183 protein-coding genes, 4 pseudogenes and 1 other annotated feature (1 of these 188 cut by a window edge) are annotated in these 217,834 nt (G+C 45.2%); of the genes and pseudogenes, 42 read left to right on the forward strand and 145 right to left on the reverse strand.

Annotation, left to right across the window (positions count from 1 at the left end):
* The 3 genes from HQN90_RS08020 to HQN90_RS08030 all read right to left on the reverse strand — a co-directional run.
* A protein-coding gene (locus tag HQN90_RS08020) for an alpha/beta fold hydrolase (RefSeq protein ID WP_173217255.1) crosses the window boundary here: on the reverse strand, positions 1-257 show its 5' end (the start). The gene continues 712 nt to the left of window position 1, outside the view; 257 of the gene's 969 nt are visible here — the first part of the coding sequence; the start codon lies at positions 255-257; its stop codon lies off the left edge, out of view.
* A gap of 164 nt (positions 258-421) precedes the next feature.
* Positions 422-2,176 (reverse strand): sensor histidine kinase, encoded by a 1,755-nt coding sequence (locus tag HQN90_RS08025; protein ID WP_173217256.1) that lies wholly within the window; start codon positions 2,174-2,176, stop codon positions 422-424.
* Complete coding sequence (locus HQN90_RS08030) at positions 2,173-2,928, reverse strand: response regulator (RefSeq protein WP_173217257.1); 756 nt, start codon at positions 2,926-2,928, stop codon at positions 2,173-2,175. The genes HQN90_RS08025 and HQN90_RS08030 overlap by 4 nt, the downstream gene beginning before the upstream one ends.
* Positions 2,929-3,160: 232 nt before the next feature.
* On the opposite strand from HQN90_RS08030, the gene HQN90_RS08035 reads away from it, so the two are divergent.
* Positions 3,161-3,877, forward strand: a complete 717-nt coding sequence (locus HQN90_RS08035) for a response regulator transcription factor (RefSeq protein WP_173217258.1) — start codon at positions 3,161-3,163, stop codon at positions 3,875-3,877.
* A 76-nt stretch (positions 3,878-3,953) separates the two neighbouring features.
* On the opposite strand, the gene HQN90_RS08040 is transcribed toward HQN90_RS08035, so the two are convergent.
* The 17 genes from HQN90_RS08040 to HQN90_RS08115 all read right to left on the reverse strand — a co-directional run bounded on the left by HQN90_RS08040 (position 3,954) and on the right by HQN90_RS08115 (position 20,175).
* Positions 3,954-4,352 carry a cupredoxin domain-containing protein gene (locus tag HQN90_RS08040; protein ID WP_173217259.1) on the reverse strand — a complete coding sequence of 133 codons (399 nt, stop codon included), beginning with the start codon at positions 4,350-4,352 and terminating at the stop codon, positions 3,954-3,956.
* Between the two features lie 21 nt (positions 4,353-4,373).
* On the reverse strand, positions 4,374-4,484 hold the full coding sequence (gene cydS, locus HQN90_RS39875; protein ID WP_411830351.1) for a cytochrome bd oxidase small subunit CydS family protein: 111 nt from the start codon (positions 4,482-4,484) through the stop codon (positions 4,374-4,376).
* Positions 4,485-4,527: 43 nt separating this feature from the next.
* On the reverse strand, positions 4,528-5,553 hold the full coding sequence (locus tag HQN90_RS08045) for a cytochrome d ubiquinol oxidase subunit II (protein ID WP_173217260.1): 1,026 nt from the start codon (positions 5,551-5,553) through the stop codon (positions 4,528-4,530).
* Positions 5,550-6,905, reverse strand: coding sequence for a cytochrome ubiquinol oxidase subunit I (locus HQN90_RS08050; RefSeq protein ID WP_173217261.1), 1,356 nt, complete (start codon positions 6,903-6,905; stop codon positions 5,550-5,552). Before HQN90_RS08050 ends, HQN90_RS08045 begins: the two co-directional genes overlap by 4 nt.
* 308 nt (positions 6,906-7,213) lie before the next feature.
* Positions 7,214-7,810, reverse strand: a complete 597-nt coding sequence (locus HQN90_RS08055; protein WP_173217262.1) for a hypothetical protein — start codon at positions 7,808-7,810, stop codon at positions 7,214-7,216.
* A gap of 50 nt (positions 7,811-7,860) precedes the next feature.
* Positions 7,861-9,228 (reverse strand): PepSY-associated TM helix domain-containing protein, encoded by a 1,368-nt coding sequence (locus HQN90_RS08060; protein ID WP_173217263.1) that lies wholly within the window; start codon positions 9,226-9,228, stop codon positions 7,861-7,863.
* A 198-nt stretch (positions 9,229-9,426) separates the two neighbouring features.
* Positions 9,427-10,332 carry a GNAT family N-acetyltransferase gene (locus tag HQN90_RS08065; RefSeq protein WP_173217264.1) on the reverse strand — a complete coding sequence of 302 codons (906 nt, stop codon included), beginning with the start codon at positions 10,330-10,332 and terminating at the stop codon, positions 9,427-9,429.
* Positions 10,333-10,358: 26 nt separating this feature from the next.
* Positions 10,359-10,910 (reverse strand): GNAT family N-acetyltransferase, encoded by a 552-nt coding sequence (locus tag HQN90_RS08070; protein WP_173217265.1) that lies wholly within the window; start codon positions 10,908-10,910, stop codon positions 10,359-10,361.
* 56 nt (positions 10,911-10,966) lie between these two features.
* Positions 10,967-11,425, reverse strand: a complete 459-nt coding sequence (locus tag HQN90_RS08075; RefSeq protein ID WP_173217266.1) for a GNAT family N-acetyltransferase — start codon at positions 11,423-11,425, stop codon at positions 10,967-10,969.
* Between the two features lie 19 nt (positions 11,426-11,444).
* A complete protein-coding gene (locus HQN90_RS08080; RefSeq protein WP_173217267.1) occupies positions 11,445-11,714 on the reverse strand; it encodes a hypothetical protein in 270 nt (89 codons plus the stop codon).
* Positions 11,715-11,829: 115 nt separating this feature from the next.
* Positions 11,830-12,081 carry a hypothetical protein gene (locus HQN90_RS08085; protein ID WP_173217268.1) on the reverse strand — a complete coding sequence of 84 codons (252 nt, stop codon included), beginning with the start codon at positions 12,079-12,081 and terminating at the stop codon, positions 11,830-11,832.
* Between the two features lie 630 nt (positions 12,082-12,711).
* Positions 12,712-13,245: a GNAT family N-acetyltransferase gene (locus HQN90_RS08090; RefSeq protein ID WP_173217269.1), complete on the reverse strand. Its 534-nt coding sequence runs from the start codon at positions 13,243-13,245 to the stop codon at positions 12,712-12,714.
* Positions 13,246-13,358: 113 nt separating this feature from the next.
* Positions 13,359-14,132, reverse strand: a complete 774-nt coding sequence (locus HQN90_RS08095; protein WP_246362147.1) for a DeoR/GlpR family DNA-binding transcription regulator — start codon at positions 14,130-14,132, stop codon at positions 13,359-13,361.
* Between the two features lie 87 nt (positions 14,133-14,219).
* Positions 14,220-16,550, reverse strand: coding sequence for an S-layer homology domain-containing protein (locus tag HQN90_RS08100; protein ID WP_173217270.1), 2,331 nt, complete (start codon positions 16,548-16,550; stop codon positions 14,220-14,222).
* Positions 16,551-16,601: 51 nt separating this feature from the next.
* Positions 16,602-18,167, reverse strand: coding sequence for a DHA2 family efflux MFS transporter permease subunit (locus HQN90_RS08105; RefSeq protein ID WP_173217271.1), 1,566 nt, complete (start codon positions 18,165-18,167; stop codon positions 16,602-16,604).
* A gap of 11 nt (positions 18,168-18,178) precedes the next feature.
* A complete protein-coding gene (locus HQN90_RS08110) occupies positions 18,179-19,495 on the reverse strand; it encodes an efflux RND transporter periplasmic adaptor subunit (protein WP_173217272.1) in 1,317 nt (438 codons plus the stop codon).
* A gap of 20 nt (positions 19,496-19,515) precedes the next feature.
* Positions 19,516-20,175 (reverse strand): HlyD family secretion protein, encoded by a 660-nt coding sequence (locus tag HQN90_RS08115; RefSeq protein WP_173217273.1) that lies wholly within the window; start codon positions 20,173-20,175, stop codon positions 19,516-19,518.
* A gap of 378 nt (positions 20,176-20,553) precedes the next feature.
* Between HQN90_RS08115 and HQN90_RS08120 the strand changes: the two genes are divergently transcribed.
* Positions 20,554-21,129: a TetR/AcrR family transcriptional regulator gene (locus HQN90_RS08120; protein WP_173217274.1), complete on the forward strand. Its 576-nt coding sequence runs from the start codon at positions 20,554-20,556 to the stop codon at positions 21,127-21,129.
* Between the two features lie 85 nt (positions 21,130-21,214).
* Here the strand turns inward: HQN90_RS08120 and HQN90_RS08125 are convergent, their stop codons facing one another.
* The 6 genes from HQN90_RS08125 to HQN90_RS08150 form a co-directional block, all read right to left on the reverse strand.
* Positions 21,215-23,383 carry a glycoside hydrolase family 88/105 protein gene (locus HQN90_RS08125; protein WP_173217275.1) on the reverse strand — a complete coding sequence of 723 codons (2,169 nt, stop codon included), beginning with the start codon at positions 23,381-23,383 and terminating at the stop codon, positions 21,215-21,217.
* A gap of 71 nt (positions 23,384-23,454) precedes the next feature.
* Complete coding sequence (locus tag HQN90_RS08130) at positions 23,455-25,002, reverse strand: type 2 periplasmic-binding domain-containing protein (RefSeq protein WP_246362148.1); 1,548 nt, start codon at positions 25,000-25,002, stop codon at positions 23,455-23,457.
* Positions 25,003-25,216: 214 nt separating this feature from the next.
* Positions 25,217-27,532, reverse strand: coding sequence for a helix-turn-helix transcriptional regulator (locus HQN90_RS08135; RefSeq protein WP_173217277.1), 2,316 nt, complete (start codon positions 27,530-27,532; stop codon positions 25,217-25,219).
* Positions 27,533-27,639: 107 nt separating this feature from the next.
* The gene (locus tag HQN90_RS08140; RefSeq protein WP_173217278.1) at positions 27,640-28,506 is read right to left on the reverse strand and encodes a carbohydrate ABC transporter permease; all 867 of its coding nucleotides are present in this window, start codon (positions 28,504-28,506) and stop codon (positions 27,640-27,642) included.
* Positions 28,507-28,517: 11 nt separating this feature from the next.
* Entirely contained in the window at positions 28,518-29,492 is a 975-nt protein-coding gene (locus HQN90_RS08145; protein ID WP_173217279.1) for an ABC transporter permease, read from the reverse strand.
* The gene (locus HQN90_RS08150; protein ID WP_173217280.1) at positions 29,476-32,784 is read right to left on the reverse strand and encodes a glycosyl hydrolase; all 3,309 of its coding nucleotides are present in this window, start codon (positions 32,782-32,784) and stop codon (positions 29,476-29,478) included. Before HQN90_RS08150 ends, HQN90_RS08145 begins: the two co-directional genes overlap by 17 nt.
* 353 nt (positions 32,785-33,137) lie before the next feature.
* Here HQN90_RS08150 and HQN90_RS08155 point away from each other — a divergent pair, with 353 nt between their 5' ends.
* Positions 33,138-34,301: a murein hydrolase activator EnvC family protein gene (locus tag HQN90_RS08155; RefSeq protein WP_173217281.1), complete on the forward strand. Its 1,164-nt coding sequence runs from the start codon at positions 33,138-33,140 to the stop codon at positions 34,299-34,301.
* 160 nt (positions 34,302-34,461) lie between these two features.
* On the forward strand, positions 34,462-35,142 hold the full coding sequence (locus HQN90_RS08160) for a hypothetical protein (protein WP_173217282.1): 681 nt from the start codon (positions 34,462-34,464) through the stop codon (positions 35,140-35,142).
* 313 nt (positions 35,143-35,455) lie between these two features.
* On the opposite strand, the gene HQN90_RS08165 is transcribed toward HQN90_RS08160, so the two are convergent.
* Entirely contained in the window at positions 35,456-35,902 is a 447-nt protein-coding gene (locus HQN90_RS08165; RefSeq protein WP_173217283.1) for a MarR family winged helix-turn-helix transcriptional regulator, read from the reverse strand.
* Positions 35,903-36,206: 304 nt separating this feature from the next.
* On the opposite strand from HQN90_RS08165, the gene HQN90_RS08170 reads away from it, so the two are divergent.
* Genes HQN90_RS08170 through HQN90_RS08190 form a run of 5 tightly spaced genes read left to right on the forward strand, consistent with a single transcriptional unit; the run spans position 36,207 to position 42,497 of the window.
* Positions 36,207-36,560: a MarR family winged helix-turn-helix transcriptional regulator gene (locus HQN90_RS08170; protein ID WP_246362150.1), complete on the forward strand. Its 354-nt coding sequence runs from the start codon at positions 36,207-36,209 to the stop codon at positions 36,558-36,560.
* On the forward strand, positions 36,557-37,216 hold the full coding sequence (locus tag HQN90_RS08175) for an HlyD family secretion protein (RefSeq protein WP_173217284.1): 660 nt from the start codon (positions 36,557-36,559) through the stop codon (positions 37,214-37,216). Before HQN90_RS08170 ends, HQN90_RS08175 begins: the two co-directional genes overlap by 4 nt.
* Positions 37,217-37,237: 21 nt before the next feature.
* A complete protein-coding gene (locus tag HQN90_RS08180) occupies positions 37,238-38,554 on the forward strand; it encodes an efflux RND transporter periplasmic adaptor subunit (protein ID WP_173217285.1) in 1,317 nt (438 codons plus the stop codon).
* A gap of 11 nt (positions 38,555-38,565) precedes the next feature.
* Positions 38,566-40,131: a DHA2 family efflux MFS transporter permease subunit gene (locus tag HQN90_RS08185; RefSeq protein ID WP_173217286.1), complete on the forward strand. Its 1,566-nt coding sequence runs from the start codon at positions 38,566-38,568 to the stop codon at positions 40,129-40,131.
* Between the two features lie 47 nt (positions 40,132-40,178).
* Positions 40,179-42,497 (forward strand): S-layer homology domain-containing protein, encoded by a 2,319-nt coding sequence (locus HQN90_RS08190; RefSeq protein WP_173217287.1) that lies wholly within the window; start codon positions 40,179-40,181, stop codon positions 42,495-42,497.
* A 171-nt stretch (positions 42,498-42,668) separates the two neighbouring features.
* On the opposite strand, the gene HQN90_RS08195 is transcribed toward HQN90_RS08190, so the two are convergent.
* The 21 genes and pseudogenes from HQN90_RS08195 to HQN90_RS08295 form a co-directional block, all read right to left on the reverse strand.
* Entirely contained in the window at positions 42,669-43,163 is a 495-nt protein-coding gene (locus HQN90_RS08195; RefSeq protein WP_173217288.1) for a hypothetical protein, read from the reverse strand.
* 121 nt (positions 43,164-43,284) lie between these two features.
* Complete coding sequence (locus HQN90_RS08200; RefSeq protein ID WP_173217441.1) at positions 43,285-44,061, reverse strand: Cof-type HAD-IIB family hydrolase; 777 nt, start codon at positions 44,059-44,061, stop codon at positions 43,285-43,287.
* A gap of 463 nt (positions 44,062-44,524) precedes the next feature.
* Positions 44,525-45,724: pseudogene (locus HQN90_RS08205) on the reverse strand (GTP-binding protein).
* A 174-nt stretch (positions 45,725-45,898) separates the two neighbouring features.
* A complete protein-coding gene (locus HQN90_RS08210; RefSeq protein WP_173217442.1) occupies positions 45,899-47,557 on the reverse strand; it encodes a DUF4855 domain-containing protein in 1,659 nt (552 codons plus the stop codon).
* 280 nt (positions 47,558-47,837) lie between these two features.
* Positions 47,838-49,637: an oligoendopeptidase F gene (gene pepF / locus HQN90_RS08215; RefSeq protein WP_173217289.1), complete on the reverse strand. Its 1,800-nt coding sequence runs from the start codon at positions 49,635-49,637 to the stop codon at positions 47,838-47,840.
* Between the two features lie 34 nt (positions 49,638-49,671).
* A complete protein-coding gene (locus tag HQN90_RS08220) occupies positions 49,672-50,565 on the reverse strand; it encodes an ROK family protein (RefSeq protein WP_173217290.1) in 894 nt (297 codons plus the stop codon).
* Positions 50,566-50,591: 26 nt separating this feature from the next.
* Positions 50,592-51,269, reverse strand: a complete 678-nt coding sequence (locus tag HQN90_RS08225; protein WP_173217291.1) for an N-acetylmannosamine-6-phosphate 2-epimerase — start codon at positions 51,267-51,269, stop codon at positions 50,592-50,594.
* A 35-nt stretch (positions 51,270-51,304) separates the two neighbouring features.
* Positions 51,305-52,972 (reverse strand): response regulator transcription factor, encoded by a 1,668-nt coding sequence (locus HQN90_RS08230; RefSeq protein WP_173217292.1) that lies wholly within the window; start codon positions 52,970-52,972, stop codon positions 51,305-51,307.
* Positions 52,973-53,010: 38 nt separating this feature from the next.
* Positions 53,011-54,744 (reverse strand): sensor histidine kinase, encoded by a 1,734-nt coding sequence (locus HQN90_RS08235; RefSeq protein ID WP_173217293.1) that lies wholly within the window; start codon positions 54,742-54,744, stop codon positions 53,011-53,013.
* A 41-nt stretch (positions 54,745-54,785) separates the two neighbouring features.
* Complete coding sequence (locus HQN90_RS08240; RefSeq protein ID WP_173217294.1) at positions 54,786-55,670, reverse strand: carbohydrate ABC transporter permease; 885 nt, start codon at positions 55,668-55,670, stop codon at positions 54,786-54,788.
* A gap of 31 nt (positions 55,671-55,701) precedes the next feature.
* Positions 55,702-56,607, reverse strand: coding sequence for an ABC transporter permease (locus HQN90_RS08245; protein WP_173217295.1), 906 nt, complete (start codon positions 56,605-56,607; stop codon positions 55,702-55,704).
* Between the two features lie 29 nt (positions 56,608-56,636).
* On the reverse strand, positions 56,637-58,319 hold the full coding sequence (locus HQN90_RS08250; RefSeq protein ID WP_420851036.1) for an extracellular solute-binding protein: 1,683 nt from the start codon (positions 58,317-58,319) through the stop codon (positions 56,637-56,639).
* A gap of 209 nt (positions 58,320-58,528) precedes the next feature.
* Complete coding sequence (locus HQN90_RS08255) at positions 58,529-58,906, reverse strand: VOC family protein (protein ID WP_173217296.1); 378 nt, start codon at positions 58,904-58,906, stop codon at positions 58,529-58,531.
* Positions 58,907-59,077: 171 nt separating this feature from the next.
* Positions 59,078-59,248, reverse strand: a complete 171-nt coding sequence (locus HQN90_RS08260; protein ID WP_173217297.1) for a hypothetical protein — start codon at positions 59,246-59,248, stop codon at positions 59,078-59,080.
* Positions 59,249-59,317: 69 nt separating this feature from the next.
* Positions 59,318-60,244 carry a S66 peptidase family protein gene (locus HQN90_RS08265; RefSeq protein ID WP_173217298.1) on the reverse strand — a complete coding sequence of 309 codons (927 nt, stop codon included), beginning with the start codon at positions 60,242-60,244 and terminating at the stop codon, positions 59,318-59,320.
* Positions 60,245-60,409: 165 nt separating this feature from the next.
* Entirely contained in the window at positions 60,410-60,889 is a 480-nt protein-coding gene (locus tag HQN90_RS08270; protein ID WP_173217299.1) for a DUF1453 family protein, read from the reverse strand.
* Positions 60,890-61,043: 154 nt separating this feature from the next.
* Complete coding sequence (locus HQN90_RS08275) at positions 61,044-61,733, reverse strand: response regulator (RefSeq protein ID WP_173217300.1); 690 nt, start codon at positions 61,731-61,733, stop codon at positions 61,044-61,046.
* Positions 61,734-61,745: 12 nt separating this feature from the next.
* Entirely contained in the window at positions 61,746-62,924 is a 1,179-nt protein-coding gene (locus tag HQN90_RS08280) for a sensor histidine kinase (RefSeq protein WP_173217301.1), read from the reverse strand.
* Positions 62,925-63,519: 595 nt separating this feature from the next.
* A complete protein-coding gene (locus tag HQN90_RS08285) occupies positions 63,520-64,146 on the reverse strand; it encodes an NAD(P)H-dependent oxidoreductase (protein WP_246362151.1) in 627 nt (208 codons plus the stop codon).
* A 69-nt stretch (positions 64,147-64,215) separates the two neighbouring features.
* Positions 64,216-65,265, reverse strand: coding sequence for a sulfite oxidase (locus HQN90_RS08290; protein WP_173217302.1), 1,050 nt, complete (start codon positions 65,263-65,265; stop codon positions 64,216-64,218).
* Between the two features lie 98 nt (positions 65,266-65,363).
* Positions 65,364-66,350: a quinone oxidoreductase family protein gene (locus HQN90_RS08295; RefSeq protein WP_216855250.1), complete on the reverse strand. Its 987-nt coding sequence runs from the start codon at positions 66,348-66,350 to the stop codon at positions 65,364-65,366.
* A 143-nt stretch (positions 66,351-66,493) separates the two neighbouring features.
* On the opposite strand from HQN90_RS08295, the gene HQN90_RS39275 reads away from it, so the two are divergent.
* The gene (locus HQN90_RS39275; protein WP_173217446.1) at positions 66,494-66,970 is read left to right on the forward strand and encodes a MarR family winged helix-turn-helix transcriptional regulator; all 477 of its coding nucleotides are present in this window, start codon (positions 66,494-66,496) and stop codon (positions 66,968-66,970) included.
* A 41-nt stretch (positions 66,971-67,011) separates the two neighbouring features.
* Here the strand turns inward: HQN90_RS39275 and HQN90_RS08305 are convergent, their stop codons facing one another.
* From HQN90_RS08305 to HQN90_RS08315, 3 genes are read right to left on the reverse strand one after another with little or no spacing between them, the layout of a single operon-like run.
* A complete protein-coding gene (locus HQN90_RS08305) occupies positions 67,012-67,662 on the reverse strand; it encodes an MBL fold metallo-hydrolase (protein ID WP_173217303.1) in 651 nt (216 codons plus the stop codon).
* A gap of 36 nt (positions 67,663-67,698) precedes the next feature.
* Positions 67,699-68,904, reverse strand: coding sequence for a multidrug efflux MFS transporter (locus HQN90_RS08310; RefSeq protein WP_173217304.1), 1,206 nt, complete (start codon positions 68,902-68,904; stop codon positions 67,699-67,701).
* Positions 68,905-68,947: 43 nt separating this feature from the next.
* Positions 68,948-69,523: a cysteine hydrolase family protein gene (locus HQN90_RS08315; protein WP_173217305.1), complete on the reverse strand. Its 576-nt coding sequence runs from the start codon at positions 69,521-69,523 to the stop codon at positions 68,948-68,950.
* Positions 69,524-69,645: 122 nt separating this feature from the next.
* Between HQN90_RS08315 and HQN90_RS08320 the strand changes: the two genes are divergently transcribed.
* Positions 69,646-70,257, forward strand: coding sequence for a TetR family transcriptional regulator (locus HQN90_RS08320; RefSeq protein WP_173217306.1), 612 nt, complete (start codon positions 69,646-69,648; stop codon positions 70,255-70,257).
* 45 nt (positions 70,258-70,302) lie between these two features.
* Here HQN90_RS08320 and HQN90_RS08325 read toward each other — a convergent pair whose 3' ends face one another.
* The 3 genes and pseudogenes from HQN90_RS08325 to HQN90_RS08330 all read right to left on the reverse strand — a co-directional run bounded on the left by HQN90_RS08325 (position 70,303) and on the right by HQN90_RS08330 (position 75,753).
* Positions 70,303-74,775, reverse strand: coding sequence for an S-layer homology domain-containing protein (locus tag HQN90_RS08325; protein ID WP_173217307.1), 4,473 nt, complete (start codon positions 74,773-74,775; stop codon positions 70,303-70,305).
* Between the two features lie 241 nt (positions 74,776-75,016).
* Positions 75,017-75,262 (reverse strand): annotated as a pseudogene (locus HQN90_RS38600) (polysaccharide deacetylase family protein); the annotation flags it as partial.
* Between the two features lie 29 nt (positions 75,263-75,291).
* Entirely contained in the window at positions 75,292-75,753 is a 462-nt protein-coding gene (locus HQN90_RS08330) for a hypothetical protein (RefSeq protein ID WP_173217308.1), read from the reverse strand.
* Between the two features lie 71 nt (positions 75,754-75,824).
* Here HQN90_RS08330 and HQN90_RS08335 point away from each other — a divergent pair, with 71 nt between their 5' ends.
* Positions 75,825-76,430 (forward strand): CGNR zinc finger domain-containing protein, encoded by a 606-nt coding sequence (locus HQN90_RS08335; RefSeq protein WP_173217309.1) that lies wholly within the window; start codon positions 75,825-75,827, stop codon positions 76,428-76,430.
* Between the two features lie 133 nt (positions 76,431-76,563).
* On the opposite strand, the pseudogene HQN90_RS08340 reads toward HQN90_RS08335, so the two are convergent.
* Positions 76,564-78,092 (reverse strand): annotated as a pseudogene (locus HQN90_RS08340) (IS1182 family transposase).
* A gap of 559 nt (positions 78,093-78,651) precedes the next feature.
* Positions 78,652-79,563: an aminoglycoside phosphotransferase family protein gene (locus tag HQN90_RS08345; RefSeq protein ID WP_173217310.1), complete on the reverse strand. Its 912-nt coding sequence runs from the start codon at positions 79,561-79,563 to the stop codon at positions 78,652-78,654.
* A 201-nt stretch (positions 79,564-79,764) separates the two neighbouring features.
* On the opposite strand from HQN90_RS08345, the gene HQN90_RS08350 reads away from it, so the two are divergent.
* On the forward strand, positions 79,765-80,382 hold the full coding sequence (locus HQN90_RS08350) for a TVP38/TMEM64 family protein (RefSeq protein WP_173217311.1): 618 nt from the start codon (positions 79,765-79,767) through the stop codon (positions 80,380-80,382).
* A gap of 88 nt (positions 80,383-80,470) precedes the next feature.
* Here the strand turns inward: HQN90_RS08350 and HQN90_RS08355 are convergent, their stop codons facing one another.
* The gene (locus HQN90_RS08355; protein WP_173217312.1) at positions 80,471-81,205 is read right to left on the reverse strand and encodes a (S)-benzoin forming benzil reductase; all 735 of its coding nucleotides are present in this window, start codon (positions 81,203-81,205) and stop codon (positions 80,471-80,473) included.
* A 177-nt stretch (positions 81,206-81,382) separates the two neighbouring features.
* Positions 81,383-82,837, reverse strand: a complete 1,455-nt coding sequence (locus tag HQN90_RS08360) for a serine hydrolase domain-containing protein (protein WP_173217313.1) — start codon at positions 82,835-82,837, stop codon at positions 81,383-81,385.
* 357 nt (positions 82,838-83,194) lie between these two features.
* Here HQN90_RS08360 and HQN90_RS08365 point away from each other — a divergent pair, with 357 nt between their 5' ends.
* The 5 genes from HQN90_RS08365 to HQN90_RS08385 all read left to right on the forward strand — a co-directional run bounded on the left by HQN90_RS08365 (position 83,195) and on the right by HQN90_RS08385 (position 86,854).
* On the forward strand, positions 83,195-83,641 hold the full coding sequence (locus HQN90_RS08365; RefSeq protein ID WP_173217314.1) for a GNAT family N-acetyltransferase: 447 nt from the start codon (positions 83,195-83,197) through the stop codon (positions 83,639-83,641).
* A gap of 199 nt (positions 83,642-83,840) precedes the next feature.
* Positions 83,841-84,410, forward strand: a complete 570-nt coding sequence (locus HQN90_RS08370) for a class I SAM-dependent methyltransferase (RefSeq protein WP_173217315.1) — start codon at positions 83,841-83,843, stop codon at positions 84,408-84,410.
* A 36-nt stretch (positions 84,411-84,446) separates the two neighbouring features.
* On the forward strand, positions 84,447-85,079 hold the full coding sequence (locus tag HQN90_RS08375) for a DedA family protein (RefSeq protein ID WP_173217316.1): 633 nt from the start codon (positions 84,447-84,449) through the stop codon (positions 85,077-85,079).
* Positions 85,057-85,755, forward strand: coding sequence for a response regulator transcription factor (locus HQN90_RS08380; protein WP_173217317.1), 699 nt, complete (start codon positions 85,057-85,059; stop codon positions 85,753-85,755). The genes HQN90_RS08375 and HQN90_RS08380 overlap by 23 nt, the downstream gene beginning before the upstream one ends.
* The gene (locus tag HQN90_RS08385; protein WP_246362152.1) at positions 85,748-86,854 is read left to right on the forward strand and encodes a HAMP domain-containing sensor histidine kinase; all 1,107 of its coding nucleotides are present in this window, start codon (positions 85,748-85,750) and stop codon (positions 86,852-86,854) included. The genes HQN90_RS08380 and HQN90_RS08385 overlap by 8 nt, the downstream gene beginning before the upstream one ends.
* Before the next feature lie 659 nt (positions 86,855-87,513).
* Here HQN90_RS08385 and HQN90_RS08390 read toward each other — a convergent pair.
* The 3 genes from HQN90_RS08390 to HQN90_RS08400 all read right to left on the reverse strand — a co-directional run bounded on the left by HQN90_RS08390 (position 87,514) and on the right by HQN90_RS08400 (position 90,214).
* Positions 87,514-87,846, reverse strand: a complete 333-nt coding sequence (locus HQN90_RS08390; RefSeq protein ID WP_173217319.1) for a hypothetical protein — start codon at positions 87,844-87,846, stop codon at positions 87,514-87,516.
* A 151-nt stretch (positions 87,847-87,997) separates the two neighbouring features.
* Complete coding sequence (locus HQN90_RS08395) at positions 87,998-89,140, reverse strand: zinc-dependent alcohol dehydrogenase (RefSeq protein WP_173217320.1); 1,143 nt, start codon at positions 89,138-89,140, stop codon at positions 87,998-88,000.
* Positions 89,141-89,284: 144 nt separating this feature from the next.
* Entirely contained in the window at positions 89,285-90,214 is a 930-nt protein-coding gene (locus tag HQN90_RS08400; RefSeq protein ID WP_173217321.1) for an AraC family transcriptional regulator, read from the reverse strand.
* Between the two features lie 118 nt (positions 90,215-90,332).
* Between HQN90_RS08400 and HQN90_RS08405 the strand changes: the two genes are divergently transcribed.
* Both HQN90_RS08405 and HQN90_RS08410 read left to right on the forward strand, forming a co-directional pair.
* A complete protein-coding gene (locus tag HQN90_RS08405; RefSeq protein WP_173217322.1) occupies positions 90,333-91,142 on the forward strand; it encodes a phytanoyl-CoA dioxygenase family protein in 810 nt (269 codons plus the stop codon).
* A gap of 52 nt (positions 91,143-91,194) precedes the next feature.
* Positions 91,195-92,052, forward strand: coding sequence for an NHL repeat-containing protein (locus HQN90_RS08410; RefSeq protein ID WP_173217323.1), 858 nt, complete (start codon positions 91,195-91,197; stop codon positions 92,050-92,052).
* Positions 92,053-92,145: 93 nt separating this feature from the next.
* On the opposite strand, the gene HQN90_RS08415 is transcribed toward HQN90_RS08410, so the two are convergent.
* The 11 genes from HQN90_RS08415 to HQN90_RS08460 form a co-directional block, all read right to left on the reverse strand.
* Positions 92,146-94,896: an alpha-L-rhamnosidase gene (locus HQN90_RS08415; protein ID WP_173217324.1), complete on the reverse strand. Its 2,751-nt coding sequence runs from the start codon at positions 94,894-94,896 to the stop codon at positions 92,146-92,148.
* A 48-nt stretch (positions 94,897-94,944) separates the two neighbouring features.
* Positions 94,945-95,769, reverse strand: coding sequence for a carbohydrate ABC transporter permease (locus tag HQN90_RS08420; protein ID WP_173217325.1), 825 nt, complete (start codon positions 95,767-95,769; stop codon positions 94,945-94,947).
* Between the two features lies 1 nt (position 95,770).
* Positions 95,771-96,691, reverse strand: a complete 921-nt coding sequence (locus tag HQN90_RS08425) for an ABC transporter permease subunit (RefSeq protein ID WP_173217326.1) — start codon at positions 96,689-96,691, stop codon at positions 95,771-95,773.
* Positions 96,692-96,773: 82 nt separating this feature from the next.
* Entirely contained in the window at positions 96,774-98,090 is a 1,317-nt protein-coding gene (locus tag HQN90_RS08430; RefSeq protein ID WP_173217327.1) for an ABC transporter substrate-binding protein, read from the reverse strand.
* Between the two features lie 193 nt (positions 98,091-98,283).
* The gene (locus tag HQN90_RS08435; protein ID WP_173217328.1) at positions 98,284-99,876 is read right to left on the reverse strand and encodes a response regulator transcription factor; all 1,593 of its coding nucleotides are present in this window, start codon (positions 99,874-99,876) and stop codon (positions 98,284-98,286) included.
* A gap of 1 nt (position 99,877) precedes the next feature.
* On the reverse strand, positions 99,878-101,599 hold the full coding sequence (locus HQN90_RS08440) for a sensor histidine kinase (RefSeq protein WP_173217329.1): 1,722 nt from the start codon (positions 101,597-101,599) through the stop codon (positions 99,878-99,880).
* Positions 101,600-101,894: 295 nt separating this feature from the next.
* Positions 101,895-102,326, reverse strand: a complete 432-nt coding sequence (locus HQN90_RS08445; RefSeq protein WP_173217330.1) for a hypothetical protein — start codon at positions 102,324-102,326, stop codon at positions 101,895-101,897.
* A 2-nt stretch (positions 102,327-102,328) separates the two neighbouring features.
* Complete coding sequence (locus tag HQN90_RS39280; RefSeq protein WP_275942535.1) at positions 102,329-102,463, reverse strand: hypothetical protein; 135 nt, start codon at positions 102,461-102,463, stop codon at positions 102,329-102,331.
* 183 nt (positions 102,464-102,646) lie between these two features.
* Positions 102,647-103,597, reverse strand: coding sequence for a hypothetical protein (locus HQN90_RS08450; RefSeq protein WP_173217331.1), 951 nt, complete (start codon positions 103,595-103,597; stop codon positions 102,647-102,649).
* Between the two features lie 59 nt (positions 103,598-103,656).
* Entirely contained in the window at positions 103,657-104,226 is a 570-nt protein-coding gene (locus HQN90_RS08455) for a GNAT family N-acetyltransferase (protein ID WP_173217332.1), read from the reverse strand.
* 675 nt (positions 104,227-104,901) lie between these two features.
* Entirely contained in the window at positions 104,902-105,636 is a 735-nt protein-coding gene (locus HQN90_RS08460; protein WP_173217333.1) for an AAA family ATPase, read from the reverse strand.
* A 110-nt stretch (positions 105,637-105,746) separates the two neighbouring features.
* On the opposite strand from HQN90_RS08460, the gene HQN90_RS08465 reads away from it, so the two are divergent.
* Positions 105,747-106,913, forward strand: coding sequence for a copper amine oxidase N-terminal domain-containing protein (locus tag HQN90_RS08465; RefSeq protein WP_173217334.1), 1,167 nt, complete (start codon positions 105,747-105,749; stop codon positions 106,911-106,913).
* Between the two features lie 63 nt (positions 106,914-106,976).
* Here the strand turns inward: HQN90_RS08465 and HQN90_RS08470 are convergent, their stop codons facing one another.
* The 7 genes from HQN90_RS08470 to HQN90_RS08500 all read right to left on the reverse strand — a co-directional run bounded on the left by HQN90_RS08470 (position 106,977) and on the right by HQN90_RS08500 (position 113,382).
* Positions 106,977-107,255 carry a TroA family protein gene (locus HQN90_RS08470; protein ID WP_173217335.1) on the reverse strand — a complete coding sequence of 93 codons (279 nt, stop codon included), beginning with the start codon at positions 107,253-107,255 and terminating at the stop codon, positions 106,977-106,979.
* Positions 107,256-107,285: 30 nt separating this feature from the next.
* Positions 107,286-108,251: an ABC transporter substrate-binding protein gene (locus HQN90_RS08475; RefSeq protein ID WP_173217336.1), complete on the reverse strand. Its 966-nt coding sequence runs from the start codon at positions 108,249-108,251 to the stop codon at positions 107,286-107,288.
* A gap of 136 nt (positions 108,252-108,387) precedes the next feature.
* A complete protein-coding gene (locus tag HQN90_RS08480; RefSeq protein WP_173217337.1) occupies positions 108,388-108,669 on the reverse strand; it encodes a hypothetical protein in 282 nt (93 codons plus the stop codon).
* Positions 108,670-108,713: 44 nt separating this feature from the next.
* On the reverse strand, positions 108,714-109,697 hold the full coding sequence (locus HQN90_RS08485; RefSeq protein ID WP_173217338.1) for an NAD(P)-dependent alcohol dehydrogenase: 984 nt from the start codon (positions 109,695-109,697) through the stop codon (positions 108,714-108,716).
* Between the two features lie 39 nt (positions 109,698-109,736).
* Positions 109,737-110,399, reverse strand: coding sequence for a DUF4386 domain-containing protein (locus HQN90_RS08490; RefSeq protein WP_173217339.1), 663 nt, complete (start codon positions 110,397-110,399; stop codon positions 109,737-109,739).
* Positions 110,400-110,476: 77 nt separating this feature from the next.
* Positions 110,477-111,382, reverse strand: coding sequence for an NUDIX hydrolase (locus tag HQN90_RS08495; protein ID WP_173217340.1), 906 nt, complete (start codon positions 111,380-111,382; stop codon positions 110,477-110,479).
* 221 nt (positions 111,383-111,603) lie between these two features.
* Positions 111,604-113,382, reverse strand: a complete 1,779-nt coding sequence (locus tag HQN90_RS08500) for a hypothetical protein (RefSeq protein ID WP_173217341.1) — start codon at positions 113,380-113,382, stop codon at positions 111,604-111,606.
* A 523-nt stretch (positions 113,383-113,905) separates the two neighbouring features.
* Between HQN90_RS08500 and HQN90_RS08505 the strand changes: the two genes are divergently transcribed.
* Positions 113,906-116,062 carry a molybdopterin oxidoreductase family protein gene (locus HQN90_RS08505; RefSeq protein ID WP_246362153.1) on the forward strand — a complete coding sequence of 719 codons (2,157 nt, stop codon included), beginning with the start codon at positions 113,906-113,908 and terminating at the stop codon, positions 116,060-116,062.
* Between the two features lie 143 nt (positions 116,063-116,205).
* On the opposite strand, the gene HQN90_RS08510 is transcribed toward HQN90_RS08505, so the two are convergent.
* From HQN90_RS08510 to HQN90_RS08545, 8 genes are all read right to left on the reverse strand, one after another.
* Complete coding sequence (locus HQN90_RS08510; RefSeq protein WP_173217342.1) at positions 116,206-117,252, reverse strand: aromatic ring-hydroxylating oxygenase subunit alpha; 1,047 nt, start codon at positions 117,250-117,252, stop codon at positions 116,206-116,208.
* A 325-nt stretch (positions 117,253-117,577) separates the two neighbouring features.
* Positions 117,578-118,432 (reverse strand): diguanylate cyclase domain-containing protein, encoded by an 855-nt coding sequence (locus HQN90_RS08515; protein WP_173217343.1) that lies wholly within the window; start codon positions 118,430-118,432, stop codon positions 117,578-117,580.
* Positions 118,429-120,519, reverse strand: coding sequence for a cellulose biosynthesis cyclic di-GMP-binding regulatory protein BcsB (locus tag HQN90_RS08520; protein WP_173217344.1), 2,091 nt, complete (start codon positions 120,517-120,519; stop codon positions 118,429-118,431). The genes HQN90_RS08515 and HQN90_RS08520 overlap by 4 nt, the downstream gene beginning before the upstream one ends.
* A gap of 16 nt (positions 120,520-120,535) precedes the next feature.
* Complete coding sequence (locus HQN90_RS08525; protein ID WP_173217345.1) at positions 120,536-121,786, reverse strand: glycosyltransferase family 2 protein; 1,251 nt, start codon at positions 121,784-121,786, stop codon at positions 120,536-120,538.
* Entirely contained in the window at positions 121,783-123,345 is a 1,563-nt protein-coding gene (locus HQN90_RS08530; protein ID WP_173217346.1) for a hypothetical protein, read from the reverse strand. Before HQN90_RS08530 ends, HQN90_RS08525 begins: the two co-directional genes overlap by 4 nt.
* 13 nt (positions 123,346-123,358) lie before the next feature.
* Positions 123,359-124,852, reverse strand: a complete 1,494-nt coding sequence (wsfD, locus tag HQN90_RS08535) for a glycan biosynthesis hexose transferase WsfD (protein WP_173217347.1) — start codon at positions 124,850-124,852, stop codon at positions 123,359-123,361.
* Positions 124,853-124,866: 14 nt separating this feature from the next.
* A complete protein-coding gene (locus HQN90_RS08540) occupies positions 124,867-125,991 on the reverse strand; it encodes a hypothetical protein (protein ID WP_173217348.1) in 1,125 nt (374 codons plus the stop codon).
* Between the two features lie 238 nt (positions 125,992-126,229).
* Positions 126,230-126,589, reverse strand: coding sequence for a c-type cytochrome (locus HQN90_RS08545; RefSeq protein WP_173217349.1), 360 nt, complete (start codon positions 126,587-126,589; stop codon positions 126,230-126,232).
* 208 nt (positions 126,590-126,797) lie between these two features.
* Between HQN90_RS08545 and HQN90_RS08550 the strand changes: the two genes are divergently transcribed.
* From HQN90_RS08550 to tatA, 4 genes are read left to right on the forward strand one after another with little or no spacing between them, the layout of a single operon-like run.
* Positions 126,798-127,565 (forward strand): gluconate 2-dehydrogenase subunit 3 family protein, encoded by a 768-nt coding sequence (locus HQN90_RS08550; protein WP_246362154.1) that lies wholly within the window; start codon positions 126,798-126,800, stop codon positions 127,563-127,565.
* 34 nt (positions 127,566-127,599) lie between these two features.
* On the forward strand, positions 127,600-129,321 hold the full coding sequence (locus HQN90_RS08555) for a GMC family oxidoreductase (RefSeq protein WP_173217350.1): 1,722 nt from the start codon (positions 127,600-127,602) through the stop codon (positions 129,319-129,321).
* A gap of 39 nt (positions 129,322-129,360) precedes the next feature.
* Complete coding sequence (tatC, locus tag HQN90_RS08560; protein ID WP_079413283.1) at positions 129,361-130,089, forward strand: twin-arginine translocase subunit TatC; 729 nt, start codon at positions 129,361-129,363, stop codon at positions 130,087-130,089.
* Between the two features lie 32 nt (positions 130,090-130,121).
* A complete protein-coding gene (tatA, locus tag HQN90_RS08565) occupies positions 130,122-130,319 on the forward strand; it encodes a twin-arginine translocase TatA/TatE family subunit (protein WP_079413281.1) in 198 nt (65 codons plus the stop codon).
* Between the two features lie 268 nt (positions 130,320-130,587).
* Here the strand turns inward: tatA and HQN90_RS08570 are convergent, their stop codons facing one another.
* The 11 genes from HQN90_RS08570 to HQN90_RS08620 all read right to left on the reverse strand — a co-directional run bounded on the left by HQN90_RS08570 (position 130,588) and on the right by HQN90_RS08620 (position 141,766).
* A complete protein-coding gene (locus tag HQN90_RS08570; RefSeq protein ID WP_173217351.1) occupies positions 130,588-132,240 on the reverse strand; it encodes a DUF4091 domain-containing protein in 1,653 nt (550 codons plus the stop codon).
* A gap of 63 nt (positions 132,241-132,303) precedes the next feature.
* Complete coding sequence (locus HQN90_RS08575; protein WP_173217352.1) at positions 132,304-132,777, reverse strand: DinB family protein; 474 nt, start codon at positions 132,775-132,777, stop codon at positions 132,304-132,306.
* A 351-nt stretch (positions 132,778-133,128) separates the two neighbouring features.
* Positions 133,129-133,770 (reverse strand): S-layer homology domain-containing protein, encoded by a 642-nt coding sequence (locus tag HQN90_RS08580; protein ID WP_173217353.1) that lies wholly within the window; start codon positions 133,768-133,770, stop codon positions 133,129-133,131.
* Positions 133,771-133,809: 39 nt separating this feature from the next.
* Positions 133,810-134,325, reverse strand: a complete 516-nt coding sequence (locus tag HQN90_RS08585; protein ID WP_173217354.1) for a GNAT family N-acetyltransferase — start codon at positions 134,323-134,325, stop codon at positions 133,810-133,812.
* A gap of 17 nt (positions 134,326-134,342) precedes the next feature.
* A complete protein-coding gene (locus tag HQN90_RS08590) occupies positions 134,343-134,804 on the reverse strand; it encodes a hypothetical protein (protein ID WP_173217355.1) in 462 nt (153 codons plus the stop codon).
* Between the two features lie 131 nt (positions 134,805-134,935).
* The gene (locus tag HQN90_RS08595) at positions 134,936-135,814 is read right to left on the reverse strand and encodes an aminoglycoside phosphotransferase family protein (protein WP_173217356.1); all 879 of its coding nucleotides are present in this window, start codon (positions 135,812-135,814) and stop codon (positions 134,936-134,938) included.
* A gap of 307 nt (positions 135,815-136,121) precedes the next feature.
* Positions 136,122-137,321 (reverse strand): acyltransferase family protein, encoded by a 1,200-nt coding sequence (locus HQN90_RS08600; protein ID WP_173217357.1) that lies wholly within the window; start codon positions 137,319-137,321, stop codon positions 136,122-136,124.
* A gap of 770 nt (positions 137,322-138,091) precedes the next feature.
* Positions 138,092-138,982: a GNAT family N-acetyltransferase gene (locus HQN90_RS08605; RefSeq protein WP_173217358.1), complete on the reverse strand. Its 891-nt coding sequence runs from the start codon at positions 138,980-138,982 to the stop codon at positions 138,092-138,094.
* Between the two features lie 91 nt (positions 138,983-139,073).
* Positions 139,074-139,781, reverse strand: coding sequence for an aspartate/glutamate racemase family protein (locus HQN90_RS08610; RefSeq protein WP_173217359.1), 708 nt, complete (start codon positions 139,779-139,781; stop codon positions 139,074-139,076).
* Positions 139,782-139,877: 96 nt separating this feature from the next.
* A complete protein-coding gene (locus HQN90_RS08615; RefSeq protein WP_173217360.1) occupies positions 139,878-140,549 on the reverse strand; it encodes a TetR/AcrR family transcriptional regulator in 672 nt (223 codons plus the stop codon).
* A 35-nt stretch (positions 140,550-140,584) separates the two neighbouring features.
* Positions 140,585-141,766, reverse strand: a complete 1,182-nt coding sequence (locus tag HQN90_RS08620; protein WP_246362173.1) for an FAD-dependent oxidoreductase — start codon at positions 141,764-141,766, stop codon at positions 140,585-140,587.
* 406 nt (positions 141,767-142,172) lie between these two features.
* Here HQN90_RS08620 and HQN90_RS38250 point away from each other — a divergent pair, with 406 nt between their 5' ends.
* Positions 142,173-142,277, forward strand: coding sequence for a YjcZ family sporulation protein (locus tag HQN90_RS38250; protein WP_338042296.1), 105 nt, complete (start codon positions 142,173-142,175; stop codon positions 142,275-142,277).
* A gap of 278 nt (positions 142,278-142,555) precedes the next feature.
* Positions 142,556-142,996, forward strand: a complete 441-nt coding sequence (locus HQN90_RS08625) for a MarR family winged helix-turn-helix transcriptional regulator (protein ID WP_173217362.1) — start codon at positions 142,556-142,558, stop codon at positions 142,994-142,996.
* A gap of 75 nt (positions 142,997-143,071) precedes the next feature.
* Here HQN90_RS08625 and HQN90_RS08630 read toward each other — a convergent pair whose 3' ends face one another.
* A complete protein-coding gene (locus tag HQN90_RS08630; protein WP_173217363.1) occupies positions 143,072-143,884 on the reverse strand; it encodes a YncE family protein in 813 nt (270 codons plus the stop codon).
* A 153-nt stretch (positions 143,885-144,037) separates the two neighbouring features.
* On the opposite strand from HQN90_RS08630, the gene HQN90_RS08635 reads away from it, so the two are divergent.
* Positions 144,038-144,508, forward strand: coding sequence for a hypothetical protein (locus HQN90_RS08635; RefSeq protein WP_173217364.1), 471 nt, complete (start codon positions 144,038-144,040; stop codon positions 144,506-144,508).
* 265 nt (positions 144,509-144,773) lie between these two features.
* Here the strand turns inward: HQN90_RS08635 and HQN90_RS08640 are convergent, their stop codons facing one another.
* The 11 genes from HQN90_RS08640 to uvrA all read right to left on the reverse strand — a co-directional run bounded on the left by HQN90_RS08640 (position 144,774) and on the right by uvrA (position 160,288).
* On the reverse strand, positions 144,774-145,598 hold the full coding sequence (locus tag HQN90_RS08640; protein ID WP_173217365.1) for an AraC family transcriptional regulator: 825 nt from the start codon (positions 145,596-145,598) through the stop codon (positions 144,774-144,776).
* Between the two features lie 24 nt (positions 145,599-145,622).
* Positions 145,623-146,147 carry a GNAT family N-acetyltransferase gene (locus HQN90_RS08645; RefSeq protein ID WP_173217366.1) on the reverse strand — a complete coding sequence of 175 codons (525 nt, stop codon included), beginning with the start codon at positions 146,145-146,147 and terminating at the stop codon, positions 145,623-145,625.
* A complete protein-coding gene (locus HQN90_RS08650; RefSeq protein ID WP_173217367.1) occupies positions 146,148-147,356 on the reverse strand; it encodes a Gfo/Idh/MocA family protein in 1,209 nt (402 codons plus the stop codon).
* Entirely contained in the window at positions 147,353-148,204 is an 852-nt protein-coding gene (locus tag HQN90_RS08655; RefSeq protein WP_173217368.1) for a metallophosphoesterase family protein, read from the reverse strand. The genes HQN90_RS08650 and HQN90_RS08655 overlap by 4 nt, the downstream gene beginning before the upstream one ends.
* A gap of 20 nt (positions 148,205-148,224) precedes the next feature.
* Positions 148,225-149,061, reverse strand: coding sequence for a carbohydrate ABC transporter permease (locus HQN90_RS08660; protein ID WP_173217449.1), 837 nt, complete (start codon positions 149,059-149,061; stop codon positions 148,225-148,227).
* Between the two features lie 102 nt (positions 149,062-149,163).
* Positions 149,164-150,054: a carbohydrate ABC transporter permease gene (locus tag HQN90_RS08665; protein WP_173217369.1), complete on the reverse strand. Its 891-nt coding sequence runs from the start codon at positions 150,052-150,054 to the stop codon at positions 149,164-149,166.
* A 92-nt stretch (positions 150,055-150,146) separates the two neighbouring features.
* Positions 150,147-151,517 carry an ABC transporter substrate-binding protein gene (locus HQN90_RS08670; protein ID WP_173217370.1) on the reverse strand — a complete coding sequence of 457 codons (1,371 nt, stop codon included), beginning with the start codon at positions 151,515-151,517 and terminating at the stop codon, positions 150,147-150,149.
* A gap of 225 nt (positions 151,518-151,742) precedes the next feature.
* Positions 151,743-153,293 carry a response regulator transcription factor gene (locus HQN90_RS08675; RefSeq protein ID WP_173217371.1) on the reverse strand — a complete coding sequence of 517 codons (1,551 nt, stop codon included), beginning with the start codon at positions 153,291-153,293 and terminating at the stop codon, positions 151,743-151,745.
* Positions 153,274-155,106 (reverse strand): sensor histidine kinase, encoded by a 1,833-nt coding sequence (locus HQN90_RS08680; RefSeq protein ID WP_173217372.1) that lies wholly within the window; start codon positions 155,104-155,106, stop codon positions 153,274-153,276. The genes HQN90_RS08675 and HQN90_RS08680 overlap by 20 nt, the downstream gene beginning before the upstream one ends.
* Before the next feature lie 1,053 nt (positions 155,107-156,159).
* Positions 156,160-157,683 carry an MDR family MFS transporter gene (locus HQN90_RS08685; RefSeq protein ID WP_173217373.1) on the reverse strand — a complete coding sequence of 508 codons (1,524 nt, stop codon included), beginning with the start codon at positions 157,681-157,683 and terminating at the stop codon, positions 156,160-156,162.
* Positions 157,684-157,783: 100 nt separating this feature from the next.
* A complete protein-coding gene (gene uvrA, locus HQN90_RS08690) occupies positions 157,784-160,288 on the reverse strand; it encodes an excinuclease ABC subunit UvrA (protein ID WP_173217374.1) in 2,505 nt (834 codons plus the stop codon).
* 218 nt (positions 160,289-160,506) lie between these two features.
* Here uvrA and HQN90_RS08695 point away from each other — a divergent pair, with 218 nt between their 5' ends.
* The 3 genes from HQN90_RS08695 to HQN90_RS08705 all read left to right on the forward strand — a co-directional run bounded on the left by HQN90_RS08695 (position 160,507) and on the right by HQN90_RS08705 (position 162,846).
* Positions 160,507-160,944: a MarR family winged helix-turn-helix transcriptional regulator gene (locus HQN90_RS08695; RefSeq protein ID WP_173217450.1), complete on the forward strand. Its 438-nt coding sequence runs from the start codon at positions 160,507-160,509 to the stop codon at positions 160,942-160,944.
* Positions 160,945-161,211: 267 nt separating this feature from the next.
* The gene (locus HQN90_RS08700; RefSeq protein WP_173217375.1) at positions 161,212-161,643 is read left to right on the forward strand and encodes a helical membrane plugin domain-containing protein; all 432 of its coding nucleotides are present in this window, start codon (positions 161,212-161,214) and stop codon (positions 161,641-161,643) included.
* A 21-nt stretch (positions 161,644-161,664) separates the two neighbouring features.
* Positions 161,665-162,846, forward strand: coding sequence for an NAD(P)/FAD-dependent oxidoreductase (locus tag HQN90_RS08705; RefSeq protein WP_173217376.1), 1,182 nt, complete (start codon positions 161,665-161,667; stop codon positions 162,844-162,846).
* 80 nt (positions 162,847-162,926) lie between these two features.
* Here the strand turns inward: HQN90_RS08705 and HQN90_RS08710 are convergent, their stop codons facing one another.
* The 4 genes and pseudogenes from HQN90_RS08710 to HQN90_RS08720 form a co-directional block, all read right to left on the reverse strand.
* A complete protein-coding gene (locus tag HQN90_RS08710) occupies positions 162,927-163,559 on the reverse strand; it encodes a LysE family translocator (RefSeq protein WP_173217377.1) in 633 nt (210 codons plus the stop codon).
* Between the two features lie 204 nt (positions 163,560-163,763).
* Positions 163,764-163,981: pseudogene (locus tag HQN90_RS39880) on the reverse strand (transposase); the annotation flags it as partial.
* A 509-nt stretch (positions 163,982-164,490) separates the two neighbouring features.
* Positions 164,491-167,571, reverse strand: coding sequence for an isoleucine--tRNA ligase (ileS, locus tag HQN90_RS08715; RefSeq protein WP_173217378.1), 3,081 nt, complete (start codon positions 167,569-167,571; stop codon positions 164,491-164,493).
* Between the two features lie 78 nt (positions 167,572-167,649).
* Positions 167,650-167,908, reverse strand: a binding site (T-box leader).
* A gap of 110 nt (positions 167,909-168,018) precedes the next feature.
* Positions 168,019-170,055, reverse strand: coding sequence for a Na+/H+ antiporter (locus HQN90_RS08720; protein ID WP_173217379.1), 2,037 nt, complete (start codon positions 170,053-170,055; stop codon positions 168,019-168,021).
* A 357-nt stretch (positions 170,056-170,412) separates the two neighbouring features.
* Between HQN90_RS08720 and HQN90_RS08725 the strand changes: the two genes are divergently transcribed.
* The 3 genes from HQN90_RS08725 to HQN90_RS08735 all read left to right on the forward strand — a co-directional run bounded on the left by HQN90_RS08725 (position 170,413) and on the right by HQN90_RS08735 (position 173,795).
* Positions 170,413-171,621 (forward strand): MFS transporter, encoded by a 1,209-nt coding sequence (locus HQN90_RS08725; RefSeq protein WP_420851037.1) that lies wholly within the window; start codon positions 170,413-170,415, stop codon positions 171,619-171,621.
* 449 nt (positions 171,622-172,070) lie between these two features.
* The gene (locus HQN90_RS08730) at positions 172,071-172,349 is read left to right on the forward strand and encodes an ArsR/SmtB family transcription factor (protein ID WP_173217381.1); all 279 of its coding nucleotides are present in this window, start codon (positions 172,071-172,073) and stop codon (positions 172,347-172,349) included.
* 105 nt (positions 172,350-172,454) lie between these two features.
* A complete protein-coding gene (locus tag HQN90_RS08735; protein WP_173217382.1) occupies positions 172,455-173,795 on the forward strand; it encodes an MFS transporter in 1,341 nt (446 codons plus the stop codon).
* A gap of 65 nt (positions 173,796-173,860) precedes the next feature.
* Here HQN90_RS08735 and HQN90_RS08740 read toward each other — a convergent pair whose 3' ends face one another.
* The 10 genes from HQN90_RS08740 to HQN90_RS08785 all read right to left on the reverse strand — a co-directional run bounded on the left by HQN90_RS08740 (position 173,861) and on the right by HQN90_RS08785 (position 185,588).
* Complete coding sequence (locus tag HQN90_RS08740) at positions 173,861-174,958, reverse strand: endospore germination permease (RefSeq protein ID WP_173217383.1); 1,098 nt, start codon at positions 174,956-174,958, stop codon at positions 173,861-173,863.
* Between the two features lie 14 nt (positions 174,959-174,972).
* Positions 174,973-175,206, reverse strand: a complete 234-nt coding sequence (locus HQN90_RS08745) for a hypothetical protein (RefSeq protein WP_173217384.1) — start codon at positions 175,204-175,206, stop codon at positions 174,973-174,975.
* Between the two features lie 10 nt (positions 175,207-175,216).
* On the reverse strand, positions 175,217-176,419 hold the full coding sequence (locus HQN90_RS08750; RefSeq protein WP_173217385.1) for a Ger(x)C family spore germination protein: 1,203 nt from the start codon (positions 176,417-176,419) through the stop codon (positions 175,217-175,219).
* Between the two features lie 13 nt (positions 176,420-176,432).
* Positions 176,433-177,935 carry a spore germination protein gene (locus HQN90_RS08755; RefSeq protein ID WP_173217386.1) on the reverse strand — a complete coding sequence of 501 codons (1,503 nt, stop codon included), beginning with the start codon at positions 177,933-177,935 and terminating at the stop codon, positions 176,433-176,435.
* Positions 177,936-178,114: 179 nt separating this feature from the next.
* The gene (locus HQN90_RS08760) at positions 178,115-178,549 is read right to left on the reverse strand and encodes a hypothetical protein (protein ID WP_173217387.1); all 435 of its coding nucleotides are present in this window, start codon (positions 178,547-178,549) and stop codon (positions 178,115-178,117) included.
* A gap of 127 nt (positions 178,550-178,676) precedes the next feature.
* A complete protein-coding gene (locus tag HQN90_RS08765; RefSeq protein WP_173217388.1) occupies positions 178,677-180,281 on the reverse strand; it encodes a response regulator transcription factor in 1,605 nt (534 codons plus the stop codon).
* Positions 180,282-180,308: 27 nt separating this feature from the next.
* The gene (locus tag HQN90_RS08770; RefSeq protein WP_173217389.1) at positions 180,309-182,042 is read right to left on the reverse strand and encodes a cache domain-containing sensor histidine kinase; all 1,734 of its coding nucleotides are present in this window, start codon (positions 182,040-182,042) and stop codon (positions 180,309-180,311) included.
* Between the two features lie 121 nt (positions 182,043-182,163).
* On the reverse strand, positions 182,164-183,675 hold the full coding sequence (locus tag HQN90_RS08775; protein WP_246362155.1) for an ABC transporter substrate-binding protein: 1,512 nt from the start codon (positions 183,673-183,675) through the stop codon (positions 182,164-182,166).
* Between the two features lie 52 nt (positions 183,676-183,727).
* Positions 183,728-184,618 carry a carbohydrate ABC transporter permease gene (locus tag HQN90_RS08780; protein WP_173217390.1) on the reverse strand — a complete coding sequence of 297 codons (891 nt, stop codon included), beginning with the start codon at positions 184,616-184,618 and terminating at the stop codon, positions 183,728-183,730.
* Positions 184,619-184,634: 16 nt separating this feature from the next.
* Positions 184,635-185,588: an ABC transporter permease gene (locus HQN90_RS08785; protein ID WP_173217452.1), complete on the reverse strand. Its 954-nt coding sequence runs from the start codon at positions 185,586-185,588 to the stop codon at positions 184,635-184,637.
* A 249-nt stretch (positions 185,589-185,837) separates the two neighbouring features.
* Between HQN90_RS08785 and HQN90_RS08790 the strand changes: the two genes are divergently transcribed.
* From HQN90_RS08790 to HQN90_RS08800, 3 genes are read left to right on the forward strand one after another with little or no spacing between them, the layout of a single operon-like run.
* The gene (locus HQN90_RS08790) at positions 185,838-186,671 is read left to right on the forward strand and encodes an alkaline phosphatase family protein (RefSeq protein WP_173217391.1); all 834 of its coding nucleotides are present in this window, start codon (positions 185,838-185,840) and stop codon (positions 186,669-186,671) included.
* A gap of 7 nt (positions 186,672-186,678) precedes the next feature.
* Positions 186,679-188,316: a DUF4091 domain-containing protein gene (locus HQN90_RS08795; protein ID WP_173217392.1), complete on the forward strand. Its 1,638-nt coding sequence runs from the start codon at positions 186,679-186,681 to the stop codon at positions 188,314-188,316.
* Positions 188,313-189,269: a metallophosphoesterase family protein gene (locus HQN90_RS08800; RefSeq protein ID WP_173217393.1), complete on the forward strand. Its 957-nt coding sequence runs from the start codon at positions 188,313-188,315 to the stop codon at positions 189,267-189,269. The genes HQN90_RS08795 and HQN90_RS08800 overlap by 4 nt, the downstream gene beginning before the upstream one ends.
* Positions 189,270-189,784: 515 nt before the next feature.
* On the opposite strand, the gene trpA is transcribed toward HQN90_RS08800, so the two are convergent.
* The 12 genes from trpA to HQN90_RS08860 all read right to left on the reverse strand — a co-directional run bounded on the left by trpA (position 189,785) and on the right by HQN90_RS08860 (position 203,701).
* Positions 189,785-190,603 (reverse strand): tryptophan synthase subunit alpha, encoded by an 819-nt coding sequence (trpA, locus tag HQN90_RS08805; protein ID WP_173217394.1) that lies wholly within the window; start codon positions 190,601-190,603, stop codon positions 189,785-189,787.
* Complete coding sequence (gene trpB / locus HQN90_RS08810; RefSeq protein WP_216855252.1) at positions 190,545-191,834, reverse strand: tryptophan synthase subunit beta; 1,290 nt, start codon at positions 191,832-191,834, stop codon at positions 190,545-190,547. Before trpB ends, trpA begins: the two co-directional genes overlap by 59 nt.
* Before the next feature lie 22 nt (positions 191,835-191,856).
* Positions 191,857-192,822 (reverse strand): sugar-binding transcriptional regulator, encoded by a 966-nt coding sequence (locus tag HQN90_RS08815; RefSeq protein WP_173217395.1) that lies wholly within the window; start codon positions 192,820-192,822, stop codon positions 191,857-191,859.
* A 469-nt stretch (positions 192,823-193,291) separates the two neighbouring features.
* Positions 193,292-194,554 carry a Gfo/Idh/MocA family protein gene (locus tag HQN90_RS08820; protein ID WP_173217396.1) on the reverse strand — a complete coding sequence of 421 codons (1,263 nt, stop codon included), beginning with the start codon at positions 194,552-194,554 and terminating at the stop codon, positions 193,292-193,294.
* 48 nt (positions 194,555-194,602) lie between these two features.
* On the reverse strand, positions 194,603-195,442 hold the full coding sequence (locus HQN90_RS08825) for a carbohydrate ABC transporter permease (protein WP_173217397.1): 840 nt from the start codon (positions 195,440-195,442) through the stop codon (positions 194,603-194,605).
* A 13-nt stretch (positions 195,443-195,455) separates the two neighbouring features.
* The gene (locus tag HQN90_RS08830; RefSeq protein WP_173217398.1) at positions 195,456-196,340 is read right to left on the reverse strand and encodes a carbohydrate ABC transporter permease; all 885 of its coding nucleotides are present in this window, start codon (positions 196,338-196,340) and stop codon (positions 195,456-195,458) included.
* Between the two features lie 77 nt (positions 196,341-196,417).
* Positions 196,418-197,728 carry an ABC transporter substrate-binding protein gene (locus HQN90_RS08835; protein WP_173217399.1) on the reverse strand — a complete coding sequence of 437 codons (1,311 nt, stop codon included), beginning with the start codon at positions 197,726-197,728 and terminating at the stop codon, positions 196,418-196,420.
* Between the two features lie 160 nt (positions 197,729-197,888).
* On the reverse strand, positions 197,889-198,935 hold the full coding sequence (locus HQN90_RS08840; protein ID WP_173217400.1) for a LacI family DNA-binding transcriptional regulator: 1,047 nt from the start codon (positions 198,933-198,935) through the stop codon (positions 197,889-197,891).
* Positions 198,936-199,143: 208 nt separating this feature from the next.
* The gene (locus tag HQN90_RS08845; RefSeq protein ID WP_173217401.1) at positions 199,144-200,496 is read right to left on the reverse strand and encodes a sulfatase family protein; all 1,353 of its coding nucleotides are present in this window, start codon (positions 200,494-200,496) and stop codon (positions 199,144-199,146) included.
* Positions 200,497-200,527: 31 nt separating this feature from the next.
* On the reverse strand, positions 200,528-201,409 hold the full coding sequence (locus tag HQN90_RS08850; RefSeq protein ID WP_216855253.1) for a carbohydrate ABC transporter permease: 882 nt from the start codon (positions 201,407-201,409) through the stop codon (positions 200,528-200,530).
* Positions 201,410-201,425: 16 nt separating this feature from the next.
* On the reverse strand, positions 201,426-202,316 hold the full coding sequence (locus HQN90_RS08855) for a carbohydrate ABC transporter permease (protein WP_173217402.1): 891 nt from the start codon (positions 202,314-202,316) through the stop codon (positions 201,426-201,428).
* 29 nt (positions 202,317-202,345) lie between these two features.
* Positions 202,346-203,701 (reverse strand): ABC transporter substrate-binding protein, encoded by a 1,356-nt coding sequence (locus HQN90_RS08860; protein ID WP_173217403.1) that lies wholly within the window; start codon positions 203,699-203,701, stop codon positions 202,346-202,348.
* A 226-nt stretch (positions 203,702-203,927) separates the two neighbouring features.
* Between HQN90_RS08860 and HQN90_RS08865 the strand changes: the two genes are divergently transcribed.
* Entirely contained in the window at positions 203,928-204,137 is a 210-nt protein-coding gene (locus tag HQN90_RS08865; RefSeq protein ID WP_173217404.1) for a hypothetical protein, read from the forward strand.
* A 137-nt stretch (positions 204,138-204,274) separates the two neighbouring features.
* Positions 204,275-204,796, forward strand: coding sequence for a CcdC protein domain-containing protein (locus HQN90_RS08870; RefSeq protein WP_173217405.1), 522 nt, complete (start codon positions 204,275-204,277; stop codon positions 204,794-204,796).
* 198 nt (positions 204,797-204,994) lie between these two features.
* On the opposite strand, the gene HQN90_RS08875 is transcribed toward HQN90_RS08870, so the two are convergent.
* From HQN90_RS08875 to HQN90_RS08885, 3 genes are all read right to left on the reverse strand, one after another.
* Positions 204,995-206,623 carry a response regulator gene (locus HQN90_RS08875; RefSeq protein WP_173217406.1) on the reverse strand — a complete coding sequence of 543 codons (1,629 nt, stop codon included), beginning with the start codon at positions 206,621-206,623 and terminating at the stop codon, positions 204,995-204,997.
* On the reverse strand, positions 206,620-208,425 hold the full coding sequence (locus tag HQN90_RS08880; RefSeq protein WP_173217407.1) for a cache domain-containing sensor histidine kinase: 1,806 nt from the start codon (positions 208,423-208,425) through the stop codon (positions 206,620-206,622). Before HQN90_RS08880 ends, HQN90_RS08875 begins: the two co-directional genes overlap by 4 nt.
* A gap of 241 nt (positions 208,426-208,666) precedes the next feature.
* Complete coding sequence (locus HQN90_RS08885; protein ID WP_173217408.1) at positions 208,667-209,905, reverse strand: MFS transporter; 1,239 nt, start codon at positions 209,903-209,905, stop codon at positions 208,667-208,669.
* Positions 209,906-210,063: 158 nt separating this feature from the next.
* Here HQN90_RS08885 and HQN90_RS08890 point away from each other — a divergent pair, with 158 nt between their 5' ends.
* Positions 210,064-210,282 (forward strand): hypothetical protein, encoded by a 219-nt coding sequence (locus HQN90_RS08890; protein ID WP_173217409.1) that lies wholly within the window; start codon positions 210,064-210,066, stop codon positions 210,280-210,282.
* Positions 210,283-210,331: 49 nt separating this feature from the next.
* On the opposite strand, the gene HQN90_RS08895 is transcribed toward HQN90_RS08890, so the two are convergent.
* The 6 genes from HQN90_RS08895 to HQN90_RS08920 form a co-directional block, all read right to left on the reverse strand.
* Positions 210,332-211,762, reverse strand: coding sequence for an MBOAT family O-acyltransferase (locus HQN90_RS08895; RefSeq protein ID WP_173217410.1), 1,431 nt, complete (start codon positions 211,760-211,762; stop codon positions 210,332-210,334).
* Positions 211,759-212,856: a hypothetical protein gene (locus tag HQN90_RS08900; protein ID WP_173217411.1), complete on the reverse strand. Its 1,098-nt coding sequence runs from the start codon at positions 212,854-212,856 to the stop codon at positions 211,759-211,761. The genes HQN90_RS08895 and HQN90_RS08900 overlap by 4 nt, the downstream gene beginning before the upstream one ends.
* A gap of 90 nt (positions 212,857-212,946) precedes the next feature.
* Positions 212,947-214,422, reverse strand: a complete 1,476-nt coding sequence (locus HQN90_RS08905; protein ID WP_173217412.1) for an amidase family protein — start codon at positions 214,420-214,422, stop codon at positions 212,947-212,949.
* A gap of 35 nt (positions 214,423-214,457) precedes the next feature.
* Positions 214,458-215,318, reverse strand: coding sequence for a protein kinase family protein (locus HQN90_RS08910; protein WP_173217413.1), 861 nt, complete (start codon positions 215,316-215,318; stop codon positions 214,458-214,460).
* Positions 215,319-215,412: 94 nt separating this feature from the next.
* On the reverse strand, positions 215,413-216,564 hold the full coding sequence (gene nagA / locus HQN90_RS08915; RefSeq protein WP_173217414.1) for an N-acetylglucosamine-6-phosphate deacetylase: 1,152 nt from the start codon (positions 216,562-216,564) through the stop codon (positions 215,413-215,415).
* Positions 216,554-217,348, reverse strand: coding sequence for a DeoR/GlpR family DNA-binding transcription regulator (locus tag HQN90_RS08920; RefSeq protein WP_173217415.1), 795 nt, complete (start codon positions 217,346-217,348; stop codon positions 216,554-216,556). Before HQN90_RS08920 ends, nagA begins: the two co-directional genes overlap by 11 nt.
* Before the next feature lie 254 nt (positions 217,349-217,602).
* Between HQN90_RS08920 and HQN90_RS08925 the strand changes: the two genes are divergently transcribed.
* Positions 217,603-217,834, forward strand: a 232-nt coding sequence (locus tag HQN90_RS08925) for a transposase (RefSeq protein WP_173217416.1), incomplete at its 3' end; no start/stop codon positions are given.

Below are 217,834 nucleotides of genomic sequence, written 5' to 3' on the forward strand. Positions count from 1 at the left end.
TACAGTGGGGAAAAATCAACGTACGGATTGGCCGTGCCCCAACCGGAAGCGAATACAACCGTTACATCCCCTTGACCACCGGTAAATAAATGCATATTTTTCCCATCCACTTTGTATAGATTGCCGCTTGGGGTATATGATTTCAGATCCTTCCGGATGCTCACTTGTTCATATATCGCGCCTGATCCCAGAAGCACAAGAATAACTGCCAACCCGATAACAACCGTCTTCCATAGTCTATTAAGCCATTTTTTCATCTCTCACACTCTCCTTGTATGTCATTCATTATACATGCTCATTCTTATCGAAGAGAAAACAGCAGCTTAATTCCAGCTTAATTATTTAATTCCCCTTGATTCGCTGTCTCCATACAGGAAATATCAACGTTAACAAAAAAAGCCCGCAATGTATGCGGACTTGATCAATTCCATATCAACCGAATTATGGTCCCTTCACCAAGTTTGGTTTCAACAGTGATTCGGCCTCCCATAGCTTCGATCAGCCCTTTGGAGATAGCCATGCCCAAACCAGATCCATTGGATGTGGATGCGGTATCCGTGCCGCGGTAGTAACGTTCAAACAGACGGCTTAATGTCGCTTCATCCATACCATCACCATCGTCGGCGAATTGAATCGTGATTCTGCCGCCATCTTCACTCGCTAAGAGAGAGACGGTCAAAACCGTATCAGACGGATTATGGAGCAGCGAATTGGCTGTTAAATTGTTAACGACGCGTTCCAGCCACGGGGTGTACAATCGAGTCCTGACATCCTTTTGCGCTGCATGAAATACAATTCGCTGCTTCCCATAAGCAGGATCAGCTGCAGCTTGCACGAGCGTTTGCTCAAGCCAAGCGTTCAATTCAACCTCCATCGCCTCCAGAGGAAGAATCCCCGCCTTTAGCCGGTATGTCATTGCAAGATCGTTGATCAGCATATCCATATGGGCCGATTTGTCCAGCATGGTCGCCGAAAACTTGCGTACCTCCTCCTGCGACCAGTCATATGCAGGCTCCGCCAGCAAGTGGGCATAGCCTGTTATCGAGGACAACGGTGTTTTCAAATCATGAGTAATGCCAACAATCCATTCTTCCCGCCAGTTCTCTGACTGCTCCCGCATAGCTTGATCTCGCTGCAAAGTGGCGGACAACTTTTCAATCGAAACCATCACCTCGGCGAAAACTCGGTATCTTCGCCGCCATTTGCCTGCTGGCGTTCGGCTAGGGTGCAGTCCTCTGCGATCAACAGGCTCGTGGTACACGGCTTTTCCGATAGAATCCAGCCATACTAGCATGTGGAGCATCGGCGCCCCAAAGCGATGCGCTTGCCATAGGGAGAGCAGTATAAACAAGGTCAACAAGACGGCAAACATGACACCTGAACCAATGAGGAGAACTTCTGCTTCCTCTGGGATCAACGGTTTTTTGCCCGAATTCGTAGCCCACCGGTCATTCGGTTCCCCAACCAGCCACGTGCGCCCCGTCTGCTCGTCATACGAAGTTTTCATACGGTAGCCATAGCGTTCGCTATACAATGTCCGAAGCGCAAGGTCCTGAACGGTATATTGCGATGGCACTGCATTAGGTTTGTTATAGGAGACCAGTTCCTTACCAGTTGAATCAATCAATTGAATAAAAGCTTGAGCCGCTGATATCTCTCCCGCCAAGGCACCCGGAAGCACCAGCTGTTTGTCTTCAACCGGGAAAGATCCTTCTCTCACCTGCTTTAAGACAGGGTCTAATCGATTGGGAGCTCCATATACCAGCGTATACAGCTTTCCATTTTTCTGTTGAATCCATACTGCCAGTTCGTATGGGAACGGTTGTCCCCCTGTCCAATAAGCGATCAACTCGCCTGGCCCGTATTGCCTAGGTACATCATCAGGTGAATTATAGGCACTTACTACATGCCCATTCTCATCAACGCTTTGCAGCCAGCCTTGATTTTTCTTTACTTGTTCCAGCAAGCTCGGCGTAAACTGGATGCCATCCTTTCCAATCCATGAGGAGTCTACCAGCTGTTCCAACCCTACGGTGGCGAAATTACGCGTGATGCTGATTTCGACAAATCGCTGAAGCATCCAGAAAAGCGTAATTCCAGCTATGAGCAGAACGACTGTCCCTGCGATAGCAAGCTGGAGAACGAACTTAAGCGTTAATCGGCGTTTGATATTCATGGTGCTGATCGTTCCTGCAGCTCATTTTTAACAAGCTTGTAGCCAAGGCCTCTGACGTTAACGATAAACCTCGGATTGGACGGATCTGCTTCGATACGCTCTCTTATGCGGTGAATATGCACCATCACTGTATTATCGTCACTGAAAGCTTCTTCTCCCCAAACCTTCTCATACAATTCGCTTTTGCTGAATATCCGATTAGGATTTTTGCATAAGAAGAGCAGCAATTGAAACACAAGCGCAGGACAGGAAACAGCCTTTCCCTCTACGATCAACTCCCCTGCTGACTCGTCTATCTTAAACCGACCGTAATCGAAAACATTCGTGGTACTTTGAAGAGCTGCTTCGGAAAGTTTTGCCGCTGCCGCTGCATATGTCGAACCGTAATATCGCCGCAGCTGCGCACGTATGCGGGCAACAACTTCAAGTGGATTAAAGGGTTTGGTTATATAATCGTCTCCGCCAATCGCAAAGCCGGTCAGCTTGTCTAAGTCCGACGATCGAGCAGTTAGAAACAAAATTGGCGCATCCGTCGTTTGCCGAATAAACGGACACACCTCAATACCGCTGCGCCCCGGCAGCATTACGTCCAATATTATCAAATCGTATTTTTTGGCTTCGCAGGCCCTAAGCGCCTCTTCGCCTGTTTTCGCTGAATCAATATTTAGGTAGCCTTCCTTGCGAAGTACCGTCTCTAAAAGATCTAAAATGGATTGCTCATCATCAACAAGTAAAATCATTGCATCATTCACTGTGGAAGTCTCCTTACGCTAAACTGATATTTTATCATCATAACATGATTTTTTGGGGCTATGAATGCTGCTAACCTTAACGGAATCTTAATTCGTATCCTACTACATTGCATTTCCTAAGTTCACAAAGGCTCCATCATTTGTTCAAGGATTTAACTTGGATATGGCTCCTTCGAGTCATGCCATTCCTATGTTCAGAGCGATACAATAGAAACATTGAGAGGTGAAAGTTATGACTCCATTGACGAATAAAGTATTGATTGTTGATGACGAGGAGCGGACACGTAAATTAATTCGTATGTATTTGGAAAGTGAACACGCCCTAATTGATGAAGCAGACAACGGCGAACAAGCACTGATGAAAGCCCTAGATTGCGATTATGATCTCATTATTATGGATTGGCTTATGCCTGGTCTTAGCGGACTAGAGGTTTGTCACACATTGCGTGGTTTTAAACAAACACCCATCATTATGATTACGGCAAAAAGCGATGAGACAGATCGTATTCTCGGCTTTGAAGCAGGTGTGGACGATTATATATGCAAGCCTTTTAGCCCCAAAGAGCTGATACTTCGAATCAAAGCAATTTTGAAAAGGACGACGCCTGATAAATTTTGGGACAAACAGCCCCATTTTAATGATCAGCTTATTTTTGCCAATCTAATCATTGAACAGCATGCGCGTCGAGTGCTCGTGAATGGTCAAGAACTCTCTCTGACTTCGAAAGAATACGAACTGTTACGTTATTTTTCTATCCATATCGGCAAGATCTGTACGCGGGATAGGCTGTTTAAAGAGATATGGAAATACGAAGAAAGCGGCGATCATAGAACGGTAGATACCCATATCAAGCGATTGCGGGAAAAATTGCACCTCTATTCACCAGCCGCCGCGTCTATGATCCGAACCGTTTGGGGCATCGGGTATCGGATGGAAGAAGCAACCTAATTGTCTGGCATAGACCAAAACGCCATGATCCAACATCGTTGGACATGGCGTTTTTGATAGGCTTGATGGCTTCTACTCATTTCACTGTAATTGTGCCGTAGTACATATACATACCGCAGTGAAACTTATAGGTTCCTGGCTTTAAATCTTGCAAGGTTGTGAAATTATCCCCTTTGTCCAAATAGAGATCCAATCCTAATTCGCGAGCAGCTACGCTTTTGATGCAGGTAAAGCCACTTGGCTTTTTGAAATTCAACTTGGTTGGAACGCCCGCATTAACTTCAATATTGGCTGGATAAAAGCCGTCGTCCTTGACTTGAATTGTCGCAATTTGATATCCGTCGCTTTCCGTCATTACAGGTTCATTGGCTGCTGACTCTGTGTTCTGGAAATAAAATAAAACAAAGATGAAGAGACTTGTCACAAGGATGCCTCCAATAATTCCAATAACCCTGAACTTCGTCATATTCTTCATAAGAACCACCTTTCCTTCCCATTATAGCGGCTCATTGCTGCTTCTCCTGCGCCCTCCTAACCAGAACAACAATCCAATGGCGCCAATAACAACGAGAAAAGGTGCGACGAAGATAAGAAAATTTTCTAGCATAGATGAACCCCCTTCTTTCCTTCATGGAAAAATGATCGTGATATTATTTGTTTCGCTTGCCCTGAACATAATTGGCATCGAATAAGAATAGACGCATAAGAAGATACAAAGATGGAATAAGCAGCAGAAGGCCCAAAACGAAGACAGAAATCAACGCAATCGCCATTGGTTCGCTGGTGAAATTATCATAGATTGTTAAGTAGGGATACAAAATGTACGGTAAATGTCCTGCCCCATAACCAAAGAAGGCAAATCCAAACTGCAGCAAGACGAAGATGAATGACAGCCCCAGCCGTTTGCGCGCCCATACCAGATAAATCGCCACAAGGAAGCAGATAAAAGATAGAACGAACATCCAAGCATAGTCCTCCATACGCTGAAAATGTCCCGCATTATGTCCTCGGATCGCGAAGAAAACAAGCAAGCTGCTTAGAATGGTCGGTCCGCTCCAAGCGATCGCATATTTCCGCACGACCTCGAACGCTCCTCGATCATTCGCCCGATTGGCGTAGTAACACAAGAACATCGCTGAGATATAGAGCACGCTCACAAGTGCGAGCAAAACTACGGTCCAAGAGTAGGTGCTCGTGAACAGCCTGCTGAACAGGAATGTTACCTGGTTGTTATCGTCCACAGCGATGTAGCCGCCTTCGGAAATGGTTAAGACGGTTGAAAGCGAAGCTGGTATAAGAAGTCCGCTTGCCCCGTACAAGAACAAGTAAAAGCGACTGTCCTTCTTGCTCCCATAGTTGCTAAAGGCATAGTACGATCCCCTGATGGCGAGCAGGATGATCGCTACGCTGCCAGGGAGTAATAGCGCCGTGCCGTAATAGTAGGCCGTATCAGGGAAAAACCCAACAAAGCCAACGAAGAAAAAGACAAGAAACACATTCGTTACTTCCCACACGGGGGAAAGATAACGCTTGATCACATTGTTGATCAGGTGCCGTTTCCCCGTTATCGTGCTGTAGTAGCTGAAGAAGCCCGCGCCAAAGTCAATGGAAGCTACAATTAAATAGCCGAACAGGAATACCCATAACACAGTAATTCCAATTACTTCATAGCTCATTGTTTGCCGCCCCCTTCTATCCCTCTTGCCGCGATTTCATCTTCAGCCCGATTGTTGCGGAACATGCGTGTCAGCACCCGGACGGCCGTCAATCCAAGAACAATATAGAGAAGTGCGAAGACGATAAGCATCGTATCCACGTGATCTGAGACCGTGGCTCCTTCGGTGGTTCTCATGATGCCATGAAGTATCCATGGTTGGCGACCAACCTCCGCGAAGATCCAGCCGTGCTCGATCGTCAGCATCGCCAGCGGAGCAGCAAGAATGATGCCGCGCAGCAGCCATTTATTCGAATAAACAAGTGACCGTTTGCGCCATAATAACAATAAGAACGCCAATGCGACCACGACCATCATGGCAACGAAACTCATTTTCAAATCGAACAAATAATGAATCCAAAGCGGAGGCGTTTCGTCAGCTGGTATATCATTAAGTCCTGTGACTTCGGCATTAGGCAGTCCATGCGCGAGAATACTGAGTGCGTACGGGATTTTAATTCCGTATTTGATCTCGTTATCGTCAGTCAAGATTCCTCCTAAGACCAGTGGAGCTTGTTTCGACGTTTCGAAATGCCACTCCATCGCGGCCAGCTTCTCCGGTTGATAGTTCGCCAAGTATTTACCCGACAAGTCTCCTATTATCGCGCTTGAAAGCAGGAATACGCTAGCAGATATCATGGTGAGCTTGAGGGCTTTTTTGTAATACACATGATTGCGGCCCTTGAGCAAGGACCACGCTGAAATAGCGGCTAGAATGAAGGCACAGGTCAGGTAAGCTGTAATGAGTACATGTGAAACCTTGGTCGGCATCGCCGGACTCAGCATGGCGCCGAAGGGAGAAATATCGGTAATTTTGCCATCTACCACGGTCACACCTGCTGGTGCATTCATGAAGGCATTGACAACCGTAATAAAGAACGCAGATGCGGATGAGCCAATGACGACTGGAATGAGCATCCAGAAGTGTGTCATTTTATTCTTAAAGCGATCCCAGGTGTAGAGGTAAATCCCGAGGAATATCGCTTCAAAGAAGAAAGCGAAAGTTTCCAAGAAGAGCGGGATTGCGATCGATTGACCGGCTACTTTCATAAAGCTAGGCCACAGCAGACTGAGCTGCAGCCCAATTGCGGTTCCCGTTACAACACCTACGGCCACAGTAATGACAAAGCCGCGGGCCCACCTCCTTGCCATAAGCAGATAATGCTCATCATTGCGTCTAATGCCGATCCACTCCGCAAGAGCAATCATAAGTGGAACCCCTACCCCGATGGTAGCGAAAATAATGTGAAATGCAAGAGTTAGCCCTGTTAGCATTCGGCTATACATGACTGGATCGTAGCTAGCTAATAACATGGTGATTCCCCCTCCAGAAGCTTGGCTAATTAACAATTGTTATTATTTAAAGAGATACTTGGATAAAGACAGCAGCATAATGCCCGCCACAGTGATGCACAGAATAATCAGTCGCTTTTCCTGCTTAACAATTCGTTTATTTTCATCATTCGGATTCATAGCCATCCATCCCTCCATGGCGTAATTTCTAGTGGTAATTAACGATATATTGGCATTATAAACGATACGCAAGAAGATATGTGATTTTTTTCACAAAGAATGTGGCGAGGATTTGAATATCCTGTAGCAGATCTATGAACTTCCGTCTGTTAACAGCAAGACTCACCAGAAATATCATTCTTCGCGTTAACCATTTCTTCGTGATCCAACAGCTTATACAGAAACAACATTGAAATCGCCATCACGATATCCATGAAAATAATGGTAAGTGTCGGATAATCTGAGATCACCATAACGCCCAACATGGCGCCCATCATACCTCCCATCAAGCCAGCCAACATGCCGTCAAGCGAGGCTAACATATGCAAGGACTTTCCTGATACGTACCCAACGAACATACCAAAAGTGACCCCAATTACGGTTGGAACAAACAATGTCGTCATGAGAATTCCCGCTATGGTCCCAACAACCAAGCTTGATACCATGGCAATTGTCATAGCTGCCATCATGCCGGTCATTTTAGTCAAATACGCGCCTTTTGCTCTTAAATGAAAGATGAGAACAACAGCTACCAACAACACAAATATAAGTGAAATGATACTTGTATTTATCGTCAGCTCCGAAGGACCCATCTGCCCTTCAGCCGATGAGTCCCCTCCGTGTTCATGTGCGGAAACCGTTAAGCTTGGAATAATAGAAATGAGTAAAGTCCATAAAATTAATACTTTGCCGCGGATACGTTTCATGAAGGTATCGCCTCAATTCCTTTATTTTTTTATGAATTATGTATAATTGATTAACCTAGAACCTTCTTTAAAGCAGGTAATCTGCGAAGCACTAACCCATCCAAGATCAGAACAATAAGGAGAGAAATTCCTACTAAAGGAAAAACAATCCCTAATCCAATGGTAATCAACGCTACCCATTTTACCATTTTGAAGTCTTTTGGCAGTGCTGGTGCCCCTACTCTCCCCTCTGGCTTTCTTAACCACCACATGACAACTCCACTTGCAGCGACGAGAATAATACCCAGACAGACCATTAAGCAAATAATCTGATTCGTGGCTCCAAAGTACTCACCTTGGTGCAGCGCAATTCCTATAGTTATGGCTTTGGCCATGAAACTGAAATCCTGAAATCGCTGATCTGCCAGTACGTTCCCGCTATATTGATCAATATGAAGCGTCGTTTGTTGCTTCGGATCTCCAGTCGTCGAATAGAGTGTGTATACCCCTTTCTCACCTGCCGGAAGAGCAATTTGATAACCAGGGGCGAGCCCTTTGCTTTTACCAATATCCATCACCTGCTCGATCGAAATGGAACCATTCGCGCCTGGAGCTGAATTCGGAATAGGAAGCTGCTCCGCTGCCCATGGAACACCTTTGACCACATCCTTGGTCGGTACTGTAGACTCCGGCTTCCGCTGATCGAAAGAGAACATGCCCTGAGGGTATGTAGCTGCTTTATTCAAATAGGTACCCATAAAACCAGACCATGGCAGTCCTGTTACAATCAGTGCTGCTATGAAAAGAGATAGCCAGAAAGCCGTCACGGCATGCAGATCTCGCCAGAACATCCGTTTCCCTTTATTCATTCGCGGAAGAATGATCCCATAGATCGATTGCTTGCCTCTCGGCCACCATAAGTAGAGGCCTGTGACGAGTAGAATCATCGCCCAACATGCAGATAATTCAATAATTCGATCACCGGTCTTGCCAATCATCAGTTTCCCATGGAACTCACGAATGTACTGCATGAGCTTCGTATCCGGATTAAGATCCCCTAACACTTGCCCATTGTAGGGATTGATAAAGATCAACAAAGACTGCCCCTCACTCTTCACTTCGAATTCAGAAGAACGATTAGGTGCAAACGATGGTTTTACTTTATTCAATTTCGCTTCCGGATAGGCTGCATTCATTTTCTGAATTTGCTCTTGTACCGTTAATTGCTGCTGTCCTTGCTGCACATAATAATAGTCTTTGTACATAAGGGACTCAATTTGTGGTTTGAATACATAGATGCCTCCAGTCACAGCCAAAATGACTAAGAATGGCGCAAAAATCATCCCCGCATAAAAATGCCACCGCCAGACAGCCGCATATAGGTTTTGTACTTTAGTCTGTTGTGGCCGTCCATTCCCCAGTTCAACACCAATGCTCATCGTTTATTCCTGCTCCCTTTCTTAACCAAAACAGATTAACTGTCTAAAGTATACTTGGAAGCCGATTAATTGAAATGACTCATAAGAGCTATAAATGCAACTAATATTTGAATAAAGTGCGACGCAACCCCGTTATTTCGCTGAAAAATAAAAATCCGCCATTTCGGCGGATTTTTTATAGGCAATTTGATTTCAATTTTAAGCATGCGCTAATGCAGGCACACAGAATATCAAATTTTTATCTAAGATAAAGTTAGCCTTCATAAAGAGCTTATCCTCATTATTGTCCATCTGCTTATGCTGCGCTTTCTCTGTGAATCGGTCCGGTGTGAAATGAAAATGAATATATTCTGTTTGCTCATTAGCAATTTGATTAAGCAATCGGTTTAAATTAACATCACCTTGGCTAACTACATCATATAGATGCAGCGTATGACCTTCTTGTTGATAGACGATTATGACCTCGTCCTCTTGCGAGTAATAGATGGATTCTGGAAATACTTTGATTGCATAAAACATAAAGAGCCCTTGGTTATTACTAACCCCACATTGTTCTGAAATAGGTTTACGGGACAAAACACTTCTTTGGATAAATGCCAAGTCTGACTCATTGGAACAATTCAGCTTGCGTAAACGGCTATTAGCATTTGGAATGGGATGATAATTAAGTATAAATTGTGATTCACAAAAAGATCCAAATCCAAACTTTGGATAAAACTCAATTGCCGTGCTATTAGCGAATAAGAAGAAGATATCACAATCTTGCTCGTACATATCGAGAACATGCCTCATCAATATGCCAGAAAGCCCTTTCCCCCTGTAATCGGGATGAGTCATAACCGTTCCAATTTGAATCGCTTTTTTATTTACACCTTCTATTAGTAAGTCCATTTTACTAATAGATACATTGGCAATAACTTCATGATCCTTGAGGAATGAATGGCAGATATAACGATCATCCCAGAATCCTTTTTGATACCAATCTTCAAAATGAATACCAAAAACTAAATTTGCTAGTTGATTAAAACTATCTCTGTAAACATTATTTTCTTTATAATCATAAGCAAAGTCTATTCCAACCTCTAGATTTTCATTAGAAAACACCAATAAACCCCCATCTTTGCAGATTTTTATTTCCACTCACTTTTTAAAAGAGAGAAACACAGGTTATCGACATAATCCCCATGAGAGAAAGAATATCCTCTAAGTACACCGTCTTGATTAAAACCAGCTTTTTTTAATAAATTTATAGATGGGGTAGCATCTACATTCGTAAATGCCTCTATTCGATACAGTCCCATTGTTTCAAAGCCAAAGGAAATTAAGCTTTTTAATATTTCAGTCATATAACCTTTTCGCCAATATTTTTTGCCCAGATCATAGGCTATTTCTCCACGTGAACCTCGATGAATCTCCCAACCATTGTATCCACAAGTCCCAATTATAGTATTATCCTCTTTATTAATAATTCCCCAACGGATAGCTTTATTTTCAATAAACAAGTTGTTCATAAAATGAATTAAATCCTCTGCTTGTTCAATACTTTTAAAGGGGTCTTCGCCCATATCTTTTGTAACATCTGCATCGGAAAAAATCTCAAATACCGCAGGTGTATCTTCAACTGACATCTGACGCAGCAGAAATCGTTCAGTCTGTAATACTGGAAATGTTCCAAAATTCATTTAAAATCAAAACCTCTCTGTGATTGAGTTAAGGAGAACCAATATCAGTTTAATGCTTAGTCGGTTCTGAAATTTTCCTCTACATGCAAAGACATGTAAACGTCTATGAGATCCTCACTATCAACTTTGAAACCAAACCGTTCATAAAGACGTTTAGCAGAGCTTCCTTGTAAGACATTTAATGTTACACGTTTCCCTTTTACATCATTTTGTTCAAGCAATTTTTTTAATACATGACTGCCGACCCCTTTACCTTGGTAATTGGGATGAACATAAAAATGTTCCAATAAGTAACCTTCTAACGTTGGTTTAAGAGCTACGCAGCCAACAAAAGAAGAATCCGACTCAATAATCCAAGTGTGAACGGGGTCAAATGAATTACGGAAGCGTTGACGGACCTTCTCTTCATCAAACCTTCCTAACCTAGTTAAATCATTTCGTAGTACAACTGCCCGTAAATTAGCAATTGTCTCAACATCGGAATTTTGCGATTGGCGAAGGGAAATCTGTTTCATATAACGTACTGCTCCTTTACTAATATGCTGACTCAAAAACAAAAACAGGACCATTCCATTTTTCATTTTGTAGAATCTGTTCTTGATAGAAAATTTCTCCATCAACTTTCACTATAAATGGACGTCGATATTCGTCAGTCCATTGATGATCGAAATATTTGTACAGGTACATCCCATGATGATTAAGTACATGTCCGTCGAACTCGCTGCTGTCGTAACGATATAGCTGAATGAGATTGTATAGAACCGACTTCTCTTCATAAGGTACCAGTGTCATTTCAATATTCACATCAGACCCTCCCTGCTTGGGTTATTCTACCATAAATATGAAAGTAAGGTATTCTTATAACTAAACTATCCCGTATACTTAAAAAAGCTGCCGATTGTGCTGGCAGCCTCGTTCATTATTGTTTATTCGATAACTCTCTTATAATAGCAGTCGCTAACAAAATTACACCAATAATCATAAACAAAATGCTAATTATATAGGGTGTTCTTAACATCGTTTCGTCCAATGCCAATGATAATTTTCCAGGAGGATCGCTCCATCCCCCCATATGCGGGACATGATTAGCAATTGCCAAATACACCGCACCAAATAATAATGATCCAGAAAATAAGAAACTTGTTCCAGCTACTAAGATTGAAATTCTCATAACTACCACCTCTATCCGTTTATTATGATCAGCGGTTTAATTGCAGTGGTGGAGACTTGACGCTTAATTCCTTTATAGAGTTTAACGTTCTGCGTTACTTTAATAGAGGGGTAATAATCATCAACAACATGGAAGAAGCAACTAGTATAAGAGTTGTCGTTTGGGATAATTTCTCTCTTCTTTTACCAATATACCATCCTGAATACTGTAGCTTATTTCTATAAAGAACAAAAAATAAACTTATTATTGCAATCCACGCTAACCAGCCATAGTTAATGTTGTTTAAGTTAAAACCCAAAAATGAATACGATTCCGAGCATTTTTATTAGTTTCCTCAATACAAATCACCGTCCTATTTAGTAAAGAATTAGTATGCTGGTATTCTACACCTTTAAGTAAAATAGTACGAAACATAAAATAATGCTAAAGGTAATTGATTCATGATGAGGGATGGAATCCTCCCTTATGTAGGTTTAATGATGTACTGAAGTTCACGAAATTAATAATAACCTAATTAGTAATATTTTGGAATTAATAAATTATTCGTATTGAATCAAATCAGTGATGTGAATAATAAACAAAACAAGGACTACCTTATTTAGGCAGCCCTTGTTTGTTGTTGTACCGATGTTATAATCCCATTCTCCACTCATCCTCTAAAATACTCATCTCAATTAAATTCCAATAGGAATCTTTATATCGACGCGCATCTCTAACCAGACCTTCCTTAATGAAACCTGATTTTTCATAACACAGAAGTGCTGACTCGTTAAATTCAAAGACCCCTAGGCTTATCCGATGTAATTTAAGATCTCCGAATCCTATTTTTAAAATCTGCTGGATCATTTGTTTACCATATCCCTGACCACGTACGCCCTTATTCCCAACTAAAACCTTGCCAACTCGTCCTGAACGGTTTTGTCGATCTATTCCCCCGATTGAAATATGACCAATTGTTTGATTGGTTTCCACATCAATTGCTTTATATATAAGTTTGTTTGATGTATTCATATCGTTAGAGTCTTTGAGATACTCCAATAATTGATCTTCTGATAGGGGAAATTTAAATTGTGTTCCAGCCCATTGAAGTAAAAATGCTTCATCTCCACTCCAAGATATTAGTTCTTGAAAATCGGATGGCTCAAAATATTGAAGAGTGATCATGTTATTTTAATCTCCTAACTCTTGTGGTATGTGAGATAACGTCTTCTTTAGAAATTACGCAATTCCTCCATCCTTGAAGTATTCGTGAAGTTGATACAGCTTTCCTGCCAGGTTTAAACAACAATCACTTCTACCTGTTTGCTAGAAATATCTTCTATTAAGGAACGCGGGGTTAAACTGTCTGTTATTAAAATATCGATTTCTTCGGTGCTGGCAAATGAAGAAATATAAGTCTTCCCCATTTTATTATGGTCCAGTAGAGCGACGATACGCGCGGCTGAATCCGCCATAGCCCTTTTCAGATCAACTTCGTAAATATTATAGTCGGTTAAGCCATCCTCAATGGTAAATCCCTTTGATGAAGTAAAAAAAATGTCTATGTTAATATGATTGAATAGATCTATGCCATAACTGCCTTCCAATGCAGACGAACCCATGCTAAGTAAGCCACTTAGAAGAATAACGGTAAGGTTTGGATTTTCTTTCATGTTCATTGCCGCCTGAATGCCATTGGTGACAACTGTCAATTTGTGCTTTACTTTTGCTAGAATGCGAGCTAGTTCCAAAGCTGTCGAGCTGGCATCTAGTAAAATACACTGCCTATTCAAAATGAGTTGAGAAGCCTTTTGGGAGATCTTCATTTTCTCAATGTGATTATGTGACTCTTTCTCTAAAGAGAGATTTTGGCAATCTGTTTTAGTTTTGAGAATTGCGCCACCATGCGTACGTATGAGAAGATCTTCTTTTTCCATCAGACTTAAATCCGTGCGTAAGGTAGCTTCGGAAACGTTTAGTTTGTTGCATAACTCCTTAACTGTAACCCGTTGCTGCAGATATAATAAATTCATAATCATATTTCTACGTTCGCTTGCAAAATGTTTTCCCAAATTAATCACCTACATCTTAGGTATTGATTGCGATCTGTCAAAAAAATGACGCCCTCATAGAGAAGACGTCAATCTCTTAACTTCAACTTATTTCAGTTCCGTAATGAACCTATTCACTTCACCTGTTGGTGTATTCACGGTTTCATACACTTTGATGGAAACCTTATTTTGAATTTGATCTTGCGTAAGATTGCTGAAGCTTAGGTTTTGGCTACCACTCACCAGGCGATTTGTCCCGGTAAAAGGGAAAGAACTCGAACCCAAAGAACGTCCTAATGAATCAACTAACTCGAACTTCATCTTGGAAAAGTTAGTATCGAGCACAACTTCCGCATCGCGTTCCATGTCCATATCCAGATTTAATTTGTACGTATATGAAAAGCCAGTAGTTCCCATCGTAGTCAACTGCGATAATGTCCAGCTTTTCAGGTTTAGCTTGAATGGATACAATGAAATGCTATTATGATCATTGTCGTTTTGAATACTTACTTTGTAGCTGGCAATGGTAGATTTGTAGGCAGAATTTGAAAGCACCTCTTGCACATTCAATTGATATTTCTCACTTTGCTCTGTGGACGGCAGGGTGAAGCCATAACTGACGATAATCCCTGTCCCTGGAGCTATATCTTGTGTGCTAACAGTTTGACGGCTTCCTGCATATGTTTTGCCCTCGTTGCCGGCTAGTTCCGCTCCGAAAGATGGAACCGGAATTGGCTTATCACTTTTGTTGATTAGTTTAAACTTAGCTAATCCCGTTTGATTTCCGTTTTCTTCATTTTTCGTTACATGCAGTTCTTCTAGCGATACATTCAGACTCGGATTAATGAAATCATTCATTTGCTTGAATGTCATCGGCGTACCGAAAATATAGGAACTTCCGACCGCTCCTGTGGTAAACCCATCATTCGCAGGAAGTCTGAATCCAATACGTCCTGTGTAGTATTGAATCGGTCCATTCTGTCCTTGCTTTAAGAAGCTTTCAGCCGATAGCACGTAGAAGGCATTCAACTTCGTATCCGTATCGGTCGTAATTGCAAAATGAATCGACTTCTGCCCTCCCGCTTCAATACTAATCGGCGTTTCTTCCACCCGTTTTCCGATAAAGGATTTGCCTTCGGCTTTCCCGCTAAGGACAAAATTCGGAATGGTTTCGGCGTAGATTCCCTCGTTCTTCGCCTGAACTTCCACGATATAGGTCGGAGTTTGTCCTGTAAACTGCTTGGACATGCTCACGGCTGAATACTTCAGCGCAGAAGTTTCGCCTGGAATGGAAAACCGTGCCCCCCAATCGCCCAACAAAACCGAATCCTGTATGACAGCGTCATTGCCGCGCCACACGATGGAATCAATTGCCGCATTTGCTAGGACTGTCTCCCGTTTAGGATACACATCTTGATCGACATCAACCCAAAGCAGCTTGCTCAAACTGATATCTGTTTTCATTTCGATATCCGTCATATAGCTTAGCGTGACATTGCCCTGAGGAAGAATCGAATTCGCATTGCTAGCGCTTGGTTGCAGGGTATAGACCGTCCCATCTGCCGTTTGGATGCGAAGCTCATAATCCGGAATCCGGACGGTAGAACTGGACGCATTTGACAATTTGATCACAGCCCCGACTCTCCAGCCATTTGCTGTTTTTTCCTGTACGACGCTTTTGATTTGAGCCTGGGCATTAGCTGTCAAAGGATAAGTAGTCGAAACCTCATCTGGAATTTCTGCCTTGGCTGCCATCGTATTGCCCACAGAACTAATTTCCGCTCTGCTTCCCGGCACATACTGGCGCTTCGCTTCGTAGGAGGATGTCACCAGCATATCGCGGGTGGCAGGGGAATTCCCGCCGAACGTACCGGAAATCTGATTCTCTAGCAAACCCATTTGGACAGCCAGAGCGACGTACCCTTTAGCCCAACCGGAGACCGTACTGTCACTTACTCCCCCATTGGATCTAGCCTCAGCCTCTTTATTCAATCCGCGCATCAGGAAGGCGGCTAGTTGTTCTTTGGTTACCTCGCCTCCCGGGTTGTACGTGTTGTCGCCATAGCCATCTGTAAGATTCGCAGCTTTCAGCGCCTCGATATAGGGAAGGGCATATCCATTGGCAGGATCAGCAGCGCTCACATCGCGGAAACTGGAGACGCTTCGTGAAGTTTCCACTTTCAAACCGAAGATCAAAGCGGCTACCTTCGCGAATTGGGCGCGGTTCATTTTATCGTGAAGTCCGAACACACCGTCGCTCACGCCATCAAAAATACCCGCGGCAATCATGGCATCAAATTTAGCTTTCGTTCCTGCATCCAGTTGATTCAAATCACTGAAATCTACAGAGGATTTAGGAGAAGCGGCTCCTACCGCTACCGTTGAGAATAGGGTAGCGGCCATAGACGCGCTGATGATAACGGATAAACTTTTCTTCATAGTCTTGTGCCTCCCAAAATAATTCGAACTTATAAACCGCATGCGCAGCCGTTACTCTTTGACTTCGGCCGGCGCCTTTTTCCTCTGAATAAATAATAAAACAAACGGAATACATACAAAAGCCGGTATTGCGGAAATAAAAAACGTATCTGCAATTGACCTGACATAGGCTTCTTTTTGCATGAAACCGGCCAGGTAGGAAGTCGCTGTACCCGAGGCAGTGGTCATATCTACCGCCCAGCTATAGATGGCTCCTGCGAGAGAAGATATCGTACTGCTTGCCGTCATGGAATCAATAGGCACACTTTCTGAAATGTGCTGGTAATGGATGACCTGGCGACTGCTCATAATCGCTGTAAATATCGCAATCCCAAGTGAACCTGCCACTTGACGGCATACGTTTGAAAGCGGCGAGGCGTTGCCTACTTGCTGCGGAGTCACCGCGTTCATTCCCGCTGAGGTTAACGGCATCATACAAACGCCTATTCCGATGCCTCGAATCGATAATATGAGATTGAACCAACTGGTCGGCGTATCCGCCGTCAACTGATGCAATTGCAGGGTCGTTACCCCCAGGATAGTCAGACCTGCAATACAAATAGGAACAATCCCGAATCGCTCTGCCAGCTTCCCGCTAATGGCCATCATCACCGCCATCGCGATCGATTGCGGCATCAAGAGCATCCCGGTCTGCATGGCCGTAAGCCCTTGAATACTTTGCAGATAGACCGGGGCTAGGAACGTGCCGCCCATCATCCCCACCATGACCAAGCTGCCCGCGATAACGCTAACTGTAAATTTAAGATTTTTAAATAAGTACAAATCCAAGACAGGCTGCTTCGCTCCAAGCTCCACCCAGATCAACAGGATTAAACTGAAGAAAGCAACAAACAGCAGGCTGACAATGAACAAGGATGTCCAACCTTGTGACTGCCCTTTGCTTAAAGCCAGCAGCAGGCTCCCGAAGAAGATCATGGACAAAAGCGCCCCGGGCGTGTCAAATTTTAATCCGGATGTGCGCGGCGACTCCTTCATGAGAATCTTTCCTAATATTACAGCCAAAATCCCGATCGGCACATTGATGAAAAAGAGAATCCGCCAGCTGAAATTTTGGATTAGATATCCCCCGAATGTCGGCCCGAGTGCGGGAGCCACCATCGCCGCAATCCCCCATAGGCCCATTGCCGTACCTGTTTTTTCCTTGGGAAAGGTCGTGAAAATAATGGACATCCCGACCGGCATGATGAAGCCGCCGGCGAATCCTTGAATAATCCTGAACATAATCATGGTGTTGGCGCTCCACGCCAAACCGCATAATACGGAAAATACGGTAAAACCGGCTACGGAATAAATAAATAAGTTCTTATTGCCGAATCTCGCCCCCAAATATCCGCTCATCGGAATGACCATCGCAGAAGCTAGCGTATATCCGGTAATGATCCATTGCATGGTCGTGAGATCCGAACCGAATACGGCGACGAACTTGTTCATGGCCACGTTCATTAAGCTGCTGTTCAACACAGCGACAAAGGTACCTATGATGATGGCAATAAGCGAAAACCACATTTGACTGTTGCCTTCTGATTTTGGTTGTGTAACCACCGATTCATCGGCCATAAGAGTGCCTCCTATTCGGCTTTTACCTTCGTGCCCTCAGTCAAATTGGCTGTAGGATTCACGATGATTTGTTGGTTGGCTTTGATTTTATCGTTAGGCTGCACATACAGCCAATCCTGGTTCTTCTCTTCTGTTTTCACCTCAACGAGATGTGCCATATTGGTATCCATGGTGAACAGATATTCCTTTTGATCTTTTTTGACAACAGCGCTTTTCGGCACTTCCACACGACTTTGCTGGGCAGCATCCAATTTCACTTCTGCCACCATGCCGGCAAACAACAAACCCTCTTTATTGTCGACTTTTACTTTGACAGGAAATGAGTTGCTGTTCGTGTTCGCAACCGGGCTAACGAATGCGATTACGCCATGAAAGCTCTTATCCGGTATGTTTTGTATAGTGACGTCTACCGTCATGCCCTCTTTCACTTGTGAAATCTGGCTATCCGCAACACTCAACTCCACCTGAACTTGATCCATATTGACAAGCGAGAGCATCTGCACGCCGGCTTGCGCCAGCTCACCCGGCGAAATGCTTTTCTTCACGATGATTCCGTCGATCGGAGCGGTAATTGTCGCATTGCTAAGCCCGCTGTTCGCAAGCTCAAGACTCGCGTTCAAACGGTCAACATCTGCCTGAAGTGCTTTGAGCGTATTGTCGGTAGGTCCGATTTTGGTGAGCTGCAGCTTGGCCTCGGCTCCCTGCAATTGGGCTTGAGCCGTTTTCTGCGCACCTTTCGCCTGCTCGTAGCTGGCTTTCGCCTTTTCATAATCGAGCGTACCTTTATCCAAATCTGCTTGAGATACACTAGAACTGCTATCGAATGCATTGCGTATACGGTTATAAGTGCTTGTTGAGAGATCCAGCGCAGCCTTAGCTTGTTCCAGTCCAGCAGTCGTTTGTTCGTAAGCGCCGCGGGCTGCATTTATTGAGCTTTGAAGTCCTTCAATCTCTTGTGTTCTGGCGCCTGCCTGTGTATCGGCGAGCTTCGCTTGAGCAGCTATGGAGGATGATTCAGCTTGTTTAACCTGCTGGGTTAATTCATTGGTTTCAAGTTGAAACAACACATCGCCCTTTTTAACTTTGCTGCCTTCCTGTACATTGACTTCAGCAACTTTACCAGAAACCTTCGAGACAATATTGATGCTCTGGTCTGGAATAACTTTCCCGCTCAAGCCTGCAGCTGAAAACTGTCCAAGCTTTATCACTTGTACCGGAACGGCCGACGTACCCGATTCTGCTGCCTCTTTGGCCCCGCATCCGGGAAGAATAGCGACGGCAGCAAGCATAAGAACGGCAGGAACAATTAATTTACTTAATTTATTCATATGAACTGGCTCCTCTTTGTTTAATTGCTCTTCAAGTGAATTTTGATCGTCGTGCTGATTCCCGGCAATAGGTTAAGACCTTGGTTGTCATCAATCGCTATTTTGATCGGAATGCGCTGAGTCACCTTGGTGAAATTACCGCTCGTGTTCGTTGCCGGTAGCAGTGAGAAGGTCGATGCCGTTGCCTTGCTGATTTCGCTTACTTTCCCCGTCAATACCTTGCCTGGAAAATTATCCAATTTGATGTCAACTTTCTGACCATCGCGGATTTTATTAATGATCGTTTCTTCGATATTGGCCGACACATACAATTTATTGGTGTCTACGACCATCGCTACAGCCTGACCTAACGACGCCACCTCTCCGGCCCTGATCAATGTCTTGATAACCGTGCCTTCTATCGGTGATCTCAATGCCGCCTGATCAATACTGCTCGTAGCCAAACTATTGATATCCTGCTTCCCGATAATCTGATCAGCAAGAACATGCTCGCCTTCTTCGACCTGTAAGGAAGTTACCTTGCCAGTAATACGCGGCATCACTTTATATATATTTCCCGCCAGTCTGGAATCCTCGGTAGAGATATAATTCTGACCTTGATACCAGAAATAACCGCCGATCGCCCCGCCAGCGATTACCATAGCAGCTAAAATGACATACAACATAATTTTTCGTTTCATGGCTTCTCCTCTACTTTCTTATGCATAAGTCTCGCAAACAAATCGATAGATCTCTTCATCATGCTTCATTTTGGAAATTCATCAGTATATTCGGTAAACCTCCCCATGAGTTATTTTTGTAACGATTGTTTTTAACAATTATTTTTAACGTTTGTTTTTAACAATCGTTCAACTCTTTATGAAGGCAATTATATGACCTTCTTTTTAGGCAGTCAATTAAAATTTTTCCAACTATTCAATTGTCCCAATCGAAAAAGCCTGCGATCCTTTGTAAGGAGTCGCAGAAAGGGAAAATTGACTAAAGTTATAATCTCCTTTAAAATTCGTCTAGACAGGTTTTACTAACAGCTGTTAAACGGAGGTGCAGGTGATTCCTATATGAGCAAACAGGAGTTTGATGTCAAACATAAAATTATCGTGTCTGCAAAAAAGCTATTCTCCGAACTGGGCTATGATGGAACGAGTGTTAGAAAAATTTGTGACGAAGCCGGGGTTTCATTGCCGCTAGTTTCGTATCATTTCGGGGGGAAGGAAAACGTATTTCTTGCCATACTCGAACAACTAAGCAAGCTTCCTTATTTTCCCGAGACGGGGGATCCAAAGCTTGATTTACAGAATTATCTAGAGGTCTATATTTCCTTTTATCGGCAAGAACGAGAACTTTCACAAATCATTAGACAAGAACTAGCTATGAATAGTGCAAGATCGGACAAGATCATTTCGTTTATTCAAGCCACAACAGATAAATTAAAAGGTATTTTGGAAAATGGTAGAGACAAAGGTGTCTTTAAATTTGAGTCCACATCGAACAACGTGCGATTCATCCTTGGGTGTTTGACCATGACCTTCTCAAAATCCGAAGTGCTCGAAATCCTCATCGGACAAACAGATAGCAGCAACTACCCGATTGAAAAAGAAGTTTTTGATTTTATTTATAAAGCAATTCGAAGTTAACATGTCGTGTATGAAATAGAAAACGGAGCACGCAAACCAGCGTGACTCCGTTATTGTTGTTCCACAAATGATTTCCCAGCTGACTTCAACGTCTCATTCGCTGCTGTACATTCATAACCTCAACCCCCGCCAGCATCACGATCCCAATCCCATGCGTATCATTCAACAGCCATGGCAGTTCATCCTTGTAATAACGTCCAGAGAACGAATAGCCCGAGCCTCTGCATACGCCATAAATATTTCCGAGCTTATCGATATTGATCTTAGTTAATCCTTCCCAGCCTTTCATCACAGCTTGCACATAGGCTTCAGGCTCTAGCAGCCAGCCGTTCTGAATACCTTTCGCGAAGGCGTACACAAACATGGACGTACAGGACGTCTCCTCATACGAAGCAGAATCGGTCAATACTTGATGCCAGAGCCCGTTTACCCCTTGCAATCGCAAATACCCGGCACACAACTCGCGATAAAAAGCTATCAATGCTTCCCGCTTTTCGTGCTTCTCCGGAAGCGCGCCTAACAGCTCAGCAAGTGAGAACAGCACCCATCCGTTCCCACGGCCCCATGGGATTAGCGTCGGCCGATCGGTTTTAAAATCATAGATGTGCGACATGATTTGTTGATCCGGCATATATAAATAGTCTTTATACAGGAGGATTTGCTTAGCCGCATCGTCCATGTAGGAAGCATCCTGCGAATAGGCGGAATACCTGTATAAGAAAGGAACGCTCATATACAAATCATCGCACCAAAGCGTATCTTTCATGAAATCTACGCTTCCGCGCACCCGGTAAAGCGCGCCACTTGGCAGCCGATCCTGAACGCGAGTTATGTAGTCGGCGATTCGGGCGGCCACCTTCTCCGCTCCTTCCATCTTCCCATATTCAAGAGCGGCCAGCATCGTCGCGCCGAATGAACCGCAATCATCCAAGCTGTCAATGAAGGCCAATTGATTGTTGACGCCCGCAGCCCCATACTGCTTTCCGTCCCATAACGAATACTCGTCGAAGGATGTGCTTTGCTCCACATGGCGGCGTACATAATCGATATAATCCTGCCTGCGAAGAGCCGCACCCGTCTGCATAAGTCCATATAACGTAACGCCAAGCGGATAATTCCATTTTGCATAAAGCGTATTCTCCAGGTATGGTCGAACCCAGGCGTTCGGCATGTCGCATCTCCAATAGGTGCCTCCCCTGCCGTCATCATGCACTTGGTTCAACAATTGGATCTCTTCCGGTTCAGGTACGCTGCCCTCCTCAAAAGAGCCCAAATATAACCAGTGATCCCTAAGGCCTTCCACCGGAAAAGGCGGAATCAAGGATACCGCATGGTCCACCTCGACAGGCTGCAAAGAAAAGCCCCACTCGCTTCGCGTACAAGTCGAACGCACGACGATTTCGTTATCTCCGAAGGAAAGCGGAATATCAACTTGAAATTCACCGCTGTCCTGCGCCGAATACACTTCTTTGCCATTTACGTAGAGTGTCAAGGAACCGTCATGCTTGCCAAGCCATCTGCTTGGCTGTCCTTCAGGCCCCCTGCTGTGCGCTTTTGTCCAAGCGATGGCCGTACGTCCTGACTCCGCGCTGAACAACCTCTTGAAGACGCCGCCCTGCTGCGCCTCTTCGCTCCAACTCAGGTTCGGCAGCCAACGCACGGGACCCTCTGTTTCGCGCAGTCCTTCCGCCAGCAGCTGCTGCGCATCTAGCCTTGTCGGCTCCGAATACATCCAGCCTTCCTGACCATCACGCTCCGGCGCCCCGCAGATGAAATGCAAAGGAAAGTTTTTGTACGAGCCAGTGCCGAATACACCACCGCATCCATTGGCTGTCTTCTCGAACTGGAGCACAAACTCGTTCCAGCCTTTGTTCATCTGTGCGCGGAAGCCGTTCTTGCGTTCAGGGGCCATTTCATCCGAAATATTCGACGCAAACACGCGCGTGCCGTTCACGTAAATATGAACCGGACTATAGCAGCTAATGCCAAAGTTCAACTCTACTGGCTGATCGCTCCAAAGCTTTGCCCAAGCATACACAAACTCTCCAATGCGCAAATCCTCAAATTTATCCTGAAAATCCATGACATATCGGTAGTCGTGAATACGTGTGAAACTATCCTTACAGAACAACCTGTACACAAATGGATGTGCAGGATTCGCCCCCATATAACGCTGAGCAATCGTCTGAAGGACACCCTCCACATTGTGGTTGCATTTCTTGAATACAGATTCATTGGGATCAAAATAGGTCATTGCAGAAAACTCCTCTCTTCTATAAGACAAAGGCTCCCACACCATAAGCGCGGGAGCCGGTTGAGCTTGTTTTATTTTGCGGCAAGACGCTTCTTGTAAGCGTCCGTCATTTCTTGGCTCATTTTCACGACGTTCGCATCCGCCTTTAATTTAGTAACAAAATCGTCCCATGCAGCAATCGATTCTTTTCCTAAAATGACCTTAACTTTCATATCAAGCACTTTCTTTTGCAGCTCCGGCAAATATTGCATAGCGGTCGGGGAGTATAGGCCGATGCTGATATCCGCTTGGCTTGTTTTGGCACGCTCGTCTTGAACGTTTCTGTACAAATCCTGCGTTTCCTTCTGGAAGAAGTTCTTCACCGTACTCGCATAGGGGTCAGCCACATACACGATCTGATTGAAATCCGGTCCGCCGTCATCCGCTAATTTCTTGGAATCAACCACTTTCACACCGTCTTTGACGGTATGATCCACGCCCTCCATCCCATACGTTTGAATCGCGAATACATCGTCATTCATCCACGTGTCGATCATTTTCAGAATACGCTTCATTTTATCTTCTTTAACGGTTTTGGGAATCGCTAGAACGCCGGAGAATCCAGGCCCTTTCGGATTGTAACCGTTAATCGTTGTAGCTGGATAGAAATCGGTTTCTTTCACATTCGGATTAATCTTTTTCAAATCATTCAAATAGTCGGACACTACCGTTCCTGTTTTATCGACAAGACCGCCCGCTTTATCGGTTTTCACAATGTCCTTCACCTGACTGGGCTTCAGAGAAGCGAAATCTTCCGGAATCAATTTCTCCTTATACAGCTTAATGACGAATTCAAGCGCTTGACGCTCTTCCGGGAGAAACGATTTAAACACCATCTGATCGTTCAGCCATTTCCAATCTCCGTTCGCTTTAGCAAAGGAATTCTCAATTTGACCCAGTGTATCGGACACTTTATCTCCATTCGTCGCATTAATGGCAAGACCAATCGTATCTTTCTTGCCGTTCTTATCCGGATCATTCTCAGTAAAAGCTTTGTAAGCCTGATAAAGCTCATCTGTGGTGGTCGGAACCTTCAGACCAAGCGTATCCAGCCAATCCTTACGGAAGAGAAAGAACGTATCTCCTTCCGTTGGACGCGGACGTGGGATGGCATAGTTTTTGCCATCTTCCATTTTGGTCAAATCCCAGGCGGTTTTGGAAATCTTGCTGTTCAAGTTGGGATAATCTTTGATGGAATCGGTCAAATCCCAGAATGCGCCCTGCTGAACCATGCCCCGGAATACGGAAGTAAACGGATCAGGGATGTAAATAAGTTCAGGAATGTCGCCCGACGCCAGTGTAACGTTCAATTTATCGGGATAACTATTGGCAGATACCCATTGAACGTTCAATTTGGAATTGGTCGCTTTCTCAATAGCCATCTTGATAGCGTTGTCATTTGCCGGCGGATTAGCGCTAAGAAGAATCGTCATAATGTTGACGTTCAGCGGCGCATTGTCAGTTCCGGGTTGAGCTGTGGAAGTGCTTTCAGATTTACTTCCGCATGCCGTGAGTGCGGTCGCCGCAATCAGCATGACAGTCAAACTACATGCTGCTTTCTTTCTAACTTTGAAAGTCATTTGTTTCATCCCCTTAAGTATGATTTGAAATTGTCTTCGTGTTGTGATTCACATCGTAAGGGATATCCAGCTTCCCGACAACCGGACTTTCTTGCAGCCGCTCTCAACGACTATTTATCCTTTGTTGCACACTATTCATTCCTTGCACATAGCCAAGAATCCCGCTGCCCGCCTGGTTTTTCGCCGAAAAAACAAGGCATGGAAGTGGAATTCGCTATGCGTAGTCCTTCTGTACGGAATCTCTGTATTGGCTCGGGGAGACCCCTTCGGCCTTCTTAAAGATGCGGTTGAAGTACGTATGCTGATAGCCTACTTGATCGGCAATCTCGTTAATTTTCATCGTTGTCGTACGCAGCAATTCTTTGGCTTGATCGATGCGGAGATTGGTCAAAAAGTCGATGAAATTAATCCCCGTTACTTGCTTGATCCCACGACTAAGCGTATAGGGTGATGTTCCAAAATGGTCGGCGCAAGACTCTAGAGACAAATTGGTTCTGTAATTCTCCTGAATGTATAGCATAACAGTCTCAATGAACTGCTTCAGTTGGAAATCCTGCTTGCCCACCATTTCTTGCACATAGGCCCCTACAACGCGTGTTTCCAACCAGCGGAGCATCTCGCCAAGTTCATTCAACTGATTCAATTCCTGGAACAAATTCGCGCCTTCGAACATACGGATCGGATTGATGCCAGATTGCAGCATATTATGCTGAATGCTTCCAAGCAGCTGATTAATGCCTTGTTGAATCACCAGCTTCTTCAAGCCTGCGGACGTCAGCTCGTCCATAAATTGCCTTGCAAGTTTAACAGCTTCTTCTCCCGAACCAATACGAATGGCATGAATAAGTTCTTTTTCCAGCATAAAATTATAAGGGAAAGCAAGTTGGCTCGAAGTTTTGTGGAACTGAACCACATCGATGAGTTCATTGGTATCTTTGAGGTCCCAATAATTCAACAATTGTCTGGTTTCTTCAAACAAGTAAGGAACATGGCTGATCTGGGTAGTCGTATTGCCCATCACGATAACCGCCTGCAATTTCAAAATCTTCTGGATAATCTGAAGCATTTCGTTCCCAAAGTCCCGCATCCATGCTTTGGTGCGCTCGGGACTCCACTCCTGCGGCATCGTCAAGAACATGCCTAATGACGAATCATGAAAGTTTAAGACATCGCACGGCATGCCCATGTTCTCGCCGAGCTCCTTGGCGATATTGCCCACGGCAAAAGCGACCAATTCCTCGTCCCCCTGAGAGAAGCGGGCGCCTTTTTCCCAGTTCAAGCCGCGCATTTGCACGACCATCGCGCCGATCTGCTTATTCTCTGAATCTAGATCAAACTGTTTTAACCGTTCTTTAATATTGGCTTCTGTGAATTCAAATAAGTAGCCCTGCACCAACTGCATCAAGAAGCCTTCCCGGAGAACCGGAAGCTGGAGATTCAGCCTGCTTCTTAAATTCTCGCCTTCTTTGGTCAGCGAGTCCCATTTCATCTCTATCCATTCAAATTCATTGCGATGCTCTTCTCTGCCATGCCCTCCGCTCAGCTTGCGGAATAAGCTGTCGAGCGGAGAGTAGATTCGTCTTGAGCCCATCCAAGATAGCAGCAGTGACAGCAATAAACCTCCGAGACTAACGAAAAGAATCACCTTGGAAATTAACAAGACAGGCGACGTAATGCTTGAAAGCGGTTCGGCCGAAAGAAACACCCATGTGTTTCCAAGTCTGTTGAACTGGCTAATCGATACCGAATAGACGGCTTTCTCATAGGAAAACAAAAAGGAGTCCTCTTTGGAGCCACGGCTCTCATACTCGTTCTCAAGCGCCATATCGAGATTGGTTCGATGTCCGTTCGAAGAGATTTTCCACTGCTTATCTCCGTTTAATAATAAGGTCGATCCCTCTCCCAGTGGATTAAGCGTTTTCAGTTGTTCTTCCAATCGATCTTTGTTCAAGGTTGCGATTAATAGGCCGTAGGGCTCTGTTGGTCCGCCGGGAAGCTTATTGACTAGGGCCAGCGACGTTCCGTCGGAACTTTTCGGGGCGCCAGGCAGACCGGCGGCGTCCATCCAATAAATCGATTTTTCCCGTTTCATTAATGCCTTGTACTGTTCAAGAACACCTGGATTGACCTGATAGTCATACCCTTCCTTGTTCATGAGCACAGGTCGGGGGCTTCCTATATAAAGCGCAGCCTTCTCAATCATTGGATTGGAACCTTCAATAATGAGCAGTGTTCGATATAGCTCGTGAACTTGTTCAAAATCGGTCGCGAAGCTTAAGTTTTTCAGTTTGGCGCCTAAATTGGGTTCAAAGGCCCAATGGGAGAAGGTCATCTCCAGATTGGCAAATTGCGCTTCAATATTTTTCTCCTGCTGGATGATTTTATTATGATGCAAGCGCTGGAGTTCGCCCTCGATCTTATTCGTCACAGTCCAATAGATGATAAATCCCATCACGACTCCCGGGATCGATGCGATTAACATGATCATGACTAAGCTATTACGATAAAAACTTCCTCTACGTTTCTGCAAACCAGGCCCACCTTCCAAGCAGTTCTAAACTTCCCGTTCATTATAACCCAATAAAAAAATGATTTCGATTGGAAAATTCCATCGAAATCATAAGGATATCCTCCAGCTTAGCCTTTCACCGACCCGACCATCGAGCCTTTCGCAAAGTGCTTTTGGAGAAACGGATACACACCTAGAATCGGGATCGTGGCTACGACGACAGCCGCCATCTTCAAGGTTTCTGCCGGAGGCGCGGCAACGAAGGCATCTTGGCCCAAGTCACTGTTTTGCGCATTTTGCAGCATATTTTGCAGGAGAACTTGGATCGGCCATTTATCCGCATCGTTTAAATAAAGCAGCGCAGAAAAATAAGCGTTCCAATAACCTACCGCATAGAACAAGCCAAATGCTGCCAAGGAAGGAAGCGAAAGCGGGAGAATGATTCGGAAAAAAGTTGTCATGTCGTTGCAGCCGTCAATTGCCGCCGATTCTTCCAGCTCGACCGGGATGCTGGAGAAAAAGCTTCGCATCAGAATGACATTCCAACCGCTCGCCAAAGCCGGAAGGATCAACGACCATGTATTATTAATCAGGTTCATGTCACGGACCAGCAAGTAGTTCGGAATAATGCCCGGGCTGAACAAAATCGTTAGAAGAATCATCAGCGCAAACATTTTTCTTCCGGGAAGGCGTCTCCGCGATATGGCATACGCAAGCGCAGCTGTAACCATGAGGCTTAAGGCCGTCCCGACAATCGCCAGATAGGCGCTGTTCCCGATGGAGCCTAAGAATGCTTTCGTACCAAGCAAATATTTGTAAGAATCAAGAGACCAATGCTCAGGAAAAAGAATAAACTTCTTCTGTAGAAATTCCGTAGGGTCTGTGAAAGACACGACGAATACATAGTAAATTGGGAAAAACGTCAACAGGGCAATCAGGCCCAGAACTGTAATATTGACAGCGTCAAAGATGCGGTCGTTTGCACTCTTTTTCATATGAACCCTCCTTAGTAGACGCCTTCTTCGCCCATTTTTTTAGCTAATTTATTGGAAAGAACGACAAGAATTAAACCTACGACTGATTTGAATAATCCAGCGGCTGTGCTGTAGCTGAATTGCCCTTGCTTAATCCCAACCGTATAGACATACGTATCGAATACTTCCGCTACCTGGGATACGGCGCCATTATACATCAGGAATATTTGCTCAAAGCCTACGTCCATCATATGACCGAGACGAAGAATCAACAGGACGATGATGACACTTCGAATCGCAGGCAGCGTGATGTGCCAGATTTGCCGCAATCTTCCTGCGCCGTCCATACGGGCTGCTTCGTACAGCCCAGGATCGACGCTGGCAATCGCGGCTAAGAAGAGAATCGTTCCCCAACCGGCCTCTTTCCATATCGACTGGACAACAATCATCAACCAGAAGGCATTCGGATTCGTCAGCACATCGATTTTGTCGCCGTCAAACGATTCGATGACTTTGTTCACGAGACCGTCGCCTTTGGAGAACAGCAGGAACGTTAATCCTGCAATAATGACCCATGACAGAAAGTGAGGCATGTAAATGATCGTTTGAATCCACTTCTTGTAGATTTCTTTGCGCAGTTCATTCATAAACACGGCTAATAGGATAGGCAAAGGGAAGAACAACACTAAATTCAACAGATTGATCCCCATCGTATTGCGGAAAATCATAAGGAAATCGGGATTGGAGAAAAATCGCTGAAAATGGTCAAAACCGACCCAAGGACTATGTATCACCCCTTTGAAAGGGGAGTAGTTTTGGAACGCTATGACAATCCCGAACATGGGAATATACTTGAAAATAAGGAAAAATAATAGTCCGGGCAAAGCCAGCAAATATAAATATCTGTTCTTGATGATTTCCTTGCCCAGCCCGCTTTTCTTCTTCGCAGCTGAGGAGGCGGAAACCCCTGGAGTATGGGCGATATGAGGCTTAACTGTGTTTGGCATGAGATGTGCTCCTTTCGCCGTGTATGTCTGCGACACGATGTTCTTGATAGTCAAAATATTTGCCTTCGAGCATTCCGATCAAAGTTCCGGTAACCCGAACCTCCAACTGGTTCGCTCCTTGCCGGAGATTTGCGGCGCTGCCTTCCCATACGTAAGGAGACCAAGGGCGAACACCTAATGATTCGCCGTTAATCAACACTTCAATCAAGTCGTGAACGTCCCAATGGTTGAACGCCAGCTCGAATCGCTCCGTTGCCGGCAATGCGTCGAGCCATAGCTCGCGGGTAAAAGACAGTGTTCCGGCAAAGTATGGATACCCGGGATAATAGCTGTCAGCTGCAAGACTGCTTGCGGCGGTAGGCGTGTCTATGAGAATCGGACACACCGATTCACCTGATTCACCTGTGAACTGCACGCCGAACGTGCCGTACAGGTAGAGCGCATCTACGATACCGTGCCAATCTTCCTGAATGTTGACATCAACCGTAAGTTCATTCCAGCCCTCTACAAGGCTTGCTCTCACATCGCATACGCCATTCGAATTATCGTACACGATTCGTTTGTTGAAATCGGATTTTGCATAAACCATATGGTTGATCGCTAGCTGCCAGTCTCCCAGTATCGCAGATTGATCCATTAACAGCTCACACTGTTCTGGAATCCGCTCCACATAAAAGCGCGCTTGATAGCGGCAGGGTATCGGGTAAGCGAGCTTCATCTTCTTCGGCGTTCCGAAGATTTGCGCGAACGAAACGGGAAGCTTACAGGTCTCGGCCAAATCGGCGCATTGATCGATAAAAGTTTTCGCCTGTACCCACTCCCCTTGGCCATCCAGATCATCGCCCATCGACAGTTGGAAGTTTTCAAAGCGCACCGTATTTGGCGTCAACGCCTTCTGCTTCCAAGCTCCTTCTGCCTCGATAGAAAGACGCATCGCAGAAGGATTGTTCACTGCTTCATCGGCTGGAGCCGCCAGCTCCTGCTCCCTTCTGCGCAGCTGAATCATGCGCGAGCCGTAAGCTGCAAAATGCATAGGGAATCCAATGCACTCTCCGTTTGCTTCTATTCGTAGAGGACTGCTTCCTCCTGTTTCCAGATCAAGCACCTCGGCCTCTATGCTGCTGTCAAGGTTTGCGTCAGGCCAAATCGCTGATAGATCCGCCGTAATTTGGGTATCCCACGCCTCCCCTTCCTGATTGCTAGCGAAGATGATATATGCCTGCTCCGAAACGTATCTGCTTTGGAGGAGGAAAGAGCGGTTTGCCGTACCGCAATCCAAAGTGACAGCTCTAGGAAGTACTTCATCGAGTAGGAGATCAAGCTTGTGCAACGCTTCTTTCGGCGATGAAGCTCCCTTCCGCGGGATAAAGTAGGCTGACTGCCCGCCTTTGAAGATGTCTTGATGCTCGGGGGCTTGCTGCTCTTCTCCCTGCCAGTAGTAACCGTCAGGTGCTTGAGGAAGCCCGAACGCCTGAACAGCTTCTTCCGGCACCGTATTGCCGGCTTCGATTCGCTGGCTAGGCACCAGCCCGAAGCTGATGACCGTTCCTCCTGCAGCAAGGAAGCGTTTGGCTGCTTCCCAAGCCTTCTGCTCCAGATTCGCCATCGGAGGCAGCAGAAGCACGGCATACGCAGCGTCACCGATCACAAGCTTGCCGTTCTCTATCACGGCTTCTGCCAGAAGCTCCGGATCGAGATGGTCGTAATCTCTACGCGTTTGCAGGAGATTGACGGCAAGCGAGCGCCAATCTTCCTTCAACTGCTCCAGTTTCGCCTTCTCGGCCTCATCTTCTCCGCCGTAATCGAAATGATGCAGCGGATTGCCCATATGCGTCCAGAACGAGGTCGTCGGATCCAGCATGGCGATTCGAATATCAGCAACGCCTTGCGCCATCATGTAGCTGATGCGGCCTGTATAGTCACCAAGCTTGCGGAAATGGGACCAATACGGGTTTTGATAAAATTGCGAAGGCGGCGCATCGTGCTGCGTCAAACCGTCTACCGTGTAGAAAAACGCATGAAAGGCGTAGAAATTCGTACCTAATGCCGCCATGCGATCGATCATCCATTTGGCATCCTGCATATTCATGGACCAGCCAACACTGTGGAAACACTCATCCACATTGCGCTGACGGCCAAGCTGGCGGGCAATGGAGCTCGTCATCTTGGGATTATCCCGGAAGCTGCACGCATATCGCCGTAAGATCCATTCCAAAGATCGGCCCAGCTTTTCATGAGCACTATCGCCGCCTGGTATGTGGCTGAATCGCTGAGTAGTCATCCGAATTGACGGCACCTCTGCCAAGTACTGCAGGCCGTGCTGATCGCACCAATCATAGACTTGCTTATGATAAGACTGCGTTAACAACTCATGCAGCGCTTGGAAATAGTCGTAACGGATGCGCGCAGCATCCTTATAATCTGAGTAGGACAGCGCTGCTATATGTTCCTCAATGGAATAGCCATTGCGTTCTTGGAAATAGACTTCCAGTCGCGGCGTCCAAGGCATCGACCCCAGGAGCCCGATTTCGTCTGTGAACATCCCCTTCACCGTGTTTCCAAACTCGCTTCCGATATGCCGGGCGTACCGTTCATGCGTCAGGTTGATGAAAGTTTGCATCGCTTCCTTATGGCATGGATCGACGAAGGTGCCATAATATTTAAAATCCTCAATCTCTTTTTCCTGATACACAAGGATATCCCACTCGTACGCGCTAGCCGGAGCTTCCCAATCCAATTGGAAGATCGTCCGGTATGTGAAAAAACGCTTTTGGTTATACGTCGTGAGCCCCGTCTTCTGGAAGACAGGATCAGCCTGCAGATTCCCGATGGCATCCTTCAGGTCGACCATTTGCTCCCACTTTCGTACGCCATCTTCGGTTACAGGCACTGCCTTCGCGTAGATCACCTTAGCCCAAGGATATTCCTGCCGCACCTTGGAGCCTCCGCTCACTCGGATTTCCGTCGTAACGAGCGTCTGGTGCTTCGCATCTGGATGAAGCAGTGTCACTTCACCGCCAGCTATGCCGCTTGGATACGGATATTCATCGTATAGCCAAACATGCATACCTCTTTTTTTTGCAGCTTCAATCGCAAATCGGACCTTCTCGAACCAAGTTTCCGACAAATACGGAATCTGCAGCCCTTGACGGGGACAAATGAAAAATCCCCCTACTCCCTTTTCATCCATCTCCGCAATCTGTCTTTCGATCTCTTCGTTATTCATATCTCCGTTCCAAAACCAAAATGGCTGGATTCTATATTCCGCACCCGGATTCATAAACTGTTCCATTATTCAGTTAAACCTCCCCATTCCTCACATCATGGACTGATCCAACTGTATGTTCGTTTCCGTTTCCTGGCAAGATTCATTTTTTGCATATCGCGAAATGGACAAGTAACACTTTTTTGCATGCTTAGATTTCGTTGCAGAATCCTTAGATACCCGGCATTACCGAGCATTTCATGGCATCTAACGACCAAATGAAAAAGCGCCGCGTTATGCGGCGCTCCACTCGGAGATCGTTTGAAAGGAACAACATACCAATGACAGCTTGATCTAGAAGACTTACACTTTTATTAGAGTCGAAAATCATTATTTCATCTACATTGACTTCATAGAATCATGCTGGAAGGGATGATAAGATGAAATCCAAGAAACTTGTTATTATCGCAGCCATACTGATCTTGTTCTCTAATTTTAATTATGTACATGCAGCTGATGTTCCGGAACAGGGTGTCCAAGATTTAATCGCAAGCTATAATCAACGTTTACAAGTTATCCAAGCGATTAATGGTCAACAAACGGAGATTCAAAGTCAGCTCACATCGATTAACCGGCAAGTTTTTGAATATGATAAATTAGCTGGCGAACTGCAGCCTGAGATCGAGAAAATGAAGATCCAAAAGGATTCATTACAGAAAAATATAGCCAGTGTTCAAAAGGATATTGATACCCGCGATAAACTATTGAAAAATCGAGTAAGTTATATCTATACGAGCGGAAATATTTCGGCTTCTTATATGGATGTGCTATTAGGATCTTCTAGTTTTAGCGATTTTATTAATCGGATAAACATGCTAATTATGGTATTGGGCCAAGATAAGCAAATTATTGATGCAAAAACGGATGATAAAACGAATTTAACGAAGATGAAAGAACAACTGGATCAGCAGCAATCGTTGCTTGAAGCTCAGCAAAACACGCTAAATGCAGCCAAAGCCGAACAAGAACAAAAGATTGCAGAGCGTCTCACTTTATTGAAGCAATTACAGCAACAAAGTCTGAATGAAGTTGACAGTGCTCAGAAAGATGCCGAAAATTTGTCCGTGGTTGATTCCGAGCTTGCACCCGAAGTCAAAGAACAACTTAAAGCGGCGCTGGATAAAATAATTCAAAGCGATGGTGTTTGGGATTGGCCGGTTCCTTCTTCCCATACCATAACATCGGATTTTGGCTCCCGCGGTGAAGAGTTCCACGCCGGAATCGATATCGGAGCTCCCATTGGGACTTCCATCGTCGCTGTGGATAACGGAATTGTGCTCTACGCAGGAAAAGCTAACGGATTCGGCAACTGGGTCGTCATTAAACATACCAATGGTTTGATGAGTGTTTATGGCCATATGTATGGAGATGGGATCTATGTCTCCGTCGGTCAGGAGGTAAGCCGCGGCCAAGTCATTGCTGTTGTTGGCAATGACGGTCAGTCAACGGGACCTCATCTGCATTTTGCCGTTGCAGCAGGCATTACGGGCAATCAAATGAACTACATCGATCCTCGCCCATATTTGGCTAACCAACAATTGTAAGCTAAATTTCATAAAAACGGAGCCCTGAAACACGCGAGGCTCCGCTTTTTTTGTTCCATAAAGTTGCAGCCCAAAAACAATATAGCGTATTATTAATCATAGCTTTCTGCAATTATCTTTATTTTGCGAAATAGAACTTGTATATAAGGCGGTGCATCAATTGAAAAAATACATCCTCGGCGGTATCACCGGGTTTCTCGTGGCTACGACACTGTCCGCACATGCGGAGGAAATGACTAGTATGATAGGAAAAACGATTCAGGGCGCTTTCCCCTTCCAGATCGAAGGCAAAACACTCGGAACGCCAGCAATTGTTGTGGATGGAACTTCCTACTTGCCGGTACGTGCATTTGGAGAAGCTACCGGATATGAGGTTTCATTTAATGCAGACCTTGGCGTTTCTCTTAAGAAAAAAGAGGAACAGCCCTCTCTTCCATCTCCATCTCCATCTCCTTCTCCAACGCCTTCACCATCCGCAACGCCAGAGCCGCCAGCAGTCGGTGACCCAAGTCGCGGATATCAGGCTATCAAATCGGTTAGTTTTAGCCTGAAGGATGAAAAAACGAAAAAAAGCACAGGCGATTTTGGCCTGATCCAAGTGGACGGAGCGCAGTACGTCTCGCTCTCCACTGTAAGCAGCTTCTATACCGTCAGCTGGAATGAACCGCTGGTGCAGCTGAGTCTTAATGGTCAGCTTGTCACTTTAATTACCACCAATAACCAATATTCCAAAGGAACTGGTGCTTTTACTTTTGACGGCACGATTTACGTAAATCTTACCATGCTGAATTTAAAGGGGGCTGTCAAAGAGGGGATGCTTGTCTTAACGGAAGACCTATAATTGTGTCAGCGTTCAGACTCTCCATAGATTTAGCACTTATGCTTAGCGCAAGAAAACCTGCAAAAGTGCAGGAATTTCCGGGTGAATTCGGTTATAAAGTGGAAATGCCTGCAATTGTGCAGGTATTTTCATCGTTTCCAGCCTCTGATCCCAAAAAAGCCTCAAAAGCCTGCACAAACGCAGGAATTTCATCATTGAGGCTGCTCCAAGTGCAAAAAAGATGCACAATTGCAGGTTTATAATAAGCAACTGGAGCTAGAGAGTGACTGCATCACCCCAAGCCCTTATATGCCAAGAAAGAGCCCAATTATCGCTAATTGGGCTCTTTGGCACGAATTTCATTGATCGTAAGATTGAATTTTTTAAGCAGTTGTGCGAATGTTTCGCATTCGTCTTCTGTCCACTCTTTTAACACTTCCTTAAGTCTGATCGATCTTGCCTGTTTATATTCTTCTAATTCTTGTTTTCCTAAATCCGTTATTTGAAAGGTGTACGCTCTTCGATCTAGTGGATCAGGTATTCTGTATACATAGTCCTTCTGTTCTAATGACGCAGCTTGCCTACTAACAGTGGAAATGTCCAATTGGAATATTTCTGCTAGCGTTTTCACACCGGCACAGCCATGCGTGGATATTTGGTGCAGCAAAAGATACGCAGATCGATCGATATTACCGAATTTTTTATCAGCGGTTATGGAGGTAAGACGGCGAACAAAAATGGCCATTTCAAGTTCTATGCTTTCCAATGAATCTATTTTCATACATTTTCACCTCATTAGCTATATGAACCATGTTAACATACCCCACTCTAATTTTGAATCAAAAATGGGAACAGAAAAGTACATTGACAACACGCCTTAAAGTTGTATAATACAATAATGTAGTTTCATGATACAACTTGTTTTTTTGGGGGAGTTCATTTTGCAAACATAATTTTCTATGAAGTTTTTAGTTGAGATTTTTTTGAAAAGAGGTGTGATGATGTATCTGGAAACGAGCATCGCTAAACTTTTGAGACAATTGACGCGAACTCATAAAGAATCATTAGCTAAAAGGATTCATTGCATGGGTTTAACACCTCCCCAATTCATGACGTTGCACCAAGTTAAAAAGGAGCCCAAGACGATCGGGCAGATTGTCGATGCCGTTGATTTATCCTACAGTACCGTTTCGGGGATCATCGATCGGCTTGAACGCGATGGGTGGATTAATCGTGTGAAGGACGAAGCGGATCGCCGCGTGACTTGGATTTATATGTCGGAGAAAATGCAAGCAAGGTTTGAGGAAAATTCTTTTTTCCAAGAAGCTAATTATTCTAAATTTCTAAATGGATTCTCGGAAGAAGAACTCATCATCATTCATAGTTCTTTCGATTTGATTACTAGACAATTGGAAAAGAAGGTTGAGGAGAAATCATGAAGCGTAAAGTAATGTTGTATGTCATATTGACAGCTTTGGTAGTCGTTGGTGGAGGAATCGGCGGTTATTTTTGGTATGAAGGTCAGAACTATCTTTCTACAGATGATTCCAGACTTGCCGGAGATATCTACAAAGTCATGCCGCGAATTACCGGAAAAGTGACCTCGTTGCAAGTTAACGAAGGAGATCATGTTCTTGCCGATCAGATTATCGGACAGCAGGACAACAATAATTTGCCTACAAGCAGCCTAGATCAAGCGGCACTACGGTCCCCTATTGAAGGAACTGTCATCAAAACATTGGTTAAAGTCGGGGAAGTCTCCTCACCGGGTCAGACGGTAGCGATGGTCGTCGATACGAACAAATTGTACGTTTCGGCCAATATTGAGGAAACCCAGATTTATAAAATCAAGGAAGGCGAAAAAGTAGAAATCAATTTGGACAATTTCCCAGGCAAAGTGCTAGTAGGCAAAGTGAAAGAAATCAGCAAAGCTACGGCGTCGACCTTTTCGCTGCTGCCTTCTACCAACACTAGCGGGAATTTCACAAAAGTAACGCAACGTATCCCTATCAAAATTGCAATCGATGACAACCAAGGGCTTGATTTATCACCAGGAATCAGCTCCTCGATCAAAATTCATTTGAAGGGCAACTAAAAGAAGAGGAGTTAGTCAACGATGAGTAAACGAAATCAATTAATCGTACCAGCGATTCTCATAATTGCAGCCATTGCTGTTCTTCCTGGATGTGGCGCTGAAGTCTCAGGGCAAGTGGATTCCACAGCAGTCCCGATTCATGTCATTAAACTGGGGCAACCTGCATCTGCAGGTCTAAGCGGTAAAGTCATTCCAGATCAGGATATTAAAATTGTATCCAAAGTAGCTGGCAAAGTAGCCAGTGTCAATGTACAAGAAGGCAGTAAAGTCAAACAAGGCGATGTGTTGATTCAGCTGGAAACAGGCGATTTAAATCAACAAGTGAAACAAGCCGAATCCTCCCTCCTTGCGGCGCAAGCGAAACTTGTCGATACGAAAGCCGGTGCCCGTTCACAAGAAATTCAAGGTCTTCAAAGCGCAGTGAGCGCAGCTCAAGGAGCTTACCAACAGGCAACCGCGGCCATGGAGCAAGCCAAAGCGGGATTAGAACTTGCTACCAGCACTTATAACCGATTAAGAAATTCATACGACAGCAATTCTGGGGTGACTCAGGAGGATTTGGATAAAGGAACGCTCGATTATGAAAAGGCGAAAGCCAGCTCCGAGCAAGCACAAGGCGCGCAAAAAGCGGCTGAAGCTCAGTTGCAAGGAGCAGAAGCAAAGCTGCAATTAGCCAAAATCGGGCCGACTGATAACACAATTTCAGCGCTTCAGGCGGATGTTGACCGTTTAAATGCAGGTTTAGAGCTTGCGAACAGCGGATTAAACAATGCTACGATTACTGCGCCGATAGACGGGCTTATTGTCAAAAAAAGCATCTCTATAGGTGAGCTTGCCCAGCCTGGTGTGCAGGTCCTCTCTCTTGTCAATATGGATCAAGTCCAAGTGGAATTGAGTGTATCCGATAGCCAAATCTCGCAAGTAAAGGCTGGCATGAAAGTAGACGTTGCCATACAAAACCTGCCGAACCAAACCTTTAAAGGTGAAATATTCTTCGTTAGCCCCGTCGCTAACGCGAACAGCAACACATTCCCTGTTAAAGTGAAAGTAGACAATAAAGATGGTTTCCTGTTTGCTGGGATGGTAGCTGAAGTTAAACTGAATGCCGCTCAGGAGAGCCGTTTGGAAATTCCGAAGAGCGCCATTATTAAAAAGGATCAGAAAGAATATCTGTTCACAGCAGACGACAATACAGCCCACCTCGTGGAAGTAAAAACGGAGGAGAAAAATCAGGATTGGTTGTATGTGCTGCCTAACGATAAACTCAAAGCTAATGAACAAATCGTCGTGAATCCGACAGACAAGATTGCTGAAGGCACGAAGGTAAAAGCCGAATAGGAGGCGCAGCTATGGCCGATGCATCGGCAGTTAAACAACAAGAATCAGAAGGCAATGGCAAAATGTGGCTGTCGCTTATCGCTATCGTCATGGGTACCTTCGTTGCCGTTCTCAACAGCAGCTTAATGAATGTAGCCATGAACAAGTTCGTTGCCGTTTTTGGCTCGGATATCAATACGATGCAGTGGGTCATTACGGGATATACATTGGCATCTGCGATGGTTATTCCGATGAGCGGCTTTCTCGGTGCCAAATTCGGAAATAAAAACATCTTTATTTACTCTGTAGCCGGGTTCACATTATTTTCCGTAGTTTGTGGCCTGGCATGGAGCTCTAGTACGATGATCTTGTTCCGAATCATCCAAGGATTTGCCGGCGGGTTTATTATGCCAATCGGGATGTCCATTATTTATACGACGTTTCCTAGGGAGAAAACCGGTACAGCGATTGGCTTGTGGGGAGTTGCAGCGATGTGCGCTCCTGCACTCGGGCCAACGTTCGGTGGATATCTGATTCAAAATTACAGCTGGCGGCTGCTCTTTTTCATTAATATACCTATTGGCATTCTTGCCGTAGTACTTGGAAAAGTTCTGCTGAAAGAATCTCCCCGAAGAGAAGGATTGAAATTTGACTTAACCGGGGCTATTCTATCCATGATCTTCTTTGGAAGCTTGCTGCTCGCTCTAAGCAAAGGGCAGTCACAAGGATGGTCATCCTTATTCATCATTAGCCTGCTTTTTACTGCTTTCTTCAGCTTGCTGCTGCTGATCTGGGTAGAACTCGGAGTCGAGCAGCCCGTTCTTGACTTAAAGCTTTTTAAAAATTTAAAATTTACCATTAGTGTTATTGCGGGTAGTTTAGTTATGATGGGTATGATGGGCGGTACGTTTCTGACCCCCTTATATTTGCAAAACATACAAGGTCTTACCGCGATGCAGACCGGAATATTGATGATGCCTCAATCCATCGCGATGGCGCTGATGATGCCGATTAGTGGAAAACTGGCAGATAAATTTGGGATTGTCCCCTTATGTATCACAGGTCTTACCATCTTGGGTGTAACGACGCTGGATCTGCACCATTTGACGACGGATACGCCTAACCATTGGCTCAATACGATATTAACGATCCGCGGGATTGGAATCGGGCTCTGTATGATGCCGCTGACCACAGCAGGCATGCGTGCGGTATCTCCGCAGCAGGTCGGCAACGCCTCTCCCCTATCCAACGTGGTTCGGCAGGTTGCTGGGTCTCTAGGGATTGCCATCTTTACGGCGCTCATGAGCAATCGTCAGATTATTCATTTTCAGCATATCAGCGATAGTGTTCCTGTAGATTCACTTACAGCGAATAGTACGGTATCCATGCTTTCAGGCGCCATTTATTCGTGGTCGATCGACATGACAACAGCCTCTGGAACTGCGGCTACTTATCTAGCCGGATTCATGCAAAAAGAATCATTGGTCAGGTCCATTGCTGACACTTTTTATATTTCTGCGATTCCTGCTTTTATATGTATCCCTTTCGTTCTTTTCTTTATCCAGAGAAAAAAAGCGTCAAAGGATATCAATGACTAAATGATTTATACCCAGATTCCAAATCGAGTTTTGAGAGGAGTACGAAAATGAAGAAAAGTTTATCAGTTATCATGAGCACCGCAATGGCCCTTACTTTGTTTTCATCTGCAGCTCTAGGTGCAGCCGCCCCTAAAACCTCCGCAGATTTCAGTGATTTAAATCAGCTTGATGCCGCAACGAAGGCTAAGTTTGACGCGATGATTGCCGCGGGTATTTTTGATGGGGTCAGTGATGGCCTCTTTGGTCTTCATGATAAAATGAACCGTGCCCAATTTGCCAAAGTAGCTGCTTTGATCTTCGGATTAAAAGTAGATTCTTCTTTGAAGGTATCCAGTTTCAGCGATGTGAGCAGCACTGATCCGGCTAACGGCTATGCTCTGCCTTATATCGAAGCGCTGAAAGCCGCTAACCTTACCGATGGCTTTGGTCCAGGCACGTATAACCCTGCAGGTGAAGTAACGAAAGAACAGCTGGCCGCCTTCCTAATCCGCGGATTGAATAAGGATGCTGAGGCCAAAGGGAATGCTGGAGTTAATGACAGCACCGTCTCGAGTTGGGCCAAGGGGTACGCTGCACTTGCTATTCAATTGAACTTGCTCGGGAACTTGGCTGACGGTACATTCGGGGGGATCGCACCTGCCACACGCGACCTGCTAGTGACTTCCTCTTATGCAGCCAAGCAGCAATTTGTGCCTGGTCAACATACAGAGATTCGTGTAGATGAAATGAAAGCCTACACCCTCCCTGGTGGCTCACAGGCTCAAGTCAAAAGTATGCTGCAGGAAAAAACAACAGACGGTTGGAGAATTGGGACTGTCGTTAAGCTGACCAATTCGTCCAGTTCCACGATACGGATTCCCGACTATGAACTCCGTGTCAAAACGGCTGATGGCACGGACTATACACTAGTGCCGAGCGCAAACAATGCCCACTCTATTCTGCCGCAGAGCGATGTGACACTCAGCTATATGACCGATATCAATGTAAAGTCGGACGTAACTTTAACCGATATCCTTTGGATTGATGTGAATCAAAAAGTATATCCTAAGCAGGAAACCCTGCTCGCCGATTCTCCCATTTCTTCGATTGTATGGCGCGGTAAAGATGCTGTTATTAAGGACCCAGCCCTACTAGGGAATTGGGGAGCTATCTTTTCGGTTCCTGGCGTGACTTCATCATTGAAATATTCGGCTACAAGTTTGTCCAAGCAGTTCACTGGGCAATCGCCAACGTATATCGTGCAGGTTAAAGTCCAAAATTCAGGAAGTTATGCGGAAACCATTCCCGATTTCACACTCAGCGGGAAATCGGAAGGGCAATCTTTTATTGGAAAAAGGGTTGAAGAATCCCCAATAAGTCTCAATGCCGGAGAGCAGAAATATATTCATTTTGCGATCACGACCGATACGAATACGCAATTGAATGCCTTCTATGTTCTTACGCCTGAAAGCTTCTTGAAACAAGGCCAGACAGCACCGATTCAGTACTATACGGGACGCATCGGATTTGGACTTCCAGCTAATGGAGGATCAGATACAAGCACAGTCCCTGCTGGAGGCAACTATACCTTCGGTACACCCATGGTCTTCGAGCAAGGAAATGAGTTCATCAATCCAAATCTGGCTGTATCGCTTGAAGAATTGCATGTTACGAATAACGAAGAAACCGGAAATAAAACCGGTCTTGCTAAATTCAAACTGGTCAATAAAAGCGATAAGCCCATTCCGGTACCAGCAATTGCCGCTGATTTAACGGGTAAAGATGGTTACACCTATACGGGCAGCCGACAAACAATGGGTACTTCCGATATTGCTCCCGGAACAGGCGTCGTAGTTAGCTATGGCTATACTATTCCATCCACTGACCAAAGTGATCAGTATAAATTGAATGTGCAAGGCGTCCTGTCAGGAGCTGGACAAGGACAACCGGCTAATGGTTCTTCAACCTATAAATCTACGATTGCCAGCTACAATGTCAGCTCGCAAACCGACAATGATCATAACAATGTTTCCTTATATCCATTCAAGCTGAACATCAAAAGCTGGACATTATCCCAGCTGGCTTCTCCGACATTATCCTATACGTATAAATTAAATCTGGACATGGACATTACACGTGATCCTGAAGTCATCGTGGATAATAACTTCTCCAAATTGAAATTTGAACTGGTTGATGGTTCCGGAAGTTCACTGGGCTCGAGTTCCTTCCCTTTCACTGGAACAAATCGTTTGGTGAGCGGCAACCAATCGCTGAGCTTCAACAATCTCACTCAAAGCCAAGTTCAAAACAATGTGTCGATCAAAGTCTATGAAACTGTGACTACACCGAATGGCGAAGTTGACAGATTCATTGCAGAATTAAAATAAAGATTTAATATCTTATGGTAAAATGAATTGAAAAAACGGAGCCCGCGAAATTGCGTGGCTCCGTTTTTAAATACGAAAAAGGGAACTGAATCGCGAACTCGATTTGTTCCTCTAAGCTGAAGGATGAGTTGTTCAACCTCCCTTTTGTACCTTGTATTGAAAGATAGGTGTCTAGTGTACTTCCACAACCACGCTACCGAATAACTTTTCCTCTACATAAGCTTCTAGCCTCCATAGTCCCTTTGAAGGTAAAATCATCATTGATGGCATTCTACCTACCTTATCATTATCTTTTATGGCGGTATTTGGAATTCCTATGCTGCCTTCAAAAACATTTACTTTTTCTCCTGTTTTTTTGCTCACTCCGATAATCTTTACCTTCTTACCAAATAAATTTTGCGTTTCTTGTGGTGTTTCAGCCCAAAAATGCCACATATACTTCTGTTTTTTACCAGGATAAAACCGAACAACCTCATTATCATCATAAATAAATCCGATTTTACCTTGTTCACCTAACAATATAAAATTATCGTTTTTAAACATACTGCTTACTTTCCAAGACTCGTCTAATACGGTAGAGCTTTCCTTGATTATTACGTCGGTATCAGTTTTGGTACAACCCGTTAAGAATAACAGCAAAACTATATAACCTAATCTCATTCTCATTATGCCATCTCCTATAATTAGATGAATATTTGCCCAATGCACGCTCTAAACATATCAGGTTTACCAATTTAGACTTGTAATCCTTACGAGCAATCTCGTAGGACGGCGCGCATTTACTTATTTAAATGATACCAAATTTCTTTAAAGCGTAGGATATGCCACCTTCGCTTGCTTTTTTTGTAACGTAATCCGCTTTTTGTTTTAACCGCTCATCACCGTTTTCCATTGCAATTCCTAATCCTACGTACTCCAACATGTCGATATCATTTCCACCGTCACCGAAAGCAATCGCTTCCGACTTGCAAATGTTTAGATGTTCCAGCACTCTTTTAATCGCCGTTGATTTGGAAACTTCCGTTTCTTCAAGCACATTCATTACGTAGCCATGAAATCGCTCGAATCTGAGCGTAGGAAATCTGATTAGGAATTTTTCTGCTTCTCTCTCATCCGCATACAAACATAGACAATAGACATCTTCTAACAGCGAACTCATTTTTTCAGGATATTGCGTAAGACTCAACGTCTCTTTTAAAGCCTTCATAACCCGCTCATCATCGATCCCTAATCCGTTCATTGCGAATAGCTCAGTAAAATATGAAAGGCCATGTCCGTTCAGCTCCGCAAAAGATGAGATATCACGGACTGTTTTTCTGGAAATCACAGATTTATGGATAATGTTATCATTGCATTTTATAAACGCCCCATTAGCAGAAATAAACGTATCAATGCCCATAGCCTTAAACTCTTCGCACAAATTATAGGGTCTTCCTGTTGCGACTACGACTTTTATATTTTTTTCTATCAACTTTTCGACTGCTTCTTTTGTACTTAGAGGTAAACTTCTATCCATTTCACTTAATAGGGTGCCGTCAACATCAAAGAATACAACCTTGTACATATTTTGAAAAATTCCTCCCTTATTGCTTAAAATTGTTCCCATACATTTCATTTTACCATAATTAGGGAATGGGATTTGAAATAAAAAGGAGGAACCTTCGGAAGCAGATACTAACTCTTCTCATTGCAATTTGTCCAATCAAATCAGCCGTCAAACGTCTGATTTCAAGCTTTCACTGGAAATATTCCAATGAAATATCCCATAAATTCCAAGATGCCTGCTGTTTTTAGATTATCCATTGGCGTTTATCCAATGTAAACCGTCTTTCAAGCCCTTCAAACTAACTTCCATTGGAATTAATCCAATGAAACCAGCTTTCTCTCTCAAAAAAAGGGGGCTTCATTTGCACCTAACAGTCCTCTCCTGAGAACTTATACTTTCCGACGTAAAATAAAAAAACCGCGCTACGCACGGTTTACTAATTTGGAGAAATCGCTGTAAAATAAAGCTTTTCATCGTTCCATCAATAGAACTTGGGAATCGGATCTGTCAGCTTTCTCCAATTACTTTTCATTTCTTCCACCGTTAAAAGAGCTTCATCAAGCGTTCTTGTAATTTCTTCACGCTCCATCTCAATGCCGATAAAGACAAGCTTCGTCACCCTGTCACCCCACGCATCATCCCAATCCGGCGATTTGGGAAAGTCGCTGTCGAAATGCACAAACCTCTCTTCCTCTGACATCGATGCGACCCATAAGCCCGCTGGCGACAGCTGTCTGGAGACACCCGCTTGACTGAAAGAAATCGCCATGTTATTGCGAGTGGCAATCCACACTAAACCTTTGGAACGGACAATCGATTGGGGCTACTTCGCCATCCATTTCAACAAACGCTCAGGATGGAAAGGAATTTTACGTGTATAAACAAAAGAAGTAATCCCGTACTCTTCAGTTTCGGGTGTATGTGATTCCTTCTGCAATTCCCGCATCCAACCAGCGGATTGGCTGGCTTCTTCAAAGTTGAATAAGTGAGTATTCAATATCGACTTAGGATCCACTTTGCCATGGGAAGCTCTTATGATTCTCGCTCTTGGCTGCAATCCCTTTAGAGCCACTTCCAACTTGACAAGTTCATCTTCCGCCACCATATCGCACTTATTGATGATGAGAACGTCACAAAACTCAACTTGTTCTGTCAGAAGATTTACGACACTGCGTGTATCCTCTATGCCTGCATCCTGTCCACGGTCTCTCAAGCTTTCCCGCGTATTGAAATCTTGCCAGAAGTGATAGGCATCAACAACTGTCACCATGGTGTCCAAACGAGTCAGCTTGGATAAATCGATTTGCTTCTCTTCGTCAACATAAGTGAACGTTTGAGCTACAGGCAAAGGCTCTCCTACTCCCGTCGATTCGATTAGTATGTAATCAAATCGTTTCTCCAAAGCAAGCCGCTCAATTTCCTGCAGAAGATCATCCCTTAATGTGCAGCATATGCAGCCGTTGGACATTTCGACTAGCTTCTCTTCTGTACGGCTTAATCCGCCGCCCTCCCGAATCAAATCCGCATCGATATTCACTTCGCTCAAATCATTCACGATGACTGCAACCTTCAGACCGTCGCGATTATGCAATATATGATTTAACAGTGTCGTCTTGCCTGCCCCCAGATAACCACTCAACACAGTAACAGGGATTCTGGCTTGCAAACTTGGCATGCTCATTGTATCAACTGCCTTTCCCAGTTCACTTTTAATCGTAATCATTACAATTAACCATAAGAAATATATCTTCTTTTATAAGTTATGTCAATATTAAAATCAAAGGCTCACCAAAAAGAAAACATCGCCTATTTTCAAGGCGATGTTAACGATAGCCGTGACCTCATTCAAGCCTCATCAATTCGAGTATTTGCTTTTCGTGAATTGGTAAAGCGAGTCGTACAGATTTCGAATCTCTGGATCGCTGCTTTTTGCTGCATGAAGCAAGACGGGGCCGCTGCCTTTGTAATAGGCTTTAAATGCATTCTTCATGTAGCCATACTTTACTCCGCCTTTGAGGTAATCCATGAATCTGTCACGGAAGACCTTATCTGTCAGCATCCTGTCATCAAATTCCATCTCCACTCCCATTCCATAGGTTTTGGCGATATTTGCGGCATCTTCGACGCGATCAACATTCAGATTTTCAAAGTAATAGTTGGGTTGAAAAGCTGCTGCATCAAAGCCGACATCTTGCCACATATAGCTTTTGTACGCCAGGAAGTGTGGGATCCAGAATGACTTATAACCCTGATCGTGGACGAGTTTATTGACTAAGCGGAGAGTTTCGGGTCCCGTCTCACTCGTACTTACCTGCTCATCCAGCCAATACATGCCGACAAGCTCAAGATTGGAGAAATTTTGTTCTTTCCAGCGTTTCTTAACCTCTTGAATCCACCAACGAACAGCTTTCTGTCTATTGGCCAAAGCAGCTTCCTTGCCTACCAAGCCCTCATTAAAGTTCTCCAATATTCCGTCGCCGTCCACATCGCCGAAATCTGATACATACTCGCCAGGATTCGGGATCATCATGACTACCTTCGATTTATGCTTTGGCTGCCCTAGTTTCCCGCCGACTTCCTTGGTCGCCTCATTCAGCTGACGTAGATCTCCTTGATCAGAAAGCGTCTTATCGAGATACCATTTCCAGTCGGTCAGGTACGCGCCGCCACCGCCAAAATCACGCCCTTGCGGAGTCATTAATCCGAGCATAAGGAAACCGTCAAAAAACCAATCGATCGGGTTCCCATCCTTATTGATATAGCTAATCTCGGGAATCAGCTTCTCTTTCGTCCAGTTGCCTTCTCCATTGGCATAATAGCCATTGTATAAAAGTGACAAATTGGAAATACCCGCAGTGTCTTTACCTGGTTGCAAATAGGTGAATGGGTCGGAAGGCACCTTCTTTGCACCTTTCGCTTTTCCATCGGTCCCCCAAATCTCGATTTCGTCCACAAACGACCACGCACTTGGGTGCATGGAGAAGGTCACTTTGATATATCGGGCATACGCCATCACCGCGTCATGGCCGGGTCTCTCAACCCCATCCTTGCCGCCGTCCCAAGTATAGTATTGATCTACCGGAGGTCCATCGCTCCACAGCTGCTCTGTTGCTTTATTGGCAAGCGTCCCCCAATGTGCTTTATCGTCGGAAGCGTACATGGAAACCGTCAGTGGAAAAAGAACAGCAGATCCCGGCCAATCTTGTAGAAAATGGGCTTTAATGCTGGAAACAGATTTGGAACTTCCCAGATCAAACACGACTTCACGCGTTTTTTTATGTAAATTCCCCACCCATGCTGGATCGAGCACGTTCAAGCTGCCAACTTTTCCATCTGTAAGCTTATTCCCGGTATCCGGATAGCTGGGATCCGGTGTTTCGGACCATGTATAACTTAAACCCTTAACCAGATTACGAAGTTCCGGTTGTTTCTCAGCCGCATGCACACTGGGCATCATCATTAACATCAGCACCATACATACGGCTAACGATATCCATTTTTTCATCGGAATCATCATTTTCCCTCCTGAATGTGGTTTACAATCTCCTGCATACAACGTGAAGAGGCCTCTTCACTCTTAATACTAAATGAGCTGTTCCACCGTACAAAGAGATAATTTCTTACTTTGATATACACTTGTTTACTTTGCTCGGGAAACACTCCTCATTATCTCTCTCGACCCCGAGGACAACCGTGTGGACGATCCGAAATCGTAAAAAGCACTCTGGTTTTTAATAACCAAAGTGCTTTTATCAAATGAAGCTCAACCCTCTTTGGGCCTTATTTATGTATGTTTAAAATAATCGTTCAAGCTCGTCGATCAACGAACCCACATAGGCAACAGCGCTTTGGATCGGCTTAGGTTCAGACATATCAACACCGGCATGTTTCATTAAGTCAAGCGGATTCATTGTTCCTCCAGCCTTAAGTACTTCCAGCCACCGTTCAACAGCAGTCTGCCCTTCCTCTTGAATCAGCTGTGCAACCGCTGTAGATGCAGTCAATCCTGCTGCGTAAGTGTAAGGATAAAGACCCATATAATAATGTGGCTGACGCATCCAGGTTAGATGGGCTCTGGAATCAAGCTCCACAGTGTCACCCCAGAACTCGGAAAGCACTTCACCTTTTAGGCTGGACAGCTTCTTCGCGGTTAATGCTTCTCCCTGCTCGGCAGCCGTGTATACTCTTCTTTGCATATCGGCTTCCAACAAATGCGTTACGAAATTATGATAGTACGTATTTAACATCTGCAAAATGACCCAACGCTTCATCCGCGGTTCATTGGACTTCTTCATAATGTGTTCCGCCAGCAGCAGCTCATTCATCGTGGACGGTGCTTCGATGAAATAAAGGGACGGCCGGAAGTTGGTGTAACGCTGATTGCGAGCTGCGAGCATCAAATGACCTGCGTGTCCAAGCTCATGTGCCAAGGTGAAGGCGCTGCGCATATTGCCGCCCCACGTAATTAAAATGTAAGAGTGTTTCCCATATGGCGACGCACAGAATGCGCCAGTCGACTTGCCTACATTGTCGGCATAGTCAATCCATCGTTCTGATAAGGCTTGCTCCATGAGCTCCGTGTACTCCGGTCCCATGATACGCAGTGCTTCAAGGATGGTTTGCCCTGCTTCCTCGGTTGTAACCGGAGGATTGAAGTCTGGATCGAACGGTGCCTTCAGGTCGCTAAACAACAGTTGATCTAGGCCCAGCACCTTTTTCTTCAATTGCATCAGACGACGCATATGCGGGGCAAGCTCCGCAAGAATGACATCGAGGATGTTCGTGTACATCTCCTTCGTCACTTGCTGTGGCTGCAAAAGCATATCTGTTGCGGAGTCATAGCCACGTAAACGGGCAGTTACGACTTGCCGCTTCACTTCCGTAGCGTAAATTGCGGCAAACGTATTCTGATACTGCTCGAGTGTCTTACTGAATGACTCGTATGAAGCCCGGCGCAGACTGGTATTCGAAGAAAACTCATAGTCTGTTTCAAACAAAGCAAATGAAACGGGATGGGTTACGCCATCCGCATCCTGTACAGCGTCAAAAGAGAGGTCAGATAGCTTGCTGCGCTGATAAATATTGTATGGCGCTCCCAACACTTCACCGAGTGACGCCAATACAGCCTCCGTTTCTGCACTAAGCTTATGACGCTTGGTTTCGAGCAAGTCGTTTAAGCTTTTGCGGAAAGGCTCTAACCGCGCCTCCTCCTGTATATATCCTTCTATCGTTCCTTCCGGCAGCTCAAGGATTTCTGAACGAATAAAGGAAATCGCCGCTCCGATTCCCGATGTGAAGTCACCGGAACGTGTGGAGTTCGCTTGGTTTTGCGGGTTGCTGGAATCTTCTGAGAAACGCAGCCTCGCATACGTTGCCGCTCGCGTGCTGCGGGCAAGCAACGCTTCTTGTGCCTCTAAGCAGTCTGCCAACCGGCTTGCTCCCGCTTGTAAAGTCCCTTTGAATGGCTCCAAAAGAGAAGCTTCATCTTGAATAGCTTCCAGTTCAGCTTCCCATTCCTGCGTGCTTGCGAAAAGCTCGTCAAGATTCCAAGTGAGCTCGACGGGAACTTCGTTTCTAAGTCGTCGTTGTTTCATGATGATTCTCCTTTCAACCGATATTAGATTGTTATTATAGCATAAATGATAACACCTGTTTTGCCGCACCGATCGAACCTGCCAGATTGCCAAGATCGGCTGGTTGTACCTCAATGCCGAGCTGAAGGTGTTTCACTTTGGTCATGAACAATCCCCACCATTTCTCCCTAGAATCGACAAGCCCGCCGCCGATGACAATCGCTTGCGGATTTAGGCCAAGATGAACGTTATAGATGACGGTCACCAAATCGTCCAAAAATTGATGGACCACGCCCACGATCTGCGGTTGTCCTTGTTCATAATCTTGCAGAACCTCCATACCAGACGAATATGGAAATAGTGTGGCCTCTCGCGCGGCAGTTACCAAAGCTGTACCGGAAACGTATTGTTCAATACAACCGTATTGGCCGCAATTGCAAAGCTTCCCTCGCGGGACCAACACAACATGCCCCCATTCACCGCCATTCCATAGCGACCCGCGGACAAGTTCACCGCGCACCATATTGGCACCCCCAACCCCGGTGCCAAGCGTCAACATCGTCAAATCGCCATAGACTCTCCCGGCACCAAGCCACGCTTCTCCGATCATTGCCGTATTGGCATCGTTATCGATGAACGCAGGCCGGTCAAACTCAGACTCGATGATTTGTTTTAACTGCGTACCCTGCCAACCTGGCAAATTCGTTGTCGCATACACGATGTCCCCAGTCTCTGTGTTGACTCGTCCCGCCGTGCCGATGCCAATTCCAATCGCATCTTTGTGCGCCGCAAGAAGTTCCGCAATGACGAAGCTCACTTTGCTCAGAATATGCTCTCGTCCCTGCTGGGCATCCGTCGCAATCCTGCTTTGCGTCAATAGTTGGCCTTGGTCGTTGATAACGAGCCCTTTGATCGAAGTGCCGCCGATATCGATACCGATTGCTTTCATCCGCCTTACAACCTTTCGTTATTCTATTATAAATCGTGAGGAATCGCATGAATGAATCTTTCGGTAATATGCTGAGGGCGCGTTATTGCACTTCCAATAACAACGAATTGGGCACCGGCTTCCAAAGCACGGTTGACTTCCGCAGGTTGGCTATACTTTCCTTCTGCTGCAACGGGAATGGCTACTGCGCGGGCCAGTCGAGCGACCAATTCGATGTCGGGTCCGCTTATTTGCGGACTGTATGGCGTGTATCCTGATAAGGTTGTCGAAATATAATCGACCCCTAATTCTGCTGCATACAGACCTTCCTCATCATTCGAAATATCCGCCATAATCGGGATGTTATGCTGTTTGAGCTGTCTTACCGTGTCTGCTAATGATCTCCCGTCAGGTCGCAGCCGATTCGTTCCGTCAATGGCCACGATATTCGCCCCAGCCGCATATACCGCTAAAGCATCCTCTACAGTAGGCGTAATATAAACATCGCTGCCTTCCATTTTTCTTTTATTGAGACCGATAATCGGCACTTGAATGAGCTGTTTCATGACAAAGATATCCGCAACGCCGTTCGCGCGAATCCCGATTGCTCCGCCCAGCTCAGCTCCCTTGGCCATTTCGGCCATAAAATGAGGCCCATACAGCGGCTCACCTTCATAGGCTTGACAAGAAACAACTAATCCTCTTGCCGTAATTAGCTTTCTCATACCGTTGAACTCCTAACTAGGTTTAGACATCACTTTCATATGCGCAGCATCCTATATTCTTGTGGCGTCGTTTCGTTCTGCTTTTTGAAGAAGCGGATGAACGCTAATGCGGAATTGTAGCCAAGCGCAGCGGCGATTTCGTTCACTTTCATCGTGCTGCCCATAAGCAGCTCCTTCGCTTTCAAATTTCGATAATCAATGATGTAGTCGGATAAACCGATGCCGGTCATTTGCTTATACAGCCTGGAAAAATACGATGGATTCAGTCCAACGTGATCCGCAATCGCGTTAAGGGAAATATCTGTAGAAATGTTTGCTTCGATGTATTGGTGTGCTTTTTGCACAACTTCCGAAGGCAATTTCTCGCCCTGAATGGCATTCCAGTTGAACAAGCAGTCAGCCGTTTGCATAAAGTATTGCCTCAAGGAAAGCCAGGCGTCTTTCTCGCCGAACTGGAACAGCGGAGCCAAATCGTGAACGGCGTTCACATAGGTACGCATCTCTGGACTTTTGTTGATGTAGGTTAGATAAATAGCGGCTAGGGAGTGATAGAGTTCCTTTTTCCGTTCGAAAGGGGATTCTTCCTCGCTCCAGATCTCCGTCAGTTCCAAGTACAGCTTGTAAAACTCTTCACGGTGGCTGTTCTCCAGGGATTTGGCAAGAAGCTGTACACGAGTCAGATGGAAAAAATCGTTCTGCTTCTCCCCCGCCGTATTTTTCTCAGCCCTCCGGATGTCGGAATCACTCAAAATAACCTCGCTCGACAGCCCCATTCCGAATAATAATCCATATTTCAACCGATGAAAACTTTCAGAAACACCGCTCCACGCCACAGGCTCGCAGCTCAGCATGAACGAAACAGGCAGCTTCAACAGCTTCTTGCATGTTCGCTGAATGGTCTCCAGCATACCGCTTACATAGGTGGACGATTTTTTCCATACCGAATCGGATGCATTAATTGAGGTTTGTGGATCGTTGTCTCCACTTGGCTGGATGAACCATACGATTTTGGATTGGTCGTACACATAGGACAAACAACGCACATATGGCGATAAATATTCCTCGGTAACATTCTGTACGGCATAAATGAGCAGTGCTTTATCCGGCGCTGTTATCAGGTCCTTCCAGTCATCGATGCGCCCAATCAGCAAAATAATCGGCATGTCCGCTCGAAGCGGCATATCGATATCTTTAAAATGGCTTTCCAATTGGCTTTCTGTTACCTGATTGCCCTGCAAAAGCCCTGTAACGTAATCTTTCTGCAGCGATGGCAGCGCCAGCCGCATCCGCATGTTCGCTCTTTCGAACATGCGCTGCTGGTCGTATTCTTCTTCGAACTTCGCAATCGCCCGCTCGACGGAACGGATGATTTTCTCATCGCTTTCAATCTTCAGAATATACTCGAAGCTGCCGTATTTGACAGCGCTTTGCACGTAATGGAAATCAGTATAGCCTGTTAGAAAAATGACCTTGCAGGCCGGCCACTGCGCTTTGATTTCTCGCAGCAGCTCTATGCCTTCAAGTCCTGGCATTTTGATATCGGAAATGACGATGTCGACCCGATTGTTTTGCAGCACCTCCAAAGCCTCTTCGCCGGAGTAGGCTTTCAAAATGTCTACGTCCACACACGCGGTTTGTTCGAAAAGCTCCATCAGACCGTCCACGATGATCGGAAGATCGTCGACAATAAGTAAACGGTACAAGCAAACCCCTCCTCAAGTGTTTCTGGAAGAAACGTTTCTTAGCTGCTGCCGAAATGGATTCGTACTTTCAGGCCGCCCAGCGCTGAGCGTGCCAACGTGATGCCATATTCGACTCCGTAGCGGAGTTGAATTCTGCGATGAACGTTAACAAGTCCCGTCGTCTCTTCCATGCGGAGCTCTGACCGACGTAATGAGGTGTTCAGCCGTTTGATCTCTTCATCCGATACGGCACTTCCGTTGTCCTCGACATAGAAAGAGAACCCATCTTCGTTCTCCTCACTGTGCACCCAAAGAACGCCTTCTGTCCGCATATTGCCCAGCGCATGCTTGTAAGCGTTCTCGATAATCGGCTGCAGCACAAGTCTTGGCACCGTTCGCTCCATCACATCACCGTCAAACTTAACTTGAATTCGCTCCCCGTAGCAGACGGTCTGCATATCTACATAGGTGCGGGAATGCTTCACTTCCAGCGCAAGTGGGATTTCGTCCTCGCCATCTCTCGTAATAAAATGAAAATATTCGCCGATGTATAAGCAAAATTGGTACGCTTTGTCCTTCTGCTGCTCGGACTTAATCAGCCGGCACAGTACGAAGAAGCAGTTGTACAAAAAGTGCGGATTGATTTGCGATTGCAGCCTCTTCAGCTCTGAGCGCTGGTTGCGAATTTGTTGCTCATAATTTTCTTCAATCAACGTTCGCAGCGAATGAATCGTTTCATTAAATGCCTGATACAAATACCCGAATTCGTCATGCCCGCGGTCGATGGCGATCGGTTCCAGCCGATTCTGCTGAACGTGGCGGAACGAATGCACCAGCCGCATGAGTGGTCTATAGATGAGCCTGAACAGCAAATAGGAGAAAAATAAGCCGACAACTATGGCGAGCGCGCAAGCCCACCAAAACCAAACCCGGTAGGTTTGGATCGGACCAAGCACGTTCGCTTCGGGAATTAGACTTAACGAATACGAATTCCAAAGCGGAGAGTACTTATATACGGCTAAATAGCTTTTGCCTCCATAACGGACGGTTTCGAACCCTTCCTTCTTTCCTTGTGCCTGATTGTCCTTAATAAAAACCTTGGCCATCTCCAGCAGGGTTGGATCGTTGTCACTCTGGAGATGCCAGCCATGGTCCAAGTTCAATAAGATGCTTGTGCCGCCCAGCGATCTGCCGATTTGAGCTAGTGACTCTTTTAATTTTTGGGCGGACAGCTCGGCACTGACAATAAAAAGCGGCTCCCGCCGCGTATTTATCGGGTACTGTATGGAGATGAATAGCCGGTCATTCCAATTGATAATTGGCTCTGTGTAGGGCCTGTTGTGAGTCTGCATCGCGGCGAACTCCTGCAAATCGATGGATGTATCGTATTTGACGCTAAGCAGCGTTCGATCGATAGAAGGAACATAGGCCTTCGCTTCCTGAATAAACGGGCTGGAGTCCTTCATCAACACAAGCCGCTTCTGAATGTCCAATATTTTCTGTGCTCGCTCGTAGTAAGACAATTCGCTGCCTGTCGTTGATAGTTCGATTAAGTCGTCGTCCGTCACGTATTTGGGCAAATATTGGACGATTCGGTCCGCTTCCTTTTCGAGTGAGTCCAGGTAATACCCCGTCGTATTCAGTGTCGACTGCGAGATTTCCTTGCGGATACTTTCTGACCCCTTCTCATTGATCAGCCAAGTGATGGCCATTAATGGAAGCAGCACCACCATGAATGCGGCCATGATTTTTTTGAATATGGAAGAGTCCCTAAGTCGGAAAAAGCGCTTCATCCTGCGTTCACCTGCTATGCATGGGGTAACAATCCTGATTGTTATTCTTTGACACTCCCCATCACAATTCCTTTAATGAAAAATCGCTGCAGGAAAGGGTATACGATCAAAATAGGAAAAGCCGCGACGAATATTTGGGCAGCTTTGCTTGTACGGTCGGACAACTTGCTGATCAACTCGGCGTCCTGTGTTTGGAGAAAACGGAAATCGAGTTTGATAATGATGGTTTGCAAGAACGTTTGCAGCGGGTATTTGTCGGGGTGATTCATTAGAATCATGCCATCGAACCAACTGTTCCAGTGCCATACCATCGTAAACAGGCCGGTCGTTGCAAGTGCAGGAAGCGCCAGTGGCACATAAATTTTCCATAATATCGCAAAATGTCCGGCACCGTCCATCCGAGCCGATTCCTCCAGTTCTTTGGGCAGGTTCCTGTAAAAGTTAAGCAGCAAAATAACGTTGAATACCTGCAGCGCGCCAGGCAGAACGAGCGCCCATATCGTATCGATCAAGCCTAGCGACTTCACCGTCAAATACCATGGAATGATGCCTCCGCTAAACAAGATGGTGAACACGAATACCCATACGTAAAATGTCCTTAGCCGAAACTGCCTCTCATCCTTGGATAAGGGATACGCCGTCAGAATCGTCAAAAACATACTGATAGAGGTTCCGAGAATAAGTCGTTCGAATGAAACTCCGAAAGCACGCAAATATTCAGGCTTGCCGAATACGTTATTGTAAGCTGCCGTCGTAAACTCGACAGGCCACAGCGTGACCTTGCCCGCAGATGCAGCCGTCCCGGTACTGAACGATAAGGCTAATATATGAATAATGGGCATCAGGCAGGCCAATGAGATCGCCGCTAAAAATATGACATTAGCACTCAAGAAAATCCCCCGGCTAAATGACATTTTGTAACGCATGATGAGTTCCCTCTCTTCCCCATATCTATGGTCAAAAAATGCGGTAATTCGCGAAACGGTAGGCGAAGAAATAGGAAAATGAGATAAAGATAAACGAAACGATCGATTTCAGCAGTCCGACCGCTGTGGCGAATCCGAACTGGGACTGCTCGATGCCCATCCGATACACGAACGTATCAATGATGTCAGCACTTTCGTAAACTTGCGGACTGTATAAGTTAAATATTTGATCGAATCCGGCATTGAGCACGTTGCCAATGTTAAGCGTAAACATCAGAACGATAATTGGCATCATCCCCGGGATTGTAATGTTCAGCGTTTGCTTCCAGCGTCCTGCGCCGTCAATTTCCGCAGCTTCATAAAGCGACGGATTAATGCTGGTTAAGGCGGCTAAGTAGACGATCGTTCCGTAACCGAATTCCTTCCATACGTCTGAAACGACCATCACATAAGGGAACCAGCGATTATTGCCCAGAAAGTAGATCGGGTCGATGCCTAGCAAGCCTAACAATTGATTGAGTACCCCCGTGGACGGGGAAAGCACATCGATTAATATGCCGCTTAGCAGCACCCAGGACATGAAGTGCGGCAAGTAAACGAGCGTTTGGAACGTTCGTTTGATCCACTGTTTGCTCATCTCGTTCAGCAGAATGGCAATCGTTATCGGCACGAATAAACCTGCTGTAATTTTCATAACGGCAATATAGATGGTATTGAAAAAAATGCGGCCAATGTCGGGATAAACGAACATATATTGAAAGTTTTTCAGCCCGACGAACGGAGAGCCAAACAGACCTCTGGTTGGAATATATTTCTGAAATGCCATGACAATACCCGCCATGGGGATGTAGCTAAAAACGATAACAAACATCAGTCCTGGAATCAGCATCAAATGAAGCGGCCATTCACGCTTCCATAGGCGAGAAATCAAATTCATTATGCACCACCACTCCCCACAGCGAAGAACTACTTGTTCTTCGCATACCAGTCGTTCACTTCTTTCGTCATTTGATCTCCACCAAGCCGCTTCCAATCGGCGACAAATTTATCGAACTCGTCAATGGAAACTTGGTTCATGATAATTTTGAAAAATACTTCGTCGCGCTTTTTCTCAAGGATCGCATTCTTCTCAACCATCGTTGGCGTCGGGGCACCGTAGAACTTGGTTTGTTCGAATTGGTTGTTCTTTTTCATATCGGGAATCAAGGAATAGGCTCCCTTCGGACCGGAAATCAAGTATTCCCACCACATGCTGGTATCGCCGTTCACAAATTTCATAGCCCGCTCGTATCTCGTTTTCTGATCCTTGGTTTTCGCCAGACTCGCGTCTTTGGTGGCAATCGCCTTCGGCAGTACCTCGCCGTTATCGTTCGATAAACTGCCAACTCTAAGTGGATTCAGCAGCCAGTAGTTGTTCTTCTTTTCCACGCGGTCTTTGCCAAACTCATACACTTTGTTATCTTCCGTCTGGTTGTTATCGACCACAATCCATTGATTAAGCAGTCTGATGACGGCTTCCGGATTTTTCGCCTTCTTGGACACAACGTAATATCTGTCGACGCCGATGCCAATTTGCGCCTTTGCGGGTTGGTTATCGACAGAGGGAAGCGGATAAACGCCCCACTCCTGCACTTGTTTACCGTCTTTAATCGCACCGGTCGCCAGATGTGCAGGTACCCATTCGGCACCGTATACAAGGCCAATGCTGTTGCCGAAAATGAGTTCCGACTCTTTTTGCGTATCTTTCACAGCGAATTCGGGATCAATCAGTCCTTTTTTGAACATATCTTGCAGCGCCTTAAGCGCTTCTTTCATTTGCGGCTGCACGTAGCCCATAGCGAGCTTACCGCTACCGTCATCCATCCAATGACTTGAATCCGAATTCGAATCCAAGTAGGCATGGTAGCCATTCATGAAACCGATGAGACCGGTTACTCCGTCTTCTTTCAAATCTTTGTTGAGTGCAAGACCATACGCTCTTCCGGTTCCTCCAGGATCTTTGGTCTTAAATGCCTCCGCAATGGTCATGAGATCCTGCATCGTCTTAGGCTCCGGCAAATTCAGCTTTTTGAGCCAGTCGGTACGCACATATAGAAACTGCGAGTAGTACGGATTGGACGTTCTCGGAATCGCCATCAATTTGCCGCCAATCGAGGCTGATTTCATTTGAGTACCGCCATCCATTTTCATGAACTTTTTGGTCTCTGGCGTCGCAAACTTATCGTATACGCTGGTGAGATCCATAATCATGTCCGCTTCAATCAACTGCTGAAGCTGGGTGGCGTCCACCAGCATCAAATCAGGAATTTCATTCGATGCAATTGCGATCTTCAGCTTTTCTTTGTATTGGTTGGTATCAGCGGCGACCCATTGATTCGTAATTTTAACACCTGCGTCTTTCTCGTAGGCTGCGTAAACGGAATTGTTATCGAAGTTCTCACCCGCGTCGAATTTCAAATACGGATCGCCTTCTCTAACTGTGGAAACTTCAAGCAGCTTCATTGTATCGGTCGTTTGTGTTTCCATTGCCGCTGTAGACGCGGACGGATTCGGGCTAGGCTCCGGATTATTACTGCATGCTGTTACAGCGACTAGACTGGTGATCAAAGCGGCTGTGAGAACATTTTTCCCTCTTCGTATCATTTTCATTTGACCTCCCATATGGCTCCATGTCTTTCAGCTTTTGTTGATAGCTTAAGTATAAGAGGCTGAACGCAGCCATTCCATATACCAGTGTTTACTTTCATATACACCTCTCGACCGCGAATATGCACGCATAAAAAAACGCCACCGAATGAGAATCGATAGCATTAGCAGGCAAAGCAATAAAAAAAGCACCGGTTAAGGTGCATTCTCACTTACTTTTTTTCCAAGACAGCAAAGTAATTTCCTTCATTGTCAGCGAAGTTGAAGACTCTTCCTGTAGGCATAGTTACGAGTTCTCCGACTGTGATATTTTTGTCCTTCAGGTCTTGATATAAGCTATCGAGCTCGTCCGAGAAAAACAGTAACGAAGGTGTATTAAGATTCAATTGAGGCTGCATTTTGGCAATGAGTTCCTTGTTGTGGAGAACGATGTTCGTTCCTGCTTCCTTCGTAGGAGCAATCTCAATCCATCTCATATGCTCGTTGTTTTCTTCAGAAACTAAACTGAACCCTAATTTTTCTGTCCAAAATTTCAATGCCTCATCTTGGTTATTCACATATAACATAATTTGACCGATTTTATTAATCATTTGCTTGTCTCCATTTCAATTAATCTTTGGATATTAAAAATTATACAGCAATTAACAATTTTGTTCAACGAGACAACCCACGATAAAGAACCCCCTACAAATATCGAGGAGGCTCTCTTTGAACATGTACCTGCACTAGCTACTCGCCAGACGGGAAGAGCAGCCAGTTTATCAAACTTGATTCTTGGGGATTCCGTTTAAACTTGGGACATCATCAGCAGCCTTGCTGCTCGTCAGCGTTTGTGCTTCTTCGGTGAAATGAGCGTGATTCTGCTGATTAGCTTTCTTGTCTGCTTTGTTATCTTCACGGTCATACTTTGGATTGGCGTCATTTTTGGGCATAGCATTCACCTCCATCATCTCACCGTTAGTATGAGATGGCAGCTTGAATTTTATCCCAAATCGTCAACCCTATGATAGAGATACAGTGCTTTCAAGCACCGTCAATTTGTTCTCGTTTGCGTTCAAACGAACATTGGCGCCAATTGGGATTGCCGCTTTATATTTGCCATGTCCGGATGCCAAATTTGTCAATAATGGTTTTCCGAGGGGAACAAGGACTTCATTTATTAAATCCTCATACGATTTTCCATACGCTGCTGCGCAATTCGTGCATTCTCCCATTACAATTCCAAGGCAATGGTCGAATTTGCCTGATAGCTTCATCCGATTGATCATCCGATAAACCTTATTTATAGGTTCATGAGTTTCTTCTATCAGTATAATTTTACCACTCGTATCGATTTCATAAGGAGTTCCGATCGCATCCGTAAAGGATGTTAAATTACCTCCTACAATACGTCCTGTGACATCGCCCCTCACCCTACCGATTAAAGGAATTCCTTCAGGGTTCAAAATGGGTCTTGTCGGTAAGAATACAGCCGTTGCCTCATAAAATTGATTGAAATTATACGCAGGTTCACTGGCATCGAAATCAATAAGGAGCAGACTGTGAAAAGTAATTAAATCACAAAATTGATAAAGTACATTTAATAAAATCGTGATGTCGCTATATCCTGAAACTATTTTGGGATTGCGTTGTATGAGTGAGTAGTCTAAATATGGCAAAATTCCAGCGACTCCAACACCTCCACGAGTGGGAAGGATCATGTTTACATTTGGATTTTTTATCATATTCATGAAATCTACTGCTCGTTGTTCATCTGTCCCTGCAAGATATCCGTCCTCGATATAAACGAAGTCACCCACTACAACATGGAAGCCCATTCCTTGCAGTGTTCGTATTCGGTCAGTGATCGTCTTCGCACTAAGAGGGGTACCCAAAGTAACAACCCCAATTGTGTCTCCCCGTTTTAAAATTGGTGGTTTGATTGGCATAAACCCCTCCAAATGTAATGACATTTGTACCAGAGTATGCGAGTACGAATGGAATGTGCACGATTTTTTTTCAAACCGAGCCAAACCCAATCAAATATCCATCCAAATCAATTGCCGAGAACTCTTCCCATGAGCCCCACTCCTGCTCAGTGACAAAACAGCTGTTTAGGCACTTGCGGTTAGCTGCTGTGTGACTTGCGGGTGTTTCATGCAAATGCCAACTAGTCGACCTAAAACGATGCCGGCAATAGCGAACAAGAAAGGAATGGAAGCATTCCCGCCGGTAAACGACGCATGAGTTGGAATGACATACGCTAAGCCGAATCTTAAGCCGTAGCGAACTGGAATGGATAACAGCCATACGGCCAAGCCGATGGGAGACCCTTTGGTCATCCAAACGCCGCCCTCCCTGAATACTTTCGTTAAAATCCCCTGCCATATCCCAATCGGGAAACCAATCACAGCACCAAGAATAAGAAGCAACCAACCGCCAGCGTCCATGCCGGAAATGCTAGATGCCATGTAAAAGCCATACACCAACAAAATTAATGGCAATATCACCATTCTTCTGCTGACGGTCCTCGTTCCTAACTGTCTTCTTACCATCAAAAAAATGACGGCTAACACTATAAGTATTTGCATCATCGCAAAAAGCCCCCTTGGTTTTGGCCGGTAACCACCGTCCGTTCTGTAATCTATGTTACAGCACCATGGCAAATTGCGATGCTATCTAGCTGTTGATTTCTCAGAGCTTTCCCTATATCTACAGATATAGAACTAGGCTTCATTTCTGCTCGACTTACTCGACAATACCTTGACGAATCGCATAGACGACGGCCTGTGTACGATCATCGACCGCCAGCTTCTGCAAAATACGATGAACATGCGTTTTAACCGTTCCTTCTGAAATGGTCAGCTTCACAGCAATTTGATCGTTCCTCAGTCCATACGCCATCTGCTGCAATACCTCCTGCTCCCGGCTTGTCAGTGGTTCCAGCAGGCAGGCCTCAGATTGCTCCGTATACGCCGCAGTCAATCCCCCGGCTTCCCGTTCACTCAACATGTCAGACAGTGCCTGACCTGCTTTGGCAGTTCGGTATACTGCTTCGCCGCGGTAGGCAGAGCGTATCGCTTGCAGCATATCTTCCGAATCGGCATCCTTCAGCAAGTAGCCTACTGCCCCTGCTCGAATGCCCTCATACACATATTCATGTACATCAAATGTGGTCAAAATGACGATTTTCGTTGCAGGCAGCGACTCTATGATTTGTTTCGCCGCCTCAATCCCGGTAAGCTTCGGCATTTGCACGTCCATCAAGACGATATCCGGCTTCCATCTCAGGCATTGTTCCACGGCTGCCTCGCCATCTGCTGCTTCGCCCACTACCTCCATGTCGGATTGCAAGCGAATGACATAGCCAAGTCCCTGCCGGATCATCGTTTGGTCGTCAACCAACAGAATACGTATTTGTTGTTGCTGTACCTCCACTTATGTTTCCTCCTATACCACTAAAGGTATTCGTACTTTTACCTGAAGACCGCTTGGCACTCCGGGTACAAACTCGCAAGTGCCTCCAAGGGACGCCGCGCGCTGCTGAATCCCTTGCAAGCCAAAACCAAGATGAAGCCCCTGCACATCAGCTAGCTTGCCATTGTCGGCAATTACCATGAATACTTCACCTTCGCTTTTGTGAATATTAACGCTTACGGATGTCGCTTCCGCATGCCTTGTGATATTCGTTAGTGCTTCCTGCAAAATTCGGTACAGAACAATGAGCATCTCTGAAGGCAGATCCAAGCCATCCTCTGCATGAAAAATACCCTGCAGCCCAGAGTGATTTTGTGTTTGCGATAAAAGCGCTCTAAGCGAGTCGATGCCAAGATTATGCCTGTCGTCAGCCAGCGCATGGACAGAGCTGCGGATATCTTTCAAGCTTTGCCGCGCCACGGCAAGCATGTTCTTCACAGCTTCGCGCGCCTCATCTGGACCGCCAGCGACCATATATTGCACCGCTTGCAATTGTACGATCAATGATGTGAGACTGTGTCCAAGCGAGTCGTGAATATCCCGGGCAATCCGGCTGCGCTCTTCCAGCACCGCATGATGCATGGACACAAGCGTTGCCTCTTGCAATTCTTCATGCGCCTTTTGTAAAGCCTCTAAATGCTGTTGAATCCGTCTGTGATATTCATTGCGGTATGCAATACCGCGAACCCCAAAATATACGCCCGCAATGCTGACTAAACTCCATATTCGATTTTCCAGCGAATCCGGAAACATCAAGGAGAGCGCAATCATTTCCACGATAATCCCCCCGCCAATCCATTGGATATAACGCGTTCCTGTTCTACTGGTCATAAAACCAACCAGGATGAGCTGCAGCGATATATTCCAATAGCCGGAGTGGAGCAGGATAACATTGAGCACATGCGTAAGTGCAATCGACACTGAAATAATTGCTATCCCCCGTAAACTATAGCTTTTTCCGCGGGGGAACCAACACAATAGCAAGTACCCCAGCAGGAACAGCCACTCTATCCACGATTGAGCAAAAGAGGGATACTTCATTGTGTCATGTAGGGTAACGGCAATCGCGATGTACGACGCCACCGTTCTTACCCACCGTTTCTTTAGCATTGGAGCCGGGGCTTCCTTGTTCTGGTGCAGTTCTTCCGTCATACCTTCACGTTCCTTCTTTGCGCGAATATCATTGGACAACTTCTAACCTAGATATTACCATATAATAAATTCATACGTACTTAGTTATTCATTCTGCCAGCGAAGCAATTTTGAATATATCATAGAAATATAGACTTCCTCCGAATAAAGTTGATCTGTCCCTCTCTGCAGGAGTCCAGTGGTCAGTTAACGGTGTTTCGTAAGCAGGTATTTATTTTTCTCATTGGAGTTTTTCCAATCAAATCAGCCCTCAAAGGTCTTGGTGCAAGGTTTCTCTGGAATTAATCCAATGGAAATTTCCATTAAACCTCAAAATACCTGCTTTTTTAAATTATGCATTGGAGTTTTTCCAATGAAATCGTTCATCAAGCTCCTCAAACTAGGTTTCACTGGAATTAATCCAATGAAACCCGCTTTTCACTTCATCCCTTCTCAAAAAAAAGGGCGGTCTCCTGCTTTCCACTCACCGAAAATTTATCCTTTACATACAAATGAAAAAAGCCGCAATTAGCGGTTATCATACTAATGACTAATTAAGACTGAACGTTCAGTGAATATAAAATGCACCACGAACATAGCGTCCGCGGTGCTGCAATTATTTCTGTGCCATGCCTATTTTTTGCTGCATTTCTTCAAACATTCGTTTCCTTGCTATTCGAGGATCGAGTTCGGGGTCCAAGATATGTTGGATGAATGGTTGAGTGCTCATTTCGATCTGTTCGTCCGTTGCCTGTACCGCGCCGTAGAATTCGAAATGCGGGAGCATCGTCATGCTAATTTGGTTGGCGAAGGCTTGCAAGGGGCGGGTCAGTTCGCTAATGGTATAACCGATCAAGCCGCCTGCCTGGTACGTCTCTCGGGCACCGCCGATAGAGATGGCGAGCACGAGTTCTTTGCCAGCTACTTTTCTGCCTCCGGGCCCGAACAGCCAAGTAGTTGTAAAAACTTCATCCAGCCATTGCTTTAGCAAGGAAGGTGTACCGTACCATTGAAGAGGGAATTGCAGCACAAGACGATGATGTTCAGCTAGAAGGTTTTGTTCATGAGCAATGTCAATTGTTTTATTCGGATATGCTCCATACAATTCGTGCACCGTTACTTGATGAGCATGTTTGTGCAATTCCGTGACCCACCGCTGGTTCACGCGCGACTGCTCCAAATTAGGATGAGCCACAATCACCAATATTTTCAAATTTTCGCCTTTCTTTTCTTCAACAAACAAGATAAAATCACACTCCTTGATTCTATTTTATTTTTGATTGATATATAAGTCAATATAAAAACAAAAAAATCACTCCACATAAACCTTAATTTGAAAAATGGAGTTATTTTCATAGCCCTTCACATTCCAATCCGCCTGAAGAGGCTGGGTATTGCCCTTGTCATCTGTCGCCTTCACCCTAATCGTGTAGGTTCCAGGTTCCGCTACATGCCATTCCCACATCCATCTTCTCCAGCTGTACTTTTCCTCTGAATCAATCCAAAACACCTGATCCCATGTCTCTCCATGATCAAAGCTAATCTGAACCTTCTTAACGAGCCCATGACCTGACCATGCTGTACCTGTAATGAAGTGCCTCCCTCTTCTGACAACGGCTTGATCTGTGGGCTGGGCAATAACGGAATTCACCTTCATCAAAGTCACAGGTCTGCGCTGAGAATCTGTTTCGGAGCGGTATATGACATAATCATTTGTTTGGAATGGTCCCATAAACACGTGATCTATAGCCACAATACGGCTAAGCCATTTGACAGAAGCCATGCCATACCAGTTCGGAACGATTAATCTTGCAGGGTATCCATGTTTGTAGGGTATTGGTTTTCCGTTCATACAAAGAGCTATCAGCGTATCGGGGTCCATAGCTTTTTCTATTGGAAGGCTTCGGGCAAAAGGAAACATGCCTGGCAAGTCTACACGTTCGCCTGCATCCGCTCCTTCAAATATGACTTCCCTAGCATCAGGCATTATACCAGCTATCTGCAGAAGTGTTCGAAGAGGCACTCCTGTCCAAAGCGCATGGCTTACAGCCCCCTGCTCCCATTGATCTCCTTTGGTTTTGGGCTGGTAATAGGCTCTCTTGTTGCCTGCACATTCCATTGTAACTGGCAAGGTGATTTGGGGACATTGATATAGCGCCTGATAACTGAGAGAGATTGGTTTATGTACAAGTCCCTCAATCTTTAGCACCCAATCGTTTAAAGGTAATGCAGGATAAGGAAAATGATTGCGGATATAATACTGGAATTCTGGTGTAATCCTGCTTGATAGTGATAACATGGGGAATTCCTGATTTTCAGGAATAATGGAGCGGGGAATCCGCCCAGCATGATAGAGATCCATGTAAGGCTCCTTTCTAAGCAAGCATTGTTCTCTATTCTATGAAGGACGGATTTTAATCATTCTATTAGCAATTGTTTATGTCGAATCAGGAAACGATTTTAGAGCGCTCTTTCCGTTCCCGCAGACGGGATGAACACAACCCGTTCCCCCATCCCAGCGGGAGCATTCCAAACTTCCTCCACTTGGGAAAGTGGAAAAGAGACCGAATTCACTTTAAGCTTACCAGCCGAAATAGCGTCGATTAGCGCTGGAAATTCGGCCACATACCCAGCAGTCGAGACCGAACCTTGGCCACTGCCAACCACTTGAAAATTGGCAGATCGAAGTGCGACAGAAGGCACAGCGGCAGTAGCGCCAGCAACGGAACCAATTTGAATCCAAGTTAGCTTTCGGCTCCGATCTGATCTTTGCGTCAGCAGCGGGAGCATCGCAAGCTCAGCAGGCTTCCCCCAGAGATAGTCAATGACGATGTCAACTTCAGAAGCTGCTTCACCAAGCCGTTTGGCAGCCGCCTCTGGGTCGCCTGCGAGAGAAACGATAACGTCCGCGCCTAACGCTGAAAGGGAATTGAGCCGATTCTGGTCACGTCCGGCAGCGATAACCTGACTTGCACCAAGAAGCTTGGCAATCTGGACAGCCATCTGTCCGGAGCTTCCTGTCGCGCCAAGAACCAGAACCTTTTGCCCAGGCTGAAAATCAACTCGGCGGCGAAGAGCTACCCATGATGACATCGCTGGGTTCATGGCAGCAGCGATTAGAACAGGATCAACACCTTCAGGCAAAGGTACACTGCGTCGCAAGTCAATGACCGCCTTTTCTGCGAACGTACCCAGAGATGTGTCAGGCACTACGAAATAGGCCAACTGTCCATTAGGCAATCGCCCAACACCATCAATACCGGGGATTAACGGCAGCTCGTCGGAGCTGGTGTAGTGAGAACCGTTAGCCTGAGATCTCACACGATTGTGCAAACCCGCAGCAAGAACGTCAACAAGGACCTCACTACTTTCAGACGGTTCTGGTGTATCCACCAACTCGAATTTTGGAGCACAATCGAACGAACGTACAATAGCAGCAAACATCATATGGACCTCCATTCTCAGCTTTAGTCGAGAATTTAGTTTGTGTTACAAACAATATAGTTTGTTCCGCGAACAAAGTCAATGGCTGTTGTGGTACAATGTGAAGAGAAAAGTGTCCATATACAGCGAAATCTGGAGTGAATCCCATGAACAATGATGCCCTATTTAATAATCAAAACGAACTTTCGATCGTGGATGGCTTGGTACAACTTTCCTACCTTGTCCAGACGGTTCTCGGCCGAATTGGAGCTGGCCATGATCTCTCACTCATTCAAATTCGACTGCTCGGAATTCTCCGTGATCGCGAGCCGAGCATGTTACAGCTAGCCCAGCATCTAGGCTTAGACAAATCCAGTATTACCGGTCTAGTCGATCGTGCTGAACGTCGTGGGCTCGTCGAACGTACGATCTCTCCCAACGATCGGCGTGGATTCAACGTAAGAGTAACTCCTGCCGGACGGCAACTTATACATGGGGTCGGCAATGAGATCGAGCGTCAAATAAATGCTGTAATCGAAGGTCTTATTGACACAGAACGCGCACACCTCGCAGCCCTTGCAACCAAAGTTTTAGATACTTCTGCATGGTCTCCCCTCCTTTCTCAGCGTGCTGAAACCAAATAAGGACGCCTGCTGGGCGCCCTTATCCAAGGTTTTATCCACTATTATTTGTACGACATAGTGACGACACCGGCATAGTGAGATAAGTTTTCTTTGGTAACTCCCAAAGTGTTTACTTCCGTCGCCTTCTGTCCCACAGCAGTAATGAACTTGTCTGCTCTCTCGAAAACAATTCTTCCTAGTATCCCCAAAGCTTTCGTACTGTAATGCATCGGAATCGCAACAGTGGCTTCCAATTGACGCATCACTTGAGCTGCTTCAGCGCCACCAAGCGTCATCCTCCCTCCAACGGGAACAATGAGGATATCCACTTTGCCGATTTGCTGCACTTGTTCCTCCGTCAGCAGATGTCCCAAATCACCGCAATGACAAATCGTCAAGCCGTCTATATGGAAACGGAAAACAATATTAGGCCCTCTTTTCTGACCATTTACTTTGTCATGAAAAGTCTTAAATCCGCTCATGATCACATCCCCGCGGACGTAGGCTTTTGGCTCATTAACAAGCAGGTAGTCGCCTGAAGCAGCCTTAATTTTGTTATGATCTCCATGATCATGCGTTACGACAACAATATCCGACTCAACAGGGACCGGCATGCGGTAACCAAGAAATTTATAATAAGGATCAATAAGAACCCTAGTTCCAGCCTCTGATGTCAGTAAAAAAGAGGAGTGGCCAAACCATTTTATCTGCATAAAAAAGAGCTCCTCACTTGTATTTGACTTGACGTCTCACATCATGAGCTTTTCATTATTGCTCAGCTTCTTATAAACTTTAAAATATACCCATATCGCGTTCAACAATAACAAAACACCTGTGAATAGGAATACATATTGGACACCGAGCCAAGCCGCCACTTGTCCCCCTAGAACAGCACCTCCGAATACACCTAGATAACCCGCGGACATGGCAAATCCAAATACTCTGCCAGTCAAGGAAGCTGGCGTTATTTTCTTGATTAGGACATTGACAGAAGGCGTCAATCCCGCTGCCGTTAAACCCAATACAAAACGAAGGCCCATCAACTGCCACGGGTTGCTGACAAAAGCTTGCGGTATGAAAATGATTCCAGCCGCAACAAGCGAGAACAACATCACTTTGTGGACCCCAATTCGATCTGATAGTTTGCCAAGCCTTGGCGCTGCAACGATGTTCGCCAATCCCGACGCAGAGAAGGTTAGTCCGGCAATCAAGGCAATATGACTGGTTTCATGGGACAATTGGGTAATATAAACGGTTATAACGGGTTCTATCGAATATAAAGCTACCGTTAATACAAAAAAAGTGATAAACATGGTGATCGTTAAACTTTTCTCAGGCAGGAGCTGCCATAACTCCTTGAGCGACAGAAGTTTTTTATCCTCACGAGTGAAGGATTCCTTGACGAATAAGGCGGTCGTTAGGAATGCGATCAGCAGCAGCCCGCCTGTAATGAAAAATACGTTTTGCAAGCCAAACCCCTCTTCAATAAAACCGCCGATCGAAGGTCCAAGCAAAGAGCCGGCAATACTTGCTGTAGAAATGGTGCCTAACGCATACCCGATGTGCTCCTTATCCGTCTGAGTCGCAATCAATGTCGTGCAAGCTGTAGCATAACCTGTGATTACACCCTGCAATAATCTCAATCCTATTAAAATATACACATTCGTGGCAAAGCCCATGCAGCCGATTACGATCGCCATACCAAGGCTTGCCCGCAATAGCATCGGCTTACGTCCAAACTTATCGGCAGCAAGCCCCCATATTGGTGAGAAAATGGCTGAAATAATATAGGTTATCCCAAATGCAAATCCGGATAATTGGGCAATTGAGGCTGTATTCGTAACGCCAAGATGATGGATATAAAGCGGCAATACAGGCGCAAGCATACTCATTCCTACGCCGGAAACGAACATTCCGAACCAGCAAACGATTAAATTTCTTTTCCATATCGGCATGAAAATGAAGCCTTCTTTCGCAGGGCCATAAGAACCCTGATTTTTAATCCAAAGTTTCTGCCCATGCAGCTACGGTCATGACTTCCGCTTGTCGTGGGAACACTTTCTCTATGAGCACACGGTGAACCTCAGGGTCGGCATCCAGGCAGGCATCTGAAAGAACAGTAAGTGCAAAGTCTTTGTCTGCGGCTTCACGCAATGTCGATAGGACAACGCCGCTCGTGGCAATGCCGCCGAGAACCAGCGTGTTGATCTGGCGGGAACGAAGGATGATTTCCAGATCGCTCCCCGCAAATGCGCTAACACGAAGCTTAGTCACAATTGGCTCGCCTGGCTTGGGTTCCAAGGAGGAATGAATTTGAGTAGCTGCATCCGTAGGGCCCATTGCGCCCATTCCCGTTTCAGAAATCCGTGAGAACGACTTGTTCCGCGGGCTTATCTCAGGATGCCCATCACGAAATGCGAGCCGCACAAAAATAACTTGGATGCCGCTTCGCCGCGCAGTTTCCAACGCTTTTTGGAACGGAACCAACGCTTCGCTACGTTCCGAGAAACGCGAAGTAATGGCATTTTGTACATCCATGAGCAACAGTGCAGTGTGATTAGATTGATTTAGCATATGTTGTACGCTCCTTTTTATTATGTTAGTATTAACCGGAGAACTCTCCATTTGATAATAAACGGAGACGTCTCCACTTGTCAATAGTACTTCACAATGGATGTTTAGGAAGTGATGAAATCGTGAATGATACAGAAGAAACTCAAGGACGCTCCGAACGTCGCGATGCCGCCGAGAACCGCCAGCGCATCTTAGATGCGGCCCTCCGGCTATTCGAGCATAACGGCGTCGAGCAGGTCAGCATGAATCAAATTGCCACGGAAGCAAAGATCGGTCCGGGTACGTTATATCGCCGTTATCGTAACAAAAGCGAATTATGCCTCGATTTAATGAAAGAAAACATCATCATTCTTTTTGAAAATATTGAAGCTCATTTGACTCAAAATCGGACAGCACCGGCCAGTCAGCGGTTAAAAGGCGTCCTCATTTTATTTATCCGGTTCAGGGAGAAAAAATCCCAGCTGCTTACAGGCGTCGAGGAATCCACTACAACGAATCGCTTTAGATCCCGAACGCAAAGTCCTCTGTATGTTGAGCTGCATCAACTGCTCGTCGGGCTGTTGGACGAAATGACGGTAACCGGACATACCCCACCGGACAGCGTGTTTAAAGCCGACATGCTGCTGATGGCGTTAAGCAGTGATTCCTATTCCTTTCAAAAAGAAGAGCGAGGCTATTCGTCCGAGAAGTTTTTGGAACAAATTTGGCTTACGTTCAATTTTCAGGATGTTTAGTTAATAAATAAGAAAAAGAGCTGCGACTTTGCAGCTCTTTTCCTTTTACGGATTGATCAAACCAGCCTGTTGAAGAAGGCGTTCCGACATTACGGCAACCTCAGCTCTTGATATGTTCCCTTTTGGTGCAAGAACACTTTCCGCTCGCCCAGCAACGAGACCTGTCTGCAAGCAAATGGATATACTTTGTTGCGCCCAATTTGAAGCTTGATCGGCATCCTGATACTTGTTCAAGAGAGTTGTATTCGTTGATTTCTCCTGAATGCCTGTTAACTTAAGCGCTTCAGCCATGATCATCATCGCTTGTTCTCTATTCAATTTATTCGTTGGCCGGAAACTGCCATCCTCATAACCTGCTATCAGTTGGTTAGCAGCGGCAGTTTGTATCGCAGCGTGGTACCAGTCAGTCGATGCAACATCGACGAATAATGCGTTTCCATTTTGCGGCTTCAAGCCTAACGCCCGAACGATAATAGCGATGAACTCCGCTCGCGTAATAGCTTGATCCGGGTTGAAGTGCTTCTCGTCTTGTCCCTGCAGGACCATTCTAGAAACCAAATCATTCACTTCTTTTTTTGCCCAGTGCTCTTGAACGTCTTCAAATTCGATACGGTGTGAGATCAGAACGTAAACACTATTCGTCAAACTATTTATCTGGGCCCAATACTTGCCATCGATGTACACAATCTTAGTCGGTACGTGTCGTAGGGTACCGTCTTGGTCGATCACAACTGCCGTCGTGATTTGACCCACATCGGCTTGATTGTGGATAGCCAGCATTCTTCCTACATAATTGCTGAACTGTGAAATCTCTTTTGTTTGTCCCTTATAGCTTGCAATCACCTTAAAATCAACGGGTGAAGATTTCTGTTTCAGATCGCCATTGGAAACAGTATTCTTTACAAGCTGCAGCATATCTTCTGTCGGTTTAACAATTTGAATCTGGATGACAATATCTTGAAGCTCCACATTATCACCGAACTGTTTCTGCAAGCTTTCAACTTGAATCTGGCTTGCTGGTAAGGTATAGGTGGCTACCTCGGTTTGTAGTTCTAGCACAGCCCTCTTTTGTTCCATACTTTTAACCATTTGCCCCGTCAGTTTCCCTATGAACCCATCTGTTTTATCCGAGTTTAACAAAATAAGTAGACTTCCATCTCCGCCCTCGGATAAGCGCTGCTCCAGCTTCTTAGCATCAATAGTATATATTGTTGTGGAGATAGCGCCTTTTTCTTCTTTGGCTATGGTGCCTAGTTCTCCTGCTCCATTAGGAACAGGAGGCTTTTCCGGAGAAGGGGTAGATGTGTTGCTCCTCCCACTATTCGATTGTTCCTCCATATAAGGCACTGCACTCACTTCGTTCGATGCTCCACTTTCTCCGCCTGGATTATCAGCTTTAACGATAAAGTAATAAGTCGTACCATTGTTCAAGTTTGCTGCATTATAGGTGTACACCGAGCTGCTTACGGTTGCAAGCTCGCTTCCATACTCACCCGATTTCGTACTGACAAAGATATGATACTTCGTTACACCATCCATCGGCTCCCAGCTAAGGCGCACTTGCCTGATTCCAGCAACAGAGGACTTAATGACTGGCGCTTCAGGAGGAGACACTTGCGGAGTTGCGCTCACTTCGTTGGATGCCTCACTTAATCCACCTGGATTGTCCGCTTTTACAATAAAATAATAAGCTATTCCATTGGTCAAATTCGTGACATCATACGTATAAACGGAGTCGCTCACAGTCGCAATTTCACTATCATAGAAGCCTGAACGATCACTAACAAAGATATGATAATTCGTTACACCATCCATCTTCTCCCAGCTAAGGCGCACTTGCGCATTGCCGGGAACTGCGTACGTCACTATAGGTGCTCCTGGTATTGATACTTGCGGCGTTGCTCCTAGTTCATTGGAAACTTCGCTCTCCCTTGCGCTACGAATGGCCTTAACGACGAAATAATACTTAGTACCGTTAGTTAACTTTTCGGCCTTGTACGTATAGACATTATCACCAACTGTTGCTATGGGTGAGTCGTATGAACCAGCTGATGTGCTGGCATAGATGTGATAATTCGTGGCCCTTTCCACCTTACCCCAGCTCAGGTTCACGTAACCGTCTCCCGCTATTGCAGATTGCAGTTGAGGCTTGCTAAGTTCCGCCACAGTAACCGTCGCCGTAGCCTTGAATTCACCATTTGCTGTTTTGGCTGTGATGGAAGCGTTGCCAAGACCTGCCGCAGTAACAACTCCATTCTTGTCAACCGTAGCTACATTCACGTTACTTGAAGACCATATCGCTTGATTGTTTGTTGTATTTGCTGGCAGCACTTCTGCTGTCAATGACTCGGTTTCGCCAGGGATTAAGGTTAAAGCTGGTTTGTTCAACGTGATCGTTTCCGGTAATACTTCTGGACCATACACTTCAAACTCCCAAAGGGAATAGCCATACTGCGTAGCCCTCACGGTACCATACATTCTTACATAGCGGGCATCAGTCTGATTAAAAGTAATTTTCTCATATAAACCTTTGCCGGTGGTTGTACTATACACGGTATTCCAGGCTTGCAAATCATTCGACACCTGAATTTGATAGCTTTTGGCATACGCAGTTTCCCAGTAAAGCCCTACTTCATTAATAGACTTCATGGCTCCCAAATCGACATATATCCAACCTGGGTCAATGGCTCGCTTGGAGCCAAAACGCGTTGACATATCCCCATCAAAAGCCCACGGCGCCGTATCCACCGCACTGTCATTGGAAGATGCAACCGCCGGTTGACGAAGGGCCAAATTCGTCTTTGGCCTAGGTTCCGGGTTCTGAACCGGTTTAATGGTGATGCCGCTATAATTATCCTTATTCGTGAAATTCATCTCATATAAGCTTGTTGCAGGCTGGGTTTTTCCCGGCAAGTAGACATTTTCAAATGTAACTCCGCTTATGGGGGCATCCGGCAAGCCTTTTATTTTGGCAGCACCTTCGCCAACATCACGCACGGTAATATTTTTGACCGTAATTCCTGAGATAGGACCTACGCCCAAATTGCCGCCATTCGCCGTAAACAACGTCATCCAAGCACTGTTGTCCTCGTTGAAGCCGCTAATATCCTCGACATCCATGTTCTCGAAAGTAACATTGCTTACAGCACCAGAGCCATATTTGTGATGAATCGCAAATCCAACAGCAGCCTTGTACACGACTCCATCTCGAAAGATAATGTTATTCTGATTTTGCATAACCCCTTGGCCAATTTTGAAGCCATAACATAACGTCCAGGAGATGGCGTCCTCAAAGAGAACATTGCTCACAGGCTGTGGGCTACCAGGCCAGGGTACTTTTCCTGAAGCAATATCTGTCGTCTCTTTCCATGCTTTCGTCGAGAACGGATCATCGAGTGCAATGCCGATGGCATTTCTTACCACGACATTCTGCGACTCGCAGACGTCTATTCCGTCATTTTCCCCCATACCCAAACTGTTAAAAAACTTCATATTCGTAAAACTAAGATCATGGGATCTCACTGGGGTAACCGCCCAAGCAGCGGATTCTCTGATAATAATCCCATCCATTTTGAAATTGGAGGTCGCGATAGGTACAACCAGATTGTTAATCATACCTTTTCCATTTGTCGATTTGTCAGCATATAGCGCTGCGCCATTCCCATCAATGGTTCCGCGTCCATACAGCTTAATATTGGTTGAATCAAAAGCGGTGGAGATCCACCAGGTTGCTGGCCTGCTCATTGAATCCTTGTACCAATGTTCCTTATAATCGGTCGTTTTCCCCGTTCCTATAAACGCTGCCCCAGGCTGCATATAAAGCGCTGTATTACTTTTCAATACCAGATTGCCAATATAATATTGCCCAGCAGGAATGTAAACGATCCCTTGCACACCATTCCCTGCTGTTGTTCCGTAGCTGCTTGCATCGTCAATCGCTTGCTGAATCGCTGCTGTTCTAGCTGCAACCCCCGTCTGATCTCCTGTTGAGGTTACTTGGTAAGGGGCATGCCCGACATTGAATATTCCTGCTCCCGTGGATGCGGGAACATCCGTTTCTGCGGGGTCAGCCGCAATTACGAGACGCGTCTTCCTGCTATTCATTGTCACAATCAAATACTCGTCTTTCTGCGTGGTGAACGTCAAAGTCCGACCGACTACGCTGTCCGGCTTAATCCCCAGTTTCATGGGGCTGATCGCGTAGTCATGAACTTTGTCCGTATTAAGAATCGTAACCTCAAAGGTAACCGGTCCATCGGACATGGAAAAATTCGCATAATCATAATCGTCAAAAGCTTTGATGACGGGAATATCCACGCCATTCGCCTTTAAGGTGTAATTGACTGAAGCGGCATACTTTCCAGGTTGGTTGTAGGGAAATATCACTGCCTTCGGCACTGCTGTATGGCTGTTAGCCCCTCCTTCCGCCTCAACCCCTGTACTCAATGGGTTAAAAAGAAACCCTACCGCAAAAACAACTGTCATGATCACACTGAATAACCGCTTAACTGTTGACATCTGCCTATGCCTCCCTCCTACTGTGCAAACAAATCTCTGGTTTTGTTCGTCCGCCGATTCATTATATCAAGGGATTCCTTTGGCAATAATGCGGTAAAATCAAGTTTAAGGGCAGAAATTTGTAGATGATGAACGTTTATCCCTTCGAATGAGTTCGTTAGCAAAATCCCAGTCAAACACAAAAATAACGGAAAGAACCTAGCCGTTGGCTAGGTTCTTTTCGAGATCTTGTTCACGATCACTATTTTTGATTATGATTAGGGCATATGTAGAGCTCACTAACCGTTACAAGCTGGTAACCTTCTTCTGTTAATTCCTTGCTCAAAATTCGAACGGCTTCCATGGTTTGGGACCGGTCCCCGAAGCCGTCATGAAAGAGAAGGATGCTCCCGCATCCAACCTGCTTTCGGGTCGAATCGAGAATATGCGCTACTCCAGGCATCTCCCAATCATTGGCTTCTCCGTTGAGAGCTCCTATGACATGATACTCCAGTTTTTTTAATGTTTATGTCTGACTTAGACTTTGATCGCTTTGATCATCTGTCGTATCGAACCGAGGTGGTAGGCGGAGTGAGCGATCACTCCCAACAGACAATTCGATTTCTGTTCATCTAAGGAGTCAAGTAAATCAATCTTTTTAAGTAGTTTTGTGTATTCTTGTTGAAGTTCATCATTAAATTGTGTCCATGTGATTTTATCAACGTTTGTGATTTCCCATGACGCGTCCCAGTCCTTCTTGGGTTCTTCTTCATTTAAGTAGTAATTCGCAACCCATAAGTAATAGCGGGTATGATCCGTTTGTGCGGCGATTGTTGTACCATTGACAGGTATCGAAGCATCTTCTGCCGATAATTTTTCAAGCGTTCCGAATAAACCGCTACCAGGCTTCGCTTCTGTGTACCAACTTGCGTTTTCTTCAGGTCCATCAAATGTTTCCTTCAACAATGTTCTAACAGCTTCCAACATCGGATTGTCCATCTCAGTACCTCCTGAATTTATTTATAACCATCAAAATTACTTTAGATGGTTATAGTAAAGGAGTTTTGATCATGTCTGAAGCGAACCCTTATATGATGGTCGGAGAACGTTTGTGTATGGATTTCATTAATACCGTCAGTTGGCGGGAGAGTACTGAGAAAAGGCGGGATTGGTTTACCAGTTACGCCAAATTGGTCGACTGGTGCATCAATGCTGAAGTCTTGACCGGACAACAAGCAAAAGCTCTTCTTTTAAAAGCGGAGGAGCAACCGTCTGAAGCGGAAGATGTTCTGAAGCAGGCAATCGAAATGCGGGAAACCATGTATCGAATCTTCAAATCCATTTCAAAGGAAACATCGCCCCACCCGCCAGACCTGGAATGTTTCAATGTAGCAGTGAGCCACTTCTATCAAACTTTGCAAGTAATCCAAGAAAAGGATCATTACACTTTGAAGTTCAAGCATACCGAGAAAACCTTGGACACTATGCTCCCTCCGATTTTGCAATCTGCTGTAGATTTACTCGTTTCCAAAAACGACCTGGAACGAGTCAAACAATGTGAGGGAGACGCTTGTGGATGGTTATTCTTCGATACGAGCCGGAACCGGAGCCGCCGCTGGTGTTCAATGGCCGATTGCGGTAATCGTGCCAAAGCGCGACGATTTTACCAAAAATAAAAGTGATCATAGTCCCGTTGGGTGACAAGTAAGTTTTGAAGTGCAAGAAGAGGCCGTCCCAAAAGTAAGAACTAATGACTTCTAGGACATGGCTGCCATTCAGAAAAATGTTTTTTTAAAAAGTGCAAAGGAGTTAAGCGGCTTTCATGTGCTTAACTCCTTTGCTTTTTGCGTCTACGGCCGCTTTCTTCAACAAATTATGGGCAAGCGAAAGCCACCCGACCTCTAAGCTTACTTTAGGCAAGCCACGAAGCAGGAATCTTTTGAATCCTCGGTTGTTCTTGATATCACCAAATACAGGCTCCGGTTCAATCATCCGCCGGACTGCTAACGCATAGCCTTCTTCGCTGCGAAGTTTTTCTCGTGCCTAATTCTTTAATCGTAAATACTTTAAACTTACTTTAACTTCGCGATTCCCCTGTGCTTTGGTACACTGCGATTTTAGTGGACAGCCTTCACAACTTGCACTCCGGTAATGACGGTATTCGATTTCGTATCCGCTTTCCGTTTCTCCTTGCTTACTCTGCGAAATACGAGGGTTTGTCCAGCAGCGCATGTCCATGTATCTTGCTCGGCGTCATAGGTCCAGTTGTCGATTTTGCTTATATCTTTTTGCCATGCCTTGCTTTTTTCACGGTGATACATGCTGTATTTGACAATAGCTTCAGTTTCATTTAGCTCTAAATAATCGTAATTTTCTTCGCCGCTGTAGCCTGCATCAGTAATAACGGTGCTTGGAATCTTACCCAGCTGCGATTTTACTTTTTCAAGATGAGGGATGAGACATCGCGTATCTGTAGGCCGCTGGTGGACACTGTATCCGAGGATGAATTGATTTTCGGTGCCAATCTGCACATTGCAGCCCGGCTTGAGCTGACCATTACGCATGTGATCTTCCTTCATTCGCATGAACGTGGCGTCTTTGTCGGTCTTACTGTAGCTGTTCCGATTTCCTAGAGTTTCTTCATGGTATTCATATTTTTGAAGGCGAGGGAGTAAATCTTTACGGAGCGCACGCACCGCCTTCTTCAGTGGCTTGTCCTTTGGTTTTTCTTGCAGCTTTTCTTCCAGTTGCTTAACGGCATTCTACAGCTTTTCACTCGTTATCTTCGAAGTTTCGCCTAGTTCGTACAGATCCCCGCCGCCATGTGCTCGTTCTTCTTGTTTCTCCGTTTCTTCGATGGTGGCAAACAACGTCTGAACTTTTTCTTGAAGCTTGGCTTTGTGCTTTACGACAGCTTTGCCCCAAACAAACGTATACCGATTCGCATTGGCTTCGATTTTGGTTGCATCGACAAAGTAGTGTTCAAGTTGCACGTAGTCTTCCTCGGCCAGAAATTGGAGAACTGCCGTAAACACAGTCTCCAGAACGGCTTTCATTCTCTCGGAGCGAAACCGGTTGATGGTGCGGAAGTCGGGACGCTGTCTGCCGGCGACCCACATGAACATGATATTTTCACGGATAGCCTTGGCGATCTGCCAGGAGGAATAGATGCGCTGCGTGTAGGCGTAGATGATGACCTTGGTGAGCATCTTCGGATGATAGCTGTCTCGTCCGCCTCCAGGGTAAGCCGCGTCAAAAATAGTGTCGTCAAGCCGGTTCACGGCTGCATTCACGACGCGAACGAGGTGATTTTGAGAAATGTCTTCCTCCAAATCCATTGGCCGTGAAAGTTGGTTCCAGTCATTTCTATGACTTATGGGACACCCTCACTCGATTCTCCATTCCTATTTTATTTTCCTACGATTGCTCATCTTTTGATGACTTTGAAGCAACTGCAGGAACAAATTCCTGCAAATCTACATCTTTTTTGCTCAGAATCTACCTGTAGAACCTGAATTCCTGCGAATCTGCATCTTTTGATGAAGTTTTTCAATTTTTAGGAAGAATAATTAATAAATTCCTGCATAATTGCAGTTTTTTTCATTTTTTAAGCGATTTTGTTGAAAAATCCTGCACTTTTGCAGTTTTTACTCGGATAACACTGGCATATTTCCGGTGGAATTTGGCAACAGGTTGGGGGTGTAGCTGAATAGGCAGTTGCAGTTGCAGTTGCAGTTGCAGTTGGAGTTAGAGTTAGGGTTAGGCGTACCAGTTGGAGCCTTTAAAATAGAAGAGGCTGCCTCGAAGTCATTTTCGACTTTTGAGACAGCCTCTTTTTCGTGAAAATATGATGACAAATAAAGATTTGAAGGATTGTATTACCTTTTATAATAGACCTCAATCCAGAAATTTGGCAAAGCGTTCTGTAATTTGGATGCCTCTCTGCCAATCCGTTCCTCCGTCTTCAATCGTCCAACACGCCTCCAACACACCTCGCGCCACACCCCACATCGCTATTCGACGAGGGTCAAGACCAAGGCGATCGGCCATAAACGCTATCCTGTCCCGAAGCACCTGCTCGCAGTCCCCACCCCGATCCTCGTAGTTAAGCAGATATTGGATCGTATCAAAATGGATGTCGCCGATGATACCTTTGGGGTCAATGACAGCCCATTTCTCTTCGCCTTGGTGAAGTATGTTATCATGATGCAGATCGCCATGCAGTAAGAGATTCTCATTTGTGGTCGCGATGAGATATTCCAGACATTCTTCGGCATTCTCCACCCAGCTCGGAGGCAGAGGCATGTCATCTTTCATGTCTTTGAATCGCTCTCGGTATCGCTCAATTGCCCCGAAATGCTGCTTCATTGACGGGTACAGACTGCCAGTTGGAGGCGAATGGTGAAGGTGGCGAAATACGTCACAAAAGATGTCCGTCGCACGCGCATCATCATCAATTACCGATAACGGTGTGCCAGGCTCGGCCCCCTCCAGCAGTGCTACTCCCCATTCCTCGTCAGCATCAAGCACATGAATCGCCCCTCGGCCCTCATAAGCGCGAAGAACACTAACTTCTCTGAACAGCTCCTCCTTCATGAAAGATGATTTAAGGACGACTGGTGTCCCATCGCTGCGGGTTGCGCGGAGCACGAAGTTATAGGATAAATTGGAAAATGGAGCTTGTGGACTAAAGCCAAAGCGGCTTGCACAGTCGGTGATCAGTCTAGGTAGCGACTCCGACCATGCGACGCCTTTCTCACCGTGGAGTTCGTGCATTCTTTTAATAAATGTATCAGGGATCAAAACCATGCTGGAATGGCTCCTTTCAGCGATGTAGTCATTTACAAGAAACACGTTTAAATACGGATATAAAAGTTTAGTTCTTTCCTTCTTAATCCTGCTGAGCGTTAAATCATTTAAATCAGAATAACACAATCCGTTTGTGTGTTACACTAAGTATGATCAACACCGCCAAAAGAAAGACTCAGACCAAGGGAGCCACCTTACCAAATGAAGAAATGGTACACCATCTGCACGTATCTCGTGCTCATACTCATTGTCTATGTATTCAAAGATGAAATTTTGCATTGGATGCAGTATGGGGATGCGCCCATTCTGCTTATTTTTGCGGCTGCGCTCGGTTTTATTATCGTGCCGGTCATCCCCTACAAAATAGTTATCGGCATGCTCGGGTTTATGTACGGTCCATTGCTGGGCGCTTTGATCAGTTGGACTGCTGCTTCCGTGGCGTCTGTCATTGTTTTTTGGCTGGCACGCTACTTGTTTCAAAAGCAGGGCCGCGCTTACTTGTCCAAGTACGAGAAGCTGGAAAAGCTCCAAGTCGCGATTGAAAAAAATCCGTTCCTGACTATTTTATTGGCTCGACTGATCCCGGTTATTCCTCAGGCTGTCGTTAATGTCATTCCTGCCATTACTTCCATTCCGGTCGTCACTTTCGCCGTTGCGTCCGCATTGGGCAAAATTCCTGCCATGCTCCTGTTTGCGTTCATCGGCAGCAATCTGTTTGCTGGCACCAGCAAGCTTGTTTTGTCCGTCGGCGTGTATGTCCTTTTTTTGGCGTCCGTCTACGTCGTTTACCGTGTCTGGCTTAAGAAGCGATGGCTTTAAGCCGTTATGCGGAAGTCTTCTCCGACGTCATGAGAGCTTTCGCAGGTGTTACACACCTTCGCTTTAGCGCAACGCGCCGCCGCTATCCCTAGAGCTCTTCAACAACAGTGCCCTGAATGAATTGATCCCCAAGCAATAAATTGACTAATTGTTCAGCTGTAGCAGCTGGGGTAGCAAGCATCCCGCGATCTTTTACCATTTTGAAAATTTCCGCAGAAGCAAACGTTTCTATCTTTGTATTTCTTGCTTCTTCCTGCAAACACGTATCAATCATCCCGGGCCAAACCGATACTACCTTCACTGCGAATGCTTGGTTTCCTTGTTCGACTCCAACACATTTCGTAAAAACATCCAAGCCAGCCTTTGAAGCAGAATAAGCACTCATTCCAGGAAGATGATGTTTAGCAGAGCTGGAAGAAATATTCAGTACCCGTTTCTCAACCTGAAGTTCCTCGGAAAAACGAATAAATAATGAGGTCAATAGCATCGGAGCAAGTAAATTCACTGTAAGATTATGTTTAAATTCTTGAGCACTTCCTTGTTCAACCCGAGACAACGGTGAAATGACTGCTGCATTATTAATCAGATAGACTCCTTCTATACTTGCCTTATCCATTTTGCTGAATGCTTTTTCCATCATAGCATCCACTTGTTCGACGTTGTTTAAATCAAATTCCAAGTAATCCATGTTACTGCTTTTTGCCATTAAGCTTTCGTTGATTTTTCTTGATATACAAATGAGGTGATGGTCCGGAGAAATAAGCTTATAGGTAATTGCCTCGCCTAGACCGCGCGATGTCCCAGTAATTATAAAATACTTCAACTGCGTCCCTCCTTTTTTAGTACCTAGTATTAGTACCTACCCAAATATAACCCATTATATGGAACTAATCAATAAATGCGAAAAGAGCAGCTGCCGTGGCAGCTACTCTTTTTTTAAAACTATCCGTTGCTTTACGATATTTCAAACTTAAACCACTCCTATTTAGAACCCCATACTTTATTGCTCCAACAACCGTTCGCCTCTCATCAGTAACGTTTCTTGCGGCCCGAAGCTAACGTTCAGAATAATTTCGAATGTGAGTTGTGTCCCCTCTGAACGGCAAACGACTGTATGGCAAAACGGTGTCTCTAAATATCTCACAGTCAGCTCCAGCGTATCCGGATCTCTCCAAGTAAAGCTGACTGCAACTTGCTGTTCCAAGCCTTGATTCAAGCTGGATTTTTGTTCGATCCACGCCCCCCGGCCGCACCGGAAATGGTGATCGCCAATTTGATCTCGAAGCTGGATACTCGCTTCACCCTCGTCAAAGCGAATAGTGAACGTATCCCAACGCAGACTATTTTCCTCAAGTTGATACTGCCCGGCAAACGCCGTTTCTTGGGGAGATGAGACTCCTAATTGCGGTGGTTGAAGGCACAACTGCTGTAGCCGCTCCGCTAACTCGATAGCTGATTCCTCTAAATACGGCAGTGGTGTTGGTACCATAGCTGGCAGCAAATGCGTCCATATTGCGTCAAGCACTGCTTGCATATTATTCAGTCCTGCTGTAATCGCAATGACAGCGTTTTGCTGCGGCATTACGATGCAAAATTGCCCGAACGCACCGTCGCCCCTGTATGCATCATGTCGGCAGCTCCAGAATTGATAGCCGTATCCTTGAGCCCAATCGCTCTCACCGCCGTCGCCGTTCGAAATTTGCTTCGAAGTTGCTTCCGCCACCCACGCTTCAGGAATGATACGATCTCCATTCCATATCCCCTGCTGCAAATAAAGTTGTCCGAATTTGGCGATGCTTTCCGTTGTAAGGCTAAGCCCCCAACCACCTGCGTGAATGCCGCGCGGACATGTTTCCCACGTTGCATGATAGATCCCGAGTGGATCGAGCAAACGTGGCTGCAAATAGTCCATCAGAGATTGTCCGGTTACTTTGTGTAAAATCGCAGAAAGCATATAAGTTGCCCCGCTGTTATATACGAAATTAGTTCCCGGTGCGTGCTCGACCGGCTGCTGCAGAAAGGCTTCGGCCCAGTTGCCGTTCTCATTCTTCCTAAGCGAACCCAACGTATCTTGCGCATGCCCTGTTCCCATCATCAGCAAATGACGAATTTGCATGGCCGACAAATTCGGCAACACCTCATCCGGCGTCTCGTCTGGAAAAAACGATATCACTTGATCGTCCAGAGAGAGGATGCCTTCTGAAACAGCTAGTCCGATGGCGGTTGAAGTAAAACTTTTGCTGAGCGAAAATAGTAAATGCGGAAGCTCAGCCACATACGGATTCCACCATCCTTCGGTGACGACGAAGCCGTTTCTGAGCAGCATGAAGCTATGAAGCTCCAGATTGTGTGTTTCTACCGCTCCCAGAAATGCCACAATGGCTGACGAGGGCAGACCCTGTGCCTCAGGGGTGCTGCGGGGCAAAGCAAGCTCGTTTTTCACATTCAAACTCATAAAATAACCACTCCATCCCAACTCAAAGTTTGGTGATCAATATGACTTCGTTACCGATCTCTATGTGACTATAACCCCTTTGATCTAACATTATCTGAATCTTTTGAGATCGTCTACCATTTTTCACTCTGGATGTAGGCAGCGGTACTATTCCTCTTTTCATTGCTATCAACCGCCAGCCAGTCAACAGCCCAGAATCCAGACAGATACTCGATGAAGTCATGAACACGACATGCATCCCTGAGGGTTACCCCGTAGTCTGCTCTACTAACTATGAAAACTTTGATTTTCTTGTATATTAATTCATTATGCTGTATTATTATACAAAAATAATGTACACAAATAGGAGAATTTATCATGACATTTTATCTAAGAAATGCACAAGCTAATGATGTAAACCACTTAACCGAGTTAATGTACGAATACATCGTTGGTTTTTATCAAAAACCTAGACCAGCCACGGAAAAAGTACATGCTTTAATTCAAACCCTTATGGACGAGCAAAAAGGTATTCAGTTTGTAGCGGAACAAGATGGAAAGTTAATTGGCTTCGCTACGTTGTATTTTGCATTTAGTACGATGAAAGCTGACAAAATCACGATTATGAATGATCTCTTTGTGCTTGAGCAGTTTAGACATACAGAAGTGGAAGCTGAACTGTTTGTCCACTGTCAAAATTACTCGCGAGATCACGGATATGCCTACATGTCATGGATAACAGCTCCCGAAAATAAGCGAGCCCAGCACTTATTTGATAAATTAGGCGGAGCCCAAGGGGATTGGGTCAACTATTCTATCGTGTAAGCAAAGATAATCTGATAAGAAAATAACAAGATCGCGCATGTACTGGCGGTCTTTTTGGCGTTCTCATTTGCCCCAACCGGCGATTCAAATGAATATTCAGTTTTTCTTCAGAATTCCTTTATATTTTCCTTGGTTCGTTCTGCAGAATATTTCTTTACGATGTAGTCATCGGAACTACTGAAGGGAGAGAATCACTTACATGTTGAGTGGACTAAAAGATCAACTGCTTTTTCTATATAAGTTCATGCGTGCGCCGAAGCAAATTGGCAGCGTGACACCTAGCTCTGTTTTTCTAGCCAAAAAGATGCTCGAATCCGTTCCCTGGGGACAGGTGAAGAACGTCGCCGAACTCGGGGCAGGTACAGGCGCGATAACCAAGCAGATGAATAACGTTTTACAGGAAGAAACACAAGTGATGTTATTCGAGAAAGACTCATTTCTGCGCGGCCAATTGATCACACGGTTTCCCGATTATACGTGCCATGAGGACGCATGCATGCTTCAATCGGCCGTACAGAGCGAAGGAATCAATGAGCTGGATTGCATCTTAAGCGGACTTCCATTTTTTAATTTTCCAGAACCATTGCGCGAGAAGCTCATCCAGCAAATCCAAGTCTCACTGAAACCTGGGGGGTTATTTATCGCCTTCCAATATTCGCAGCAGATGAGAAAACGGCTCAACCAACAATTCGATATCGAGCGTATTCATTTTGTCCCCTTGAATGTCCCACCTGCATTCGTATACGTCTGCCGAAAAAGGTTACCCTGATGCTTACGCAAAATCCATATAAGGAGGCTATTGTTTATGAATTATGAAACCCTTCTTTCACTTATTCAGCAATATGGCTATGCAGCTCTATTTTTGGCTTTATGGCTTGGCATAGTTGGCATCCCGATTCCGGATGAAGTTGTTGTCATGACTAGTGGTGCCGTAACGGTTAATGCGCTGCTGCTGCCTCTTCCCGCTTTTATTCTGACCTATTTGGGTGTCTGTTCAGGTTTATCTTTAGGCTATGTGCTTGGCAAATACGTGGGCTCACCCGTGTTAGCTAAATTGCAGCGCAAGAAGAAAATGGAAAAATACTTGCTTTTTTCAGAGACTCTTGTTCGAAAATATGGTAACTTTGGAATATGCATCAGTTATTTTGTTCCCATCATTCGTCATGTAATGCCCTATGTGGTTGGCTCTCATAAAATAACATTCAAACAGTACGCCCTCTACTCCTATACAACAGGGCTGGTCTGGACATTTCTGTACTTTATGATTGGACGATACATTGGTGATCATGCTTGGGAAGCCGGAAATTTAATTTACCAATACAGCCTGCGATTCATTTGGGTGCCGTTCGTGATTCTCGTGGTTTGGGCGCTTATTCGTTATGCCAGAAGTAAAACCAACAAAGGAGGGATTCCTTATGACGATGAAGGTTCTCGTTAGCGACGACGATCCAGAAATTCGCGATGTGATTCGCATCTATTTGCAAAACGAAGGATACCAGGTGTTTGAGGCGGAGGATGGCGTTCAGGCTATTGAATTGCTGCGCCGAGAGCCGGTTCACTTGATTATACTCGACATCATGATGCCTAATATGGATGGCATCAAGGCTTGCTTCAAAATCAGAGAAATGACGAAAATACCCATTATTATGCTCTCTGCCAAAGGCGAGGATATTGACAAAATAACAGGGCTTACCACGGGAGCGGACGACTACTTAGCCAAGCCCTTTAATCCGCTCGAGCTAATCGCCAGAGTAAGAGCACAGCTGCGCAGGCAGATGTTCACGGAAGGAACTGAAGCCAGCAAAGCCTCCGATACTAGCTTTATGGAAATCGACGATTTAGTAATCAATAAGAATAAGCATCTGGTGACAATTCGCGGCAAAGAAGCGACACTTACGCCAATCGAATTTTCCATTCTCGAGCTGCTTGCCGGCCATCGCGGACAAGTGTTCAACGTGGAGCAAATTTACAGGAATGTTTGGAAGGAAGACAAATTTCTATCCGACAATACGGTAATGGTCCATGTGCGCAATATTCGTGAGAAGATTGAAGACAATCCACGTGAACCGCGATTCATCAAAACCGTTTGGGGAGTGGGATATAAAGTTGAATAGTGAATTTCTCTCTCTCTTGAACTGGAAAAAAAGCATTCGGCTGCGCTTGCTGGGGTCACTCCTTTTAAGCCTAATTGTTTCATTTTTTGGAACAACAGTCCTCGCTAATATTTGGCTGTTTCTACTTCCTCATATTGCCATGCCTGAATTAGTCGCTGCAACCACTTCCTTCCTGTCCTTTCTATGCATCTTCCTGCTCGTTTCCTTCTTCTTGATGCGTCATATCGTCCGTTACATCCGGACTCTTGCCGACGGGCTCATGTCGATAGCCAAGGGGGATCTCGATTATCGTGTTCCTTTAACGAGTCAAGACGAGTTGGGGGTTGTCGCCCAAAACATTAATTATATGGCGGAGCAATTGCAAAGCATGATGAATAGAGAACGACAAATCGAGATGTCCAAAATGGAGCTAATCACGCATGTTTCCCATGATTTACGCACGCCTTTAACAAGCATCATCGGTTATTTAAACCTGCTCAAAAATGATAACTATCAAAACCTGGATGAACATAAACGATACATCAATAACACTTATAATAAGACCCAGCAATTGAAAAAGCTGATCGACGATCTCTTCGAGTATACCCGTCTAACTAGCGGCGACGTCAATCTCTCCTTTCAAATAATTGATCTCAGCAGCTTGCTGGAGCAAATCATCATTGAGTTCGAACCGATTGCCCAAGAACTCTCCCTAACGGTCAGGAAGGATTGGGAATTGAAGCCTCTCCTTGCTAACGTGAATGTCGAAAAGTTCGTTCGGGCAGTCGATAACCTGCTCATGAATGCACTCAAGTTCTCCTTGAAATCCGGTGAAATTACCGTTCGACTTACCGAACATAACAATCAAATTATGCTCGCCATTGAAAATTGGGGGATCCCGATAACCGAGGATCAAGAGAAGCAATTGTTCGAACGTTTTTATAAGGCGGAGCCTTCGCGGCGCGATCGCGACATGCTTACGGGCGCAGGACTAGGTCTATCCATTGCCAAATACATCGTCGAGCTCCATAACGGACGAATTGGGCTGACTCATTCCAATGGGCATTTCACCTTTTTTATCGAGCTGCCACGAGAAGTACTCCTAAAAGAAAAGTCTTGAGGAACGTCCCGTGCTCACTTCGGGAATAGCTGGGATAAGCGTCCTGCCCATTTATGGGTAAACCTGTGATTATGCATCTTTTGGTGCTTGGTTTAGTCGGGAGGCTTTTCTTCACGACTGCAGAAGCTTTACTTCACAAGCGGTGTAGCTAATCTACACGACTGAAGCAGCTTTACTTCACAAGCGGTGTAGCTAATCTACACGACTGAAGCAGCTAATCAAGCTAAAGCTCATGCCGCCTTTGGCTTCCACTCCACCCCACCCCATAAAAACTGCAAAAATGCAGGCTTTTTTTAAAATATCGCTTGAAAAGTTGAAAAAGATGCGATTGTGCAGGCTTCTTAGGCATCTTGAGTCTGAAATGGCTAATAAGTCAGAAAAAGATGCATTATCGCAGGAATATGCCTCCAACAGGTGAAATCATGCGAAAAAAGATGCATAATCGCAGGCTTTTACACTTTTTAGATGATTTCGTTAAAAAAGCCTGTACGATGGCAAGTTTCCCCCTATGAAACAACCACTTGCCTGTCCAGCCCTATCCACTGAGGTTTTCTGATTTATTCAGCTGTATCCTTGGAATCAAATAAGAAAAGACCACCTAAGCAATTAGGCGGTCAGAGTAAACGTATGAATTGGAAACATCTGCATGGAGCTCGTCTTTATTTTATTGCTTTTAGCTTATCTTTAATTTTCTTTTCACTAGCTTCCAATGATTTAAGCTTCTGTTCGTATTTCGCAATTTTCGACTTGGATTTTGCAGTTTTCGCTTGTTCCAAAAGCTTCTTAGTGCTTTCGATTGATTTTTCAATGCTGGCAAGCTGACTTTCCAGATTTTTCTTCTGGGACTGCAACGTAGTTGCTTGTTTGCTGATATGTACCGATGTGTGCTGGGTCGCCGAATTCGTTGCCGCAAACGCCGACATTGGGAAAGCTGCAATAAGTCCGGTAATTGTTGTGATGACGGCAATTTTTCTGATTTTTTGAATAAACACAAGTATCCCTCCAGCCTATAAATCAAGTGCAAAGCACTATCATAGCAAGTATACGGGCATTATATTAAAACAAGATGAAAATTAGATGTAAATATTGCTAAAAAAAACCGACAGAATACTTAGTCGGCTTTTTGCTTAGACACATACGTTGTTAAGGTTTCAAAACAATTTTAATAGCATTATCCTCTTTGTTATTGAAGATTTTATAGGCGTGTTCCGCATCATCTAGTCGAACCCTATGGCTAATAATATCCGTCGGATCAAACACACCTTCCTTGATCTGACGGTACAATTCAGGCATATAATGGATAACAGGTGCTTGCCCCATTTTCAGTGTAATATTACGACTAAACAAATCGCCAAAAGGGAATGCGTTATAATTCATCCCATAGACACCAGTTACTTGTATTGTGCCTCCTTTGCGCACCAGCTTCGCAGCCATTCGAAAAGCCCCGAGTCCACCGCCTTGCAGCTTTAATAGCGTTTCTATCTTTTCCACAAAGGTTTTCTCAGAATCCAGTCCTACAGCATCAATTACAACATCTGCTCCACCACCTGTAAGCTCCGTTAGATGTTGTATAAGGTCGTCTTGTTGCTTAAAATTAAAAACTTCCACATGATTTGTCTTGCGGGCATGCTCCAAACGATACTGGACATGGTCGATGGCAATGACGCGTTTAGCCCCTTTCAGCCAAGCGAATTTTTGCACCAGCAACCCAACAGGCCCACAACCCAGGATGATTACGGTATCACCAGGTTTCACCCCTGCATTGTCAACACTCCAGTAGGCTGTAGGGACAATATCAGAAAGAAAGAGGATTTTCTCATCTTCCATTTCTGCATCTTCAGGTACTTTAAAGGGAATAAAATTCCCATAGGGAACTCTGAGGAGCTCTGCTTGTCCTCCTGCGTAGCCTCCGAACGTTTCGGAATAACCGAAATACCCCCCTGTATCCCCATGCAAATATTCATTGGAATTGTCACATTGGCTTTCAAGCTGATGTGTACAATACCAGCATTGACCACAGGCAACGTTAAAAGGCAAAATGACTCTGTCTCCCTTTTTAACCTTGACCACATCTTTCCCTATTTCCTCAACTATGCCCATCGGTTCATGACCAATAATAAAATCGTCTGGCATATTAGGGATCTCTCCATTATACAGATGAAGATCCGACCCGCAGATGGTGGTTGTGGTGATCCGAACTAGAATATCGTCCGATTTCTGTATTTTCGCATCTGGAACCTCTTTTACTTTGACATTTTTCATTCCTTGGTAAGTTAAAGCTTTCATCTCATCACCCTATCCTCTTTCAGTATCATAGGCTCGTTGTATCAACGTCAGGAAAACACCCCACTATAATATGGCCTTTGCAGGCTTATCCGTATACAGAATTGAATTTTGTTTTTACATGTTTGTTCGGTTGGACTAAACAACTTATTCATTTCCTCTCTCCAGCCATAAGATGGAATCCGCATATCGTTTTGGAGGGATCCCTTCGACCCGCTTGAATAATTTGCTAAAATAATACAGATCACCAATTCCTATGATTTCAGCTATTTCCTGTACGGAATACTTTCTTAACCGCAGCAATCGCTTGGCTTCTTCCATTCGCAGTCGCAGCAAATAATCAGCAACGGATTGTCCGGTAGCCTGCCGAAATATCGTCCCGAAATACTTGGGTGTAAGGGCCGCTCGTTTGGCCAGCAATCCCGAACTGATTCGCTCAGTAAAGTGCGCTTCCATATAAGTGATGGCATCGAGCACCAAATCTGCGTGAGAATGCCCTATTCGTACGCCTTCTTTGGACATCAGTTCACTGTGGATGAGTCCGATTAATTGAAGCAATAACGTTTTGAGCCGCAGCGGTGCATCCGTTCTCGATTCCTCGAAGTAATGTCGCAGCTCCCGGAACACTTCATAGAACTGCTGAGCCGCCAAGGGCTGCATTTTCTCTGGAATCTCCATCTCCGCCAGGACTACGGTAGGTCTGTTAGCCAGCCAGCTCTCTCCGGTAGACTCCGCTCCTTCCGCTTTCCTGCCCAAATACACAGAATAAGGTGAAAAATCCAAGCCCTCTCCAAGAAAGACATAATCAAAATGAACGGCAAAACAAAGCATTGGCGCCTCATCCGCAATTAACATTTCATTAACCAAATGGGGCCTGATATGCACAAGATCGCCACTCCGAATCGCATAGGACCGTTCTTCGATCCAGATTGTACCGCTGCCTTTGAGAACATAAATAAACTCGTAATCGTAGATATGCCGCTTCGGCAATCGGCTTCCTGCGGGAAGCTCAACCTCATGCACATAGCGGACATAAGGAGACAGCATTCGGTAATCAACTCTTAATATTTCGCTCATCTATTTCACCTTATATTCATTCGACTTTTTTACAAATAATGAGGAAATTCCTCCATCGTTCTTCTGCTCTCCTCCTATTATAATTGCTATAAACCCAGACACAAGGAGGATTTAAACAATGAACCTACAGTCAAAAGTACAAACCCCGATTACGCAAAAGCATATCGACTTTTATAGGGAAAATGGATTTGTGCAGGTGGACAACATGCTGACTTCGGAAGAACTGGTGGAGCTGCGTGTCTATCTGGAAGAAGCCATGCAAACGGAAAGCGACCGATCTCTAGCAGCGGATCACAAAGGCGGTTCCTATTACCGCGTATTGAACCAAAAGATCAACCTTTGGCGCGACCATGCAGGAATGGGGTCCTACAGTTTCCACCCGCGTTTCGCCCAATCGGCACTCGAGCTGTCCGGCGCCTCAGGTATGCGATTCTTCCATGATCATGGACTTTGGAAAATGCCAGGTGATTCCAAAGCGACGCCTTGGCATCAGGACACCCCCTACTGGCCCATTCAGGAATCCGAAGCGGGCATGATGTCGATCTGGATAACGCTTGACGACGTGAATGAGGACAACGGCTGCATGGCTTTTGTACCCAAATCGCATAAACTCGGCAAACTAACAGGCATCGATTTCCTCAACCCGCAAAATATATTCGACTATATCGAAGGAGGTCAAGCCGAGGGGCAGAAGCCTGTTATTGTTCCGCTCAAAGCGGGAAGCTGCACGTTTCACAACGGTCTGACCTTCCACTATGCCCATGCCAATTCCACGGATAAGCCCCGCCGTGTACTGGCTATCATCTTCACGCCGGACGGCGTCACGTTCGATGGCAAGGAACATCCCGTGACGGACGGACTCGGCTTGAAGGCAGGCGAGCTGATTGCAGGACCACGTTTCCCTCTGTTGGTAAAAGCTAATGTCTGAGCCGCGCTTAATCGCCTAGCCGGTCATTGGCTGGCCTCGTCTGCCAAGCAGCGTGGAGCTGGGCTACACGCACGGCATCGCCGTTGATTCTCAGGATCGAATCTTTATCTTCAACATGAGCCATCATGCTGTTGTTGTTCTCGACTCTGAAGGAAACTATCTGTTTTCTTGGGGCGAGGCATTTGCCCGCGGTGCGCATGGCCTGCATCTAAGCCGCGAAGCAAACGGCGAAGAATTCTTGTATTTGACTGACATTGTCAGGCATCTGGTTGCCATATACACATTGGATGGACGGGAGCTGCTGACAATCAGCGCTCCCCCTCTCTCAACAGCTTATCCTTCTTCAGAGCAATTCAAGCCAACGGATGTGAGCGTTGCGCCTAATGGCGATATCTATGTGGTCGATGGCTATGGGGAGTACTACATTCACCGTTACGATTGTGCTGGAACATGGCTCAGCTCTTGGGGCGGTCGGGGCAGCTGTGACGGACAATTTCAGGAACCCCATGGCTTATGGATCGACACAAGTGGCGCAGAGCCACTGTTGTACGTGGCCGATCGAAGAAATCAACGCTTTCCTTGTTTCACGTTAGACGGTGAGCTGCTGCGCACCTATATCGGTGATTTCCTGCTGCCCTGCGATCTGGTTGGTGACGGAAACCACTATTACATTCCCGATTTGAATAGTCGCGTGACGATAACGGATGCCCAGTTTCGGGTGATCACGCATATCGGTGAGAACCCTAATCAATGGGTGGATGAACGTTGGCCTGACATTCCCGAGTCAGAATGGAAGGATGATCACTTCATTTCCCCGCACGCGTTATGCCTCGATAACCAAGGAAATCTGCTTGTCGTCGAATGGGTGCCGCGCGGAAGAATAACGAAATGGCAAATTACTTACGAATAAACGAGGTATCCATTGTTGAGCAGTAAATAAAGGGCTGTCCAAGAGGTCATTAGAAGACCTTGATGGACAGCCCTTTTGGAGTCGTTATTCAGCTTATTTATGTCGCGAAGTCTCATAAAAAGATTTAAATTGGTAGCTTCCCGATTCAACGAGTAAAACTTCGCAGTCCCCTTCCCTGCCCATAACCCTAATGCCAGGCACACTCGCCGCAGGCAGCCCTCCTTCTGTCACTAACGTTCCTTCCTCTGAAGGCATATGAACAAAGGCAGTTCCGTTGGCAGGCACAGTAAGCATGAGTTCGAATACGTCGCTTTGCAGCGTCCACTTCGTTGAAATAAGACCTTGAATGGAGTCATACTCGCACTTGGCTGAGTGAATACCGCCTAGTGGGCGTGGACGAATCACGGATCGACTAAAGCCAGACGCGGTAGGGTCTAGACGAATACCCCCTACATGGCGGTAGAGCCATTCGCCAACCGAACCGAATGCATAGTGACAAAGGGAGTTCATCCCTGGGTCCTGAAAGCCATTCGCCACCGTCCATCCATCCCAACGCTCCCAGATGGTTGTCGCCCCTTGAAGAACCGAATACAGCCATGAAGGATACTGTTCCCTGAGCAGCAAACGGAAAGCAAGCGATTCATGACCGTTCTCGGACAGCACTTCCATAAGATGCTTCGTACCATGAAAGCCCGTTGCCGCTAGATCGCCAGCCGCTTCGATCTTGCCGACAAGCCGCGTCAGCGCGGCATCTCTGAGCTGATCCGGCACCAAGCTCCAAGCCAAAGCAAGCGCGTAAACCGTCTGCGTATCGCCCCTGATTTCGCCCGCATCACTGACGAATTCACGGATAAAAGCTGCTCGCACAAACTCGTATAGCTTATCGTAATGTGCGGCATCGGCTTCCTCGCCGATGACGTGTGCAATGTTGGACATCAGCTTGACGCCATTCGCCCAATAAGCGGTCGCAAAAACGTCATAAGGTGTTGTCGAGTGAGCATCCACTTGCCAACCGAATTCCTCCTTTGTCTCCGTGAACGGCCTTTCATCGATTGACAGCCAGTCGCCGTACTGGGGAGCGTCACGGCGGATTCCGCTAGGGTACAGGGCTTCGTTGTAGTCCATCCATCGTTTCATGGAGGCATAATGCTTGCGCAATAATTGGCTGTCTCCATATCTCTCGAACAGCAGCCAAGCGATGATCGGCGGCGCATCGGCCCATCCCGCAGAGGCGGTGTGAGTGTAGGTGAAATCATTGTCAAACTCCGTCTTCGGACCGAAGATGAAAGGGGCAAAATCGGTGAAAGCGCCCGTCGGCCTCTGCCCATCCTCCATGTCGTTCAGCCATTTGGCAAGAAAGGCGGAGACGTCCATGTTGTAAGCGGCTGTCGGGGCAAAAATCTGCGCATCGCCGGTCCAGCCATGCCGCTCGTCACGCTGCGGACAATCCGTCGGAACGCTCATATAGTTGGCTCGCTGCGTCCATCGGATGTTGTCGATCAGCTTATTCACAAGCGGATTCGAAGTCTCCAGTGTCCCTACCTCCGGTAGGCTGGAGTAAACCACAATTCCCTCGATATCCTCAGGCAAGGGTGCTGGTCCACCGCTAATTTCCACATATCGATAGCCATGATAAGTGAAAACAGGCTCAAAAGTCTCGCGTCCGCTGCCATGGCAGATGTAAGTATCGGTCTGTCTGGCATAACGGAGATTCTCCGTGTACAGCCGGCCCTCTTCATCCAAAGCTTCTGCATAGCGCAGCGTATAACGAGTGCCCTCGCTTGCTTGCACAACAATGCGAAGATAACCGCTCGTCATCTGCCCCATGTCCACCAATATGGTTTCTTCCGCTAATCTTCGAATATCGCTTGGCGTTCTTGATTGAAGAGCCCGAATGGGCGGAGACATTTGGGCAACCAGCTTCCCTCGATAATCATGCATTCGTGAGGCGGAAGCCCATCTGTCATCGTCAAAGCTGCGCTCTTGCCAACCATGGGGTTCAAGCCGTGCGTCCCAATTCTCTCCCATTTGCAAATCAGAACCGACGATCTGTCCAAAGCCTGCCTTCCAATCATCGTCCGTAGAGAGGCTTTGGCGCGTTCCATCTTCATATTCAATGTTCATCTGAAGCAGAAACGAAGGTTCCATGCCATATCTCTGATACCCGTACATCCCGATATAACCGGTATACCAGCCGTGTCCCAGCAGGGTCGAAATCACATTATCGCCACTTTGAATGCAGGAGGTAATATCGTAGGTTTGATATTGCGTACGTACATGATAGTCGGTCCATTCCGGCGTGAGCGCATCGTTTCCAATACGCACTCCATTTAGGTGAAGCCGATACAAACCCAATGCTGTAGCGTAAACAGTCGCTCTGCGAACTGCGCCTTCCGAGCGGAACGAGCGACGCAAATAAACGACAGGCAGCGGCTCTTCGCGGGAAGGCTTGCGTCCGCTTGCACGGCCAATCAAGCAGCCTTCCCATTCCAAGCGGCTGAGCAGCCCCATTGTCCATGACGCCGTTTCGCTCCAAGCTAAGGCCTCCCCTTGTTCATCCCAGACGCGCACCTTCCAGTGCACTCTCTGTTCGGATTGCAGCGGGCTGCCGGAATAGACAATATGCTGGGATTGGGAGCTGACAACAACGCCGCTGTCCCACAGATCCCCCTCATCTTGATCCAAAACTTGCTGGGAAGAAGCTGCAATGATGCGATAAGCGCTCTGACTCGCGCTTCGCCGCTTGGATTGCATAATCCAGCCAAGCCTCGGAGCCTTCGTATCAATCCCTAGCGGACAATCCAGATATTCCGTGCGAAGCTTGATAATCATTGATTGATCCATATCCTTTTCCTCCCTATTTGTATAATCAAGTTGGCGTTAATTGGAGGTTTATCCTTTTACACCGCCAGATGCAACACCTTCGATAATTCTGCGCGAGAAGAAAAAGAACAGGATCAGCAGCGGCACCGTCGCCATGACAGAGCCAACCATAGCCATATCCATATTGTAAATGGCATTGTTGGTGAACTTCATAATCATCAGTGGTATCGTTTTCTTCGACTCGCTGTGCAGAAAAATGAGCGGTACAAAAAATTGGTTCCAGATTTGCATCGACATAATGATGCAGATGCTGAACGTAATCGGGCTGGCTAGTGGAAACATGACACGGATAAACGTGGTCCATTCACCCGCCCCGTCGATTTTGGCAGATTCGTAGAGATCGTTTGGCAAATTGGCAAAGAAAGTCGTCAGCAAAAACACAGGCATGGAAAGCCCTGACGCCAGCACGAGAATAACAGAGAATTGGCTATCCAGCAGACCCATCTGACGAATAAGCAGAAAGATCGGTACAATGCCAAGCTGCACGGGGAACATTAAGCCGATTAGAAAATAGAGCAGCACGCCATTTTTAAATCTAAACTTAAATTTCCCTATGCCGTAAGCCACCATTGTCGATAACATGACCACAAGGAATAATGCAGCCGCTACGATCAATAAACTATTGAGCAAATAAGTGAAAAAGCCCTGTTCCATGAACAATTTACGGTAATTTCCGAAGTACAAATGCTTGGGGAACGCGAAGGTTGCTGACAACAGATCCTTCTTGGGACGGAACGATTGGTAAGTCATATAGACAAGCACGAACAACGTAAAAAGCGAGTAAACCCACAGAATGGCTGCGCTGATCGGCATTTTTTTCGGTCTCAGATTCATCTTAATCCTCCGATCTACGATAGATAAGGAATAATTGCAGCAGCGAAACGAGGAAGACGATCATGAACATCACACAGGCAATGGTCGTGCCCATGCCCATCGCGTTGATATTGGATGAGCCTCCGACGGAGCTGTTGTCACCAAACGATATCCGGTAGAAGAATAAAGCCATCACATCGACACTGCGGTTAATTCCCCCCGAAGCACCGCCTAGAATGAAGCTGAAATCGAATAAGGTTAAAGCGAAAATATAGGTCAAAATGAGCATATTCAGTATGGTCGTTTTGATTTGAGGCACGACGATACGGAAGAACCTTCCCCAATAGGTGGCGCCATCGAGCAGTGCAGCTTCAATCGTTTCCACAGAAATCATTTTCATAGCGCCTAGGAAAAAGATCATGCCGACCCCGATGCCTGACCAAGCAACCAATACCCAAACAATGTAAATGCCTAGCTCAGGAAGTCCCATCCAAGGCCTCGTCCAATCGCCAAGACCAACGACCTCAAGCAGCTTGTTGAACACGCCGATATTGCCATCGAAGACCATGACGCCCATGAAGGCAATAACGGGGGTTGCAATAAATTGCGGGGAAAAGATCATAGCTTGGAAAAAACGGTGCCCTCTGATTTGCCCATATAAAACATAAGCCAAATACAATTGAACTGGAAGCACCACAAGTGCGTTAAGGGCAAAGATCGTGAAGCTGTGAGACAGCGCATTCTTAAGCTGAGAAAAAAGCTCCGGGTTCGAGAACAATTCCACATAATTGTCGATTCCAACGAACGTTTTTGCCCCAATACCATCCCACGTGTTCAAGCTGATCTGAATAGCTGAAACAATCGGATATACAGAGAATAACGTATAAAGGGCAAAACCTGGAAAAATGAACCAGAGATAAGGTTTTCTGCGAATCCATGCCACGGGGACCACCTGCTTTCATGCAGAAGCAGGCCAAAGCGGCGTTTCTTCTCCCGCCGCTTGACCATTCTGCGGATTTCTAACGTTATTGTTGTGCCGGATAGGTCGCGATTTTATCGAGGATCGCAGCTCCCTGCTCACCCGTAATGGCAGACGTCATCAACTTCGGAATGACTTCCTTCATCAAAGTGTCAGCCACATTCGATTTCGGCGTTGACAACACGGTCAGCACAGAATAAATGTTCAGCCCCGCTTCGTCAAAAACTGCCATCTCCTTGACGCCATCATCCTTTGGCTTAATGTCCTTGATCGTCGGTACAAGACCTGTGGAGTCCTCCATGATTTGCTGGGCCTCCTGCCCGCTCAAAAAGCTTAAATATTTGATCGCTTCTGGAGAGTGCTTCGTCTGGGCTGATATCGCATAGGTCATGAAATTACTGTAGCTGGATTGTACGACGCGTTTACCCTCTTTGTTCGGAATCGGGAAGCGTCCCAAATTGATGCCTGAGGCAACATACGTCGCATTATTCCACGTACCGTCGATAATGGCTGCTGACTTGCCGTTCGTGAAAGAGAACTGCGCCCCTGCCATGTCTTGCGCTAGGAAATCTTTACCGAAATAGCCTTTCTCCGCAAAATCACGGAACGCTTGCAGGGTTTGAGCGAAGGCTGGATCGGTGAGCTTGCCTTTACCCAACTGCGCAGCCTGGATAGCATTGTTTGCAAAAGCTGGAGCTAAAGCAAAGACCGGCCAAGCGCGATCCCATTCGCTTTTGCCAGCCAAGGCGATTGGTGTCACACCTGCAGTTTTCAGTTTGTCGAGGCCTTGGACAAATTCGTCCCAATTTTTAGGCACGCCAAGTCCATTTTTATTAAAGATATCTTTGTTGTAATAGACCACATTCGTATCGAAGAATGAAGGCAGTGAACAATACAGCTTGCCGTTCACCGTGCAGTAGTCTTTCTCTGGTGCTTTGAACCTTGCCAGATCCATGTTCGCTGAGGTGAGGTCGAGCAGGAAGCCATTTTTGACCATCTCGCTCATCTTGGACGTTTTGTCTCCTTGCACCCAAAATAAATCAGGCAGCTCGTTAGCCTGCAGCGCCACGTTCAAGCTTTGATCGTTCTGCGCAAAGTCGTACTTAATCTTAATATTGGGATTTTTGGCTTCGAAGGCTGCGTTGATCTTTTTGAACGGCTCTTCCAGAACAGCCTGGTTGCCAAGATCACCCCAAACCTTAAGCGTGACTTTATCCCCGCTTGGCGATGAGCTCGACTTCGGATTGGATGAACTTGGCGCGGATGAGCTTCCTGGGGTGCTGCTGTTTCCTCCGCAAGCTTGGAGCAGAAGTACACTCATCACAGTAACCGTCAGGAGCATAACTGTTTTGTTCTTTGTCAAAATGAACCCCTCCCATGTCTGTTTTTCATTGCTAAAGCGTATTGTCGTTCGGATCGCGATCTACTCTTATTGTAAACGGTAACAAGTACTCATTCCATGCGCGCTCTCTCTGTTCTCATGCCAAACGAACCGGAACCCACTTGGCTCCGGTTGCAGTATGTTCTATATTTCTCGATTTTGATGCCAACTAAACCTATCTTTGCGTACTTTTGAAATGTTTGACGGTTTGGCCTGTTTTCTTTTTGAACACTTTGATAAAATAATTCGGACTTGAATAGCCAACCCGTTCAGCTATTTCTTCCGTTGACAACTCCGTGTCGCGGAATAGCCTAACGGCTTCCTGGATCCGCAAATCGGTCAAATAATCCGAGAAAGCCTGACCCGTCTCTTGATTAAACCGTTGACTGAAATGATTCTCACTGAAGTTAGCTAATTGAGCCATATCCTCAAGCCGGATTTGCTCCCCGTAATGAACCTTCAAATAGTCCTTTACGCGTTCGATCCAGCCTCCCTTTGCTTGCCGATGAGCAACCATTTGCTGGATACGATCTGTTATGTCCTGCAGCATTAGCCGCCATGCCATAGCCGTACGGACTGCTCCTGCTGTCTCGGCAAACGGCCAAAGGGAACCAAACTTTTCCCGCAGTTCAGCCGTACCAGGGTCGTACCGTTCTATCATGAAATCGGCCAGCTGCGATACCGCTGCAACTCCGAGTCGTATCCATTCCGATGGCTTGTAAAGATCGGATCTCTCATCCATATAGCGCGTCAAATCGTCTGCCAACGGGCGAAATTGCATATACCGAATACGCTGCTTGATTTGCTTGTATAAGTTTAACCATTCCTCTTCCGTAAACGCTCTCCGTTCTCCCGAAGTTTCAGAGAACTGAATGCTGCTGTTGAACAGTGACAGCTCCGCTGCTGCTTCAGCTTCCCGACGCGCCTCCTCGCAGCTCCCGCTCCAAGCGAACATGTTCCCGAAGCCAACAGCCAATGAAACGTTCAGCTTCTGAGCGAACGCAGAAGTCCACTCCTCCGCCATTCGGAGACTTTCTTCCCGGCTGGCAAGCGCTCCACCTCCCAGTTCACAAGCGTAGCCGCCATGCAAATATCCGCCGCTTTCACCGAACAGGATGGGGTTGCGGAGCCGTGAGAACATTTCTTCCGCTAATAACAGCATGGCTTTTCGCTCCGTTGAAGAATAGCCGGCTTCACGCGGGCAAGGCAGCAGAGACACCCAACGAAATCCATCTCCGTTATCAGCCAGCTTCTTCGCAAGCAGTGGAAACTTCATCGCAAGGGATGTACTTTCTTCCGACTTGCTGTTATCGAGCAGTTGTTTCACTTCTGCCAATAGTGGAGCATCGGACATATGTGCAGCGCCATCTCCAACTACTTTGCCTGCTTCCAATTGGTCTGCAAAAGGCAGCGAAGCCAGTACACGCAGCAATTCGTCAGGCTCCATTTCGAATTTGGAAATATAGTCATTCACGCCAAGCCGGATTGCCTGTCTCGTATATTCAAAATCATTGTAGCTGCTAAGCACAATAACATGAAGGTTCGGTGCTAGCCGCTTCAATTCACGAACCAATTCAAAACCATCCATGCCAGGCATCCGAATATCCGTAAGCACTACGTCAAAGTGCTGCCGCGATGCCGCTGCAAGCGCCTCCTCACCGTTCTTAAACACGCCGGTAATATGATAACCATGCTGCTCCCAAGCAATGATGGATTGGAGCCCAATGCGTACGAGAGACTCGTCGTCTACGATCATGACATTGCGCATGTTACTCGTCCTCCTCTCTAGGTTGAAGCTGTAGTGGCAATGTTACGGTAACTTCAGTTCCCTGACCTGGCACGCTCTTCATAGACAAGCCGAAGCTGCTGCCGTAATGGAGCTGGATTCTTTCATGCACACTGTGCAGACCGAAGTGATCATCCGACTTCTTGAAACTCCCAACGATCTCGAGCATTTGCTCTGGCTCAATACCTATACCGTTGTCCTCCACGGTCAGCAGAAGCACGTGGTCTTCCGCTCTAACCCGTATGGTGATTTCGCCAGGCCGATCCGCTTGGGCCAACCCATGAATAAGGGCGTTCTCCATCAATGGCTGCAGCAAAAACTTCGGCACCCTCATATCCTCCAGCTCTTGCGGAATATCCGTGATGAATTGGAAGTGTTGGAAGCGAACCTTTTGTATCGTTACATAATTCCGCAGCATCGCGATCTCCGTCGCCAGTCTGACCGGGTCCCCTTTGCCGCGCAGCGCATAGGTGAGCATTTGATTCAGGGAATCCACCATTTCCTTAATATTGTCCTGTTTCTGGATCATAGCCATCCAGCGGATAGAATTCAGCGTATTGTATAAAAAATGAGGAGACATCTGATTCTGCAAAACCCGAATTTCTGCATCCTTTTTCTTGGCTTCCTGCTTGGATACCTCATCGACGAGCTGCTCGATTTCATACATCACAGAAATGAACGTATCATTCATCTCCACAATCTCAATGGCGCCGCCAAATTGTTTCAGCTTTCCAGGGCGTACGCCTTTGATGCCATGCTTCATATTAATCATCAAACGTCTAATGGGGATGACCAAATCCATCGCTAACAGCTGGGTGACGACTAGTCCAATGACAATACAGACAAGCACGATGAAGATGGCTAATCGAACTATGCGATAAATGGGCTCATAGAGCTTATTCAGCGAAAGCTGTGCAGATAGATGCCAATTGTTGTGCAGCTGATTCTGCGAGTAGGTGAGCAGTTGACGCTCATCTTCATTGATTTTGACGCCATTGCTAAGAATGAGCGCGTTGTCGGGTGACAGCAGCTTGATCGCAACACCTTCTTGAAATTTTGAATTGGAGAAAAAATCCGTAATCGTATTGGTGCCAATAATAATAGTGAGCGTACCAAGCACATTCAAATTTTTATCTCGCACAGAACGGCCCAGACGAAACGCCTCAAACTTCTCATACCCGTCACTATACAGGTGTGGCATGAACCAGAGCGCACTGCCCTTCATATCCTCTATTTGCTGCTTATAGTCTGCATCCCCGACCGCGAAATCATCAATTGCATTCTTGCCATAGGTATACTGAGCATCCGGCGTCTCAATCTTTATCGCTCGAATATATACATTTTGATCGGCACCGAGCCAGAAAACGTTCAATTTCTCATTAATCGCATTCTGAATCTGAAACTTCTCGTAATTCGAGCTTGGTTTAAGCGATATTAACGAAAGCAGTCCATCGTCTGTCATAATCTGTTTGCTTAGCTTCTCGTAGCTGATCAAACGGTCATCCATCTTTTGGCCCATTAAACTAAGCAGATCCGTGGCATATTCCGAAGTTTGAGCTTTGGATGAATCTGTATAACTGCTGGTCAGCAGGTAGGTGCCAGCTAATGCGGGAAGCAAGATGAGCGGCATATAAACAAGCAGCAGCTTGTAAGGCATTCGAATTCTCCCCCAGCGGAGGATATTGGGCAATTTGGCTTTGAACATGGATGATCCCTCGATCCTTAGCTTTCTGGGGAACTAGTAGTTGTTACTGCTGATTCTAGCATAATGACTAGTGTATGGAAACGTATTCAATGATGGATAACTTTGCAAATGAAAACGACTTCCGCTGGTGTGGTATCACACTTACTGCGAAAACATATCTAGAAATGTTAATTTATCAAGCCATGCTTACATAGACTATCCGCACATTTCGTGAATAAAACACAAAAAACCACGATACTAAATCTCAGTATCATGGTTTTTTATTTAGCCAATCTTTTCATCAATCGTCATGTTGTTATGGCCTAGGTAACTCATCTATTTTAAATATTCCTTCTTTTTTATTCAAGTTATATGTAAACTCTTCCCAAGATGCATCACTACGACTAACCTGAAAAGGCGTACCATCATCATTTTTAAAAGTAACAGTCGCTTCATATTTATCATCACTAATTTTCTTCATTTCTTTGATTTGGTTTAGATTTGGGCATGACTCCTCTAAATATGCTGCGAAAGCTTTTTTGTGGTTTTTTTCATTCATCCAATTATCGAGTATGGAGTAGTCCCCCCCATATAACTTCATTGTCGTTGCGATGTCTTTGTTTTTGCATCCTAGGAGATATGAACGCAAAGCAATTTCAGGATTGCTACCATAGTCGGGATCGGATCTCGTTGAACATCCTTGTGTCAGCATAGAGAGTATGATTAGACCAATGCTTAAATACTTCATATTTACACCTCCATGGAGAATTCATGCCTTTCTCCCCCGATAAGCCTGTTTTTCAGCCTTACAGAGGTCATCTCCAGCTTTCCCACCACTTTAGGGCTGTTTTTCAGCCTTACAATCACCAATTTTGGAAAATCCATGCCTTTCTCTCCCGATAAGCCTGTTTTTCAGCCTTACGGAGGTCATCTACGGCTTTCCCACCACTTTAGGGCTGTTTTTCAGCCTTACGGCTTCATCGATCAATATTTATTAATGCTCATAGCTACAGCATTTACTTAACATCCTTTGAACTTCTGTTTTCTTGAAGGATATACGAAATGCCCCTACCCTTTTACTAAATAGCGAAATTTTTCAACGCTTAATTCATCTACCTCTTTTACTCGGTTCATGTGATTGTAAAAGCTATATGGAAATTTAAACTGATGACCAAAATCCCAATCATGATCATCATTTTCATTGATCCAAAATCCTAGCTCGATTGGCAGATGAGGGCTCCGGGTTGATTTCTCTAACGGTTTGCGGTCAACTGGCGAGATTAATTGAATAGGACTATCTGCCTCAATGTCACGGCTGGCTCGAAGAACTTTGACCAATTTAAGAAGTGGATGAATTCCTCTTTTGAAATACGTGACATGTCCGAGATCATATAAAATGTTCAGTGCATGTGAAAAAGTAAGCATATGAGCGATTAGATCATGGTGTGACTCGGCTCTATAAATAACGTTAAATGCAGCAAGTTCCTTAAGAACAAACTCAGAAAGCTGCTCAGCACTATTTATTTCCGAGATGTTGTCAGATGTCACTATGTCCAGTCTCTTCACGTCGGATGCGGAAAAACCTAACCAAGAACGTCCTGGAATGGTTTTGTCAAAAGAACTTACAAGCTCGGAGATTCCTGTAAGATCCTCATTGGTTCCAAAACAGCTAAGCTCATGAATAGCCAATAAACTCAATGCGGCGTAAATAACATTATGACCGACCCAGTGAAGCTGATCGATTGTCCGATCTAGCGATTCTAAAATAATACGCTCTGCATGGCTAATATCACTTCGTTTGTGCCCGTTACTACTATAAGGTAAAGTGTGTTTCTTAACCATCTTTCTAGCTTGAGCGATTACTTTTCGTTCTACGTCAGGAGGCAAATTGTTTTCTTTTATAAAAAAATAACTTGCAATCGCTGCGGCACCAAAATGCGCGTTCCAAATATCTCCAGTTTCTTTTTTGCATTGGGAAATAATGATCAGTCCGTCCTCTAGTAGGCCTTTGTCTAACACGCTAGTTCTCCCTTCCTGCGCAAGATCCGCAGTAGCCTCGTTATGTACTTACTCGCTGTTCAGTTAGGAAAACGTTGCTGTATCCATTCATTCTTTAAGATGGAATACATCTTTATATTAATGTAGCTTTCTTTCACAAACATTTGCTCCCTTATGAGCCCTTCGAATTGCATTCCAAGCTTGATCATGACACGTTCTGAACCCAAATTCCCAATCATACATCTAGCTTCAATCCTATTTATGTCCAGTTCATTAAACCCTAGATTTAGCACCTGCTTCATAGATTCGGTGATTATGCCTTGATTCCAATATATTGGTGAAAGCGCATATCCTATTTCTGCACGATGATGAGACTCATTGATATATACCCACCCACACGTCCCAATGACCTTGTTGGTTTCCTTATGAACAATTCCCCAATCACTTGGCTGATTGTTTTCATATTTCTGCATAATTATTTTCAAAAAAGTAAGTGTATCCTCGATATTCTTATGATTTTCCCAAGTGGTGAATTTTGAAACCTGCACATCTGACGCATAATCGAAAATGTCAACTGCATCTTCTAAAGTCATCTTTCTTAAAAGGAGGCGTTCACTTTGTATTTCTCTATTAAAATCATATGGGTGCATAGTTTCACTCCTATAGCCTTTATTGTCCTTAAATAAATTAACTTTAATAGGTCTATCCGTAGTAATTGAATTCCCGCTTTAAATGGGTATTCTTCATCCGAGCAATAAATTTCTTCATTACCAGATCCTTTCCAATTCAACAAAAACAAGATATCTCCTCTGGCTTTGTCAAAACTTAATTAAGAAAAAGGATCCATTCTGTGCTTTTCATTACGCACGCGGACTACGGGGAGCAGGTATTAATACTTCTCATTGCAATTTATCCAATGAAATCAGCCGTCAAAGGGCTTATTGCAAGCTTGCACTGGAATTAGTCCAATGATAATCCATAAAACCTCGAAAACGGCCTGCTTTTTAGATTATCCATTGGAGTTTATCCACTGAAACCGTCCTTCAAACTCTTCAAACTAGCTTTCATTGGAATAAATCCAATGAAATATTCCCATGATGTTTATTTTTATTAAATCTATACTTTTGATTTGATAACCATTGGTATTGAATCTTAAATACTGTTCAATACTTGCTTCTGGACTAGTATCTATGTGTCTTGCATCTATAAATAATTTGATATAATTCACAGCATAAGCAATTGAAATGAACAAAACAAAGCTTAGGAATACGATTTTAATCTTGGATAGCTTCATAATCTCATATACCCGCAGTTCTTTCCTTTTGCTATTCGTCCATCACACTCTCATCTGAATCGTCAAACAAGTCCTTAAGGACCGCCTTTCTGTTTTCGAGGAACCGTCTTGTAATAATATAATGCAGCGTATCCTCATACTGAATTTCCTCAACAGGTTGAACATCAAAGTTAATAATTTGAGCATCTGGAAATCCGAGAAGGATGGGAGAATGCGTTGCAATGATAAACTGGGCTTCATGTTCCAAATCCTTGATGACCCGCATTAAGGCCAATTGCCGTGCAGGGGATAAAGCGGCCTCTGGTTCGTCGAGCAAGTAGATTGCTTTTTTCCCAAAACGGTGTTTAAAAAGGGATAGAAAAGCCTCGCCATGCGACTGTTCATAGAGCGAACGGCCACCATAATATTTAAGGCTTTCAGGCAATGTGTCCAAATGGGAAGCAAAATGATAGAATGTCTCTGCCCTTAGGAAGAAGCCATTCGTAATCTTCGGCAGCCATGAAAGACGGACGTGATCCCCCAGAATGGAATGGGAGGCCTCTACGTCATAATAATTGTTCTTCCCTCCTCCTGCCGTGTTAAACCCGCTTTGATAGGCGATGGCTTCAAGAAGTGTGGATTTGCCCGAACCATTTTCCCCAACAAGAAAGGTGACATTGGATCGGAACACAAGCTTTTTTAAAGATTTCACAGCAGGTATTGAAAACGGATAGCTCTTCGGATCTGTATTTTGCCCTCTCAGAATTTCAAGGCTGCGCAAGTACATTCATTTCAACTCCAAACATTACTTGGATTTATAAAAATAAAGCAAGAGACATAAATAGTAGACTATCCTTCGAATAATCTAATGACTAAGAAATTGGAGTGTGTTCAACTTTGAGTAAATGGAAAACGGGAACAATTGGATTCGTATGCGGTGCTTTATTTTTCTCAGGTCTTACCTATGCGGCGACGGATGCGGTCAAAATTGACGTTTATTTTCGCAATCTCCAGTATTATTTCGATGGAGCGAACAAGCAGCCACCGCAAAACCTGAAAGGATTCATCTACAATGATACCACATATGTGCCTCTTCGATTTCTGTCTGAATCATTGGGGAAGCCGGTAAGCTGGGATGATGCTACAAGCTCGATTTATGTCGGGGACAAGCCGAAACAGCAAATAACGCCAACAACAGGTAAAGACAATCCAGCACCCGGAGCTGCGGCTTTGCAAGTATTTCCTACGGATAATCCATGGAATACAGACATCTCTAAATATCCGGTTCACCAGAATTCAAAGCAATTCATCTCTTCTATTGGCTTTAGTACCAGTGTACATGCAGATTTCGGTACGGTTTGGCAAGGAGCCCCGATCGGAATTCCATACTCGATTGTAAGCAGCGATCAACCGAAAGTTAACGTTAGGTTCACAGACTACGGGGATGAGAGCGATCCGGGACCCTACCCGATACCAGCGAATGCTTCGATAGAAGGCGGCCCGGATAGTGACGGGGACCGTCATGTCATCGTCGTCGATAAAGACAACCAATTGCTGTATGAATTGTACAACGCACAGTTCACAGCCAATGGTTGGCAAGCCTCGAACGGCGCCAAGTGGGATCTGAAATCAAACGCGCTTCGACCGAAGTATTGGACATCCGCTGACGCTGCCGGTTTGCCTATCTTCCCCGGACTCGTCCGGTATGAGGAAGCCTCCACGGGTGAAATTAATCATGCGCTGCGATTCACTGTGCAGAAGACACAACGGGGATTCATCGCCCCTGCCACCCACTACGCCTCCAGCAGTACAGATCCCAACCTTCCGCCGATGGGACTCCGGCTCCGACTGCGTAGCGATTTTGATATATCTGCTTATTCGTCCACGAATCAGGCGATTCTCCGAGCGATGAAGAAATACGGCATGATTGTTGCTGACAACGGCAGTGATCTCTATGTCAGCGGCGCGCCTGATCCCAAATGGGATGACGATGATTTGCATAAACTCAGCAAGCTCAAAGGCAGCGATTTTGAGGTCGTTGATACGGGTCCGATTGAAAAATAACATAACTAGAAACATGAAAACCGTATGAGCCACATGGGCATACGGTTTTTCGTCTGAACTTCATTAGAAACTACTTGACCACTTATTCGTCAAAATGCCTGGCAACGCCATAAGCAGCCGCTCCAGCGTAATCGAATCATCATAATTCCATTTAGCATCCAGGATGTGCACTAAATTATTTCTAACAGGTGACAATTCGTGCCAAAGAGGGCTTTGCATGAGTTCCTTTGCGCTATGAATGGAGCGCTGATCCTCCCCCACCAGTAAAAATAGCCGATCCCCCGCATAGCTCTCTATCCTATCAGATGAAATTCTTTGAAAGTCAATCCCCTCATCAATCATTTCTCTTACTTTCTCAGAAGGCTAATAGCCTTATTTCATCAGCTTCGGGAGTTCGTCCAATAATCGTTCCTTCGTAACCGGGTCATCAAAATTCCACTTCGTTGGAATATAAAATACGTGTTTGTTCGCAACAGCTTTAATTGATTTAAAAACCGATTCTTGTGTAAAAGAATCTGCGGCAGCTCTAGCCGCTTCATTATCATCCGTAAGTAAGAAAAGATAATCACCAGCGAATTCAGGCATCACTTCATTGCTGACATCATTGAATCTTAGATTTTTATCAATTAACGTTTGCTTAATCTTTGGTGCCGGTGTGTAACCTAGTGTGTCGTAAAGAATCGTGGCAAAACCACTATTTCCCATTACATAGAATTCTTTGCCTAGCCGAATGAATACCGACGCAGTTTCACCATCTTTGACCCCGATTTCCCCCTTTAATCCCGTTACTTTACCTTTAAAGTCATTGATCCATTTCTCTGCTTCTTGTTTTTTTCCAAGGATATCTCCCATAACAAGTAATCTTTTGAAAGTTGGAAGCCTGTCATAGGTAACTGTTGGAGCAATTTTTTTGAGGTCATCATAATCGCTTTCTTTATAGTAAGTACCGCCTCTATCCATTAGGATAAGGTCTGGTTCCAGAGAGATTACCTTTTCCAGATTCGCTTCTACATCCCCTATGTCCTCAATACCTGTCAATAAATCAGGGTAAGCAACCTGTTTGGCAATGACCCCAAGTGCAGCACCGGCGGGTTTAACTCCCAAAGCCAGAAGATCCCCTAAATCACTTCCTGTATATATGACCTTTTTGGCTTGAGTTGGTATTTCAACTGTATGTCCTTTAGAATCTGTAAAAGTTCTTTTGGCCGGCTCTATCTTTGATTCTTTGGCTGCTGGCGTTGTTTCTGTTTCCTTCGTTATACTTCCACAACCTGAAAGCCACACGACCATCAAAGTTGTTACGGCTATTATGGCGCAAAATCTACGTGTTGTTTGCATCTCGCTTTGTTTCCCCCAATAAGATAGTTTACCAAAGACAATGATAATCATTATCGTTTGTTAAAGCATAATATTGTTTATCTTTCTTAGCAATGGAGAAACTTGATGATTTTATTGGTACAAACTGCAGAGATCATTAAATCCTCATTAACGCTCTTCGTTCTGCATGCGGTTTGCATACTTGGCAAACGCCTACGACTTTCCCCTGTTCATCCGAGTAAAAAGACAGTTTATTAGCCTTCTTACGACAAAAGGAACATACCTGCTTGCCACCCTTTAACGTCTTTTTACCGCCAAATGAGACATTGATAACTTTGTTCGTTTCTTTTTTGTTTCTCTTCTTGGCAATCATTTGATAGATCACCAGAATAGCACCGACAATCACAATTACTGCTAATATCAACCAAAGCATGGTCAAGTTCAACCCTCCTACAAGTAGATCTAAGTTTGCTTAGTTTCTGATTAGGCATCATTAGTATGTTCCACATAGACAATGATTTTTCCTTTGTGCTGCCCATCTGCAAAATAGCGAACAGCATCATCAACCTGACTTAGTGGATAACGTCTATCCAAAACAGGCGCTACTTTGCCAGCTTCAAAAAGTTCCATCATATATTGTTGATCATTGTTGTTTGGCCTGTGCACTAGGATACCCATTTTCTTATTCCCAGTCCTTGAGATCCATGGTCCTAAGAGCATGACTTGGAAGATTCGAGCTAGAGAGCCTCCGACCATAACATATGTCCCACTGCGATTTAATGCTCGTTTATTATCAAAAATCGACCTATTTCCCGCCACATCAAGTATCAGGTCATATCGCTGTCTATTTTGAGTGTAATCATCTTTGGTATAGTCTATGACGTGATCGGCACCAAGCGATTTCAACATCTCTAATTTCTTCGTACTGTCCACGCCCGTTACTTCTGCTCCGCAGGATTTGGCCATTTGCACTGCAAATGTACCCACTCCGCCGCCCGCACCATTAATTAGAACCTTTTGTTTTGGCTGAATCTGACCTTTATGACGAAGTCCCTGCAAGGCCAGGACCGCAGCCTGAGGGATAGACGCAGCTTGCTCGTGTGTCATACTGGCGGGTTTCAGCGTTAATGCTTCCTCACAAGCACATACATACTCCGCAAAGCCGCCCCAGCCACATCCAGAAATATCTCCAAAAACCTCATCACCAGGAAGGAACTGCTTAACGTTTCTGCCAACTGCTTCAACCCGTCCAGCAATGTCAGCTCCAAGAATTTGGTATTTGGGCTTGAACAGTCCCCCGATACGAACGATAAAAGGTGTACCTCTCAGGAGATCCCAATCCCATGAATTTACGGATGCCGCATATATTTTCACCAGTACTTCATTGTCCTTAGGGGTAGGTTTTTCTACCTCTTCGAGCTTCAGAACGTCTGGAGTTCCGTATTTGGTATAGACCATTGCTTTCATGAAAAGCTTCCTCTCTAACACCTTTTTGTCTGGTGGTTCTTATAAACTGGGTTTGTTAAATCCTTTGACAATCAGCCATATCGGAAAAAAAATTTCAAATAAAGCACCTGGAATAAATAACAGCATCCCCGCACTATGCCCGAAAATCTCTAATAATGCGCTTGTTAACAACGAGGCATAGCCTATTAACCCAAAGATGGATAGAAACCGCGGAATGAGCTTGGATCGATACAATAAATAACATAACAACAGGCTGTATAGGCCAAGAACAATCATCGCCAACTGAAAGCTCAAAAATTTACCTTGTAAGGCTACTGAACCTATCGTTTGAAAATAGGAGGCAGCCGGAGCACCAGCCGCTATATATTCCTTGCTCACATGAATTAGTAATAATGGGCAGATTGCGCCAACAATCAGAATTACGGCTTCAATAGCCCTGAAAGCAACGTAACCAAGAGCTATCTGTTCATTTTGTTTCTTCAGGATTGGAAAAAGCGTGATGGCGATACCCACAGCAGCGACTGAGTTTATAAACTCTAAGAGCACCCCTATAGTCACTTGGGTTTGGTGAGGATAAACATGAAGAAGATACTCTGGATCATTGAGAATTGCTTCAATGAGTCCATTGCCTAACATATAGGTAACCGTTGCAATTAGAAACAATATACCCGCAATTCTAGCAGACTTTATGGTTGAATTCATTTGTTAACCTCCCTTATTTTTATGCGCTCTTTCACGAAATGAGTCATATTAATCGAGGGTTCACCTTGACGCTCCATTCACAAATATCGCCAATTCGGATTAAATCTGAACAATTTGGCCGGCCTATGCCCTGCATCCTTTGTAAACTGATTGGTTTCCGTAACCATGTTGGCGATCTTTCTTCGGAAAGCTGCAGATAACAGCTCTTTTCCCAAAGTCACCTCATACACCTGTTGAAGCTCCGATAAAGTAAAAAGCTCCGGCATCAAATTAAAAGCAATATCTGTGTATTCAATTTTATTCCTAAGTCTTTCCACGGCACATTGAATCATTTCCGCATGATCAAAAGCAATTCCATTCGCAACAACCATCTCTCTTTCGACCATGAAGGCTTTCCCTACATATTTTTCAATGACTTTGACGACAGCCTCCAGCGTATCGGTATGGTTAGAAAGCGTTATTCTCACCACTTTTTCAAATACAAAGTCTTTCCCGAGCAACGTTTTCTTCTCCTCAAGCACACGGTAGCTAACGTTGAACCACCTTGCTTCATCCGCATCATCTCCTGCCTTCACTTCAAGCAAGCTGCCATCAACCAATGCCATATAGGAACAGCTGATAACCCGTGTACGAGGATCTCTGCTTACATCCCCCCATGTATAGAGCTGCTCCATATATACTTCATCAACATTCGTCTCCGTTTTCAGCTCGCGTAGTGCGGCTTCATCCAAACTCTCGGTCTGTGTGACAAAGCCACCCGGTAAAGCCCATTGACCAAGATAAGGATGAACACCTCTTTTAACTAAGAGCAGTTTCAGTGATTTCTCCGGAAGTTTTCTATAGTTTTCCTTAGCCTCATCCATGACCGTGAAAATTAACATATCTACTGTTACAGATGGTCTTTCGTATATACTCGCATCATAACTCTCCAAAAACTCAGCTTCAGTTAGTCCTTGTTTGTCTCTAGGCTGCTCGATATCCATGGAAACCACCTATTCTTTGATAATCATGTTATGTTACGAACAAGTTGTTAATATCACTTTGTTATAATCATTTAATCCTTATTTCCAATCTGTGTCAATACTTTTCCTAACTTTTGTTTTCAGTTTGAGCATCTGTTCATCTTTGGGAAACAAAAAAACCGCATTTTAAGCGGCTTGTAATGACTATTCGCTCAGCTTTCAGGTAGCTTGCTGAAAATTCGCTATTCTATTCTTGAGCGGTACAACCCATCTTTCCCACGAATAGGTTCAGCGTTCTTTTCTCCGTTAGGTGCCCGCCATGCCACCCATTTGTTTAGAGTGCGATCAAACTTATTGTAAGCTGATTCCTGAAATGAAAATAAATCTGAACCGCTAACAAATGTATAGCTGCCTTCGGGAGGCTTTTCAATCGCCTTGGCTGATTCGCCTGGTTTCCAGAACTTCCATTTTAAAGCTTGCAACCGATTGTCTGTTTTTTGGTATTGTTCTAGATAGGCTCCTTGCTCCGATACAAGACGAGTGATTCCCTCTGTTATTGCCCGATCTCCTGAATTACCCACAAATTCAGTATAAGGGATTCCTTCCCGTATCCGTGTCCAATAGATTCCTTCCGGCGTCGGACTAATTGTCATATCCAAATCGGAGTATTTAGCAATTGGAACTGTCATTGTGAAATTTTTGGTTATTTGTGGTGTGAGATTCCCTGGCGTGTATGTCAAAAGTTCCAATTGACCCGATTCATTTCGATTTTCGTATGCTAATAGGTGAAGCAGCTTTGTCGTCTTGTCATACGAAGCATAATTAAAGTTATGTTCTTCATTCGAACGATTATCATGAAGAACCCGTTTTTCAGCTTTTTCAATATCATAAGCATAAACCCCAAAATAGGAAGCGTACATCAGGGTCCTGGAATCCATCCATTGGATCGGCATCTGATCAGGCTCTATAGTGGAATAGAATACATCCTCAATAACGACAGGATCCTTTCCTTGTTGTTCTAAAATAAACGAATAACTTGTTCCGTCTCCATCTCCTAATGACCCGCCAAGTCGAATAATTCCTATATAGCTTTGTTTATCATTAGAGAGAAGTATCTGATCGTAGAACCGTTCACGCGGGCCACCTTCAACTAATTCACCTGAATTGGCATACCGCCACTCATACTTAGGCATTTGTTGAATGACAAGACTTCTCTTCTCCTGACCGAAGCGATTGCCACTCTGAGCCATCAAGGAATCCAAACGCAGAGTAAGCTCCTTAATTCCATGCTCGCTTTCGCGCATATGCTCGAGCTGAATGTATAGATGCTTGTTGTCCATCCAACGGGCAGCGATAGGTGCACCCTCAATTGTCGTCGGGAGATTTAAGCGCATCTCTTCCGAAAAGGTCAAGTTCACTGAATTCTCTTCGTTCGTTACAAGCAGCCGAGGCGCGTATTCGTTTGCCCATAATAAAAGGTGCGGGATATTACGCTCAGCGTTCGAGGTGAAAGTCATATTCAAAGGTTCCTTCTGAATGAACGTCATAGCGGGCAGATCACCTAAATGCAGGACAAATGAAGTACTCGGTTTAATAAATTGGATCCTTACGTTATTGGGAAAATTAGAACCCTCGTCTATCTTCCATTCTACATTGCCCTCAATGCGAATTTGGTTGGTTAATCTCAGTCGTTCCGCTTGGCTCAACTCGGTAAAAGTTGCATTCACATTGACGTCTTCCAAGTAATATACAATATTAAAAGGTTCCTTAGGGACATCCTCTTTTTTCCAATCCAAAAAGACATAGCCGCCTCTGCTATTTTGTTGACCGAAGCTAAGACTTTGCAACTTGCTACGGATGAGGACATCAGAGCTCGCGGCAACAGTACTCGTTTGAAATGGAGCTTGTGATGCGATTGGTGTTTGTGTAGAGGGATCACTCCCTACTGGCGTGCTATCTTCGCATGCGTTCAATAGTAACACTACGGATAAAAGGATTACTGTACCTAACATTTTAACCATCCGTGTACACCATTCCTTATTGATTCAATTTTATGAAGCAATGTTCGTATCCTATCTAAATATTACCATATTTTTGCAAAAAAATGATCATACTTACAAGAAAAGGACAAAAGCATCCTACTTCGCGTTGAGACTCCCCGGGAATTGAAGCTGAGCCTGCCAAAAAAGCAGGCTCAGAAGGCAAAACCTAGCTCTCGCACCCCGAGCCCGCCAAAAAGGCAGGCTCAACCCTTGATACCGGCTCCATCCCCGGAAATGCACCCCGAGCCTGCCAAAAAAGCAGGCTCAGAAGGCAAAAACCAGCTCTCGCACCCCGAGCCTTCCAAAAAGGCAGGCTCAGATGATAAAAACCCGCTCCCTATCAACATAGCATTGAATTTTGGTCCGATAATAACCCGATATTTAAATACTTCCCTGTCGCTCAGTTTTAAATCTCAATTATAGAAAATCCGATAAATATGCTATATTACATCGATAGAACATAATAGGTATAACGTGCTGTGCACGTTAACACTGGAGATAAATGATGACAACTCATAAAGTGAAAAGTGTTTGCCCCTATTGCGGAGTAGGATGCGGGATTGTACTTGAAGTCTCCGAGAACCGGGTGCTTAAAGTTACAGGCGATAAAGAGCACCCGACTAATTTCGGGAGGCTTTGCACCAAAGGCATTACTTGCGCACAAGCCATAGCTGAAACAGGACGAATGGAACATGCTTACATACGTTCTGCTCGAGGTGTTGAACCGCGTCCATTCGGTATTGATGAAGCGATACGCGAGACTGCGAAGCGGCTGCGTGCGATCCTCGACGAACATGGCCCCGATGCAATTTCCTTCTACGTTTCGGGACAAATGTCGCTCGAGGCACAGTACCTTATTAATAAATTGGCCAAAGGCTTCGTTCGAACCAACAACATCGAATCCAATTCCCGCTTATGCATGGCCAGTGCCGGCAGCGGCTATAAGCTGTCTCTCGGAGCCGACGGCCCCCCTGGTTCCTATCAGGATATGGATCGTACGGACCTGTTTTTCGTCATCGGGGCCAATATGGCCGACTGTCATCCGATCTTGTTTCAGCGCGTCCTGGACCGGGTCAAAGCAGGTGCCAAGCTGATCGTAGTCGACCCGCGGCGCAATGCTACCGCAGATAAAGCTTCGCTTTTTATGCAGATCAAACCAGGCACCGACCTTGCACTGCTTAACGGGCTGCTTCATCTACTCGTCAAAAATGGTCACACGGACCCAGCTTTCATCGCCGAGTTCACCTCAGGCTGGGAGGTTATGCCGAGCTTTCTCGAGGACTATCCACCTGATCAAGTGTCCAAAATCACAGGAATTCCAGAAGCAGATATCCGCCAAGCGGCGCAGTGGATCGGTGAGTCACGCGAATGGATGAGCTGCTGGACGATGGGACTTAACCAAAGTACACATGGGACATGGCATACCAATGCCATCTGCAATCTGCATTTAGCTACTGGCGCTATATGCCGTCCCGGCAGCGGTCCCTTCTCGCTCACCGGCCAACCGAATGCCATGGGTGGTCGCGAGATGGGCTACATGGGGCCAGGCTTGCCTGGACAGAGAAGCGTGCTTGTCGAAGCCGACAGGCATTTTATTGAAGACATGTGGAGCATCCCGCGCGGGTCTCTGCGCACCGAAGTAGGTACGGGCACCATTTCTCTGTTCCAAAGTATGCAAGCTGGAGAAATCAAAGCATGCTGGATCATTTGCACCAACCCGGTTACCACTGTCCCCAACCGCAAGAACGTCATCGCAGGGCTGCAGGCAGCCGAACTGGTTATCACACAAGATGCTTTCTTGGAAACAGAGACCAATCGGTATGCAGATATCATGCTTCCCGGCGCACTATGGTCTGAAGCTGAGGGGGTAATGATCAACTCTGAACGCAACCTAACCTTCATGCAAAAAGCCGTCAATCCACCAGGAGAAGCACTGCCTGATTGGCAGATTATTGCCCGTGTCGCTTGTGAAATGGGCTTTGCGGCTGCATTTACATACAGCACTTCTGCTGATGTATATCTCGAAATTCAAAAAGCATGGAATCCCAAAACAGGCTACGACATTCGTGGCGCATCCTACGAGCGGCTGCGTGAAACATCTATACAGTGGCCTTGTGCGCCAAATAGTGAGGATGACCGCAATCCTATCCGTTATTTGAACAATGGCATCAGCCAAAAACGAAAAGAAAATGCCGATGGCACCCATCCGCGCCTCGTTTTTGCAACGGAAAGCGGTAAAGGCATTTTTCTTGCGCGTCCTTTTTTACCGCCTTCCGAAATGCCGAACAGTGAATACTCGTTTGTTCTGAACACAGGCCGTTTGCAGCATCAGTGGCACACACTGACCAAAACAGGCAAGATTGCGATGCTGAACAAATTGAATCCAGGTCCTTTTATCGAAATTCACCCTGAGGATGCCTTAATGATTGGCGTTCGCGAGAAGGACCTCGTCGAGGTTAGGTCACGCCGTGGTCATGCCGTGCTTCCTGCCGTCATTAGCGACAGAGTCCGTCAAGGCAATTGTTTCGCCCCTTTTCACTGGAACGACATTTACGGTGAGCATCTTACGATCAACGAGGTGACCCATGATGCGGTCGATCCCATCTCTTTTCAGCCTGAACTCAAATTCTGTGCCGTTTCACTGGCCCGTTGCACCTAATCTATGTGTTAAGGGACGCGTTTAATTAAATAGAGGCCATCTCCAAATAATATCCACTTCCAAAAGTTTCCTAGTGATCATTTTATAACAAAAAAAACAGAGAGATCAATGATTGATCTCATCTGTTTTTTATAGAAATACACTTATGACGTATAAATCCTTCCAAGCCCTATCTCACTGAGCAGTTGACGATAAGCTATGGATGTGCGGTCTGCAGGGATATGGGCTTCCGCATGCAAATCGAGCGGCAAGTCTTCCGGTGTCTGAGCTTCCACCATCTCCCGATCCTCATGAAAGACCTGGAGATTAAAAGAAATGGTGTCTTCAATCGAAGCATCTTTATCGAAATTTCGCGAAATTGGACTAAACAACCTTGTATAACGGGCTGAAACTGGCGATGCGCAATTTAGGATCATCAGCTTTCCATTGTTGGGGAAATAGACGGTGAGCGAAGCCGCAAAGGGCGGAAACACACGAAATTCACGAAGCCATCTAAACCCCTCTGGCGCAAGATTGTCTTGCCCTTTCCCGTAATTACTGACCGTACTCCAATATTCGGCTAGTAATTCGTTGCCTATACGTTTGACTTCGTATTGAGGAACATCCGTATTACTGCGATCTCCAAAAGTTTCTGTATGCACAAAAGCGAAGTGCGATACATCAAGAAACCCTTCCATTTGGCGTCCAGCCGATCCCGCAATATCGAAAGCAGGCGGCAATACATTCAGGAAATCAGGGTCATCCCAACCTGCACATTCAGGAATATTCTCCTCTGAGGATGCCAAAGATGTCCATATCAGGCCATAGCGTTCAACAGCAGGATACATAATCAGTTTAAGTTTGGGAGATATTTTGGTATCAGGATGAGCAGGTACGGCCGTACACTTTCCTTCGCAGCTATAGCGGAATCCATGGTAAGGACAAACGATTTCTCCGTTTTCGACCCATCCTTTACTAAGCGGCGCACCGCGATGGAAGCACAAGTCACGGGCAATGACAATCTTTCCGTTACTGCGGTAGCACACTAACTTCACGTCAAGCAGCTTCACAGCTACTGGTTTGTCTACAATCTCGCTTGCTTGCGCCACAGGGTACCAATATTGCGATAACACGTGCCAATCCTGTGGAGAAAATGTACAATCGCGTGGCAGTTGGGCTTCCTCATTGTGGCTTTTAACATTAGAAATCATACTGGTTCTCTCCTTCTATGTCTATTTGACCCGTGCAACATTTCCCTAGGTAACAAGTAAGTTATTGTGACTAACAAATAAATTAAAGTTAGTATACAACTGCACTCAAGCTGTTCGCAACGCGATTGGAGCAAAATAGGAACCGTGCATAATAAGACATTAATCTCTTGTAATCCTTCATAAACAAAGAAGAAACCAAACCTTGGTAAATGGAAGTGTCTAGCAACCATTAAACTCAAAGATGAGGTTTCTTTTGTACGTTATTTAGACTAGGAATCAACTATTTGTACAGATGGCTTAGGAAGACGATATCTCCACAAAGCGCTTATACATCATACTCAACCTGCTTCTTCGCCTGGGCAATGAATTCCAAAGGATTCGAAATTTGCTCGGCATCATACGCCACAGCGCCCATTTTCAGAACAAGCTCCACCCGATATTTATTCGCGAATTCGTCTCGATTCCGTTCATCTACCCTGCTTCTCAACCTCTCAATGACGATCATAGCGCCAGGGAGATCCGTGAACAAAAGCATGCCCCACATCGGATTTTCTTTATTTAACAAATAAAGTGAATCGTTCGTACGAATGCTGACCTGACTCATTTTGGACAGATCCTGGATAGCTTCCAATAATTGTTCCTCCCCGATCATACGCCGGAGCTCATCCCAATACTTCACGCTGATAACCATAAGAGTTAAAGGAATTTGGTATCTAACCGATAGAGCCATGAACACCGAAGCATCGCTTTGGAAGGACAAGGTGTTCTTTAAGCTCGTTCTGGCATCGACAGTCGCAAGTGACTCGTTTGCTTTTATCAATTGGTCATTTTCCTGCTGCAGCTGCCTATTCCCCAAGGTTAACAACCAAGTTGCTACAGTAAACAAAGGTGTCATAATGAGCCAGAAATAGTTCTGTGTCCCAATCAAGCCACCGACAACTACGGTCTGATACAGCGTAAACGTTCCATAGCCGAAAATGAATAAAATATTCAGAATCAGCCCCGTTGTCACTGTAGTAAAGTACGTCACCACCGCGATTAGAAAGGCTAGATTCAGAAAGATGATGTTTTGGATATACAGATTCGGATTTCCAGACGTGAATACGATGCTGATGAAACAAGCAAGAATCAGCAGCAAGAACGCGCCATCCGATACGACACTACTTCGAGAGCGTTTCATCGACGACCGCCCCGTTTCTTGTTGTATTTACGAATCATTAGAATAAGCGAGAGAAGAACCAACAATACGATTAGCATTGAAGCAATCATGAATCCAAGAACATCGCGGCGCTCAAGCACTTCGGTCAGTACATTGGCGGATTCTGGTGTCGTTTCTTTTTTGAAGCGGAATGCTTTGATGTTGCCGTCAATGTCCGTCACAGCCCCATCGCCAAATACTTTCCATAACGTACCTTCCGAACCGATAAGCTTCGATGCCAGATAAGTATACTTCGATTCACTGCCCGTAACGGCGAGAAGACCAAATCCATTGCCATATGGCGAGTCGATCAACTGAAGGGTACCGATACGTGTCCCATAACTGGCGTCGATGCTCATTTTCTCATTGGATACGAAGCCGCGGCCACTCGCGTCATAACGGAAGTATAGATTTTTATTCGTATCACGTATGACTTGATTGTCTTGGTAGCTGCCGATGGCAATAATTTCTCGATCTTTTAATTGCTGCGCATTGACATTGTCTTGATAGTATTGGATCTCTCCTGTGTTCGTTTGTGCGTAACGGCCTACTAAATTAAACAAATTGGTAAGAGTCTGATAGATGTAACCGTCCCTTTCTTTCGGGAGCACAACAGCTACCTTATTGTAGCTTCCATCCCGCAGGAAAGGATACGGATAATTATTAAACAAGAGGTCTGCTCTATCTTTGGTATTGAGCTGAAGCATCGTATCCTTGTCAATGAAAGCCCAAGGCATTTGCCCCTGATTCTCAATGCACCACGCGTTCTTAAGCTCTAAATCAAAGGCTACTTTCACTGTGAAATTACCGCTTATGTTCAGCGTTTTGGGAATAATCAATTCCATATGATCGCCATCGGCAAGTTCGGTGGAAAGCCTTTTGCTGCCGATCGGCGTGTCATTAATCAGAACGGTAACCATGGACCTGTCAAAATCCAGATTTCTGGCATACCGGAACTTGATGTTCAGCTTGCTGGCATCCGCGATTGAACGGTTGCCCGGAAGCGAGATGAAATAGGATTTCTCCCGATGTCTGTCTCCCGTTAGTTTATCGCCAGTTTCCGTTAATGTGAGATTGCGGCTAATATTGACAGTGGGAGTATCCACTTCTGTCGTGTTATCCACATCTTTGTGATCGGCATCCATTTGGTTTAATAACGTTTGGTTCGCAGTTAATCGACCAGCCTTGACCAATAAATCAGCATTTCTTGATGTGATGACCAGAACCGAGCGATCAGCTTGCTTGATTAATTGCAGGGTTGCTTTATTTTCTAGATTATCCGACTGAACAAGCGGTTTTATCTCATCAGGAAGATTCTCGAAGAGTGAGACCAATACGACAGCCTGCTTTCCCTTCATATTGTCTGAATTATATTCCGCTAATGGGATAGGCTTTTCTGTCGTTGGATTTGCTTTAGCGAAGCCGGACAAAGCATAAGTTGCCGCTTCTAACTCAGCGGCCATGCTCGCTTTCGGAACCGCTATCGCATTTTGAGCATCTTTAATCGTCCCTAGACCGATAAAATGCTGATTAAAATCACGAATGCTGTTTTGAATAGGTTCCGCTGAATAGTTTACTGCGACCCGGGAAGACTTGGCGATTTGCAGCCAGTTCTCTCTCGTTTCTGTCGGTAGACAAACATTCGCCACGAGTGGAGCTGTTGATTCCAGGTGACCTTGAACCATCAAAGTGTTAACACCCTTCACAATCATTTCTACGGGAATCTGAACCGACAGCTGCTGCTTTCCTGTCTCCTGCGCAGCCGGACGAAAGGAATGGAAAGGTGTCCCATTCATAGAAAGTGTGATACTGGAACGTTCATTTTGAGTCAATTGCGAGATTGTATAATCAAGATGAACCTCAACGCTCTCCTCTTGCCAATAACTTTCTACTTGAAAAAATTGTTCCATATATGTATCCCGGCCGGATAACGAAGTTTCTGTAAAATTCGTCTGGTAGTGCTTCGTTCCAGCCGTTGCTAACTCTTCAGCCGAAGCACTAATGCCTGAGATCAATTGCAGTATGATCATCGTGAACATAACTGCGAGCCCTACCATTCTTTTTTTCACAACGATCACCCCTAATTTAGAACCTTTCTGTTTTGTACCATTTAGCTTCTCTTTTAAAGACCAAATCCTTCAGGAATGTGTACATTCCATACGCCGCGACGACCATCCACATCTGGCAATAGGAGACGTACATCAGCAGAATAATCCATATATTAGATAATCTCATTTCACCTTTTTCAGTGACCAAAGTGATGAATGTCCCAACTACAAACAAGGTAATGGCCAGAACCCACAAAAAAGAGCTGAAGCCGGCGATTGTCGTAGAGACATACCCAAGTGCATGAAGAACAAGCAGCAAATCAGATAAGATTAATGAGCTGAGCAGCAAAAAATAGATGGACAAAAAGTAGATAATATCGAACCGAATATTTCGGGCTTCGCGTTTGAACAGCATCGGAATATTTTTGACAATGACATAAATATTCCCCTTGGCCCACCTTGTACGCTGCTTAAACCATACTTGAACGGTTTGCGGCTCCTGCTCCCATGTTACGGCTTTGGGCTGAAACTTGATCCGATACCCCATCATATAAATGCGAAAGCTGATTTCGGTATCCTCAGCGATCGCTTTCACATCCCAACCTCCGATACGATCAACGATTTCACGGCGCATAATGAAATTCGTTCCAGGAATGGTACAGAGCTTAAACAATTTCCATCTGCCGGCTTGCGCCATCCATTGAAAGGATAAGGTCTCAATATTAATAAATCGTGTTAACAGGTTGGCATCCCGATTACGCGTTCGGAATTTCCCGATCACTGCGCCGAGCGTAGGATCGTTCGTAATCTCCGAAACCAGATAGAGCAGCGCCTTCTTCTCCGGTGTATTATCCGCGTCATAAATCGCGATATACTCCCCTTTGCTCTTCTGAAAACCGATATTCAAAGCATTCGACTTGCCTTTTCCTCCGGTAACACCATCTGTATTCATAATCGTCAGATTTCTTCCGGGGAATTTCAATTGAAGTTGACCCAGCAATTCGCTGCTGTTGTCGGAAGAATTGTCGTTAATGACGATAATTTCGTATCGGTCATGCGGATATTCCAAAGCGAGCAGCGATTCGACCGTTTTCGTAATCACTTTCCCTTCATTGTGGGCGGGCACCATGATGGATACGAAAGGCGCCTCTCCTTTCAGCGGTGGAAGCGGTTTGTTCTCAATTTGAATATAGTACAAGTATCCAGCCACAATGAGAACGACGTTCACAAGCAGGAGAGACCAAATACAAATGACTGAGATTAGCATAAGAATGTCTGCAATTGTCATAATTGTCTCCCCATATGTGTGTATTTGCGTTTATATAACCGATAACCGATAATCAAAAAGGCCGTAAATAGCAGCAGTGTTGTTGCAATTAGAATAATGAATACTTTATTTTGCACTGAAAACAAGTTTGCTAAACTTTTCTTGCCTTCTTGTACATAAGCATGCTCGGAATTGACATCCTGCTTATTGTTATTGAGCAAAATGGTTTGCCCATTGATGCGAAGCTGACCGTTGCTTGATCCCATTTCATTCGCTTCAGTTCGAACTGTGTGCGCCTCATTTTTGTAATCCGAGAACGTTGTCCAGTCCGAAAGCAGCTTGGTTATTAAAGCTTCTGACTTCTGACGGTCTTCCGGGAATGCATACACAAGTGCTGTATCCATCGGCAATGGTTCCAGAATCTCCCCAGGAGCAACATATTGGCTTAATTCATCATTTCGGATCGTATAAACCGCCGATTGAAATGCTTTGGACGTTGCGGTTTGGGAACGATACAAAACACGCTCATTCGGGAAAATGACGCTTGAATCAAAATAAGCCAAGCCGTTCGCAGCATAATGCTGATCATACGTCCAATACATTTCCGACCCCACGCCAAGTGGAACAATGCCATATCCCCCTAAAGCATCAAGAAACGCAAGCATCTCCGATTTCAATACCGAGATATCTTGACTAATCGTAGAAGCGACAACCGGGGCTTGGACAATAATGGTCCCGTTGCGGGACTGCACATGTTTTAACGTCTCGAGGTATCGCTGGACAGCAGGATAATCGAGATTGCTGAGAACCGGCTGTACACTCGCGATAAAGGGAATCCCCGCCTCATATAATCGATCAGCCATCTCATTAAGCAAGTCCAAATTGGAGAAAGGATAAATCTGATCCAGCACCATGTACGTATGACTACTCGTAGTCACATTTAGCCAGTCTTTCAGCAAATAAGCTGCTGCAAGCTCGCTTAAGTTGCCTTTTACCAGATAAGGAATGTATGCATATTTCCCGTCCATCACAGCAAATGGAGAGTTTATCTTCAATTTCTCCGAGCTTAAGCTGCCGTACGTCTTGCCTTTGAATTTGGTCAAGTAGGAGATTCCGCTTACGGTCATGGCGGTTTGTTGGAGCTGGCCTATTTCCAATTTGGCCGTATCTTGATCTGCGCTTACACTGTCCAACTGCAACGCTTGCCGAATGTTCTCAGGAACTTGATTTCCAATGTGTAAATAGTTCCCCTCATAGGTAGCCGAATCCCTCACATAACTGTCAGGCAGCTGAAATAAATCATCCGCATTTCGAACGGAAATGACCTTGTTGAACTTATTCAACATGCCAGCTTCATAGTGATCGTAATTAATTACGGTCACTTGTGCTCCGAAAGAAGCAAGAACACGTTCAAGAGCTTCAATATTGCCTTCTTTTGGCGTACTCATTGCTGCGCTGTCATAAATAAGCAGAACGGATGCAGTCTTCGATGTACGGGCCTCCATCCCTTTTGGAAAAGCAAGCCCAGCTAGCAAATAGAGGAGCAGAAGCCCCGCCATGAAGATTCGCCGTTTCAGCATGATGTCCACTTCCTTATCTGTCGTCTTTCACTTGTTCGTCAGCCTCAACAGCTTCATTGCTCCATAAACGTTTACCCAATAAATCACCAACCGTCAAGAGCGATACCAAGTCAAACGTCAACGTAAATAAAAATTCATGCTTGGACAAATCCGCGTCTCCAGCACCAATAATGGATACGAATATTCCTGATAAACCCATAAGGATCATCATCAAGATCAGCGGGAGCCTTAGCGCCACTCTCCATCGCCATGTCCGCATCGCAGAAACAAACGATGGCATGTACAACCCCACGACAATCAGCATCCAAAGTATGATAAATCCGAATGTTTTGGGCGAGAGCGCGTCTTTCAACAGACTGTATCCTGAGAAAAAGACCGTTTGGGCTCCAAAAGGTTTACCACTAGATTGTTCGTAATTCCCCATCGCTTTCGGCCGTATAGTAAATCCGTCACGAGCCGCTTGGTTGAGCATTTTACCGGCTTGATCAGGATGTGCCGCATAATAAGTGAAGATAGAACCAAAGCCATATTTGCTGTAGAAACTCTTTTCCAGTAACTCGGAATCGACATCAACAGAGGCATAAGGATCGTAATACAAACTGCCATTTAACATCGCGTATTGCTTATCAATTCCGAAGGATTCCAGCGTCTTCTCCGGGTTCGTTGAATCCAGAAGCACTCCTCTCGTCATCGCGTGGTATTTGTTTATATTTACAAACTCTTTCGGAATGAGTACGTAAGTACCGACACCCACACCTAGCATAATGATCAAAGATAGGAACGTGACGATCCGATAAGTTCTTTTTTTACGAATATAAATAAGAAAAAAGCCAAGAACCGCAATAATGATGCCTACCGGTGCATTTTGCTGCTTGCTTGTCGTCAAGGCGATTGCACTTACAATAAATAAGGATAACATGACATAATCGTTATATCTTTTCCGATATAGCAATAGACCCGAGGCGAACATGAAAACCGTCATGATGAGTACGATACTTTCACTATAAAAAGAATTAAAGTATGCCGTATAACCAGTATCCCCTAGTATGAAAATCGCGATAGCCGCGACGAGGTAGCCTGCTTTTTTGGACATTTTCCAAGTAAAAGCCTCTACCAGCAAATAAACAGCAACCACGTACAAGATCAGGTACATCCAGGCTTGATAACGGATATCAAAATTTTGCGAATCATGGAATATTTGATTGAGTAATATCGCTACTTTGATAAACAACGATTGCGATGAAAATAAAGTTGCACCGTTCTCGTTATAGTATTGAAAGATTCCATAGTTTTTCACAAAAAAGCCAAGATATTGGCTGTTATAATTCGGATCATTGAAATAAAGGCCATTGCTGTACAAAATTCGAAAAAAGTCTCCGTTATCGGCCATTCCGATATAGGGTTGTAGAAATAGTGCGGCAGCTGTAATCAGCAGCACGCCAGCAGCGGCGAAAGCAGCAGGTGACAGATAACGAGGTAACATTCGCATAACGCTACTGAACATCATGCACCCCTCTCCTATTAATGAACTAGCGCGATTAAAGCCATCAGATTATCGAAGGAGTACGCTTGCTTCGCATTCGTATCTCCGTATCCACCATATAAAGAGCTTTGAGCATCTAATATTTGAAATTCATTCATCCTGCGGATACTGTCTTCATATAACTCTTTATCTCCGATGACGGAAGCGATTTGAGCCGCAATGGCATAAATCGCCGTAGACCTCACATCATTCAACGGTTTGCCTTCCTTCGTGTATTGACCGACCAAAGTGCCTGACTGGACATGCTCCTTGATAAAATGAATGCTCGCCTCTCGCTGTTTGCCAGCTTCAGCCAAATTCAAAATCGTCAATAAAGACTCAACCGTGTTGATATTATCAGATTGGTAAACTTTCGCATTGTAATCATATCGCGTTTGATAGAAAGGAAATTCGTCAGACAAATAGCCTTTCTGGGCGATTTGAAGCATTCCCGTTTCTAGCGCAGCTTTCTTAGGTTCCGGTATCGGCAGAAGCTTCAAAGAAAGATTATCTATGTAGCACAAGGTAACGAACGTATTTCTCATTTTGTAGGTTTCGTCGTAGAAATCATACAAATGATCATCTGCGACATTATATTGATAGAATCGTTTCCCGTACGTATCCAAGTCTGTCTTATACTCCGAAGTCCGGAAAACAACGGAGGCTTCAGCCAAGGCACGAAGAATCCGGAGATCATCAATAGCAGCATTAAGCGTATATGTCTTCTGTTGTTTCGGGCTGAACCGGTAGCTAAATCCCGTTGTCAAATCGAAGGTTCGCTTCACACGCTGCCACTGCGCATCAAATTGTTGCTTCTGCCCAGTCAAAGCATAGTATCTCAGCATAAGGCCAGCAGATTCACTCAACACTTCATGACCTGAAGCTGCCTCGCCTATTTGATCCGTTTCTAGTAAATTCGTGTAAATCCCATCATTGCTTGATAGATTGTTCGCTATAAATTGATACAAAATGTCACGATTTCCCGTCACATGCAGCTGCTCGCCGAAGGCATGCTTGGCTTGATAAGCGTCCCATTGCTTTGCTGTTGAATCATCCGCTTCACAAGCGGTTAGGAACATCAACAAAGCCATACTGCTAAGCAGAATACTGCGTCTTTTACTCATATTTAACCTCCTTTACGGAACAGTAAACACTTATTTGTCGAAGTATGTTGTTGTATGAAAGGTATGTCGCTATTATAAAATAAATCCTCGCAGGAATCGAGTTCAAAAATAGACAAATTTCGATATTTAGTTGTAGTTTAACATAGAATGCTCATTCATTCGGTAGGGAATTAATGTATGAAAAGTCCCACCCCTTCTCGCTTCGAGGAAGGGTGGGACTTTATGCCTTTATGAATACCTACTTTTTGTCAGCAAGCCAAGCAGACAATGCATTGACGTCATCAGCGGAAAGCGTTCCTTTGAAGCTGGGCATTGCCCCCTTGCCATTCGTAATCGTAGTCACGATTTGTTCTTTGGTCAGCTTACCGCCCACTTTTTGAAGACTGGGTCCGACCATCCCTTCCAGATTAGCCCCATGGCAGCTGACACAATTGGCTTTGAACACAGCTTGGGCGTCAACTTTGGTTGTAGCTCCCGAGCTTGTCGCTGTTGGTGCTGCTGAACTGGATGAGCTTGGCGATGGTGTTGAATTGCTTTTACCACAAGCGGTTAAGGAACTGACAAGCAGTAAAGCGAGAATGACGACTTTTTTGTTCATGAGCCCATTTCTCCTTAGCATAATAAGGTAATTGCACGATGACACGGCAGTCACAAAGCTCTTCTTGGAAGATCACTGCGTGAACCTTTGCTATTTCTACAATGCCCGTGAATCCAAATTTTCATGCAAGGAATGAATAAGAAAAACAGCCATGGATAATGATATCCACAACAACCCAATACATGAAATTCCAAGGAGGAATGAAGAGTTGGCTGAGAATAAAATGGACAGTTCACCGGACCATTCGCGGCGGCGTTTCCTGAAGTACACAGGCACCGCCATTGGTGGAGTGGTCGTGGGAGGCGTTATCGGCAGCGCGGTATCAGGTGGTTTTACCAAAAAGTCTGCGGTCCCTTCGCCATCTGCCTCACCTCAAGCTCAACCTGCTGGAGATTATAATCGGGCTCCAATGTTTTTCAACCAAACGCAGCTGCAAATGACAGAAGCTGCGTCTGAGCGTATTTTCCCCAAAGACGACAGTGGTCCAGGCGCCTCGGAGCTCGGCGTAGCCTTTTTTATTGATCATCAATTGGCTAGTCCTTGGGGTGTGAACGCTCGCACCTATCGGACAGGTCCTTTTGTCAAAGGCGAAGTCACTCAGGGGGATTACTTAAGTATCCAGCGCCACGAACTGATTACGATGGGTCTCCACAGTATGGAAGAAACGAGCAAGAGCAAATATTCCAAATCCTTTGTCGACTTGGCTCCCGAGGAGATGGATGCGATTCTTACCTCCATGGAAAAAGGCGAGATTCAAGTTGTCAACGGCATAACTGGCAAAACCTTCTTCAATTTATTCCGCACAATGGTTATGGAAGGTGTGTATTCCGATCCGCTTTACGGCGGCAACAGCAATATGCAGGGTTGGAAGATGCGCAAATATCCAGGTAATCAAATGAGCTACACGAGCATTATGGATAAAGATCAGTTCATCGCGATGGAGCCGCGCAGCTTGCACGATCACTTCGTACATTAAGAAACAACACCTATTTTGGAAAGGAAAATAGCTTATGGCTACTACAATGCCGAAAGTTCCCGTTGTTATTGTTGGGATGGGATGGGTCGGGGGCATCATTGCCGCTGAGTTGTCCAAACAAGGAGTAAAAACCGTTGGATTAGAACGTGGAAAGCCGCGGAGTACCCAAGACTATTATATGGTCCATGATGAGCTGCGTTATGCCTCCAGATATGACCTCATGCAGGATCTTTCTAAGGAAACCGTAACGTTTCGAAACACGGAGAAAGTAGCAGCAGTTCCTATGCGTGAGTATGGCTCCTTCCTCCTCGGAGAAGGTCTTGGCGGTTCAAGCATTCACTGGAACGGGCAAACGTATCGGTTCCTCCCCTATGATTTCGAAATTTACAGCAAAACGGTGGAAAGATACGGAAAGCAGAAAATACCCGAAGGGATGACCATCCAAGATTGGGGCATTACCTATGATCAGTTGGAACCTTATTTTGATAAATTTGAAAAGTTGGCCGGGATCTCTGGTGACCCTGATCAGAACCCTATGGTTGGCAAACGTTCAGCCCCCTTCCCAACTAAGCCAATGGTGAAAACTCCTATTTTGAAATTGTTTGAAGATGCTACGAAAAAGCTGGGATATCACCCGTATATGATGCCGTCTGCCAATTTGTCGGAACAATATACAAATCCGGATGGCATCACTCGGGCTGCTTGCCAATACTGCGGTTATTGTGAACGCTTTGGCTGTGAATATGGCGCGAAGGCTGATGCCGTTGTCACCGTCCTTCCGGTCGCACAGAAGTCGGGGAATTTCGAGCTTCGTTCCTACTCCAATGTGATCCAAATTCTGAATGACGGCAAAAAGGCCAGCGGCGTCGTATACGTGAACACGGTGACAGGAGAACAATTCGAGCAGCCAGCTGACGTCGTCATCATGGCCAGCTACGTTTTCAATAATATTAAGCTCCTGCTTACTTCCAAGCTGGGCAAGCCGTACGATCCGGTTTCTGGAAAAGGAGTAATCGGTAAAAATTATTGCTATCAGACTAACGGCGGCTCGGCTACCGGATTCTTTGATGAAAAGGAATTCAATTTGTATGCGGGCGCAGGCTCGCTTGGCATGGAGATTCCCGATTTCAACGGTGACAATTTTGACCATAGCAGCCTTAACTTCATACATGGAGCAGGAATCCGTATATCCCAGACCGGTCAGCGTCCTATTGCGACTAATTCAGTTCCAAAGGGCACGCCAGCATGGGGGAAGGATTTCAAGCAAAAATCGCTTAAATATGCGAACAGCGTCCTAGCCGTTTCGCCGCAAGGCAGCAGCATGCCATGGAAACATCATTATGTGGATCTGGATCCCACCTACAAAGATGCCTATGGGCTTCCTCTACCGCGGATTACGTTCGACTTTGAAGAGCAGGATCGGCAAATGATCAAATTCGTGAGTGGGAAAGCTGCCGAGATTATGAAGGAAATGAATCCGACAACCATCGGGTCTTCCGATCAATTAGGACCTTACAATATTGTGCCGTATCAATCGACACACAATACCGGCGGCGTTATTATGGGGGCAGATCCTGCGACTTCAGCTGTGAATTCGTACATGCAGATGTGGGATGCCGAAAACGTATTCGTTGTTGGAGCATCGGCTTTCGCTCATAACAGCGGTTATAATCCGACCGGTACCGTAGGAGCACTGGCGTATAGAGCCGTCGAAGGGATCGCCAAATATTTAAAACAAGGCGGCATGATTGTGTAAGAGAGGAACAAACATGTCTCACATACAGGGAGGGAAGGCATGGAGCAGGAAGACTGGATCTTTCATTTGACCGAGGTTCGCAAGCGATTGCTGATCGTTGCCATATGGTTTGTGATAACACTAAGCGCGGGGTTGTATCTTTCGCCCGGGATCCTCTTGTATATGAAATCGCAGCCATTGATCGGCGGGATACAGTGGAATGTATTTTCATTTACCGATGGGCTTATGATCTATATGAAATGTGCTTTCCTCTTTGCTTTGTTGTTCACAATGCCGGTGATTCTCTACCAATTGTGGGCCTTCGTTCGACCAGGTCTCACCGAGGCAGAGTCTAGGAGCGCCCTTCCCTACATACCTACGGCATTCGCGCTGTTTATCATCGGCGTAGCGTTCAGCTACTGGGTGGTCTTTCCCATGATGATTCGCTTCATGATGCGTATGAATCACCAAATAGGTGCAGTCGAAACCTACGGGATCGACCGATATTTCGCCTTTCTATTCCATATCGTGTTTCCGATGGCGATTGCCTTCGAATTACCCGTTGTTCTGCTGTTCTTGACTAAAATCGGTCTATTGACCCCGCAGCGGTTAAAAATGTCAAGGAAATACGCTTATCTCGGCTTGACGATTATAGGCTCGTGCATCTCTCCTCCCGATATGGTTTCCCATCTCTCCGTTACGGTGCCCCTAATTCTGCTGTTTGAAATTAGTGCACTTGTTGCTGGCTGGCAATGGCGGGCGATGCAGCAACGGCTTGCAAATAGCTGACTGACACCTACACAAGAAAGGAGGACGATTATATGTTCAACAATATTGGCGTATCCGGTTTAATCTTAATTCTGGCCATTGCTTTAATTGTTTTTGGACCCTCCAAGCTGCCGCAGCTTGGAAGAGCATTCGGGGATACCTTGCGTGAATTCCGCAACTCGACCCGCAATATCATGGATGAGAGTGAACGTGATCACCTGATCGAAAGTGAAGATAAAAAAAGGCTGTGACCGATTTCGTATAAACCTGCGATTATGCAGGCTTTTTCGATCAAATCGTGTGAAAACAGAGAAAGCCTGCGATTATGCAGGCTTTTTAAGCTTTTCCCTCTTGAAATCGAGAAAAGGAGTCAAAAGGATGCATTATCGCAGGCTTTTCAGTATTTTGCTTCTACCAGAGACGAAAAGGATGCATATTCGCAGGAATTTTGCGAAATATGGATGCGGACCTGAAGAAACTCTCAGCTTGGGTAAAACTCCAGCTATACTTTGATCTTGGTTATGAATTGCTGTACGAGTGAATGGTCTGGTTAATCCAAGCTCTCTTGGCAAGAAGCCAATCCGCTTCACGCGGATAACATTTGAACGTGATGGGATCGTCAAGTCCTTCTTCTAAACCATTAATGACCCGTTCCCGGCCAATTAGACTTTCTAGCAGCTGCAGAGCCCTTAGATCTTGCAAAGCCTCTTGCATAACCTTGAGCCTAATTGACTCGATCGGGCCATGCTCACCCGGGTAGACTATGAAAGCATCTCCGGAAGGAAATGCTGCTTCCGCATCCGTTGTACGGTAGGGATCAATTTCCTTCCGAGCATACTGGGAATACCAGAAGTTATATCCCCAATGTAAAAATCCCGTAATCTGATACTTGTACAGTTGAATACCTAAAATTCGATTACGAGCCGACGGCATGCTGAAGAAACGATTCGCAACCTCTTTATATTGGGCGCAGCAATAGTACGCCCATAGCGGGTTTACTTCATGCTCTAGGAATTTGTCTAGATGATCCGTCGCAGCAATTGGCGTTTTGACCAGTCCATTGACATAGAAATCGTAATTCGAGAGCGCATCTATGATTGGGAAATCGCTTAACAAACTGCCCACCATCTCACTAGCCTTTCGGTATGACTCTAGCTGATCAAGAGATGGTTCGTCTGAGATATGAAAATAGCTTCGATCTCCGATCCCTTTGATCTTGATCCATTCCCTTAACGCAGGTAAAAATTGCTGCAGGAACGAACGATATTCATCACTTGAGGCTTCTGTTTGCCAACCGAAAATAGGCGTCATTTCCCCATTTGCCAAGGCTACAACTTTAGGAGCATGCTGCGCACCCCATTGGGTGAATAAATGCGAGAACTCAAAATAAGCGACGCCTTCCTCATTACACATATCAACCCAGCGGTTCAGCTTATCGAAACCGAAGGCATACGTGTCTGACGCAATTACCTCAACGTCAACCAATTGGACAGTCGGTCTCTCCCCGCCAACTTGTGTATCTAGAGGGGGTGTGAAGAGTGGTGTGAGAAGCATATTCATGCCGTTGTTGACTGCTGTTTGTACATAACTGCGGATGAGCTCCCAGTGGCGTTCACTAAAGATCTCCTCCTTGTAATGACTGGCGAGGCAATCCACATGGAACCACTCCGTATGAATGAGTGTCTGATCTGGAAGTAATCCAGACAGTACTTCCAGTTCAAATTGCTCTTCTCCAAGTGTGAGACCTTCTTCGGACTCCAATCTGATTCCGATTGGATAATGGCCTGGCTGCCCATTCGAATCGATAGTGATCCAAACACTGCGCCACTGACCTGGGAATGCCGTTAATCCTTCTTCTGTGATAGGATATAACGGGTCTGGATAGAGCCCTGGAGTTGATCGAATAACATGCTCATCATGATCAGGATAAACTGGCAATTCCGACGGAACGACCCCAACACTTCGTACCGCTGCTTTCAAACTACTATCCACCGTAATATGTACTTTGACTTGTTTCAAAAGCTTCTCCGAACGAAAAGCCAGTTGAAAGGAAAACGTCTCATTCCTTAGTATCGAACCATTCGCAAACGGCGAATCTGTTAAATTTTCGTCTGGAAATACTTTAGACAACGAGCTTAAAAGGCGTGTTTCGAATTTATGTTCATCTTTCATGGGGCTTCAGCTCCTTATGTACACTCATCGCCAAGCATGGCAGCTGGATGTTCGATTATCTACTTACTTTTTATCGGCGAATCGTTTGAGGATCGTAATCGTATTAAAATGCATGCCTTCATGATATAAAGAATAACTTAAGAATTCGCCTACAGTACTAAGCGTTAACCCAGCGCCAGTAGTCAATGGCGTTTTCACCTGCTCGTTTAATCGATTTTGTAACGAAGCGTGAATACGTTTCGGCTGCTCCGCAAGCATTTCAAGCAACGTATCCAGAGTAGGAGGTTCATCTTTCCAATCTGCTGGTTTGGTACCTTTGGCAAATAATCGATCATAATTCTCAGGTAGTTGCATCGGCTCACCGGCGAAATGAAAGGCAAACTTTTCTTGAACCAAGTAAATATGTCCCAAATTCCATCTTAAATTGTTATTGAACCCTTCAGGTATGTTATCTAACGCAGCCTCTGATAATCCCTGAACAGCTTTAATCGTAAGTTGGCGAATAAATGCAAGTTGCTTGAATACGAATTGATCCATATGATCCCTCATTTTTTTTGAAATAATAGGTAACAATAACCATAATACCAGCAGTTTACCACAGAATTAACTATGGCGGATTGATGCAATATTAGATCTAGATTGGACATCTATCTCTCGACTGCCTATTGTTTTGTCGTGATAACCTGCATACCATTCATTTACAACACAACCATCTTGAATGATATATGTGGATGCGGCTGATGCAGAAATCATGTTTCTTATCTTTAGGACATACTCATTTAATTCGTTAAACGCGTTATTCGACGCACCAACTGGTAATTGCATCCTAGTTCCACCAATTCATCCGAATTCCGTTTCTCATTTCACTCATAATGAATCCACGCAATATCAATATCTAACCGTCAAGTCATCCAATCCGAGAAGGACCATTTGACGTGTAATTGGAATCAAACCGTTGTAGGCTCCCTCAGAACGTAGATATGAAAAAAGCTGCAAAGCCAATGCCACATAGCCTTTTGCATAGGTTGAAACCGTTTGATCGGTCACATCCTCCGTTTGTTTAGCCTCTGCCTCTTTACCGAGACTACGAACTAAAAAAACAGCAAACTGCTCCTTGGTCACCTCTTCCCCTGGGTTGAACCGATCTATATCCGTGCCATCGATAACTCCTGCTTGGCGAAGCGCTTCAATATAAGGCAAACTGTACCCATAAATTAAATCCTCAGCTTTTACATCTTTGAAGCTTGAAGTTTTCACTTCTGGGTCGATTTCTACTCCTATTGAAAGAGCCACTATTTTCGCAAATTCAGCACGGGTGATCGTTTCATTTAGACCGAATCTATTTTCCGATACCCCTTGTATTAAACCTGCAGATAACCATTTGTCTACTTTCAATTTTGTTTTAACATCCATATCTTTAAGATCTGTGAAATCCGCAGACGTTTTGGGCATACTAGCATGAACCTCTATAACTGTTATTGATAAAATGTATAAAATACACACGAAGATCAGCAGTGACTTCTTCCTCATTATTCTTCCTCCATTTGGCCTTGGACAGATGGCACTCGCTTATTCTCGTTTCAAAGAATAGATACCCTTAGCATAGCCTGGAGACGCAAGAACGACGGATGTCTCAATCTGTCTCTCCGGTATATCCCAATATTTCTGAAGCAAGCTTCTCTTCACGTCAGTAGGTACAAGTTCAAAGCCATTCTTTACATAAAACGAAATTGCCCAAGTTGCCGCTTCCCATGTGCCAATTAGGATTGGCTTATCCGTATGCTTCGAAATATGAGTCAACAATTTGGATCCAATACCGCCTTGGCGCTGAGCTGTTCGGATATAGGCATGCCGAATCAAAGCTACTTCACCTTTATCCTGAATACCCATAACTCCACAAAGCTCTCCCTGATCTTCAAATCCCCAAAAGATGACACCGTCTTCAATTTCTTGAACGAGTTTAGCTTTGCTCATATAAGGCTCATGATACCGATCTTCCGGAATAATCCCCTGATAAGCCTTAGCCGCATCGTTAATAATCTGATAAATAGATTCCTCATCCTTCTTTTCACACAAACGAATCATTGTACACTACTCCTAATCTATGGATTTTTCAGTTCTTCTTTAAACCAAGTCTGGTACGCATCCATATTTTCTTGAGACTTATCAGAGGCATCGGACGTTTTGAAGTATCTGGCAAAGTAAGCATGTTTCTCAGATTGATCGCCTTTATCGCTATTAACAATTAGATGAATTTCTGATACCTCTAACCCCCATTTAACGGATTTGGCTATTTCATTCATATTGTCAATGGTAGCAAAAGCTTTTACTTGTAACAAAATGGAGTCGAGTATTTCATTACTAGGTACTTCTTTCAGATTAATTTCGATAAACAGATCAGGGCGAGTAAACGTAAACTTAACATTTTCAATTGTTTTGGATATTTGTTTCAATTCTTTTGTTAACGATTGGGTTGATTTCGTATGGACGGTGTGAGTAACGCTGCACCCGATTGTCATCGTGACAAGTAGAAATACTAAAAGTCTAAGTGTAATTTTGATCATATCACCAAAGATCTCCTACTCATATTACCATCTCAAATTTCAGATGCCTCCCGTATAAGCCATTATATCCTTGGGTATTGAGTGCGTAAAGCAAGTTTTGAAAACGTTTTACTTCAAACTTCACTCCACATTCATCCTTGCTTTTTTGCGAGCAAATTCCAATCTTTTAGATAGTCATTTTTTGCAAGTAAACCTTTGATCCTTTTCATCGTATTTGGTCCCATAGGAGTACCGCCAATTCGATTCAATAAGAGCCATCTGAGGCATGCCAGAGCTTCAAAAACTTCAAGTTCCTCCAGTTTAATATTATTTTCTAATAAATAAGCATTTCTAAACGCAACGGCATAACGCTCTGTCACATATATCATCTTAAGAATAAACGACCAAGCTAAATCATATCTTCGGTCCCCTAATTGTCCATTCGTCCAATCTATTACGGTGTACCGCTCGTTTTCCTCTACAATGTTTCTTAAATGGAAATCACCATGAATAATTGTATCATGTCTAATATTCGCCACCTGAATTAGAGGAACTAATAACTGATATAGATCTGAATGATCTTCGATCTGAGGAAAAAAATACGCCTGGAAATCATATTTTGGAAATTGTATCTTCTCAATCTCAACAATATCAATTTTATGTATTTGGGACAGTATTTTCGCAATAACCGCCATTTTCTTTGCATTCACTTTAAGAACAGGTATTCCATTGAAAGATGTTGCCAACACCTGATCTCCGTTTGGATTTATCCCCCACCCAATTGGCATAGAAACGGGTACCCCTCGGTCATGAAGAGCATTCAATAAATGAAATTGAAACCTAATATCCGGTTTAGAACTCTTACTCCAAACTTTTAATACAAAACTCTCATTCTCGGAATTTATCCTCACGACTTCAGCTTCAAATCCTTGCTCTATTGGTTGAAGCATTAACATGGATTGTTGATTTAATAAAACATCCATAATTTCATGTTTCTCTACCCAGTCCACATTCGCAAGAGGATTTACCAAGAGTTTTCTTCCTTTCATTTGAATACTGGTCAATGATTTGATGATGCTGCAGAACTGCGAACACTTAAAGCGAGGTTAGTTGTCCGTCTAAGTAGTATAGAATACTATTCCCTGCTGCCTTATTATATCATCAATTTACAAATTCAGGATATTGCTCTTTTCTGAAACACAATACTGCTGTAAAAAGGTTTTCCACCATGGCGAGCACACCGAAATGTTTATACAAAAGTGTAAAATAAAAAACACCCAACTGCATGGGTGCTCGAACTTTACACTTTCATTATGAAATTGTAATTTTTATTTGCTATTACAAATTCTTTAATGCGCTCGTTTGTTTAATTTGTGGTAATTCATTTTGCGTAATATTTGCTGGATCTGGATTTTTAGTCATCTTATTAACTAATATTTTTCCAAGTTTTATTGATGGTAATTCAACATACTTATACATCATTGTTGAGAGTATGAATGTTATGCACAAAGCAATAATCAGTATGCCCCACAGAGGAATTATTCCATTGAGTACGTGAATGGAAGCAAATATAACGGCAATATGAACAAGATATAGACTATACGATATTTTACCCAAATAATTAACTAGTTTATAACTTAATATTTTTGAAAATACAGTTGAGTTTAACGCAAAGATTATCAAAATGACAGCACCCAGCATTACTGCCCAAGAGTCTATTACAGTTCTAAAGAAAGGAGAGATGTTTGGAAACAGTAACAATTTAACTGCAAATGATGGATGTATAAATAGATATATGAATATCCCACACATAAAAATTGCAATTTTAGTTAAGTTATTGATGGCGCGGTATCTTCGGCTAATATTTTCACGATATTTAGCAAGCAAAGCTCCCACTATGAACATTGTTGTATAGTTGAATGTTGCGGCAATTTCTGTGCCATTGTTTGAAGGTTTGAAACTCAAAAATATCAAAACTCCAATCGCACTAAATAATACACAAAGAGCTAAATTTTTCTTCCAATTTAACTTCACTAGAGGGATCATCAAGATCGGAAACAATAACGATATTCTCATTTCATGGACGAGTGACCACACAACAGGATTTAAGTTGCTCATAAATGAATCGATCATTATTGAATGTTCTAAAATTGTTTTAGTGGTTATGGGACTTGACCAGAAAGAATTGAACCAATTACTAAGACCTTGAACTTTTCCTGAATAAAGCATTTCTTTTCCTATAATAAAGAAGATAAATGAAACAATATAAGGTATATAAATTCTAAATATTCGTTTTAGCATGAAATGGAAGTAATTAATCTGCTTATTTTTGTAATATGGTAACGATAGGACGAAGCCACTAAGTACAAAAAACAATATAACTGCCTCTCCGCCAGAAATAAATAGGCGAAGAGGAGTGAATTCAAAAACAATTTTGAATAGCCTATCCCATGGTACAATTAAATACATATGCAAAAACACAACACACACCGCAGCAAGTCCACGTAAAGAATCCAATTCTTCGTATCTTTTATTCACATAATTCCTCCATATGCCTTATTACGAACGTTATGTTCTTTATAAAGAATATAGCAAGTTATGGTAAAAATTTCAATGTAATAAACTGCGCTTACTGCTACACTTGAAAATCTCTTTCTCTTTCTCCATTTCCTAATCATATATGACTCTTCTCCTTTGATTAAGAGATATTCTCGAATTAAGTCGGATTACACTGAATTTCGCTAATATCTAATTTTGGACATAAAAATAACCCTTTCTGATGTCAGAAGGGCTGAGTGTATATAATAGACTATTAAAATTTAATCCTCCCGATATATCCTTACCACACACTCCACATGTGTCGTATGCGCGAGCAGTGGTTGCTTTGTTTAATCATATTAAGCTCAGAAATGCATTCACAATTTTCACGCTAATGACGCAATCCGATAGCTCACCACTACCCAAAACCTGCCAAAGTGCAGGCTTTTCCTTCGAAATCGCGTGAAAAGCAAGAAAGCCTGCAATTATGCAGGTATTCTAGGCCTTTCCATCTTGGAATCCAGAAAAGGCCACAAAAGCATGCATTATCGCAGGAATTTTATGTTTTTGAACCTCTTAAGAGCAAAAAAGATGCATTATCGCAGGTATTTTGCGAACTATGCTTTCCAAACGCTAAACCAAACCAAATCCATCACCAAAGCACAAAAAAGAGGCTATCCTCAAGTAGCTTTCTACTTTTGTAACAGCAGCTCCTACTTTTGAAACAGCCTCTCCAGTACATCATCCGCGCGCTAAGTTCAATCCCCAGGTCACGCATCCTGCATATTTCGTACCATCAGCACTTGTTCAAAATTTGTTGTGAAACCCAGTTTCTCCATCAGCTCTATCAGCAGCAGATTCGATTTGCGGAGGTTGAGTGTTGTTCGTTTGCCAGCATAATCTAGCGGCGCAAACAGTTCACTAAGTGCAACTTTGTAAATCTGCTCGGCATCATCCCGCTCAGGATGCGCTTCACATTGATAGAGTGTAATCGCGGACAGGTTGCCCTCTTTATCAAAACTACGCTTGAACAAGGCATAACCTACCGGCTCGCTCCCTTGTCTAATAATTAACGATTCACCATCTTTGATACTGGGCCACTGTGTTTGCCAAGCCGATAATCCACGATACAAATCCAGCCCGGCTGCATCATGAGCCAATTCTCTCGAAATGACGAAAGGGTGTGCAGTAGTTTGCGTCAAAATCGGATCAATCATTGGTCCTGTGTGCTGCAAAAGCAGCAAATGATCCGAAATTTCATATCCTGCTTGTTGGTATAATCGAATGGCCGGCTCATTCTGAACTAATGCTTCGAGTGTTGCGGTTCCTACCCCTTGCTCGCGATACAGCTCTAAATTTCTTGCCATGAGCGCTTTACCGATACCCTTCCCTCTGAAAGCCGGGACAATACCTGTCCCCCCATTCCATGCGAGTTTCTTTCCGCCTATATCGCGAAAGCCATTCATGACGAACCCTGCCGGCTCTCCATCCACCATAATGGCAAGCGAATTTTCCAAAGAAATCCCCTCATTCACCGTCCTTGTTATTAATAAATCAATCGTCATTTCCATCCGTATAAAATAACCTTCAAATCCTAAGTTCCAAATGCGGACAATCTCCTCAATGGAAAACTCGCTTAATTTTCGATATGTAATTGTCATAGTAAGTATCCTTTCATCAGTCTTATGAGAGGCGGCTTTTAGAGGTAAAAAAGACCCACAGCTCCAAGCTACGAATCTAGGTTGTACATGATCAAATACAATTATCTGTTCTTAGAGCAAAATCCACGGCATATTCAGCATGTATTCTCGTCGTATCGAATAGCGGCACGTGGCAATCCTGTTGAGAGATTAATAGGGTGATTTCAGTGCAGCCAAGGATAACGGCCTCTGCTCCATCCTCGACAAGACTTTGAATAATCGCTAAATAGGACTGTTTAGAACTTTCTTTTAGAATCCCAAGACAAAGTTCCTCATAGATAACATCGTGTACAATCTTCCTTGCTGCTTCGTTCGGAACGATAACCGTAAGTCCAAATTTATCTATAAGTCTGCCTTTGTAGAAATCCTGTTCCATCGTAAAAGCGGTGCCGAGCAATGCGACTTTTTGGATTCCACTTTTAACAATCTCAGTTGCTGTAGCATCAGCGATATGAAGCAAGGGTATTGATACTGCTTCTTCTACTTCTTTTGCCATTTTGTGCATCGTATTTGTACAGATGACAATGAAATCTGAGCCCCCCAAAGCCAGCTTTTGGGCACATTCAATCATCATGCTTGTGGCTTCATCCCATTTCCCTTGCTGTTGAAGCGTTTTGATCTCGTGGAAATCTACCGAATACATGAGACTTTTGGCAGAATGGTGCCCGCCTAATTTCTCTTTTACCCGCTGATTGATAATTTGGTAATAAAGCAAGGAGGACTCCCAGCTCATTCCACCTAAGAGACCAATTGTTTTCATTGATAAACACCTCTGCCAGGAAGCGAAACGAACATCAATTCTCTGTCAAATGGCTGCTTCCTCGCCTTCCCTTTCTTTCCGACTTATATCCCGAATCTACTTTTGCCTTTGCAAAATCCCTTGAAGGATTACTTCAAGCCCCCAACGAAACCGTTCTTCTCCATCGGAAGTAATCAACTCCGATTGCAAACTCGCTATCATCGGATATTGCTTAACGTTAAGCGATCGATAAGAAGCGGAGATAGCCTGAAGTGTTGTCCCATTCTGGTCACGTGAAGCTTGTTCAAAGGCAACGGAGGAAGCATAGAGCATTAATAGATCCAGCCCCCACGCCGCGGAAGTTGAGTGAATTCCGGCTTCATGCAAGCGTTCAAGAATATACTCCGTCAGCGCTAGGGAATGAGGTCCGATTGGGATTGTGTTTAGCGCAAGTTCGGCGACACCTGGGAATTCCATAAGAACGGTTAGATAAGAGTGTAGTGTCTCGTAAAGTCTAATCTCCCAGGATACTCCTTCATGATTCGATAACACGACACTCTCCATACCAGCGTCCAATACATAAGCACTTAATTCCTGATGATTGGTGACATATACGTATAGCGATGAGGGGCCGGTATCCAAAGCTTTGGCGATTTTGCGCATGCTCAGCCCGGAAGAGCCTTCGCTCTTCAATAAGGCTAGGGCGGTCTTCACAATGATATCTTTGCTTAGCGGTTCCTTGGCAGGCCGCGAACGACGACTAATAATGGTTCGAGTTGGATTATTCATAATTCCCTTATATCATGCTAGCAAGAATTAGTAAATCACCGGTTCGATGTTTCGTTAAAATGGTCCTGATACTGGTTCATCAGATCCTTCAATTTAGCCGCGGCATCGTCGGAGAAGATCAGCTTGAGATTCGCTTCGGATTCCTCGGCGGATTGGGACGAATAGACGTACATTTTCTTCTCGTAAGCTTCAACAGCCTGGTTGATATCATCATGTTGAATGATAGATAAGGCTAGCTCCGCTGCGTCCAGCATCGCTAAGTTCACGCCTTCTCCGGCAAATGGAGACATGAGATGCGCGGCATCCCCGATCAATGTGACACCTGGTTTATGCGTCCATTGGAGACCGACAGGCAGCATATAGATACGTCTTGGGAGCAGAGGCCCCTCCGCAGAACGGATATAATTCTTTAATGACTCATCCCAATCCGCAAAATGTTCCAGCAGCTGCTGTTTGGCCGCCTCAGGCTGATCAAACGGTATGCCGCAGGTGTCTAGCCACTCTTTTTCAATTTCAAAAGACAAATAGACGCAGATACGGCCGTCTCCATTCAGCTGCCCTAATATGCCTTTATGATCGGCAAGGGCAAACATTTTACCGCGACTATTGAGAGCAATGATCTCTGGATGAGCGATAGCGGCATTTTCAACATACATTTCAACCATGCTCAGGCCAGAATAAGCAGGCACTGAATCCGTAAGAAGCGGACGTATGCGGGAGAAAGCGCCGTCTGCCGCCACAACAAGGTCAACGGTATCCACATCCCCATTCTCAAAATGAAGTTCATGCCGGCCATTATCTAGCGGGATCGCTTCGATTAAATTATGCCCCCAGTGGATGAATGCAGGGTCGATGGAGCTTAAAAGCAGCTCACGCAATGTCCCGCGGTCGATTTCCGGACGATCCCCTTCACTTGACTCAGCCCCCTCGTCCATATAGACTTTGCCGGTTTTATCCAGAAGGCGGAATTCTTGCCCTTCATATCGAGCAAGCTTCTCGAATTGATCAATTAACCCAGCTTCTCTTAGCGCCTTTTGCCCAGAATCGTGATGGATATCCAACGACCCGCCTTGCTTGCGGCTAACGGGGGATGTTTCGCGTTCATAGACGACTGTTTTCACCCCATGCTGCTGCAAAATACGCGCCAATGTCAGACCTCCAGGGCCTGCCCCTACAATTGCGATGCGTTGTTCTTTTTTTGCTGTTGTGTTTGTCATCATGATGACCACCTCGGAATTAGATTTGAAATGACTTGCTTTATTTATACCACAACGAACACCGTTCGTAAAGAACCATGTTCGTTTATTCCGAAGATGATTTCCCAAGTTTATTTTACGCAGTTTTTGGTTTCAATATGTACGAGCAGCCAACCGCGGCTAGCAGCACATAGTGATCAAGCGGCAGGTCCAAAACGTTACCGATAAAGAGGGCCATTCTTCGAAACTAGTCGCACCTTTCACTCAGGTTTACATTCCTGCGCTTGAATTTACATTGCCAGTCAAATAATCGCCGCTGGATGCATTCCTTTTCCCCACCCAAAATTAGTTGAGTCCAGACATTTCATATTTTTATTGAATAAAATAACCACGTAATACAACTTCTCTTTATAAAGGAGTGTTTGTTGTGGGATATGAAGCTGGTGGAGTAGGTTATGGAGTGACAAGTGCAGCAGGTATTTTGGTTCTCTTTATCCTTTTGGTCATCATTACAGTAGCATTTGCTTGGTAATACCCAATTAACTGTCACGGTGAAGCAGCATAAGGGGCGACCCTTGTGCTGCTTTTCTACATTTCGAGGGATCCTATTACTGCTCCATTCGTTGTACATTCTATTAGGCTTTGTGTTATGCTTTACCATATCATTCTTAAAATAACTGCAACCAAAGCGAAGCTAACGGCTCGTAAACTTATAAATTACTACCCGAGGTATTATTCAAGGAGGTTTGTCTTCTGTCTAACCATCAACAAGATCCAACTACAGATCCCAAAGAGCATTTCGTCTCTTTCATGCGTGGTCTAGGAACCCGTACTGTGTTATATCAGGAAAGTGTCGCCGCCTCTCTCGGGCTGTATAATCATGATTTCATTTCGGTAGATATCCTGCACGAGAAAGGTCCAATTACGGCCGGGGAGCTGTCCAAATTAACCGGACTTGCCACGGGCAGCGTGACCGCCTTAATTGATCGACTTGAAAAAATCGGATACGTTCGCAGGCAAAATGACCCGAAAGACCGACGTAAAGTGATCATTGTCCCTGTGTATGAGCAAAAAGAAGAAGTCAGCAATACATACCTCCCTCTTCATACCGCAATGATGAAGTTAGCTTCCACCTATTCAGCCGAAGAGCTTGAGCTCATCACCCAGTTTTTAGGGAAAGCAAGCACGGTCTTGGAAGAGCAGATTGAACACCTCAACACGACTAGAAACAGCAAATCTTCTCCTACATAAAAAGGACGATATCCCAAAAGTCGAAAGACTTCGGGATACCGTCCTTTTTCACTTCGATCTGCAGCCTATTTGGCCTTATTCCGCGTAGTGGCGGAAGTTGACACTGATGCGGTTGGAGCCTACATCAAGAATATGCAGCGCTGCGCCATTCGAAGTTGGCAGTACCGCAATACCCTGTGCTACCGTACCGTTGGACAAATTGCGGTTAAATGCAAGCGCTACGGTGCCATTGTCTGGATCAATCGTATAAACAGATTGCGTGCCGTTGTCCGTAGATGCATACAGCTGACCGTTGTACACTTCTGCTCCCTGAATACGATCAATGCTTTGAGTCATTGGAACGGTTTTGATGAAATGCATATCATCAAGGCTGAATACATTCAAGTTGCTGGCATTGCTCCATTGAGCTGTATACACTTGACCGCGTTGAGCGTCAACTGCGACCCAAGGAACGCCACCTGGATGCAGGTTCAACGGGAGTGCATAGGAAGTCCCTGTGTATTGAAGCGTTTGTGCGTCAAAGAGGGCAATGAAAGGATGCTGATAGTTTGAACCGTCTTCAATTGGCGCATAAATTTTACCATTGTAATAGCTGATATCGCCAATGTGATTGCCGCCCTGATTGGAGATTGCCGTAGGAATAGCCAACGCGTTGCGGGCTTGAACCGTTTTGCCGTCAATGCTTGTGCGAAGTAAACCGGTATTCGAATTGAAGATCCAGCCTATCCCATCAGAGGTAACACCTTGTCCGCGTTCCAATGCATCTAGCAGCCAATAAGTTTGGTTGGATACTTGGTGCCATGACGCAGCCGATGCAACACTCGCCAGTGAGCCTAAGAGCAGTGTAGTTGCCGCCAACATGGAGATTTTCTTTACCATTTTCATCATTCATTCCTCCTTAGAATTGTAAACTTAACTCTTCTATAGCTTAAGTCTTTTCCACCATTCCTTATTGAACAAAACGCGTAATTCATTGAACAAAAACGTCGTCATTTGTGTAGCTTTTTTAAAGGTGCATAGTAAGGGGTGCCATAAAGAGAAATGAGAAAGTCCCCTTTTAAAAACAATAGAATGCTTGGATGGATTGGCTGTTTAGCTGTAGCTGTAGTTGTGGTTCTAGCTGTAGTTGTTGTTGTTGTTGTTGTTGTTGTTGTTGTTGTTGTCGTTGTTGTTGTTGTTGTTGTAGCTGTAGCTGTAGCTGTAGCTGTAGTTGTAGTTGTGGTTCTAGCTGTAGCTGTGGTTCTAGCTGTAGCTGTAGTTATAGTTATAGTTATAGTTGTGGTTCTAGCTGTAGCTGTAGCTGTGACTGTGGTATCTGTATCTACACCTGTGATCGAAGCGTTTTCAGGCGCTCCCGCCGAATCAGTACAAATTCACCGGCTAAAATTGAGCATTTTCAGAAATGCCTGCGATAATGCATCTTTTTCTTGCTGGATTCTCGCTCTAACACTGAATGCCTGCGATAATGCATCCTTTTTGAACCGTTTCATGGTTAAAAGAAGAAAAAGCTAAAAAAGCCTGCATTATCGCAGGTTTTCTAGCTTTTTAGTCCTTTTATTCGTAAATTCCTGCATTTTCGCAGGTTTTCACAGTCGGGGTTTGACAGCCGCGATGCGGCGGCGACAACGTGCGCTCAGGATTCGCTAGCGTTGGTTGATCCTAGTACATTGCTCGAAGGACTCTCAGAAAGCCATCTCGATATAGAGAAGGAGCAGGACAGATCGTTCAGCCCCTTCTCTATTTTCAACACTCCGCGACGAACCAACCCACTCCGCTCTCATCGCCTAGAAATGAGCTCATTCGCATACTGCATGGGCGTAATGCCAGTCAATCGCTTAAACAGCCTTGTGAAATGGCCTTGATCGGCAAACCCGGCCTGAATGGCAATAGCTTTCAAGCTTTCTTTGCCATATTGGAGCAGCACCTTGGAGCGTTCCACCCGCAGGCGGATAAAATATTGATGAGGCGTATACCCGGTTTGCTTTTTGAACAGACGGATCAAATGAGGCGAACTCACATTAGCTACCGACGCTAATTCCGTCAGTTCGAGATCTGAATCCAGATGCTCGCGCATGTACTGGATGACTTCTGCTATTTGTTGATGCGTCGATCGGTTAGGAGCTCTATCAAGTGGAGCAATCAAAGCATAATGCTGGAGCAAATGGAGAACTGTCATTGTGGCTAAAGAATCGCGATACAGGGTGCCATGGACACCCCCATTTCTGACCTCCTCCAGCATCCAGCTGCCGAGCTGCCACAGCTTCGCATCCTGCACATAGACTTTGTGCTTAATTTCAATAGCCCCTATCTGACCGTACCCCGACTCATAGGCAATGGTATCGAGGAAGGAAGGAACAATCTGGATAATGAAGAGTGAGAAACCGTGCTGTATCAACCTAGACGGGTAACCGTGTGGACATATATGAAGCTTACCGCTTTCAGGCGTACCATCGGAGCAGCCATAAATCGTAACGACTTGCTTGCTGTCAACCTCTGCATTCGCTTCATCCATATCCATGAAATGGGCAGGAACGCTTTGCCAATAGAAGAAACGTACGTTGTCCCATCCCAGCTTTTCGCTAGAAATGATAGAAAGCTTCAAATTGATCACCTATTTTCAGATCATTCAATGGACGCCAATGAGCTTCAGGATGGGTGTCCACCTCATCTCATGACTCTCATCAAGGTAGATGGGCCGAAATCCGAGCTGCCAGTAGACTTTAATTGCCGCCAGCCGGAAATCGTCGGTTTCGAGAATCGCACGGCTTCGGCCTTCACTTCTCATTCGGTACAGAGCAGCGAGGGTTGCTGCATAGCCAAGACCTAGGCCAGCATACTCGGGCAGCGCTCCCACCATATGCAAATACCCTCTATCATCGCCTGTTTCTTCGGATTCCCATGCTGTTGCCGTAGCCACCGGCTCGCTCCCTTGACAAATAAACTGCACACGCTCCTCTTGAAAATAAGGAAATCCGCCAATTTTGGCCTCAAATGGAACATTTCTTGCAAAAGAACGCGCAATAATATGCTCCCAGACGGCTTCGTCGCCTGAGCGGAAATGGCGGAGACTATAGCCAGGCGGAAGCTCGATCGCTGGCAGAGCGAATAAGCTTGCTTTCTCCATAACAAGTTTCGAAGGTGTTGCCTGCATTCAAGCATCTCCTCGCTTTTTCGCTTTGAAATCCGGAAAAAACATTGTTTTCCCGCCTGCTGCCGCCGATTCCATCGAAAGCGCAAACACCGAGCTCCATATCGCCGCGTCGTACACATCGACTTTTGGTGACCGCTGCTCCCTAATAGCAGCAGCAAATTCCACGAAGACGAGAAAGTCACCTCCGCCGTGTCTGAAATTAGCCGCCTCATGGCCCCACTCCTGCCAGAGCGGATGATCGAACTGAGGCTGGTAACGACTAAGCGGCTCCCACTGGTCCGTTCGGTCATCATGTTCTTTGGGAGATAGGTTGGCCAACCAAATCCAATCCTCTTCCCGTTCATGACGGCCTGATGCATACGCTCCGGCTGTTCCCTGCACGATATAATGGGTCGGGTTGGGAGGTCTAGCAGATGTCCAGTCTACCCGCAACGTGATTAATACCCCGCGCTCTGACTGGACAATCACCACCGATGAATCCCCTTGCTGCCAGTAGCCTTGCTGCGCGGCAGGATGCTGGCTGCCAAACTGCTCATGGAAATAATTTCGAAGTGATCTTGAAGGCGAGTTGAAAGCCGTCAAACATTTCAGCTGATCTCCATCCGGCTTATTCGTTCCCAGCCAATGTGCCAGCGGGCCAAGGGAATGCGTTGGATAATTCATGCCGTTGAAATCGCGATGCAGCTGCCCCCGCCATGTAAGCGAGCCATCCGCTTGTGCAGTGAGATGACGACAATCGTGAAGATACGCGCCTTCCATATACGTAATTTCGCCTAAGCACCCTAGATCGATTAAATGACCAACGGTTAAAACCGAGCGGGAAAAGCAGTAATTTTCGGCCATCATGTAGCAAAGACCTGTTCGCTGAGCGGTCTCCACTAGTTCCCAAGCCTCATCCACTGTCTGAATCGCCGGAACTTCGCTAAGCACATGTTTCCCCGCCAGCAAAGCCTCTACAGATTGCCGCGCATGGAAAGGCATTGGACTGGCGATATAAATGGCTTCGATGAGCTCGTCTTGAAGCATATGCTGATAGTCGCGATACGTCGCAACACCTGGATATTGAAGCTTCCACGCCGCTAAGACATCTTCGTTCACATCGCAAATCGCTGTCAATTGGATTTCCGAAGCTAGTACTTGAAGGGCTCGCTCCAACCGTCCCCCTCGATTACCTCCCACGATTGCAAGGCGCAGTGGCGAAGTTCTCATCCCTTGCTCCCTCCAAACGAGGAATGGAAATAAGCGCAAACGCGGGTTGAGAACTCATCTCCCTCCGCAGACGGGAAGGGCTCGAAATAAGGCATATGCCGGCTTAAGAAATACGCCCATTCGAGCATACTCTCGTCCTCCAGCCTAATTAGGTCGACGCTAACTTGTCCACTCTCCACCGTAATTAGACGGAAAGCGGGAATATCCAGCATCGCGGCCGTCTGAACGAAATACCAGTTGCACTCATTGACAATCGAATTGGTATGATTATGGCCATTGAAATAAAAGCCAATTCCGGTATGCTTGTTTAGAATTTGCCGCAATTCAACCGTCTCGTGCAGCGACATCATCGCTTCTTTGGATCTAGCCGTTGTCCCATAGATCGGATGATGGGCGAACACGAGCATTGGTTTATCGGAATGATCACGCACAACGGTTTCCAGCCATGCCAGCTGTTCATCCTCCATAAACCCGCTCCAATCCGTCACGATTTCACGCGCTGTATCCAGCATGACGATTGTCGCTTCCTCTGTCTTGATGAGGCCATAGGGCTCTCTTCCCGTTGCCGCTAGCACATCCGCCTTAGCATGTGTGTACGTATCATGATTGCCCATGATATGAATGAATCGAACTCGGCTCCCATAGCTTTTAACTTTACTGAAAATATAATCAAATTCTGCAAGCTCTCCAACATTGGTCAAATCTCCAATAGAGATATGATAATCGGCTTCTGTCTCGAGAAATGCAGATAAGACATGTTCAAAAAAAGCGTCGCGTGCTTTCACCACCTCAGGGCGGTTAATGACCATGGACGGATAATGTAAATCCCCAATCATCGCAATTTTCATCCGCAAAAACCTCCGATCCTCTACCCTTTAATGCCTGAATGCATGAAGCTGGAAATAAATTGTCGCTGAAAAAATAGGAAGCCAATAAAAATCGGCGCTACGACCAGAAGTGTAGCCGCGCATACTTCCGTCCACTGGCCGCCAGACTCCGTGGATTTGGCGAAAAGCGCCAAACCAACCGTAAGCGGGCGATTTTCCACAGAATTGGTCACAATGAGCGGCCACAAGAAATTATTCCAGTGGTAGCTGAAGGACACAACTGCGAAGGATAAGTAAACGGGCCGAGACAACGGTACGTAAATGCGCCACAGCAGCCCCAGACGTGAACATCCTTCCACACGAGCCGCTTCCTCCAGCTCATAAGGCAGCTGCTTGAAGGCTTGACGAAGCAAAAAGATCCCAAATGAAGAAGCAAAATAAGGAAGCATAACTCCCAGTTTCGTATCCAGGAGGCCAAGCTCTTTGAGCACGTGATAATTGGAGAAAATAAGCACATCCGGCGGTACCATAATCTGTACCAAGAAGAGCATGAACACGAGGTCTCGACCTGCAAATCGGACTCTCGCGAAGGCATACGCAGCCAGCGTTAAACTAAACAGCTGCACACACAGCACACTGCCAGTAAGGATGATCGTATTCAGATAGTAATGGCCAAACGGAGCTCCCTGCCATACCGTAATGAAATTGTCCAATGTCCATTCCCATGTGAAATGGAAGCCTAATGCAGCTTCCTTCGGGCGGAAGGCTGTCCACACCACCCACACCATTGGAATGAGCCATAGCAAGCCAAGTATATACATACAAGCATGCCATAGCGACTGTGCCACTAAGCGGCCAATGCTTGAAGGGAACTGCATTCCAAGCAGGATTCGCTTGCGGCTTTTCACAACTTGATGCCCAAGCTGCGCCTCAATTTGATTCATGCCATCCCTCCTATTCAGGCTTTGTCCAAACCCAGCTTAGTCATAATGAATTTTGCGATCCCAGCCAAAAAATTGCAGCGAGGATACGATCAGCAGAAGAACGACAAGCACCATCGTCATCGCCGCACCCATGCCTTGGTCGTAGTAGCTAAATGCCGTTTCATAGATGTAATAAAGGAGCAGACTGCTGGCGTTGTCAGGTCCTCCTTTGGTCATGATCCATAAATGATCGACCAGCTTGAAGGCATTCGTCACGGCCACAACGGCCACGAAGAGTGTTGTTGGCATTGTTAGCGGGATCGTGATGCGTCCAAGCACTTTCCACATGCCAACGCCATCCACAGAAGCAGATTCGTACAAATCTTTGGGGATCTGCTGCAAAGCGGCTAAGTAGAAAATCATGAAATAGCCTGCTTCCTTCCAAATGATCATGACGATCAGCGCAGCCATTACCGTTTTGGGTTGGCCGAGTAAGCTAACCTCTTGTTGACTGAACCAGGAGGCCACGTGAGCAAGCAAGCCAAATTTAGGCGTGTATAAGAATAGCCAAATATTTGCTACAGCAATCATAGGGATCATATTCGGATAAAAATAGGCAACTCTCATCAAACCCTTGCCACGGATGGCTTTATCAGCGAATAAGGCCATGACAAAGGCAAGTGCCATCGAAGTGGGCACCGTTCCAAGGGCAAACCAGACATTGTTGATGAACACTTTCACGAACACGGGATCTTCCAGCAGCCCAGCATAGTTGCCAAACCCGTTAAATACAGGCACAGGCGTCGCCAAGTCCAGCCGGAACAAACTTAGCCATATCGTCTTCAAGATCGGATAGTAGGTGAATACACCGAGGATAAGCAGCGAGGGCAGCAGCAATCCCCAACCCCAGCTGTTCCGCTTCAGCCGTTCACTCCAAATGGAATTCATAGGATGATTCTCCTTCTGTGAATAAAGCCCCACCGGACAAGCAGGTAAGCTCGCAAGTCCGATGGACTGCCTGATTCGCAAACCTTCGTTGTTTACTTATTGAATGGTGCAAGAGCGCGTTCGGCTTCTTCTTGCGCTTTCTTCAATGCTCCTGCGGGATCAATAGTTCCAGACAGCACAGCTTGAATTTGATTCGTCAGCGCTGTCGATACTTTACCGTGATTATGCGTAGACATTTCTGCGTGCGCATATTCAAGCTGATCGCGGGCTACGAGCGCCTGCGGGAAGCTGGCTGCGTATTTTTTCATCGTTTCGGTATCAAAAGCCGATTTGCGAACTCCAACATATCCCGTTCCTACGCTAAACTGCGCAGCTTGCTCCGGTTCTGTCATGAATTTGACGAATTCCCACGCGGCCGCTTGTTTCTTCGGCTCCGTGTCTTTGAAGATATACATGTTGCCGCCGCCGGTTGGTGAACCAAATTGTTTCTTCATTGGCGGGAAGGCGACACCGAAATCGAATTTTGCGTTATTTTTTACATTGGTGAGATTTCCGCTTGTATGTACCATCATCGCTGTTTTGCCTTGGATGAAGTCGGTTGGTACTGTAGCCCAATCAATAATGCCTTCCGCCATAACCTTATGCTTGCGCGAAAGATCCAACCAGAATTGAAGTGCTTCGACGTTCTCAGGCTGGTCGAACATCACTTTTTTACCGTCCGAAGACATCAAGTTTACTTTAGGGTCCGTGTGATTCTGAAGCGCGAATAGTTGAAGCATCCAGTAGGAATCATCATTGCCCGGAATTTCCAAGCCTGCATGTCCATCTCTCTTCAGCTTCTTGGCGTATTCGATCAGATCGTCCCAAGTTTTCGGCGGTTTCTCTGGATCGAGTCCGGCTTCTTTGAACATTTCCTTGTTATAGTACAAAACGATAGTACTGCGTTGGAACGGAATACTGTAGGTTTTGCCGCCTGTTTGCGTATCTTCAACAAATGCGGGGTAGAAATCCTTAATATTGATGCTGGGATCTTTCGCAATGAAATCATCCAACGGAATAATGGCGTTAGAGTCTAGCATGGAATAAAGCTCCGTTGACATCATGACAGCCACATCTGGCGGCTGCTTCGCTTGAATGCCAGATTGGATTTTGATCGTGTTGTCTCCATAGTTGCCGGTATAAACAGGCTTCACTTTGATGTTCGGATGAGACTCCATGAATTTGTTCGTCATTCCGTCGATCACCTTCATGACCGGACCGCCTACGTTCACTGGGTAATAGAAGGTCAGTTCCACCGGCTCATTCGTTGCCTTGGCGCTCTCGGCTGGTGTTGTTGATGCAGAAGAAGCTGGTGAAGAAGGATTGGGACTCGCTGTTGTGCCTTTGGTACTCGTTTGACCGCAGCCTGCTAGAAGTGTCATCCCGACAGTTGGCAGCAGCAGCCATTTCAAGTGCTTTTGCATGGGTTGGTTCTCTCCTTTTTCTTGTTTACATAGGCTTGATTGCACCCTTCTCGTTTAGTATAGAAGCTGTTCTGGTAGTTGGACATGACCGGCTTTGACTGATTATTTATCTACTTGTGAATCGGAGGCTTGATGACGAGGAATTGTATCGCTTTGTTAAAGAGCACGTAAACCACTTCGAGCTTTGCCCTGCGAACTTATCATTTTTTGCCAAACATTTATCAGCTACTCCTGGTAACGCGAAGGAGAAACACCTCTTACTTTTTTGAACATGCGGGTAAATGAGCTCAAATTTTGATAGCCAAGCTTCTCGGAAATTAGCGTGAGCGGCAAACCGCTCTTCATCAGCGCCATAGCAGCTTCTGTCTTCTCATAGAGGACATAATCGGTGAAGCTGGAATCTGTCACTTCTTTGAACATGCGGCTCAAATGCGAGTTATTCATATGAAACGTGTCCGCTATATCCTGAAGGGAGAATTCTCGGTGCATGTTGGACTTGATATACTGCTTAATTAATAGAATGAGCTTCGATTTGTCATCTTGCGCATAACAATCCGCCACAGCCTTCTCCGCACTGTGTACTTCTTCCAGCATAAGCTCTGACAGTTCCTCTAGCCGGCTGGCCGCATAGATCCGATCCACCAGCTGATGATTCGTTGATATGGAAGCGGTCGTGATTTCTTCGCAGGCCGACCATAGACGAAAGAGCATTTCTGTCATCATATTTTTGACAATATGCGGATGTAGAAATGGCGGCTCAATTAGCGCCTTGCAAAGTGCTTCAAATTGCGGGTTGATGTCAGCAAACTGAAGCGCTCCAATTCGCTCGTAGATGTCTTTTTTCATCTTTTGAATAGGCTCTGTGAGCGTATCGCGAATCAATCGGTCACTCTCCCTAACGATGCGGCCGCTGTGATGATAGAAATCAAGCTGAAGAAGCTCGGCTGCCTGAAGAGCATAAACACGCCAATCATACGGGTCGTCAAAAGTGGAACTGATCGCAATGGTGATCGTGATGCCCAGCTTGTCCTGCATCGCTTCCTTCCACCTTTGAGCTTCACTTGCAGGAGGATTTTCCGCTATGATCAGGTGCAGCTTGCTTTTGGCCGCATCCTCGACTGCGCCTATATAACGGCTTCCCAAGTGCTGGATAGCCAGCTGCTCCAGGTCCGCGTCACTGCTCGGCCAGATCCCCCTAGCGGCCACATGCCGTTCTGGTTGAATGACCCAGGCTTGATAGTTTGCCGCTTGAAGAAGCGAAGCAAATTCTTGGAGCTGTACGTCTGATCGCTCGGGCTGGGATTTAGGCAGTACCCCATCGAGCCAGCTTTGGAGGAACCTTTTTTTACGCTGAGCCTTGTCGGCATCGGTTGAACCGGATTCGCTGCCTGCATGTCGCTTGAGGAGCAATTCGACGGAAATATTTTGCAATATATCGCATAATTCCTTCATATCCAGCGTCGATTTCAACAAGAAATCGGTCACTTGCAGTTGAATAGCGCTTCGTGCATATTTGATATCCTGCTGACAGGTTAAAATGATAAATTTGGTATCTTCCCGGTGTTTTTTGGCAAATTGAATAAACCGCAACCCGTCCATTTTGGGCAGCTCAATGTCTACCAGCACGATATCGGGAAGATGCCGTACGAACATTTCGTAAGCTTCCGAACCATCGCTGGCCTCACAGACAAGCTCCATGCCCAGCGTTGACCAAGGGACCGCCTTTTTTAAACCCAGACGCACTAATACTTCATCCTCAACAATCATGACCTTCATAATAGCCACCTGCTTTCTCTTCCATAATGAGCAAAGGCAATATAATTTCAATTTGCGTACCTTCGCCAAGTCGACTATGAACTTGAATACCATAGGCGCCGCCATATTCCAATGAAATTCTTTGCTGTAAATTACGCAAGCTGATGCCCGAAGTAGGCCCCATCCCATCCCTATCTGGCTCCTTCGCTTCCAGCAGCGTCCGCAGTGTTGCCGGCTCAATGCCATTTCCGTTATCTTCGATCCAAATACGAAGTCCCTCCTCACACGCATGGATGCGAAGGTTAAGCCACGGCTTACGGTCAAATGGCGTACAGAAGCCGTGTGTAATCGCATTTTCGAGCAAAGGTTGGAATGTGAATTTGGGGATGCGGGCATGCAGCACTTGCTGGTCAATTTCCAAATTCAGGTCTATCCGCTTCATAGAGCGAATTTCCTGAAACCGGATATATTGGAGGGCATACTCCTTCTCCTCTTCAACTTTACTGAACAGCGTATTTGAGTTTTTTAACGTGTAATCCAGCATGCGGGTTAGTGCAAGAATCGCGTCAGCCATCGTTGCATTTCCATGCAGAACGGCCATAAAGCGCAGTGCGTTCAGCGAGTTGTGCCAGAAATGCGGCCGCATCTGCTCCTGCAGCACATGTAATTCTAATCTTCGCTTCTCGCTCTCTACCTCTTTGAGCGTTTGCATCTGCTGCTGAATTTGCTCGAAGAAGCGATAAATGCCAGCATGCAAAGTCTCAAGTTCCTTAAACCCCTTATAAGCAAACCTCTCTGGGGACTCGCCCTCTCCCGCTGTTCGCACAATACGAGACATTCGCTGAAGTGGGAGCAGCAGTTTCGTATAAAGAATGTAGCCAAAAGTAAGGATAAGCAGCACGGAAAAAGCCGTCGTAATGGCTGTCGTCTGCCACACACTAATGCTCTCCGCATGCAGCGACTCCATAGGAATAATGGACAGCACCTCCCATGTTGTTGAAGGAATCTGCTTGTAAATAAAATAACAGTCCTGACCAGCAATTTTTAATTTGCCCGAGCCTGCGGCATTCCCGTTTCTCCCAATCAGCTCATCTAGCTGTTTGCTGTCCATGGATTCGAGATAAGCAGAAACTTCTGAAGAAGGCTGCGAATTTGCAAAAAGCACTTTCCCTTCCGGCGACAAGATGAAAACAGCATTCAAAGGGTTAATTCTTACCGTATCCAGCAGCGTTTCGATCGCAGACCCATTCATTTTAATCGTAAGCGTTCCAAGCGAATGGTCATCCTGGGTCATGTTTTTACTGACATATAAGGCTTGAGGAAAGGAGCTGTAATGAAAATCGGGGGCTACGTCGGAGCGAATGAAGCTGTTGTCCAAATACAACCGAGTCCCGTACCAAGGGAATGAGGCCATCGTGGATTTGAACCGTTCCTCTTCTTCTTGATCAATTGGCGGGTAGGCAAACACGCGGTTTTGATCCGTAAGAATCTGAATATATAAAGGAAGGCGCAGCCGGAAGTAGCTCAAATAACCTTCGATCACGTCTTTGGGAACATCGTGGTTGTCTTGAATTCTACGCGTCAAATCGGTCTTTACCGATAACGTGCGGGCAAAATCATCAATATAATTCAAATAGTTAATAAGATTGACGGAAAGGGAGTCCATTTTATCAAATATGATCTGATTGTATTGCTTTTGAATCGTCGTCGTGGATTGTTTGCTGATAATCAATCCTTGAAAAGCGATTAGAAACAGCACGCTATAGGAGACAAGAACAAAAAGGAGCATTTTCCAGCCGCTCAATAGACTTCTGATTTTTTCTTTGTACAGCATGTATCCATTCTCCTCGAGCATTCTACTTTTATATGACACATTATAGTCTGTAGGGATGTTCAGAAGGTTAAAAGAAGTGTGTATTTTATGTAAATGAGATGGGAATGCGGTATTGTGAAATAAGAAAAAGCCCCGCTTCGGCAGGAGGGCACAGAAAAAGGCAGTCTCCTCCCTTATGGAAGCTGAGACTGCTCAAAAGAGACTGTCGAATAACTTTAGAAGATTTGCCCTGTAATCGATTTTTATGTGTGGGTTCAAACAAAAAAAAAAATCGATTACAATCGATCTGAGAGACAGTTAGTCTGTTCAATACGCAATTTTGGACCCCCTAAAATAGTTATTCGACAGTCTCGAAAAGGCAGTCTCAGTATGATGTTGCATCTTTCTCAGGATTGGCATGCATTCACAAGGAGCAATTGCTATATTCACTGTGAATCTCAATGTTATCAAAGTAGAAAACATGATGAAAAGCATAACACATTTGCGGCCTCTAGGAAGGCAGATTTTGCATTTCACTGGATAAACTCCAGTCAAAGTAGCATTTCTTCTGAAGCAAACCTTGTCTGCAGAACCTGAATTCCTGAGATTGCTCATCTTTTGATGACTTTGAAGCAACTGCAGGATCAAATACCTGCAAATATGCATCTTTTTTGCTCAGAATCTACCTGCAAAACCTGAATTCCTGCAAATATGCATCTTTTGTTAGATTTTTTCTAGTTTTAGGAAGAATAATCGATAAATTCCTGCATAATTGCAGGTTTTTTCATTTTTTTAACGATTTTGTTGAAAAAGCCTGCACTTTTGCAGTTTTACTCTGATAACACTGGAGTAATTCCAGTGTTATCTTGAATTTGGCAACAGGGTTGGGGCAGTTAAATAGGCAGTTGCAGTTACGGTTAGACGGTACCAGTTGGAGCCTCTAAAACAGATGAGGCTGCCTCGCAGTCATTTTCGACTTTGAGACAGCCTCTTTACCTACTTTAGTCCAATTTCACAAAATCAAAACAAACGTTTCTCAGTAGCCCGCTTGAGCTGCGGGACTCCCTTTGCTTCTTAATGGCCGGCCGAATATTCTTCCATTTGGGCAGCCGGGTCTAATTTTTCTTTGCTCATGAACAATGCCGCAAGCAGCGCAACGGCAGCCGGGATAATCGCCCAAGCAAAGGTATGAACGATGGATGAGGAAAGCGCATCGGTGATCTTATCAAGAATTTGCGCAGGAATTTTGTCCCGTGTTTCGGGAGTCAGAATTTTACGTGGATCGCTTAGATCGAAGCCTTGCGGCATCTGCCCGCCACCACCGAACGCTGAAGTCAATTTACTTGTAAAGGTGTGACTTTGAATAATACCGAATACGGTAATACCCAGCGTCATTCCCATGGACCGCAAGAAGTTAAGCGTGGAGCTCGCAGAGCCGCGCTGCCTTGCCGAGAAGCCATGTATCGCTGCGTTGCTTAGAACGGAGAACGATGAGCCTATCCCCAAACCAATTAGAATCATGAAGATCGTAACGATGAAGCGTGTAGAGCCTGTCGTTAATGTCGTGAGCAGCGCTATGCCGATGACAAGCAGCGCCAAAGTTGGAATCATGATCGAACGATATTTGAACTTCGTCAGCATGGCGCCGCCACCCGCGGCAGTAACCACGGATCCGAGCATCATCGGAAGCAGCACGAGACCCGAATTAGTTGCTGATCCGCCAAGAACACCTTGGATGAAGATTGGGATGTAGATGGAGGCCGTAATGAACGCTGCACTGCTGAACATAGCCATGACATTGCTCGTGGTATAGAGACGATTCTTAAACATGCCAAAGGTAATGATCGGTTCTTGTGCACGACGCTCGACGAATACAAAACCAATGACAAGCACCACAAAAGCAGCAAACAACCCAATAATCACGCCGGAATTCCAAGCATATTGCTTGCCGCCAAGCTCAAGAGCGAACATGAGGCAAACGATTGAAGCTACGAGCGTAAAAGCGCCAAGGTAATCAATTTTTTGCTTGGAATGCTCAACAGACTCTTTGTAAAAAAAGGCGATCAGAATGAATGCCAGTAATCCCAAAGGCAAGTTGATATAGAAAATCCAAGACCAATTGATATAATCTGTCAAATAGGCACCCAGAAGCGGCCCGAAAATACTGGAGAGACCAAATACAGCGCCGAATAATCCGCCTAATTTGCCGCGTTTATCCGGAGGAACAACATCAAACATGATCGTAAATGCAATTGGCATAAGCGCCCCGCCGCCAATCCCTTGAATAGCACGATAAATACTGAGCTGTATAATCGTATCAGCCGTACCGCATAAGGCAGACCCGATCATAAATACAATAAGACCAAAAACGAAGAACCTTTTGCGGCCATACATATCCGATAATTTACCGAAAATCGGCATACCGGCCATCTCTGCTACCAGATAAGCAGAAGTTACCCACATTAATTTGTCAAAACCGCCCAACTCTCCGACAATTGTACCGATTGCGGTGGCTACGATCGTGTTATCCATCGAAGCCATCAGAATTGCCAGCAGCAAGCCTGCTAAGATAACGCTCATTTTATTTCCTTTTGCCATCTCACTTGTTCCCTCCACACTATCCATCTGCCATATCAATTACTATTTCTCACAAGATCAACACTCATTCCTTACGAACGAAATCAATCTCAATATATGTTTAGAGCCCCTCAGCCAGAATCCGTTTTAAAAACATACCCGTGTAAGAAGCGGCCACTTCGGCGACCTGTTCTGGAGTGCCTTCGGCTACAAGCTTCCCACCGGCTGCGCCTCCTTCTGGTCCGATATCAATGACCCAATCGGATTCTCTGATCAGCTCCAAACTATGTTCCACAACCACAACGGTATTTCCTGTATCCACCAGCTTATCCAGTAAAACTTGCAACCTTAAGATGTCAGTCGGATGCAAGCCGGTTGTTGGCTCATCCAACAGATAAAGCGTATGATTCTTGGACGGCTTGCTCAGCTCTTTGGCCAGCCTGATTCGTTGTCCCTCGCCGCCGGATAAGGTTTTGACCGATTGCCCCCATTGGAGATAGCCAAGTCCAACCTCGCACAGCATTTCGATAATGCCAGCCATTTTGGCTTCTGTCATGAGGATTGGCAAACTTTCTTGTATCGACATGTTCAGTATATCGGAGATCGAGTAACCTTTGTACTGAACCTGCAAGACCTCATCTGTAAATCTTCTGCCCTTGCAATCGTGGCACTTCACTTCGAGGTCAGGCAAGAAATTCATGTCGACGGAAAGCACGCCAAGCCCTTGGCAAGTCTCGCAACGGCCGCCTGGCGTATTGAATGAGAAATGCTTGGTTGTCAGTTTTCTTGCCTTCGCTTCTGGCAAACCTGCGTACAAGGTACGTATTTGGGTAAATACGTCGGTATAGGTTGCAACATTTGATCGTTGAACTCTGCCCATTGGCGATTGATCGAAGATCACAATATTTCCGACATGCTCCAAGCCCGTAATTTCCTTGCAGCCTATCGGTGCTTTTTCTTTGGAATTTCCTTGCGCCAGAATATCGAATACAAGCGTAGATTTGCCTGAGCCCGAAACTCCAGTTACGGACACTAATCGTCCAAGTGGGAAGGAAACTGACGGAATATCTATATTACGAGCATGTGCTTCACGTATCGTGATGGATTTGCCGTTCCCTTTTCTGCGTGTGCGCATGACTGTCGGGAGACTCTCTTCTCGCAGATAGGCACCTGTAACCGAAAGCTCGCTGGCCATCAAGTCTTCGACACTTCCTTCGCCTACTACTGTTCCGCCGTGCAATCCAGCACCTGGACCGATATCAATGATATGATCTGCAGCCCGCATCATTTCAATATCATGTTCAATAACGAGCACCGTATTGCCTAGATCGCGAAGCTGCTGAAGTACACGAATGAGTCCTACTGTGTCCCGCGGATGTAGTCCTGTTGTGGGTTCATCCAAGATATACAACACACCGGTTAAGCCTGAACCTAGCAGCGAGGCGAGTCTCAGCCGTTGGGCTTCGCCCCCGGACAAGGTTACCGTCTGCCGATTCATCGAAAGATAACCGAGTCCGACATCGATAATCCGCTGCAAACGCGTGGGCATATCATGAAGGATCGGCTCCAACAGATGCTGCCCTTCAGCGGGCAACGTCGCCGTCAAGCCTTGGGTCCACTCGAATACTTCGCCAAGCGACCATTCCGACACATCGGTGATCGAAGCGTCAGCGACTCGAACAAGACGAACTTCTTTTTTCAAGAGAGCTCCGCGGCATTCGGGACACTGCTGTTCATGAAAAAAGCCACCCTCTTTTTCTTGACCGGCAGACTCTCCTTCTTTCTCCTTGTAACGGCGCCACAAGCCGGGAATCACGCCCTCAAACTTAGTTCCTTGGACTGGCTTCACATTCGGATAATGACGTTTAAATGCCTCACTTTCAACTCCGTAATAAAGGATATCACGCTGAATCTCATTGTAATCTTTCAATGGCAGATCCAGATCAAAGTCAAAGCCGTAATGCTTGCCGGCCGCGACCAAAATCCGCATCTGAATATCGCGATGAACGCCACTCAGCGATGCTACGCCGCCGCCGCGCAAAGTGAGTTCTGAATTGAAAACAGCCGCTTCATTAATACTTGCCACATGACCAAGACCGCTGCACGCTTCACAAGCCCCCTCGGGCTTATTGAATGAAAAGTGTGACATGCCCAGCTTCTCAAGTTCAACTCCGCAATGCGGACAGTCTACTGTCTTATGATCCATTCCCTCGTCTTCATCTGCCAATAGACCGGCAGGCTCAAATGAAGGCGGTATTCTGCCGCTGCAGGAAGGGCATATCCGCTCTCCCAATCTAGCAAAGATAAACCGAACAAACGTGTAGATGTCTGTTACCGTCCCCACTGTTGAACGCGGATTGCGATTCGTAATATGCTGCCCAACACTGATGGACGGAGACAACCCTTCAATGGACTCCACCTTGGGCTTACGAATGGAATCGGACGTCAAGCCCATGGAGTCCAAATACTGTCTCTGACATTCCCTCTGAAGAGTATCCATGGCCAGCGTCGATTTGCCTGATCCTGACGGACCAGTTAGCACAACCAACTTATACTTTGGAATTGAAAGTGAGATATTTTTCAGGTTATTTTCCCGTGCACCGACAATAAAAATCGTGTCTTTCACATAAATCCCCCTCACTGTGAAGTCGCTATATGTTTCAAACTGCAGCAATCAAAACCCTTTGCAAAATCGTCATGGTTCCTATAAAATGAATCTCAATAATACCTCGTCTATCAAATATCTCGATAATCAAGATATAAACATCATAAAAGGAGGTTTGTCATTTGTCAAGACATCAACAAGCTCCAATCACAGATCCCAAAGAACAGTTCATCTCCTATATGCGTGGACTCGGAACCCGAACGGTTTTATACCAGCATGGCGTTGCCAGCACTCTTGGGTTATACAATCAAGACTACTTATCTGTGGATATCCTTCGTGAGAAAGGTCCCATCACCGCGGGAGAACTCTCCAAATTAACCGGACTTGCTACGGGAAGCACGACGGCTTTAATAGATCGCCTCGAAAAAATCGGTTATGTTCGCCGGCAAAATGATCCCCATGACCGTCGCAAAGTGATTATTGTCCCTGCGTATGAGCATAAAGCGGAAGTTAGCCATACGTACCACCCTCTTCACACCGCAATGCTTGAACTTGCTTCCTCCTATACAGATGAAGAGCTTGCCCTCATCACGAAGTTTTTAGACAAAGCGAGCACCGTCCTAGAAGAGCAAATTTATCATCTCCATGCCGCTTCCCAGAGCAAAACTTCTTCCTGAAATTGAAAAAGCAAATGTCAAGACCTATCTTTTGCAAATTCTTCGCTCAGAATCGCATTATGTTCACCAATTTGAAATATTTTCATTTTTAAAAATAGTGTCAAAAGGTGTAGAATATCTAGATACGGTTTAAATCCAATTGTGTCGATGTTGATGGGCATTTTCACTTGTGAAATATCTTACAACCATTTGGGAAACGAAATAGTTGTCCCGTACACATTGCGACAGTACCCGATTTTTTTTCAACGCAAAGGAGGATTTTTTCTTATGTCACAGACACCTGCTGTTCAAGAAGTAGCAGCAACACTTGCTGCGGAACCAAGATCGCTAGACGTACTAGACCAATTGCTGAAGCCTGAGGTGCAGCAATCCCTGACTGTTCTTGTCGAAAATCTGCCTAAATTGGCAGAAATGGTTACGATGTTAACGAAAGCTTACGACTTCGCACAAAGCGTCGCTACGGACAAAGTTTTGATCAACGATTTTGCCCAAGGTATTGGCGAATTCGTCAAACCGGTACAAGAAAGAGCAAAAGACATTGCATCAGCAGCGATTGAAGCTGGCGAACGTTCCCAAGCTGAGGCTGGAACAACGATTGGTCTTTTCGGTATGCTCAAAATGCTGAAGGATCCTGAAGTGCAGAAGACACTTCGTTTTGCTCAATCATTCTTGAATGTACTTTCGGAACGGAAACATTAATACGAACAAGGGGTGATCACGATGGCTAAACAAATACTTATTCTTGGCGGCGGTTATGGCGGTCTTCTAACTGCTTTGACAGCACGTAAACATTTGACGGCGGCAGAAGCCAGCATAACAATCATCAACCGCTTTCCAACACACCAAATTATTACAGAATTACACCGTTTGGCTGGCGGCACGATCAAAGAGCAAGCCGTTGCGCTGCCTCTTCAAAAGCTGTTAGGCGACAAACAAGTGAACATTGTTGTTGACACGATTAAAGAGATTAAGCCAAATGAGAAGCAAGTTCTTACAAGCAGCGGCGCTGTACATACGTATGACGCGCTTGTCGTTGCTATGGGTAGTGAGACCAACTACTTCGGTATTCAAGGTCTGGAAGAAAACAGCTTCGTATTGAAATCGGCTGCTGATGCTAACCGCATCCGCGAGCACGTTGAAGCTCGTCTTGACGCTTATAAAGCTTCCGGTAATAAAGCAGACGCAACGATCGTTGTTGGCGGAGGCGGTCTGACAGGTGTTGAGCTTGTAGGTGAATTTGCCGATAAGCTTCCTGAAGTATGCCGCAGCAAAGGCATCGATTTCAACGATGTTTCCATCTATTGCGTTGAAGCAGGTCCGGCTGTCCTTCCGGTATTCCCTAAAGTATTGATCGAGCGTGCGGTCACAAGCCTTGAGAAGCGCGGCGTTACTTTCTTGACAGGTGTTGCGATTACAGAAGCTACGAAAAATTCCGTATCACTGAAAAGTGGACAAACCATCGAGTCGAACACGATTATTTGGACAGGCGGCGTCAAAGGTAACCAAGTTGTTGGAAGCTGTGGCATCGCTGAAGATCGTGGCCGCGCTACCGTAACATCGACATTGCAATCCACATCGCACTCCGATATCTTCCTTGCAGGCGATTGCGCGGTTGTTTTCCCCGAAGGCAGTGAAAGACCTTACCCTCCTACTGCTCAGCTGGCTTGGCAGATGGGCGAAACCGTTGGTTTCAACCTTTCCGTTCAGCTTAAAGGCGGCACTATGGACAAGTTCACTCCGGTCTTCTCCGGAACGCTGGGCAGCCTTGGTCGCAAAGATGGTATCGGCACGATCGGCGGCAATAACACGCAGCTGAAAGGCTTGCCGGCTTCCCTCATGAAAGAAGCGAGCAATGTTCGTTACTTGTCCCACATTCATGGACTTTTTGCATTAGCTTATTAAGAACAAAAAGGATGTCCCCTTGCCTTCATGGCGAGTTGGGACATCCTTTTTTTAATTTGATGCTTTGCAAATTGCGACTCTTATTTCTCGTGTTCAAATGCAAGCCGTACAGCTAGCCCCGTCAAAAGCCTAGCCATTAGCCACCGTTGTACTCGCAACCATGTGGGGCGTGTGCCAAACCAGACTGAAATCTTGCTAGCTGTACATACAATGAGGAGATTTACAATAAAACTGACCGTAATTTGCGTAAAACCCAAAGTTGCGCTTTGCAGCAACAACGATCCTCGTGCAGGATCCTCAAATTGGGGCAATAGTGAAACGTATAGAACTGCAATCTTAGGATTAAGAAGATTAGTCATAAAACCCATAAGGAATAATTTCTTTGGTGTGTCAATTGCAAGCTTGCGAGGTTCCAAAATTGATGCTGAACCTGGCTTTATGGCATTCCAAGCAAGCCAGAGTAAGTAAATGGCGCCAGCAAATTTGACAGTATCGAAGACAACTGGTACTGCAGTGAACAGAGCTGTAAGTCCTAGCATCGTTGCCATAATATAAATTAGAAACCCAAGCATGACACCCAAAAGAGAGATAATCCCCGCTATTCGGCCCTGTGTAAGGGTTCGCGAAATCAGGTAGATCATGTTTGGACCTGGCGAACAAACCATACCTAATGAAACGATTGCAAAAGCGAATAATGTACCCAAACTGACCAAGTCAAGTCTCCTCTCTGTCTCTATGCGGTGATGTTTTTTCATATCTAAGCCCAAGGAGCTTTCTACATTGTTTATTAGTCTATAGCTACTCGCTAATTTTTGTCAATTCCATTTCAAAGGAAGAGGTTGTCCTATAAGTGGAATTTAAAAACGCGAGACACAGTTGAAATTCAGGGGAAATGAATTTTAAAATGAGCAAAGGAGTTAAGCGGCTTGGATCTGCTTAACTCCTTTGCTTTTTGCTTCAACTGCTTTCTTTAGCAGGTTATGGGCAAGCGAAGCCACCCAACCTTCAGCCTTACATTGGATAAGCCTCGAAGCAGGAATCCTTTGAATTCACGGTTGTTCTTGATGTAATCGAACATAGGCTTCGGTTCAATCACCCGCCTGACTGCTAGCGCGCAGCCTTCTTCACTACGAACTCAGAGGTGAAAAGCTGCCCCGCGCTGAGCCTGCCGAAAAGGCAGGCTCTAGCTCGAAGAAGGCTCAAAACCAATCCAAGCCGAGCCGAGCTGAGCCAGACAAAAACGCCGGCTCAGGGGTGGAAAAGATGCAAACCCCCGCTGAGACTGCCAAAAAGGCAGGCTCATGCTCGATGAAGGCTCAAAAACAATCAAAGCCGAGCTGAGCCAACCAAAAACGCCGGCTCAATGGGGGGGACAGCTTTTTGCCTAATTCCTTTTGCCAGGCTTTTTTTCTCGGTGGTACGTGAGCTTTAACTCCGGTTGCTTTCTATAAGCCTGCATTTATACATCTTTTTTGCTCATAGAATAGCCTCAACTGTTAAATTCCTGCGTTTATGCAGGTTTTTGAGGCTTTTTCTGGATGAGCGGCTGAAAAAGATAAAAATGCCTGCACAATTGCAGGCATTTCCACTTTTTAACCGAATTCGCCCGGAAATTCCTGTATTTTCGCAGGCTTTTACTTTTGTTTACTCCATATGAAGCTGGAACTGGTTATCCCCAATCGTAAAAGACTCCATATCTGCCACTTTCTCAAGTCGCACACTAGCTAGCAGCACGTTTTCCTGCAGAATATGTTGATAACGCTCCAACGCTTCCTTCAACGGTGATTGGACATCGAGCACAAGATGGACTCGTTTATCAATCGGCAGCTCCAGTTTTTTACGGTAATCCTGAATTGCCCGTATCATTTCACGTACAAGTCCTTCCTGTTTCAATTCTTCCGTTATTAACGTATTTAAAGTCACTGTGATCTGGTTATTGGAAGCTGAAGCAAAACCTGCTTTGGCTTGTTTCTCTACTAGCAGCTCATCTAGCTCGACTTGGAGCTCTTCCCCGTCGATTGCTACTTTTAAGAAGCCATTGTCAATCACCTGTTTGGTTTCCAAAGCATCCAAAGTTTTCAAGTGATTTTGCAGGGGATTGACGAATTTGCCATACTTCTTCCCTGCTGCCTTCAAATTCAGTTTCACATTGTAATCCACAAACCCGCTGTCATTTCGTTCTACACGAATTTCTTTCAGATTCATTTCGTCTTTAATGATGTCTTCGAATCGACTTAGGTCAAATTTGCTAGAAAGCGAAATGAACATCTCGGAGAGAGGCTGGCGAGTTTTGATCCCCGTTTCGTTCCTGATATTCCGTGCCAGCTCAACGATTTGCCGGGCAATTCCCATCTCGCTCTCCAACTCTTCATCAATGGCCGATTCACTCACCCTTGGATAGTCAGCTAAATGCACACTGCCTTCGCCGCCAAGGTTGCCATACATATCTTCAGCAATCAGTGGGGTAAAGGGTGCGATCATTCGCGAGAGCGTCAGCAGCACTTCACGCAGTGTTTGGTAAGCAGACACTTTATCTACATTCATATCACTTCCCCAGAAACGGTCGCGGGAACGTCGGATATACCAGTTGCTCAGCTCGTCGACAAAGACTTCGATTTGCTTGGCAGGGTTCAAGAAATCGTTGATTTCCAAGCCCTTGATTACTAGCTGCAGCGTGCTGTTCAGCCTTGAAATGATCCAGCGATCCAATTCGTTCTCAGACTTGTGATACGGATGATCTTCCGGATTATATTGATCAATCTCCGCATAAAGCGCATAAAAAGCATGCGTATTATTGATCGTATCAATCAGCTTGGACTTCGCTTCGGCTACGATCTGTTTAGAGAATCGTTTGCTGTTCCACGGTGCGCTATCTGCCAACAGAGCCCAGCGGAACGCATCCGTACCAAATTCATTGATGATTTCCCAAGGATCGATGCCATTGCCTTTACTTTTGGACATTTTTTGCCCGTTTTCATCCAACACATGCCCTGTGGAAAGGACGGATTTATAAGGAGATTTACCATTGAACAAAGTTGAAACAGCGAGCAGGCTGAAGAACCAACCTCTTGTTTGGTCAATCCCTTCGCAAATCATATCCGCGGGATACTGTTCATTGAACTCTGCTTCATCGCCAAACGGATGGTGATACTGCGCAAAGGGCATGGAGCCGCTGTCGAACCAGACATCAATAACTTCGGGAGTTCTTTCCATGACGCCGCCACAGGAGCAGCGCAGCTTCACAGCATCGATATATGGTTTATGAAGTTCCAAGCTTTCATCAATCGGCGTTATGGACTTATCTCTTAGCTCTTTGTGGCTTCCAGGTGCATACTCCGATCCGCAGTCTCCACATAGCCAAACGTTAAGCGGGGTTCCCCAATAACGATTGCGGCTGATGTTCCAGTCAACAAGCTCTTCGAGGAACTTTCCGAAACGTCCATCCCGGAGATGAGAAGGATACCATTCGATCTTCTTATTGTTTTCAATCAATTGCTCTTTGATAGCCGTCGTTTTGATAAACCAGCTCTCCATCGCATAATAGAGCAGCGGGGATTTGCAGCGCCAGCAAAAAGGATAACTATGCTCATACCGTTCTTTCGAAAATAACAGGTTGCGCTCGGACAAATATTTGACAATATCCACATCGCAATCTTTGACAAAGCGATCAGCGAAATCTGATATTTGATCCTGGTAACGTCCTGCCAAATTGACAACATTCACAAAATCCAGCTCATGTTGACGCGCAGTTCGATAATCGTCCTCACCGTGGGCAGGGGCAATATGAACGATACCTGTACCGCTTGTATCCATGACGTAGTCAGCATCTACAACGATATGGCCTTTAGTGGGATGGATATAGCCAAATGGAGGCTCGTAAGGAATACCTACGAATTCCGATCCTTTATGCTCAGACAAAATAGCGTAGTCCTGCTTGAACAGTTTTTCAGCTAATCGTTTGGCAACAATGTACACTTCATCATTCTGCTTCACTTTCACATAATCCAAATCCTTATTCACTGCTAATGCTATATTGGCTGGCAGCGTCCAAGGCGTTGTCGTCCAAGCTAGGAAAATTTCATCTCCGATTTTGCTTTTAAACTTAACGGTGGCACTCAAATCCTTCACATCTTCATAGCCTTGAGCTACTTCGTGAGAACTAAGCGTTGTTTGGCAGTCCGGACAATAAGGGCTGACACGATGCCCCTTGTACAACAATCCTTTCTTATGCACCACGGATAAAATATGCCAAACACTCTCGATATAATCGTTTTCGAGCGTCACATACGGGTTATCCATATCCGTCCAGTAGGCAATGGCTTCAGTCAGCTCTCGCCACTGTTTTTCGTACTCAAACACACTGCTTTTGCATTTCTCGACGAACTCGGCTACCCCGTATTTCTCAATCTCCTGTTTGCCCGATATCCCAAGCTGCTTTTGGACGCCAAGCTCAACAGGCAGACCATGCGTATCCCAACCTGCTTTGCGAACAACTTGGTATCCAGACATCGTTTTGTAGCGGCAGATGAAATCTTTAACAACACGGCCAAGCACGTGACCGATATGGGGTGATCCGTTGGCCGTTGGCGGTCCTTCATAGAAGACGAAGTTTGGTTTGCCTTTCCGATGTTCGATCGACTGATGGAACGTGTTATTTTGTTTCCACTGCTCAAGAATGCGCAGCTCGCGGGTTCTCGCTTTTTCTTTGACATCAACTTTTCTCATGATTAGGCTACACTCCTCTATTTACGTAATGGGTTAGTTCGGGACACGTGTTAAGGGAAAACAAAAAAATCCCGCCCCGTAAGGGACGAGATTACATCTCGCGATACCACCCTAGTTCCGTATGACCATCCACTTATGATCATTACAGCTCCTCATACTACGTACTAACATACGTGGCCCTTTTAACGGCGGGATCCCGGGGCAGCTTACTCAGAAACTTTCAGCTTTCCTTCTCGGAGAGGATTTTCGGCTAGGATTTGCATATTGGCTTTCAGCTCATGGCCAACTCTCTGGGAAGCAAATGGATTAGCGTACTCGTTCTCGTTAACGAATTTGATTAATGATAAGAACATTTAGTTAATACATTTTTACACTAAGATCTAAAGAATGTCAACTTTATTTCACTATTTTTTTCAAGCAGCTTTCTCGGCATGCTAGCTACCTGCGTCAAACAATTTCCTCAAGCTCATACAGCGATGCTTCTCTGTTGCGGATCACTCTTCGCAGAAGAGCAGCCATGTCACGCGTGATATCTCCTTTTTCGAAAAACACTTGCACCGCATCGCGCTCCGCTTGAACCGCTATCCAGTGAAGTTCTCTGCGGCACTCGTCGAACGAGCGGTCCTTACGCCGCGAACCGATCGTGTATCTGCGCAGCCTGTCCAACATCTGACGGTAGTACTCGAGCACACCTTCTGTCGCTTCATCGCTCTGAAGAGCGCAGCGCTCGGAGAACTCGTCGACAACGGCTTGGCTGCATTGCATTTTCAGCGTGCGGAGTGCTGTCATATCAGGCTCGCTAATACCGGAAACTACGCTCGGTTGGCGGACGAACACGATCATTTTCAACCGGCGCCAAAGGGTTTTGAGGATAACTTTGCCCAAATCCAGCTTATTAGCCAGAATGAGCTCAACCTGCTCCAGCATGTTCAAATAATAATTGGCCTGCTCGCGGCTGACTTGTCCGCTTTCCAGACGATCATTGACATATTTGCGCTCAATACCTAACGCCAGCAGGCGCATCCCTGCTTCTTCCTGCCGGGAACGCGGCAGACGTTTCGTTTTGCCATCCTTTTGGCCGAGCTGCTGCATCATCAGTTTGTAATCGCTGATCACCGTGCTCACAGCCATCTCGTTCTCTTCGTTGCTCGTTTTCTGCAGGGCTCGAACCGCCGCCCCCATGACTTCAATCTGCCACTCCCGTTCCAATCTTTCTTTTTCGGCATCATCGGTTGTGCTTTTCTTCTTGGCAAGCAGCGGAAGAACAATACTAGCCGTAAGCAGCGACAACAAGATGACGGAAGACGCAAGGAAAATAATAAGATCTCGTTGCGGAAACGGATCGCCATTTTCGAGCAAGAGCGGAATAGAGAACGCACCGGCCAATGTAACTGCGCCGCGCACGCCTGAAATAGAAGTTAACGTTAAGATACGCAGGCTTGGCACCTCGTTGCTTTTGTTCCCGAACCAACGTCCCCCTCTAGAGAATAGAAACGTCCATACAAACCGCAGCACCAACAGCATGGCATAAATAAGTACGGCATACCCAATGACTTTGAAATTATCAAAAGCCGGATCGCTCAGAATCGTCCGAGATACGTCTGGGATTTGCAGACCTAAGAGAACAAAGACCAATCCATTCAGGACAAATAAAATAACGGACCAAGTCGGATTCGATACGCTCTTAAGATTCGGCATCGTAAATGGCATCCGTTCATTCTCAATCGCATGCACAAGTCCTCCGGCTACGGCGGCAAGGATGCCCGACACGCCAAGCTCCTCAGCGATCAAATAAAGCAGGAACGGTGTAAGAATTTGCAGCAGCATATGCATCGTCTCATCCTCGAGCCCTGCCCGCCGCAAGAGATGGCGAAGACCCACGATGAGAAAGGCGACTATCGCCCCAACGAGCAAACCGCCGATCGATATGACGAGGAAGCTGAAGCTTGCCTTCGGCAGCGAGAATACGCCGGTAACTGCCGCAGCGATAGCGAATTTGAACGCAACGAGACCCGAGGCATCGTTCATCAAGGCTTCCCCTTCAAGCAGCCGTTTCAAGCTGCGCGGAAGATGGATGCGACCGGCAAGGGAGCCTACCGCTACGGCATCCGTTGGAGACAAGATGGCAGCAAGTCCGAAAGCAGCGGCCAGTGGAATCGAAGGAATCAGCCAATGGACACTATATCCCACAACACACACAGTGATGAAGACGAGACCGACGGCAAGCAGCAGAATTGGAGCCCGTAATCTCCACAGCTCATCGCGCGGCGTGTGCTTGCCATCGTTATACAAGAGCGGGGCAATGAACAGAATGAAGAACAATTCCGGTTCCAGATGCAGGTGAATACCTAACGGAACGACCACCAGACTGGCACCCAACACAATTTGGATAAGGGGAACGGGAATGAACGGAACGAATCGGTATAAGACATTGGATACGCCAATTAGAACCAACAGCATGAGAATGATAATAAATACTTCCAAACGGTGTCCCTCCATGACATGACAGGCTGCCAAAGCTATCCCTTTAAGCACCTGTTGGTGATATGTATTCGTGTAGTTCTCTTCAGGATATTTTTACTAAATCCTATTATATCATGATCCACTCTACTCTGTTCAATGGCGCAAGCTCATCTATTTTCAACTGAACTGTTACTACACAGGTAAAAAAAAGGCACTTGACGAAACATTCTTTTAATGTGATAGTTATACAATCATCTAATTGACTAATGTAAAGGGGTTGTTCATCGTGTTATAGCTGTTCAGATTCTAGATGCCTTATTACAGCAATTTTCTTTCACATTTGTGAAATTACATGATATTTAGGAGATGAATTTAAACGTGGTTAATTCTAAATCTTTCATCATTTACATCCTCGCCTTCGGCATCTTTGGTATCATCAATACCGAAATGGGTGTTATCGGCATTTTACCGCAGATTGCCCAGCAATTCGGCATCAGTGTCTCACAAGCAGGATTGCTTGTCAGTCTTTTCGCCTTAGCTGTAGCAATTTCCGGTCCATTCATGCCTTTATTGTTCTCAGGTATCAATCGCAAGAATGCCATGCTATTGGTACTCGGCCTGTTCGTCATCGCCAACGTAGTTTCTGTTTATGCGCCTAACTTCACTGTACTCTTAATAGCTCGTGTTGTACCTGCCTTCCTGCATCCTGTTTACTTCTCCGTTGCTTTTGTAGCTGCTGCCAATACGGTCAGCAAAGAACAAACCAGCAAAGCAATTTCCAAAGTATTTATGGGGGTTACCGCTGGAATGGTCATTGGCACACCGATCACTTCTTATATTGCGGACATCGTATCGCTTCATGCCTCACTCTGGTTTTTCGCCGTGGTCAATGCGATTGCCTTTCTGAGCATTCTTGCTTTCGTCCCCTCCATGCCGGTGAAAGAAAGACTTTCTTACGGGCAGCAGTTAAGTGTTTTGAAAAAACCGCTTGTCTGGTTAAGCATTGTGACGGTCATCTTCATAAATTCAGCGATGTATGCCGTCTATAGTTTCTTTGCAGAGTACCTGGACACAGTTACTCAAATGTCAGGAAAGCAAATCAGTCTTATGTTAGTTTTATTCGGTATTACTGGTATTGCAGGCAATCTGCTGGCTGGCAAGCTGCTTAGCAATAAAGCGAAAGCTACCGCTCTTGTGTATCCATTTATCTTTGCCGCCATATATCTACTTGTCTTTTTCTTAGGCAGTTTCTCTCTCCCAATGACGATTATTATTGCGGTATGGGGCGTTCTTTTCACCCTAGGACTTAATATTTCGCAATATTGGATTACTTCTGCGGCTCCGGAAGCACCTGACTTCGCTAATGGGTTATTTGTTTCTTTCGCTAATCTGGGTGTAACCATTGGTACATTCATTGGTGGATCCTTTATTGCAGGAATGGGAACTCAGCATGTGATTTGGAGCGGCTTACTGTTCCTGGTGCTTGGCTTAGTGTCTATTATGCTAAGAACTGTGCGTTACAATCCCCAAAAAGTAGATCTGGTTAATAAAAAACGTCATCTCAGCGTTGATATCGATCCCAGCTGATTTTGGGGCTGTCCCATAAGCCAAGTTTCTGTTTAGCATCGATCGTTCGGTCACCTGATAGTAAAAACCTGCAAAAGCGCAGGAATTTCCGACAAACTTGGTTGAAAAATGAGAATGCCTGCAATTGTGCAGGCATTTTCATCATTTCTCAGCCTCTATTGCCCTCTATTGCAGAAAAAATGCATTATCGCAGGAATTTGCCCCCAACAGATGAAATCAAGCCAAAAAAGATGCACATTCGCAGGCTTTTCCTCTTTCATAAAAAAGCCTGCACAATCACAATCGCTTTTCCTCATAACCGCACCAGTCAGGTGACAACCAACTGCACCGATTCATCCCTAATCGACTCGGGTGGAGAGAAATTTTTGAGCACATATGGTATGATGATGATAAAAATGTATCGTTTTGCTTCTATAAGAACACATGTCACATGAAGGGAGTTTTTCAGAATGACAATCCTATCCGACCAACAGTTCTCGAGAATATCACGTGCTTTGGCTGAACCCAGGCGCTATCAAATGCTCAAAGAAATCGGTGCCGCAACCGAGCCTCTTCCTTGCAGTACGCTGCATCTGAGCCACCCCGTGAGCGCTGCAACTATCTCCCATCACATTAAGGAATTGGAGACAGCAGGCTTGGTTCAATGCCTTCGTGAAGGCAAATTCATGAGCCTCGTACTCGAACACGACGTTCTACGTGCTTATGTAGATAAGCTTGCGGAGATTTAATTGCGAATAGACGTATATCTTTCCTAATCCCTTTCCATGATAAGAGAGGGTGTAGGAACAAATCATCTATCACAATAAATATGGAACGAATGGGATGAACCGCGTTTGAATGATAAAATTGTAATGCCGATATGGACGTTTGGACTTTTCATCGTTGTCATGAACACGACCATGTTCAATGTGTCTATCCCCAGCATCATTCATGATCTGCATATTTCTGCTGATCTTGGCTCATGGATAATATCTAGCTATTCTCTGGGTTATGCCTTATCTACTGTTATTTATAGCAGGCTCTCGGACATCATCTCGATTCGTCGGTTATTGACTGTGGGGCTATTGATTCTTGGACTTTCATCCATCTTTGGCGTTTTTGCAGCTGATTTTCAGACGTTGTTAATCGCGAGGATTCTGCAATCCGCCGGGGCGGGAGCAATGGCAGGATTAGGACTTGTATTGGCCAGCCGATATATCCCCATTGAACGGCGCGGTCGAGCCATCGCCATGATTTCGGCTGGCAGCGCAATGGCATTTGGGCTGGGCCCGATTGTAGGAGGCTTAATCAGCGAATACTTTGGTTGGAATGGGCTGTTCGCGGTCACGTGTTGTGTACTTGTTGTCCTTCCCCTCCTCTTGCGCCTGCTGCCCAAGGATAGTCAGCTACAAACAGCCAGCTTTGACATTTGGGGCGCTGCATTAACCATCGTTCATACGGTAACACTGCTTACCGCAGTAACCCAGCAATCCTTTGTTTGGCTCGCTCTCAGTATTCTTTCGTTTATTTTGCATGCTTGGCACTTAAAAAGAAAAAAAGAGACTTTCATCAACCTCGACCTGCTCAAAAAAACAGACTACAGAAAGCTCTTAGTCGTTGGTTTTTGTATTCTGGTGCTGAATTTGGGGAATTTATTCCTCATGCCCTTGGTGCTTGCCAGTCTATTCGCCAAATCGGCGATGACCATTGGACTAATGATCGCCCCTGGTGCCATTTTCTCGGCAATCATGACGCGTTTTGTTGGGAAATGGATTGATCGCTATGGCAATTTGCGGTTTTTGCTGATCGGCCATGTCGTTCTGACTGCTGTGCTACTATTTTTTTCAATCTTGCTTTCATATTCACCAACAGTCATTCTTATTGGCTACCTCTTTTTCTCACCTGCTTTTTCTGCAACGATGGCATCGTTAAATAATGAAGCCTCTCGCATTCTGCCCAGAACGCAGATCGGCTCTGGCATGGGTCTCCTCCAGCTGATTCAGTTTTTCGGCGGCTCCATCTCGGTTGCTGTATGCGGATTGCTGCTTGAGCACCAAAAAAACAGACCGCCTGTTGAAGCTTTCCGGCACGTTTATGAGCTTCTGTTTCTAGTAAGCTTGTGCTCCGTGTTAATGTTGTTATGGTATAGAAAAACATCCTCACTAGAGTCTCTACCGATTAATCAAACCCCATGAAATGATAAAAAAACAAAACCATCGCACCCACAGCGATGGTTTTTCGCATGATTGACCTTGCTGCTTTACGGATGCGGAAAGCTGCGTTTTCGTCTAATCCAAGACACGACAAGAAGCATCAATGGCAGGAATAAGGTGAAAATAAGAGAAAACGGCGCCCAATTTCTTCCTAAGTAGTCATTAATATAAATGGTATTGGGGTAACACATTAATGAGAGCACAATCATTCCCAAAGCCAGTGGGGCAATGAGCGGTTTCTCATCCTTTATGTTCAGTATTTGAACAAAGCCCAGCAAAGAGGCGTGGAAGGTCAAGACAATTTTGATGAAAATGGACAGCACCCAGATTGAGATTAAAATGCCTTCCACCCGCTCAAGAAAATGACCGATGCTTATATTTTTGGCAAGTGTGTAAGCCGGAAATAGTTGGTTAGTCGTTAACGCTTCACCAAGAACGGCAATACTGCCAACAGTCGTAATAAAAAGAATGGCTCCGCCAACTCCTATCCCAGCTGTGAAACCGCTTCTGAGACCACGCATTTTGGCGACAAATGGATAAAACATCAGCAGAACGCTCATCTCCTGCAAGCCGTAAAATGAGAATCCACCACGCAGAATCGGTTTGACGCCATATTCCATAACGGGTAGAAAGTTATTCATGTTGAATTTAGGCAGCAGCGGCACAATAAGCAGCAGAAATAAAATAATCAGCCAGGGAAAAAAGACAACAGCCGCTCGTGTATACACGACGAATCCGGATCGGACGGCCATCACGACAATAAGGGTAAACAATATTTGCAGCATCTCTATCGGAGTTTCTTGCATGATTTGGGAGGTTATGAAAAAACCTAGATCACCCATCATCAAAGAAGCAAGCAAGTAAAAAAACAATACAAAAGCTAGACAGACCGCTTTGCCAAACCATTTGCCCAGTATGATTTCGCAGTATTGGGCCAGCGTTTGTCCTGCAAATCGCTCCCCGAGTACAACGTATAAGAAGGCATTGAGACCATTCATCCCGATGCCAACTAAGCAAGCCAGCCATGCGTCCTGTTTGGCTTCATGAGCCAGCGCAGAAGGTGTGATAAGAATAGATGTCCCAATCATAAAGAAAGTAATGAGCACGGCAAATGAGCCTCGGCTAATGATCTCTTTTTTCTCCACAGAAAAGGCCCCTTTCATTGCAGTAACGAGTAAACCGCGCGGGGATAAGGCCCTAATGCCATTTCAATCCAATCGAGTGGATTCGGCAAATTGATATTCAAGCTTTTAACGGTACTGATCACACACACCGTGAGCGTTATCATAGCCAATATCCAAAACTCTTTGAACTTCTTTTCCTTCCACATGCGAGGGAAATCCTTCCAAAGTGTCCAAGCTAACGTAAGGAAAATCCCAATGAAAAGCAGCATGAGGTACTCCCTATTCTCTCGTTATTTGATCAACCGATTGTAGAATTGTCCCCACCCTGCGGAGATTTGTATCTACATGAACATGCACTTTAATCGTCTTAAAAACCTCGTCCCAATCCTTGATTTGATGCCAGGCTTTGGGGTATTTACGATGAAATGCGTCGCCGAAGCCGTAAATATCGGTCCCTATAGTTTGTTGGATTTTATCGATCGATTCGCTGATAAGACCTTCTAATTTCTGGTCGCTCAACTTCTTTATATCCGCCACAATTCCGACTTTCGATATATCCATTTTGCATTCAATATCAGCGATATCCTGCTCAATTCTGACATTTACATCGAATTCAGGATTCTCATTTACCAAATGGGGATGCATAACCGCATTGGAACGGATAACCTGCATCGTAATATTGCCTTTAGATCCTGGACATGGAATAAAACCTGTTGTTTGATAAACGGAGTTTTGCACATAATTTAAAGCCTTCGTGTCACTCTCATCCAACCAGCCCACAAACCGATCTCGTTTGAAGGCCGCCATTCCGGCATATTTTAGAAGAGCAAGAGGTTCCACGAACTGGGTATTTGCCGTTTGGTCTCCCATCTTCTTATTTCCAATAATTTCAATTCCGGTCATAGAAGCACTTTTGCCTTTAGCTCCTAAAGCCTGAAGCAAATAATTAAGATTCATGCTGCCGGTAGCGGACCAATATTTATCCGAGGTTTCCAGCTTCGTATACATGTTATTGGCGGGAATCGGATCCATCGAGCTGATTACTTTCAACACCTCGGAAGCTTTCGCCTGCCTGGCGACAACAAAGTAGAAATCCGTACGCATATCCAAATTGCGGGATAAATAGTCAATTGCTTTGCTGATTCCTTGATGGGCAACATCTTCACTAATGATAACCATTCGCAGATGTGAGAAATGCAAAAAACGCGGAGCTTTAACGCTCATCCGGGATAAGGCTTCTGGAACCGTTGTTCCTGTTTCTTCATACGTGACGACAGCACTAGCATTTGTGGATGTTCCTTTTTTCGCCGAGACTTGACTTGGATTAACCGTCTGAATGGTAACTTTATAGCGTTCTCCCATTTTATCGATTCCCAAACCTACAACAATACTGATGTCGTTTAACTCATGTCTGCTCCAACAACCGCTTAACAAGCACATGAGAGAAAGCAGGAAGAAACTTGCGAGCAACCGCTGTTTCACATGATCTACCTCCTCACCTGCGTTTCTGGCGAACGAGATTTTTCTGGGGGAAAGCTTTCGACCGAGTAAACATCTTCGTGAGTGGAAAGCGGAAAAACGTGTCCTTTTGGTCAGATAAATGGAATGGGGCAAGCGGTGACATATAGGAAACTCCGAATGAGGAAAGCCCGCACATATGGACAACAAGCGCAACGATGCCTAGGAAAATACCAAAAAGCCCAAACGACGCAGCCAGCATCATTAATAAGAAACGGATAATCCGAATGGTGATTCCAAGGTTAAAAGCAGGAAGAACAAAGTTCGATATCGCCGTAATCGACACCACAATAACCATGGCAGCACTAACGAGACCTGCTTCTACCGCGGCTTGACCGATGACAAGCGTTCCTACGATCGAGATGGATTGGCCAATGGTTTTGGGCATCCGAACGCTGGCTTCCCGCAAGATTTCGAAGGTAACCTCCATCATGATCGCCTCAATGAAAGCCGGGAACGGTACGCCTTCCCTCTGACTGGCTAAATTATAAAGCAGCGTAGTCGGCAGCATTTCTTGATGAAAAGTAGTAATTGCAATGTAAAAAGAAGGGGTTAACAGCGCCAAGCCAAATGAAAGGAAGCGCAGCAGCCGAATTAATGTAGAAAAATCCGCAGGTTGGTAGTAATCCTCGCTCGATTGAAAAAATTGCGTAAACAAGGCGGGGACCAGCAGCGCAAAGGGTGTTCCATCTACCAGGATAGCTACCCTTCCTTCCATTAACCCTGCAGCGATCACATCGGGACGCTCCGTATTAAAAACAGTTGGAAAAGAGGTAAGCTGCTTGTCTTTGATCTGCTCCTCGATGTAATTGCTCTCAAGGATAGCATCTATATCGATGTTCGCTAATCGCTCCTTGACTTCCAGCAGAACCTCTTCGGACACGATATTTTTCACATAAGCAATGACAACATCCGTTTTGGTAATCCTGCCGATTTGCATCGATTCCATCCATAAATGCCGATCTTTGATTTTACGACGAAGCATCGAGGTATTCCAGCGAAGCACTTCTGTAAAGCCTTCCCTTGGCCCGCGGACGACAGATTGCACATTCGGTTCTTCAACCGACCGTGCTGTAAGTTCTTTCGTTCCAATGGCCAGAACACGCAGGCAGCCTTCAAGCAGCAGGATGCTGTAGCCAGACAATAGGGCTGAAAATAGTTCTTCCATTCCATCTAGATCATGTACAGTACCCGTTGAGATGACAACATTTTTACAATACTCCAGCAATTCATCCGAACTAAAGTGTTGTTGTTCGCCACTGGCGCAGCACGAAAGCAGAGAATCAATCATGGCATGCAGATTCGATAAACCTTCCATATAGACGACTGCACCTTGAATACATCGATCGGCGCTAAGATCAATTTGAATTTCCCGAATAGCCACATCGTCACTGTTTCCTAGTCCCTCCAGGATTAGCAGCAAATTGTCTGTTAGACTCTCGCTCAAATGTTCGTCCATCGTTTGCTCAACGTTTGCCATCGTAATCTCCTGCTGTTGGGGAAGGTCTGTTTATTAGTAGTATCTAACTTAATTCCTTTTTTATGCATTATTGGTAAGCAGCCACTTAAGAAAAATAAAAGCACAACAGACAGACCTGTTAAGATCGTCTAGTTGTGCTTTTATGCAAGAATTTGATGTTTTAGTGTCCATACTTGCAACTAGGCATCGGATACGCCGGTAAAATTGAAGCTTTCGGGGCCTACACGAATCGTTCCTAAAGCAGATGCCTGTATGAATACACTATAGACGGCTCCAGCAATATTAGGAGCATTGAAATCAGAACCAGAGAACGATATTAGCTGAGGTCCGAGTATGGAAAGATCAAGGTTCTGAGCGGCTGAAAATACAATGATATCCTGAGCGGTCGCTCCGCGTACGACACTTACCAAAACAGTTGTCACTAGGGGAAGCAGTGGCAGCTGCACAGCGACAACGCCAGAGAAGTCAACATGCGTCAGATTGGCTGTGCCTCCCGATAGATTAAGGGTCTGCTGAGCAATCAATTGGGGTGTATTAATTACGGTAATCGGGATCGAGATCGAATTAGCATAACTAGCATTTTGAGATGTTTTCAAGTCCAAAAAAATGGTCATAGACTTGGCCTCCTTTCTCTTTTTCTAGTTCTATTTTATGCTGGTAATCTAGCAAATGATCGGGCGTCTGCGCTATCTTTCAAAATAAAAATACGAACTAGTTGAAAACCTGTATTAAGGCCTCTTCTTACTCGCACAGTGGAGCCATTTGCTTCCGATAGTGCTGAGGCGTATGGTGGTACACTTTTTTGAACATTTTTGCGAAATAAGAAAAATTACTATAACCCAGAGACTTCGCGATGTCGGAGATCGGGATCGATGAATTGCCAATGAGTTCTCGAGCCAGCTTCATGCGTTCCAACAAGATATAGTCCGTTATGGATTCGCCAACTTCTTTCTTGAACAGTCTGGACAAATACGCAGGATTCAAATGGACGAAATCAGCAAGCTGCTCTCGGGTAATCAGCTCGCTCAGATGATCTGCAATGAAGCACTGAACCCGTTGAATGACAGAGTCATTCTGATGCAAACAATCAGAAACCACCGAGATTAATTGAAGTGCCCACGCCTGCAGCTGCTCAAGGGAACGAGGCAATTTCCCATTCAACATATCTTGATGATTCTGCAAAAGTTCATGGGCTGATAATCCATTTTTGTGTAAAATGTAATGAATCATTTGCAGAAAACCGTGATAAAAGGCTTGCAGTGCCTGAGCGCCATGCCTCGGATCTTCGCGCAGCTCCATAAGAGAGCGATGGATCTCCTTTTCCATCTCCCCCCTTTTACCTTGCTCAATGAGAATTGTCCATGCCGAGAACTCTGGGAGCTTAAGCGTCATCGGGGCTACTTGATAATCTTGTTGCCAGTACACTTTGTTGGACTTTTGCAAATTATTATATTCCATATCCAGCAGCTTCATATACGTTTCACGGATGTCACATAAGCTGGAAGCCTCCCCGATATAACAGGAAATGCTGCAGCTAAAATATTGCTTGCAAGACGCTATGTAGGTTGTACTTTTCTCATTTAGGTCGGTATAATCCATCTGTTCCTCTTGTTCCAAGAAAAACAGAACCACATTCACACCCTGCTTCGTTTGAATAACCTCTCCCTTGTTGCCCTCAAGCAGCACCTCGGAAGCCGCCTTGCGGAGCGCATATTCCATAACTTCCTCGTCTCCGCTATTCAGATCGCGTTCCCAGGATTCAACACTAATCACAATCGGAACAATGCGTGACTGTGGCGTTAAGGGGAGGTGATGGTCCGCTATGAAACTCGCTGCATTCTCTTGTTTGCAACCGATTCTTTTGGCAAACAACTGATTCCAGAACGTATCGGTTAGGACCGATTTATTTTTTAACCACAGCTCATAGTATGGCTTATATTGCTCACGAAGCTGATGGAGTGCTTGTTCTTGCTGTATGGATTGCAGAGCTTTGGCAACTGTCGCTTGCAGTAAGCTGAATTCAATCGGTTTAAGCATATAATCGAAGCTATCCAGCTGGACCGCTCTTTGGACAAAACCAAAGTCAGCATGTGCGGTCAGGAAGATCGTCTCCGTTGCAGGGGAATGCACATTGACCCATTCCAGCAGTTCAATGCCTGTGCCCTTCGGCATCTCAATATCGCAGATCAGAATATCAATGTGGGTATGTTCAAATACTTTCATGGCTTCACGAATATTATAAGCTTCATACACATCAGAAATTTGCAGGTCATCCCAATTCAGACCGCTCCTAATTCCCATTACGGCGTAGATTTCATCATCTACAATGAGTGCTTTTCTGTTCATGAATATCCCCCTACCGAGCGACTTGGACTAGCTGAATGAATCCAAATGACGAATGGGCAAGCGTATCACAATGCACGCGCCCGAATCTGGCAAATTGGTGAATTTCAGGCTTGCCTCATGCCCAAATATAAACTGCAAACGATGATGGACATTCCAAATGCCTAAATGCTCCCCATTTTGAGAAACAAAGTACTCGCCATTTTGCAAGCTTGCAAGCATATCTTCGCGAAAGCCGCTTCCATTATCGGATATGACGATTTCCATCGCTTGTGACTGCATGTCTGAACGAATATGAATATGCATATGAAACGGATGGTCCATGAAATCAAAGCCGTATTTCATACTGTTTTCGATGAAAGGCTGAATGATCAGAGGCGGAATACATGTCGTTTGCAACGGTTCCTCAACCTCAAAGTTGAAGGTAATGCGATCTGGGAAGCGAAGCTTCTGGATATTCATATAGCTCTCCATATGCTCGAGTTCCTCTGCAATGGAAACAACATTTCGATGCGTCTGTGTCGTAAAGCGGAAATATTTGACCAGATTCAAGCTCATAAGCTGGATGATGTCGTATTTCTGAATTTGTGCCAGATTGTAAATAATATTAATAGCATTCAATAAAAAATGCGGATTCATTTGAAGCTGCAAATGCTTCACTTCCGCTTTATGTAATTTAATCTGCTCTTCATAGACATGAATCTTCAGATCGTGAATTTGCGAGGCCATATCGTTAAACGTTTCATTAATGATCGTAAATTCTTTCGTTTGGGAAGGCATAAGACGCGTGCTCCAATCGCCATGTTTAATTTTCCGCATCCCACGAATCAGATTGTAAATTGGCTTCAGGACCATTTCATTCAAATAGAAGACATAGAAGATTAGAACGATTGCCGCCAAGACAGGTACGATGAAAATGAATCCACGGAAGTACGTCAATTTCTGAACTAATTTCTTTTCAGGAATAAAAGCGCTTAACATCGTATCCGTCCCCTTAATCGGGTTGGAGACAACAATATATCTTTTATCCGTTATGCGGATAAGCTGATAGGCTTCTTCTTTCTGGTTGAGGATTTCAGGTTCAATAGAAAGCTCCATAGAGGAGTCTTTATTCGCAATAATCCGTCCTTCTGCCGAGATAAAAGAGGCAAATCCGTCAGATCCTAGTTGAATTAAGTCGAGCGGAATCATCAGGTTCCTTAAACGGACAGAAGCCCCTAAGTAATAGCCCTCTCCTGTATCCACCAATCTCACTAACGCATACTCATCGCCATATTTAACCGCATTCCATTTTTGAAAAAAAGGACTGCCTGGTTGTGCTTCTTTTAGCAGCGCAGCTAACGTCGTTTGAGTGGCAATAAGCTCGTCATACGATTTCGTTTTGATCGCTGTGTTGAAGATATCTTCATTCGTGACGGAATAAATAAACTGAAAATCCACGCTGCTGTCAAAACGGTGATATCGGTTTAATTCATTAATAATCCGTTCTTTGGTGAGAATGTACTCCGTTGGATCTGACTTAACTCTCGATAACAACGAAATATTGGGATCTTCGTAGGCCAAATTGTATAAGAAATTAGTCTCCCGATCCAGTTCAGCCTGAATTTGATTTGAATATAAAATAATTGCATTTTTGTTCGATTCAGCTACCTGTTCTCTGACTGTGCTGGATGCATACAAATTGTTCGCTAACAACAGGATCAATAAAGGAATCGCAATGGCAATGAATCCGATAATCAGTTTAAATCGAAGAGAACTTGTCATCGATTCAGGTCTCTCCTAACGCTAGGGAATACAACCATTATAGTTAGTATAGGCAAAATAAGGAATCCCTACCTTTGGGATGCAGAGTAAAGGTAGGGTATTCCAGGATAGCGACGTTCACTTATTTTTGGGAAGCCGCCCACTCTTTCAATTGTTTCTCGACTTCTGCCTTCACGCGGTCAAAGCCCGCTGCTGCCCGCTTCTCTTTCCACTTGGCCATCGTTTTCTCTGGATCTACGGCACCGGTGTAGAGAGATTTAAATTCATTCTCGACGTTAGTGATCGAGGCCAGCTCGGACTTCACCGGTTCTTGATTAAATGAAAAACCAAGGGCAATTGAGCGTTCCGATCGGTCATTGAACTCTTTGAACATTTTCCATTTGTTCGGGTCTTCATTGGCAAATAAATAGGAATTGAATTGATTACCGAACATCCAGCCGCCTGGATTCGGATAGGTTTCTGTATCAGCTGTCATCCCAGCAGGATAGTCAATGATTTGATCTGATTTCTTCACGTAATGCTTGTTCTCAATTCCCCAATCGAGCATGTTAAGCAGCTTGGCATCCGTATACAGCAAATTCAGGAACATCATAACTCGCGCCGGATCTTTCGATGTACGTGAGATTCCTAACATTGCTCCTTGGGCATCACCTGTTGTTGTAAAAGGAGCTGCGGTCTCAATTTGGACGACCTCTGTCCCCGAAGTAAGACTCATTTCCTTGTCTTTGCCTGGCTTCAAGGATTGAGCGACAGCGAAGCCTTTGCCTGCTTTGATCATATTCATCGCTTGGTCCGAATCTGAAGTGAGCACGTCTTTATCAAACCACCCGTTCTTATTCCATTGATTAATCCGTTTATAGAAATTGAGTACGTTCGGATCCTCCAGCGTATCCACAACTTTCAGCTCTTTGCTACCGCGCGGAATCGCAAGACCTGCAACAATACTGTCATAGTTAGCTGCATTCCAAATGTTAGAGAATTTACTGCTGATGATAGGCGTTACCCCTGGCTCACTATCCTTGATCTTTTTGAACATCGCTTCAAGCTCGTCCATGGATTTAATGCCTTTTGTATCAAAATTGTACTTATCCACTAGTTTTTTGTTCAATAAAAACCCAAATCCTTGGCCAAACTCCTTATTCGTGGGCAGCGCGAAGAGCTTGCCGCCGATGCGTGAGCCTTTGATGAAATCAGGACCAAGCACGCCGGGAATGTCTTTCCCGTATTTGGACATGAGATCATCTAATTCCAGGTACTGCCCCTTGGCCGCATCACGTGGATAATAATACCAGCTGGCTGTAAACATGAGGTCATACGTTTCATTCGATATTTTCATCAGATTCGTTTTATCATCCCATGAGCCCCACTCAATTGGCTTAAGTTCGATGGTTGCGTTTATCTTTTCCGTTAAGTATTTGCTCATTTCTGCTTGAACCAAGGCTAAATCTTTCGGTGCGGATGCTGGGTATACGAGTGTTATTTTGTATGGAGCCAAAGCTTTGGAACCTGAATCCGTTGAAGTCGTGGTGCTTGTGCTTGAGGATTCCCCCTTGTTCGTGTCGCTGCTGCAGGCGGATAATGTGAATGCGCTGCCAATCATAAGTGCAAAGACGATCTTGAAAGATTTCTTCATGGATCCAGTTTCCCCTCTCAAAGTAAAATCCTAGTTTCATCAACAAACCACATTACCCCTTCACGGCTCCGCTGGTGATTCCGCTGATGTAGTATTTCTGAAAGAACGGGTACGCCAGAAGCAGCGGTCCTATTCCGACAATAGCCAGCGCCATACGAACGGTTTCCCTCGGCATCTTGGCGAGCAGTTCACCCGCTTGTGCAGAGGAGTTGGATTTCATAATGAGGTATTGGATATTGGTGAGTGTCTTGGTCATTAAATATTGAATGTTATAGAGTGCAGGTTTATCAATGAACAGCATGCAATTGTACCAATCATTCCAATAAGCTAGCGTTGTAAACAGCCCAATTGTAGCTAGGATTGGTAGTGAAAGCGGTGTTACAATTTTCCAGAAAATTTGAATTTCGCTCGCTCCATCAATGGTCGCTGATTCAATGACGGATTCGGGGATCGAGTTCGCGAAAAAGCTGCGCATTAACAAAATGTTAAAAGCACTTAACAGCATGCCTGGAATGATCATAGCCAGCATTGAATTTTTCATATGCAGCAGATTTACAAATGTCATATACCAAGGGACCATCCCCCCGCTAAACAACATCGTAAAAAAGATGTAGAAAGCTAGGCTTCGGCGGAACGGCAAATTTGCCCTGGAAAGCGGATACGCCATCAATGTTGTAACGAATAAGCTTAACACAGTACCCGTAATCGTGCAAAAGATCGTGATCCCATAGGCTTTGGTAATTTCCGAGAAGTTAAAAAATAAAAACTGGTACGCAGCGAAGCTAATTTTGCTCGGGAATAACGAATAGCCATTAGACTCTATAGATGTTTCATCCGAGATCGAAACCATAAAGATAAGGAGAAAAGGCAATAAGGAAGCGATTGTAAACAACCAAAAGAAAACATGAATGCTGGCCTGACCGATTCTATTCGTCTTGATCATCGAGGTACACCCTTCCCTAGAATAAAGCTTCTTGCTTGATCACTCGGCGCACGGCGTAGTTGGCAGCCAGAATCAGGATGAAGCAGATGAAAGATTGATACAGTCCTGCTGCGGAAGACATGCCGATATCCCCTAATTGTCCCATAGCTCGATATACGAATGTATCAATGGTATTCGTTGTCGGGATCAACGCCCCCGTATTCATCGGTACCTGATAGAACAAGCCAAAGTCAGAACGTAGAATACCACTAACGGCTAATAGAGTCATCGTTGTAATAATGGGTGTAATTAACGGAATCGTAATTCGCGTCATCTGTTTCCACTTGTTGGCCCCGTCAATGGTTGCGGCTTCATAATATTCCTTATCAATGCCTAACATCGCAGCAAAATAAATGATGGACAAGTAACCCACATGCTTCCATGCATTGACGATGACGAGGATATATGGCCAATAAGCAGCTTCACTGTACCAAAATATAGCCTCTTTGTGAAACCATTTGCCCATAAGACGGTTGATGAGCCCATTTTCCATATTGAGGAAGCTGTATACGAGATAGGCGACAACAACCATAGAAATGATATGGGGTAAGAGAAATGTGCTTTGGTAAAACCGAGAAATTACTTTGTCTTTGATTTCATTTATGAATAGTGCGGCAAGCAAGGCCAATATCAAATTAAGAACAATAAACACCACATTATATAAAATCGTGTTTCGTGTGATGATATAGGCATCAGGACTGTTAAATAGGAATTTGAAGTTGTCCATCCCCACCCAGTCGCTTCCCCACATCCCTTTGGCAAAATTGAAGTTCTTGAAAGCGAGAATTAATCCATACATAGGAATGTAATTATTAATAAACAAATACAGAATGCCTGGCAGGGTCATCAGCAGCAGCCATTTGAATTTATTTAACTTTTTCAACCACACTCGACTCTTCTTCCTCGTTATTGCTGCATATTGCGGTTGCATTGAAACGGTTTCCCTTACTTTCATGTGCCCACCCTTTCTGACTTTCTCTCGCTTACAGTGCCATTATATTACAACCAAAATCTCATCGACCACTAGGATCATGACTTCGTAATACGACAATTGTGACTTGTTGTACGAATCGCTGCTCAACGATATTGACACTCGAATGGGGACTCATTATGCTTAGAGCGAAATGATTATTTTGGCAGAAAGTCCCTTATTCTTTTTACGATTTGAGGAGGTATTTCTATGGCACATTCAATTCCCGTACAGCGTGTTTTTATTCTTGGCATGGATGGTGCAGGTTCGTTCTTAGAGCACACAGAAACACCCGTAATTGATTCTTTTTTGCAAAAGGGAGCCGTCACTTATCGCGCACAGGCCGAATCACCGACAATTAGCGCACAATGCTGGGGCTCGGTTCTGCATGGCGTTCGTCCAGAGAAGCATTTATTGACCAATGAGCTTGCAGCCAGCGAGAAGTTCCCGGTGGATTCTCCCTACCCTTCAATCTTTCGTTTGACCAGAGAAGCTTGGGCGGATGCCAAATTAGCCTCATTTGTTGGATGGTCTCCAATTAATGACGGCATTATTGAAGACGAGCAGGAGATACACAAAGTCTCCCTTCCCGACGATCAGCTTGTAGCTGCGCTTGAAAACTATTTGGATAACAATCCAGACGTTAAATTATTGTTCATGCAGTTAGACGAGCCGGATGGATCAGGCCATAAGTACGGTTATGGGCCAAATTCACCAGATTATTTAAAAGCCATCTCTAGATGTGATCAGTTATTCGGGAAAGTGCTGGATGCCATTGAAAGATTGCAGCTGCTCGAGGATAGTTTGATCATTTTATTAACTGACCATGGCGGTGGTGGCGCTGATGCCTATAATCACGGCAGCGATCATCCGATGGACAAACAAGTATTCTGGGGATGCGTGGGTCCTGGTATTGATGCCAACACGCAGCTGCCTCCATTATCAATCGTTGACACGGCTGCTGTTGCTGCCTATGCATTAGGCTTGGAAATACCGGCTTTATGGGACGCACAGCTGCCGGGCTCATTATTTAGGAAGGTGTGAATGCCTTATGCCATATCAAGTCTTTTCTGCGAATGAATGGTTGTATCCGGATAGCCTCATCACGGAATCTGGGCCAGACAGCATTTCCCTTTCAACGGCGCGCGGATCTCGTGCGGGTTGCCAAATCCTGATTCAGTTGGAAGACGTGGGCGCTGCTCTTGCGTGGACTTACATTCCTACTCCCTCAGCCGCAATGAACTGCGATAATATCCAGATGGAAGTCTTTCGTTTGAGAGACGTACTGGTGAATGAGAATACAGGCCCTACATACTCGACCATTCCCGCCGGGACTCCTGCTGACTATGTCACTCGCCCCGCTCCTTTTCGTGTGTATGACGCCTTACAGCGAGTTGATCAACCTTTCACCACCAGCAGTCCTAAAGAAGCGCTCTATGTTTCCTGGCACATTCCCTCTTCCCTGCTCCCTGCCATTTATAGCGGGGAGCTTTGCCTAACAACAGGTGACCAAGCAATTAACATTCCAGTAACCTTGGAAGTTTTCCAGGCAGTCGTCCCTCAGCAGGAGACTTTGGCGATAACGAATTGGCTTTCCAATCAAAATGCCGCAACTTACCATGGTTTAGAACTATGGTCTGAGGATCACTGGCACATGCTGAGAAAATACGGCGAAGCCATGCGCAGGACGCGCCAAACACATTTTTTAGTTGGACTAGAGCTTATTGATATCCAAGAGGATACTGGGCACTATACGTTTGATTTTACGAAGGTGAAAAGGTACATCGAACTCTTTCTATCACTTGGTTTCACGGGGATTGAAGGTGGACATCTAGCTTCTCGCATCGGTTGGGACGATCCTTTATTCGTGCTTAGCTGCCGAAATGACATCAAAGCGACATCGCCGGAAGGATATACGTTTCTCGCCCAATTCCTTCCAGCTTGGCAGCAATTTCTCCTGCAGAACGATTGGTTGGATCGCACCATTCAGCATGTGGCCGATGAACCGATTCAGGAATCAGCCAGCGATTTCCGTATACTCTCCAGCATCGTGCGGAAGTTCATGCCTGGTGTCAAACTCATCGAAGCTATGATCTATCCTCATATCGAAGGCTCCATAGATATTTGGGTGCCAACGAACGAAGGCTTTGATCAGCATCAAGCTCACTTTCAGCACCTTCAGAATCTGGGAGAAACCGTCTGGTTCTATACGTGTTGGAATCCCGGCGGACATTACCTAAACCGCTTCTTGGATATTCCCTTGTTAAAAACACGGTATTTACATTGGGGGAATTACAAATATGGGTTAAAAGGCTATCTCCATTGGGGTTTCAATATGTATTTGGACGATCAAAATCCGTTTGAATTAACTTGTCCGTACCTCGCGCCTGGCATACATGCCAAAAGAGTCCCTTCCGGAGACACCCATATTGTCTACCCAGACGCCGAGGGTCCGATGTTTAGCATGCGATTAGAAGCAATGCGCTCAGGGGTCGAAGATTATGAACTCCTTCAGCTGCTTGCTGGTGTCAATAAACCGTTGGCAGATGAGATTCTTCAATCCTGTTTCTTCAGCTTTACAGGAGTTGAAACCGATCCCACCCATTTTGATCTCGCACATAGGCGACTGTTAGAGGCGGTTTCTGCTTCTTGTTACAATTTTCCGGAAAATGAGAGGGTTCTGACATGAAGAGACAACTTCGATTTCGTGAAGATGGCACATTCAAAATCGTACAATTCGCTGATGTGGAGTTCAGCAACAGTCAAGCGGAGGAAGAAATCAACATGAGTGCGATGATGCGCCATATCCTCGAGTCCGAGAAGCCCGATCTGGTTGTGTATACCGGAGATGTCATTGCAAGCGGCGGCAGCACGGATGTAGCTCAACTGTTCCGCAATGCGGTGGCAGTTCCTGAAGAGCTGGAAATCCCCTGGGCTGTCGTTTTCGGCAATCATGATTCCGAAGCTGCCAATATGACGCGCGAGCAGCTGCATGCGCTTCAATTAGCTCATCGGTTTAGCTATGCGAAGCCCGATCCGCCTCACGTGGACGGCGTCGGCAACTATGTCTTAACCATTCATGATAAGCACAATGATCCGGCTGCTGCGCTCTATTTTCTAGATTCAGGCAGCTACTCGCCACTCGAATATTCGCGGCTTGGCTTCTACGATTGGATTCGAAGAAGCCAGATTAATTGGTATGTCGATCAATCCTACCAATTAACCGCCCAGAACGGCGGGCAACCGCTGCCTTCCCTTGCTTTCTTCCATATTCCTTTGCCTGAGTACAATGATATCTGGGACTTCAGCGTCTGTTATGGACAGAGACAGGATTATGGCTGCTCGGCGCCTTGGATTAACACAGGCTTCTTCGCGGCTATGGTGGAAATGGGTGATGTGATGGGAACCTTTGTTGGCCATGACCATGGCAATGATTTTTGGGGCACCCTGCACGGCATTCGCCTTTGCTATGGGCGAACGACTCGGAACGCTTACTTAGATCGTCCTTTCATGACAGGAGCCAGAGTAATCCAGCTATCGGAGGGTGTTCGTGCATTTGATACGTGGCTCCACCTTGCTGACGGCTCGATTCTACGTGAACAGCCTGCGCATATGCCGGAAGGGCGGAAGCTTACAAATTAGAAATGAGGTAATTGCACATGCTTCATTTCTACTGCAGTCAGTCACTAGGATACACACGCTTGTAGGAGTGAATATTGTGCTGCTTTTAAGTTCTGCCTGAATGTGTTGAATGCGAGGATGAAAACAAGAGGTTGATGCGCAGAAGAAAGCGAACTCCTCTGCAAAGAGTAGCAATATCAGCAAAATCAGCAAAAAGTGTTTTTTAAATTTTTGTAAGTAACTATACTTTCTAAAAGCCTGCGATTATGCATCCTTTTTCCTTGATCGAGCAGCTTTTAACATACATTCCTGCAATAATGCATGTTTTCGAGTGACTTTATCGATTCTGGAAGGTAAATGCGCGAAAAGCCTGCATAATTGCAGGCTCTTCGACTTTTCATCTGATTTCGTTACAAAAGCCTGCACTTCTGCAGGCTTTCAGCCTAGCTCCCATCTTGAGCCCAGCTTCAGCCCTCTTTCCCCACCCATCTTTTAACCCAATTGATCGTGGTTCACAACGAGATGGACGTTTATTATCAAGAAGTCAAAGATTGCAAAAAACGATGCACACCGTCAAGGCCATCTTCTTCCAGAACATTAAGCAATTGCGTACCAACAATAGCAATATCACATTTCCCTTTTAGAAACTGAACGTCCGCACTACTCTGAATCCCGAAGCCAACAGCGATAGGAGTCTTAGCAAAGCTGCGCACACGTTTTAAGAAGACGTCCGTCTCGTCACCGAATGAGGTTTTGGAGCCTGTCACACCTTTGCGGGCAGCACAATAGATAAAACCTCCGGTTTCATCAGCCAAATAAGCCAGACGAACATCTTTGGTGTAAGGGGTAGCAATTAGAATCGGTTCTACCTGATAGTCACGGCAAGTTGCCATAAACTCGCTGCTCTCATCGGGAAAGGCATCTGGCACAATTAGGCCATGGATGCCAATCGTTGAACATTCTGCTATGAACTTTTCGATTCCGTACTGGAAAATAACATTATAATAAGTCATAAACAAAAATGACAGATTTGGAAATTCAGCTGCAACACGTTTGGCGAAATCCAAACATTGCTGCGTCGTCGTCCCATTCGTCAGCGAGGCTTGATTCGCTCTTAGGAATACAGGTCCATCGGCAATAGGCTCCGAAAATGGGAGCTGAAGCTCTACTAAATCAACCTTATTCTCGTTGAACAAACGAATCATTTCATAATTCGTCTCGAAGCTTGGATAACCGAGAATCTGGTGTGTCATGATCTGAATGGGCTTTTCTCCGCTTTTACGATGAATGCGGTCCTCAAGCCTGACGACTGAACTGGTTGCTTTTTCGGTGGATAAATGCTTTCCATTCTTCATCCTGCAATCCCTCCGCTATATTAAAGATGTCTTTGTCGCCACGACCGGACATATTAATGATGAAAATATCCGACTTCGAAGAATGAGCAATGTCCCTGAATGCCCCTGCGAAAGCATGCGTAGATTCCAGAGCAGGAATGAGTCCTTCCGTTTGCATAACGGTTTGCAGCGCATCTATCACTTCGTCATCCGTAGCAGCACTGAACTGCACCCTTCCTCGGTTGGATAAATCAGCCAAGATGGGCGATACGCCCACATAATCTAAACCAGCGGCAAGGCTATACGTATCGTTCATTTGACCATCCTTATTTTGCAGAAACAGCGTCTTATAGCCTTGAGCTACGCCTAAAGTGCCCTCGCCATAGGCGATTCTCGCTGCATGCTGACCAGATTCCTTCCCTTTCCCGCCAGCTTCAACACCGGTCAATTTCACATCGTCATGCGGGTAAAAGGCTTGGAAGATGCCGAGTGCATTGGAACCGCCGCCTACACAGGCATAGACATGACTTGGCAGCCTGCCTGCTGCACGCAGGATTTGGTCTTTCGCCTCGATCCCGATGACCGATTGAAAGAAAGCAACCATCGCCGGAAAAGGATGCGCGCCTGATGCTGTTCCAAGCACATAATGCGTCGTCTCAAAGCTGGATACCCAATCTCTCAGCGTTTCATTGATCGCATCCTTTAACGTCTGAGACCCGTAATCGACCGCAATGACCTCCGCTCCGAGCCTTTTCATCCAGAAGACATTGGCGTATTGCCGCTCCATATCCTCGCGCCCCATATAGATCGTTGCAGATAGACCTAACTTCGCCGCTGCCGTTGCGGTTGCCACCCCATGCTGCCCTGCTCCTGTTTCGGCAATAATCCGCGTTTTGCCCATTTTCTTGGCAAGCATGGCTTGACCAAGCGCATTATTTAATTTGTGAGCACCGGTATGATTAAGATCCTCGCGTTTAATATAAATGTGGGCTCGACCATAGTGCTCAGTTAGCCGGTCCGCATAAGTAAGCGGCGTAGGTCGCCCAGAATAGTTCGTAAGCAAAGCGCGATATTGCTGCCAGAAATCTTCGTCATATCGAATCGCTTCAAAATGTGCCTTAATCTCTTCAAATGCGGGAACTAGAATTTCAGGTATAAAAGAGCCGCCATAGTCCCCGTAGTAACCATTTTCTGCGATAAACTCATCCGTCGTTACAGAAGCAATTGTCGCTGCCTTCACCTTGTCTGGCATGGTCATCATCTTCCCTTTCTATTCATTCCAAATTTTGAAAGGATGACAGGATTTCACGCGCTGCCAACGTGTCTGTCACCAAAATATCAATCCATTTGCCCCGCAAAGCTGCTGTGATCGCTTCGACTTTGTGCTCGCCGCCTGCGATACCAATGACTGTTGGAATAGTGCGCAGTTCCCGTGCTGACAAGCCGATCATCTTATTTTGTTCAGGAAATTCGATTTCCTGACCGTTTGCATCCAAGAAGGATGCACATAGGTTTGCCACAGCGCCTCTCTCTTTCAGTTCTCTCATCATCTCGGGGCTGAATCCGCCTGACTTCACCATCGTCGCCTGCTCGCTCACATCTCCGATACTGACAATCGCGACTCGGCTATTTTGTGCCTGATGAAGAACCTTGGCAATCTCTGGTTCTTCACGCAGAAGGGTGCCTGTTCCTTCATTGGCGACAACCGCTGGTGCATGAATGATTGAATATTTCGCTTTCAGCTTATTGGCAAATGCCATTGCATTCGTGTTTGCATGCCAAGAAGCTCCATCTGATCCCCAGCCCCCCACCAAGGGCACAAACTGCAAGCCTTCACTTGCAAAATAATCCAATTCCTCGGCAACACTCGCTATCGTTTGCCCTGCCATAATCCCCACATGATCCCCGTCTCTCAGGACAGATTCGATTAAGGGTGAGCAGGTTCGTCCGAGTAAGGAGTACAGCTGATCTGGTTTCATGTCTGTCGAGTCGACGATAAGCACATCCTGAATCCCGAAGAGACTTAACAGCGATTTCTCAAGCTCTTGCTCGGCCGAAAACGGATTGTGAATAGAAATCTTTACAATGCCTTCGGACTTAGCTGTTGTCAGCATACGGCTAACATGCGGCCGCGATATTCCCAAACGTTTGGCGATATCCAACTGATTCCATCCATCTTCGTAATAAAGCTGACAAATCTTAACTAACAAACGGAATCGATCTTGATTGCGTTCAGCCATATTATCGCACTCCAAATCCAATATGTACATATGATCAGTATATGTACATATGTGTTTATTGATAATTATATCGTAGCCTCTCATCTTTTTCAAACAAAATAATGAAGGCGGATTCCAGTCTGCTCGATTATGTTGCTATTAAGAATAATCCCTCGCAAAAAGGAACTACGATCCGCTAAATGGAGAGAATCAGGGCAAAAGCAGCATGTAGCGGAACTGAGGTACGTTATTGAAGCGAACAATGCTGATTCTGAGCACAAAATGATGAAATAGCGGACCCTAGTTCCCATTGGAGTGAGATTTGGCAATTTTCAGCCTAATAGCGGACCCTAGTTCCGTCTAATTGACCAAATGTCTGTTTTATCGATGTATAAGGGAACACACAGTTCCTTATCGTGGATTAAAATAGAAAAAACACAAGCTGCCAATCACAGGGATCGGCAGCTTGTGTTCGATATGTATATTTCCGTTATACCGTTGCCAAACGTTTATGGAGCTCTTCAATGACGACTGGCTTGCCGCCGTTCACACGGGATTCTTCCGCAGCAAATGCCATGAGATGGCTGCGCACGGAAACCGAAGCGGAAGACTCGCTTTCGCCCCCGGCATACGTTCTGACCTCGCGCAGGAAGCTGCGGATGATCCCGGCATCTCCCCCGTTATGTCCTTCTTCGGATGCTTGCACATGAATCGTCGTTTGCTCATTCGTCACAAAGTCGTGGATCGTAAATTCGTGCTCTTCCATATTGCCACGAATATCGCCCTTCGTCCCCATGATTTGCAGAATACGCGTGTTGTCTCTCGTAAATCCGCACATGCTGAACATCGCCGTTGCCCCGCTCGCAAACTCCATATTCACGACTTGATGATCAACCACATTGTTATCGCTGTGATAGACACACTTGCCGTAAGGGGTCGTGCGCAGCGCCTCGATAATCCCTTCAAGACTTGTATCCGTTGTGAATTTACCAGCCCAGCTGCGGCCAGTCCCCAAATAATACTTCGGCGCATAGTATTGGCAAGTCGCTTCCGCTGGGCATCCATCCAAGCAGCGAGCCGGTGCTCCCACAGGTGCATTCTCCGATTTGAAATGCATCAACGATCCAAAAGAACTAATACGCTCGCAGGGCTCGCCCATAATATAGGAGAGAATGTCCATATCGTGACACGATTTGGCCAAAATCATCGGACTGGACGTATCTGAATTGTTCCAATTTCCCCGTACGAAGCTGTGTGCCATATGCATATTGCCGACATTTTCATTCAACTGAATATTGACAATTTGGCCGATTCGTCCTTCTTCGATCACGCGTTTCATCGCTGTCCAGAAGGCTGTATACCGAAGAACATGACAGATCGTCAGCAGGCGATTGTGCTTTTTCGCCATAAGCTCCATTTCCACGCACTCTTCAGGACTTGGAGACATGGGTTTCTCTAATAAAACGTGATAGCCAAGCTCGAGAGCCTGCAAGGTTGGGTAATAATGCATCTGATCCTGCGTGCAAATGATCGCGATATCCGCGATTTTGGGCAGCGCCAGCAGCTGCTCCCAATTCGAAAATGAATGATCCTGAGCGATTTGGTGTGCGGACACGAAAGCAGCGCGACGCTCATCATCCGGTTCTGCGACGGCTATGATATCAAGCTCGTGCGGATAATTAAGCGCATATGGCGCATACGCTTGCGCTCCGCGATTTCCGGCTCCGAGTAGGATTGCAGTAACTTTTTGCATAATAAATTCCTCCAAATGACTTCGTATGTCAATGAATCCTTACGGTAATTACGACTTGCTTCCGGTAAAAGCAATCCCTTGAATAAAGGAGCGCTGAAAGACAAAGAAAATTACAATCATTGGTAAAATGGCCATTAGAGAGCCTGCCATAATAATCGTATAATTTGTTTTGTGCTCTCCCTCCAAAAAGGCTATTCCCGCAGAAAGCACCATTTTGTCCGGTGAACTGTTCACAATTAATGGCCACATGAGGTCATTCCAAGACCATAGCATCGTGAAAATAGCGAGCGCAACCATGCCCGATTTGGCCAACGGCAGCATGATTTGCCAATAAATCCGAAATTGATTGCAGCCATCCAGCTTCGCCGCTTCTTCCAGCTCATGCGGGAGCGTCATGAAAAATTGACGCAATAAAAAGGTGCCAAATGCACTGAACAAGCCAGGCACGATTAAAGCTGTAAGCGAATTAAGCCAGCCGAAATCTTTCATAATCATGTACTGCGGAATGAGAAATACTTGACCAGGCACCATGAGTACAGAAAGCATGAGAATAAAAAAGAAGTGGCGACCTGGAAAAGCAATTCGTGCAAACGCATAAGCCGCTAGCGAACAGATAATCAGCTGTCCAACAACCTTAATTAACGTCGTAATAAATGTATTCCAATAAAAAGTGAAAAATGGCAAGTTCAGAAAAACTTTCGAGTAATTGCTCCACTGAAAACTTTTTGGAAATAGCACTGGCGGTATCGCTGTGGACTCTCCCAATGTTTTCACCGAGGTTAGAAACATCCATATAAAAGGAGTCACCATAATGACAGCTCCCAGAATAAGAATAAGATGGATTAATCCGATCTGAAGCGACTTCTGTTGGTGAGATTTGGTTGTCATTGGCTCGCCCCCTTCATTCGTAATGAACCCATTTCTTCTGGATTTTCATTTGAATATACGTAATGATCATAATGATAACAAAGAGCAGCACGGCAATGGATGAGGCGTAGCCTTTGCTGTTTTTGAGAAACCCATACTTGTAGTATAAGAAAACGACTGATTGCGTTGATTCCATAACAATATCGCCAACCATCATATAGATGAAGTCAAATACTTGAAAAGCTCCAATTAGAGACGTGACCATGACGAAAAAGATAGTTGGGGTTAATAGAGGCAGTGTTATCTTTATAAATTTGGTGTATGCCCCAGCCCCATCAATATCTGCTGCTTCGTAGTAGGAAACGGAGATGCCTTGAAGTCCCGACAGGAAGATGATCATATGGCTGCCGATCGCGCTCCAGATAGCAACAATAATAATGGATAAAAGCGCTGTGCGATTGTCGGTCAACCAGTGAGGTCCTGTAATTGACAAACGTCCCAATACATAGTTGATGAGACCAAAATCGGAGTTGTACAGCCATTTCCATACCATCGCGACTGCAGCGGGCATCGTGACAACAGGTAGAAAATAGAGCGTACGATAAAGGGACAACCCTTTTACTTTTTGATTCAAAAGCACCGCTAATACAATAGATAAAATAATGCCAATCGGAACTGCTGTAATAATGTAAATACTTGTGTTGCGGAAGGCATAAAGCAGATCTTTATCGGTAAAAAGCTGCTTATAATTGGATAAACCGGACCATGTGTACTTTCCAAAAGCACCCCAATCGGTGAAGGAGAAATAAAAAGTCTGAAACACGGGCCAAATATAGAAAACGAGCAAACCAAGCATTAATGGTGTAATCATGATGTACGCCCACATCCAGTCGGACCGGCGTTTCGAGCTGATTCGCATGAGTACTCACGCTCCCATGAGTGAATTAGTGGCGGGAGATTCGCTTGCTTGCTACCGCGAATCTCCCTGCCAAAGACTTATTTCTCTGCTGCTAACGCTTGGTTCATTTTGGCTCCGAGCTCTTTGGCTGCATCTGCCACTGATTTATCGCCAGTCCAGGCATTTTTCAAAATTTCCGTTTCATACGTTGTCCACACAGAAGTATTCTTGGACACCGGATACGGCGTTGCATACTCCGTCATGTCGATGAATGCTTTGGCATGGTATTGCGGGAATGTCGCTAACCAGGCCGTTTCACTGCCTTTATAGGCTGGGATCGCCCCCCCTTGTTTGGCGGCAACTTCAGCTGCTTGCTTGGAACCAAGGAACTTTACGAATTCCCATGCTTCTTTGGGATGTTTGGAATTCGCAGAAATCACGTTACCTAGTCCGTGAATGACAACGCCTTGTTTCTTCCCTTTAGGCAGAGGAGCAACATCTGCATTGTTTTTCATATCCGCACTTTGATTAATCGTGAAGGCAGCCCATGAACCATCGAAATACATGGCTAGTTTACCGGACGTAAACAAATCCGATGGAGCTGTTTCCGTCATTTGCGCCAGGGTTGGAGATACTTTATGTACCTGAATAAGATCTGTTAGAAATTTCAAGCCTTCAATCGCTTCTGGCTGGTCGAAGCCCGACTTTTTATGATCGTCCGAAATGATGCTGCCGCCGGCTTGAAGAATCGTATTATAATAGTCCTCTTGGTTCATCATCGGGGCAGCGAAGCCATAAATGCCTTTGGATGTGTCTGTTAATTTCTTGGCTGCTTCTGTCAGCTTATTCCAATCCCAAGTGGCATCCGGGTAAGAAACACCTTTTTCATCAAAAAGCTTCTTATTGTACCAGAGTCCAATCGTGTCATAATCTTTGGGAATCCCATAATTTTTACCACCAAGACTATACAGGGAAATGAGCGATGTCGGATAATTTTTCAAATCCACCTGATCTTTCTTGATATTGTCAGATAGATCTCTTAGCATCCCATTCTCTGCATACTTAATAAAATTCGGACCGTTCATCCAGAGCACATCAGGCATTGTCCCGCCTTGCGCAGATGTTTCTAATTTGGTGAAGTATTGCTTGTACGGTGTATTCTCTAATTTGACTTCAATATTGGGATGGCTAGTTTGAAACTCTTTGATAACATCTGTCATCGTATCCAGTTTCCAACCAGCATATGTGATGGTTACTTTCTCACCGGCCGCAGCAGTTGCTTTCGAATCGCTTGTAGGAGCTCCAGATGAGGTTGGTTCGGTAGAACTCGAATTGCCACACGCACTTACTGCTACCATTGAAGACATAATCATTGCTGCGAAAGCTGCTTTTTTTGTAATTTTAACCATCTCAAGATCACCCTTTTTCATATTTTGTGAAAGAACCTGTCCCTACTTCACATCAATATCAAATTATTACGGCCGCTAAAGCAAATTTCACCTCCTTCAATTCGTCAAAAATTAATTGGCACCAAATTCTGGAGAACGTTATCCTACATCCTAAAAAAATTTAATTTCTTTGGTATGTAGACGATTGTCTGACAATTAATTTATGTGGAAGCAGCACTTTAGACAGTTGTGGTTGTTCACCTTTCAACATATCCAAGAGTGTCGCAGCGGCTGTCATGCCAATCTCTACTTTGGGTACATGCACCGATGAAAGCGGCGGTGTCGTGTACTGAGCGAAATCAATGTTATCCATAGAAATAAAAGCTACATCCTCAGGAATACTCAAATTGCTCTCTATAATTGCACGCATGGCCGGTATTGCCAATTGATCGCTTGCCGAGAATATAGCCGTTGGACGTTCTATGTCTGTCCGTTTCAGCTGCTCCATTACGCGTTCATAACTGCGGTCGATTTCCCAGCGTGTATCAATGATCCAATCTTTGTTCAAGGGAATTCCCGCATCATACATAGCGAATTTAAAGCCTTGAAATCTCTCTTCGCTGCCTAATTCTCCGGTGTGTCCAGGTCCTCCAACAAAGCCAATGGATTGATGTCCTTGAGCAATAAGGTGGTCTACAGCTGATTTGGCAGCATGAATGCGATCATAATCAACCATTGTAATTTCTGTGCCATTCGTACAGATGCCAATTAGCGCCAACTCTTCTGCTTTTTGCAGGTATTCTACAATGGCTGGTCCCACTTCGCCCACGAGAATAACACCGTCTACTTGTATTTCATGAATGCAGCGATGCAGCAAGGCATCGTCGGCAAGCTCATCTGATGTATGCATGAAGGCTAGGGAATAACCGGATTCCAATATCTTTTTCGTAAAAGAAGTAATGATTGGCGAATAATAAGGATGATCGTCATTCAAGCGAGCTGTTTGTATAATGCAGCCAATTTGTTTGGTTGGCTTTCTTTGCGCCTTCTGTTTATTCACTAAATGGCGTGCCGACTCGTTCGGTGTGTAATCCAGCTGTCGAACAGCTTCCCATACTTTGGCTTTGGTTTCTGGGTTAATATGCCTACTGGTATCGTTTCGTACCACACGAGAGGCTGTAGAAATTGAAACGCCAACTAATTCTGCAATATCTTTGAGAGTAGGCAATTCACACAGCTCCTTTTTGCTTTGACAAGTTTTCCACGCTATTGCCCAAACGTTATCCTAAAATTAAAAGCGCTTACTTAGATATTATTCCATCCCTTTACTTTATGTCAATAAAATATTAACAAAAGCCAAAAACCAGAAGATCGCGTTGCCTCTTCTAGTCTTTGGGCGGATAGCTGTCATTTCCATTTACTTGTAAAACTGAACTTCAACGCCTGATTTCATCTTGACTCACCCGTCGTTGTCCAGCCATGATGACGGGCGCGTCCTCAATCGTTGGCTGCGTATGTTCCCCGGCTTGGTGCATGCGGGTTAACAATCTCGCTTTCATAACATCGGCAACTGTGCGATGAGATTCTAATCCAATTAAGTTGGTCAGTTCATAAGGATCAGACTGCAAATCATATAAATACGATTCCACATAATGATTGGACCCCGAATCTTTAAAACCATCTTGCATTGGCGCTGTTACGCCATATTTCCACCTCGTGGTCCTCACTACGCGTCCAACTTGCGTTTCACTAATTTGTACGAACACTTCCTCAGGCCATTCCTCATCTGCCCCACGAACCAACTGAAGGATGGAACGCCCCTGCATATCTTCCGGCACTGGAAGACCAGCAGCATCTAACAAAGTAGGAGGCAAGTCAATTAAGCTAACCAATTCGCGAATTTGACGTCCACCGAAAAAGCCCGGACCTGTTATAGCCGTAGGTACTCGGATGGACGCATCATGCCCGGAACGTTTGTATTCGTCATTTCGCGTTTTGAAATGGCAGCCGTGATCGGAAGTGAAAAGTACAATGGTATTCTCATCCAATTGAAGCGACTTTAAGGCATCAAGCATGCGCCCCAAAGCCTCGTCGAGCTTCTTGACCATCCCATAATATCCGGCAATATGCTGATACGTCGATCCTCCCAAAGCAGCCAGATCAGGCGGAATCCATGCCCCCGTATATCTTTCGCGATATCCATCCGGTGCGGGATAGTCATCCCGATGATTCTGATGATGAGGCTCTAGGAAAGAGACAAATAAGAAAAAGGGGTCTTCCTGATGACGATCTATGTATCGGATAGCGGCATCCGTCATGGCATCCACTCGGTAGCCAGGCAGCTTGACAGACTTATTGTCATTGTCATATAGGACTGTATTGTACGAATCCGAGCTAAACTCAAGAACGTCTGCCGCCAGCCACTCTTGATAGCCGCCACGCTTCTCTACGGGTACCGGTTCTTCGCTGGCCAAATGCCATTTACCAATGTAACCCGTATGATACCCAGCCTTATTGAAATAATCTGCTAATGTTTGCGTACCTTCCGGCAAGGGAATACCGTTGACGAAGCAGCCTGTAGTCGTGGCATATTTGCCTGTCTGCAGGCATGACCTTGCGGGACCACAGACCGGTTGGCACGTAAAAGATTGCGTAAGATGAGCGCCTTGCAGAGCCATCCGATCAAAATTCGGCATTAATCCAAGCGGATTGCCATGTAAACCCGACGTATCCCAGCGCTGCTGATCAGTGAAAAAAACAATAACATTCGGACGCTGCTGTTGCGTCATATAGCTTCCCTCCTCGTTTCTCTCCTATCGATTATTCCTTGACTCCCCCTGCTGTTAACCCCTCTACCATGTACCGCTGAAGGAACATAAAGGCAATAAGCAAAGGAATGGTTGCCGCTGCCGCTGCCGCCGTAGCTCCTGACCAGTTAGCCGAATATTCCCCTAGGAATGTGAGCGACAAGCCAGGACTAAGCGTTCTTTTGCCAATATCACTAACTAATGTTAAGCCGAACAGAAAGTCATCCCAGGCAATCAGAAACGTATAAATGGCAATCGCCATAATGCCAGGCTTTGATAACGGAACAATGATGGTGAATAACGTTTTGAATCTGGAAGCCCCGTCTATTTCGGCAGCCTCTTCCAAATCCTTGGAAATTCCGTTGAAAAATGTGCGCATCAGCATGATACTAAAAGGCAAGGATGTAGAGGTCGAGGCTAAAATTAAGACATACAAAGTATTTAACAGATGCAAAGCTTGATATTGCGAATAAAGACCGATGACTAAGGTTACCGTCGGGAACATTTGAGCTGACAGGAATAACAGTGTTAATACATTGCTCCCTCTAAACTTAAACCGCGAAAGCGCATAACCGGCGAAGATAGAGACAAAAATACATAGAATTGTAGCTCCAACTGCGACTAATATCGTATTTTCGTAAAAGGTTAAAAAGACGGATGAATGCAAAATTTCGATATAGCTGGAAAATGTTACATGAACAGGGAACCATTTTGGCGGAAGCTTTAATAAATCACTATTCGTATGCAAAGAGGTTACGAGGATCCAATAAACCGGAAATAAGAGAAAGAGAAGTATGATTCCCAGAAAAACGTAGCTCCATCCTTCTCGTCTGCGAGGTTGCTGGCTGGTTGTTTTCGTCATATTCATCAGTGGCATTGCTTTGGCTGTACGCAAGTTAAATCCCTCCCAGCTATCTGTCGTCCCGATTCATGATGCGGGTGAAAATCATGGAAAAGACGAACAACAGCACAAGCCAAATGACACCGATTGCCGATGCTTTTCCCATTTCGTATCTGGAGAATGCTGTTACATAGGTGAGGATGGCAAGTGAAGTCGTACTACCGGCCGGTCCGCCATTCGTAAGTGAAAAGAACAATGTAAACATTTGGAAATTATTGACAATCATAATCAAGGTAACGCTGCTGATGACTGGCTTCAGCATAGGCAGCGTTATCTGCGTAAACAGCTTCCAGCCGCTGGCACCATCCATCCGAGCTGCTTCATACAAGCTACCTGGAATTCCTTGCAGGCCGGCAAGGAACATGACCGCCACAAGCGGTGTTTGCCGGAAAATAGCGACAACGATAATTGACGGAAGGGCAAAGCGCGTGCTTTGAAGCCAATTGACATTATCGTCGATCACTCCCAGATGCAGCAAGGAATAATTGAGTACCCCATAATCCGTCTGGTAAATCCATAGAAAGATGAGAGCCGTTACGATGGTCGGAATCGCCCAAGGAATCATAATAATGCTTCGAAAGAAAGCCCGGAAGCGGATATCCCGATTCAGTACGAGCGCAAGGCCCATGCCAAGAAGTAAATCGATAAGAACAGTTATGAATACGTAAACCAAGGTTATTTGCAAAGAATGATAAAATTCTGAGGATTGCAAGAGTTCACTATAATTGGCCAGATTGTTCCAATTCTGTTCTGATGATAACAGCGAATAGTCCGTAAAGCTCATGAAGACGGATTTAATTAGCGGACTGATAATGGTCAGAGCCAGAAGGATAATAGAAGGCAAAAGCAAAATGGCTGCGAACACGAAGTTTTTATGTTGGCGGGTTAGCCTGATGTTCAATGTCTCCACCCCATCCGAATTGTTCGTTTCTATTTCTTATACAATTCTTTGATTTTCGGTATGACGGTTGATATCGCCTCATCAGGGCTTTTGCCGCCTTCTGTGACAATGACGATCATATCCGTGGAGCTTTTCATCGCATTATCGAACTTCGGATTCGTAGCCGGGACCGGGGAAGCCGTCTTCATCTGTTCATTAAACACTTTGGAATAGTTATCCTCGTTCATTTCAGGCAGAGCAGCGATTGATTTGCGCGAGGACATTACGCCATTCAGCTTGTGGTAGATGCTCATCGCTTCTTTGGAAACGAGATACTTCACGAGCTCTGCAGCCTCTCCTTTATGCTTGCCTTCAGCTGAAACAATGAGCTGATGCTCTGTGAAGAAGGTTTCACTGCGGGATGTTTTGCCGACTGGTACCGTGGTTACGCCCCATTCCTTATCAAATTCGGCTCCCTTCCCGCTCATGTTGCGGAAGTTCGTACGGCCGAAATCGCCATCAACGATCATGCCCAGCGCTCCAGTTGCGAACATCGGGCGAAGCTCTGCCATCGCAGCTCCTTTCGGAGATACCTTGTTATTAATCAAATCCTTCATATAGGTCAGCGAATCCTTCAAAGCTGTGCCTTGGTCATATACGATATTGCCTTGATCATCTACGAATTTCCCGCCATAAGAGTAACTGATTCTCAGCAGCATATTCCCCGTATAGGAATCAGATGCTCCCGTTTCGCCAATCCCATAAATCGGATTTCCTTTCTCATCTTTCCCAAGTGCCGCTATTTTCTTCGCATATTGGATCATCTCATCCCACGTAGTGGGCGGTTTCTCAGGATCTAAGCCCGCTTTCTTAAACAAGGTTTTGTTCCAAAAAAGAGCGCTTGGATGCGGTGCCCATGGCATGGCCATCACTTTTCCGTTGAAAGTCACCCCTGCTTTACTTCCATCCACAATATCATTAACCATATCTGCACCAAGCACATCTTGGGCAGAAGCAGCCACTTTGGCCCCAACAAAGGCCGGCGTGAAGTTTTGATTGGACATAGATACATCAGGTGGATTTCCACCAGCTGAGCTTACCAATACTTGGTCCTTGAACTGAGCGAATGGAATCCCAATGGACTTCACTTTAATATTCGGGTGGCTCTTCTCGAACTCAGCTATCATTTGGTTGTACGCTTCTTTGGTGCCATCCTCTACGGAAATCCAGTTAGCGAATGAAATTTCCACCGGCTGCGCATTTTTTGTTCCGTTGGTTGTACTCTTGGGTTCAGTGGAACTGGTGCCGCCCGATGGGGCAGATTCTGAATTCGATCCGCAAGCTGTCAATGCCGTCAGTACGCTTATCGCTGCAGCACCCATTGCCATTTTACTCCATGCTTTCATAGTGATTCCCCGCCCTTTGTGTAGTTAATACGGCTACTAGCTGGCCGATGACTTAATTATATAAAATGTGCTTGCGGATTTTTGTTCTTATTTTCGGCACCTTTGGTCTTTTCTTCGCAAGGAAAAATCCTTCTTTCACTAGGGCGGGTCTGAAAACTAGATATTGCTTCATAAGCGAAACGCAGCATAATTTTACAGGAATGAATCATAAGGAGATTGTGAAATTATGCTAAGACGCCAGAGCAAAGCAGATTTTTTTGAAAAGATATTTGAGTCCTTGTCTAGTGATGCGGACTTGCAGGATGTCTCTCTAGACAGCACTTCCTGTAAAGCGCATCAGCACGCAGCAGGGGCTGAAAAGGGGCTGAAAACGCCGAAACCCACCAAGAAATCGGGCTTTCCCGTGGTGGACGAAATACCAAAATCCACGCCGTAGTATTCACTCGTCTATCCACCTGCAGATTGATTCGCGCGGACAGCAGAATCCATCCACCGATGGACGCGGTGCCTCCTTAAGTCCGGTAAGATGAAGACAACCCAAAACGAAACAACAACCAAGGAGGAACTTAATAAATGACAACTAGTATCTGGATTTCCATCATCGCCACTTTTGCAGTAATCGTACTCAGCACTTTCGGACGCAAATCGTTTAACGGCTTTCGTCTTCTAATTCCTGTCGGCATCCTCGGATACTTCGGCGCCACTTACCTGAAGGATGTGCCGACCGGCGGCAACAATGGCTGGCTTCTTGCAGCATCTACTCTGTTCGGCGCTCTGATCGGCGCCGTGCTGATTGGCCTCGCCAGAGTCGAACGTGATGACAAAGGTAAAACGTATGTAACAACCGGTATTGCTAGCGTTGCCGTAATGGCAATTGTTTTCATTCTGCGTATTTTACTGGTCGAATGGGTAACACATCATCTGGAGAAGGCTTATCTCTATTCGGTTGAGCATCATTTTGACCTGAATTTAATTGCACCGGCATTCGTCCTGATGGCTATAGCCATGGTAGTGGTTCGAATCGGCGGTGTAGTTGTTAAAGTAAAGCGAGTAAAAATCGGAGCGGAGCTCCAGGATCAGCGCGTGTTAAGCTGAGGAATGAAATCCGTTAGTGTATCAGTTAGTTCCGGCACCATGTATGTATCTGTGTACTCTATATCACCATCACTATAGTTGCAAAGCAAAAGCCCGCGCTTAACGCGGGTTTTCTTCACATCTACTCCATTTTCCCAGTAGCAGCGAGCATTAGTTATTAGTTTTCAGACACGCCCTAACAAAGAAGGATGTTAAACGCTACATTTTCTTTCTTTTAAACTCTAATGGCGTCATCCCTGTTACTTTCTTAAACACCTTGGATAAATAGCTTCCATCGGGATATCCCACGGTCTCAGAGAGCAGTCCGATTTGCGTTTCCCCTTCGAGAATGAGCTCTTTCACCTTATTAATACGGACTACTGTCAAATAATCATTATAACTTTTGCCAGTCTCTTTCTTGAACAACTCACTGAGATAGTTGCGATTCAAGTGGACATAATCCGCAGCCTGCTGCAAAGAAACGCCTTCGGCATAATGCGTCCTCACATATTCGCATACTTTGCGGATCGTCTCGCTATAGGGGTGAAGCAGTGATTCCGCTGCCTCCAAATCATTCGATGCCCGCGACAGCAGCCATTGTTTGACGTGTTCGAAAGTGGGTAAATCAGCAATTTCTATATGGGGCGTCTCGGCTTCCCAAGAATAGTTAACGGCTCCCACAGACGTTTTTAGGCGTCGCAGCGTTCGTTGCAGCAGAAATCCGGCTTCCATGCCAAAAGCTCTCACTTCTTTTTCTGACCAAAGCATCTGTATACCCACTTCCTCCAAGACTTGACCCAGCAAGTGAAGGTAGGAATCGAACTGATTGCGATCCAGTTGAAGCGATAACATCTCTAAATAGTTCTGCCGTCTGGCATGAACGCCAATCTCATTGGCATTGGATTCATCCGAATACCATGAGATGCTTTTTCTTCCATAGAACCGTTTATGGTTCAACACGCCACTCGCCTCTTCAAGCTGCTGGCCTAAGGAGGCAACCTCCAGGGAAGGTAGACTGATGCCAATCGAAACTGATAAGTGTAAATGATCCTGTAAATAACTAGCTATGCGATGAGCATATTGGAGCGTTATTTCCCTAAGCGACTTTTCTCCCCTTTGCCCGCAATTAAAGATAGCTACATAATAATCTTTCTCGAAAACAAAACAGCAGCCGCTGTTAGCTTCATTAAGCAGCGTCTCGTCAATAATATTAATAACAGCCGAATCCAACAGATCAGGATCACGAATCTTTGCTTGTTCTTTGGCAATAGCTTGCTCGTCGCTTCGTATCGCCATGACCATAAGATGTTTGCTATGTAGTGGAATGCGCAGTGTAACCATCTTCTCTTCAAAATCTTGCGTAGACGTGCTTTTACCTCGCAGCAGCTCTCCAAAATAGAAAGAACGCAGCGCATATTGGTTGACATGAATCGTGTTTTTCAAATTGTATACTTCGCGGTCACGCGTTAGCTCTCGCTCTATTTCTAATTCCGCCTTCTTCAAAGCATTGGTGATTCCCTCGACTGTGATTTCTGCCTTCAGCATATAATCACTTGCCCCTGCTTTAATCGCTTCTGTGGCATAGTGAAATTCACTATAGGAGCTTAAAATCAGGCACTTAATCGACGGACGCTCCTCTTTCAGTTGACGAATAAAGGAAATGCCATCCATGACTGGCATCTTGATATCCGTAATCACGATATCCACTTCCTCCGTCCTGCATATCTCTAATGCGTCTCTTCCGTTACTGCACGAGGCGATGAGGTCGACGGGCAAACCTGTCTTTTGTACGAGAATCTCAAACCAGCGGCGGATTTGGGCTTCGTCGTCGACGATGATAATTTTCAATGCTGCTTCAGCTCCTCCACTCGAATGAAAACAGGCCATCTTAATAAAATGCTCGTTCCTTGCTCATTGGAATACTCAACTTCCAATCCGAAGCGCTCTCCGAAATGGGTCTTCAATCGGCTCTGAACGTTTCGCAGTCCCATCCCGCTTGCAGAAGCTAGCATATTCTCCGTGAAGGAGTCTCCATCCTTATCGTCCTCCAGCTCCGCAATGCCTACGCCATTATCAGAAATGCGCAGCAGGATCTCATCGTTCTCAAGCCAACCTGCAATACGTATTTCTCCTGACCCTGTCATCGGTTCAATGCCATGGAAAATGGCATTTTCTACAATTGGCTGCAACAACAGCTTAAGCGTCCTGTAAGAGCCGATCTGCTCGTCGACTTTGAAATGTACTTGCAGCTTGTCGTACTGACGTGCTAACTGAATGTTGACATAGTTGTGCAAGTTGTCTAATTCTTCGGCAATCGTGATGTATTCACTTTCATCTGAAAGCGTTTTTCGCAGCAGCTTAACCAAGGAAACGATGACATGATCAACTTTATCCACAGAATCGGTAATAAGCATCGAGCGAATCGAAGCCAATGTATTGTATAAAAAGTGCGTATTTATCTGGGATTGTAAGTTTTGCAATTCCATTTTCCTTTTTAAATCCTGTTCCACAATAACTCTATCTCTCAGCTCCTCTATACGTCCAACCATCCGGTTAAACTTAAACGCAAGCTCACCGATTTCGTCCTTATTCTGAATATCAGATCGTTCGCTCAGGTCTCCCATCTCTACCCGCTTCATGCTGGTGTATAATCTTCGAATCGGTACGGACAAGCGGCTGGCGATGACATACGAAACCAGAACGGAAAGGACTAACAGAGCAGCCAGAACAATAAGTGTAAGCCATTTGGATTTATTGAGATTTTGGAGCAGTGTATCAAGCGGTGTGTAAGAAACAATGGTCCAATCCGTGCTCTCCACTTTGTGGTAAGTCACTAATATCGGCTTCCCGTCGATTTTAACGTTAAAATGCCCTTCGGCTCCTGCAAATTGAGCAAAATAAGAGGTGCTTCGAATCGAATCTCCAAGCCGTTTCTTATCAGCAGCCGATATAACGATGCCATTATTGTCAAAAATCAGCATCTGCTCATCCGCTGTGGCAGCAGCCGCATACTGCTTGTACAAGAAGCTTTCACCTACATTTATCATCAATAGACCTAAGGTCGAATTATTTTCAAAATCCTTCAGCAGCCGAATCGCAGAGACATAATGTTCCTCATTCAAAGTAGGCGTAAGGTAAGTTGAAGGGTTGGACTCCCACACGATACCGCCGTTTTGCTTCTCCACTTCTTGAAACCACGGATAGTTTCGGAGTGCCCCAATGCCAAACTTAGGTCCATTATAAAATGTGTGCAGCTCAACACCATTGAATCCAAAAATTGAAGTATAGTATTCAAGCCAGGTATATGCGTACCGATAAGTGACAATTAATTTGGTCAAAAATTGCTGCTGCAGCCGTTCTTGATAGGCTTGATTGCCAGAAGGACTTTTCAGTAGAGATCTTAATTCCTCGTTCGAGAAATAAATATTTGAAATCGCATTCAAATCGGATGCCATGATTCCTAACTTCTGGGAGATAAGCCCAAGAGATTTCAGCTTGGCTGCTCCTGCTTGTTCTTCAATCGTATTTCTTGTGATGGTTAACGAGAAATAGCTGAATACACCCAGAGGCAGAACAACTAAAGCAAGGAAAGAGATTAACATTTTGTGCTGAACACTGCTTCTCTTGATAATCATCCAGTTAAACATCATTTCCCCTCCGATTCTTAACTTATTATAGCAAAATAATACATAACCTTCCTCTGGAACTGTCACTGGCAATATGCAGTTTTGCAGCGTATCTTTGGAAAAGCAGAAGAGCCTGCAATTTGGCAGGCACTTCAGGCTTATTCATTCTCAATCATTGTCCTCTTCCCTATAGTAAACGCTTCAAAGATGTCATTTTGGTCTTATGTTCGGATAAATTGGTCATTTATTCATATCCTGCGAATTCTTACAACAGCTCTTTGCGGCTTTTCAAATAAATATACAAAACACAGCCTGAGACGGCAGACAGGCCAGCACATAAGCCAATAAAGCCATAGCCTGCTTGGAGTCCTCTAATCAAGGCAAGCTCCGTTTCGCCTCCATAGTACATTTTCACACCGTTCGTTACAGCCCCAATGATATAGTTTCCGATTACGCTGCCTATCCCCATGAGTGTCACAGTAAAGGTAATAACCGTATCACTGCCTTGCGGATATCTTCTGGCAATTAAAGCCATCACCGTTGGATAAATGACGGCAATTCCCAAGCCTGCGACAGCAAACAGCCAAGCCACAGACTCTCCTCCCCCGATAGCAGCGAACGTGCATACACAGGCAAATCCGGAAAAAATAACGATAGATACATTAAATCCAATTTTATCTGTAATAGGCCCCAAGACAAGCCTTCCGAGTGAAAAGCATAAGAAAAACGCAGCTAGCATCCTTGATGCAGAAGCTGTATCCCACCTATACGATTTCTCCAAGAAATTGATTAACCACCCTCCAACTGCCATTTCCGAGACGACGCCAAAAGTAAGCATAAGCACAATGAGCCATAAAGCAGGATCACGAATGAGCGCCTTCACAGAGGTTTGATCATTATGTTGAGCTTCGTCTCCTGGAAAAGTGCCCAAATAAGCCGGAATCATCGGCAAAATAGACAAGGAGAGCATAATGATATACATCCCGCGCCATTGTATCGGATGTCCGAATAGGCTTACAGACATAATTCCCGTTGCGATTAAAGGGGCAACAATTGAGCTTAGCCCGTAGAAGAAATGCGAGAGATTCATCATTGTACCCGTATTTTTGACGAAAATTCGAGCTCCGAGAATGGCAAGCGCAATCTCAAGCATCCCGTTACCAATGTACATAATAAAATAAGAGGATGAAAACAGGGGATAACTTTTCGAAAAAAAGATGAGAATCCCAGAAACCAGCATGGAACCGAAGGCAAGTAAACTAACCGCTTTAATACCCCATCTTCGGGTCAAATAAGCCGTAAACGAGCAGGCAATTAAATACCCCAAAGCATTAAGTGATAATAGCGAACCAAGCTGTTTCTCATCCAAGTTAAAATCATGCTGAATGAGGGGTATGGCAGGACCCTTGATATTCTCCGATATCCCAAAAATAATAAATCCGATAAAAATGGTTGCCAATTGCAGCATATAAACTTTATTCGTTTTGTTTAAGCTCTTAATCATCGTAAGCAATCTCCTAATTTGATTTAACACATATCACCCGTTTAGAGTCCAAATGGCAAGCAGATAAAAAAGTCGTTGGACGATAAACGATAACATATACTTTTTATTAAGTGTAATAGATAAATCGCAATTAAGCTAACCAAAGGAGATTGCCACAAATGACTAAGTCATTGGAATCTGACGCTGATCTATTTATCGCGGCGCTCTCACAAACCCCGGTTTCCGTCTGGCAGCCAGATGCTAATGGTGTCTATTGCGAAGTAGATCGAGGCATCATCGATAAATTCACCGAAAAATCAGTGCGACTGAACACAAAAACGGATGAAATTGCGTATTATTTCCGAGACGATGGGACCCTTTTCCGCGCTGAGACCTGAAGTCAAAGACGAAAGAAAAAACCTACCGCCTAATTCATGAGGCGATAGGTTAGAATTGAAAATAAATAAAAGAACTCTGCCCTTGCTTTAGCATATATAAGAATACTAACACAAGGAAACTATATACGGCCGCCCTTATCGGCGATGGAATCCAGCTGTGCCACAAGGAGGAGACTCGATCAAGTCGATTCAGCAAGTACCACTCCAGCACATGCAGAGCATAAAGTCCCCCCGCAATCCACCAGAAATGCCATACCCATTGGGGCATGATAAGAGCTTTTGGATTGAGCATACGGATAATCAGTCCCGCTGCGACATGGATCCCCTCCGTGCGGAAGATGACCCAGCCTAGGCAAGTTAGCAGAAAGAAAACGAAAAGCGATAACATTCGATACCAGATATACGTTTGAATTTGAATAATCCGCAGCTTCTGAAGCAGGTTCACATACAGCTTATGGCCAATTAGCAATCCCCCTTGATACATTCCCCAAGCGATGAAAGTCCATTGACTGCCATGCCAGAAGCCCGAAATGGTCATTGCAGCAAAAAGGTTGGCATATTGTCGTACTTCACCGCGACGCGATCCCCCTAATGAGATGTAGATATAGTCTCGAATCCATGATGACAGCGTGATATGCCACCGCCGCCAAAACTCCGTAGCATTCGTACTTAAATACGGTGTGTTGAAATTTCGGGCCAGTTCCAATCCGAAGAGGTAACCGATACCGACAGCCATATCGCTGTAACCGGAGAAATCACAGTAAATCTGGAACGCATAGAGCACAGATGCCGTCCAGCCTTCAGCCCCGCTCAGAGTACTTGCTTGTGAGAAGAAGCTATCACAATAGGGTGCTAGCTGATCCGCTATTCCCATTTTCTTGGCTAAACCCAGCACAATGAAGAAAGCACCCAACCGAAGCTGGGCAGGGTTAAACCGAATCGTATCCAACTGCCGAATCTGTGGCAGAAATTCCTTGCCTCTCATGATCGGTCCGGCAATCATATGAGCAAAGAACATGATGAACATCCAAAATCGCAGCAAGGATCGTTCGGCTGGAATTCGGCCTTTGTACACATCGACCAGATATGAAATCAATTCAAACGTATAAAACGATATGCCCAGAGGCAGCGCGTAATGCAGCCATTCCGACTGATGGGCGACAAGATGAATAGAAAGTACCTTCTCTATGCTTCTCAGAGCGAAATCCGTATATTTGAAAAATATGAGGTTACTTGACGTCAGCAAAATACCTAAAGTCAAGAGGATTCGCCGCCACCTGCTTGTGTATTCGATACCTAGACCACATAGGTAGACAGCTAACGAAATAACGCCGAATAAGAGTAAATAACCAGGCCCCACTACGCCGTAAAATATAAGATTAGCCGCTGTCAGCAGCCAAAGGCGATGTCTTGGAATCAAGTAATACATACACATAGTAATGACTAATAACAAAGCAAATTCCGGCGTATTGAACATCATAACGGCTTGGCTGCCCCTCTCTGTCCGTAAGCGTCCCATATCAATTGGGCCATCAGCCTGTAACCCTCCGGCATGAGATGAGTGAAATCTGTAAACAATTGATCCGAAATTTGTCCTTCTAAATTCAAGTAATGAATGGGCTGCTGGGATAGAAAATCATCCAGCCTCTTCATGTTTTCTACATATCCCGGTTGGTTCACAAATTCCTTCATGTAGGTATGATTCGTTCCGGCCAATACGACCCACGTTTCTTTTCCTTTTTGATGCTCAATAATTTGCTTCGTGAAATAGATATCAGGATTTGAATCGGTTAGATTCAATGGCAGATTCGTAAAAGCAGCTTTAAGCTGCGTCTGCTGAAGCATGTCGCTCAAAGCTTCTGAATCCTTGGTGTACCACGGCTCCGGCTGGGCTAACGAGTCGTCGGGCATCGCCCGGTTGCGCCACTTATCCCATTGCAAATCCACATACTTTTGATAATAATCTAGATAGGCCATTAACGTGATATACGGATAAACGTACTTTTTGAGCGTACCCTGCAGCCAATCATAGGGCTTTTCATACTTCGAGTACGCGGCTCTCTCTTCCTCTTGTGCTTTAACTATCAAGTACGCCTCAGGATCTTCCTTGCGCAAACGGTCAGCCCACCAGGACATAATCGGTTGATACGGGACGCGGGGAACAAAGCTGGCATAACGTACATTCAGGATTACATGATCCGTTGATATTCCGTTCTTATCCAGCATAAGCAGTAGGGTGTATAGATCACCTAGCTGTGAACCTGGGAATGATAAATTAAATACCAAGGGATGTTCCGGCATCTGCTCCAAATATGCACTTATACTTTGATCCGAATTGCCTGGACTTCCATAAAAGACAGAATCGCCTAACAGGATGAAATAATTTTTCGCTTTTTCACGGTCTACCTTTTGCTTCATATATTTGATGACAGGATCAATATTTCTAGAATTGTTGATGATGATTGGATACGAAAGCCGCTTGTGGTAAAAAGCATCTGCTGAGATGGTGTAAGGCAGCAAGAAATTTATTAACAACAAATAAACAACCAAATAAGGAACCGTTTTGTTCTTCATCCATAATCACCCAGATATTAGACGCGGAATGGATTTAAAAGTTTCGGAGGAACCTCAATTCAGACCAATCGTTCCGTGCATCCGCCTATTTTACGATTTATGCAGCTGAGGCATTCTCCTATGATGTGTTGCTTGTTCAAAGGCAAAAGCAATTCGGATAAGCATCGCTTCACTAAACGCTGTTCCAGCGAAAGTAATGCCAAATGCCCTGCCATCGGCCTGAAATCCCGCAGGTACGGCGATTGAAGGATAACCGGCTCTTGCACTAAGATCCGCACCGACATAGGAGGGAAAGAGGATTGCATCTAATCCATCATTTTGTAATGCGAAATCAATCCCCTCATTCTGGGAATAATATAAATCTGTAAGGGTCTCCAAGATGTAATCCTTATTTTGCAAAGGGTTCTCTAGGTGCATCCTATATTTCAAACAATCTTGTCCGTATTTCAAGGCTTTGTCGGCATTTTGCTCATTCCAAGCAATCAATTCTTTCAAGCTGTGGATAGGTAAATGAGCAGGAAGACTTTGTAAATAATTTTCAACAGCATGCTTGAATTCGAAATTAATTTTGTTATACTCCCAATTTCGATTGAATGAAGGAATTTCGATGTCATCAACAACTTCTGCACCACAATCCTTCAACGTAGCTACAACAGCGTTAAATAATTTTTCGTCATATTCACCAATGTCACGATACTTTGCAGTTGGCACGTTCCTGAAGACCCCTATCGTCGTACCCTGTAAGCCATTTTTATCTAGAAATGCGGTATAATCTCCACCCTCTTCCTCATTTCGCCATGTTGAAGGATCTTTTAAATCTTTCCCTGTTAGAACATTTAGCAAAATCGCGGCATCCGTCACATTTCTTGCCATAGGGCCAGCCGTGTCTTGTGAATAAGTGAACGGGATTATCCCTGTGCGGCTTATTAAACCTACAGTTGGCTTAATACCCACAATAGCATTCTGTATAGAGGGACTCAAAATAGATGCCGACGTCTCCGTCCCCACCGCAACAGTTGTGAAATTTGCCGCTACAGCAGCAGCTGACCCCGTACTGGACCCACCCGTAAAATAATCACCGTATGGATTCTTCGTTTGTCCTCCTCTTGAACTATAACCGGCCCACATGGAGGAAGACATCGCATTTGCCCATTCCGTCATATTCGATTTCCCCAAAATAACTGCGCCAGCTTCTCGCAGCTTTTGCACAAGAAAAGCATCCATTGAACTTATGTGGTTTTGCAAAGCCAACGCTCCCGCACTCGTACGCATTTTATCCATGGTTTCAATATTATCTTTCAACACAACAGGAATGCCATGCAGAATGCTTCTTGCCCCAGTTAGCTGCCGCTCTTGATCAAGTGCCTCAGCAATATAAATCGCATCTGGATTGATTTCCATTATAGAGTTGATCAAAGGTCCGCTTTGGTCATAAGCCGCTATGCGGTACATGTAATACATAACAAGCTCTCTTGAGGTTAGCTCCCCCTTCTCTATCGCTTGTTGCAAGTCTATAATCGTAGCCTCTTCAACATTCAGACTTTGGATATTGAATATATCTTCCATTAACTAGCGCCCCCTCATTAACAGATGCATAGTTATCAAACAAGCTCTTTCCAGTAGTTCCAAGCTTTAAGGTACTCGGATAAATCATGCGGATGATGTTTCAAGCAAATCCCGATACGGCAATAGAGCTGAATAAGCACATCTTCCATAAGTCTTTGCCTATCCAAAGAATTATGAGTTAGCTGAGCGTAACTTCGAAACAACGTTTCTAGGTTTAAATCGTCCGGAGAAGAGCAGAAGGCATATATGTAATCATACCGAACAGGTCCGACAATCGGAGAAGGATCAATGACAGCTTGTAAGGAATTCCGATCAAACACAAAATTATGCACACCACAATCACCATGCAATAAATACCTTTCCTCAGCTACACCTTCAGACTTCCTCACAAGTGATTTGACTCTATCATAATCCCCTTCAGGTAAAAGATTGCCAACATTCATTCTCGCATATTCTACGCCCTTATCCAGAAATTCAGACCACGTCTGACAAGGTTCTTCCTTCCAAAAGCCCCACTTTTCCGTTGCCTGATCAACGGTGTAGTGATTCAAAAGATCATTGACTAAACGTGTCAGCCAATCTGCTTTCGATCCACGATTGTAATGCGTTGTACCATAAATGTACCTATACAACATATAGGTTTTGTTAGGGTCCGTATAAAGCAACTTAGGCAATAATGTGCTTTCGTTATAAGTGAGATGCAACAGCTCGACCTGCTCTAAATTCTGCGGGGTATCCAATTTAAGTACATAACTGGGTTCATTATCGACCATAAGAGCATACACAAGTCCATCCGTTGTACCCGACATTGACTTCATCCCCATGGCATTTGATTCGATGACCCCTGATTCACGAAGGTATTTGATGATCTCATTCACGTCTGGTTTTGGTGCCATTGCAAGGCCTCCTGACAAATTTCCATGTATGCCCAATATAGTCTCTTGGATTGTACAATGCCAGTTAAACTTTCGTTATATCTAAGTTTCTTGCTTAATCATTTATCAATTCACCGTTTATCATTGTCCACTGCACTTGGAATTGTTCATCTAACAAAACAAGATCCGCATCGCAACCCGCGCTAATCTTCCCCTTTGTTCCTAAATCAAGTATTCTTGCAGGCGTAGTTGACGCCATCTGAACAGCATCCTTTAATGGAATTCCAGTTTCTATCGTTAAACGTAATGCCTCATTCATCGTTACCGTACTGGAGGCTAATGTCCCATCCTCCAATCGGGCTATACCGCCTGCAACTGTCACATGATGGCCGCCAAACATATAATTCCCATCACCAAGTCCCATAGCTTGCAAAGCATCCGTGATGAGCACGATCCCCTCCGGCCCTTTCAAGCGATGCATCAAGCGAATGATTGCAGGATGCAGATGAATGCCATCTACTATCGCTTGGAGGCTCACATGTTCTTCTTCAAAAGCCGCTGCAACCAGTCCGGGATCCCGATGATGAATCGGTCTCATGCCATTAAAGCAGTGTGTAACATGACTTGCACCGGCTTTGAAAGCTAGCTTGGCCTCCTCGTATGTCGCATCAGAATGCGCAACAGCGATGATGACACCCTTATCTTTCAGATAAGAAATGAGCTCCAAGCCGCCAGGCAGCTCGGGAGCGATTGTAACCATTTTAATGAGCCCTTCTGCTTCATGAAAAATATCATCAATTTCTTTTAGATTAGGATGCCGCAAAAAGCGCTCATTTTGCATGCCTTTACGCTTCGGATTCAGATAGGGGCCCTCCAGATGAAGCCCGGCAATTTTGGCCCCTATTTCATGCCCAATGACACGTTTCACACTGCGAATCATGGCCAGTAAATCCTCCATTGTAGAGCTGACCGATGTAGCTAGAAACGAGGTGCAGCCTGTTGCAGCGCAAGCCCGCGAAACTTCCTGTATGCTCCTTTCCGTGCCATCCATCATATCAAACCCGTTAGCACCGTGAATATGCACATCAATCATGCCAGGTATTAATAAGTGTCCTTGACCATCTATACGTTCATAATTGCCTTCAGGAAGAGATGTTTTACCGATTTCCAACTTTTCAATGACTCCATTTCTAATCCAAAGTGTGGCCGGCTGAACGTGGTCGGTTGGTTGAACCACATTTACGTTGTGCACAATTTTAAGACTCATGTCTGTTTTCCTCCTCGTTTTTCGCTTTTTCTTCACATTGAATAATCGTTATATTTTTATTATCGAGGACGTCTCTTATTTCGGCAGGCACCTCTTGATCGGTAATTAAAATATCTACCAAATCGAAGTCTAGACGATACACCGACTTGCTTAGGAATTTTGAAAAATCAGCCACCACGATAACCTGATCGGATCTACGGGCCATCTCTTTTTTAACTGAAACATCATCTTCGTATGGGAAGTAAAGCCCATCGCTCCTTATGGCTGCTGCCCCGATGAAGGCTTTGTCGGCTCTTAATTCTCCTAGCTTCTCAATGACCGAGGGTCCATAAAACAGGCGATTTTTGGCATGCAAGTAGCCGCCCAGCACATAAACTTGAAGGTCCTCTCTACCTGAGAGAATGCTTACAATGTCGAGAGAATGCGTGATTACGGTAATCGCTTTGGCAGCAATTTGTTCAGCTACCGCCTGTACAGTCGTTGATACATCCATAATGACGGTCTCCCGATCCTTAATCAGCCGGGCTGCTAACTTGCCAATTTGTCTTTTGGCGTCTGTTTCATCAATTAATCGCTCCTGATAGGTAGCTATTTCCCTTTGTAATTGAGGTAATGCTACACCTCCATGTGTTCGAATTACGATCCCTTCTTGTACGAGTTTCACGATGTCTCTTCGAGCCGTATCTCTGGACACTTCTAGAAGTGAGCAGATCTCCATAACACTCATTGCATGTTTTTCGTTTAGGTAATTAAGTATTTTCAATAATCGTTCTTCTTGATACATCACTTTCACCTCTTGTAAGTAATTTTATCATTATATTTAAGTAATTAAAACAAATATTTAAGTGATTTTAAGTCATTTTGTTTGAATCTTTAGAAACATCTACTTAGCAGCTCCATTTTCTGTTTTCACAGCTTTGGCGTATGGTTAGTTGGGTTTGTCCAGAGATTAGAGTCTTTATGCAATTAGACTTAACAGTGGACACAACGAATTGGGAAATTAGATAATAGACCTATCCAAATTACGAGGTGTCCGAGATGAGTGAATTCCGCCAACGGTACAATCAAAAGTTTAAAGAGGAAACGGTTAAGTACATTCAACAACATAGTAAATCGATTCCGGATATTGCAAGCGAATTGAACATTCCTGCGAAGACATTGAGCAGTTGGGTCAGTAAATATCGCCAATTTCCAGATGAGCCCTTTGTTGGTAGTGGGAATCTTCGTAGCCATGATCAGATTGTGAAAGACTTGGAGCAACGCAACAAAG

Origin of the sequence: Paenibacillus alba (assembly GCF_013204855.1) — a bacterium.
Taxonomy (GTDB): domain Bacteria; phylum Bacillota; class Bacilli; order Paenibacillales; family NBRC-103111; genus Paenibacillus_E; species Paenibacillus_E alba.

What these genes read in the sequence shown, in the direction of transcription:
- HQN90_RS08335 (WP_173217309.1), top strand. Translation starts at nt 75,825, where the DNA reads ATGTCTGAAGCGAACCCTTATATGATGGTCGGAGAACGTTTGTGTATG.
- HQN90_RS08115 (WP_173217273.1), bottom strand. Translation starts at nt 20,175, where the DNA reads ATGAAACGAAAAATTATGTTGTATGTCATTTTAGCTGCTATGGTAATC.
- HQN90_RS08315 (WP_173217305.1), bottom strand. Translation starts at nt 69,523, where the DNA reads ATGCTAAATCAATCTAATCACACTGCACTGTTGCTCATGGATGTACAA.
- HQN90_RS08590 (WP_173217355.1), bottom strand. Translation starts at nt 134,804, where the DNA reads ATGATCAAAATTACACTTAGACTTTTAGTATTTCTACTTGTCACGATG.
- HQN90_RS08310 (WP_173217304.1), bottom strand. Translation starts at nt 68,904, where the DNA reads ATGCCGATATGGAAAAGAAATTTAATCGTTTGCTGGTTCGGAATGTTC.
- HQN90_RS08240 (WP_173217294.1), bottom strand. Translation starts at nt 55,670, where the DNA reads ATGCGTTACAAAATGTCATTTAGCCGGGGGATTTTCTTGAGTGCTAAT.
- HQN90_RS08790 (WP_173217391.1), top strand. Translation starts at nt 185,838, where the DNA reads ATGGCACATTCAATTCCCGTACAGCGTGTTTTTATTCTTGGCATGGAT.
- HQN90_RS08610 (WP_173217359.1), bottom strand. Translation starts at nt 139,781, where the DNA reads ATGAAAACAATTGGTCTCTTAGGTGGAATGAGCTGGGAGTCCTCCTTG.
- wsfD (WP_173217347.1), bottom strand. Translation starts at nt 124,852, where the DNA reads ATGATGTTCAGTAGCGTTATGCGAATGTTACCTCGTTATCTGTCACCT.
- HQN90_RS08705 (WP_173217376.1), top strand. Translation starts at nt 161,665, where the DNA reads ATGGCTAAACAAATACTTATTCTTGGCGGCGGTTATGGCGGTCTTCTA.
- HQN90_RS08845 (WP_173217401.1), bottom strand. Translation starts at nt 200,496, where the DNA reads ATGACGCAACAGCAGCGTCCGAATGTTATTGTTTTTTTCACTGATCAG.
- HQN90_RS39280 (WP_275942535.1), bottom strand. Translation starts at nt 102,463, where the DNA reads ATGGATTTTCCAAAATTGGTGATTGTAAGGCTGAAAAACAGCCCTAAA.
- HQN90_RS08680 (WP_173217372.1), bottom strand. Translation starts at nt 155,106, where the DNA reads ATGCTGTACAAAGAAAAAATCAGAAGTCTATTGAGCGGCTGGAAAATG.
- nagA (WP_173217414.1), bottom strand. Translation starts at nt 216,564, where the DNA reads ATGAGTCTTAAAATTGTGCACAACGTAAATGTGGTTCAACCAACCGAC.
- HQN90_RS08575 (WP_173217352.1), bottom strand. Translation starts at nt 132,777, where the DNA reads ATGGATCAATTCGTATTCAAGCAACTTGCATTTATTCGCCAACTTACG.
- HQN90_RS08630 (WP_173217363.1), bottom strand. Translation starts at nt 143,884, where the DNA reads ATGATGAAAATGGTAAAGAAAATCTCCATGTTGGCGGCAACTACACTG.
- HQN90_RS08145 (WP_173217279.1), bottom strand. Translation starts at nt 29,492, where the DNA reads ATGCCAAACACAGTTAAGCCTCATATCGCCCATACTCCAGGGGTTTCC.
- HQN90_RS08695 (WP_173217450.1), top strand. Translation starts at nt 160,507, where the DNA reads ATGCGTGGACTCGGAACCCGAACGGTTTTATACCAGCATGGCGTTGCC.
- cydS (WP_411830351.1), bottom strand. Translation starts at nt 4,484, where the DNA reads ATGCTAGAAAATTTTCTTATCTTCGTCGCACCTTTTCTCGTTGTTATT.
- HQN90_RS08635 (WP_173217364.1), top strand. Translation starts at nt 144,038, where the DNA reads ATGAGAAAGTCCCCTTTTAAAAACAATAGAATGCTTGGATGGATTGGC.
- tatA (WP_079413281.1), top strand. Translation starts at nt 130,122, where the DNA reads ATGTTCAACAATATTGGCGTATCCGGTTTAATCTTAATTCTGGCCATT.
- HQN90_RS08235 (WP_173217293.1), bottom strand. Translation starts at nt 54,744, where the DNA reads ATGAAGCGCTTTTTCCGACTTAGGGACTCTTCCATATTCAAAAAAATC.
- HQN90_RS08085 (WP_173217268.1), bottom strand. Translation starts at nt 12,081, where the DNA reads ATGAGAATTTCAATCTTAGTAGCTGGAACAAGTTTCTTATTTTCTGGA.
- HQN90_RS08780 (WP_173217390.1), bottom strand. Translation starts at nt 184,618, where the DNA reads ATGATCAAGACGAATAGAATCGGTCAGGCCAGCATTCATGTTTTCTTT.
- HQN90_RS08255 (WP_173217296.1), bottom strand. Translation starts at nt 58,906, where the DNA reads ATGATTAATAAAATCGGTCAAATTATGTTATATGTGAATAACCAAGAT.
- HQN90_RS08625 (WP_173217362.1), top strand. Translation starts at nt 142,556, where the DNA reads ATGCGTGGTCTAGGAACCCGTACTGTGTTATATCAGGAAAGTGTCGCC.
- HQN90_RS08890 (WP_173217409.1), top strand. Translation starts at nt 210,064, where the DNA reads ATGACTAAGTCATTGGAATCTGACGCTGATCTATTTATCGCGGCGCTC.
- HQN90_RS08745 (WP_173217384.1), bottom strand. Translation starts at nt 175,206, where the DNA reads ATGCTGCTTTTCATTGGGATTTTCCTTACGTTAGCTTGGACACTTTGG.
- HQN90_RS08070 (WP_173217265.1), bottom strand. Translation starts at nt 10,910, where the DNA reads ATGAATTTTGGAACATTTCCAGTATTACAGACTGAACGATTTCTGCTG.
- HQN90_RS08050 (WP_173217261.1), bottom strand. Translation starts at nt 6,905, where the DNA reads ATGTTATTAGCTAGCTACGATCCAGTCATGTATAGCCGAATGCTAACA.
- HQN90_RS08905 (WP_173217412.1), bottom strand. Translation starts at nt 214,422, where the DNA reads ATGGAAGATATATTCAATATCCAAAGTCTGAATGTTGAAGAGGCTACG.
- HQN90_RS08580 (WP_173217353.1), bottom strand. Translation starts at nt 133,770, where the DNA reads ATGAGGAAGAAGTCACTGCTGATCTTCGTGTGTATTTTATACATTTTA.
- HQN90_RS08110 (WP_173217272.1), bottom strand. Translation starts at nt 19,495, where the DNA reads ATGAATAAATTAAGTAAATTAATTGTTCCTGCCGTTCTTATGCTTGCT.
- HQN90_RS08655 (WP_173217368.1), bottom strand. Translation starts at nt 148,204, where the DNA reads ATGAAAATTGCGATGATTGGGGATTTACATTATCCGTCCATGGTCATT.
- HQN90_RS08245 (WP_173217295.1), bottom strand. Translation starts at nt 56,607, where the DNA reads ATGAATTTGATTTCTCGCCTATGGAAGCGTGAATGGCCGCTTCATTTG.
- HQN90_RS08765 (WP_173217388.1), bottom strand. Translation starts at nt 180,281, where the DNA reads ATGAACAGAAAAGCACTCATTGTAGATGATGAAATCTACGCCGTAATG.
- HQN90_RS08225 (WP_173217291.1), bottom strand. Translation starts at nt 51,269, where the DNA reads ATGAGAAAGCTAATTACGGCAAGAGGATTAGTTGTTTCTTGTCAAGCC.
- HQN90_RS08125 (WP_173217275.1), bottom strand. Translation starts at nt 23,383, where the DNA reads ATGACCTATTTTGATCCCAATGAATCTGTATTCAAGAAATGCAACCAC.
- HQN90_RS08440 (WP_173217329.1), bottom strand. Translation starts at nt 101,599, where the DNA reads ATGTTCAAAGCCAAATTGCCCAATATCCTCCGCTGGGGGAGAATTCGA.
- HQN90_RS08165 (WP_173217283.1), bottom strand. Translation starts at nt 35,902, where the DNA reads ATGAAAATAGATTCATTGGAAAGCATAGAACTTGAAATGGCCATTTTT.
- HQN90_RS08910 (WP_173217413.1), bottom strand. Translation starts at nt 215,318, where the DNA reads ATGGCACCAAAACCAGACGTGAATGAGATCATCAAATACCTTCGTGAA.
- HQN90_RS08170 (WP_246362150.1), top strand. Translation starts at nt 36,207, where the DNA reads ATGGGTTTAACACCTCCCCAATTCATGACGTTGCACCAAGTTAAAAAG.
- HQN90_RS08325 (WP_173217307.1), bottom strand. Translation starts at nt 74,775, where the DNA reads ATGTCAACAGTTAAGCGGTTATTCAGTGTGATCATGACAGTTGTTTTT.
- HQN90_RS08185 (WP_173217286.1), top strand. Translation starts at nt 38,566, where the DNA reads ATGGCCGATGCATCGGCAGTTAAACAACAAGAATCAGAAGGCAATGGC.
- HQN90_RS08400 (WP_173217321.1), bottom strand. Translation starts at nt 90,214, where the DNA reads ATGAGCGAAATATTAAGAGTTGATTACCGAATGCTGTCTCCTTATGTC.
- HQN90_RS08760 (WP_173217387.1), bottom strand. Translation starts at nt 178,549, where the DNA reads ATGACCATTTTTTTGGACTTGAAAACATCTCAAAATGCTAGTTATGCT.
- HQN90_RS08775 (WP_246362155.1), bottom strand. Translation starts at nt 183,675, where the DNA reads ATGAAGAAATCTTTCAAGATCGTCTTTGCACTTATGATTGGCAGCGCA.
- HQN90_RS08060 (WP_173217263.1), bottom strand. Translation starts at nt 9,228, where the DNA reads ATGAGCATTGGTGTTGAACTGGGGAATGGACGGCCACAACAGACTAAA.
- HQN90_RS08175 (WP_173217284.1), top strand. Translation starts at nt 36,557, where the DNA reads ATGAAGCGTAAAGTAATGTTGTATGTCATATTGACAGCTTTGGTAGTC.
- HQN90_RS08075 (WP_173217266.1), bottom strand. Translation starts at nt 11,425, where the DNA reads ATGAAACAGATTTCCCTTCGCCAATCGCAAAATTCCGATGTTGAGACA.
- HQN90_RS08495 (WP_173217340.1), bottom strand. Translation starts at nt 111,382, where the DNA reads ATGGATATCGAGCAGCCTAGAGACAAACAAGGACTAACTGAAGCTGAG.
- HQN90_RS08525 (WP_173217345.1), bottom strand. Translation starts at nt 121,786, where the DNA reads ATGACAATTGCAGACATTCTTATGCTAATCTCAGTCATTTGTATTTGG.
- HQN90_RS08370 (WP_173217315.1), top strand. Translation starts at nt 83,841, where the DNA reads ATGTTGAGTGGACTAAAAGATCAACTGCTTTTTCTATATAAGTTCATG.
- HQN90_RS08500 (WP_173217341.1), bottom strand. Translation starts at nt 113,382, where the DNA reads ATGGTTAAAATGTTAGGTACAGTAATCCTTTTATCCGTAGTGTTACTA.
- HQN90_RS08445 (WP_173217330.1), bottom strand. Translation starts at nt 102,326, where the DNA reads ATGAAGTATTTAAGCATTGGTCTAATCATACTCTCTATGCTGACACAA.
- ileS (WP_173217378.1), bottom strand. Translation starts at nt 167,571, where the DNA reads ATGAGAAAAGTTGATGTCAAAGAAAAAGCGAGAACCCGCGAGCTGCGC.
- HQN90_RS08540 (WP_173217348.1), bottom strand. Translation starts at nt 125,991, where the DNA reads ATGAGTAAAAGACGCAGTATTCTGCTTAGCAGTATGGCTTTGTTGATG.
- HQN90_RS08505 (WP_246362153.1), top strand. Translation starts at nt 113,906, where the DNA reads ATGATGACAACTCATAAAGTGAAAAGTGTTTGCCCCTATTGCGGAGTA.
- HQN90_RS08150 (WP_173217280.1), bottom strand. Translation starts at nt 32,784, where the DNA reads ATGGAACAGTTTATGAATCCGGGTGCGGAATATAGAATCCAGCCATTT.
- HQN90_RS08260 (WP_173217297.1), bottom strand. Translation starts at nt 59,248, where the DNA reads ATGCCCAAAAATGACGCCAATCCAAAGTATGACCGTGAAGATAACAAA.
- HQN90_RS08675 (WP_173217371.1), bottom strand. Translation starts at nt 153,293, where the DNA reads ATGAAGGTCATGATTGTTGAGGATGAAGTATTAGTGCGTCTGGGTTTA.
- HQN90_RS08825 (WP_173217397.1), bottom strand. Translation starts at nt 195,442, where the DNA reads ATGACAACCAAATCTCACCAACAGAAGTCGCTTCAGATCGGATTAATC.
- HQN90_RS08475 (WP_173217336.1), bottom strand. Translation starts at nt 108,251, where the DNA reads ATGCAAACAACACGTAGATTTTGCGCCATAATAGCCGTAACAACTTTG.
- HQN90_RS08265 (WP_173217298.1), bottom strand. Translation starts at nt 60,244, where the DNA reads ATGCCAATCAAACCACCAATTTTAAAACGGGGAGACACAATTGGGGTT.
- trpB (WP_216855252.1), bottom strand. Translation starts at nt 191,834, where the DNA reads ATGCCAGACAAGGTGAAGGCAGCGACAATTGCTTCTGTAACGACGGAT.
- HQN90_RS08180 (WP_173217285.1), top strand. Translation starts at nt 37,238, where the DNA reads ATGAGTAAACGAAATCAATTAATCGTACCAGCGATTCTCATAATTGCA.
- HQN90_RS08140 (WP_173217278.1), bottom strand. Translation starts at nt 28,506, where the DNA reads ATGAAAAAGAGTGCAAACGACCGCATCTTTGACGCTGTCAATATTACA.
- HQN90_RS08190 (WP_173217287.1), top strand. Translation starts at nt 40,179, where the DNA reads ATGAAGAAAAGTTTATCAGTTATCATGAGCACCGCAATGGCCCTTACT.
- HQN90_RS08100 (WP_173217270.1), bottom strand. Translation starts at nt 16,550, where the DNA reads ATGAAGAAAAGTTTATCCGTTATCATCAGCGCGTCTATGGCCGCTACC.
- HQN90_RS08865 (WP_173217404.1), top strand. Translation starts at nt 203,928, where the DNA reads ATGCTAAGACGCCAGAGCAAAGCAGATTTTTTTGAAAAGATATTTGAG.
- HQN90_RS08470 (WP_173217335.1), bottom strand. Translation starts at nt 107,255, where the DNA reads ATGATTGATGAGGGGATTGACTTTCAAAGAATTTCATCTGATAGGATA.
- HQN90_RS08345 (WP_173217310.1), bottom strand. Translation starts at nt 79,563, where the DNA reads ATGGTTTTGATCCCTGATACATTTATTAAAAGAATGCACGAACTCCAC.
- tatC (WP_079413283.1), top strand. Translation starts at nt 129,361, where the DNA reads ATGGAGCAGGAAGACTGGATCTTTCATTTGACCGAGGTTCGCAAGCGA.
- HQN90_RS08570 (WP_173217351.1), bottom strand. Translation starts at nt 132,240, where the DNA reads ATGAAAGATGAACATAAATTCGAAACACGCCTTTTAAGCTCGTTGTCT.
- HQN90_RS08820 (WP_173217396.1), bottom strand. Translation starts at nt 194,554, where the DNA reads ATGCAAAAAGTTACTGCAATCCTACTCGGAGCCGGAAATCGCGGAGCG.
- HQN90_RS08380 (WP_173217317.1), top strand. Translation starts at nt 85,057, where the DNA reads ATGACGATGAAGGTTCTCGTTAGCGACGACGATCCAGAAATTCGCGAT.
- pepF (WP_173217289.1), bottom strand. Translation starts at nt 49,637, where the DNA reads ATGAAACAACGACGACTTAGAAACGAAGTTCCCGTCGAGCTCACTTGG.
- HQN90_RS08200 (WP_173217441.1), bottom strand. Translation starts at nt 44,061, where the DNA reads ATGTACAAGGTTGTATTCTTTGATGTTGACGGCACCCTATTAAGTGAA.
- HQN90_RS08800 (WP_173217393.1), top strand. Translation starts at nt 188,313, where the DNA reads ATGAAGAGACAACTTCGATTTCGTGAAGATGGCACATTCAAAATCGTA.
- HQN90_RS08250 (WP_420851036.1), bottom strand. Translation starts at nt 58,319, where the DNA reads ATGAAAATGATACGAAGAGGGAAAAATGTTCTCACAGCCGCTTTGATC.
- HQN90_RS08920 (WP_173217415.1), bottom strand. Translation starts at nt 217,348, where the DNA reads ATGTATCAAGAAGAACGATTATTGAAAATACTTAATTACCTAAACGAA.
- HQN90_RS08130 (WP_246362148.1), bottom strand. Translation starts at nt 25,002, where the DNA reads ATGACTTTCAAAGTTAGAAAGAAAGCAGCATGTAGTTTGACTGTCATG.
- HQN90_RS08650 (WP_173217367.1), bottom strand. Translation starts at nt 147,356, where the DNA reads ATGAGAACTTCGCCACTGCGCCTTGCAATCGTGGGAGGTAATCGAGGG.
- HQN90_RS08195 (WP_173217288.1), bottom strand. Translation starts at nt 43,163, where the DNA reads ATGAGAATGAGATTAGGTTATATAGTTTTGCTGTTATTCTTAACGGGT.
- HQN90_RS08025 (WP_173217256.1), bottom strand. Translation starts at nt 2,176, where the DNA reads ATGAATATCAAACGCCGATTAACGCTTAAGTTCGTTCTCCAGCTTGCT.
- HQN90_RS08360 (WP_173217313.1), bottom strand. Translation starts at nt 82,837, where the DNA reads ATGAGTTTGAATGTGAAAAACGAGCTTGCTTTGCCCCGCAGCACCCCT.
- HQN90_RS08895 (WP_173217410.1), bottom strand. Translation starts at nt 211,762, where the DNA reads ATGATGTTCAATACGCCGGAATTTGCTTTGTTATTAGTCATTACTATG.
- HQN90_RS08105 (WP_173217271.1), bottom strand. Translation starts at nt 18,167, where the DNA reads ATGGCCGATGAATCGGTGGTTACACAACCAAAATCAGAAGGCAACAGT.
- HQN90_RS08375 (WP_173217316.1), top strand. Translation starts at nt 84,447, where the DNA reads ATGAATTATGAAACCCTTCTTTCACTTATTCAGCAATATGGCTATGCA.
- HQN90_RS08785 (WP_173217452.1), bottom strand. Translation starts at nt 185,588, where the DNA reads ATGCAACCGCAATATGCAGCAATAACGAGGAAGAAGAGTCGAGTGTGG.
- HQN90_RS08815 (WP_173217395.1), bottom strand. Translation starts at nt 192,822, where the DNA reads ATGGCTGAACGCAATCAAGATCGATTCCGTTTGTTAGTTAAGATTTGT.
- HQN90_RS08365 (WP_173217314.1), top strand. Translation starts at nt 83,195, where the DNA reads ATGACATTTTATCTAAGAAATGCACAAGCTAATGATGTAAACCACTTA.
- HQN90_RS08860 (WP_173217403.1), bottom strand. Translation starts at nt 203,701, where the DNA reads ATGAAAGCATGGAGTAAAATGGCAATGGGTGCTGCAGCGATAAGCGTA.
- HQN90_RS08515 (WP_173217343.1), bottom strand. Translation starts at nt 118,432, where the DNA reads ATGAAACGCTCTCGAAGTAGTGTCGTATCGGATGGCGCGTTCTTGCTG.
- HQN90_RS08460 (WP_173217333.1), bottom strand. Translation starts at nt 105,636, where the DNA reads ATGTACTTGCGCAGCCTTGAAATTCTGAGAGGGCAAAATACAGATCCG.
- HQN90_RS08605 (WP_173217358.1), bottom strand. Translation starts at nt 138,982, where the DNA reads ATGACAATTACATATCGAAAATTAAGCGAGTTTTCCATTGAGGAGATT.
- HQN90_RS08700 (WP_173217375.1), top strand. Translation starts at nt 161,212, where the DNA reads ATGTCACAGACACCTGCTGTTCAAGAAGTAGCAGCAACACTTGCTGCG.
- HQN90_RS08330 (WP_173217308.1), bottom strand. Translation starts at nt 75,753, where the DNA reads ATGGACAATCCGATGTTGGAAGCTGTTAGAACATTGTTGAAGGAAACA.
- HQN90_RS08770 (WP_173217389.1), bottom strand. Translation starts at nt 182,042, where the DNA reads ATGACAAGTTCTCTTCGATTTAAACTGATTATCGGATTCATTGCCATT.
- HQN90_RS08415 (WP_173217324.1), bottom strand. Translation starts at nt 94,896, where the DNA reads ATGGATCAATCAATGATTATCAAGCTTCGCACGGAATATCTGGATTGT.
- HQN90_RS08280 (WP_173217301.1), bottom strand. Translation starts at nt 62,924, where the DNA reads ATGACGGAAGAACTGCACCAGAACAAGGAAGCCCCGGCTCCAATGCTA.
- HQN90_RS08545 (WP_173217349.1), bottom strand. Translation starts at nt 126,589, where the DNA reads ATGAACAAAAAAGTCGTCATTCTCGCTTTACTGCTTGTCAGTTCCTTA.
- HQN90_RS08490 (WP_173217339.1), bottom strand. Translation starts at nt 110,399, where the DNA reads ATGAATTCAACCATAAAGTCTGCTAGAATTGCGGGTATATTGTTTCTA.
- HQN90_RS08270 (WP_173217299.1), bottom strand. Translation starts at nt 60,889, where the DNA reads ATGATGCAAATACTTATAGTGTTAGCCGTCATTTTTTTGATGGTAAGA.
- HQN90_RS08660 (WP_173217449.1), bottom strand. Translation starts at nt 149,061, where the DNA reads ATGCAGTTCCCTTCAAGCATTGGCCGCTTAGTGGCACAGTCGCTATGG.
- HQN90_RS08755 (WP_173217386.1), bottom strand. Translation starts at nt 177,935, where the DNA reads ATGGCAAACGTTGAGCAAACGATGGACGAACATTTGAGCGAGAGTCTA.
- HQN90_RS08670 (WP_173217370.1), bottom strand. Translation starts at nt 151,517, where the DNA reads ATGCAAAAGCACTTGAAATGGCTGCTGCTGCCAACTGTCGGGATGACA.
- HQN90_RS08730 (WP_173217381.1), top strand. Translation starts at nt 172,071, where the DNA reads ATGACAATCCTATCCGACCAACAGTTCTCGAGAATATCACGTGCTTTG.
- trpA (WP_173217394.1), bottom strand. Translation starts at nt 190,603, where the DNA reads ATGAAGAATGGAAAGCATTTATCCACCGAAAAAGCAACCAGTTCAGTC.
- HQN90_RS08510 (WP_173217342.1), bottom strand. Translation starts at nt 117,252, where the DNA reads ATGATTTCTAATGTTAAAAGCCACAATGAGGAAGCCCAACTGCCACGC.
- HQN90_RS08665 (WP_173217369.1), bottom strand. Translation starts at nt 150,054, where the DNA reads ATGAATTCCATTTGGAGTGAACGGCTGAAGCGGAACAGCTGGGGTTGG.
- HQN90_RS08220 (WP_173217290.1), bottom strand. Translation starts at nt 50,565, where the DNA reads ATGAAAGCAATCGGTATCGATATCGGCGGCACTTCGATCAAAGGGCTC.
- HQN90_RS08585 (WP_173217354.1), bottom strand. Translation starts at nt 134,325, where the DNA reads ATGATTCGTTTGTGTGAAAAGAAGGATGAGGAATCTATTTATCAGATT.
- HQN90_RS39275 (WP_173217446.1), top strand. Translation starts at nt 66,494, where the DNA reads ATGAACAATGATGCCCTATTTAATAATCAAAACGAACTTTCGATCGTG.
- HQN90_RS08305 (WP_173217303.1), bottom strand. Translation starts at nt 67,662, where the DNA reads ATGCAGATAAAATGGTTTGGCCACTCCTCTTTTTTACTGACATCAGAG.
- HQN90_RS08035 (WP_173217258.1), top strand. Translation starts at nt 3,161, where the DNA reads ATGACTCCATTGACGAATAAAGTATTGATTGTTGATGACGAGGAGCGG.
- HQN90_RS08455 (WP_173217332.1), bottom strand. Translation starts at nt 104,226, where the DNA reads ATGCACCCATATGATTTTAATAGAGAAATACAAAGTGAACGCCTCCTT.
- HQN90_RS08405 (WP_173217322.1), top strand. Translation starts at nt 90,333, where the DNA reads ATGAACCTACAGTCAAAAGTACAAACCCCGATTACGCAAAAGCATATC.
- HQN90_RS08835 (WP_173217399.1), bottom strand. Translation starts at nt 197,728, where the DNA reads ATGGTTAAAATTACAAAAAAAGCAGCTTTCGCAGCAATGATTATGTCT.
- HQN90_RS08395 (WP_173217320.1), bottom strand. Translation starts at nt 89,140, where the DNA reads ATGAAAGCTTTAACTTACCAAGGAATGAAAAATGTCAAAGTAAAAGAG.
- HQN90_RS08155 (WP_173217281.1), top strand. Translation starts at nt 33,138, where the DNA reads ATGAAATCCAAGAAACTTGTTATTATCGCAGCCATACTGATCTTGTTC.
- HQN90_RS08555 (WP_173217350.1), top strand. Translation starts at nt 127,600, where the DNA reads ATGGCTACTACAATGCCGAAAGTTCCCGTTGTTATTGTTGGGATGGGA.
- HQN90_RS08900 (WP_173217411.1), bottom strand. Translation starts at nt 212,856, where the DNA reads ATGAAGAACAAAACGGTTCCTTATTTGGTTGTTTATTTGTTGTTAATA.
- HQN90_RS08045 (WP_173217260.1), bottom strand. Translation starts at nt 5,553, where the DNA reads ATGAGCTATGAAGTAATTGGAATTACTGTGTTATGGGTATTCCTGTTC.
- HQN90_RS08090 (WP_173217269.1), bottom strand. Translation starts at nt 13,245, where the DNA reads ATGATCACTCTTCAATATTTTGAGCCATCCGATTTTCAAGAACTAATA.
- HQN90_RS08210 (WP_173217442.1), bottom strand. Translation starts at nt 47,557, where the DNA reads ATGATTCCGATGAAAAAATGGATATCGTTAGCCGTATGTATGGTGCTG.
- HQN90_RS08350 (WP_173217311.1), top strand. Translation starts at nt 79,765, where the DNA reads ATGAAGAAATGGTACACCATCTGCACGTATCTCGTGCTCATACTCATT.
- HQN90_RS08795 (WP_173217392.1), top strand. Translation starts at nt 186,679, where the DNA reads ATGCCATATCAAGTCTTTTCTGCGAATGAATGGTTGTATCCGGATAGC.
- HQN90_RS08615 (WP_173217360.1), bottom strand. Translation starts at nt 140,549, where the DNA reads ATGAATAATCCAACTCGAACCATTATTAGTCGTCGTTCGCGGCCTGCC.
- HQN90_RS08645 (WP_173217366.1), bottom strand. Translation starts at nt 146,147, where the DNA reads ATGCAGGCAACACCTTCGAAACTTGTTATGGAGAAAGCAAGCTTATTC.
- HQN90_RS08885 (WP_173217408.1), bottom strand. Translation starts at nt 209,905, where the DNA reads ATGATTAAGAGCTTAAACAAAACGAATAAAGTTTATATGCTGCAATTG.
- HQN90_RS08880 (WP_173217407.1), bottom strand. Translation starts at nt 208,425, where the DNA reads ATGATGTTTAACTGGATGATTATCAAGAGAAGCAGTGTTCAGCACAAA.
- HQN90_RS08040 (WP_173217259.1), bottom strand. Translation starts at nt 4,352, where the DNA reads ATGAAGAATATGACGAAGTTCAGGGTTATTGGAATTATTGGAGGCATC.
- HQN90_RS08870 (WP_173217405.1), top strand. Translation starts at nt 204,275, where the DNA reads ATGACAACTAGTATCTGGATTTCCATCATCGCCACTTTTGCAGTAATC.
- HQN90_RS08290 (WP_173217302.1), bottom strand. Translation starts at nt 65,265, where the DNA reads ATGGATCTCTATCATGCTGGGCGGATTCCCCGCTCCATTATTCCTGAA.
- HQN90_RS08530 (WP_173217346.1), bottom strand. Translation starts at nt 123,345, where the DNA reads ATGCTGAAACGGCGAATCTTCATGGCGGGGCTTCTGCTCCTCTATTTG.
- HQN90_RS08295 (WP_216855250.1), bottom strand. Translation starts at nt 66,350, where the DNA reads ATGATGTTTGCTGCTATTGTACGTTCGTTCGATTGTGCTCCAAAATTC.
- HQN90_RS08830 (WP_173217398.1), bottom strand. Translation starts at nt 196,340, where the DNA reads ATGCGAATCAGCTCGAAACGCCGGTCCGACTGGATGTGGGCGTACATC.
- HQN90_RS08620 (WP_246362173.1), bottom strand. Translation starts at nt 141,766, where the DNA reads ATGACAAACACAACAGCAAAAAAAGAACAACGCATCGCAATTGTAGGG.
- HQN90_RS08485 (WP_173217338.1), bottom strand. Translation starts at nt 109,697, where the DNA reads ATGAAAGCAATGGTCTATACCAAATACGGAACTCCAGACGTTCTGAAG.
- HQN90_RS08420 (WP_173217325.1), bottom strand. Translation starts at nt 95,769, where the DNA reads ATGAATCTGAGACCGAAAAAAATGCCGATCAGCGCAGCCATTCTGTGG.
- HQN90_RS08435 (WP_173217328.1), bottom strand. Translation starts at nt 99,876, where the DNA reads ATGCGCAATGTCATGATCGTAGACGACGAGTCTCTCGTACGCATTGGG.
- HQN90_RS08055 (WP_173217262.1), bottom strand. Translation starts at nt 7,810, where the DNA reads ATGAAACGTATCCGCGGCAAAGTATTAATTTTATGGACTTTACTCATT.
- HQN90_RS08120 (WP_173217274.1), top strand. Translation starts at nt 20,554, where the DNA reads ATGAGCAAACAGGAGTTTGATGTCAAACATAAAATTATCGTGTCTGCA.
- HQN90_RS08685 (WP_173217373.1), bottom strand. Translation starts at nt 157,683, where the DNA reads ATGGCAAAAGGAAATAAAATGAGCGTTATCTTAGCAGGCTTGCTGCTG.